Origin of the sequence: Burkholderia sp. Bp9090 (assembly GCF_003857985.1) — a bacterium.
Lineage (GTDB): Bacteria > Pseudomonadota > Gammaproteobacteria > Burkholderiales > Burkholderiaceae > Burkholderia.
In genome coordinates, this window is sequence record NZ_QTPV01000002.1 from 170,827 (window position 1) to 366,831 (window position 196,005).

Below are 196,005 nucleotides of genomic sequence, written 5' to 3' on the forward strand. Positions count from 1 at the left end.
CGGCGCTCAAGCGCCTGCAGTCCCGGATGGAACGGCGCCTGACCGTGACGATCCACGAGGGCACCAGCGATCAGCTGCTGTTGCAGCTCAAGGACCACAGCGTCGATCTCGTGATCGGGCGGGCATCGTCGGCGATCGATCTGGGGCAGGTCTCCTTCGAAGTCCTGTACCAGCAGCAGCCCCGCATGATCGCGAGCCGGCGGCTCGCCGCGAAACTGGCCCGCACGAAACTCGACTGGGAGAAGCTGCACGCGCTGGACTGGATTCTCGGCGCGCCCCACACGCCGATGCGGGAGCAGGTGACCGACCTGTTTCTGTCGGCGGGCATCGCGCCGCCCGTGCCGATCGTCGAAAGCTACTCGTCGAAGCTGATCGGCGAAATGATCGCGTCGAGCGACGACGCGGTGTCGATCGTGCCGGCCGATATCGCGGAAGAAATGGTGCGCATCGCCGGCGTCGCGATCGTGCCTTACTCGCTGGTCTGGACGCTGCCGCCCATCGCGCTGTTTACCCGCGCCGCCGAATCGCATGCGCCGACGCGGGATGTGCTCGTCCAGGCGCTGCGCGAGATCTGCAGGGAAACCTACGTCGAAGCGCCGCGATAAGCCTTCGCTTGCCGGCCGGTACGCGCGCGGCCGGCAACCGCGTCATCCCCGCTTTTCGTCGTTTGCCGATGCACATGGCGTGCTCCGGCGGGCGTGTTGCAATTGCACGCATTGTCATCATCGGTTGCGTTGTCATCCATCACTGGATCGTCACGGCGCAGGGCCGGTAACAGGGGCGGCAAGTCCGATGACGGCATGACTTGATTCCGTCATTAAGAAGCGAGCGGCATTGGTGAATTTCCAAATAGTGGATGTTCATCGCGTCGTGCTTGTCCTACCCTCATGGTCGGTCCACAACGAAGGAAGGCTCGCGGCGGCCGCGTACCGTGTCGATTCCATCGTCTTTGGCGCTTCTTCCGTCGCCGTTCGGCGGATTATCAACGTCAGACGCGTGCATGTCGATTCGTATGGTGTGCGTTGCACCATCGCTTCCGTGATGGCATGCGTTGTCGGCGCAACGATAATGCACCGGCGTATGCAGTGCGCTCGGCACGCAGCCGTTTGCAAGAAGGGTATCGGGATGACGGGCGACCTGCTCGCGCCTGGCGCGGCGAGGGCCCGGATGTTTTTTCGATCGATTGCGGATACAACGTGCGCGCTCGCGAGGCATGCACAGGATGGTCGAGACGCGGAGGGGCGGGCCTGATTTTTCGATTCGTATTCAAACATTTCGCATGGCTGATCGTGGCCGCCGCACCGGCGGCCGCGGCCGCGTTCGCGCAGACGTGCGTGACGCTGTACGGCCGGATCGACGGCGTCGTCGAATACCTGTGCCACATCAGCAACAACATCGATTATCACAGCCCGGTGACCGGCGGCTTCGACGTGCAGGCGCAGTATGCGTTCGGCAACCAGTCGCGCGGCTTCAACCACGGCACGGCCGACGACTTCGGCCGCTCGGACGGGATCATGATCTCGTATCACTCGCCGGTGCTCGACGCGCGCGGCATCTACGATGCGCTGCGCGACAACAGCATCATCAGTCACACTTCTCTCGGTAAGGTGATGTCATGAAAACATCCAACAAGCAGCATGCCGGACTTGCCTCGTGGCGCCGGCGTACGCCGGCCATGATCGGAACGCTTGCCCTGTTCGGCATGCTCGCAAGCGGCCCGGGTGCGGCGGCGGACTGGGTCTTTGCCGGGCAGGGTGTCGACAACACGCGTACCGCGCCGGACGAGCGCGTCATCGGCGTCGACAACGTCTCGCAGCTTGCGCCGCGCTGGACGCTGGATACCGACGGCAACGTGTCGGCCACGCCGACCGTCGCCAACGGCACCGTGTATGTGCCGGACTTCGGCGGCTCGCTGTGGGCGGTCGATGCCGCCAGCGGCAAGGTGAAGTGGAAGAAGAAGATCGCCGAATACAGCGGCATCGACAACGATGCGTCGCGCACCAGCCCGGCCTACTGGGAAGGCACGCTGATCTTCGGGCAGGGCACCCAGGTTGCGAACAACCCGACCGGCGCGTTCGTGCTGGCAGCGAAGGCAGAGGATGGCGCGCCGCTGTGGCGGACCAAGGTGGATTCGGATCCGACCGCGATCATTACCCAGTCGCCGATCGTCGATCGCGGCGTAGTGTACGTCGGCCTCTCGTCGCGTGCCGAGGCGCTCAAGGACAAGCCGACCTATCGCGGCGCGGTGGTCGCCCTCGATGCCAGGACCGGCAAGATGCTGTGGAAGACCTATATGGTGCCGAAGGGATATACCGGCGGCTCGGTGTGGGGCAACACGGCTGCGGTCGATCATGAAACCGGCCTGCTCTACGTGACCACGGGCAACAACTTCTCGGTTCCGCCGGGTCACTGCCGTTATCCGACCCAGAAGAACTGCAAACCCGATACGCCTGCCAACATGATCGACAGCTTTGTCGCGCTCGACCTCAAGACCGGCAGGATCGTCTGGCATACCCGTACGTTGGCGGCCGACATGTCGACCAACTACGACCACGACGACGGCCCGGACTACGATTTCGGCTCGGGGCCCAACCTGTTCAAGGCGACCATCAACGGGAAGGAGAGGACGTTGGTGGGCGCAGGCGCGAAGAGCGGCGTGTACTGGGCGCTCGATCCCAAGACCGGCAAGGTGGTCTGGCAGACGCAGGTCGGCCCGGGCAGCCTGCTGGGCGGCATGCTGTGGGGGACGGCCGCCGACGGCAAGCGCATCTACGTTTCGATCGGCAACCTGGACGGAAAATCGATCGACGTCGACAACGGTCCGAACGGCCAGAAGACGACCAAGGGCGGCATCTGGGCGGCGGTCGACGCCGCCACCGGCAAGGTGCTGTGGCGCACGGCCGACCCGCAGGGCAAGATGGACACGGTGGCGATGTCGGCCGCAAACGGGGTCGTCTATGCCGGCTCGTTGGCCGGGACGGGCGCGAGCATGTATGCGCTCGATGCGGCGACGGGCGAGATCAAGTGGAGCTACGAGAACAACGGCGCGGTGGTGTCGGGCGCTGCCATCGTCGACGGGTCGGTGTACTGGGGGGCGGGCTACCACACCAAGGTGCTCGGTCTGCCGTACGACGGCACGAGTCACAAGCTCTATGCGTTTGGTCTTGCCGCCAGGCAATAAGCGCAACGCAGGTACCGGCGTACGCGGATGACGAGTAGCTCGTGCGCCGGCGCAAGCCCGGGCGGGCGGATGAAGAGGACCAACGCTGGACACCGGGGCGCGCTGCGCTCCGGACCCTGTTCCAGCCTTGCGGGAGAGACGATATGGTTCTTCGACACAGTATCGGTCGTTGGCGGGAGGTGTCCTTCGAGGTCGCCGCATGGGATGGCGTAGGCGCGCAGGTCGACCTCTCCTGTGGCTGCATGTTTGCCCGCGAGGCGACGGGCGATGGCCCGACCGGCGGGTTACGCCATCTCGACCTGGCACTGTCGGGGGCACTCACCGGCTTGCGGCGCGAGGGCCGTTTTCTGGCCGCGCCGATGGAAACGCTGTGGATCAGCCATCCGCCCGCGGGCATCGCGGCGCGTGCCTTGTTGCTGGTCGGGCTCGGCGATCCGGCCAGCTGGACGATCGAAAGAACCGCGGATGCCGTCGCCACGGCCGCGCGGACGGCGATCCAGCAGGAAGTCGAAAGCGCGGCCTTTGCGCCGAGCATACTCGACGGCGGGCTGACGACCGTCGCCACCGAAGGCATGCCGCAGGCCATGGTGAAGGCCGTGCTGGCCGCGATCGACACCGGGTATCGGGTCGCGGAGCTGGGTCTTGCCGCGCCCCCCGCGCTGCGCCGCTGGGTGTTCGACGTCGGCGCGGCGCGCTTCGACGGCGCCGTCGAGCATTTCGGCAACGCGCTTGCAGCCGCACGGACCTGACCGACCCTGTCTGGTTGTAGCGTACGGCATCTCGTCACGCCGCATCCGGACAAACCCCTCCTCATCGAAATTCGCCCCAAACCCCCGCCATACAAGCCGCTCCCCGCACGTAGTGGTTTCCACCCATAGTCGCAAATAGTCAAGAACAGGTCGCCGGCGGTCGTCTTGCGGTGAATATGGCTCGTTACTTTTACTCCCACGATGCAGGCCGGGACGCACTCCGCGAATCCGCAGGACATCGGTCCAACCGAAGGGGAGAAACCATGAAGTCGACAAAGATCGCCGCGTTCGTCGCGGCCGTGCTGGCGACCGGCGCGTTCGCGACCGCGGCGCAGGCCGAAACGGATGCCGCGACTTGCCGCAACGTACGCTTCGCGGATATCGGCTGGACCGACATCACGTCCACCACGGCGCTCGCGTCGACGGTGTTCGAAGGGCTCGGCTACAAGCCGACGACGACGATCGCATCGGTGCCGATCTCGTTCGCCGGCCTGAAGAGCAAGCAGCTGGACATCTCGCTCGGCTACTGGTGGCCGGTGCAGCAGAAGCAGCTCCAGCCGTTCCTCGACAGCAAGTCGATCAACGTGGTCGAACCGCCGAACCTGTCGGGCGCGAAGGCGACGCTCGCGGTGCCGAGCTACGAATACCAGGCCGGCCTGAAGACCTTCGAGGACATCGCGAAGCACCGCGCGGAGCTCGACGGCAAGATCTACGGGATCGAGCCGGGCAGCAGCGCGAACGCGACGATCCAGAAGATGATCGACACGAACCAGTACGGCCTCGGCGGCTTCAAGCTGGTCGAATCGAGCGAGGCGGGGATGCTCGTCACGGTCGAGCGCGCGATCCGCGACAAGAAGTGGGTCGTGTTTCTCGGCTGGGAACCGCATCCGATGAACATCCAGATCAGCATGAACTACCTGTCCGGCGGCGATGCGGCGTTCGGCCCGAACTACGGCGAAGCGCGCGTGTACACGCTGACGGCGCCCGACTTCATCTCGCGCTGCCCGAACGCGGGCAAGCTCGTCGAGAACCTGCGCTTCACGACGCAGCTGGAGAACCAGCTGATGCAGTCGGTGATGAACAAGACGAAGCCGGCCGATGCCGCGAAGGCGTACCTGAAGAAGAATCCGCAGGTGCTCGATGCCTGGCTCGCCGGCGTCAAGACGTTCGACGGCAAGGACGGCCTGCCTGCCGTGAAGGCCTATCTCGGCCTGTAACGGCCCGCACGCGCCGCGAGCGGGCGGCGCGCAGCGAAAAATCATCTGCAGTACGACGGAAATCGAGCGACACGAACCGAAGCAAACGAGGGCACTCAGCATGAACCACGAAGTCATCATCACCTGCGCGGTCACCGGCGCGGGCGATACGGTCGGCAAACATCCGGCGATTCCGGTCACGCCGAAGGAAATCGCGGCCGCCGCGATCGAGGCCGCGAAGGCCGGCGCGACGGTGGCGCACTGCCACGTGCGCGATCCGCAGACGGGCCGCGGCAGCCGCGACCCGAACCTGTACCGCGAAGTGGTCGACCGGATTCGCTCGGCGGACGTCGACGTGATCATCAACCTGACGGCCGGCATGGGCGGCGATCTGGAGATCGGTCCGGGCGAAGACCCGATGCGCTTCGGCAAGGGCACCGATCTCGTCGGCGGCCTCACGCGTCTCGCGCACGTCGAGGAACTGCTGCCGGAAATCTGCACGCTCGACTGCGGCACGCTGAATTTCGGCGACGGCGACTACATCTACGTGTCGACGCCCGCGCAACTGCGCGCCGGCGCCAAGCGCATCCAGGAACTCGGCGTGAAGCCGGAGCTGGAAATCTTCGATACGGGCCATCTGTGGTTCGCGAAGCAATTGCTGAAGGAAGGGCTGCTCGACGATCCGCCGCTGTTCCAGCTGTGCCTCGGCATTCCGTGGGGTGCGCCGGCCGACACCGGCACGATGAAGGCGATGGTCGACAACCTGCCGCCGGGCGCGCACTGGACCGGCTTCGGGATCGGCCGCATGCAGATGCCGATGGTCGCGCAGGCGATGCTGCTCGGCGGCCACGTGCGCGTGGGCCTCGAAGACAACATCTGGCTCGATCGCGGCGTGCACGCGACCAACGGCACGCTCGTCGAGCGTGCGCGGGAAATCGTCGAACGGCTCGGCGGCCGCGTGCTGACGCCGGCCGAAGGGCGTCGCAAGCTCGGCCTGCCGGCGCGCGGCGAGCGCCTGCTCGAACGCCGCGCGGTGGCCGAGTTCGCGTGAGTTTCAACGCTGATTCCGATTCAATGCGGCGGCGCGCAGGCGTGCGCCGCCGTCCGATTCTCCTCGATTTGAAGGATGTGTTGACATGGCAGTGAAGACCGACATCAAGACGTTCGCCGCGATCGGCACCGGCGTGATCGGCAGCGGATGGATTTGCCGTGCGCTCGCGCATGGTCTGGACGTGGTCGTGTGGGACCCCGCGCCGGACGCGGAAGCGCGCTTGCGCGCGAGCGTCGCGAATGCATGGCCCGCGCTCGAGCGCGTCGGCCTCGCGCCGGGCGCCGATCCCGCGCGGCTGCGCTTCGAGTCGACGATCGAGGCCTGCGTCGCCGACGCGGACTTCATCCAGGAAAGCGCACCGGAGCGCGAGGCGCTGAAGCTCGAACTGCACGAACAGATCAGCCGCGCGGCGAAGCCGGACGCGATCATCGCATCGTCGACGTCGGGGCTGCTGCCAACCGACTTCTATGCGCGGGCGACGCATCCGGAGCGCTGCGTGGTCGGTCATCCGTTCAATCCGGTCTACCTGCTGCCGCTCGTCGAGGTGCTCGGCGGCGCGCGCACCTCGCCGGAGGCGGTCGAGGCGGCGATGGCGATCTATCGCAAGCTCGGCATGCGGCCGCTGCACGTGCGCAAGGAAGTGCCGGGCTTCATCGCGGACCGGCTGCTCGAAGCGCTGTGGCGCGAGGCGCTGCATCTCGTCAACGAGGGCGTCGCGACGACCGGCGAGATCGACGATGCGATCCGCTTCGGCGCGGGCATCCGCTGGTCGTTCATGGGCACGTTCCTGACCTACACGCTGGCCGGCGGCGACGCGGGCATGCGACACTTCATGCAGCAGTTCGGCCCCGCGCTCGAACTGCCATGGACGAAGCTGGTCGCGCCGAAGCTGACCGATGCACTGATCGACAGCGTCGTCGAAGGCACGAGCGAGCAGCAGGGCACGCGCAGCATCAAGGAACTCGAACGCTATCGCGACGAGTGCATCACCGAGGTGCTGAAGGCGATCGCCGCGGTGAAGGCGCGGCACGGAATGCGATTCGAGGACTGAACGAACATGACAGGCGATACCCCGCTGACGATCTACCGCGACGTCGTGCGGCCCGAATGGGTCGACTACAACGGCCACCTGCGCGACGCGTTCTATCTGCTGATCTTCAGCTTCGCGACCGATGCGTTGCTGGACCGCATCGGTCTCGACGACGCAGCGCGTCGCGAGCGGGGCCGCTCGGTCTACACGCTCGAAGCGCACGTGAACTATCTGCAGGAGATCAAGGAGGGCACGCGCGTGCGCGTCGATGCGCGGGTGCTCGCGCACGACGCGAAGCGGCTGCACCTGTATCTCGAACTGTTCGCCGACGGGCACGACGGCGCGGTGTCGGCGAGCGAGCAGATGCTGCTGCACGTCGACACGCGCGACGGCGCGAAATCGGCGCCGTTCGACGACGACGTCGCCGCGCGCGTGGCTGAACTGCATGCGGTGCAGCGCGATTGCGCGGCCCCTGCGTATGCGGGCCGCGTGATCGGACTGCCGCCGCGCCGCTAGCGTCGACGTTCAACCCTGGACCGCGGAGCGCACACGATGCTCGAACCGGAAATCGCGGCGTTCGTCGCGGCCGTCGACGCGTGGTATCCGGCCGACGCAGCGGCGCGCTCGCCCGACGAGCAACGCCGCGTCTACGATCGCTTCGCGGCCGCATGGACGCCCGCCGAACTGCCGGCCGGCATCGTCCGGCACGATGCGGTGTGGCATGCGCCGGACGGACGCGCGATCGCGCTGCGGCGCTATGCGCCCGCGCACGGTGAGCCGCGCGGCACCGTGCTGTTCTTTCATGGCGGCGGCTTCGTCGTCGGCTCGCTCGACAGTCATGCGTTGATCACCGCGCAACTGGCGGCCGACACGGGGCTTGCCGTGATCGCGGTCGACTACCGGCTCGCGCCCGAGCATCGCGCGCCGGCCGCGCTCGACGATTGCCTGGCCGTCACGCGCGCCGCGCGCGACGCAGCGCGCTGGCCGTTCGACGCGTGCGCGCGACCGCTGACGCTCGCCGGCGACAGTGCCGGCGGCAACCTCGCGGCCGCCGTCGCGACCGCGCTGCGCGATGCGGGCGAAGGCGGCATCGACGGGATCGCGCTCGTCTATCCGATGCTCGGCTTCGAACCGCAATCGCCGGCGCGCGAAACCGAGGCACACGCGCCGATGCTGACGCTCGACGACGTCCATCGCTATCGCGCGTTGTACTGGGGCAGTGAACGCGACGATGCGCCGGGCGATGACGATCCGCTGCTGCGCGCCTCGGTGCCGCTCGCGGCGGCGCGTTTCGACGGCCTGCCGCCCGTGCTCGCGATCGGCGCGGAACACGATCCGCTGCGCGACGATGCGCGCGTCTATGTCGAACACATACTCGCGGCCGGCGGCGCCGCGCGTTACTGGATGGGAGAGGGGCTGGTGCACGGCTGCTGGCGCGCGCTCGGAACGAGCCCGCAGGCCGCGCGGATGCACCGGATGATCGGCGGGTTTCTGCTCGCACCACACGCGTAGCGGGCGTTTTCCGGGAGGCAACGATGCAGGCAGCGCAACACCGTATCGAGGACTGGCGGACCTTTTCCGCCGACGCCGCCATTGCGGCGGCGACGATCGGCGAGGGTGCGGTGAACGTCGAGTGGAGCGACACGCGACGATCGCCGTTTCACTTCGACTGGTTGCGCGACAACTGCGCGTGCTCCGCGTGCGTGCATGCGCTCACGCGCGAACAGGTGTTCGAGATCGCCGATGCGCGCGAGGATCTGTCGGCGCTCGTCGTGCATGTCGAAACCGACGGCGCGCTGCACGTCGAGTGGAACGACGGGCATCGCAGCGCCTGGTCGCCGGGATGGTTGCGCGCGCATGCTTACGACGATGCGTCCCGCGCGGAACGCCAGGCCGCGCACGGGCGGCACGTGTGGACCGGCGACGATGCGACGGCGATCGGCGTGTTCGCGTGGCGTGACGTGATGGAGGACGACGGCGCGTTGCTCGCCTGGCTCGCCGCGTTGCAGCGCACGGGGCTGACGCTCGTCGAGGGCGTGCCGGCCGAACCCGGCCGGGTCGACCAGATCGCGCGGCGTGTCGGCCTGATCCGCGAAAGCAATTTCGGCGTGCTGTTCGATGTCGAATCGAAGCCGCGGCCGGACAGCAATGCCTATACGTCGCTGAACCTGCCGCCGCACACCGACCTGCCGACGCGTGAATTGCAGCCGGGCGTGCAGTTCCTGCACTGCCTGGCGAACGACGCAACGGGCGGAGACAGCGTGTTCCTCGACGGCTTCGCGCTCGCGGATGCGCTGCGGCGCGAATATCCGGACGATTTCACGCAACTTGCGTCGACACCGTTCGAGTTCTGGAACAAGAGTGCGAACAGCGACTACCGCTGCTCGGCGCCGGTGATCGGGCTCGATGCGCGCGGCAACGTGACCGAGGTGCGCGTCGCGAACTTCCTGCGCGGGCCGCTCGATGCGCCGGCCGGCGCCGTCGCGGCCGTCTACCGCGCGTACCGGCGGTTTCTCGCACTCGCGCGCGAGCCGCGTTTTCGCGTGCAGCGCCGGCTGCGGGCGGGCGACATGTGGGCGTTCGACAACCGGCGCGTGCTGCATGCGCGCACCGAGTTCGATCCGTCGACGGGCCGCCGGCATCTGCAGGGCTGCTACGTCGATCGCGACGAACTGCTGTCGCGCTGGCGTGTACTGTCGCGTGCGCTGCCCGCGGCTGCCGCCGGGCGCTGATCGGCGCATTCGACTTCCGCATTCGACTTCGTTACGCATACCTCGCCGGAGAAAAAGCGCCCGGACGCAAGGCGCCCGGGCGAAGCCACCCGCTGCCGGGCGGCGGAGGTATGCGTTTCGCAAAAAAAGACGAGCCCGCGTGAGGGGCTCGTCCGGATCCAGCTTCTTCATCGCGCGATGCGCGGTGCGCCCGCCGGGGGCGCGTCGGCTTACTGGCCGAAGAAGACCGAGTCGCGTGCGTTCGACGACGCTGCGGCAGCCGGGGCGCCCGAGTGGACGACCGGAGCCGGTTGCGCGCCGTAGCCGCTGGCGTCGGCACCATGAACGCGCGCTTCCGCCGACTGGATGTCGTTCGGGTAGTAGGGGCTCGACACGCCCGGCTTGTAGCCGGCTTGTTCGAGCTGAACCAGTTCGTTGCGGACTTGAGCGCGGGTCACGGTGCTTTGTGCGAAAGCGCCGAACGAAGCGGACAGGGCGACAGCGGCAACAACTGCGGAAACGAGCGATTTCATGATGACCTCCGGTGTTTTATTGGGTTCGCTTGCGACACCATGTCTGCAGCGATTGACTAAATCTTAGTCACCGGGTCGTTGAGGGTAAACGCTGATTTTGATGATAGATTGTTTCCAGGGCGGTAACAGTGGGACGCCGGATCAGGCTTTCATCCTGCTTTCGTTTCTGCAAGTGTAATAAGTATGAGGAATGTTGAGGCGACGCGCGCGGGATTCAGCGCGCCTCGGCGGCCGCATCGAACGGCTTGGCGGGCGGCCGGCCGGCGGGCGCGCCCGAACTCAGGAAACGCACGCCCGTCGCGGCTTCGGAAGCCTCCCACAGCAGAGCCGCGAGGGCCACGTCGCGTGCCGCGCGCGGCACGCTCGCCGGTGCCGGCAGGCCGCGCGACTCGAGCCAGCCGGACGGCCCGATGTACGAGCCGCCGGCGAGGTCGGGCGACGTCGCCGCATGAATCGCGGGCAACGCACCCTGCTCGGCCGGTTGCGCGAGATAACGGTTCGCCGCGCGCATCAGCGCGGCGCGCGTGGGCGAACTGTCCATCGCGGGGCCCGCGAACTGCAGGTTGGTTGCCGCGTAGCCGGGATGCGCGGCGACGCTGATTCCCGCGAACCCCGCGCGCTGGAAGCGGCGCTGCAACTCGAGTGCGAACACCAGGTTCGCGAGTTTGCTGTCGCAGTAGGCGAGATAACGGTTGTAACGGTGCTCGGCGCGCAGGTCGTCGACCCGGATCCGGCCGCCGCGGTTGAAGCCGCTCGACATCGTCACGACACGCGCGCGCCGGGCGGCGCGCAGCGCGGGCAGCAGATGGCCGGTCAGCGCGAAATGGCCGAGGTGGTTGGTGCCGAACTGCATCTCGAAGCCGTCGTGCGTGTGCCGCAGCGGCAGGAACATCACGCCGGCGTTGTTGCAGAGGATGTCGACGCGGCCGTGGCGGTCGGCGACGTCGGCGGCGAAGCGCCGGATCGACGCGAGATCGGCGAGGTCGAGCGGATCGACTTCGACCTGTGCGGCGGGATGGAGCCGGCGAATCGCAGCGGCGGCCTGCGCCGCGCGCGCGGCATCGCGGCAGCCCATCACGACCGTCGCGCCCTTGGCGGCCAGCGTTTCCGCGATATGCCAGCCGAGGCCGCTGTTGGCGCCGGTCACGATCGCGACCTTGCCGCCTTGCGCCGGGACGTGGCGCGCGCTCCATGCATGCATGTCTGCCTCCATCGGCGTGGCCGGTACGCCACGATGCGTAATCGTTACATTGGGTGGTGTAACGATAGTCCGCGCAGGCGGGGCAGACAAGCGGGGGAATTAGACCGGCGGTTCTAGGGCGCGCCAGCGCATCAGGCCGCGGGCCCCGGCACGGGTGGCCGGCGGGCGTTACCGGCTCCGGGCCAGCGCGAGCACTTCGGCGGCGGAGATCATCGCCGCCGCGTTCGCGGGTGCCGGGCGCTCGGCCGGGCGGAACACTTCGTCGCCGCGCTGGATGACCTGGCGCGACAGCGCGCAGGTGCCGGTGCGCTGCGCGAAGCGGCGGCGCCAGCGCTGTTCGCCGTAGTGACAGCGGCCGGGTTCGACCCAGCGGACGACGAGCAGCGTATCGGAGCGTTCCAGAATTTCGACGTGGACGTCGGCGGGATCGAGCACAGGCAGGGATTTGGAGGCCTTCATTTGCCGTTTCCTAAAGCTCGTGCGGTTTCGGCCGTGGCAGTGGATGTCACTACCCGAGGGCGAATCCGTAGCGGTTTCCATGAGTGGTGCGCTAAATGTAAGCGTCTGTGACCGGAAAAAACATCCTGTCTGGCTCAAATTACCTTTTGTCGAATTAGAAACAATCGACGCGCATTTTCGTGAAAAAGCCAACGACAAAAGCGCCCCGGACGCGCACGCCCGGGGCGGAAAATCGGCCCGCGCCCCCGTGTCTGCTCGCTCAGTCACGTGGACACCGCGGGGGACGGAGACGCCCGTCAGGGATCGGCGACGGGCGGGGGGCGGTGTCCGGGGAAGCGCGGTCCGGCAACACCATGATCGCGCGCGCCTGCCGTTGACACCCTGACGGGAACATGACTTTTTTGTCAGTTTCGCGGTGCCGACGGCGCGACTCCGATGCCCCGGGGTCGCGGAAACGCCCACCGATATTGGCTTTGCGCGATACGCGGCCGATCGGCGGAACCTGAAAAATACGGTAATCGAAGCCCGCCACAGCGCCTTCCGCCCGATTCTCCCGCTCGGGAAAATACTGAATCACACGAACGTGACAAATCCGGAATCCGTTCCTATGATTGGTTGGACCTTTAGTCCTTTGTGCCAATCAGCCGGCCCGGCCGGCTTCTTCGGGAGAGGTGCTCATGAGATTGCAGGGCAAGCGCGCACTGGTGACGGCGGCGGGGCAGGGTATCGGCCGCGCGACCGCGCTGCGGTTCGCAAGCGAGGGTGCCGACGTGCTGGCGACCGACATCAACGAAGCCGCGCTCGCGCAACTCGCGGCCGACGCCGAACGCGCGGGCGGCCGGCTGGCCACGCGGCGGCTCGACGTGACCGACGCGGGCGACATTGCCGCACTCGCCGCGCAGGAGCGCGCGTTCGACGTGCTGTTCAACTGTGCGGGCTTCGTGCACCACGGCTCGATCCTCGACTGCGACGACGCCGCGTGGGCGTTCTCGCTGAACCTGAACGTCACGTCGATGTACCGGCTGATCCGCGCGCTGCTGCCGGCGATGCTGGCTGCGGGCGGCGCGTCGATCGTCAACATGGCGTCGGCCGCGTCGAGCGTGAAGGGCGTGCCGAACCGCTTCGTCTACGGCACGACCAAGGCGGCCGTGATCGGCCTCACCAAGTCGGTCGCCGCCGATTTCGTCGAGCAGCGCATCCGCTGCAACGCGATCTGCCCGGGCACGATCGAGTCGCCGTCGCTGGAGCAGCGGATCGCCGAGCAGGCGCGCACGCGCCAGGTGTCGACCGATACCGTGCGCCAGGCGTTCGTCGCGCGTCAGCCGATGGGCCGTATCGGCACCGCGGACGAAGTGGCCGCGCTCGCGCTGTATCTCGCGTCCGACGAAGCGTCGTTCACGACCGGCGCGATTCACCTGATCGATGGCGGCTGGTCGAACTGACCGCGTCTAGCCGACCGCGTCGAACTGACCGCTCCCTTCCACTCACTTTCCATTTCCGCTCACACCACATGAAACTGCTGAGATTTGGCGACAAACACCATGAAAAGCCGGGCCTGCTCGATGCGCAGGGCAGGATCCGCGACCTGTCGGGCGTGATCGACGACGTCGCCGGCGACGCGCTCGCACCCGCGTCGCTCGCGCGGCTGCGCGACCTCGACCCGGCGTCGCTGCCGCTCGTCGAAGGCGCGCCGCGGCTCGGCGCGTGCGTCGGCCGCGTCGGCAAGTTCATCTGCATCGGGCTCAACTATTCCGACCACGCGGCCGAATCGGGGATGGACGTCCCGAAGGAGCCGGTCGTGTTCGGCAAGTGGACGAGTGCGATCTCGGGGCCGAACGACGACGTCGAGATCCCGCGCGGCTCGGAGAAGACCGACTGGGAAGTCGAGCTGGGCGTCGTGATCGGCCGGGGCGGCCGCTATATCGACGAAGCCGACGCGCTGTCGCACGTCGCCGGCTACTGCGTGGTGAACGACGTGTCGGAGCGCGAGTACCAGCTCGAACGCGGCGGCACGTGGGACAAGGGCAAGGGCAACGATACGTTCGGCCCGCTCGGCCCGTGGCTCGTGACGGCCGACGAAGTGCCCGATCCGCACGCGCTGCGGCTGTGGCTGGAAGTGGACGGCCACCGCTACCAGAACGGCACGACCGCGACGATGGTGTTCCGCGTGCCGCACCTGATCAGTTACCTGAGCCGCTTCATGAGCCTGCAGCCGGGCGACGTGATCTCGACCGGCACGCCGCCGGGCGTGGGCCTCGGGCAGAAGCCGCCCGTCTATCTGCGCGCCGAGCAGGTGATCACGCTCGGCATCGACGGGCTCGGCGAGCAGCGCCAGCGCACCGTGCAGGCCTGAAACCCTTTCCCGGACGGTTCGCCATGCCTATCATTCGATCGATGCGCGTCCTCGACGTGCGCTTCCCGACCTCGCGCCAGCTCGACGGTTCCGATGCGATGAATCCGGACCCCGATTATTCGGCCGCGTACGTCGTGCTCGAAACCGACCGCGACGGGCTCGAAGGCCACGGGCTCACGTTCACCATCGGGCGCGGCAACGAAATCTGCTGCGCGGCGATCGACGCGATGCGTCACCTCGTCGTCGGCCTCGACCTCGACTGGATTCGCGAGGACATGGGCCGCTTCTGGCGGCACGTGACCTCGGACAGCCAGTTGCGCTGGATCGGCCCCGACAAGGGCGCGATTCATCTGGCGACGGGCGCCGTCGTCAACGCGGTGTGGGACCTGTGGGCGAAGGCCGTCGGCAAACCGCTGTGGCGGCTCGTCGCCGACATGAGCCCCGAGGACATCGTGCGCGCGATCGATTTTCGCTACCTGACCGACTGCCTGACGCCGGACGAAGCGCTCGACCTGCTGCGCCGGCAGGCGCCGGGCAAGGCGGCGCGGATCGCGACGCTCGAGCGCGAAGGCTACCCGTGCTACACGACGTCGGCCGGCTGGCTCGGCTACAGCGACGACAAGCTGCGCCGGTTGTGTCACGAAGCGGTGGACGCCGGGTTCGATTACGTGAAGCTGAAGGTCGGCGCGAACCTGGAGGACGACATCCGCCGCGTGACGATCGCACGCGAGGTGATCGGCCCGGACCGCAAGCTGATGATCGACGCGAACCAGGTGTGGGAAGTCGACGAGGCGATCGACTGGGTGCGCGAGCTGGCGTTCGCGAAACCGTGGTTCATCGAGGAGCCGACGAGCCCCGACGACGTCGAAGGGCATCGCAAGATCCGCGAGGCGATCGCGCCCGTGCAGGTCGCGACCGGCGAGATGTGCCAGAACCGCGTGATGTTCAAGCAGTTCATCGCGCGCGGCGCGATCGACGTCGTGCAGATCGATGCGTGCCGGCTCGGCGGCGTGAACGAGATACTCGCGGTGATGCTGCTGGCCGCGAAGTACGGGCTGCCGGTGTGTCCGCATGCGGGCGGCGTCGGGCTGTGCGAATACGTGCAGCATCTGTCGATGATCGACTACGTGTGCATTGCCGGCACGAAGGAAGGGCGCGTGACCGAATACGTCGATCACCTGCACGAGCATTTCGTCGAGCCCTGTGTCGTGCGCGGCGCGGCGTACCTGCCGCCGACGGCACCCGGCTTCTCGATCGAGATGAAGCCGGCATCGCTCGAGCAGTACCGGTTCCGAGGCTGAAGCGCGCAGCGCGCAGCACGACGGCGCACGATGACCCGCGCATGACCTGCGCGCGGCGACAACATGAACGACGGAGACGCGAAGTGGATTTGAATCTGCAAGACAAGGTCGTGATCGTGACCGGCGGCGCGTCGGGCATCGGCGCCGCGATCTCGATGCGGCTTGCCGACGAAGGCGCGATTCCGGTGGTGTTCGCGCGCCACGCGCCGGACGACGGCTTCTGGCGCGCACTCGCGCAGAAGCAGCCGCGCGCCGCGTGCGTGTCCGTCGAGCTGCAGGACGACGCGCAATGCCGCGACGCAGTCGCGCAGACCGTCGCGCGCTTCGGCCGCATCGACGGCCTCGTCAACAACGCGGGCATCAACGACGGCGTCGGGCTCGATGCCGGGCGCGACGCGTTCGTCGCATCGCTCGAACGCAACCTGATCCACTACTACGTGATGGCGCATTACTGCGTGCCGCACCTGAAGGCGACGCGCGGCGCGATCGTCAACATCTCGTCGAAGACGGCCGTCACCGGCCAGGGCAACACGAGCGGCTATTGCGCATCGAAGGGCGCGCAGCTCGCGCTGACGCGCGAATGGGCGGTCGCACTGCGCGACGACGGCGTGCGCGTGAACGCGGTGATCCCGGCCGAGGTGATGACGCCGCTTTACCAGAACTGGATCGCGGGTTTCGACGACCCGGAAGCGAAGCTCGCGGAAATCGCCGGCAAGGTGCCGCTCGGCAAGCGCTTCACGACCGCCGACGAGATTGCCGACACGGCCGTGTTCCTGCTGTCGGCGCGCGCATCGCACACGACGGGCCAGTGGCTGTTCGTCGATGGCGGCTATACGCATCTCGATCGCGCGATCGGCTGAGGGCGGCGAGCCATGCAACCCGATCCGAACCCGACGACCCCCGCGCCCGCGGCGCTGATCGAGCTGACTGGCGTCAGCAAGCGCTTTCCGGGCGTGCTGGCGCTCGACGATTGCCGCTTCGACCTGCGCGCCGGCGAAGTGCATGCGCTGATGGGCGAGAACGGCGCGGGCAAGTCGACGCTGATGAAGATTCTCGCCGGCGTTTATCAGAAGGACGAAGGCGAGATCCGGATCGACGGCCGCGCGGTGGACATCGACGATCCGCGCGCCGCGCAGGCGCTCGGGATCGGCATCATCCATCAGGAACTGAACCTGATGAACCACCTGAGCGTCGCGCAGAACATCTTCATCGGCCGCGAGCCGCGCGGCCGCTTCGGCATGTTCGTCGACGAAGAGAAGCTCAACCGCGACGCGGCCGCGATCTTCGCGCGGATGCGGCTCGATCTCGACCCGCGCACGCCGGTCGGCCGGCTGACGGTCGCGAAGCAGCAGATGGTCGAGATCGCGAAGGCGCTGTCGTTCGACTCGCGCGTGCTGATCATGGATGAACCGACCGCCGCGCTGAACAACGCGGAAATCGCCGAGTTGTTCCGCATCATCGGTGACCTGCGCGTGCACGGCGTCGGCATCGTCTACATCTCGCACAAGATGGATGAGCTGCGCCAGATCGCCGATCGCGTGACGGTGATGCGCGACGGCAAGTACGTCGCGACCGTGCCGATGGCGGATACGTCGATGGAAGCGATCATCGCGATGATGGTCGGCCGCCAGCTCGATGCGACGTTCCGCACGCCGCCCGATACGTCGGCCAACGCGGTCGCGCTCGAGGTGCGCGGGCTGTCGCGCGGCCGCGCGATCCGCGATGTCGGCTTCACGCTGCGGCGCGGCGAGATCCTCGGCTTTGCCGGGTTGATGGGCGCGGGCCGCACCGAGGTCGCGCGCGCGGTGTTCGGCGCGGACCCGGTCGACGCGGGCGAGATCCGTGTGCACGGCAAGACCGTGACGATCCGCACGCCGGCCGACGCGGTCAGGCACGGGATCGGTTATCTCTCGGAGGACCGCAAGCACTTCGGGCTCGCGATCGGGATGGACGTGCAGAACAACATCGCGCTGTCGAGCATGCGGCGCTTCGTGCGCCGCGGCATGTTCCTCGATGCGCGCGGGATGCGCGACACCGCGCAGTCGTACGTGCGGCAGCTCGCGATCCGCACGCCGTCCGTCGCGCAGCCGGCGCGGCTCCTGTCGGGCGGCAACCAGCAGAAGATCGTGATCGCGAAGTGGCTGCTGCGCGACTGCGACATCCTGTTCTTCGACGAGCCGACCCGCGGCATCGACGTCGGCGCGAAAAGCGAGATCTACAAGCTGCTCGACGCGCTCGCCGCCGACGGTAAGGCGATCGTGATGATCTCGTCGGAGCTGCCCGAGGTGCTGCGCATGAGCCACCGGATCCTCGTGATGTGCGAAGGGCGCGTGACCGGCGAATTGTGCGCGGCCGACGCCACGCAGGAAAAGATCATGCAGCTCGCGACGCAGCGCGAGTCGACCGTATTGTCCTGATTCCGACGCTTACCCGATCATGTCCAACGATACGCATCCCGTTCCGCCTCTTGCCACCGGCGACACGCCGGCCGGCGCAGCGGGCCTCCGTGCCCGCTTCTTCAACCCGGCCGCGCGGCAGAAGCTGCTCGCGTTCGCGAGCCTCGTGCTGCTGATCGTGTTCTTCAGCTTCGCGTCGCCGAACTTCCTCGAAGTCGACAACCTCGTGACGATCCTGCAGGCCACCGCCGTGAACGGTGTGCTGGCCGTCGCGTGCACGTACGTGATCATCACGTCGGGCATCGACCTGTCGGTCGGCACGCTGATGACCTTCTGCGCGGTGATGGCCGGCGTCGTGCTGACGAAGTGGGGTATGCCGCTGCCGCTCGGGATCCTGGCCGCGTTGTTGTTCGGCGCGCTGTCGGGCAGCGTGTCGGGCTTCGTGATCGCGAAGATGAAGGTGCCGCCGTTCATCGCGACGCTCGGCATGATGATGCTGCTCAAGGGGCTGTCGCTCGTGATCTCGGGCACGCGGCCGATCTACTTCAACGACACGCCGGGCTTCACGTCGATCGCGCAGGATTCGCTGATCGGCAGCCTCGTTCCCGCGCTGCCGATCCCGAACGCGGTGCTGATCCTGTTCCTCGTCGCGGTCGGCGCGTCGATCGTGCTGAACCGGACGATCTTCGGCCGCTACACGTTCGCGCTCGGCAGCAACGAGGAAGCGCTGCGGCTGTCCGGCGTGAATGTCGATGCGTGGAAGATCGCCGTCTACACGTTCAGCGGCGCGGTGTGCGGGATCGCCGGGCTGCTGATCGCGTCGCGGCTGAATTCCGCGCAGCCCGCGCTCGGGCAGGGCTACGAGCTCGACGCGATCGCGGCCGTCGTGATCGGCGGCACGTCGCTGTCGGGCGGCGCGGGCAGCATCGTCGGCACCATCATCGGCGCGTTCATCATGAGCGTGCTGACCAACGGCCTGCGCATCATGTCGGTCGCGCAGGAATGGCAGACGGTCGTGACGGGCGTGATCATCATCCTCGCCGTCTACGTGGACATCCTGCGCCGGCGCCGCCGCTGACGCATGCACGCACGAACCCGAACATGCAGGCGCTTCACCGCCGGCCGGGCCGGCATTTCAGTCGATACCAACCAAGGAGACGCGAAGTGATCAGGAGCAAGGTGTTGAACGCGATCGTCGGGCTGACGTTCGCCGTCGGCGCGACGGCCGGCGCGCAGGCGCAGGAATCCTACATCCCGCTGATCTCGAAGGGCTTCCAGCATCAGTTCTGGCAGGCCGTGAAGGCGGGCGCGATGCAGGCCGCGAAGGACTACAAGGTGAAGGTGACATTCGAAGGCCCCGAAACCGAGGCGATGGTCGACAAGCAGATCGACATGCTGTCCGCCGCGATCGCGAAGAAGCCGGCCGCGCTCGGCTTCGCGGCGCTCGACAGCAAGGCCGCGCTGCCGCTCCTGAAGAAGGCGCAGGCCGAGAAGATTCCGGTGATCGCGTTCGACTCGGGCGTCGACAGCGACATCCCGGTGACGACCGCCGCGACCAACAACAAGGCCGCCGCCGCGCTCGCCGCCGACAAGCTCGCCGCGCTGATCGGCGACGAAGGCGAGGTGGCCGTGGTCGCGCACGACCAGACGAGCCGCACGGGCATCGACCGCCGCGACGGCTTTCTCGAACGGATGAAGTCCGCGCACCCGAAGGTGCAGGTCGTGACCGTGCAGTATGGCGAGGGCGATCAGCTGAAGTCCACCGAAGTGACGAAGTCGATCCTGCAGGCGTATCCGAAGCTCAAGGGCTTGTTCGGCACCAACGAAGGCTCGGCGATCGGCGTGGTGAACGGCGTGCGCGAGATGAAGCGCAAGGTCGTGATCATCGGCTACGATTCGGGCAAGCAGCAGAAGGACGCGATCCGCAGCGGGCTGATGGCCGGCGCGATCACGCAGAACCCGGTCGGGATCGGCTACAAGACGGTCGAGGCGGCCGTGAAGTCGGTCAAGGGCGAGAAGCTGCCGAAGGTCATCGATACCGGTTTCTACTGGTACGACAAGACCAATATCGACGACCCGAAAATCACGGCGGTGCTGTACGACTGAGCGCGACGTGACGCGGCGGGCAACGGTGAATCACGAGGACACCATGGGCGCAGTGCGTATCGATTCCCACCAGCACTTCTGGCGTTACCGCGCGGCCGACTATCCGTGGATCGGTCCCGGCATGGGCGTGCTCGCCCGCGACTACCTGCCCGACGCGCTGTGGCCGCAGATGCATGCACAGGCGCTCGGCGCGTCGATCGCGGTGCAGGCGCGCGCCGGGCGCGACGAGACGGCGTTCCTGCTCGATCTCGCCCGCGACGACGCGCACATCGCGGCGGTGGTCGGCTGGGAGGATCTCGGTGCGCCGGAACTCGCCGAGCGCATCGCCGAATGGCGCAGCCCGAAGCTGCGCGGCTTTCGTCACCAGGTGCAGGACGAAGCCGACGTCGGCGCGTTCGTCGCGGATCCCGCGTTCAATCGCGGTGTCGCGTGGCTGCAGGCGAACGGCTATGTGTACGACGTGCTCGTGTTCGAGCGCCAGTTGCCCGACGTGCGCGCGTTCTGCGCGCGGCACGATGCGCACTGGCTCGTGCTCGATCATGCCGGCAAGCCGCCCGTCGCCGAATTCCACCGCGATGGCGCTGCGCTTGCCCGCTGGCGTGCCGGGTTGCGCGAGCTGGGCGCGCTGCCGCACGTCGTGTGCAAGCTGTCCGGGTTCGTGACCGAGACGGACTGGCGGCGCGGCCTGCGCGGGCAGGACATCCGGCACATCGAGCAATGCCTCGACGCGGCGCTCGACGCGTTCGGCCCGCAGCGGCTGATGTTCGGGTCGGACTGGCCCGTGTGCCTGCTTGCGGCGTCGTATGACGAAGTGGCGTCGCTGGTCGAGCGCTGGGCCGAAGCGCGGTTGTCGGCGGCCGAGCGCAACGCGCTGTGGGGCGGCACGGCCGCGCGTTGCTATGCGCTGCCCGGCGATTCGAAGCCCCGCATATAAAATAGGCGCGAACGGCCCGACGCGCGCGCTCCATTCGTCAGACCGTCCGCAATGCAATCGCTTACCTGTATCAACGTATGTCCATCCAGCCGATTCAGAACCGCCGCCTCTACCAGCAGATCGCCGACAAGCTCAGCACGATGATCGAGTCCGGCGACTTCCCGCCGGGCAGCTATTTGCCGCCCGAGCGCGAACTGGCCGAGCAGTTCGGCGTGTCGCGCACGTCGGTGCGCGAGGCGCTGATCGCGCTCGAAGTCAGCGGGCTCGTCAGCGTGCGCGTCGGCGACGGCGTGAAGGTGCGCCAAACCGAGGCGGCGGCCGCGCCGGAGCCGCGGCCCGATACGAAGGTTGCGCCGTTCCCGGTCGTCGAGATCGATCCCGAGCTCGGCATCGCGCTCGACCTCGATACCGAAATCCCGCCGTTCGCGCTGCTGCAGGCGCGCCGGCTGATCGAGCCGGAAGCCGCGTCGCTCGCCGCGAAGCACGGCTCGGACGCGCAGATCGAAGGGATTCACGCGGCGTTCCTGCGCAACCAGGAAGACAACCGCAGCGGCTCGCTCACGCATCCGGGCGACCGGCTGTTCCATATCCGTATCGCGGAAGCGAGCGACAACCCCGCGTATGCGCTGATGATCAAGCAGCTGCTCGCGCACAAGTACGACCTGATGTTCCAGCGGCTGCAGTCGCTGTACATGCCCAACGACATGCCGCACCGCTCGGAGCTCGAACACCGCGCGATCCTCGACGCGATCCGTGCGCGCGACCCGGAGGCCGCGCGCCGTGCGATGGCCGAGCATCTCGACGAGGTGATCCGGATCTTCGGCCGCGCGCTCGACTGAGCGCGGGCGAGCGCAATCAGAAGCGGTCGGCGCGGTAGGGCGTTGGGTCGGTGAACGGCGCTTCGCCCGTCATCATCTCGGCCAGCAGGCGGCCGGAGACGGGGCCGAGCGTGAGCCCGTGATGGTTGTGTCCGAACGAGAACCACAGCCCGCGATGCGCGGGCGCGGGGCCGATCACCGGCCGCATGTCGGGCGTGCACGGCCGGAAGCCGAGCCACGGCTGCGGGTCGAGCCGTTCGCCGAAGCCGAACACCGGGCGCGCGACGCGTTCCGCGCGCTCGAGCTGTACGCCGGTCGGCGGCAGGCCGCGCCGGGCGATCTCGACGCCGGTGGTCAGCCGCAAGCCGCGCCGCATCGGCGCGATCACGTAGCCGTATTCGCGATCGACGATCGGCGCCGACGGCGCGCCGCGTTCGGACGGCGCGTAGTGCATGTGATAGCCGCGCTTCTCGCGCAGCGGGATCTTGTAGCCGAACTTGCCGAACACCGTGTCGGACCACGGGCCGAGCGCGACGACCACGGCCGGCGCGGCGATCTTGCCGTCGTCCGTCGTGACCTGCCAGCCGGGCGACAGCGCGTCGAGGCTCGCCGCGTCGCCGGTGAGCAGCGTGCCGCCGCCTTGCACGAAGAGTTGCGCGTAGGTTTTGACGAGCGCGGACGGATCGACGACGCTTTTCGGATCGAGCCAGTGCAGCGCGCCGCAGAAGCCGGGCGCGAGGCTCGGTTCCTGCGCGCGCAGTGTCGCGGCATCGAGCGGCGTGATGCCGAGCCCGTGGCGGCGCGCGGTGAGTCCCGCATCGGTGACGGCGCGTTCGAACGCGGCCGGCGTGCGGAACGCTTCCATCCAGCCGCTCGCGCGGATCAGCTCGGTGGCGCCGGCGCGTGCGATCAGCGCGTCGTGCTCGACGATGCAGCGCTCGATCAGCGGCAGCATGTCGCGCGAGGCCGCCGCGTGACGCAGCGGCGCCGATTCCCACCAGAACCTCGCGAGCCACGGCGCGAACGCGGGCAGCGACGTGCTGTGCCAGTAGAGATCGGTGGAGCGGTTCAGCGCGTAGCGCATCAGCGTGAACGGGCTGCGCGGGAACGGATACGGCTCGACCGACGAGCGCTCGATCAGCCCCGCGTTGCCGAAGCTCGTGCCTTCGCCGGGCGCGCCGCGGTCGACGAGGGCGACCTTGCGGCCGCGATCCTGCAGGTGCAGCGCGGCGGAGACGCCGACGATGCCCGCGCCCAGAACGATTACGTCGTAGTCCATCGGTGGTGTGACGGCGGTTGGTGTCGGTGATAGGCCGACGTTGTGGACGAGGCCGAATGACGGACAGCTCAGCGACATGCGGCGTTTGTTAGGATACTCGCTATGTCGTTCGATTCGCAAAATCAGGATGCGGCCCGGTGGATCGCACTTCACGATTGGCGACATTGTGTGCGTCACTCCTGCGCGAAGCGTCGGTCGAGAATCGGTGCCTTTGCTCGCGCGTTGCCGCCGATCGAACTTGTAACTCCATGATTTAAAATGGATTCGAAGCGCCTGCGCGGGCGGCAACCCGTGCCCTGGCCGGCGCGAGCGTTTCGTGCACGCTGAGCGTGTCGGTGGCGAGCGACGCATGTATCCATCATGCTGCTGATGTTGGCCTCTTGAATCGATAGAGAAGCAAGGATGAAACGAGAACCCGTCGAAGGCGTTCAGCCCGAGGTGTTGCGTTGGGCGAGAGAAACGGTCGGACTGTCGATCGACGAAGTGGCGACCATGCTTCGCCTTTCGTCGGCCGAGGTTGCCGGTTGGGAGGCGGGCGCGGGAGCGCCGACCTATGCTCAGCTCGAAAAGCTCGCGTATCAGGTCTTCAAGAGGCCGCTTGCGGTCTTCTTTCTTCCGGCTCCGCCCGAGGAGAAAGTGCCCCAACGTGAATTTCGGACGCTGCCGGACGCGGATATGCAGTCGCTTACCCGCGATACTTATCTGCAGATCCGGCAGGCGCAGGCGTTTCAGCTATCGCTCAGGGAGGTGTTCGGCGAGCGCAATCCCGCGGCCGACATGATCTGGAAATCCTTGTCGCTCTCGCTATCGGAGTCCGTATCGCAGCAGGCGGAGCGGATTCGTGGTGCGCTCGGTATCACGCTCGAGGAACAAGCGTCCTGGTGTAATGATGACCTCGCCCTCAAGCAATGGCGAAAAGCCATCGAGGACGCCGGCATTTTCGTCTTCAAGTCGGCATTCAAACAGCGTGAGATTTCAGGCTTTTGCTTGATGGATGATGCATTCCCGATCATTTATCTCAACAACAGCACGACGAAGACGCGTCAGATATTCAGTCTTCTGCACGAACTGGCGCACCTGCTCCTGAGCATGAACGGCCTGAGCAAGCTCGATTCCGGCTATATCGATGCGCTTCCTCAGGCCGAGAGAAAAATCGAGCGATTCTGCAACGCCATAGCTGCGGATGTGTTGATTCCGCACGCGGCATTCGATCGTCTCGCGGCCGAGCTTCCCGCCGACGTTGAATCCGCGTCCGAGGAGGCGTTTGCCGAACTGGCCGGCTATTTTGGGGTGAGTCGAGAAGCCGTGTTGCGGCGCATGCTCGACCAGGGGCGAGTCAGTCAAGCGTTCTACAAGCGCAAGGCGACGATCTGGTCGGCGCAACGCCGAGAGGCGACGGGCGGTAGCTACTACGCGAATCAAGGCGCGTATCTTAGCGACCGCTTTGCGCGAGAAGTCGTCGGTCGTCACTACCGGCATCAGATCACGCTCGAGCAAGCAGCAGACTTTCTTGGTATCAAACCCAAGAGCTTCGCGGGATTTGAAGAGCATGTTCTTCATGGGGCCGGTGCATGATCTATGTGTTCGACACCAGCTCCATTCGCTCGCTGCAACATTTCTATCCGCGTGTGTTCCGAAGTATCTGGGATGGTATCGAAAAGCTCGTAGGTCAGCGTCGACTCATTTCTACGAGAGAAGTATTGAACGAGATCGAGCGACAGGCCGTAAGCGCGGATGTATTGGCTTGGGTGCGGGGCAATCGATCCCTGTTCACCACGCCGAATGCGGATGAACTGCGGTTCGTCGCGGCGATTTTGCAGATCAAGCATTTCCAGGCATTGATCGGGCAGCAGCAGCGTCTCAAGGGCACACCGGTCGCCGATCCGTTCGTCATTGCCTGCGCCAGGGTTCGCCAAGGGACGGTCGTGACCGAAGAGGGATGGCAGCGCGCGGGCGACGGGCTGGTGCCCAAGCCGCATGCAGCGAAGATACCCAACGTATGTGCACATTTCGAGATTCCATGCATTGATCTCGAAGAATTCATGCACCAACAGGATTGGCAGTTCTGATCCGACGAGCATCAACGCATCCTGAACCGCCTCTCTTCCATCGCGCGAGCGGGCGCGTATCGACATCTGCGATCCGTAGCGTCTTCCACACAACTTGACGAGTATTGGTTGCCGCAGCAACTGCTCGCAGTATGTGCGCCCTGACGTGGACGGTCGAACCGCAAGCAGAATTGGCACCCTGGATCACCACAGGGGCATACCGCGCCACGCGGCCGCGAATTGCCGCGCGGCGTCGAAGCAAACCGCGTCGCGTTGCGGCGCGCCGATCAACTGCACGCCCACGGGCAATTCACCCCGCACGAAGCACGGCGCACTGACGACCGGCAGCCCCGCGAACGAAATCGGCTGCGTGAGCAGGCCGAGCGTCTTCGCCGGTTCGAGCGCGACGCCGTTGACCTCGACGGTCGCGTCGCTGAAGAGCGGCGCGGCATAGGGCGTCGCGGCCGCGAGCAGCACGTCGTAGCGCGCGAACAGCGCTTCGACGCGCGCGCGCCACGCGGCCCGGCAGGCAAGCGCTTCCCGATGGGCGGCGCCGGGCGTGGCGAGGCCGGTTGCGATGCGCGACCGCAGGCGTTCTGAGACGTGCGCCGCCGGCGCGTCGAGCAACCCGCGATGGTTGCGGGCCAGCTCCACGTTCGAGATCGTGACCGCGGCTTCCCGCACGCGTGCGACTTCGTCGCTGTCGACCGGCACCGCTTCCCCCGCATCCAGACACGCCGCCGCACGCCGCACCGCGCGTTGCGCATCCGCATCGGCATGTCGTTCGAAGTCACCCGTCAGCACGGCGACGCGAAGCGGCGCGGCCGGATCGCGAGCCGGTTGCGAGGGCGCTGCATGCGCATCGCGCAGCGTGTCATACAGCGCGGCCAGGTCGTCGATATCGTTCGCGAAGCCGCCGACGGTGTCGAGCGATTCGGCATAGGGGAGACACCCGACCGTCGACAATCGCCCGTCGCTCGGGCGAAACCCCCACACGCCGCATAGCGCCGCCGGTGCGCGGATCGAGCCGTTGGTGTCGCTGCCGAGCGCAAGCGGCACGTAGCCGGCCGCGACGGCGGCGGCCGAGCCGCTCGACGAACCGCCCGTCATGCGCGCCGGGTCAGCTGGCAGGCGCACGGCGCCATAGTGCGGATTCACGCCGGTGGCACCGCACGCGAGTTCGTCCATGTGCGTCGCGCCGATCGGCACCGCGCCGGCCGCGCAGAGTCGCGCGACCATCGCGGCATCGGCGACGGCGGGCGGCAACGCGGCGCGCGCCGGCGAGCCGGCGACCGTCGTGTAGCCCGCCACGTCGATATTCCACTTCACGAGAAACGGCACGCCTGCCAGCGGCCCGGGATCGCGTCCGTCACGCACGAGGCGATCGATCCGCAGCGCGTCGCGCAGCGCCCGCTCGTCGAAGGTGCGGGCGCAGGCATGGATCGCGTCGTCGCGCGCGGCGATATCGGCGAGCACGGTTTGCACGAGCGACACGGTACTCACGCGTCCCGCACGAATCCCGGCCGCCAGCGCGAGCGCGCTGCGCATCGAAGGCACCGGGTTCACGTGCGCACCATCAGCCGGCGCGGAATCGACAGGATCAGCGCGGCGGCGGCGAACAGCGTGAAGGCGAGCAGCGCGACGCCGAGTTCGGTGCTGCCCGTCAATCCGGTCGCGTAGCCCATCAGCGTCGGGCCGACGAACCCGGCGACGGCCGCGCCGATGTTGACGAGCCCCGCGCCGCCCGCGGCCGCTTCACCGGCGAGAATCCGCGACGGCAAGCTCCAGAACATCGCGAGCGTGCTCATGATGCCGGCCACGCCGATGGTCAGGCACATGACGGCGAGCACCGGATGTGCGCGCATGCCGAGGCTCGCGAGCAGCGCGACGCCGCCGATCGCGACGGGCAGCGCCGTATGCCAGCGGCGCTCGCCGGTTCGCACCGAGTGCTGTGCGTTCGCGACCATCGCGACCGATGCGACCAGATAAGGGATCGCGCTGACGAGGCCGACGCCGAGATTGCTCAGCGAACCGAGCGCCTTGATCATCGTCGGCATCCAGAACACCAGCCCGTAGTTGCCGACGTTGTAGAGGAACGACGTCGCGAACAGCAGCCACAGCGTCGGTTCGCGCAGCGCGGCGCCGAGCTTCGTGCGCTTGCCGGCCGCTTCCTGCGCCATCTCCGCGCGAATCATCCGTTTCTCGGCGTCGGTCAGCCAGGTCGCGTCGTCGATCCGCTCCGTCACGCGTGCGAGCAGGTACAGCCCGAGCACGATCGCCGGCAGCCCTTCGATCAGGAACATCCACTGCCAGCCGCGCAGCCCGAGGCCGCCATGCGTCGCGTCCATGATCCAGCCCGACAGCGGGCCGCCGACGATCACGCCCAGCGGCATCGCGAGAAACAGGAAGGCCATGACCTTCGCGAGCCGGTGCGACGGAAACCACACGCTGAAGTACGCGATCACGGCCGGAAAGAAGCTGGCCTCGGTCACGCCGAGCAGGAAGCGCAGCGCATAGAAGCTCGCGGTGTCGCGGGTCGCCAGCGTCGCGACCGACACGACGCCCCACGTCAGCATCGAGCCGGCGAGACAGCGCTTCACGCCGATCCGCCGCACGAGCCAGCCGGCCGGCACCTGCAGCAGCAGGTAGCCGACGAAGAACAACCCGGCGCCGACGCCGTAGGCGGCGTCCGTGAGGTGCAGGTCCGTCACCATCTGCAGCTTCGCGAACCCGACGTTGACGCGATCGAGATAGCCGAAGAAATAGCAGACCAGGATCAGCGGAATGATGCGCCGACTCAGGCGCGCGTACAGCGCGTCGAGGCCGGGCGCGGCGGGGTCCGCGTGCGGGGCCGCGCCGGTTTGCATGCCGCGCGGCGTGGGGATGCCGTTGGAATTGGTCATGGTGACTCCGTGCAGGTTGATTCCGGGGCGACGGCCGCGCGGGCGGCGGCCTTCGCGACGACGGACAGGCGTGCCATCGATCGGCCGATGCTAGCGTCCACGGCGCAGCGCCCGGCCGGGGCGCGCGCCGGTGTGCCGGCCGTGTTCGAGCACGGCACACCCGTTGACGAACACGTGCTCGATGCCTTCAGGCCGCAGCGTCGGGCTCGCGAACGTTGCGCGGTCGATCACGCGGGCGGGATCGAACACGACGAGATCCGCGTAATGACCGACCGCGAGCCGCCCGCGCGCCGTGATGCCGAATTGCTCGGCCGTGAGGCCCGTCATCTTGCGCACGGCGGTTTCGAGCGGGAACAGGCCGCGCTCGCGCGAGAATTCGCCGAGCACGCGCGGGAACGTGCCCCACAGCCGCGGGTGCGGGCGCATGTCGTTGGGCAGGCCGTCGGAGCCGATCATCGTCAGTTCGTGGCGCATGATGCGTTCCACGTCCGCCTCGTCCATCACGAAGTAGATCGCGCCGGCGGGGCGCAGCGCGTCGATCGCGGCGTCGATGGAATCGCCGAACAGCGGCAGCAGTTCGTGGAAGTCGCGGCCCGCGAGCTCGGGATGCGGCTTCGACCAAGCGAGGATCACGCGTGACGACTGGCGGATGCGATCCGCGCGCAGCATCGTCGACGTGGCGGGGTATGGATGGCAGTCGATGCACAGCGGTTGCCGTGCGCGCTGCGCGTCGATATGCGCGAGCGTTTCGACCGAGCGGCCGTGGTTGGCCTTGCCGGCCACCTTGTGATGCGACAGCACGACGCGCACGTCGAGCGCGCGTCCGATCGAGAACGCTTCATCGAGCGACGCGATGATCGCGTCGGTTTCGTCGCGCAGGTGCGTCGCGAACACGCCGCCCGTCTCGCGCAGCGGCGCGCACACGTCGATCAGCTCGTCGGTCGTCGCCGCCGCCGCGGGCGGGTAGAAGGTGCCCGACGAGACGCCGAACGCGCCGGCCGTCATCGCTTCGCGCACGTCGGCCGCCATCGCCGCGATCTCCGCCACGTTGGCCGCGCGATCGAGATCGGCCATGTGCCGCACGCGCAGCGTCGAATGGCCGACCAGGGCTGCCGTGTTCACGGCGGCGGGCGTTGCGTCGAGCGCGTCGAGATACGCGCGAAACGACGGGAAGCGAAACGACTGCCAGGCACCCAGCAGGTCGAGCGGCTGCGGCACGTCGCGTTCGGCGAGCAGCGGGGCGAGACTGATCCCGCAATTGCCGGCGATCACCGTCGTGACGCCTTGCGCGACCTTCGGTTCGACGTCGGGATCGGTCAGCACGAACGCGTCGTCGTGCGTGTGGCTGTCGATGAAGCCCGGCGCGACGACCAGGCCGTTCGCGTCGAGCGTGTGTGCCGCCGTCGCGCCGCCCAGGTCGCCGATCGCGGCGATGCGCTCGCCCGTCACGCCGAGATCGGCCTCGAAGCGCGCGGCCCCTGTGCCGTCGATCAGCTCGCCGCGGCGCAGGATCACGTCGAAATGCATGGTGGCTCCTCCGGAATCTGCCCGGACACGGGTGCTGCCCGCGTCCGTCGTTCATGTTCGCCACCATCGTCGCCAGCCATTTTTCAGGCGTCCAATGCCGTTCGGCTCGCGATTCATGCGAAACCGGCATCAATGCGAGCGCCGCCGCGCCCGCCGCGTTACGCGAACGCTGCCTTCACCAGCGCAAGGAGATCGTTCGCGAAGCTCGACATCGAGATGGTGCGATGCCGCACGATGCCGACCGTGCGGTCGATCGTCGGGCTCGCGATCGGCACCGCGCGCACCGCCGGCGAGCCGTACGCGCGCAGCGCGCTTTCGGGCAGGATCGCGCTGCCGACGCCGGCCGCCACCAGCGCGGCGACGCACGAGATGTGCTCGACCTCGTAGAACCAGCGGGTTCGCACCGCCTCCTGGCCCATCAGCATTTCGAGCAGCAGACGATTGCCGCTGTCGCGGCCGCCGATGATCAGCTTCGCGTGCCGCAGTTCGCCGAGCGTGACGGCGTCCGCGCGCGCCAGCGGATCGTCCTCGTGGGTCGCGAGCACGTAGCGGTCGGTGAAGAGCGGTTCGAACACAAGATCGTCGTCGTCGCCGGGATGCAGGCTCACGCCGAACTCGGCGATGCCCGCGCGCACCTGCGACAGCACGAAGTCGTGATTGCCGTCGAGGATCTGCACGGCGACCTGCGGATACCTGGCCGCATAGTGGCGCAGCACGTCGGGCAGCGCCTGTGCGACGACCGTCGGGATCGATGCGAGCCGCACCTTGCCGTAGCGCTTTTGCGCGATCTCCTGGATCGACGACAACATCATCCCGAGCTGCGCGATCTGCTCGCGCGCCATCGGCAGGAACTGGCGGCCGACGCCCGTGAGCGTTACGCTGCGCGTGGTGCGCTGGAACAACTCGACGCCGAGCGTCTGTTCGAGCTTCTGGATGCGGCGCGACAGCCCCGGCTGTGTCAGGTGCAGCTTTTCCGCCGCGCGATGGAACGTGCCGAGTTCCGCAACGGCGACGAAGGCTTCGAGTTCCGAGTTTTCGACTTTCATGGCGCTCCAATGTGCAGGCCGGCTCCCGCATGCCGGCGTGTGGCGGCAGGATTCACACACGGGTATTTTCGTCGATATCGATTCGTGGCCGGCGGTGCCGCTCGCGGGGCGATCGCGACGGGAGAAATGACGTGACCGCTTCTGGCGGAAGATGCGCGTCGGGCGGTGGATGAAGATCCGTCGAAGCCGGGACGAATGTATGAAGGTTGACGCGCCCGCACGCTCAATCCACTGATCAATTTTCGAAGGCGAGGCCCGATCGTCGTCGGCAAACACGTTCACTCGCATCGTCGCGCATCGCACCGATCCGCCCTATTTTCCGATTGCGATTTGGCGGGAGTATCCCACTGGTTCGGGTTGCGAATTTTTACCTAAGATGGAAGCAATCATGTGCGTGACACGGTACCTGCGCACGCACACGGCAGGCAGGAGGCAGGGCCGGGAACGACTGCAACCGATGTTTCCATCATGGATGCGAGTGTGTGCGCGACGGCCGCGAAGCATGCGGCCGCATCGACGCCAGCGGGCGCGGCGGCAATCGCCGCGCGGACGGCGTCCGGCCGGTCGGGCCGAGTCGCGTCGTTGCGTCACGCATTCATCGCAATCGTTTGCGTTCTGAGCGTTGTCCCTTCCGTCCTCGCCGGATCGCTTGCCGACAGGGACGACCCGGTCGACACGATACACGTCGCAGCCACCGCGACGCCCGCCGGCCCGACGGGCCCCGCCTTTTCGTCACACGACTCCAACGTACGCCAGGTCGTGCTCGGCATCGTCAGTTTCACGCGCTGGCCGACGACGCCCGTGCGCCTGCATCTGTGCGTGACGGGCAGGCCCGACTACGCGGGCGACCTCACCGACACGATGCAGGCCGGCTCGACCGTGCTCGACGTGCAGCGCGTCCGCTTCGACGATCCCTCGCTCGGCATCGCCTGCGACGTCGTGTATCTCGGCGCGCTCGGCAACGACGAGCGAATGCGGGTGAGAACCGCGCTCGTCGGCCATCCGGTGCTGACCATCGCCGAACACGATCCGTCGTGCACCGCGGGCAGCATGTTCTGTCTGACGGTCGAAGGCGAGCACGTGACGTTCGACATCAATCTCGACGCCGTCGCGCGCAGTGGCGTGCGTGTGCATCCGAACGTGCTCAACCTCGCGCGGCGGACGCTGACGCCATGACACGTTCAGCGCCCCCCATCGCGTCCTCACGCGTGCCGCGCCCGACGCTGCAAAGCGTGTTGCGCCGCGCGCACCTGCGCCTGGCGTTCGTCGCGGTGACGATGGCGGCCGTGTCGCTGATCGTCGTCGCCGTGATCGCGTTGCGTGCGTATGCCGGCAACAACCTCAACCTGCTGGCCCGCTCGCTCGGTTACACGGTCGAGGCGGCGCTCGTGTTCGGCGACCGTGCCGCGGCGAGCGAAGCGATCGCGACGATCGCCAGCGATGAGGACGTCGCGCAGGTGGTGGTCACGGACAACAAGGGGCAGTTGTTCGCGACCTGGAAGCTGCCTGCCGGCGGCCGGATCGCCGGGCTCGAGCGCGTCGTCGCCGCTCTCGCGTTGCCGGGCGCCGTGACCGTTCCGGTGATGCACGACGGCATCGTCGTCGGTCAGGTGATCGTGCGTGGCCGCGGGCATCAGTTCTTCGGATTCCTGCTCGGCGGCATCGGCGGCATTCTCGGCTGTCTCGTCGTCAGCGTGTTCGGCGCTTACATCAGCTCGAAGCGTCTGCTGCGCAATATCGTCGCGCCGCTGCGCGCGCTTGCCGCCGTCGCGCACGCCGTGCGGCGCGAGCGTGCGTTCGCGCGGCGCGTCGAGCCCGTGGCGATCGCCGAACTGAACCAGCTCGGCGACGACTTCAATGCGCTGCTCGATGAACTCGAGGAATGGCAGAACACGCTGCGTGACGAGAACGCGTCGCTCGAATACAAGGCGACGCACGATGCGCTCACGGGTTTGCCCAACCGCGTGCAGTTCGAGTCGCGTCTGTCGCTTGCACTCTGCGACGCCGTGTTGACGGGACAGCGGGTCGCCATCCTGTATCTCGACTGCGACCGCTTCAAGGAAATCAACGACTGCCTTGGCCACGATGCCGGCGATGCGGTGCTGGTCGGCGTCGCGGCACGGTTGCGCGCGCAGGTGCGCGAAACCGATCTCGTCGCTCGCCTGGGCGGCGATGAATTCGCGGTGATGCTGACGGGTGTGCGCGACACGGACAGCGTGTGCCTGATCGCCGACCAGATTTTGTCCGGCATGGTGTCGTCGATCGAGTTGCCCGACGGACGCATGGTGGCCACCATGATGAGTGCCGGCGTTGCGCTGTATCCCGACCATGCGTCCGACGCGAGCGGCTTGCTGCGCGCGGCGGATGCCGCGATGTACCGCGCCAAGCGTGCGCGGCCGGGGTCGTGGCAGTTGTCGGAAGGCGTAGCCGGGCCGGTTTGACGTCGATCGTTTCGCGCTGCGGGCGAGGCCGCGGCGGCGGGATAAGAAGCGCACGCGATGCGGGCGCATGCGAAGGAAGGGGACTGTGATGAAAAACGCGTTATCTGTGAGCATGGGGAGGATGTGCGTCGCGAGCGCGGTGCTGCTGTGCCTGCTGCTCGGCGGGTGCAAGACGCCGCCGCTTCATCGTGGGCTCACGCAGACGCAAGTCACGGCGCTGAAGTCGGCCGGGTTTCAGGAGACCGAGCAGGGGTTCGAGTTCGGGTCGACGGGGCCGATTTTGTTTGACTTTGATCGGTATAACCTCAAGCCGGTCGTCAGGCGGATCGTCGAGCGGATCGGGAGGACGTTGAGGTCGGCCGGGATCAACGGTGTGCGGGTTTATGGGTACTCGGACGAGGAAGGGGAGACGGCTTACGATCTCGAGTTGTCCCGGCGGCGGGCGGAGGTGGTGGCGATCGAGCTGGTGGATGTGGGGCTGGACGGCAAGCAGATCGCGGTGGTCGGGAAGGGGAAGAGCGATCCGGTGGGGGATAACCGGACACCCGCCGGGCGGGCGCAGAACCGGAGGGCGGCGATTGTGGTGTCGCCGCGGTGAGGGGAGCGCATGCGTTGGGCTGTAACAGTTTGCCACCATTGCCATGCAGAAGCCCGAACGTCCATTCGCGAGCGGCGAACCTTGATGATCACGGCAACCGGGCCGGATCGGCGGCACGAAACGGACACGCGTGACTGGAAGTTTCCCGGAAAATCTGAAACGAAGTTTTCAACTGCCTGAATAAAATCGTTCCGCCTTTTTTGAACGCTGCATGGCCAAGCGGCGAGTGCAGCGGCTACCGGAACGTGTATGGCCCTAGAACCCAACGACCTGCTTCGACATTTCGAACGTGAGCTTGCGCTGCTGCGCCGTTCGATGCAGACGTTCGCGCAGCGCTTTCCCAAGATCGCCGCGCGCCTTGCGATCACTGGCGAGCATTCGGACGACCCGCATGTCGAACGCTTGTTGCAGTCGTTCGCGTTGCTGGCGGCGTCTCACGACATCCGTCTCGAGGATGACGTGCCTGCGTTTTCACACAGCCTTCTCGAATCGCTGCACGGCACATTCCTGCGCCCGTTTCCTTCCTGCGCGATTGCGCAATTTCGTTGCGGCCAGACCGACAAGCAGACCGCACCTCGCGTCATCCCCCGCGGTGACCGATTGATCGCGCCGGCCGGCCGCGAAGTATTTCGGATGACAGATGACGTCACGATCGTGCCGTTGACCGTCGCGGCCGTGCGTTACACGACGTCGGCGATCGCACCGCGAGACGCGGCGTTGCCCGCCGAAACGTCCGGCTTCCTGAGCATCACGTTCGAGCTGACTGCATCGGAAGCCACATTTGCGATCGTGCCCGACAGGCTGCGCCTGCACTTCACCGGTGCGCGCGAGGTTGTCGCTGCACTCACGGACGCCGCGCTGCTGCTTGCCGTACGAAGTTTCGCCGAAGTGGGCGAGTCCGGTCGCTGGAAGCGCCTGCCGGGCGTGGCGATCACGGCCGTCGGCGTCGAGCCGGCCGATGCGCTGCTCGCCCCGCCGCCCGACGACACCCTCGGGCCGTTTCACCTGCTGATGACGTACTGCGCCGCGCCGGAGCGTTTCGACTTTGTCGACGTCGACATGAGGCCGCTCAAGCGTGCCGCCGGCGACGGTCGTCGCGTCGCGCTGCACCTCGCGATCGCCGGCGTGCATCGGGACTCGCATCGCGCCCAGCGTCTGGCCGCCGCGACGGCGGACCATGTGCGCTTGTTCTGTACGCCCGTGATCAACCTGTTCCAGGACGATGCTGCGCCGATCGAGACGCGTGCCGGTTGCGCGTATTACCCGGTGAAGGCGCTGGCTCAGGCCGGTGCGCCGCGCACGGACATCTGGTCGATCGACGCCGTGCGTGAGATTTCCGACGCGGGGACATCGGCTCTGGCGCCATTCCATTCCCTGCGGCACGGCATGGACGGCCGTCCCGGGTTGTTCTGGACGGTATTGCGCGATGAGGCGAGGCGGGCACCGAAGCGGAAGCCAGTCGACCCCGACGCCAAACAGGCGGACAAAGCGCCGACACCGACACCGGCCCCGGACGAGACGCCAGAGCCGCTCCACGGCGTCGAACTCCAGATCACCGACCGGGACGGCCAACCTGCCGATCCGGGCAAGCGCAATCTGGCGATCCGGCTTTCCTGTACCCAGGGCGACCTGTCCGGGATGCAGGCGTGCGAACTGGCGCCGGCGGAAGGCGACCCGGTGGGAACGATCATGTTGCTGAACCGGCCGACCCGGTGCCGGGCGCGGGCTTTCCGCCGCGGGGAGCTGTGGGATCTGCTGTCGCTTCTCGTGCCCCAGGCGATCCGGCTGGACAAAGGCGGCCTGGCTCAGCTCAGGCGGCTTTGCGCACGCTGGGCGGAGGATTCGGTCGATGCCGGCCGGCGCTTCGATGCGCTCGTCTCGTTGTCGACCGCGCGCGTGCGGTGCTGGCTGCCCGGCAAGCCGGCCTCGGCGTTCGTGCAAGGGCTGGAAGTGCGGCTGGTCGTGGACGAGCAGCGCTTCGCCGGGTTCAGCCTGGGCGGGTTCGCGCACGTGATGGACCGGTTTTTCGCGCCGTACGTTCCGGTCACCAGCTTCGTGCAGATCGTGCTGTTTTCAGCCCATACCGGTGCGGTGCTTCGGCGTGGGCAACCTTGTCCCGGCACCCAGCCTTTGATCTAGTTCCCGATTATTGGGGCGATAACGAAAACGTTTGCGAAGGCGTCTTTCGCGCCCCCGGGTTTTGACCTACATTATCGAGGCTTCGGCCCGGCGAACCGGCCGACAGAACCTGAGAACACAAGCAAGGAACAAGAATGAGTTTCGCTCCGAACGGGGGTATTCCCAACGGTTTGGGCGGCAGTGCGCTCGGCTCCCTGAGCGCGCTCGGCGGCCTCGCAGGTCCGATCGCATCGAGTGTTGCCGGAAGCGTCGGCCCGCTCGCCGGCCTGGCCGGGCACGTCGACACCGTCCAGCGTGCGATGCAGCTCGCGCAAACCGGTTTCTCGCTGATGGACAAGACGCCCGGCGCGATTGCCGAGGCGATCAACGGCGCCGCCAACCCCGCGCGCCTGACCCAGCTCAATCGCTACGTGACGCTCGATACGCCGCTCGGCCCGGACGTGCTGCTGGTCAGCGCGGCCGTCGTCGACGAGTACGTGAACCGGTTGCCGGAGATTCACCTCGACCTGCTGTCGCATCGCCACGACCTTCGCCCGGACGACCTGATCGGCCAGCAGGTCAAGATCCGCTTCGACCAGCAGGCGCGCCTGTCGACGCTCGAACGCTTCGTCGCAACCGGCACCGGCGATACCGACCGCTACTTCGACGGCTACGTCGCATCGTTCGACCGCGCCGGCAATCCCGGGAACGTCACGCAGTATCACCTGACGGCCGTGCCGTGGTTCTGGTTCCTGACGCGCTCCACCGACTGCCGGATCTTCCAGAACAAGACCGCGCAGGACATCCTCACCGAGATTTTCCAGGAGCACGGGTTTTCCGATTTCGTGTTCGATATCCGGACGAGCCAGAAGCCGCTCGAGTACGTCGTGATGTATCAGGAGACTTACTACAACTTTTGCGCGCGGCTGATGGAACAGGAAGGGCTGGTCTGGACGCATCGCTACGAGAAGGACAAGCATTTCCTCGTGATCGGCGACACGAACCTGCTGTTCCGTCCGATCGACGGGCTGGCCACCGTGCCGTTCGCCGCGACCGAGGCGAGTGAGGACAGCGGTATCGACCAGTTGCACGAGGGCCGGCGCTTCGGGGTCGGCAAGGTCACGTTTCGCGACTTCAATTACCAGAATCCGTCGTCGCCGCTGATGCTGGTCGAGGCCGAGCCGCAGAACCTCAAGCATGCGCGGCTCGACGCGACCGAGCGGTTCGAGCACCAGTCGCTGTACGACCATGGCGACGACGGCAACCGCTATGCGCGTTTCGCTATGGAGGCCGAAGAGGCGCAGGCGCATCGCTATACCGGCGGCGGCTATGCGTGGCGCATGACGACGGCCGGTGCCGTCACGGTGGCGAATCATCCCGTCCTCGAGAACAACCAGGAATACGTGATCCTGCACGTGCGGCACGAAGCGGTGAACGACTACACGCAGCACAGCGCGAAGCTGCCGTACCGCAATTCGTTCGCGCTGCTGCCGAAGAAGATTCCGTACCGTGCGCCGCGCGCGACGCCGAAGCCGGTGATTCACGGCACGCAGTCGGCGATCGTCGTCGGGCCGAAGGGCGAGGAAATCTATACGAACGGCAGCGCCGTGAAAGTGCACTTTCCGTGGGACCGGCGCGGCAAGAAGGACGGCTCCGATTCGATGTGGGTGCGCGTGTCGCAACCGTGGGCGGGCGACGGCTGGGGCGCGGCCGCGATTCCGCGGATCAAGCAGGAAGTGCTGGTCGCGTTCAACCAGGGCGATCCCGACAACCCGGTGATCGTCGGTCGCGTGTTCAACGGCGAGCAAGGTAATCCGTACCACGGCGCGGCTGGCCAGACGATGGGGATCAAGAGCCAGACGCACAAGGGGCAGGGGTCGAACGAAATCCGCATGACCGATACGAACGGCATGCAGGAGTTCTTCATGCACGCGCAGAAGGACATGAACACCGTCGTCGAGAACAACGAGACGCACAAGGTGCTGGGCCCGATGCGTACCGTGCTGGTGGCGACAGGTAGCGAAGAGAAGCAGATTCCGCAGGGCAACCTGACCGAGACGATCGCCGAGAAGCGCAGCACGACCGCGACCGTCGTCGAGGTGACGACGCCGGCCAAGGACGGCGGCGGCACGCAGATGTACGTGGCCGAGCGCGGCATCCTGCTGAAGGTGCAGGACAGCTCGATCTCGCTCGCGCCGGAAGGCATCCGCCTCGAACACAAGGGTTCCGTGATCCTGATGACCGACGACGGCGTGATGGTCAACGGCAAGCGCATCGATCTCAACAAATAACTCGAACGACACCAGCCATGCACTACGCAATCCACGAAGGCACCTTCGAACTGCCGGACGCGGCGCTCGACCGCACCGTCAACATCCTGATGATGAACGTCGGCCCCGGCGGCCTCAATCTCGTGATCGCCCGCGGGCGGTTTCGCGACGGCGAGAATCTCGACGCGTTCGTCGCGCGCGAATGGGAAGTGGCGTCGCGCGATGCGCGGATGCTCACCGAGAAGGCGCGCCGGCCGATCACCGTCGGCGGGCGCGCGGGCATTCAGATCGACTCCACGCACGAACGGGACGGCCGGCTCTGGCATCAGATGCAGACCATGTTCCCGTCGGACGACGCCGGCCGCGTGCTCGTGATGACGCTGACCAGCGCGGCGCCGCTGACCGACGAGCAGCAGGCGATCGCCGACCGCATGCTCGCCAGTTTCCAGCCGCGCGCGGCTCGGCCGACCCTGCTCGGGCCGGGTGACGCGTCGTGAGCGCGGAACACTTCGCCGCCGCCCGCTTCGAAGACCCGATCCAGCACACGTCGTTCTGGGGCGAGCTTGCCGGCACGGTCGGGTCGGTGATCGGCGGTGCCGTCGTCGGCGCGTTGGTGGCCGAGGCGATGGAGGGGCTGGTGTTCGTCGGCCTCGCCGCGCTCGAAATCGGCACGGCCGGGTTGGCGACGCCGCTCGTGATTGCGATCGGCGTGGGCGTCGCGGTGGGATCCGGCGCGCTGATGGAAGCGAGCGGCATGAACGAAGCCATCGACGATGGCGCGAAGGCGCTGGCCGATTCGATCGCGCCGCCCGAGATCAAGGGCAAGATCGCGAGCGGCTCCGGCAACGTGTACGTCAACGACAAGCCGGCGGCGCGGGCCGCGCAGCCGGGGGATCTCGACACCGTCGCGTGCACGGATCATCCCGGGCCGCAGATGATTGCCGATGGGTCGGGGAGCGTTTATATCAACGACCAGCCGGCGGCGCGCGTCGGCGACAAGACGACCTGCGACGGGACGATCGCCGAAGGTTCCGATAACGTTTTCATCGGCGGCGGCACGCAGCGCGTGCGGGACGTCAAGTCGGCGACGCGGCTCGGCTGGCTCGGCGCCGCGCTGGGGATTGCGCTGGCGGTTTGCGGCCGCGGCAAGATGAGCTGGGGGCAGTTCCTGAAGAGCAAGGTGCCGTGTATCGCGATGAATTTCGCGGCGAGCGCTTTCGGGACGTGGCTCGGCAGTCTGGCGAGACCTTCGGCCGGCCATCCGGTGAACGTCATCACCGGCGGCAAGGTTCTCGACGGCACGGACGACACCGACTTCGCATTGCCCGGGCCGCTGCCGATCGTGTGGCGGCGTTTTTACAGCAGCCATGACGATCGTGCGGACAGCCTGTTCGGCACCGGCTGGAGCGTGCCGATCAGCGTCGAGCTGCGGATTGCGCGCGAGCACGGCGAGGTCACGTCGATCACGTATTGGGACGAGCAGGGGCGCGATATCGAGTTTCCGGCCGTGCCGCCGGGTGAGAGTCATTTCAGCGTGCCTGAAGGCATCTATCTGATCTGTACCGCCGGCGGTCACTATGTGGTCGAAACGGTCGACGGTCTGTATCGCGATTTCGGTCGTGCGCGCAGCGAAGCCGACAGCGAGACGCTCAAGCTGTGGCGTCTCGAGGATCGCAACGGCAACTGGATCGAGGTCGAGCAGGAAGCGGCCGATGACGTCGTGCGGCCCGGGCTGCTGCGTGATAGCGCCGGTCGTTTGTTGACGCTTGTCTACGATTCGTCGCACCCCCGACGCATCGCCGCGATCGAGCTGACGCGTGGTGTGGACGGCGAACATCCCGATACGCTGGTGTGTTACACGTACAACGACGCCGGCGAACTGGTGGCCGTGACCGATCGCAGTGGTCACGTCGGGCGACGGTTCGCGTACGAGCGCGGACTGATGGTGCAGCACACGTTGCGCGGCGGCTTGACGTGCTTTTATGCGTGGCAGGGCGTCGGCCGCGACGCGCGTGTCGTGCGCCACTGGACCGACGACGGCGAAGCGTACACGTTCGATGCGGATCTCGTTCAGCGTTCGGTGACGATCACCGATCAGATCGGGCGCGTCACGCAATGGACGTGGAACGAGGATCGGCAGCCGACGAGCCATACCGACGCCGAAGGCCATGTGTGGCGGCTCGAGTGGAACGCGATGCGGCAATTGGTCAGTACGACCGATCCGGCCGGAAACACGACGCGCTTCGAATATGACGAGCGCGGGCGGCAGACGCAGCGTATCGATGCGCTCGGCCAGGTCGAGCGGACCGAGTGGAACGGGCACTACGATCTGCCCGTCGCTGAAACCGATCCGGCCAATGCGCGCTGGATCTATCGCTACGACGATCGCGGCAACCTGACGATGACGCGCGACCCGGCGGGTTTCGCGACCGAGTATTACCGGGACGATCGCGGGCTCGTTCATACGATTCGCGATGCGCGTGGCGGGTACAAGTTCCTCGAATGGAATGGTCGGGCGCAGTTGACGTCGTATACCGATTGTTCCGGAAAGGTCACGCGGTTCGCGTATGACGCACGTGGTGCGCTCGCGCGGGTGACGGATGCGGCCGGGCAGGCCACCGTGTATGAAACGGATGCGATGGGGCGCGTTACCGGGATCGGGACGGCGGACGGTGCGCGTCAGACGTTTCGATACGATGCGGCCGGGCGGCTCGTCGAGGTCGTTGATGCGAATCAGCGTAGTACGCGGTATGAACTCGATCCGCGTGGGTTGCTGTTGTCTCGCACGGATGCGGCGGATCGCGTGGTGCGGTTCGGTTACGACGATGCTTTCAGGCTTGCTAGCCTTACCAACGAAAATCGCGAGACATACCGTTTTCAGTATGACCGGCGCGATCTGGTTTCCGCGCAGATCGGGCTCGATGGCCACAAGCGTACCTACGAGTACGACGTGTGCGGCCAGGGCACGATTGTCCGCGATGGACAGATCGAGACGCGATACGAGCGCGATGCGATCGGGCAGCTGACGGCGAAGCAAGCTCCGCATGAGCGTTGTGAATACCTGTATGACAAGGCCGGGCGAATCACGTCGGCGGAGGTGTACGCGCTTGCCGCGCGTGGGCCGTCGCTGAAGAACCGGGTCAGCTTGAAATACGACGTGCGCGGTGAGGTCGTCGAGGAGTACACGCCGACTGGCTGGCTCGCACACACCTACGATGAGCTTGGCAATCGCGTAAGCACGACGATTTCCGGCGAGCGCACGATCGATTGGCTGCATTACGGGTCGGGGCATGTGCATCAGATCCGGTTCGATGGTGCCACGGTGGCCGATATCGAACGGGATGACCTGCATCGCGAGATTCTGCGAACGCAGGGCAAGCTGACGAGTCATTTCGGGTATGACGCGGTGGGGCGTCGGGCGCGGCACGCTGCGCAGCGAGGCAGGGCCGCCGATGCGTTGCTCGCGAAGCAGTGGCAATACGATGCAGCAGGCGACGTGATCCAGAAGCGCGATCAGCGCTACGGCACGACGAGCTATCGGTATGACCCGACGGGGCGTATCGAGCAGGCCGTGGGGCCGGGATTACCGTCGGAAGTGTTTCGCTGGGATGCGGCGGCTAACCTGGTGTCGAGCGATCACCCGGGCGGCTTTGTCGAGCACAACCGGCTCAAGATGTTCGAGGACAAGCGCTTCGAGTACGACTCGTATGGGCGGTTGGTTCGCAAGCTGAGCGGGCATGGGCCGGCCAAAGAGCTGGTTCTCGAATACGACGATTGGAACCAGTTGAAGTCGGTCGTGACGAAGGACCGGCTTGGCATCGCGACGACGCACTTCGAATACGACGCGTTCGGGCGGCGGATCCGGAAGCTCAACGGCAGTTACGCGAGTACGGATTTCCTGTGGGATGGCATGCGGTTGGTGCAGGAGACGTATCACGATCGTCGCGGTGAGGAAGCGCTGACTTATTTGTACGAGTCCAATAGCTATGTGCCGCTGGCTCGGATTGATCAAGGGAAGGCGGCGGCTAATGATGCGGATGCACGGGATGCCGTTTACTACTTCCACAACGACGTTTCGGGGCTGCCGGAGGAACTGACTGACGCGGATGGCGAGCTGGTCTGGCAGGCACGCTACAAGGTGTGGGGCAATGCGGTGCAGGAGGAGTGGATTGCGCGGGTGCCGGAGCGACCGATGCCGGAATGGGGCGAAATTCAGCTAGCCACACAGGGACCTGAAAACGTTCCACGACCGCAAAACTTGCGCGCTCAAGGTCAGTATCTGGATCGTGAAACTGGGTTGCACTACAACACGTTCCGGTTCTACGATCCGGATATTGGTCGATTTATTACACAAGACCCTATTGGTCTGAATGGTGGCGTAAATTTATATCAGTACGCACCTAATCCGCTGGCATGGATTGACCCTCTCGGGTTAATGGTTTTGTATCGGTCCATGAGTTTGGATGAGTATAGTGGGCTTGCGGAATCCGGTAAGTGGACTATTAATGGCAATATGGAAGGAAAATGGTTTGCTGAGTCTTATCAGGATGCCGTCAAGTGGGGTAATACAATGGGGCATGGGGAAGGTGCGTTCAGAGTGGTGCAAGTAGACGTGCCGGATGATATAGCAGGAAAAATGCATAAGGATCCGCATCTCGATGGTATTGGGCCTGCTCGATATGCTGAATTAGAAGATCTTAATAATCCGAGATCGAGGATCACTTGGAGTAAAGAGGTTAATTATTCGGGCTGTAGATGAGGATGGGAGGTGTCAAGTGCATTCCGTTAGAGTGGTTTGGATTTCGGCGGCGAAAGGAGGGAGGAAAAAGCCTCCCGCGGCAGGAAGATATTATTCTGTGTCCCGGTTTCCTGAGGATGTTAATTGGCAAAATAATGCATGGAGTGTTGTTTTTGATTTGCGTGATCCTTTTGAATCAAATGGGGAAATGGTGAGCTTGGGAGAGGTTGATTTTCTTGTAAGTAATGCTCCTAAGGAGAGGATGTTGAATCATAAAGTATTTGATATTTATGAGGGCCCGAAGAAAGTCGCAGAGGTAACTATACTTGATTAATGTGAATTAAGAAGGATGCATCGTGTGGGCACAGCGGCAGATGACCCTGGCTTGGGATCACATGTCGGCTGCCACGCCCATTCTTGGGAGTGTTGCGAGTAATCCGATTCGGAATGCCGTGAGGATAGCGACAAGTCCCGGTAAAAATCGAGCCGTTACGTCGTTACATCGTTTCCGAAGTGAGGATTTTTTGGAAATTAAATATTATGTTGTTTCGGTCAGCGATGCTGGGTTTGGTCACGGTGATGAAATTCATCTTATTAAGATTGGCGATGGCCGTGTGATAGGTTATTCATCAGAATTCGACACTTGTACTGCGGATATTGCTGATGCATGTGTTGCGGAAAGAACCGATCGCGCCAAATGGTTTGCCTGGAATGAGGGCTGGGAGTGGCGTGCTGCAAATCTAGAAGAAATAAGAAATCTGGGACTGGCTGGATATCTTGTTGGTTCAAAGAAGGATATGAAAGTCACCACGAAGATTGATCCGCTGTAAGTGCTGCAAGTGGGATTGGTAAGGATCATGCCCCGTCTATTTATAGACCAATAAGTATAAATGATTTCGATGTCGATGGATTTCCAAGAGCCATGAATTGGATGCTCTCGCAAGGCAAGGGGATGGGTAGGTGAAAATCGGAGGGTGTTTTAAATGATTTCTAAGCGCAGTCGTTGCTTGAGCGTTGTTCTTCTGGAGGATGTTGATTTCCTTGGTTTGGTTGGGAAAATCGAAAGTGCATTTGGTGTGCGCCTTTCGGTGAAGGATGAAAAAGGGCGCTATATCGCAGATTGGGATGGCAATGATTTTTCCATCGAGGTCGTTGATAGAGTCGATCGCCTTGGTGATTTTTTGTCTGATGAAAATCATGTTGTGGATGTTTTTATCGAGTCGGATGAGAATTTCAATGAAAAATTTGAGGGTAAAATAAAATCCATCTTTAGAAATGGTGGGGTTGCGTGGAGTCGTGCAGTGTGGTCGCAAGTTAGTCGAGACGAAAGTTTGCGAGAGATATATCCTGATTCGGATTGATTTTAAACGGTGAGTGGTGGCGGGGTTTTGTATTGGTTACTCGGAATTTGAGCATAGAGACGTTATTTGTTGATGCAGAGACTGCTTTTGGTGCGACAGTTGTGACCTGATTTCCGTGCAGATCGTGACGAAGGACCGATTTGATGGGACTGAGGAACTCTGCTGGCAATCTGCTCGGCTCGACTACCAGATTTACTTGCCGGGGGAAGCTTGGTGCGTTCGATATAACAACTCCCGGGCAAGGACGAAGATCGATAAGTACGTTGCCGATCTCTGTCCGGGCTAATATATTTTACTGATATGAGTGACGCAAAAACGAATCAACTGAGGTGGGATGAGAGTCTATCCAAATCGACAAACCAAGAGATAAGCCTCATGGTGAAACGGATGGGCACTCTTCCAGCGTCACCTTTCCATAAGACGGAAGATGGGCTTGCGGACTTTCGTGGTTTCCCCCTAAAGGTTCAGCTTTCGAGGATGGCGATAAATGACGTTGATTTTTCTTATTCTATATGTCTCCTGGCGGGATCATTGAATAATTGCAATGTCAGGCGGAGTAAATTTTTCGGCGCCAACTTCGATGGAAGATTTTTTGGAGTTTTGTTTGAGGATTGTGATTTTGAAAAGTCATCACTGAAAAGCGCTGCGCTTGGATCGGCGTCTTTTTTAAATTGCAGTTTTTCTGGCGCGAAATTGATTGATGCGATGGCTCGGGGGGCTACCTTCGAAAAGTGTTCATTTGACCGGACAAATATGAAAAAAGCTGCCCTCCTTGGCTGTACGTTCAATGAGTGTACGTTCGAGGGTGCAGAGTTTCACAATGGGTCTTTGGTGGGTTGCAAATTTATAGGGAATCGCCCGAGTGATACTCAATTGGGTAACACAATGATTTAGCATGGTAATCGTCGGATTTGAATGAAATGAGTGACAATCTCGGCCAAACAGTCGATCTATTGATTTCCCATAGTCAGATTCTAGTTAGGTCTAGACCGTATGACGAAGGTTTGAGCCAATGGGGAACGGGCAACCTTGATCAAGGTGCGGTACTTCACGACGACTACGTCATTTTTGATCCGCTTCCGGACGACGCCTTTGGCGCAAAGGTGAATTTGCGAGTAGCGGATAAATTTGAGATAGACGAGCGGGCGGCGCGATGCATTGTTGCCCCGTTTCGTATCACTGATCCCGGCGCGTTGGAAGTTGCCTCGGCAACTGAAAAATTCAAGATTGTGCTGCCGTTACCGCTTGCTTCTTACGATGTGTATTACGAGGTCTGTGAGGGAGAGGAAGTCTTCTATAAGTTTACATTTACTTCGGATGCCATGCATCGACAAGCAATGTATTTGCGCGATGACCCATGGGGTGGAAAGAAAGGAAAGCTGCTGTTGGGTGGACGATTTGATAGGTAAAATATTTGCCTCTCTAATACTCGGAAGGGATGTGCTTGAATAGTTGCTAACGAGGGCGGTGGGCTGGTTTCTCCGGTTCGCCGCCCATCCGAAGTGCTTGTGGGTGAAAGGGGTGTGATAGTTTGGTGTGCGCATGAAAATTTATAATTCTCTGTTGGAGCTAACTGAAAATATCCGGTCGTTGCCAGAAAAAGACTGGATTTACGCAAACGTTGATTCGTGGCGGCGTGATCCAGAGGGGACGAGGTTTTTCTACATCCCGTGGAATTACATTCAAGATCTGGATGATGATGAAATTTATCTGGACAACGAGGGCATGGAGGTGCCGAAATCAGTCGAGAAGTATAACTTGAGATGTTGGATGTTGGTGAATCAGCTGAGCTATATTTTAAAAGGCAAGGTTGGTGAAAATGATAATGTCAAATGGTTTATCGATGAGGTAAATTATTATCGTGAAAACGATGAATTTAGGACTTAATTTTTAATGTCAAGAAATTTGCGATATTGCTTGATTATTCGATTCGATCAGCTATATGGCATTCCCTCGCATTGATAAGTCGCGAGCAGAGATCGATTCAATTGCAGAGTTGATCAGCCGGTCTCGGTAAGTTGGTTTAAATGGCTTGTATTACTGGGGCGACGAGGCTTGTGCATACGATTCCCTGGCTCGTTGCATACGATCCAACTGGGTTGTGCAATGGTTGAATTTTATCGCTGCCGCCATGTTCGGGATGTCACGACAACATGAATGTACCTGCTGGTCGACGACTCTAACGGTGAAATAGTCGTCGGGGATATCTCTTTGGGGGGCAACGAAATGCATCGTGTCCGTCATGCCAGCATCACGTGGATCAAGCTGGTGGGGTTTTTGATTAGGAGACGGGTATGTTCGATATAGAGGCACATAAAAAATATCTCAAATCGATCCTCGCTTCAGGGAAGTTGGATACCCTTGCTCGTTTCGGTGTTTGGTGCTGCATTGGGCTTGCGCACGATGACTCAATATTCGAGTTCCTCGCTACCTATGCGGGGAGTACGAGCATTCAGATCAGGCAGCGAGTTGACGACTATCTGGAACATGTGTGGAACGGAAACATAAACCCCAATCCACTAAGCGATTTAGAGCAAGTCAACTGGGATCCTGATGCAGTCGAAATGGATGACGATGCAGCAGCCCAAGGTGCGACTGATTTGCTGGCAGGGCTTTCTTTTTTGGATAAATGGTGTGCCGAACACAAAGTAGAACTAGTGGTGGCGTGTGCTGAGGTTTTGGTAAATCGGATTGACTATTTGGAAGGTTTTGATTTAATCGGTGGGAATGTCGATAACCCGGTTGAAAATGAAATGAAATTTCAGAGAGAATTCGCACGAGATCTTGTCGGTGGGGGAGTGTCTGATCGGGATAAGAGGAAATATCATGAGTGGTTATTCAATCTCGGATCTCCTTAATCAAGAAAGGCTGGGGTCTTGAATGCGACGATTGGAATAAGTTAGCATCGATCGTACCCAAAGAAGTGGCTTGGCATTGGGACGACGCTTTGTCAAAGAAGTGGGGCGCGCAATTTAAGAATTGGACGGACGACTTGCCGGGAGACAAAGATCCGACGTTTCCCTGTCGGGAATACCGCGGCGCGCCATTGCCAGGCGTTACCGGTGCGGACACTAATCGCATTGTGGTGAACAACAAAACGGGAGATGTGTATTACATATGGACGCGTTATGGCGATACAGGAAATCCTGCTTTTGTTCAGATCGGTTGATTTATGATGCTGCGTAAGCCAGGACTTTATGTGGTCGATTCGAGCGAAGCGGAACGCATTGCCGAAGAGTGCAGGCGCAGCGGTTGGCTAGTCATGTGTTTGCCTGACGAAGTTGCATCCAAGGATCAGTTTTTTGATGCGATTCGTAGCGCATGCCCGCTAGATCCGCCGTTACACAGCAATCGGAGCTGGGATGCGTTGTCCGATTCTATGTGGTCAGGTTTGGATGAAGTTGAGGAGGGGGAAGTCGCTATCTTTTGGCCCAATTCCGACCGGATGAAAATAGCAGAGCCCGAATCTTTCGCTATCGCGACAGATATACTCGTCGATTTGTGTATTTCGTTGGCTGCCCCGAGCGTCACGGCGTCCAGAACGAAGACGTTATTGGTTTTTCAAACTCCACATTGAGTGTGGGTAAGGGCATTGGCTTATACAGAAGTGTCAGGGTCACCGCGGCCACGTAGTGCTCGTAGAGTCTTAGCAGCGACATGAACCTCTTTCAGTCCAAGCCAGATGGCCTTCGCGCCGGGTTCGCTGAACTTACGGTCCAAACATCAGCCGCTTCATCAATCCCGATCCCGCCAAGTCGCGTCTGCATGACCAACGACGTCAACTGCGCCGAGCGTCCGTCGCAGCACAGCAGCACCGCAAGCCTGCCATCGGTAAGATATATGGCGAAGCGCGAGTTTGTTAGAAATAGGAGAAATAAAATTGGATGCTGACATACTTCGTGACATGTTGTTCGGAGAGCGATTCTTTTATGCTGACTGTGTCGTCAATGGAAAATCTGATGTGGTTGGTTATAGAATAAAAGATGGGCAGCCGGAAATGGATCGGTCTATTCGTGTCGCAGAATATGATTTAACTGGCGTGTTTAAGAATTTCACTACGGATATCGCGGGATCACTCTACGTTGGTGGTGAGGCGTCTACACACGGATCATGTGGCTTTTTTTATAAAACAACTAATAACGTTCTCGATTGGGCTTTGATGTCTCTGGATTCTGAACCTTTTGTGTATGTGGAGAAAATTCACGGGGGAGTCGCGTTTGTGTCAAGCGCGGGCCGTAAGTGGGTGGTGTGCGGAGATAATATAGAGAATGTGAAAATCGCATAATTTGTGCGTGGAGATGGGGCGTGATGGAAGCAGCCGTCTTGGCGTCAGGGTGGTCTCTGAACGTGGAGAATTTGGCTAGAGAGCTAGTCGTATCCCGGGCTCCATTTGTATCTATCTGGAAGTCGCGGATCCCAGAACTGGACGCAGTATTTCTTTTCCGAGCGGCATATCAATCCCGATCCCGCCAAGTCACGTCTGCATGACCAGCGACGTCAACTGCGCCGCCCGCGTTACTTCCGTCTTCGCATAGATCGACTTGATCTGCGAGCGGATCGTGCCGATCGACACGCCGCGCAGCTCGGCGCATTCCTGTGGCGAGCGTCCGTCGCAGCCCAGCAGCACCGCGAGATCGGCTTCGGCCGACGACAGACCGTAGAACACGCGCAGCCGCTGCGCGCGTGCCGCCGGCGAACGCAGGTCGGCTGCCGTCATCAATGCCACGACGCCGGGCCGCTCGCGCACGAGGCGTGACTGTTCGGGCACCGGTATCAGCGCGAGCGGTAGCGGTTCACCCGTCACACGGCGCAGCAACAGCCCACCGCGCGCGAACGCGTGCCGCCATTGCGCATCGTCGACGCAGCCTTCCGGCGCGAAGCGCCCGTTCACGATTCGCAGTGCAGGTTCCGCCGCGATAAGTTGATCGGCTGCGCGATTCGTATAGCGGAGTTCGCGTTGCGCGCCGAGTAAGAACACCGGCACCGGAAGCGCATCGAGCGCCGATTCCGCGGCGGCTACGCGTGCTTCGAGTTCGCCGATGCGTGCCTCGATCCGCAACGCGCGGCTGATGTGTGCGCCCATGCTTTCGATCGCGACGCGCTGTGCGTCCGACAGGCCCTGCGATTCGGGGCCGCTCTGTACGCTGAGGAATGCGCCGGTGTGCTCGCCGCGATGGATATACAGGCCGGCGATGCTGCCGATTCCGTATGGCCTCAGGAATTCCTGGTAGAACACGCAGTGTTCGCGCTGCGGGCGGGACAGTTGCTTGACGTCCTCGAACCAGCGACCAGTCGGCCAGTTGCCGGCGATCGGTACGACCGGGTCATACAGATAGAACTCGGTGTTGTATGCGCGGCGGCAATCGGCAACCCACGGCTCGTCGTCGCCCGCAGCCCGGTCGATGACTGGCAGTCCCGCAGCATCGTCGAACGACAGCAGCGTGGCCATGCGCACGCCGACCGACGATCGCAAGCCGTCGAGCGCGACTTCCCATCTCTGATCGCCCAGTGCTGCAGCGTAGATGTCATCGAGCAATGCCGATGGAATCAACTCGTTCCGTTGCATTTGGCTACCCCGCGCGATGCGTTCTTTTTGACAGCCTTTCGCGCATCTTACTCATTCTTGTGCGGGGTTCAATATGCGTGGGGGCTTTCGGTCGGAAACGTGTTGTTTTGGGGGTGTTTCTTGTCAGCCGTAATGGCGGTTTTCAATATTCTTTCGGGACTTTTCTGCATACAGGACAAGGGTTGCAGTATCGTCAGATGATTCCAGCATTGAACTTTTCATTTCCAAGGTATCGTCGCGCAACGCCTGTCGGGAAGGTTTAGTGGTCGTCAACTGTCCGTACGCGTTCCGCGTCGTTCAGTAAGCGCACTAGTTTGCGTATTCAGATTCGGATACTGGATGTCTCGGTACGTCCAAGAGCCGTCTGTCGCAGACATCTCGGGTGAACGTGTAGCTGACGCCTGTCGCCGCGGTCGCCAGGAACAAAATCAACACGCCACCCTAGATCTGAAGCTAAAATGGCCGGCAAACGTCAGACTGGAGTTGCGCGTGCCGTCCCTTACTGATTTGGCCAAGAAATTTGACCTTCGTGCATTGCGTCCCGAAGGAGACTGGGTCTACACATGGTCTTGCATTAAAACACGAGATGAGCCTATCTCAGCAGAGCAGTATCTTAAATTCGCTGAGAATGACCTGTCGGATGGTGAGTCGGAGCGTCATCTGGTCAACGCGCTGACAAATGCGAAAAGGGCATTGCATTTGCGCATGGAGGATGTGTGCTTAGGTTTCGGCTTCGCTAGTTACGGCGGCGCACGCTCATTCCCGCGTATGGTTAAGTACATATCTGACATAGGAGTCACAGCGCCACGCATCCTGAATCGGCTGAATCAACTCAGAAATCAGGTGGAGCACGAATATCTGGCTCCCAGTCGATCGGATGTTGAGACATTTATCGACGTGACGAGCTTGTTTTCCTCCTCAACGCAACGATGGATAAATCGCCAGCCACGTGATATCGAAATCCATCAGGACGTAGTCGTAGATGGAGAAACGATCATCCTTAATGCGATGACGTTCTCTTGGGATAACGGGGTGGCCTACCTACATTTCAGCAATGCTAACGATAGCTTTAGATCGAAGCGCGAGACGGTTGAATTTCAATGCTCTACTGAAGAGTTTTTCCTCTGCGCCCGACTTGCGTTGGAAAATGAGTGGTAATTTAAAATCCGAGAATATTCGGTTGATGAGTTGTGTTTCTGAACGCGTAGTGTGTCGTGCGCGGTGCGCGCAGATTCGATTGCCGCACAAGTGTTCAAGTCGTGCTTCATGTAGATCACGCCGGGATCGTTCGAATACCGATATGTTGGGTGACTTTGAATTTAGAGATATTTATGCACAAAATTATTTGCTTATTTAACCACAAAGGTGGCGTCAGCAAGACTACGACGGCATTTAATCTCGGCTGGATGTTGGCAAAAAAAGGCAAGCGAGTGTTGCTTGTGGATTTTGACCCTCAGTGCAACCTGACTGGGATGGTTATGGGGTTTAAGGGAGTCGATGATCTCGAGGGTATTTATAGTGCGAATCCACCGAACAATGTGAAGGATGGCTTGGCGCCAGCATTTGAGGCGCAGCCACGCGCCATACAAGCCTGCGAATGTATGGAGGTGAAGGGAAATGCTAACCTGTTCTTGCTGCCTGGGCATATTGCAATTTCTGAATATGAAACGACGCTCGGCGTTGCCCAGGAATTGAGTGGCTCGTTGCTGCCGTTGCGAAATCTTCCGGGTGCTATTCGCTACTTAATTGATGCGACTGCCGAGAAGTTGAATGCCGATCTTGTTCTGGTAGATATGAGTCCAAGCCTGGGCCCATTGAATCAAAATATCCTGACGACATCGGACTTTTTCGTCGTCCCACTGCATCCGGATTATTTTTCATCAATGGCGCTCAGCTCTCTGGCAAAGGCGCTCCCGCGCTGGCAAGCGTGGGCCAAGATGGCTCGGTCAATCGACGTTTTAGTGAACGCTGATTATCCGTTCCCGGAACCACATGTGCAATTTGCAGGCGGTATTGTGCAAAAATATCGTCCTCGACTGGGAAAGGCCTCTAAGGCATTCCAAAATTGGATCGACAAATTGGAAGAAGGCGTTAAGAACGCACTCGTTCCGGCTCTGGAGGGAGCAGGCATGCTCGATGCCACCGCGTTCAAGGAAAAAAGCGGCTTTCAGCCTTGGCAATGGCTGCTCGAAGTTGCCGATTTTAATAGTCTCATTGCACGCTCCCAAGATCATCAGGTGCCGGTGTACGAATTGACACCGGCCCAGCTTGACGGGCAGAAGGGAGCCGTTTGGATTCAGACGAAGGCCGACATGGCAATCTTCGAGGAGAAATTCGATGCGGCGGCTGACAAGCTGATCTCGATTGTCGCATGAGTGTTTGAATGACTCCACTGAATCACTTTGAGGCCGTATGGGACCGATGTTCGCATTTATCGGCCATGCAAGCTTACCTTGCGGCAAATTCGGTTGGTGCATTGAAGCCAGACGAACTGCTGCGTGCTGAGTGGGTGGCTCGCGTAAGTGCCCTGGATCTTTACGTGCATGAGTTGGTCGCTCAGAGGATGCTGTCGGTTTTTGATGGATTGCTGCCGAAGACTGCGGCATATAACGCGTTCATGTTGACATCGGAAACAGTCGATCGCATTCGACAAGCGGCGACCCTAAATGAAGGCAGCGCTGCATTTGACTTGGAGATACGCCGACAACTCGGATTCTTAAGCTATCAGTATCCAGACAAGATAGCGGATGGCATTCGGATGTGTTCTCCGGTCGAACTCTGGAATGACGTCGCGTTGCATCAAGGTGCTACTCAGCAGAGCAAAGTGGTCCAAGCCAAGCAGATCAAGCGTCAGTTGACAACGATAGTCGACCGGAGAAATAAGATTGCGCACGAAGGAGACTTGCAACCCAAGGCGTTGCCGATTTCACCCTGGCCTATTTCCCAAGGGGATTTGATAGTCGTTTCAGGGTTCATCGAAAAACTTGTGAGGTCGATTGACGCATGTGTCCATGCGCAGACATGACGAGCGATCGTCCGCAAATCGCGGCATCGCTGTCACGCACGGCAATAATGCGAGAGACAGCCTAGGTGCGGTATCCGAGGTGCCGTGCAAGGGCAAGGCGAGTCGTGGTTTGCTCGTCGACACCTTTGCTAACGCCCGCCGCGGGCCGCTAGCGAACGCTCATTCAACAACTGAGCTCACCCTCTCAATGGTGGAGTTCGGGCCCTCGACGGCCGCTCCGCGCTCCAAATCGGACGTGCGCTACCGGACACCGAGCTTCTGCTGGGGCCTATATGCCGGAAATACCCGGCTCCTTTATGCCGGAAGGTGACACGCAGCAAGGCGGACGTTGCTCAACGAAACCGGAACGGCAGCAATGGGTCGAGCGCGGCTGGTTGCGCGTCACTGGGCGGTGACCCGGCCACCGGCCGAGTTCGGCGGCGGATTCAACCGGTCGATCCAACACACTAGACGCTGCGTAAGCAGTGGAGGTGTTTGCATCGACCGGTTGAATCCGTCATCGATTGCAGCCTGTGGAAGCTATAGAAAACGAACGTTCCAGCGAGCAACTTCTTCATGTCGAGATGTCGGAAGAGACGGAGCAGCAGTCACTTCTATATCGAACTGTGCTCGTGCCGTGAGTGAAGTCAATTCATTCGAACTGTTTCGAATGATCGCGTACCGAGGCCGATTGACGTCTGCGTCGATTTGCTTTTCCTTCCGCATCTGCGCATGCAATGGCGCGGCGCACGCGGGCAAAATTGCGTGCCTATGCCTAACGGCTAACGTTCGCGCGAGCCGCAAATATTGAGCGTTAGCGATGGTCTAATAGGCAATGTCCAGTGATGATCGCGCGTGCATCGCGCGCGCGAATGGACGCAACGTAACCGGTAGGCCCTATCGAAACATTGCTTTCATCGGGGCAAAAACAAAGGAGGAATCCAGACCAAAAAACGCCGCAGTAAACGAGCGCGGGCCGCAAGTGCTAGGAACACTCACGACCCGCTAACCACAGCCAACTAAGCAGGAGTTGCCCATGGCTAAGCCGAATCATAAAGCACGACCGCCGAAGACGGAACGTTTCGTCACGATCCAGGAAATGTGGGGTACCCCGAAAACGGACATCAAGCCGGAGAAGTTCTACCCGTACATGAAGATTGGTGGAATGTGGCTGATTGAAGATGCGTGTTTCGTACCCGGCCAGAAGGCGCGGATTGATATTGAGCCTGGCAGGCTGATCATCACGAAACTGTAAAAGGCAACGCCGCAAGACGCGGCCGCGCTGCGCGACGTCGCGCAGCGCGCCGGGCAGGGTAGCCGCCATCGGCCACCCCCAATGCATCACCAGGCGATATTGCACGACGACCGCGACGTTCCCGCGCCACCTGTAGCCGTGCAATGCGTACCGGCGCCGTTGTCGTAGAACGTCCGGGTCTCCGGTTGCGGCACCGATGGATCAAACGGATTCGGCGTACCGTGCGGCCCGCGCGAGGCATCGTAAGTCCGCGTTGGCGCATACGAACCGCCGCTGCCGACAGATCGCGAGCCATTTGCCCGCAGGTATTCGTTCCAGTTCTGCGCGCGCTGTTCATATCCGGGCAAAGCGCGCCCGAGGCTGTCGCTCCCGCCCGCGCCGAGTGCAACGCGATTCGCGGGCAATACGAAATCGGATTCGTGTATGGACGAAGTGTGCAATTCGAGCGTATTGCCTGACACACGCACCGGCCGCGTATCAGGCGTATCGAACGGGCTGCGTTCAGCCGGCGCAGCGTACTTTACGCGTCGGGTTGCGCGTGCCGAGCGCTCATCATCGCGAGCCACGGCCTGACGTTCCGAACGAAACACGTTGGCACCGCCCGAACGATCGACCAGCGAATCGCGGCCCGAGGCGTCGACGGTAGAAACAGAAAGCGCACAAGCAAGCGCGGCAGCGGAAGAAAGACGGAAGGGATGATTCATATGCGATCCGAAGCAGGTGATGTGCATTGAAAAAACGGCAGATCACTGGCTGGCGAGACTGAACGACGGACGGGCGTTGAAGCGGCCCTGAAGCGACGGCGAAGCGCGGCGGGCGCGGTTCGCAGGGAGGCTGGCTGGATTGCAGAGGCGAGTTCGCATTATTTCATAAAAATAACAACCAGCTTTCGTGATTTCCGTAAACGTCAGCATATGGAAGGATTAACCGATCCAACCCGCTGCCCCGCGTTGGTGCACGGCCACGTAATCCTCAGTCGATTGATTTAAAACACACCGACCCCCAAAAACAAAAAATCCCACAATCCACGACCACCAATCGCCGCAAATCCCCACCCATCAAGGCACAACGCTACGAACGCACCCAAAATAGCAACCCAATTGCACCCACCGCAAACGTTCTCCACCCGCCCGAGTTGCTCCCAAATCGCCACCTCTCCCCCGCCCAGTTTCTCCGTGTTTTCCCTCATAGAAGCGGCATTTTTGACAGACGATTTAAAAACCCCCATATAATTTCGACTGCCTTGCCAACGGCTGTCGGACCATCCCTCCGAACAAGCAGTTGGCAAGCGGGGCAGGCGAAACGCTTGCGCAATGCAAGACGCATCACGATGTCTTTCCGAACCAGACGTCCCCCTTGGGGGACTGCAAGAGCCGGGCCCCGCTACGCAACATTCATCCGCAGGTCCGTCTTCATGTGTCTCGGGCGTGTCCCATGTCCTCGCCCCGGGTGCTGTTCGATTGCGCAAGTCATGCCGCCTTTGCCCGTATGACTAAACAACATCGAGGAGCTCCCAGATGACGCTGTCCCGTCTTACGTCCATTTCCGTCGCCGCCGTGCTGTTCGCCGCCGGCGCCGCCGCCGCGCAAGCGGAAACCGTGAAGATCGCCATCGCTGGTCCGATGAGCGGCTCGGTCGCCCAATACGGCGACATGGTGAAGGCCGGCGCGCTGACCGCGATCGAACAGATCAACGCGGCAGGCGGCGCGGGCGGCAACAAGTTCGAAGTCGTGCAGATGGACGACGCATGCGAACCGAAGCAGGCCGTCGCCGTCGCCAACAAGATCGTCAGCCAGAAGATCAAGTACGTGATCGGCCACGTGTGCTCGGGTTCGACGATTCCCGCCTCCGACATCTACGAGAACGAAGGCATCGTGATGGTCACGCCGTCGGCCACCGCGCCGCAGCTGACGGAAGGCAAGAAGCGCCACTTCATCTTCCGCACGATCGGCCGTGACGACCAGCAAGGCCCGGCCGCCGCGCACTACATCATCAACAACGTGAAGCCGAAGAAGGTCGCGATCCTGCACGACAAGCAGTCGTACGGCCAGGGCATCGCGTCGTCGGTGAAGAAGGACCTCGAAGGCGCGAAGATCCCGGTCGTGCTGTTCGAAGGCATCAACGCCGGCGATTCGGACTACTCGGCGATCATCACGAAGCTGAAGTCGCAAGGCGTCGACTTCGTCTACTTCGGCGGCTATCACCCGGAAATGGGCTTGCTGATGCGCCAGGCGCGCGAGCAGGGCGTGAAGGCGACGTTCATGGGCCCTGAAGGCGTGGGCAACAAGGACGTGACGGCGATCGCCGGCCCGGCTTCGGAAGGCATGCTCGTCACGCTGCCGGCCGACTTCTCGGCCGATCCGGCCAACGCGGCGCTCGTGAAGGCGTTCGCGGACAAGAAGCGCGACCCGAACGGCCCGTTCCAGATGCCGTCGTACGCAGCGGTGAAGATCATCGCCGACGCGATCGCCGGCGCGAAGACGACCGACCCGACGAAGGTCGCCGCGTACATGCACAAGACGACGTTCGACACGCCGATCGGCAAGGTCGCGTATGACGCCCAGGGCGACCTGAAGGCGTTCAAGTTCGTCGTCTACACGTGGCACAAGGACGCGACGAAGACCGCCGCCAAGTAATCCGGCGTACCCGCCCGCGCGCCCGCCCTGTCCGAGCCCGGACGGGGCGGGCGTGCATTCGCGCCGCGCATGACCCCATTGCGCGGCCGACGGGCGGCCCGAGACGACACCGTGCGTTGCACGCGGCCGACCGCCGTGATCCGGCGACGGCACGCGACCCAGCGCCAACGGGAGCTTCCCGCACATGACTGACTTCTTTCCTCAATTCGCCCAGCAGCTGGTCAACGGCCTGACGCTGGGTGCGATCTATGCGTTGATCGCCATCGGCTACTCGATGGTCTACGGCATCATCGGCATGATCAACTTCGCCCACGGCGAGATCTACATGATCGGCGCATACGTGGGCCTCGTGACCCTCACCGCCATCGGCATCTCCGCCGGTTATCCGCTGCCGCTCGTGCTCGGCGCCGCGCTGATCGTGTCGGTGCTCGTCACCGGCCTGTACGGCTTCGCGGTCGAGCGCGTTGCCTATCGCCCGCTGCGCGGCGGCCCGCGCCTCGTGCCGCTGATCTCCGCGATCGGCATGTCGATCTTCCTGCAGAACTACGTGCAGATCGGCCAGGGCGCGCGCGACGTGTCCGTGCCGGTGCTGATCTCCGGCGCATTCGACATCCATCTCGGCGGCGATTACGACGTGACGATTCCGTATGCGCGTCTGCTGATCGTCTGCGTGACGGTCGTGCTGATGATCGCGCTCACGCTGTTCATCTCGCATTCGCGGATGGGCCGCGCGTGCCGCGCGTGCGCCGAAGACATGAAGATGGCGAACCTGCTCGGCATCGACACGAACCGCGTGATCTCGTTCACGTTCGTGCTCGGCGCGATGCTCGCGGCCGTCGGCGGCGTGCTGATCGGGCTGACGATCGGCAAGCTGAATCCGTACATCGGCTTCGTCGCGGGCATCAAGGCGTTCACCGCCGCGGTGCTGGGCGGCATCGGCAGCATCCCGGGCGCGATGCTCGGCGGCGTGCTGCTGGGCCTCGCCGAAACCTTCGCCGCAGGCTACATGCCGGCCGAGTACAAGGACGTGGTCGCGTTCGGCCTGCTCGTGCTGATCCTGCTCTTCCGCCCGACCGGCCTGCTAGGCAAGTCGGACATCGAAAAGGTCTGAGGGAGACGCAGATGAGTCAAGTCATTTCCGTTCGCCGCCCGGCCGCCGACGCGTCGGTCGGCCAGGCGCTGAAGAACGCCGCGGCCGCCGCGCTGCTGACGGCGATCCTCACGATTCCGGTGCTCGGCCTGCAGCTGAAGCTCGACGGCTATCAGGTGGTGCTCACGCCGCACTGGCGTCCGGTGTGGATCGCGGTCGCGGCCGTGTTCCTGTTCCAGCTGTTCAAGCCGTGGCTCGTGCGCGCGAAATCGGCGGTGAAGCTGCCGGCGATGCCCGCGATGGGCGCGCAGCAGCAGCGCGCGATCATCTGGGTGCTACTCGCGGTCGGCCTCGTGTGGCCGTTCTTCGGTTCGCGCGGCGCGGTAGACGTCGCGACGCTCGCGCTGATCTACGTGATCCTCGGCCTCGGGCTGAACATCGTGGTCGGTTTCGCGGGGCTGCTGGATCTCGGCTATGTCGGGTTCTACGCGGTCGGCGGCTATACGTACGCGATGCTGAACCAGTATTTCGGGCTGTCGTTCTGGGAGTGCCTGCCGATCGCGGCGATCGCCGCGGCGACGTTCGGCTTCCTGCTCGGCTTCCCGGTGCTGCGCCTGCGCGGCGACTATCTCGCGATCGTCACGCTCGGCTTCGGCGAAATCATCCGCCTGCTCGCGAACAACCTGACGAGCCTCACCGGCGGCCCGGACGGCATCTCGAGCATTCCGAAGCCGACGGTGTTCGGCTTCGAGATGGCGCGCTCGGCAAGCGTCGAAGGCGCGAAGACCTTCCATGAACTGATCGGGCTGGAATACAGCGGCGAACACATGGTGATCTTCCTGTACCTGATCGCGCTGGTGCTGGTCGGCTTCACGCTGTTCGTGACGAGCCGCCTGATCCGCATGCCGATGGGCCGCGCGTGGGAAGCGCTGCGCGACGACGAGATCGCCTGCCGCTCGCTGGGTCTCAACCCGACGCGCATCAAGCTGTCGGCGTTCACGCTCGGCGCGGCGTTCGCGGGCATCGGCGGCGCGTTCTTCGCGGCGCGTCAGGGCCTCGTGAATCCTGAATCGTTCACCTTTATCGAATCGGCGCTGATCCTCGCGATCGTCGTGCTCGGCGGGATGGGCTCGCAGCTCGGCGTGATTCTCGCGGCGATCCTGCTGACCGTGCTGCCGGAAGTCGCGCGCGGCTTCGCCGAGTACCGGATGCTGATCTTCGGTCTCGTGATGGTGTTGATGATGATGTGGCGTCCGCAGGGCCTGCTGCCCGCGAGCCGTCCCCACGTGGAGCTGCCGCAATGAGCGCGAATACGGAACTGTTGAAGGTCGCCGGGCTGCAGATGCGCTTCGGCGGGTTGCTCGCGGTGGACGGCATCGATTTCGACGTGCGCCGCAACGAGGTGTTCGCGATCATCGGGCCGAACGGCGCGGGCAAGACCACGGTGTTCAACTGCGTCGGCGGCTTCTACAAGCCGACCGGCGGCGACGTCGTGCTCGACGGCCACGCGATCGCCGGGCTGCCGAGCCACCAGATCGCGTTGAAGGGCCTCGTGCGCACGTTCCAGAACATCCGCCTGTTCAAGTCGCTGACGGTGGTCGAGAACCTGCTCGTCGCGCAGCACCGCAAGGTGAAGTCGGGGCTGTTGCCGGGCCTGTTCTCGACGCCCGCGTATCGTCGCGCCGAGAAGGAAGCGCTCGAACGCGCGGCCGTGTGGCTCGATCGGATGGGGCTGAAGTCGGTCGCCAACCGGCAGGCGGGCACGCTGTCGTACGGGCACCAGCGGCGTCTGGAGATCGCGCGCTGCATGATCACCGAGCCGCGCCTGTTGATGCTGGACGAACCGGCGGCCGGTCTCAACCCGCAGGAGAAGATCGAGCTGCAGCACCTGATCGACAAGCTGCGCCACGAGTTCGGCGTGTCGGTGCTGCTGATCGAACACGACATGAGCCTCGTGATGGGCGTGTCGGACCGCATCCTCGTGATGGAGCACGGCCGGCCGATCGTGATCGGCACGCCGGAAGCGGTCCGCAACGACCCGCGCGTGATCAAGGCGTATCTGGGGGAAGAGTGATGCTGAAGCTGGAACAGGTCCATACGCACTATGGCGCGGTCGAGGCGCTCGCGGGCGTGTCGATCGAGGTGAAGAAGGGCGAGATCGTCACGCTGATCGGCAGCAACGGCGCCGGCAAGACGACGCTGATGATGACCGTGTGCGGCACGCCGCGCGCGTCGTCGGGCCGCGTGCTGTTCGAGGGCAACGACATCACCGCGATGTCGACGCACCAGATCATGCGGCAGGGGATGGCAATCTCGCCGGAAGGACGGCGCGTGTTCCCGAGCCTGACGGTGCTCGAGAACCTGAAGATGGGCGGGTTCTTCGCGAGCCGTCATGAGATCGACGACGGCATCGAGCACGTGTTCAAGCTGTTTCCGCGCCTGAAGGAACGCGCGGCGCAGCGGGCCGGCACGATGTCGGGCGGCGAGCAGCAGATGCTGGCGATCGGCCGCGCGCTGATGAGCAAGCCGCGCCTGCTGCTGCTCGACGAGCCGACGCTCGGCCTCGCACCGCTCGTGATCGCGCAGATCTTCGACATCATCCGGACGATTCGCGACGAGGGTGTCACGGTGTTCCTGGTCGAGCAGAACGCGAACAAGGCGCTGGGTGTGGCCGATCGCGGCTACGTGCTCGAAACGGGGCGCGTGGTACTCGCCGACACGGGCGCGAACCTGCTCGCGAACGACCGCATCAAGCAGGCGTATCTCGGCGGTTGACGAGAGAAAGCCGCCGGCCTGCAATGGGCCGGCGGTTTACGGGAATTGTGTAGCCGATTCGGCTTCGATCGTAGCAAATTTGGCTACATGTGGACTCGGTGGTGAACGAGTGCTTTGTCAGTGCAACATCGTTGATGACCGACGTGAAGGCATGGCTAGTGGCGAACAAGCCCGAGCTACTGGAAATTCAATAGCAGTTGCCGTCAAATCGCATTCGTCTTCCTGGCGAATTCGATGAAGATCAAACGAACCGTCGCGAACGTCGACACGCTGATGTTCGACGACGCGAGACACCTCTATCAGCAGCGGTTCGGCCTCGACCTGCTGATGACTCTTCTACCCTAGCTGATCCTGAACGTGCTTTTCAGCACGTCGCGCAAATGCAGCGCGGCGCGATTGCTGTCGTCCGTGAGGATCGTGATCAGGTGCGGTGGCAGATCCGGCAGCGCGATCCCCGCGACGTTGCTCGTCAGGTTGCCGGACACGCGGTCGTGCTCGATGATGCCGACCGCCAGGCCATTCGCGATGCACGCCTCGACCGCCGGCGAGCTCGCGCTCTCGAGCAGCATCCGGTGCGCGATCTTCGCCTTCTTCAGCGCGTTCAGCGCGGTGTCACGGTACGGACATCCCTGCAGCTGCACGGCGATCGGCAGCGGCGCGTCGGGATTGAACTTGAACGTGCGCGCGGCGACCCACACCGGATGGGTCTTGCTGAGCAGTTCCGCGTGCGGCAGCGCTTTCGGCACGACGGCAATCGTGATGTCGAGCTGGCCGCGGGAAAACAGCTGCTGCAGTTCCTCGCTGGAGCGCGCTTCGACGGTCAGTTCGAGCAACGGCCGGTCGGCGGCGAAGCGCGGCAGGAATTCCGCCATGAAATGCGCGGCATACGAATCGGGGATGCCGAGCCGCAACTTGCCGGTCAGGATCTGCGGCGACAGCGATTCGACCAGGCGGTCGTGGCTCGACAGGAACTCGGTGGTGTCGCCGAGCAGCTTGTGGCCGAACTGCGTGAGCTCGACGGCCTGGTTGTTTCGCGTAAACAGCCGCTGCGCGACCATCTCCTCGAGCTTCTGGATCTGTGCCGTGACCGACGACGGGCTGCGATTCACATACGCGGCCGCATCCTTGAAGCGGCCGAGCTTCGCGACGGCGTGGAAGGTACGCAACAGGTCGACGTCCAGGGTGCGCGGCATGATTTTGATTTTCCGAATCAGTGATTCAGGTAATGTCGATTGACGGAATTATTGCGCCTCCCTATCCTCGGGTCAACAGGCGGACGACGGCAGGCATTCGATCGAGCGTGACACGTATCCCGGGGAACGATTCATGTCTATCAATGATTTTGTAGTGGATGCATTGGTGCGGGACAGGAAGCTGAAGGCGGAGTCGGTATGGACGGTCGAGAATCACGAGAAGTATTCGACGTTGCAGCGCACGGACGATGCCGCGCGGCAACGCGAGGCGGGGCGTGAAGTCTTCTCCTTGATGCGGAACCTGAACGAATTGGGGGTTCGGAGTCCTGCATTATGTGCGGATCGCAACGGAAAAGGATCGTTGCGGGAAGCGATCGGTGCGTTGAGCGAGCGTCTCGCCACGTTGTCGCGCGGCCGCCATGTTCACTACATCGAACTCGGGCCCGAGCCGGTCAAGACGACCGAACTGATGAAGGGCGTCAGCGGCGGCGGGCCGGACCATCTGCGCTACACGGCGGTCGACATCAACGAGTCGTCGGAACACGCGATGCGCGACGCGATCATGCCGTTCCTGAAGACGCCCGGCTGTTTCAACTACATCGCCGACGACTACCGGAACGTGCAATGGAACCACATCGATCTGGGCCAGGACATGACTTTCATCACGATGCTCGGGTTCCAGGAAGGCAACGAGTTGCCGGTGACGATCGGCCGGCTGATCCGCAATCTCGGCGGCAAGTCGACCTACGTGGTGTCGGAGATGCAACTGTTCGTGGAAGGCCGCGAAGCGCACATCTACGACTTCTACCGCAACGAGAACATGGTGCGGTTCTCCGAAGTCGTCAGCCGGCAGCAGGGCTTCGAGCCGCACGGCGAGCATGACGTGTCGATCGTCCGGCTGAACCTGCTGGGCGATCAGTTCCACGTCGCGGTTACGCTGCAGCCGGTGTCGAAGGCTGGCGTCCACGGGCATCTGATCACCAACGTCTGCCTGAAATACACGCCCGAGCAATTCCGCCACGTGCGCAGCAGTCACGGCAACTGTCGGGTGATCGACGAGCTGCGCAGCGGGGACGGCAGCGTCGTGTACCAGATTGCGCAGTTCAAGGGCTAGCGCCCCGGGGCCGCAACGACGAGAGCGAGGCACGCGATGAACAAGGGAAATGCACTGCCGGTGTTTGCGCGCGGGTTCGATCGGGTGAGGCTTGCGCTGCGGACCTCGCTGGCCGGCGACGCGAATGTCGTGGACGACACGGTTACCATTGCGGAACGGATGCGCTGGACGAGCGGCTTCCTGCGCGACGGCTATCAGGTGCGGTATCGCCGCAACCTCGACGATCTCGGCTATCGCGACGTGCCGATGCGCGGCACGCAGTCGAACGCGCTCAACGCGGTGTGCAGCCTGCGCGGGTTGTTCTCCGACGAAGCGGTTCACGCGTTGCGCGAGATCGGCCGCACGCTGGAACGCAGCGCGTCGCACAGCAACTGGATCATCTCGAAGCGGGTGCGTGCGGTGACGAACCGCTCGCGCTTCATCGACGCCATGATGCACGACCGCGCGTTCCTGCTGCGGCTGTCGCGTCTGGCCGGCGCGCCGTTGATCCCGTATCCGATGATCAATGCGCGCTCGCAGTTCAACTATTACTACCCGACGCGCGAGCGCGACGACAAGGAACAGGTCGGCATGTGGCACACCGACGGCACCAGTTTCGTGCTGAACATCGTGCTGTCGGATCGATCCGAATACGAGGGTGGAAACTTTCTGTTTTACGAATCGACTGCCGAGACGTTCGATCGGCACGATCGCGAACGCGCGCATGTGAAGACGGCGGATTTGAGCCAGGCGGGCGACGCGCTGCTGATCTACGGCAGCAAGCTGTTTCACGGCGTCGAACCGGTCGAGGCAGGGCGGCGCATGTCGCTGGTGCTGTCGTTTCATTGCCCGTATACACGCGAAGACGACAACGGCTTCTGGCATCTCGCTTCGGACGACGGCATCCCGCGCACGGTCGTCAACTGGCTGGCACTGCAACGCAGCCTTCGCGACGACGCGGCGATGCAGTACCTTCGCCTCGGTCTCGAACCGATCCGGTTCGAAGAGCTGGGCGACGCGCACACATCCACGGTCACGTTCTGAGGGGCGCAGTTCCGATGCAGCTTTTCCTGATCCAGCTCGTGTTCGTGTTGTCGTGGAGTTCCGGCTTCATCGGCGCCAAGCTCGGCGCGGAGACGGCCGGTGCGTTCAACCTGCTGTTCTGGCGTTTTCTGCTCGTCACGCTCTGTCTGGCGATCGTCCTCAACAGGCGGCTCGGGCGCCTGACGCTGGAGAAGATTCGCTATCACGCGGTGATCGGCTTTCTGTCGCAGTTTCTCTACCTGGCCTGCGTCTACGTCGCGATCCAGCATGGGCTGCCGCCGGGCATCGCGGCGATCGTCGCGGCGTTGCAGCCGCTCATCACGGCGGCGATGACGACGTTCGAAGGCAGCGAGCGCAGCGGCGCGCGCCAGTGGGCCGGGCTCGTGCTCGGATTCATCGGCGTCGGCATCGTGATCGGCGGGCAATACGCGCTGCCGACCGAATCGGTCGGCATCGTCATGTACCTGCTGCCGCTGGTGTCCGCGCTGGGGCTGTCGATCGCGACGATCTATCAGCGGCGGCGCGCGCTCACGACGGTGCGCAGCAACGAGGACGGGTTGTTTCTGCCGCTGTTCGTGCAGGGGTGCGTGAGCCTCGTGCTGTTCGCGGCATGCGGGCTCGTCACCGGCGATCTGCATGTGCCGACGCAGCCGAACGTCTGGTTGTCCGTCGTGTGGCTGACGGTGTTCTCGACGTTCATGGCTTACCTGACGTTATGGGCGCTGCTCAAGCGCATGCCCGCGACGCGCGTGGCGACGCTCGTCTATCTCGAACCGCCCGTGACGCTGACCTGGGCCGCGTGGATGTTCGGCGACCGGATTCCGGTGACGACCTATCTCGGCATCGTCGTCGTCGCGCTCGGCGTGTGGCTCGCCAGCAAGCACGGCGAACGGTTCGGCCGGACGCGGCGGGCAGGCATGGAAGCGGCCCGCGGCAGCGAGCCGGACGCCGGGTTCACGCGTGCAACGCCAGACCCTTCACGGCTTTATCCACGGCCTTCTTCGGCCCGTGCAATGCAAGGCCGACCAGATCGAGATTCGTCGCGTCCCCGGCGCGAAACACTTCGCGATTGGCCGCGTCGTGCCCGGTCGAGAACATCGCGCGCACGTACGGCACGATCCTGACTTCGCGCGACAGCGCGTGCCGATGCGCGGCCTGCAGGCCGTCGAGATCGGCCGCGAACACCAGCATCGGCTGGCCGAACATGCGGCCGTAGCGATTCCCGGCCGCATCCTCGTAAGGCTCGCCGAGCGCTTCGGGCGCGCCGGCCGCGACGCCCGTCGCGAGAAATGCGACCACGTTGAGTTTCTGCCACGCCGCGAGATCGTCGCGCACGATCAATGCCACTTTCGTATCGAACATGAGTGCTCCTCGTTGAAGCGCTCATGATCGGACGGCCGGCGCGATCAGTCTGGAACGTTTGTGCACATCCGCCGATAGGCGGCCGGCGTCATCCGGTACGCGCGGCGGAACCAGCGGCCGAGGTGACTCTGGTCGGCGAAGCCGACGTCCGCGGCGGCCTGCGCCGGCGTGCGGCCCGCCGCGAGCAGCCGGCGCGCCGCGCGCAGGCGCAGGCGAACCAGGTACGCGTGCGGCGACGTTCCGTACGCGCGCTGGAACAGCCGTGTGAGCCGGAAGCGATCGATGCCGGCCCGCTCGGCGAGTTCGTCGAGGCCGAGATTGCCGTCCAGATGCGCGTGCAGCAGGTCGCGCACGCGCACGATCGCCGGCGGCACGGTGCCCGTGCTCGCGTCGGCGCTTGCCGCGACCGAATCGCGCAACTGACCGCCGAGGCGCATGAGGAGACGGTCGAGCGTCTGGTCGCGCGCGAGCTTGCCTTCGTTGCCGTGGATCGCGAGAAACGCGTGGCGGATCGCGTCGACGAGGCTGCGATCGTCGACGAGCGTATGGCCGAACGCGGCTTCGACGCAGCTCAGGCCGGGAAGATCGATTCGGCGGGCCGCACGTTCGACCCACGCCTGTGGCAGGTACAGCATCGAGTAGGTGAAGCCGCCGGCTTCCGGCGCATGGCCGTCGTGCAGCGCGCCCGGTTCGATCAGGATCGCGCGGCCCGGCACGCTCGTGTGCAGCGACCGATGACACTGGAAACGCTGTACGCCTTGTTCCGTGAAGCCGATCAGCATGTCGTCGTGATCGTGCGGATCGTACGCATGCCCGCTGAAATGCGCGCGCAGGCTTTCGATCCCCGTTTCCGGATCGCGGCGCGCGACGAGCCAGTGTTCGTTCGTGCCGTTGTCGTTTGCCGCGCTTGCCATCGCTCGCCTCGCTGCCCGTCGTCGTTGCCTGCCGGATAGTGTACGCAGATCGTACGCGCTTCGCGCGGCAGCGACGGGCGGCGGGGTTACAGCACGCGTGCGATCGCCTGTTCCAGCAGCGACAGCCCGAGATCGATTTCCGCTTCGCTGACGGTCAGCGGCGGCGCGATCCGGAACACGCCGCCCATTCCGGGCAACTGCACGATGTTCATGCTGAGCCCGAGGTTCATGCATTCGCGCGTGATCTTCGCGCCAAGGCCGTCCGCCGGCTCCTTCGTCCGCCGGTCCTTGACGATCTCGACGCCGAGCAGCAGGCCGCGCCCGCGCACGTCGCCGATGCAGTCGAAGCGCTCCATCAGGTCGAGCAGCCCGCGCCGCAGCCGGTCGCCCATCACGTTCGCCCGCTGGACGAGGCCGTCGCGCTGCACCACGTCGAGCACGCGCAGGCCGACCGCTGCCGGCAGCGGGTCCGACACGTGGGTCGTGTAGAACAGGTAGCCGAGTTCGTGCGCGCGTTCCTCGATCCGTGCGGACGTGACGACCGCCGCGAGCGGCAGCCCCGCACCGAGCGTCTTCGACAGCGTGAGGAGGTCGGGCGTCACGCCGTCGCGCTGGCACGCGAACATCGTGCCGGTGCGCCCGACGCCGGTTTGCGCTTCGTCGAGGATCAGCAGCATCCCGCGCTCCTCGCACTTGCGCTTGAGCGCCGCCATGTAGCCTTCGGGCAATTCGATGATGCCGCCCGAACTGAGGATCGGCTCCGCGATGAACGCGGCGAGGTTGCCGCTCGACTGGCGATCGATCAGGTCGAATGCGTAGTCGAGTTCGGCGAGATAGTCATAAGTGCCGTTGCGCTCGAAGCGCGGACGGTACGTGAACGGCGCCGGAATCGCGAACGAGCCGACGGCGGCCGGGCCGACGCCCTTGCGGCCGGCGCTGTACGTGGCGGATGCCGCCGCGCCCGTCATCCCGTGCCACGACTGCGCGAAGCCGACGATCTCGTACTTGCCGGTGACGAGCTTCGCCATCCGGATCGCCGCTTCGTTCGATTCCGCGCCGGTGCTCAGCAGCAGCGCGCGATCGAGCCCGGGCGGCGTGAGGTCGGCGAGGCGCGTCGCGAGGTCGACGACGGGGCGCGACAGCATCCCGCTGAACAGGTGATCGAGCTTGCCCGCGTATTCGTTGATGACGGAGACGATCTCCGGATGGCTGTGCCCGAGCACCGCGCTCATCTGGCCCGACGTGAAATCGAGGATCGCGCGGCCGTCCGCGTCGTAGACGAAGCTGCCTTGTGCGCGCTCGATGATCATCGGCTCGAACGTGCCGCCGTAGCGGATCAGGTGCTGCCTGGCGTTGTGCCAGAAGGTTGCGTCGTCGTTCAGGGACATCGGGCTTCTCCGGACAAGAGCCAAGGATCGCTTGCAGTCTAGGCGCCGGTCTGGTTTTATGGAAACGAATAGTTCTTATGCAAGGTAGAAAAGGAGCTAATACCTTGGCACGTTCGCTCGAAATCGACCTGCTGCGCTCGTTCGTCGTCATCGCCGAAGTGCGCTCGCTCAGCCGCGCGGCGGCGCGGGTCGGCCGCACGCAGTCCGCGCTCAGCCAGCAGATGCGGCGGCTCGAGGAAAGCGTCGACCAGCCGCTGTTCCAGCGCACCGGGCGCGGCGTGCTGCTCACGCATCCCGGCGAGCGGCTGCTCGTACATGCGCAGCGCATCCTGCGGCAGCACGACGAGGCGATGGCCGATCTGTGCGGCACGGGGTTGTCGGGCACGATCCGGTTCGGCTGCCCGGACGATTACGCGGGCGTGTTCCTGCCTTCGCTGCTGCGGCAGTTCTCGAGCCAGCATCCGCAGGCGATCGTCGAAGTCGTATGCGGGCCGACGCCGCGCTTGCTCGAACAGCTCGACAAGCGGGCGGTCGATCTGGCGATGGTGTCCGTGCCGGACGATGGTTCGGACGGCGACTTCATCCGCCGCGAGCAACTGGTGTGGATCGGCTATCCGGGGCTCGATGCCGCGCGGTTCGATCCGTTGCCGCTCGCGCTGTCCGATCCCGATACGCTCGATCACATCGCGGCCTGTGAGGCACTGCATCGCGCGGGCCGCGATTATCGCGTCGCGTATGCGAGCAGCAGCCTCGCGGGGCTGACCGCGCTGGTGCGTTCGGGGCAGGCGTTCGCGGTGATGACGCAGACGGCGGTGCCGGCGGATCTGGCCATCCTCGCCGGCGATCGCGGATTGCCGCCGCTGCCGGCGGTCGGCATTACGCTGCGGTTCGACCGGAAGCGGCCGTCGCATCTGACGGCGGCGTTTGCGGAGCATATTCGGTTGACGCTGCCGTTGTTGTGAGGCATGGCGTGTGGTTGCCATGACCTCATGCTCCGATACTGATTGGCTAAACCGAATGTCGAGTCCGGCGCGCTTCGCGATTACATGCACGTGCCGCACGATGTCTCGCGCCGGCATGACGAATCGTAAGCCGGTCTGTATCACCGATACAACTTCGGCCCGCGACCCGTCCTACGATGTCCTCAGGGCTTCTGTCCGATTTACGCGCACCGACGGCGAAATAGACGTCCAAGCGAGCGAAATGATCGTCGGGGTCCCAACACGAAGCCGGCCGCCCCACCTTGCTCGCGCAAGATGACGCAGTGTCCGGCGCCGCGACCTCGAATGCGGCATTGCCAGTGCGTTCCGGATCCACGGGATGCCGTTCGGGCGATGTTGCCGGCGCCTTGACGGGAAGTCGTCGCTCAGGATGATGCTGCCGCCGCCGTCAATCGTCCGGCATCAACGATGTTCGACGCGAAGCCTGCGGCGGAAGTCGGCGCGCGTCACGTTGCTGGTCCGCGGGATGCGGCGCGACACGATACTTCGACACGCGTCGAAACGAGACGCGGCGGGACTCCGATATAGTCGGGCATCGAACACGATGCTGGCCGTCATGCGCAGGTCGACCCTGCCTGGAGATTCCGATGAATGATTCCGTCGATGCCGACATGAACCGTATTTTCACCGCGTGGCACGACACGGTGCGCAAGCGCGACCTTGCGGGAACGGCTGCGCTTTATGCCGAGCGCGCGGTACTCGAAACGCCGCTCGCGCTGGCTGTTTATCCGGAGCGGAACAGCGGGTTGGTGGTCGGGCGCGACGCGATCCTGACGTTCTTCGAGGACAGCATCCGCAAGTTTCCGGGCGACCTCGCACAGTGGTACCGCACGGGTGTCTATTTCGTCAACGGAAAGCAGCTCACGTGGGAATATCCGCGCGTCGCGCCGGCCGGTGATCAGGTCGATCTTATGGAGATGATGGACATCGATGACGGTCAGATCGTCAGCCACCGCGTGTACTGGGGCTGGTACGGCGTCAGATTGCTCGGCGGCGCGCTGGCCGCGGCGAACGCCGGTGTATCGCGATAGACGAGACTGATGTAACCCATGGAAAACGCACGAGTAGCGAGCGATGTGCGCGGGCGGCGCCGGCTGGTCATCGTCGGAGGGGGCGCGAGCGGCGTCGCCGCGTTCGCGGCAGCGGTCCGATTCGGCGTCGCGCAGTCGATCGACATCGTCGATCCGCTCGGAATCGGGCAGGGCGTTGCGTTCTCCGCGCTCGATCCGGCGCTGCTGTGCAATACGTCGGTCGAGACGATGTCGATGCTCGACGACGATCCGGACGATTTCCGCGCCTATTTGCTATCCATCGGCGTGTCCGTGTCGCGCGACGCGTTCGTCCCGCGTCGCTATGTGTCGGGCTATCTGGTTGCGTGCCATGCGCGCTTCAGCCAGCAGGCCCGCGACGCGGGTATCGATCACCGTCTGGTGAGAGCCGGCGCGCGGCATGTCGAAAGAATGGCGGCGGGCGGCTACCGTTGCTGGCTGGACGACGATACGGCGCTCGACGCGACTGACGTGCTCGTGTGTACGGGTAACGGCGAATCGGCCATACCGGAGCCCGTGAAGGCGCACGTCGGCGCGCCGCGAATTTTCGCGCGGTTTTATCCGGAAAGGGCGGTGCTCGCGCAGCTCGCGCCGCAATCGCGCGTGCTCGTGCTGGGCAGCCGGCTGACGGCGGTCGACGCGGCGTTGCTGCTGTGCCGGAGCGGTCATTCGGTCGTCATCGCGTCGCCGTCGGGCCGATTGCCGGCGGTGCGCACGGCGACGACGCGCGTGGCACCGATACCGGTCGACACCGCCGCGTACGCCCGTCTCGACCTGAACTCGAGCGCATTGTCGTGGCGTCTGATGCGCATCATCGCGCGGTCGGCGCGCGCGGTGCGCGGGCGCGCGCTGCGCGACCAGGTGGTGCGGCTGCGCGATCCGGTCGAACGACTGCGGCGCGAAGTGACGCTGGCACGCGACGGCGCGACGGACTGGCAACACATTCTGGTGGCGAACATGGACGCGGCGGAAGCGCGCCTGCGCAGCGAACCGCCGGCGCATCAGAAGCTGGCGATCGACGCGTGCTCGCGCGCGATGGGCCGATATCTGTTCGCATGCCCGCTCGGGAATGGCGAGAAACTGCTCGGCTTTGTGGAGCAAGGGCGGCTGCGCGTCCAGGCTGGCGTGCCGGCGGCGCTGCACGAGGTCGGCGGGCGCTGGCGGATCGACTGGCAGGATGGTGCGTCGGAAACATACGACGCGGTGGTGTGCGCGACCGGCTTCCAGAAGGCGCCTCTGCGCGCGAGCGAACACGCGCTGGCGTTGTCGGCCGATGCGGATGTCACGGGCGGCGTGCCGCGCGTGTCGCACGACCTCCGGGTCTGGCTCGCGGGCGCCGCGCGGCCGGAGCGAATCTGGACGCTCGGCGTCGCGTCTTATGCCGGCGCACCGCTGATCAACGCGGTTTATCAGGCTGCGCGACAGGCGGGCGAGCTGTGCCGGCGCTGGCGCGCCGACGACCAACGCCTTGATGAACGAAATGCCGTTGCAACGGAGGCAGGATGAAACTGTATGGCGACCGCGGGTCGAGCAACACGCGGCGGGTATTGACCGTCGTGATGCACGAGTCGCTCGACGTCGAATTCACGCCGATCAACTTGTTCGCCGGCGAGAATCGCACGGAGGCCTATCTCGCACTCAATCCGAACGGAACCATTCCGACTCTGACCGACGGTGATGTCGCGCTGTTCGAGGCGTCGGCGATTGCCATTTACCTGGCCGAACGGTCTGGCTCGTCATTATGGCCGGCAGGCACGGCACGCGTCGACGTGCTCAAATGGATGTTCTGGGCCGCCGAGCATTTCCGGCGCGGGCCCTCGGTGCTGATCGACGAGCGCTTCATCCACCGGCTGCAGGGACGAGAGGAAGACCCGGTGCTGGTGGCCGACGCACTGCGATCGATTCGCCGGTATGCGCAGGTGCTCGACGACCATCTCCGCGATCGCACGTTCGTGGTCGGCGACGTGCCGACGCTGGCCGACATCGATCTCGCCGCGCCATTCAGCCACGTGCCGCGTACTCGCGCGCCGTTCGGCGACTACCCGCATCTGTCCGCGTGGCATGCTCGGTTGCTGGACGCGATACCCGCGTGGCGCCGGACAGGTGAGGATCTGGAGCAGCGCATCGTGGAAATCGAGGCGGCTTTCGTGTCCGGCGCTTACCGCCGCCAGCCGGCGTTGCAGGCGGCCGACGCGTCTGCGTGATGCCGCCGGTGCGGCCTGCCGGTCAGGCCGTCTCGCGATATTCGGCGAACCGCGGCGCACCCCGCTGTGCCTGCGCGTCAAGTTCGGTGTTGCGCTCGATGCCGAAGTGTTCACGCAGCGCGTCCCAGCCGGCCGGCGTCACGGCGACGACGCGGGTCTCATGACCGCGGGTCATCCATCCCCACGTGCAGAATGCGTTCATCAAATGGGCGCCGAGCGCGCCGGCAATATGATATTGCCGCTCGGTCCAGTCGAGGCAACGGTGCGCGTGTCCTGCCTGATTGGCGAACGGGCCGCCGACGTCGAGGCCGAGTTGCTGCAGCCACGAATGCCCGCTCGGTGTGAGTTCGTACGCGTATTCGCCGTGCTCGACGAGGTAGCCGCGCTCGAGCATGCGCTGCGTGACGGCAACGCCGATCTGGCCGGCGAGATGATCGTAGCAGCACCGCGCAAAGCGCAATTCCCGTGCGGAACGATTCGGCGTCGTGCGCCATGCCCGTGAGACGGGGCCGACGGACGCGAGGCTCTCGAGCACGCGGGGAACGTGCGGGCCGGCCAGGCTGTAGTAGCGGTGCCGGCCCTTGCTTTCCACCTTCAGCAGGCCGCCGTCAAGCAGTTTTGCGAGGTGCGAGCTCGCCGTCTGTGCGGTGACGCCGGCGGCTTCCGCAAGCGCGCTCGCCGAGCGGGCACAACCGTCCGTCAGCGTGATGAGGATTACTGCACGAACGGGCTCCGCGATCAAATGGGCCACGGTTGAAATATTGTGCTGACTCACTGTTTCTCTCCGGTTCTATTTATTGTCTTCTTCGTATCGCGAACCGACGTTCGATCCGGCACACTTCGATACGCTCCGAAGCATTGTCGATGGCCCCACGCTTATAGTCAACACGCTATTCCGTAGGGGGCCTCATTCACGTGAATGAAACAATCGCATACAAGAAAAGCGTGCTGTTGGCAACGAGCCTCAGCTATGTCGTCGTCATACTCGACACGTCGATCGTCAACGTTGCGCTCGCGCGGATCGCGGCAACACTCGGCTCCGATGTATCGGGGCTGCAGTGGGTCGTCAATGCCTACACGCTGACGTTCGCGAGCCTGCTGCTGACGGGAGGCTTGCTCGGCGATCGTCTCGGCGCGAAGAACGTGTACCTGACCGGCTTGCTGGTGTTTGCAGCCGCGTCGGCGTTGTGCGGCGCCGCGCCCGATCTCGCGACGCTGGTCATTGCGCGCGTGCTGCAGGGTGTCGGCGCCGCGCTGCTCGTGCCGTGTTCGCTGACGCTGATCACCTCGGCGTATCCGGACGCGCAGGAGCGGGCCGGGGCGATCAGCGTCTGGGCCGGTTGCGGCGGCATCGCGATGGCGGCCGGCCCGCTCGCGGGCGGTCTGCTGATTCACTGGTTCGGATGGCGAAGCATCTTTTTCGTGAACGTTCCGCTCGCCGTTTGCGGTGCGTGGCTGACGACGCGCGTTCCTCGCGCATCGCATCGCCAGGGGGGGGCGCATATGGATTTTGCCGGCCAGGTGGCGGCGATCGTCGCGCTCGGGAGTTCGGTTGCGATCCTGATCGAGGGCGCGAAACTGGGATGGGGATCGACGCCGATTCTCGGCGGCATCGTGCTGGCCGTCGCGGCCTGGGCCGGCTTCGTCACGATCGAGCGCCGCCGCGCGCAGCCGATGCTTCCGCTCGGCCTGTTTCGTCTTCCGGTGTTTTCCGCGTCGGTGTTCGTCTCACTGGTGTCGGCGTTGATTTTCTACGGATTGCTGTTCCTGCTCAGCCTGTATTTCCAGGAGAACCGCGGCTGGCCGCCGTTGCAGACCGGTCTCGCATTTCTGCCGCTCACCGTGCTGGTGACGGCCGGCAGTTTCTCGGCAGGCCGGTTGTGCCGGTCGTTCGGCGCGCGCCGGGTCGTGGTCGCGGGATTCCTGCTCTACGCAGCGGGTTTCGCGGGGTTGCTGGCGTTGGCGAGCGATGCGCCGTACTGGCGCGTGGCGTTGTGTTTTCCCGCGGTCGGATTCGGCTCGGGCGTGATCACGCCGGCCGTCACGGCCGCGATGATGGGCGCCGTCGAGAAGAGTCGTGCGGGCATCGCGGCTGGCGTGCTCAATGCGAGCAGGCAAAGCGGCTCCGCATTCGGCGTGGCGATCTTCGGCGCACTGATGAGCACCGCACAGACCCCGGGCGCAGGCGTGCGTGTCGCGATCTTCGTGGCGATCGGGCTGTCGCTGGCGGCGGCTGGATGCTGGCGTGTCACGCTCGTGCGAGCAGTCCGCGAGCCGAAACCCGCAATCTGATTCCATTCACTCGAGCAATTCAACCGGATCGCCGTCGGACGCGGTCTGCGACGCCGTGTCGGCGCGCATTGCGTGTCCGGGCCGCCGTTTCGCTGTCGCTTTGATTATCTAAGGACTTTAACCATGCGCTACTCGCTTACGGAAGCACCGATGGATGTCGTGGGGATCGGGATCGGGCCGGCCAATCTCAGCCTCGCCGCGCTCCTCAAGCCGCACCCGACGATTCGCAGCCGCTTTTTCGACCGGCGTGCCGAATTTCAGTGGCACGCGGGGCTGATGCTGCCGAACGCCGCGCTGCAGGTCTCGTTCCTGAAGGATCTCGTCAGCCTGGTCGATCCGACCAGCGCGCTGTCGTTCCTGCAGTTTCTGGCGAGCCAGAAGCGGCTGCTCTGTTTCATCAACGCGAATTTCCCGCAGGTCATGCGGCGCGAATTCAACCAGTACTATCGCTGGGCCTGCGAACAACTGCCGAATCTCGAGTTCAACCGCGAAGTCGAGGCGGTCGAGACCGACGGCGACCTGATCGTCGTGCACGGGCCGGACTGGACGCAGGCCACGCGCCATCTCGTGCTCGGCACGGGGCAGCAGCCCAGCGTTCCCGACTGCGCGAAGCCGTATCTCGGCACGACGCTGCTGCATGCGTCGCAGTACCTGACCAACAACAATCCGGTAGAGGGCAAGCGCGTCGTCGTGATCGGCGGCGGGCAGACCGGGGCGGAGGTGTTCCAGCATCTGATTTCCGACGCGAGTGCGATGCCGGCGAGTGTCACGTGGGCGTCGCGTCGCTGGAATTTCGCGCCGCTCGACGAATCGTCGTTCACCAACGAACTCTATACGCCCGGCTATGCGGACTACTTCTACGATCTGCCGGCAACGCGTCGCGCGTCGCTGCTGGCTGAGCAGAAACTCGCGAGCGACGGGGTATCGTCCGCGCTGCTCGAGGCGATCTACCGGCGCGTATACGAATTGCGCCACGTGACGGGCCTGCCGTGCGATCTGCAGTTGCGCCCGGCGCGCGAGCTGGTTTCGGTCGCCCGCAACGGAAGCGGCTGGTCGCTGACGCTCAGGCACGCGCAGCGCGACGTGCACGAAGCGCTCGAGGCCGACATCGTCGTGCTGTGCACGGGCTACACATATGGCATGCCCGCATGCCTCGACCCGATCGCCGACCGGATCGAGTGGCGCGACGACGGCTTCGTCGTCGACCACGACTATGCAATCCGCTGGAACGGCCCGTCGGGTAGCCGCATCTATGTGCAGAACGCTGCCCGGCACCAGCGCGGCATCGCCGACCCGAATCTCGGCCTGATTCCTTGGCGTTGCGCGCGCATCATCAACAGCATCGCCGGGGCGCAGTGCTACGACCTGGATGAGCGCGCGCCGTTCGTCCACTGGGAAGCGCAGGACCGCGTCATCCAGCGCGGCTTGCAGGACCTGGAGGTGATCTCGTGACCCGGATCGCAGAAGGTACGCCCGGAGACGATCGGGCGGCGTGCCAGGCGCCGGGCGCCCCCGCGTCGCTCGAACCTCTCGTCGTCGAAGCCGAGGAGGCGGTCGGTCTCGCCGGCGTGAGGCTGTTCATGCACACGTTCCGCGAGCGGATGGCGCAGGCCCCGCTGCGCAGTTCCCGTTTCACGATCGAACCCGGATGCGGCACGCAGGAAGACCGTCATGCGGTGCATGAGATCTGGTTCGTGTCGAACGGGAAGCTCGATGTCTGCTACGACGGTGCGTGGCATCGCGTCGACGCGGGACAGGCCGTGTTCTTCGAACCGTGGCGGCCACATTTCGCGCGCAATGTCGGCGAAGTGGACGCGCAAATCTTTTCGATATGGTGGCAATGAGCATGGCGCTTGAATATGATCTCGCGATCGTCGGCGGCGGCATCGTTGGTGCGTGGACTCTCCATCTTGCACAGCGCCGCTTTCCTCAATGGCGCATCTGTCTCGTGGAGCGATTCCGCGTCGGTGACGGCGCGACCGCGCATTCCGCCGGCGTGCTGCTGGCGACGGGCAGCACGCCGAGGGAGCGGAAGCTGGCAGCGCTGAGCGCCGAACTCTACCGCGACATCCGGGGCCCGCTCGGGCTGCGTACGACTGCCGCCGACGTGTTCTGGGTGACGCAAGCTGCGCGCGCGAGCGAACTGCAGCAGGTTGCGGTGGATTTCACGATCGGGGATGCGTACGTGCCTCCCGACGTCCTGCGCGACAAGCTCGTCGGACCGCTCGTACTGGGCGATACCGAGGTGTTGCTGCGAGGCGGGACGGCGGTCAGCCACGATCCTGCGCAGATCGCGCGTGGCTTGATCGCCGCAAGCATGCGGTCGTCGAACGTGAGTTGTGTGGAAGGCGCGGGTGTGCGCGAATTGAATGCAGGGACATCGGGCGTCGAGCTCCGGCTCGACGACGGCACGACGATGCGTGCCGTGCGCGCGGTGGTGGCAGCCGGGCCGTGGCTTGCCGGCGATCCGTTCAAAGCATTCGCCACGGCCGCGTCGGTACGCGTGAAGAAGGTCGTCGCGCTGCATGTAGATCGCGTTCCCCCACAGGACGCCGCCGCCGTGTTCTTTCCGCAATCGGACGCCTATCTCATGCCGTTACCGGCACGCAACCAGTGGCTGTTCAGCTTCCGCGCCGACGAGTGGGACTGCCGGCCGCTCAAGCACGCGCTCGAAATCTCCGCGCAGGACCGGTCGCTCGCGATGCGCGTCGTCGAGCGCTACCTGCCGGGCTCGAGCGATGCGTTCGTGGGCGGGCGCGTGTTTTGCGACGCCTATACGCCGAGCGGCGAGCCGCTCGTCGAACGTGTGCCGGGGATTCCCGTGGTGATCGCCGGCGCGGGTAGCGGCGCCGGTTTCCGGCTGTCCCCCGGCCTCGCCGACGAGGCGTTGCGTTGTTTCGAGGCGTGATGTGGTCACGCCGGTCAGTGCCAGCTCATTCGAATTCGTGAAATCGACCATGAAAACCGAATCCCGGAAATTCTTCCTGATGCCGATTCCGCCGACGCCGAACGGGCGTCTGCATCTCGGCCACATCGCCGGCCCGTACCTGCGCATGGACATGCTGGGCCGCCATCTTCGCAGCCACGGTCATCACGTCGACATCGTGTCGGCGGTCGATGGCTTCGATTCCTACGTGCTGTGGAAGGCGCTACAGGAATCGCGCACACCACAAGCGGTTTGCCGCGACTATCACAGCCGGATCGCGCGCGATCTGGCGGCACTCGATGTCGAAGTCGACGCGTTCGTCGATCTCGTGCAGGGCCCGCATGCGGATCGTCATGCGGCGAATGCGCGCCGCGCCGTCGAGCAACTGATCGAGCGCGGCCTGACCGAAACCGTGATCGAAAAGGTGCTGTACAGCCGTGCGACGGACCGTTATCTGGCGGGCGCGTGGCTCGTCGGCCGGTGTCCACAGTGCGACGCGCCGAGCGGCGGCTACTTCTGCGAGGCATGCGGCGCGCATTTCCGCCCGGAGGCGATGCGCGATCCGGAGCCGCGTGTCGGCGATGCGGAACTCGAATGGCGCGAGGTCGAAAGCCTGTTCCTGCGGATTCCAGACGAGGCCGCGCTCGTGCGCCGTCTCGCGTCTTCGGGCGCACCGCCGCAATTCATCGACGTGATTCGGCGGTTCCTTGAGCAGGAGCGCGGCCTCGTGCGGCTGACGGCGCCCGGTGACTGGGGCGTCTCGTGGCCCGCGGATCGCCTGGGCAATCCGCGCGTGCTGTTCGAATCGGGTTGGGAGTACGCGCTGACCTGCGGCGACCTGTGCGCGGACGGCACGGAAGCAGTGCATCCGATGCAGCGCGACGGCGACGTGACGACGTTCGTCAGTTTCGGCATTGACAATGCGGTGCTGTTGCTCGCAGGCAGCGCGGCCGTGATGAGCGCGTTGCCGGGTCGCAAACCGTTCGATCACGTGCTGACGAACTACTTCTACAACCTGCAGGGCGCGAAATTCTCGACGAGCCGCCTGCACGTTGTGTGGGCTGCCGACATCGTCGAGGCGACGCCCGCGTCGAGCGACGCGGTCCGCTACTTCCTCGCGCGCGAGAGCCCCGAAACGGGCACGGCGAACTTCGACGTCGACGCCTTCATCGGGTTCGTCAACGACGAACTCGCAACGACACTGCAGGCGCGCATGCACATCGCTGCAGCGGCGCTGGAGGCGATCGTCGGCGAACCGGTCGACATCGCGGCGCCGTTGCGCGAGCAGCTGACCGCGTCGCTGCATCTGCTCGATGCGTCGTTCCGGTTCGACGCGGTGAGCGTGCGATCCGCATCCGCGGTGCTGCGATCGTGGATCGCGCTGCCGAACGTCGATCTGAACGACGCGGCGCAGGCGTATGGGTGGTTGAAGGGGCTCGCGTGCATCGCCGCGCCGCTGATGCCACGGTTGGCGAACGACCTGTGGCACGCGATCGGGCATGACGGCGCGCCGCGCCGCAGCGAATGGTCGACGGCATCCCGGCCGCGTGGCGGAATCGCCGCGCGCGTGTGGTTCTCGCCGCTGCCGCGCGACGCGCTCGATCCGTGTCTGCCGCCTGCGCTGGTCCGCGAAAGGAGCGCCGCGCATGCGTGAAACGGCGGACGTCGTCGTGGTGGGGGGCGGCACCACCGGGTGCGGCATCGCATGGCATCTCGCGCAGGCCGGTACGCGGGTGCGGTTGCTCGAACGAGCGGATATCGCGGCCGGTTCCTCCGGTGCTTCGCCGGGTATCGTGCGGCAGTACTACGCGGATCCGGCGCTTGTCGCGCTTGCGTCGGACGGATCGCATGCGTACCGCCACTGGCGCGAGACCGTCGGCGGCGATTGCCGGTTCAGGCGCACGGGTTTCGTGACCGCGGTGGCACCTGAGGACTGGGATGCGACGCAAGCATATGTCGAATCGCTGCGGTCGAAGGGTGTCGCGCTGTCGCTGCTGTCGACGGGCGACCTACGCGGCCTGTGCGCGGATATCGATGTCGGAGGCCTGGCCGGCGCCGTGTACGAAGCCGACGCGGGCTACTGCGATGCGCGCGCGACTGCGCTGGCGTTCGCGCAGGGCGCGCGCACGCACGGTGCGCTGATCGAAACGCGGTGTGCGGTCCGGGGAATTCGCGCGCGGAGCGGCCGCGTCGTGGGTGTCGATACGGACCGCGGCAGTATCGACTGCGCGATCGTCGTCAATGCGGCGGGGCCGTGGGCGGCGCGGCTCGCGGCGAGCGGCGGCGTTGAACTGCCGATCACGGCGTCGCGCCAGTGCGTCGCAATCGTCCGGGCCGACGACGGCGAGCGAGCGCCGTTGCCGGGATTTTCGGATCGCGGCGCCGGGTTTTACCTGCGTCCCGACTTGCCCCGGCAATACTTCATTGGATCATTGCAGGCGGGCGACAGCGGTGCGATCGATGTGGACGGGTTCGAGCGGCGCATGGGCGACGCGGAGCAGACGCGCTTCCGCATTCGCGCGGCGCGGCGCTTCGCGCGCCTCGACGGCGCGACGCCCGCCGGCAGCCGCGTATCGTTCTTCGACGACACGCCGGACGGCAATCCGCTGTTCGGCCCGGATCCAAGGTTGCCAGGGTTGTTCGTTGCAGCCGGATTGTCGGGGCATGGCTTCAAGTTCGCGCCGGTGTTCGGGCAGGCGGTTGCCGACTGGCTGAGGACTGGTCGACTTCGGCCGGAGTTGCGGGCATTCGACGTCGAGCGCTTCGAGCAACGTGCGTTGCGATAGAGGATCGCAGGTCAGCCGATGTCACCTGAGCCGCGATCACGTTCCGTCAGCGGCCCACGCGTTGCCCCGGCTTGCTGACGCAACAAAAAACCCGCGAAGCCATGCGCTGTCGCGGGTTCTGCAAATGCACGAAACACGGAAAAACCGTATCTGGTGCCGACGGCGAGACTCGAACTCGCACAGCTTTCGCCACTACCCCCTCAAGATAGCGTGTCTACCAATTTCACCACGTCGGCACTTCAGTACTGCAAGGGGCGCAATTCTAGCGCCACATTGCGCGTTTGTGAAGGGGGTGTGACGCGATCGCGGGGCGGGCGAGGGGGAACCCGGTAAAATTCGCCGGATCGATCCGACGATCCTCGCAACCGCAACCCGTTTTCTCCCCGTGACGACGACCCTCGAACAACTGCAGGCCGGCCAGCTATCGGGCGCCCGGCAACTGAAGCTCGCGTGCGGGCTGACCGAATTCCCGCGCGAGATCTTCGATCTGGCGGATACGCTCGAAGTGCTCGACCTGTCCGGCAATGCGCTGTCCGCGCTGCCGGACGACCTGTCGCGGCTGCATCGCCTGCGCATCCTGTTCGCGTCCGGCAATCGCTTCACCGAATTCCCTGAAGTGCTCGGCACGTGCGCGCAGCTCGACATGATCGGCTTCAAGGCGAACCGGATCCGCACGGTGCCGCGCGATTCGCTGCCGCGCGCACTGCGCTGGCTGATCCTGACCGACAACGAAATCGACGCGCTGCCCGCCGAGATCGGCGATTGCGCACGCCTGCAGAAGCTGATGCTCGCGGGCAACCGATTGCGTGCGTTGCCGCCCGAAATGGCCGCCTGCCGTGCGCTGGAGCTGGTGCGGCTGTCGGCGAACCGGCTCGACGCGCTGCCGGACTGGCTGTTGCGCCTGCCGCGCCTCGCGTGGCTCGCATCGGCGGGCAATCCGTTCGGCGCCGCGCCGGAAGCTGCAGCTTCGGCCGAGCCGGGCGTCGCGGACATCGACTGGACGTCGCTGACCTGCGACGAGAAGCTCGGCGAAGGCGCGTCGGGCGTAATCTACCGCGCGCAATGGCGTGTGGACGGCGCCGCGCCGCGAGCGGTCGCGGTCAAGCTGTTCAAGGGGGCGGTGACGAGCGACGGCCTGCCCGATTGCGAAATGGCCGCCTGCCTGCACGCCGGGCGCCACCCGAACATGATTCCGGTGATCGGCAAGGTGCGCGGTCATCCGGACGGCACGCACGGCCTCGTGATGGCGCTGGTCGATCCGGCGCTGACCAATCTCGCCGGGCCGCCGAGCTTCGCGTCCTGCACGCGCGACGTGTATGCGGCCGATGCGCGATTCGCGCCGGCCGACGCGTCGCGGATCGCGCTCGGCATCGCGTCGGTCGCCGCGCATCTGCACGCGCGCGGCATCATGCACGGCGACCTGTACGCGCACAACATCCTGCACGACGGCAAGGGCGGCGCGCTGCTCGGCGATTTCGGCGCGGCGTCGGTCTACGACGTGAACGACCGCGAGCGCGCGGCGCGGCTCGAACGGCTGGAGGTCAGGGCGTTCGGTCATCTGCTCGGCGAGTTGCTGGCGCGCTGCGAGCCGCGTGCGTGGGAAGGCTCGCACGCACTCGACGCGCTGGCGGCCGCGTGCCTGAACGAGGATATCGACGCGCGGCCGTCGTTCGGCGAGATTGCGGCAGCGCTGGCCGCATCGAAGGACTGACGATTCCGCCCGCGCCGCGGCGCGGGCCGTCGCCGTGCGGATGCTTACGCCTGCCGCGCGGTCAGCAGCTTGATCCCGAGCCCGACGAACAGCAGCCCGCTCGCGCGCTTGGCCGCGCGTACCCACGGGCTGATGCCGAGGCCACGATGGAGCCGGCGCACGCCGAACGAATAGACGCTGTGCACGATGACGACGGTGCACGCGATCGTCGCGTACATCGCGACGAACTGCATCGCGAGCGGGCGATCGTGCGCGATGAACTGCGGCATGAATGCCGACAGGAAGATCATCGTCTTCGGATTGCTGCCCGACACGAACAGCGCTTCGCGGAACAGTTTCCTGCGGTCGGGCTCGACGATCGCGGCCTCGCCGTCCGGCGAACGGCGGTTGCGCCCGCCGCGCAGTTGCCGTATGCCCAGATAGATCAGATACCCGGCGCCGACGACCTTCATCGCGATGAACAGCGGCGGCATCTCGGCCAGCACGGCGCCGACGCCGAACGCGACGAGCATGACCAGCGCGCCTTGCGCGACGAGGTTGCCCGCGATCGTCGCGGCGGTGCCGCGCGAGCCGTAGCGCACCGTGTTGCGGATGACGAGCAGCACGTTGGGGCCCGGCGACAGCGTGGTGGCGAGATAGGCTGCGGCAAACAGCAGCCAGGTCTGAATGGACATGCGGCGCTCCGAAAGGCGGGTTCTGCGGTCGGCGTGAATCCGTGCATGATGCCACGGCGGCGCGGTTCACCCCGACACACGGCGTCAACGCGCGCCGCGCACGCAGTAGGCGGCGATCGACGACGGCGAATCGATCGCGGACGGCCGCGTCATCCATGCGATCCATCCCGCCCATAACCCGCAGACGATCAGCACGGCGACATTCAACGGCGTCCGGTAGCGGACGATCAGGTTGGCCAGCGGCAGGCGTTCCTTGCTCATGTGCATCTCCTTCGGTCGTTGCGCAGGCGGCGTTACTGGCCGGTGTAGGACGGCGCCTTCGCGTCGCAGGTCACGGACGCCGTCGCGCCGTCGGCGAAATGCAGCCGCAACGGCACCTTCGCGCCGGGCGCGACGGGCTGGCGCGGCTCCTCGAGCATCACGTGATAGCCCTTCGGCCTGAACGTCACCGTGCCGTGCGCGGGCACGTCGACCGCTTCGACGTGAACCATCTTCGCGGTGCTGCCGGCCGTCTGCGTTTCGTGCATCATCGCCATCCCGAACGCGGGCGTATCGATGCCAGTGAGGGTGACGGGCTTGTCGCCGTCGTTCTTCAGCGTGAAATAGCCGGATGACGGCACCGTCGCCGGCATCGTGCGGATCCAGCATGCATCGGCCTGGACGGCCGACGCGGCGAACGTGGCGGGCGCCTGCAGCGCCAGCAGGGCGAACAGCAGGCTGGTCGGAATCGAGGGTTTCATTGTTGGTGTTCCTGATCGGGTAGGGAAGCGGTCAGCGTCTGCGTTACTTCAGCGTGAACGCGTAGCGGCCCTGCGTGCGATGGCCGTCGCTCGCCACCGCGACCCATGCGACCGTGTACGTGCCGGGCGTCAGGTTCGCCAGTGCGACATGCATCCGCTTCCGGTTGCCGGCGTCGACCGCGGATTTCCCGTCGGCGACCGACTGGCCGTGGCTGTCGGTGACGGCGATCGAACTGAATGCGGGTTCGAGCGTTTCGCTGAAGTCGATCGTGACCGCGTGCGGCGCGCTCGACAGCGTGGCGTCGGCGGCCGGTTCCAGGGTTTTCGGGTGCGCGTGCGCGTGTGCGGCCTGGGCGACGACGAAGCCGAGAGCGACGAGTGCGCCGCGGAGGAATGCAGTGGTTTTCATGACGGGATGATCCGGTTGGAAATGATAAGGAAAACGATGTATTCGAATTCGGCGTGCGGCCGCGCGTTCGCGCACGCGAAACCAGCGAGCGAGCGCACGCACGGCACGGCGCCGCGAGCAATACGGTCGAACATGATCGTCCTTCGAAACGTGACACGGCGTGCACGCGCGGGCGCGTGCGGACGGCGCGATGCGCTGCGGCATCACGCGCGGTGACGACGAATCAGGACGCGAGCGGCGGGGCGCGCGGCTGCGCGGCCGTGAGCGGCAGCGCGCGGCGCAGGCTTTCGAAGCGGGTTGCTTCGCGGTGCTGGAGCGGGTGGACGTTGGCCGCGAACGTCAGTTCGGGCGCGGGCAGGGCCGGCGTATGGGCGAGCAGGCTGCAATAGCCGCAGGCCTGCAGATGCGCCTGCAGGCTTTTCGACGACGCATCGCCGGCGTGGCCGCCGTCAGCCGGCGCGACCGTGCAGTGGCCGGCAAGCAGTGCGTCGACGCGGCCTTGCGTCGTCAGCGCCTGCGAAATCGTCGGCGCGAGCGCCGTCATCAGGATGGCGAGCATCCCGATCAGACTGACGATCTTCCGGAAACGACGACTCAGCATGCGATGCGCGGGGCGGCGTAGGGTAACGATGGAGCGGATTATGCCATGCACCCGCGGCTAGGGCATGCGGGCACGTGGATACCGGGAATGACGCGCGGCGCGCTCACGCGTGCTTCGCCAGATATTTCGTGATCAGCATCATCTGCGCGGCCCAGCCGTGATCGTTCATCTCGCGCGCCTTCGCACGGCGCGCTTCGATCAGCTGGTCGAAACCCGTCTCGGTGACCGTCAGCAGCGTGCCGCCGTCCTTTTCCGCGAGCGCGAACGTGACGAGCGTCATCGGCTCGGACGTGTAATCGAAGTCCGGGTCGATCGCGAACGGGTGCCAGCGAAAGGAGAACAGTTGTTTCGGCTCGACGCGATCGACGACGATTTCGAACACAGTGCCCGCATACGGCTCCTGTGCCTTGGCGATGTCGTCGTCGACGCGCGTCGGCGTGATGCGGCCGAACAGCGGCTGGTCGGGCACGAACGGCCCGTCGAACGACACGCCGAACCAGATGCCGAATTCGCCGGCATTGCTGACGGCTTCCCAGACGCGCGCCAGCGGCGCGGCGAGCAAGGCTTGTTTCTCGATGCGATCGGTGGACTGGGTCATCATCTTCTCCAGGCAGGCATCATCGTTGCGGGACGGCGCGCGGCCGCGCGCCGCGTTCAGTCGATCATGACCGCATCGGGCACGTCGAGCACGACATCCGAAGTCGCGACGGCCACGCACGGCAGCGTATAGCCGTCGGCCTTTTCCTCGCGGCTCAGGCCCGGCCATTCGATCGTATAGCGTACGCTGCCGCTGACGATCCTGCACAGGCAGCTTCGGCACGTGCCGTTGCGGCACGAGCGCGGCAGCCTGACGTGCGCGAACGCGGCGGCCTCGAGCAGCGTCAGCGAATCGGGCGCGTCGAACGTCGCGCCGAGCGGCTCGATGCGCACGAGAGGCGGGTGGTCGGGATCGGTCATGGGTGAAAGCGGGCGGCGAATCGGCAGCGAAGCGAGGAAAGGCAGCGCGATGCCGGAAGGCAACGCAAGCGCCAAGCATACCCGAAGCCGCCTGCGGCCGGCGCCCGTCGGGCGGGCAACCGGCCCGGAACGTGTCAGTGCCGGCGCAGGTAGCGGTACACGGTATTGCGCGCGAGCCCGAGCTCCCGCGCGGCGGCCGATACGTTGCCGCCGTGCCGTGCGAGCACGGCATCGATCACCGCGGCCTGGTGGCTCTGCAGCGTCGTCGCTTCGCGCACGTCGGCCGGTGCGGCTTGCGCAGCGGGTGCGTCGTCGCAGTCGAGCCAGAAATCGTCGGGCAGGTGCGCGAGCGTGATTTCGGCTTCGTCTTCGGCGAGCATGCCGGCCGTGCGCAGGACGTTGGTCATTTGCCGCAGGTTGCCGGGCCAGCGGTGCCGCATGAACGCGTCGAGCACGTCGGCCGCGAGGCGGCCCGGCATCGGCTCGCTGCGCGCCAGCCGCGCGAGGATCCGCTCGACCAGCGCGGGCAGGTCGGTGCGCGCGGCGAGCGGCGGCAGCGTGACCGCGAGCCCGTTGATCCGGTAGAACAGGTCTTCGCGGAAGGTGCCTGCGGCGATCATCGCGCGCAGGTCGCGGTGGGTCGCGCAGACCACGCGCACGTCGACCGGCACCGCGCGTGCGCCGCCGAGCGGCATCACCGCGCGCTCCTGCAGCACGCGCATCAGCCTGACCTGCTGCGCGAGCGGCATGTCGCCGATTTCGTCGAGAAACAGCGTGCCGCCGTCGGCCTGCACGATCTTGCCGGGGCTGCCGCGCTTGCGCGCGCCGGTGAACGCACCGTCCTCATAGCCGAACAGTTCGGCCTCGATCAGCGAATCCGGCAGCGCCGCGCAGTTGACCGCGACGAACGGGCCGTCCGCGCGCGGCGATGCCTGGTGCAGCGCACGCGCGAGCCATTCCTTGCCGGTGCCGGTCTGGCCGAGGATCAGCAACGGCAGGTCGCGTCCGCGGATCTTCGCGACGCGTTCGAGCACGGCGGCCATCCGCGCATCGCCGGTGTCGAGCGTCGCGAACGTGATCGCGTCGGGGTCCGGCGCCCGCGTGCGCACGGCGGGGGCGGGCGGCGTGACGGCGACGGTCGTCTTGTGCGCTTCCGCGAATTCGCAGCGGGCGAGCACGCGCACGCCGGTCGACAGCGTGAGGCGGAACGGTGCGCCGGCCGCGCGGGCCGCCTGCTGCGCGAGCTGGCCGAAGTGCATGCCGAACAGCGCGTCGCAGCCTTGATGCTGCAATGCATCGAACGTCGCGCCGAGCTGGAATTGCGCGCTCCGGTTCGCGGCGATCAGCCCGCCGTCGGGGCCGAACGCGACGAGCCCGGCGAACAGCGAGTCGACGCAATCCTCGTGGGCGTGGAAGCGCAGCCGCAGCGCCTCCGCGCACTGGTTCGCGAACAGGTGGTTCTCGATCAGCTGCGCGGACATCCGCACCAGCGCGAGCGTATGGGGGCTGAAGCCGCGCGGGTCGCCGCTCACGTCGAGCGTGCCGAGGGTGCGGCCGAACGGATCGATGATCGGCGCGCACGAGCAGGTGAGGATATGGTTCGCGCGCAGGAAGTGTTCCGACCCGTGCACGGCGACTGCTTGGCCCGATGCGAGCGCGGTGCCGATCGCGTTGGTGCCGCGCGCGCCTTCGGCCCATGACACGCCGGTGCACAGCGCGACGCGGTTCGCCTTCTCGATGAAGTCCGCGTCGCCGATGCTGTGCAGGATCACGCCGTCGGCATCGGTGAGCAGCACGAGGCTTTGCGTGTCGGCGATTTGCGCGTGGAGGTCTTCCATCACCGGGCGCGCGTGCGCGAACAATGCGTGGTTCGTGTCGAGCAGTTCGCGCAGCGCGAGCCGCGACAGCGGCGAGAAATCGGGGCGCTCGTTCGCGCGCAGGCCGACCGCGGTCGAACGGGCATGCGCCTGCGCGAGCAGGTCGGTGCGGCCCGCGGTGGCGGGCAGCACGAAAGATTGAGGCATGTCTTGTCTCCTGTCGGCCCAAGTTAGCGCTTCAGCGCTTACTTGGGCCCCATGCTTCGCGGTCGGCCCAAGTTGGCGCTTCAGCGCTTACTCTGGTCCCATGCTTCGCGGTCGGTCCGAGTTGGCGCTTCAGCGCTTACTTGGGCCCCATGCTTCGCAGTCGGCCAGAGTTGGCGCTTCAGCGCTTGCTCCGGTCTCGTGCTTCGCGATCTACCCGAGCCCGCACATCAGCGCGTTCCGAGGCCCCCGCTTCGCAGTCGAACCCTTTGACGCCCTGCACCGCACCATCCGCCACCCGGGCCGCCGCCGTCGATATCGCCTCATCATACAAGCGCCGCGCACGTTGTGCGACTGCGTACAAAAACCCCTTGCTTTTAAGCGCCCGCCTGCAATGATGGAAATGGAACATGCACGCGCCGTGTTCCGCATCGCAACATGCATGCGACGCGACATGCATCCGTTCGGGAGACGCATCATGGTTCGGACGGAACTGAGAGTCGTGCTGGCGGCCATCGCCACCTTCATCATGCTGGGCGGCATCGCCGTGGCGATCCACGGGCTGCTGTTCGACCTGAGCGACGCGGTGCAATACGGAGCGGCCGCGATCGCGGTGGGCGCCACGACCGCCGCGATCGCGCTGAACGTCTGGCCCACCGATCCTCACTGACGCCGTTCGGCAAAACGGTGCCGGATGTCGCGCTGGTCAGAGGAAATGCGCGTCGGAACGACGCACATCGCAAATTTTGCCTCCTGCGCGAAACCGTCTAAAGTGGAATGCAACCGGCATGCATTAGTCCGCGCCATACCCCCGTGGATCGTGCCTCTGCCGGCGAGCCCGCGTAAATTTTCGTCCGGCCGGTAGCGGACGACGGACGCGGTCATTTGCTTTCTACCGGTCGAGGCGGCTCCCATGCAGATCCATTTCACGAATGAGAAGCCCGAATATTCGGGGCGCGACCTGATGCTGGGTTTCACGGCGCTGGTCAATGGCGAGCGCGTCCAATGTCAGATCACCGCCGAGGCGCTGGAGGATCATTTCGGTGCGGCATCGCCGCGCTTCGAGGACATGGTCGGTGCGTACGATCAGCACCGCGAGCGGATCGAGGCAGCCGCACGGCGGTTGCTGTCCGAGACGCGCGCGCAATGCGTGACGCTGCGCAGCGGCTACGTGCGCTTCTACGAAGCGAACTGGCGCTGAGCCGGACGACCGGGCAGCGACGGAGCGGGCGCCGGATACCGGCGCCCGTGTCATATCGGCGCTGGCTCGTCCGGTAGATCGATCGCTTGTGCGGGACGATGCGCTGCACGGTCCGGGCATCGTGTGGCGCGATGGCGTGCCCGCGTTCCGTTTCGCTTGATCCCGTTTCGCTCAATCTGAGTCGATCAGCGCGTACGCGCCGCCCGTTGCGTCGTGCGTGCGCGCGATGCGTGCGAAGCCTGCGTCGGCGAGGTGCATGCCTGCAATCAGCAAGCGATCCGAAGCGACTTCGGCGAGCGTGGCCGCGCGGGTCGCCGATGCCTGCGACGGATCGTGATCGAACGCGATCGACACGTCGGGGCGAGCAACCTGGATCGGCGCGAAATGCACGAGATCGCCCCAGATCAGCAGGCGCTCGCCCTGCGATTCGACGCGATAGCCGGTGTGGCCGGGCGTGTGCCCCGGCAGCGGCACGGCGGCGATACCGGGCAGCACGTCGCCTGCCTCGATGGTGCGCAGTTGCGCCGCGCAGGCGTCGAACGCGCGCCGCGCGATTCGGACATTGATGCGCGCTCGCTCGCTGGCTCTCTCGTACATATCGTCGTCCAGCCAGAACATGCGTTCCCGTTCGTCGATGAGCACCTCCGCTTGCGGAAAGGCCGGGCGCCCGTCTGCGTCGAGCAGGCCGCCGATGTGGTCCGGATGCGCGTGCGTCAGCAGGACCGTGTCGATCTCGCGTGCATCGATGCCGGCTTGCGACAGCGACGGACGCAGCAGGCCGCCCCAGTTCCGGATGCCGCCGGCACCGGTGTCGACGAGCACGGTGCGGCCGTTGCCGCGTATCACGTAGCAGTTGATGTTGACCGCCGACGGCGTATGCATGCCGGCCCGGTGCATGATACGGGCCGCGTCGTCGACGTCGATGTTCGACAGCAGGTCGAGGCCGGCCGTCAGCGTGCCGTCGCTGATCGCGGTCACCGTGAAATCGCCGACTTGGCGGCGCGGGAAAGAAGGGCGTGGAATGAGTGCGCTCATGGGGTCAATGTCGGGCGTGAAGGTGGGTGGTGTCGTAGCCGAAGCAGCGGATGCGTGCGATGAATCCGGTGTGGCGGAGAATCTCGCGATCCAGTTCGGCCATGAACCGGTTCATCAATTCAGTGGTGCGAAATGACGCGATGCGAAAGCGGATCTCCGCGCTGACCGGATGTCCGCGGCCGAGCCGGATCGGCACGTACGCGACGTGGATCGTGCCGGGTGCGGCGCGCAACACCTCGGTGCAGAGCGTCTCGCAGGCTGACGACAGTGCATCGAGTGCCGCGCTGGACGGCATGCTCGTCCCGGGGATGAAAATCGTGACGCTGGGCATGGCCGGGCTCCCGTCAGCGTGCGGCCGACGTCGTCGTCGCGCTGACGAGCCGGTCGCCCATCGGCGCATAGCACCGGATCGCGGCGCCCGACGCATCGGACGCGAGCCGCGCCTGATCGTGATCGAGGACCGCCAGCCAGCGAGCGGCCGGCTGGCGGTCCAGCGCGACCGCATGCATGGCGGTGGCTGCGATACCTGCTCGCGCGAACGGGGCGGCGTCGTCGCACACGGCCAGCCATTGATGGCCGGAGACGGCCGGCGCAGGTGCCGCGCTGTCGTACACGTTACGGCGCCATTCGACGATGTGCGGCTGCCAGCGCGCGAAATTGCCGCCGCCCTTGTCGCGATACTCGGCCGACGTCAGCACGTCCGGGCCGTCGATCGTATGCAGCGCGAGGTAGACGGGGCCGTCGCCGCCGAGGGCGCGAAAGCGTTGAGACGTGCGGAAGCCGGATACCGAGATCAGCGCCGGCAGTTTGACGCGGCTGTAGAAGTCGTTCCACCCGGCTTCGACGGCGGGCTCGGCGATGCTGCATTCAACGGCATAGATCATGACATCTCCACGGGTGGCGAGCGGCCTTCTGAGCGATCGGCCGGCTCGACTGGTTGAGTTTTTGTCATGATAATGAGCGGAAGAATGGGCGGAAAACGATGATTCGTCACCATTCAATGACATTTGATCAAGCCATGACCGACGGCGGTCGGACCGGGAGCAATCGTGACGCGACGCAGGATTCCGAGCAATTCGGCATTGATGGCATTCGAGGCCGCGGCGCGGCATGGGAGCTTCGCGCGCGCCGCCGACGAGCTGGCGTTGACGGAAGGCGCGATCAGCCGGCAGATCGGCCGGCTGGAGACGTTCCTGGGCGTCGCGCTGTTCGAACGGGTCGGCAACCGCGTGCGGGTGGCGCCGAACGGCGCGCGCTACGCGGCGCAGGTTCGCGAAGTGCTGGACCGGCTCGAGCGCGACAGCCAGTACATGATGGGGCAGCCCGGTGACGGCGGCAGCGTCGACATCGCCGTGACGCCGACGTTTGCAACGCGCTGGCTGATTCCGCGGCTCAAGGGATTCCAGACGCAGCATCCGAACATCACGGTGCATTTCGCCGATCGCGCCGAGCCGTTCGTACTGGCCGGCAGCGGCTTCGACGCGGCGATTCACTTCGAGCATCCGGCCTGGGCCGGCATGCATACGTACCGGTTGTGCGAGGAGGTGCTGGTGCCGGTCTGCCATCCGTCGCTGCTCGCGGGCGGGCAGCCGGACACCTTGCTGGGCACGCTGCCGCGCCTGCACAAGCGCCAGACGCCCGATGCGTGGTCGGCTTACGTGCAGGAGACGGGGTTGCCCGTGAACAATCCGGCCGCCGGCGCCCGCTATGATCTTTACTCGATGCTGATCGCCGCGGCGCTGGCCGGGCTCGGCGTCGCGCTGGTGCCGCGCCTCTATGTCGACGCCGAAATCGCGCAGGGGCTGCTCGCGGCGCCTTGGCCGGACGGGCGGGGCGTGGTCAAGCGCTTCTGTCTCGTGTTGCCGGAGGCGCTGGAACTGGGCGAGGGGCCGTTGCAGGCCTTCGCGCGCTGGGTGCTCCGGCAGGCGGACGCGTGACCTGATGTCGCCCGCACCAGGCGGCTACCCGAACGAACACGCGGTCCTGCGGCGTCATGCCGTTCAGTTCTTCACGGAAAGGAAAGGCATCAGGCTTTCGGGCCGCTTTGGTCCGCCGCTTCACGAACCGCCTGTCTGCAAATCCGTCCATCGCGGTTTCGGCTTGTCCATGCCGCGAAGCGACAAGCCGAAACCGGTCATTCAGTCGAACCCGGACTGCCGCACCCGGTTATCGAGCCGGGTTGGTCGCCGTGATGAACGGGTCGAACGACATATGGACGTTACCCTCCAGCAGCAGGTTGATCGAGTATTGAACGTTGGTTCCCGCGCTGTTGACCCGCCCGCCCCACACGGCGCCGTCGAATTGCGGATATTGTTGCGGGTTGACCATGTTGGGAATCGCGCTCCCCCAGAAGCCGAGAATCGCGATGGATTCACCCGGGTCGAGGGAAACGGCGGACCAGACGATCGTGTCGCCGTTTTCGCATTTCGTCCGCAATTCATTGCTGCCTTCCGAACCGTCCCCGCTGTAGCCCGTCGAATCCACCATGAATACATATTTCGGCAGATTGTTTTCGGCAATGGCTTTCGCGACATTGACAATCACGTTTACGTAGATCGTTGCCATGACGACTCCTGATTATGAAACAGGCAATGTTTTTTCGGCCCCATGCCCATTCGCGTGGAGGATACCCCGTGCGTGCTTGATATATTGAATCACGCCGACCCGAATAAAACCGAAAGAATCACTCCTTTTGATGAGCGGGAAGAGCGCGCGACCGCAGAGATTTTCGGCCGTGCAAGCGGAATATAGCAGCCGGATTTTATAAATCAACCCGATAATTCCGGGGATAATTGCGGGCGTCATCAAAGTCATGCGTCGTATCGATTTGCGAAAATATCGATAGAAAATGGTGCTGTGCGACGATTAAGTGATGTCTTGTATTTTTAATATGTCGGTCGCCAATATTTCGATTGGATATTTGGGGTAAATTCAATGCTTTTTGATACGCCGAAACGCATTGTTTCGCGTAATACAACCATCAATCCCGCCCGGGGAAATGCCCCCCGGGCATGCAGCTACGCGGGTGCCCGCCGATACAGGGTGCCCATGTGAAACGACCCGGCCGTAAATGCGACCGGGTCGTCAGGGGCCGTCATTCTCGCCATGCCGTTCGGTTCCGCGACAGGAACCGGGCGGCACTACACCTGAAGGTGGCGTCTTTTGATCATGCCGCGCACCGGGGCGCGTGCGTCACTCGCTGCCGAGATAGAAGAAGCGGAACAGGAACACGGCCGCGATGATCCACACGATCGGCTTGACCGTGCGGGCCTGGCCCGTCAGCAGCTTCAGGCCGCCGTAAGCGATGAAACCGAACGCGACGCCGTTCGCGATCGAGTACGTGAACGGCATCAGCAGCGCGGTCAGCGCGGCCGGCACGGCTTCGGTCGCGTCGTCCCACGGCACGTCGACCATCTCGCGCAGCATCAGGCACGACACGTACAGCAGTGCCGGTGCCGTTGCGTAGCCCGGCACGACCCCGGCGAGCGGCGCGATGAACAGGCACGCGAGGAACAGCACGGCGACGGTGATCGCCGTCACGCCGGTGCGGCCGCCGGCCTGCACGCCCGATGCGCTCTCGATATACGCGGTGGTCGACGACGTGCCGAGCACCGAGCCCGCGACGATCGCGGTGCTGTCGGCGAGCAGCGCCTTGTTCAGGCGGTTCATCTTGCCTTCGACGAGCAGGCCCGCGCGGTTCGCGACGCCCATCAGCGTGCCGGTCGCATCGAACAGCTCGACGAGGAAGAACACGAGGATCACGTTGATGATGCCGGTCGACAGCGCGGCGCCGATGTCGAGCTTGAACAGCGTCGCGTCGATCGACGGCGGAGCGGAGAACACGCCGTGGAACTGGTTGCCGCCGAAGAAGAACGACAGGACGGTGACACCGATGATGCCGATCAGGATCGCGCCGCGCACGCGCAGGTGGTCGAGCGTGACGATCGTGAAGAAGCCGATGATCGCGAGGATCGTCGTGGGCTTGTGCAGGTCGCCGAGCGTGACGAGCGTGGCCGGGCTGCCGACGATCACGCCCGAGGTCTTCAGCGAGATGATGCCGAGGAACAGGCCGATGCCGGCGGTGATCGAGATGCGCAGCGATTTCGGAATGCCGTTGACGATCGCCTCGCGCACGCGGAACAGCGTGACGAGCAGGAACAGGCAGCCGGAGATGAACACCGCGCCGAGCGCGGCCTGCCACGTGAAGCCCATTCCCTTGACGACCGTATACGCGAAATACGCGTTCAGGCCCATGCCGGGCGCGCACGCGATCGGATAGTTTGCGTACAGCCCCATGATGATCGATGCCAGCGCCGCGACGAGGCAGGTCGCGACGAACACGGATTCCTTCGGCATGCCGGCATCGCCGAGGATCGCGGGGTTGACGAAGATGATGTAGGCCATCGTCAGGAACGTGGTGACGCCCGCGAGTATTTCGGTGCGGAAGTCGGTGCCGGCTTCAGCGAAGCCGAAATACCGCTTGATGGATTCCATGAAGGCGTTTTCTCCGGTCGGGTTGTCGTGTTGCTTGTTGTTCGTGCCGAATTGTTGTAAGGCAGCGCGAGGCCGGCCTACTGTAACCAGCCACTATTGCCGCGCTATCGGCGGATTGTAATAGCGCGGATAGCTCGGACGATATAGTTGCGGGGCACGATCGGCCGCGTTCGCGCGAACGGTCGGACAGGCCGGCCGCGCGAGGAAGGCGCGCATTTTACCGGTTCGGACGAGGCGGGCAGGTAGAAACGATGGAAACGATTCGATGAGGGGCGGCGGGCCGGGCCGGCCGATGCGGGCGCAACGACATGGCCGGCATGCGGCGCGCGGCCGCCGCGCGATGACATGTGATGACATGCGACTGCAATCGCGCACCCGCATGCTGGCCGAACGCAGGACGGTCGCAATGCATGCGCGAACGCGCGCGGCATGACCGGCGCGGGTGCGCAGCGGCGTGCAGCGGCCATTCATCAGTCCAGGCGGTTGCAGATATCGGGCTATCCTGCGCCGAACCCGTTCCGTCCGCAACTGTCATTTCGCGACGCGGGCGCGACTGTGGTTTCTGTGTAAAAGATTGCAAGACGTCATCGCGTTAACCGGCAAGTCTTTCTAGGATAGATACACCGCGCACACACGCCGGCCAGTCGTTGCCGACGCGGGGGAGTCGCAGTCCGTGCAGGGCAGGCGGTGAAGTGCGGTGACGGTCGTTGCGCATTCGGGCAGGCGCGACCGGTTGCGATTGCCCGATGCGGGTTCGTCCGTCATCCCGGAGGTGAGCATGTTGAACTGGATCAGCCGTTGGGCGATGCGGCACGCCCCCACGCCGGAAAAAACCGCTGCGTCGATGCTCGTGACGGCGCGCATGGAACTGTTCGCAGCCGAACAGCGCGTCATCGATGCGAAATTACAGGCGGATTACTGGCGTACGCGGGTGTCATTTCTCGAGGAGGTGCAAAAGCAAGGCATCGACCCGTGGGTGACCTCGCAGGCGGCGCAACGCCCCGACCTCGATGCCACTCCCCGCAGCACGGGCCCGCGTCTCGCCGCCAGCACCTGAGCACGCGATGCATGCAAGGGTTGCGCACGGCGCGCGATCGCTCGCGGCACGCACGCGCGTGCCGCGTCATTCGATGCGCACCCGCGACGCATGGCGCCGCGGGTGCGTCCGTTTCCGGATGCGTTGATTCCGCGCGTTCCGGTGTCCCGTCGCGCGACGGAATCGCGCATCGTCAATCCCGTCTTCGCCATCGTCCGGCGAGCAAACGTTGCATTCGCGCGAGCGTGCGTCTCAGCCGTTCGCCGCGCCGCACGTACGCCGTCGTGATCGACGCTTCGGCCGGCCGGTCGTCATCGGTGCCGAGCCAGATGCGATCGCCGCGCGCGATGCGCAGCACGTCGCCTGGTTGCACCCAGTAGTCGTCGACGCTCGGCGGCCGCGTGATCCACAGCGGTGCACCGTGCGCACGAATTTCCGCATCGCCCGGCGCGCGCCAGGTCAGCGTCGTGCGCGGCGCAACCGCGAAACGGATCACGACGGTCGGTAACGCGATCGCGCCGGCGCGGCGCGAATCGGGACGGTCGAACAACGGGCTTGCCTGGTCCATCGTCTTCTCCATTCGTTGAGCCGGACGGATGACGCGCACCAGAACAAAAAGGCCTCATCCGTTTCCGGTGAGGCCTCGTGTGACATGCGGTACTGCTCGGATGCTAACGCACAAGCGCCTCCCGTGATCCATTCTTTCGAATGTTCACCGGGCAATGATTCGCGATGGCGATGAGCTTGAACGTAGGCATGCGAACGAGTTTGTCGATGTCGTACGGCGTTGTCAACGACTATTTTCGAGAAACGTGGCGCGTCACGCGTCGCGCTGGGCGAGGCCGTTGACGAGCAGTTCGGACAGCAGGCCCGTCATGCCGTTCGGATGCGTGGCGGCGCGTGCCTTCAGCTGTTCGACGAGTTCGGCGTTGAGCTTGCACGCGAACGGCACGAGGCCCTGTTCCTGGTCGAGCTTGCGTTGCGCGCGGCGATCGAGCTTCGCCGCGTCCTCGGCGCCCTTGCCGAAACGGGCGGAGCTCGACTGCTTCATCGCGTGCGTCAGCTTGAGCGCCTTGTTCTTTTCTAGATCGGTTTTCTTCATGGCCATCGCGGCACCTCCGGGAAATGAAGCCGCGATTGTACGCATTTCGGCGGACGCCCCCGCCGAAACCGTCGCGAACCCGCCGGCGAACCCGGTCACGCGCCTTTCGTCGTGCCCCAGTTGCCGCCGTGCGCGGCCGCCTGCGCGGCCGGCGAGCGCGCCAGATACGCGAGCGCCTGCTCGGTCGAGCCTTCGTGGTGCGGCGTATAGCCCGGCCTGAAATAGCGCAGCGCCGCGCCGATCACTTTCCAGAACGACGGCAGGTGCCCGCGCCGCGAACCCTTCCACCACGCGAGCACGAAACCCGGATAGCGGCCCGCGGCCGGATCGCGCCGGTACATGAACTTCGCGCCGCTCGTGATGAAGTAGAGCAGCAGCACGATCACGAACGCCATGTGCAGGCAGCGCTCCGGGTAGTTGCCGCCCATGTGGTTGTAGATGTCGAACGCGACGGTCCGGTGCTCGACTTCCTCCGCGCCGTGCCAGCGCAGCAGGTCGACCATCGTCGGGTCGGCACGGCCTTCGTCGAGCCCGTGCGCGTTGAGCACCCAGTTGCCCAGATAACCGAAGAAATGCTCGAGCGACGCGATCACCGCGAGCTGCTGCCGCAGCCAGAAGCGCGTATGGCCGATCTTCAGCCCGAACGGCGCTTCGCCCAGCACGCGCGTGAACAACCAGTTCAGCTTCTGCGTGAACGGCTTCGTGTCGATCCCGTGCCGGTCGTAATAATGCCTGAGCACGCCGCCGTGCGAGCGCGAATGCACCGCTTCCTGGCGCAGGAAGCCTTCGGCTTCGTCGCGCAGGCGCGCGTCGGTGATGTGCGGCAGCGCCTTGTTGTACACGCGGCAGAACCACAGCTCGCCTTCCGGGAACAGCAGGTTCAGCGTGTTGATGATGTGCGTGCTGCCCGGGTCGTTCGGCACCCAGGTGATCGGCGTGTCGCTGAAGTCGAACTTCACGTGCCGGGCCTTGATCTTGTGATAGTCGGCGGTAGCGGTCATCTGTGTCTCCGTTCCTGTGCGGCGGTCTGCGCCGTCAATGCGATGCCATGCTGATGCGGGCGAGCATCCGGCCGAGCCACGGCATGAAGCGGCCGACGAAGCGCAGCGCATGCGCCTCGGTGCCCACCGCCACGACCGGCCGGTTGCGCAGCAGGCCGTCGACCATCGCCTGCGCGACGGTTTCCGGCTTCAGGCCGCGCATCTGGTACAGCTTCGTCGCGCGCTTGCGCAGCCGCGCTTCGTCCTGTGCGTTGGCGCCCGCGTATTGCGTCGACGCCATGATTCCGGTTTCCGCGAAGCCCGGGCACACGGCCGTCACGCCGATGCCTTTTTCCGCGAGTTCCGCGCGCATGCATTCGCTGAGCATCAGCACGGCGGCCTTCGTCGTCGCGTACGCGGGCAGGTCGCGCGACGGCCCGAACGCGGCGGCCGACGCGGTGTTGACGATGTGGCCGCCCGCGCCGCGCGCGGCCATCTGCTGCGCGAACAGCCGCGAGCCGTGGATCACGCCCCACAGGTTCACGTGCAGGATGCGCTCCCAGTGCCGCTCGCTCGTGTCGAGGATGCCGCCGGCCATGCCGATGCCCGCGTTATTGATCACGATGTCCGCGCCGCCGAGCTCGCTGCCGACCCATGCCGCGAGCGCTTCCATCTCGTCGGCGGCGCCGACGTCCACGCGTTTCGCGTATGCCTGCGCGCCGGTCAGCCCGAGCAGCAGCGCGGTGCGCTCGGCGCTCGCGAGATCGATGTCGCACGCGACGACGGTCGCGCCTTCGCGGGCGAACGCGAGCGCCGCGCAGCGGCCGATGCCGCTGCCCGCGCCGGTGACGACCGCGACCTTGCCGCTGAACCGGCCGCTGGTCGCGCGGCGGCGTGCGTTCGCGAGCGCGGGCGGTTCCTCGCCCGATTCGACCGCGTCGATCAGCTGCTCGGCGAGGCCCGCGAAGCGCGCGGGATCGGCGAGCGGCAGCCAGTGGCCGGCCGCGACTTCACGGCGGTAGTACTGCGGCACCCAGCGCGACAGGTTCTCGGACAGCGCCGGGCTCACGTATTTGTCGCCGAGCGGCACGATCGTCTGCACCGGTGCATGTGCGTAGCGCTCGCGCGGCGCGAACAGGCAGCGGATGAAGTTCGCGCGATAGAGGCGCACGCCGCGCGCGCCGTCGTCGGCCTGCGTCGGGCGCGGCGCGGCCGGCGTCTTCTCGATCCGGCGCAGCAGGGCCGGCCATGCGCGGCCCAGCCACAGTCGCCAGCCGAGTTCAGGGACGAACGGCAGGTGGAACAGGTACACGTACCACGAGCGCACGAGCTGGCCGCCGAGTTTGCCGAGCGATGCGGGCGTCGGGTGCAGCACGCGTTCGCGCAGCCAGAAGCCGACGTGGTCGAGGCACGGCCCCGAGCACGACGTGTACGACACGATGCGGCCCGCAAGCCGCGGATCGGTGACGAACTCCCAGCCCTGGATCGAACCCCAGTCGTGCGCGATCAGGTGCACCGCGCGGCCGGGGCAGAGCGCGTCGATCACCGCGACGAAGTCGTCGGTCAGCTTCGCGAGGTGATAGTCGGCCGTGCGCTTCGGCACGCCGGACAGGCCCGCGCCGCGCACGTCGTAGGCGATCACGTAGTGCCTGCGCGCGAGCAGCGGCGCGACCTGCTGCCAGACGCTGCTGTCGTCGGGGTAGCCGTGTACGAGCACGACCGGCGAGCGGGCCGGGTCGCCCCAGGTTCGCACCGCGAGCGTCAGGTCGCCGGAGGCGACGGCCGTTTCGCTGTGGACCGATTCGAACAGGGCCAGCGGCGCTTCGTCGGAAAGAGGCTGCATCGTGAGTCCGTCGTTCAGGGATTCGGGAGGAAGGCGCAATGCGTGCGTGTCAGGCGGCGGCCTGCACGGTCGCGACGGCCGGCGCGCGTTCGGCCTGGCGGCGCTGCCAGCGGCGCACGTGCGGCAGGTCGTCGTCGAGCCAGTACGCGTCGTCGTCGGTGATCACCAGCAGTTCCTCGAATTTCGCGCCGACGCCGGCGAAGCCGAGATGCGGCTCCACGGCCCACAGGCCCGGCACGGGCGCATGCTCGGAGCGGCGGTCGATCGACCACAGCGGCGACCAGCCCTGCTGCTTCGCCGCGCGGCCCTGGTCGAGCAGCAGGTTGCGCGTCGCGTTCAGCCCGAAGCGCGCGACGAAGCGCGGCTTCGACAGCTTGTGGATCTTCGCGACGCGATGCGCGAGCACCTTGAACGGATAGGCCTTGTGGCGCGGCTCGACGCCCTGGCGCCGGCACAGCGCGTCGACCGCCTGCGCGACCTCGGCCATCGGGCGGCGCGCCTTCACGAGCTGCACGATCAGGTCGCGATGGTCCATCAGGTCGTCCTGCAGCTGTTCGAGGATCGGGTTGTGGCCGAGGCAGTGCGCGTAGCCGACGTCCGCGACGATCCCGTCGAGCACGGGCGCGACGTCGAGGATCACCGGCATGTCGGTTTCGAGCTGGCGATTGCTCGGGAAGAACGCGAGGTTGAAGCCGCCCATGTGCTTCAGGCCCGAGAAGCCCTGGAACGCGGTGCGGTCGCCGAACCACGCGAACGGCTTGTGCAGCCAGTCGTGCACGCCGTTGTCCTGCAGCCATTCGGTCAGCAGGCGCGCGGCTTCCTTCTCGGTGATGCCGGGGTAGAGCATCGCGCCGACGGTCTCGACGCAGCGGTACGCAAGCTGCTGGACCGCGCGGAATTGCGGCAGCTCGTCGAGGTGGACTTCCGGCAGCGGATGGTGGGCGGTCATGATGCGTCTCCATGTGTCGGCCCGCGTTTGCGCGTCGGCGCGACGCGGGTCCGGTGCAAGGCTGGGGCGCTGAACCGGAATGCATCCGCCGGTGATCCGGCGGCGGGTTATTCAGTCAGCATTTAATGTGTCATTGATCGATGTAAAGATCATAGCGGGTTCGACGTGGCGCGGAGGTGAGGATTTCTCCTAATGAAGGCCGAAATGGAGGGGAAGCTCTAGGTTTGCGGCGGTCGGGGCGGATGGCCGTCGCTGCGCACGCATCCCGAGCGGGGCAGCCGGCCGGGGAGCGCCACGCGAGGCCGCGGCGCGGGCCTGGCATGTCGCGCTGGATCAACTCCCTGTCGTGTCGCGGCGCGACGCTGTCAAATTGCCGAAATAATTTCGTCACATCATTCGCCCCCGATTCGAAGCCTTCGCGGCTTCGCGGGGCCGGTGTGCCGCGCGTCGCGTGGGGGCAGCGACCGAAGCCGATTCGACCTTCCTGTGGAGACAGACCATGCAACGCCGCAAGTTCATGAACACCCTGGCCGCGGCGACCGCTGCGACGCCGCTGATGCTCAAGGCCGGCATGGCCGGCGCGAAGAGCGCGACCGCGCCGGACGCGCTGGACCCGGGCCGCTGGTCGCCGTTCAACGCCGCGCGCCTGCAGGCGGTGCTCGACCAGCACGGCGTCGCGAGCGCGCGCTACGACGGGAAGCGCCGCCCGTATGCGGTGTTCGACTGGGACAACACGTGCATCATGAACGACTGCGAAGAAGCGTTGCTGATGTACCAGATCAACCATCTGCAGTACAAGCTGACGCCGGACGAGTTCGTCGGCGTGATGTGGAAGGACGTGCCGAAGGGCGCGTTCATGAAGGACTACACGACCGTCGACGGCAAGCCGGTGACGATGGAGGATCTCGCCGCCGACGTCGAGTCCGACTACCGCTGGCTCTACGCGAACTACAAGGGTTTCGGCGGCGACAAGAGCCTCGACGAGATTCGCGAGACCGACCAGTTCAAGGATTTTCGCGCGAAGCTGTACTTCATGTACGACGCGATCTGCGATACGCATCCGCTCGAAGTCGGCTACAAGTGGATCATCTACTTCTACAAGAACATGACGACCGCCGAGCTGCAGGCGATGGCGGAAGCGTCGAACAACTACGGGATCGGCGACGCGCTGCGCAAGGTCCGCTACGAAAGCCCGAAGGCGCTGCCGGGCAAGGCCGGCGTGGTGGCCGACACGCATTTCCACGGCATCCGCATTCACGAGGAAATCCGCGCGGTGATGCATACGCTGCGGGCGAACGGCATCGACGTGTACGTGAGCACCGCGTCGCTCGACGATGTCGTGCGCGTATTCGCCGGCAATCCGAACTATGGCTACGGCGTGCCGCCCGAGAACGTGATCGGCCTGCGTCTCGACATGCAGGACGGCAAGTACACGAGCACCTATCCGGCCGGCTGGCATTTCAACTGGGGGCCCGGCAAGACGGTGGGCATCCGCAACGTCCTCGCGTCGAAGAAGGGTTACGGCCCGCTGCTGGTGTTCGGCGACAGCGACGGCGACGCATGGATGCTGCGCGACTTCAAGGACACCGCGGCCGGCGTGATCGTCAACCGGATGAAGAAGGGCGAGATCGGCGCGGACAGCAAGCTCGCGGCCGAGCAGATCGGCAAGCCGGACGCGCGCTTCCTGCTGCAGGGGCGCGACGAGCACACGGGGCTGATGATCCCGGACGAGAAGTCGATCAAGTACGGTAAGACCGACCGCAAGCTGCTGGCCTGACGCGGGCCGGGCGACGGGCACCCGGCATCCGGCTTCCGGCATCCGGCATCCGGCATCCGGCATCCGGCATCCGGCCGCGGCGGCCCCGCGCCCGAGCGTCGCCCGTCGGCATCGGCCGCGGCGTCGCTCGGGCCGGCGCCCGCCCGTCTCACTGCTCGCGCGGCGGCCTCAATCGCTCCAGCAACGCCCCCAGCAGATCCACCGGCAGCGGAAACACGATCGTCGAATTCTTGTCCGCCGCGATCGTCGTCAGTGTCTGCAGGTAGCGCAGCTGCATCGCCTGCGGCTGAAGTGCGAGCCGCTGCGCGGCCTGCAGCAGCTTCTCCGACGCCTGCAGTTCGCCTTCCGCATGGATCACCTTCGCGCGCCGCTCGCGTTCGGCCTCGGCCTGCCGCGCGATCGCGCGGATCATCGTCTCGTTCAGGTCGACGTGCTTGATCTCGACCGTCGACACCTTGATGCCCCACGCATCGGTCTGCGCGTCGAGCGTCTTCTGGATATCGGCATTCAGCTGCTCGCGTTCGGCGAGCAACGCGTCGAGCTCGTGCTTGCCGAGCACCGCGCGCAGCGTCGTCTGCGCGAGCTGGCTCGTCGCCTCGAAGAAGCGCGCGACCTGGATCACGGCCTTCTCCGGATCGACGACGCGGAAATACACGACCGCATTGACCTTCACCGACACGTTGTCGCGCGTGATCACGTCCTGCGCGGGCACGTCGAACACGACGGTGCGCAGGTCGATCCGCACGACCTGCTGGACGATCGGGATGATCAGCACGAGCCCCGGCCCCTTCACCTTCCAGAACCGGCCGAGCATGAAGACGACGCCGCGCTCGTACTCGCGGAAGATGCGGATCGACGATGCGACGAGCACCACGACGAAGACGATCAGGACGCTGCTGAAGCCAAACGTGTAGCCCATCATGACGGTGCTCCCTGGTGTTGTTGTTCGTGTGCCGGCACGTCGTAGAGCGGCGCGACGGTGAGCGTCAGCCCGTGGCGGCCGGTCACGCGCACGCGGCAACCGGCGGCCAGCGGCGTGCTGCTCGCGACGCGCCAGCGCTCGCCGTGCACGCGCGCCCAGCCCGCCGCCGACGGTGCGGCGCCGGCCGCGCCCTGCGGCTGGTCGGCGTGCAGGCCGTCGTCGAGCACTTCGCCGATGCTGCCGACCATCGCCTCGGCGCCCGTCACCACCGGCCGCCGCCGCGCGCGCAGCGCGACGCTCGATACGACGGCGACGAGCAGCCCGCCGCCGGCCGCGAGGCCCACGATCACCGGCCACGGAATGCCGTAGCCGGGCACGTCGGTGTCGATCAGCATCAGCGCGCCGATCGTGAAGGCGACGATCCCGCCGAATCCGAGCACGCCGAAGGTCGGCAGGAACGCCTCGGCGACGAGGCAGCCGAGCCCGAGCAGCACGAGCCCGAGGCCCGCATAGCTGACCGGCAGCAACTGCATCGCGAACAGCCCGATCAGCAGGCAGATGGTGCCGGCGACGCCCGGCAGCACGAAGCCGGGATTCGCGAACTCGAAGAACAGCCCGTAGATGCCGATCGTCAGCAGGATCAGCGCGACGTTCGGATCGGTGATGATCGACAGGAAGCGGCTGCGCCAGTCGGGCGCCAGCACGACGAGCGGCGCATGCGCGGTCGCGAGGTGCAGCGTGCCGGCGGTCGTCGTCACGGTGCGGCCGTCGAGCTGGCGCGCGAGGTCGGCCGGGTCCTGCGCGACCAGGTCGACGACATGTTGCGCGCGCGCCTCCGTTGCCGACAGGCTCAACGCCTCGCGCACCGCGCGCTCGGCCCACTCGGCATTGCGTCCGCGCAACTGCGCGAGGCCGCGGATGTACGCGGCGGCATCCTGGGTCGCCTTGCGGATCTCGGTCGACTGCGTGTCGTTCGGCAACTCGGCCGGTGTCGCGGATGCGCCGGACGCGCCCGATGCGCCGGCCGGCGACGGCTTCGTCGCACCTGGCGCCCCAGGCGCTCCCGGCGCGCCGCCGCCGATGCCGAACTGCACCGGCGATGCCGCGCCGAGATTGGTGCCGGGCGCCATCGCGGCAATGTGGCTCGCGTAGACGATATAGGTACCGGCGCTCGCGGCCCGTGCGCCACCCGGCGCGACGAACGCGGCGACCGGCACCGGCGAGCCGAGGATCGCCTTGATGATCAGCCGCATCGACGTGTCGAGCCCGCCGGGCGTATCGAGTTGCAGGATCGCGAGCGGCGCGTGCTCGCGCGCCGCGCGGTCGAGCGAGCGGACGATGAAGTCGGCGCTGGCCGGCCCGATCGCGCCGTTGACCGGAATCACGACGACCGGCGGCGCGGCGACGGGTGCGGTGGCGGGCTGGGTAGCGGGGGGCGGCGCGGCAACCGCCGCGCACACGACGAGCAGCGCCGCGAACAGCGCGGCGCGCGCGACCCGCGCGGACAGCGGGTGACGGGGGCGGGCGCCGGGCGATGCAGGTGCCGGCGGCGGCCCATGACGGTGAATGTGCATCGGGGCGTCCGGGCGGCGCGCGGCCGCACGCCGTCCGGCTCGCGGAAAGGGCGTTGGCCCGATATTTGAAGATTAGGCGGTTTCGGCGGAAAGCGCGAAGGCGGTGCCGCCGGCCGCGCACTCAGCCGGCGGCGCCGCCCCGCGCGAGCGCTTCTTCCCGGTACTCGGCCGGGCTGCGCCCGCTCCATTTGCGAAACGCGCGGTAGAACGCGCTCGGTTCCGCGAAACCGGCGGCGGCCGCGACGTCGGCGATGGTTCGCGCCGGATCGGCCAGCGCCTCGAACGCGAGGTCGCGCCGCAGCGTGTCCTTGATCGACTGGTACGCGTGGCCTTCCTGGTGCAGCTTGCGGCGCAGCGTCGCCTCGGCCACGTGCAGTCGCGCGGCCATCCCGCCGGCGCCGGGCCACGCGGCGGGCGGCATCCCGCGCAGCACCGTGCGCACGCGCTGCGCGAGCGCGTTCGGGTTGCGGTACTTCACGATGAAGCTGGCCGGCGCGTTGCGCAGGAAGGTCTTCAGCGTCTTCGCGTTCTGCACGACCGGCAGCGTCGCGAATTCGGGATCGAAATCGACATACGAATCGGGCTGGTTGAAGCGCATGTCGTCGCACAGCATCGACGGGTATTCGTGGTCGGCCGGCGGCGTGTCGCAGCGGAAGCTCGCGTGCAGCACCGGGATGCGTCGCCCGATCAGCCAGCAGGTGAGCCCGTACACGATGATGAAATAGGTCGCGTACGTAAACATCGCGGGCGCCGCGGCGCTGTTGCGGTGCACGAAGCGCAGCCGCACGCGCTGCGGGTTCGCGTCGAGCTCCGCGTGCAGGTCGTCGAGCACGCAGTGCATGAAATTCACCGCGCGCGCCATCGCGTGCAGCCCGTCCTGCGCGGATAGCGCGGCCTGGCTCATCGCAATGAAGCTGCCGCTGCGCATCGGGTGGCGATCCTGCCCGAAAAACTCGTCGTCGAGCGCGCGCGCAATCGCGTTCCACAGCGCGCCGTATTGCTGCGCCGACACCCGCGCGCGCGGCTGCGCGAGCAGCGCGGGCGCGATGCCGGCCTGCGCGAGCAGCGGCTCGGCCGCGACGCCGCGCCGGGTGGCGAGCGCGACGCTATAGGCGACGAGGCTGATCGCGACGGTTCCCTTCTCTTCCTGCTTCATCGAAGCCGCCGGTATGGCAAAAACGCTCAGTGTAAATGAGCGGCGCGAGCATCGAACAGTCGCGCGCGCTTGCCTACACTTGTTGCATCGAAACGAAAGGTCGGTCGCGGTACGCGGCCGCGGGAGACAGCAGCGCCATGGACGAGCTTTACACCGAAGACCAGCGGATGATCCGCGACGCCGCGCGCGCTTTTGCCACCGAGGTGCTGGCGCCGAACGCCGCGCAGTGGGACCACGACGCGCACCTGCCCGACGCCGTCGTCGCGCAGCTCGGCGAACTCGGCCTGCTCGGGATGATCGTGCCGCAGGAACTGGGCGGCGCGTATACGGATTACGTCGCCTATGCGCTGGCGATGGAAGAGATCGCGGCGGGCGACGCCGCTTGCGCGACGATGATGAGCGTGCACAACTCGGTCGGCTGCGGGCCGATCCTCGGCTTCGGCACGCCCGCGCAGAAGGATCGCTGGCTGGCCGAGATGGCGGCGGGCCGCATCATCGGCGCGTTCTGCCTGACCGAGCCGCAGGCCGGCTCGGAGGCGCACAACCTGCGCACGCGGGCGGAGCTGCGCGACGGCAAGTGGGTGCTGAACGGCGCGAAGCAGTTCGTGACCAACGGCCAGCGCGCCGGCGTAGCGATCGTTTTTGCCATGACCGATCCGGAAGCCGGCAAGCGCGGCATTTCCGCGTTCCTGGTGCCGACCGACACGCCGGGCTTCATCGTCGGCAAGCCGGAGAAGAAGATGGGCATCCGCGCATCCGATACGTGCCCGATCACGTTCGAGAACTGCGCGATTCCGGAAGAGAACCTGCTCGGCAATCGCGGCGAAGGGCTGAAGATCGCGCTGTCGAACCTGGAAGGCGGGCGCATCGGCATCGCCGCGCAGGCGCTCGGCATCGCGCGTGCGGCATTCGACAAGGCGCGCCGCTATGCGGGCGAGCGCGTGCAGTTCGGCAAGCCGCTCGCCGAGCATCAGGCGATCCAGCAGAAGCTCGCCGACATGGCCACCCAGATCAATGCGGCGCGCCTGCTCGTGCATCACGCGGCGAAGCTGCGCACGGCCGGTCTGCCGTGCCTGTCGGAAGCATCGCAGGCGAAGCTGTTCGCGTCCGAGATGGCCGAGCGCGTGTGCTCGGACGCGATCCAGATCCACGGCGGCTACGGCTACCTCGTCGATTACGAAGTCGAGCGCCACTATCGCGACGCGCGCATCACGCAGATTTACGAAGGCACCAGCGAAGTGCAGCGGATGGTGATCGCGCGACAGCTTTGAGTCGCGACGCGCGCTCCATCGACAACCACGCAAACAACCAGACATACAGGCAGGCAAACAGGCAGGCAAACAGGCAGGGCACGAGGGCAGCGCGGCAAACGCGGCACGCAACGACGTGACCGTGCGCCGCGCGATACGGAACCGGGCATGCGCTGCAGCGCGTGCGCCGGTCGACCGCTGGGCATGGAGACTGGAGACGACACGATGACGGTACAGGCATTCCTGGACGCACGCGACTTTCTGCTGCGCCATCGCACCGACTACGAAACCGCTTACCGCGATTTCGAATGGCCGGTGCTCGATGCGTTCAACTGGGCGCTCGACTACTTCGACCCGATGGCGCGCGGCAACGACAAGCCCGCGCTGTGGATCGTCGACGCGGCAACCGGCACGGGTGACCCGTATTCGTTCGCGCAGATGTCCGAGCGCTCGTCGCGGATCGCGAACTGGCTGCGCGGCATCGGCGTCGTGCGCGGCGACCGGATCCTGCTGATGCTGCCGAACCGTGTCGAGCTGTGGGACGCGATGCTCGCCGCGATGAAGCTCGGCGCGATCGTGCTGCCCGCGACCACGCAGCTGTCGGCCGACGACGTGCGCGATCGCGTGCAGATCGGCGGCGCGAAATACGCGATCGTCGACGAGAACGAAACCGCGAAGTTCGAACAGGCCGATCTCGGCCTCGAGCAGAAAATCGTCGCCGGCGCGCCGCGCGCGGGCTGGCTCGCGATGAACGACGGCTATGCGGCGAGCGCCGCGTTCGAGCCGGACGCCGTCACGCACGCGAGCGATCCGATGCTGCTGTACTTCACGTCGGGCACGACGTCGAAGCCGAAGCTCGTCGAGCATACGCATCGCACCTATCCGGTCGGGCACCTGTCGACGATGTACTGGGTCGGCCTGCAGCCGGGCGACATCCACTGGAACATCAGCTCGCCGGGCTGGGCGAAGCATGCATGGAGCTGCTTCTTCGCGCCGTGGAATGCGCAGGCGTGCGTGTTCGCGTTCAACTACGCGCGCTTCGAGCCGAAGGTCGTGCTCGATGCGCTCGTCAAATACCAGGTGACCACGCTGTGCGCGCCGCCGACCGTGTGGCGCATGCTCGTGCAGCAGCCGCTCGCGTCGTTCGACGTGAAGCTGCGCGAGATCGTCGGCGCGGGCGAGCCGCTCAATCCCGAGATCATCGAGCGCGTGAAGAAGGCGTGGGGCATCACGATTCGCGACGGCTACGGCCAGACCGAGACGACCTGCCTGATCGGCAACACGCCGGGCCAGCCGGTCGTCGCGGGCTCGATGGGGCGGCCGCTGCCCGGCTACCGGATCGCGCTGCTCGACCCGGACGGCGCGCCGGTGACCGAAGGCGAGGTCGCGCTGCCGATCGGCGCCGGCGTGACGCGCCCGGTCGGCCTGATGACCGGCTATGCGAACAATCCCGACGCGACTGCCCACGCGATGCGCGACGGCCATTACCGCACGTCGGACATCGCGATGCGCGGCGACGACGGCTACTACGTGTACATCGGCCGCGCGGACGACGTGTTCAAGTCGTCCGACTACCGGCTGAGCCCGTTCGAACTGGAAAGCGTGCTGATCGAGCATCCGGCGATCGCGGAAGCGGCCGTCGTGCCGAGCCCGGACCCGCTGCGGCTGTCGGTGCCGAAGACTTTCATCACGCTGCGCCAGGGCTACGAGGAAAGCCCCGCGCTCGCGCTGGAGATCTTCCGCTTCTCGCGCGAGAAGCTCGCGCCGTACAAGCGCATTCGCCGCCTGCAGTTCGCTGAGCTGCCGAAGACCATCTCGGGGAAGATCCGCCGCGTCGAGCTGCGCCGCCGCGAGATCGAGCGCGGCGACGATGCGAGCACGCGGATGCCCGGCGAATACTGGGAAGAAGATTTCGCCGCCGAACTGAAATGACCGGCCGCGGGCCGCGCGCGCCGCGTTTTGCCGTGCGTCGCCCGCCACCGGACTGAACCGAACCGGCCGCGCGTGGCATCACGCCATGCGGCCCACTGCAAGGAGAGTGCACTGATGAACGCGAATCCGACGCCCCGCACGGGGCAAGACGTGCCGACGGTCAAGCTGCTGATCGACGGCGCCTTCGTCGAGTCCACCACGAGCGAGTGGCGCGACATCGTCAACCCGGCGACGCAGCAGGTCCTCGCGCGCGTGCCGTTCGCGACCGTCGCCGAAGTCGACGCGGCCGTGCAGGCCGCGTACGCCGCGTTTGCGACGTGGAAGAACACGCCGATCGCCGCGCGCATGCGCATCATGCTGAAGTTCCAGGATCTGGTGCGCGCGAACCTGCAGCGCATCGCGAAGACGCTGACGGCCGAGCAGGGCAAGACGCTGCCCGATGCCGAAGGCGACATCTTCCGCGGCCTCGAAGTGGTCGAGCATGCGTGCTCGATCGGCACGCTGCAACTCGGCGAATTCGCGGAGAACGTCGCGGGCGGCGTCGACACCTACACGCTGCGCCAGCCGCTCGGCGTGTGCGCGGGCATCACGCCGTTCAACTTCCCCGCGATGATTCCGCTGTGGATGTTCCCGATGGCGATCGTGTGCGGCAACACGTTCGTGCTGAAGCCGTCCGAGCAGGATCCGATGTCGACGATGCAGCTCGTCGAACTCGCGATCGAGGCCGGCGTGCCGAAGGGCGTGCTGAACGTCGTGCACGGCGGCAAGGAAGTCGTCGACGCGATCTGCACGCATCCGCTCGTGAAGGCGATCTCGTTCGTCGGCTCGACGGCCGTCGGCACGCACGTGTACAACCTCGGCAGCCAGCACGGCAAGCGCGTGCAGTCGATGATGGGCGCGAAGAACCACGCGGTGGTGCTGCCCGATGCGAATCGCGAGCAGACCCTCAACGCGCTGGTCGGCGCGGGCTTCGGCGCGGCCGGGCAGCGCTGCATGGCGACGTCGGTCGCGGTGCTGGTCGGCGAGGCGCGCGACTGGCTGCCCGATCTCGTCGCGAAGGCGAAGCTGCTGAAGGTGAACGCGGGCGCGGAAGCCGGCACCGACGTCGGCCCGGTCGTGTCGCGCGGAGCGAAGGCGCGCATCCTGTCGCTGATCGAAGCGGGCGTGAAGGAAGGCGCGAAGCTCGAGCTCGACGGCCGCGACGTGAAGGTGGCCGGTTACGAGGAGGGCAATTTCGTCGGCCCGACGATCTTCTCCGGTGTAAAGACCGACATGTCGATCTACACGCACGAGATCTTCGGTCCGGTGCTGGTCGTGCTCGAAGCCAACACGCTCGACGAAGCGATCGCGCTCGTCAACGCGAACCCGATGGGCAACGGCGTGGGCATCTTCACGCAGAGCGGCGCGGCGGCACGCAAGTTCCAGAGCGAGATCGACGTCGGCCAGGTCGGCATCAACATCCCGATCCCGGTGCCGGTGCCGTTCTTCAGCTTCACCGGTTCGCGCGGTTCGAAGCTCGGCGATCTCGGTCCGTACGGCAAGCAGGTCGTGCAGTTCTACACGCAGACCAAGACGGTCACCGCGCGCTGGTTCGACGACGACACGACGGCCGGCCCGGTGAACACGACGATCCGGCTGCATTGAGCCGCGGAGGACACGAACATGAAGATCGGTTTTATCGGACTGGGCCACATGGGTGCGCCGATGGCGCTGAACCTGTTGAAGGCCGGCCATGAAGTGCATGCGTTCGACCTGAGCGCCGACGCATTGCGCGCGCTGCAGGACGCCGGCGCGCAGGTCGCCGCATCGCCGCGCGACGCGGCATCGGGCGCGGCCTTCGTGATCACGATGCTGCCGGCCGCGCCGCACGTGCGCTCGGTGCTCGCCGGCGAGAACGGCGTGCTGGCCGGCCTCGGCGCCGGCGCGACCGTGATCGATTCGAGCACGATCGACCCGGCGAGCGCGCAGGCGTTCGGCGCGCTCGTGCGCGAGCACGGCGGCGCGTTCGTCGACGCACCGGTGTCGGGCGGCACCGGCGGCGCGGCGGCCGGCACCTTGACCTTCATGGTCGGCGGCAGCGATGCGGATTTCGAGCGCGTGAAGCCGGTGCTCGCCGGGATGGGCAAGAACATCGTCCACTGCGGGCCGACGGGGATGGGGCAGGTCGCGAAGGTCTGCAACAACCTCGTGCTCGGCATCTCGATGGCGGCCGTGTCGGAAGCGATGTCGCTCGGCGTCGCGCTCGGCATCGACCCGAAGGTGCTGGCCGGCATCGTCAACACGTCGACGGGCCGCTGCTGGAGCTCGGACACCTACAACCCGTATCCGGGTGTGATCGACACCGCGCCGTCGTCGCGCGGCTACAGCGGCGGCTTCGGCACCGACCTGATGCTGAAGGATCTCGGCCTCGCGAACGACGCCGCGAAGCAGGCGCGCCAGCCCGTCTATCTCGGTGCGCTCGCGCAGCAGCTGTACCAGACGATGAGCAGCCGCGGCGATGGGCAGCTCGATTTCTCGGCGGTGATCCGCCTGTACCAACCGGCCACCAAGAAGGACGCCTCATGATCGAACTGGACTACGTCGACGACGGCGCGATCGCGTGCGCGACGCTCAAGCGTCCGCCCGCGAACGCCTTCACCGCCGACGGGCTGCAGCAGCTGCAGGCCACCGTCGCCGAATTGAATGCGAACCCGCGCGTGCGCGCGCTGGTGATCACCGGAGACGGCCCGAAGTTCTTCAGCGCGGGCGCCGACCTGAACACGTTCGCCGACGGCGATCGCGCGGTCGCGCGCGCGATGGCCGCGCGTTTCGGCGCGGCATTCGAGGCGCTGCACGACGCGCGCGTCGTGACGATCGCGGCGATCAACGGCTATGCGATGGGCGGCGGCCTCGAATGCGCGCTCGCGTGCGACCTGCGGATCGCCGAGACGCACGCGCAGATGGCGCTGCCCGAGCCGTCGGTCGGCCTGCTGCCGTGCGGGCTCGGCACACAGACGCTGCCCTGGCTCGTCGGTGAAGGCTGGGCGAAGAAGATCATCCTGGCCGGCACGCGCGTCGACGCGGCGACGGCCCTCAGGATCGGCCTCGTCGAGGACGTGGTCGAAAGCGGCGCGGCCCGCGATGCGGCGCTGGCGCTCGCGCGCAACGTCGCACGGCAGAGCCCGCATGCGGTCGCCTACAGCAAGGAGCTGATCGGCCTCGCGCGCCGCGGCGTGCCGCGCAGCGCGGCGCTCGCGGTCGAGCGCGAGCGCTTCGTCGACCTGTTCGACACGAACGATCCGCGCGAAGGCGTGGCCGCGTTTCTCGGCAAGCGCGCGCCGCAATGGCACACCGACGGGGAGCCGCAACGATGAGCACGCCGGTGACGACTCATGACAGCTTCGCGCAACCCGCGCCGGAGGTGCTGTTTCGCGTGGTGAACCGCGTGGCGCTCATTACGCTGAACCGGCCGGCCGCACTCAATGCGTTGTCCTATTCGATGATCGGCGAGCTGACGGCGCTGCTCGAACGTTGCCGCACCGACGACCAGATCGTCGCGGTCGTGTTGCGCGGAGCGGGCGAGAAGGGCTTCTGCGCGGGCGGCGACGTGCGAGCGCTGCACCGAATGGTCGCGCAGCGCGAGACCTGGCTGCCGTTCTTCGTCGACGAATACCGGCTCGACTACGCGATCCACACGTTCCCGAAGCCGGTGGTCGCGCTGATGGACGGCGTGACGATGGGCGGCGGAATGGGGCTCGCGCAAGGAGCGGCGCTGCGCGTCGCGACCGAGCGCAGCAAGATCGCGATGCCCGAGACGCGCATCGGCCTCGTGCCCGACGTCGGCGCGACGCATTTCCTGTCGCGCATGCCGGTCGAGCTCGAGCTGTACGTGGGGCTGACGGGCGCGATGCTGTCGGGTGCCGACGCGCTGAGCGCGAAGCTCGCGGATCTGTGCGTGCCGTCGGCGTGGCTCGATACGTTCGAGACGCGCATCGACAGCATCAAATGGGACGGCGACGTGCTGCCGGCGCTGCGCAAGGTGTTCGAGCCGCCGTGCAACGTCGTGCCGCATGCGGCGCTCGATACGCAGACGGCGTGGATCGTCCGGCACTTCGACAAGCGCTCGACCGTCGAGCGGATCGTCGCGACGCTCACGCAGGAGCTCGCGCGCGACGAGCTGTCGCGCGAGCATCGTCAATGGCTGCAGGCGACGCTCGATGCACTCGCCGGCCATTCGCCGACGATGCTGTGCGTGACGCGCGAAGCGCTGCTGCGCGGCCGCCAGATGACGCTCGCCGAATCGTTCCGGATGGAGCTCGGCATCGTCGCGCGCGCGATCGAGGAGGGCGACTTCTGCGAAGGCGTGCGCGCGCATCTCGTCGACAAGGATCGCAAGCCGCGCTGGGCGCCGGCGTCGCTCGTCGAGCTGCGCGCCGAGCGCGTGCGGCATTTCCTGACGTCGCCGTGGAAACTGTTCGCGCATCCGCTCGCCGATCTCGGCGCGGCGTGAGCGCCGCGTGACGGCCCGGCGCGCCCGTGCGGCGCGTCGGTTTCAACCGGTTTTCTTGAGGCTCGCGGGCTCCGGCCGCTCGATCATCGGCGGCACCGCCTGCACGAGCGCGTCGATCACGCAGCGCGTCTTGCGCGGCAGGTAGCGTGTTTTCGGCCAGATCGCGTGAATGTCGCCTTCGCATACGAAGCAGCGATCGAGCACGACGACCATCTCGCCGCGCTTCACGTAATGATCGAGCAGCCAGCTCGGCAGCCACGCGATCCCGAACCCCGATGCGCCGGCCGCCGCGATCGCCTGCACGTCGTCGAAGCTGAGCTGGTGCGGCATGTCGATGCGCACCGTCGAGCCGTCCGGCGCGCGCAGGTCCCACGGCTGCGCGACGCCCGAGCGTGAGTACGCGATCGTCCGGTGGTTCCTCAGATCGTCGAGCGATTGCGGCATCCCGTAGCGCGCGAGATACGACGGCGCGGCGCCGAGGCTTCCGTATTGCGTGCCGAGCCGCCGCACCGCGAGGCTCGTGCTGTCCGCGAGCGAACCGATCCGCACCGCGAGGTCGATGCCTTCCTCGACCAGGTCGACGAAGCGGTCGGTGATCGACACGTCGATCCGCAGGTGCGGATAGGTGCGCGCGAGATCGAGCACGATCGGCGTCACGCAGTGATGCCCGAACGCGAGCGGCACGCTCAGCCGCAGCTTGCCGCGCGCTTCGTTGCGGCCGCAATCGAGATCGGCTTCGGCCGCTTCCAGCTCCGCCAGCGCGCGCAGGCAGCGGTCGTAGTACGCCTGGCCGTCGTCGGTCAGGCTCTGGCTGCGCGTCGTGCGCTGCAGCAGCCGCGCGCCGAGCCGCTTCTCGAGCCGCGCGATCGCCTTGCCGACCGCCGAGCGCGTCATGTCGAGCCGTTCCGCGGCGAGCGCGAAGCTGCCGGATTCCACGACCTGGACGAAGGTCGTTACGCCGTCGAGTTTGTCGGTCATGGCGGGGTGTGCTGGGGTTGCCCTGATTGCGTCCTGTGATTCCCGAGTCCGGGGAAATGGACGCATCAATGGGGAGGGAAATTCTCACTATAGTACCGATTCCCGCGCAGCGTGCGTTGCCGGCCGCACGCGGCGCATCCTTCTCACCTGGAGGCGCACGGCCTGTCGAGGGCCGTCGCGCAATACGCATGACCCTATCCGACTCCCGCAGGAATGCGGTCGCGCTGGCGGCCGTCTGTCTCACGTCACTGATGTTCGGCCTCGAGATCTCGAGCGTGCCGGTGATCCTGCCGACGCTCGAACGCGTGCTGCACGGCGACTTCAACGGCATGCAGTGGATCATGAACGCGTACACGATCGCGTGCACGACGGTGCTGATGGCGGCCGGCACGCTCGCCGACCGGTTCGGCCGCAAGCGCGTGTACGTGATCGGCACCGTGCTGTTCGGCGCGACGTCGCTGCTGTGCGGGCTCGCGCCGAACGTGCCGGTGCTGGTCGCGGGCCGGCTGCTGCAGGGCGCGAGCGGCGGCGCGATGCTGATCTGCCAGATCGCGGTGCTGTCGCATCAGTTCCGCGAAGGGCGCGAGCGTGGCCGCGCGTTCGGGATCTGGGGCATCGTGTTCGGGATCGGCCTCGGCTTCGGGCCGATCGTCGGCGGCGCGATCGTCGCAGCGGCGAGCTGGCCGTGGGTGTTTCTCGTGCATGCGCCGCTCGCGGCCGTCGCGCTCGTGCTGATTTGCGGCGCGGTGCAGGAGTCGCGCGATCCGCATGCGGGCACGCTCGACGTCGCGGGCATCGTCACGCTGTCGCTCGCGGTGCTCGGTCTCGCGTTCTATATCACGCAGAGCGCGGAGCTGGGGCTCACGAGTGCGGCCGGCCTCGGCGTGCTCGGCGCGACCGTGCTCGCGCTGGCCGGCTTCTTCGTCGCGGAGCGCACGAGCGCGCGGCCGATGTTCGACTTCTCCGTGTTCCGGATTCGCGCGTTCACAGGCGCGATCTTCGGCTCGATGGGGATGAACTTCAGCTTCTGGCCGTTCATGATCTACCTGCCGATCTGGTTCCAGGTCGCGCTCGGCTACGACAGCGTGATGGCCGGCCTCGCGCTGCTCGCGTACACGCTGCCGACGCTGGTCGCGCCGCCGTTCGGCGAGCGGTTCGCGCTGCGCTACGGGCCCGGCGTCGTGATTCCGGGCGGCCTGTTTACGATCGCGGCCGGCTTCGCGCTGATGCGGATCGGCAGCGGCATCGAGCACGCGAGCTGGCTCACGATGCTGCCCGGCTGCGTGATCGCCGGCATCGGGCTCGGGCTCACCAACACGCCGGTCACGAACACGACGACGGGCGCGGTGCCGAGTTCGCGGGCCGGGATGGCGTCGGGCATCGACATGAGCGCGCGGATGATCTCGCTCGCGCTGAACATCGCGACGATGGGCTTCGTGCTGGTCGCGGGGATCGTCGCGAGCCTGAAGGCCGGCGTCGCGGGAGCGGTCGATCCGGAGGCGCTGCGCGCGCTGGCGCAGCAGATCGCGTCGGGCCGCACCGACGGGCTGCAGGCGATCGCGCCGGCGCTCGCCAAGGCCGACCCGAACGGTGCGGCGCTGCACGCGGCGCTCGTGCACGGCTTCGGCTGGGTGATGGTGTACGGCGCGGCCGGCGTGGCCGTGCTCGCGACGGCAAGCGCGGTGGCGTTCGCGCCGACGCGGCGGGGGGTGACGGTGTGTGAATGACGCGTGCGCCGCGCGTCGGGTGACGCGTCGTTGCCGTGACGCGGCAACGAGCGCCATCATCGGCCGGTCGCGTTCCTCGCCGCGCGCGGGCATCGCGCCGATTCCCGTCCGTTCAGGTGCGTGCGCATCTTGTGCGATTGCCGCACGCGGTGTGGTGCGCGGCTGGTTCCGCGCGCTTACGCGCCGTCGCCGCGTGTGTCGATCCTGCGTTGCGTGTCCGCGTCGACGATCGCACGGATCGCGTTGAACAGCGGTGCCGCGTCGGTGTAGCGCCGGCCGTAGCCGAGATTGAACGCGTAGTCGAAGTCCGGCGGATTGCTGCCCTGGTTGTGCTGCAGGATCGTCTCGAGCTTGTCGAGTGCCTTCGCGGCGCGCGCTTCCGGTGATGCCGCCGCCTCGTATTCGTCCCACAGTGCGACGATCTCGTCGCGCAGCGCGCGATCGAGCCCGGCCGTCAGCGTCAGCAGGTCGTCGCGTTCGTGCGTGCTCTTGTCCGGATGCGCGGCCTGCTCGATCGCGGGGATGTCGCCGTGCAGCGCTTCGCCGAGATCGTGGACGACGCACAGTTTCAGCAGCTTCGTCGTGTCGACGTCGGGCAGCGCGTCGGCGAACACGAGCGCCATCAGGCACAGCCGCCAGCTGTGCTCGGCCGTGCTTTCGGCGCGCCCGCTGGACGTGTGGCCGCTGCGCAGCACGTCTTTCAGGCGTTCGGCTTCGCGCAGGAAATCGAGCCGCGCGTGGATCGTGTCGAGGTTCATGGCTGGTGGGAATGCTTGGATCGTGCCGTCAAGCGTACGCCGTGCGGCCGCGCTGCGTCCACGCATGAAATATGCGCGCCGCGCTCGTACCCCGCGACCGCCGCGCGTGCTATAGCGTTTCGACGAGGCGCGCGGCGGAGCCGTCCGACAGCGTCATCCGCGTCCATCGGCAGGTGCTGCCGCGGATCGGCACGACGCGCGACGCATTGGCGCCGGTTGCGAATTCGACGCTCGGCGGCCCCGCATGATCGTGCCAGCCGAGCGGGTCGAGCGCGGCTTCCATGCGGACGATCTCCGGCGACGCATAGCGCCACAGCGACGTGCCGAGCAGCGTCGGCAGCGGCCGCGAGAACTCGGCCGCGCGCGACGGCGAGCACGCGAGCAGACGGTGCGTGAGGTCGCACACGAGATGCATGCGCGCCGCGCTGCTCGCGATCAGCCGCGCGAGCGCGTGGTCGCCCGCCGAATCGAGACGCGCGGCAAGCAGCCGCTCGGCCGTCGCGCGCTCGTCCGGCGACATCTGCTGGATGCCGGCTTCCCAGCGCGAGATCGTCGATTGTGCGACGCCGAACAACTCGGCAGCATGGCTCTGCTTCACGCGATGCAGCGTGCGCCAACGCTTGAGTTGCGGGCCGAGCGGCGGGGTGTGAAGCGGTGAGGCGGGCATGTTCGTATTCCGTTCGGGATGCGGGCCGCGCAGGCGCCGCGTTGCGCAATGGATGAATGGGGCCGTCATTTCCGGGATGCCTGGATTACGACGAACCCGATCGGAACGCGCGTCGTCCGCCAAGGGCGGGTGAGCCGTCGGCGGTGATCGGTGTGCGCTGCATCGTGTGATCCAGACCTGCGATCGCCATCGTGACATGCCGAGCTTAGATCGTGTACGGCCGGTCGAGCAACGGTGCGGCCATCCCGGACGGTACGTCGAAACCCTCGGCGGAATAGCAGTCGCAACCCCGCCAATCGCGCCGTCTCTATCGACACGCCGGGCGTCCGGCTCCGCCGGCAATGTTTTCGCCAGGCTTTCAACCGGCTCCGCCATATCTTATTATTCGGCGAAAGCGGAGCACGCCGGCCGTCATTGGACATGTCGATGCATGACGCGCCGGTCAGCATTGCCACCGTCCGACTTCCGCATCGCACGATGCACGATCGGCACGACCGGAGGCGCGTGATCTGCGCGTATCCCGAAAAAATCAATACGAGGGCGCCATGGTACGACTGGTGTTGCTGCTGCTGGGCATCGAATATCTGCGAACGCGCTGGCGTGGACTGACCGTGCTGGGCTGGCTGTGGGTCGTCGCGGGTGTCGGCATCTTCGTCGACGCACTCGACGGCGCGCTGCATTTTCCGATCGAACTGTTCGCGTGGCTGTTCCTGATAGAGGGGCTCGCGACGCTCGCGGTGGCCGGCAGCGGCGTCGGCGGGCAGCGCATCCTGCGCTACGTGAAGGGCATCGCGGTCGTGGTGGCCGCCGCGCTCGTGTTCGCGGGCCATCATCACGGACACTTCCTGCTGTCGATGATCTTCGGCACGCTGTTTCTCGTCGACGGGCTGCTGCAGTGCACGTCCGCGTGGATGGTGCGTTACCGGCGCTGGCACGTCGCATTCGCGTGGGGCGTCGTCGAGATCCTGCTCGCGATCTTCTTCTACCAGCCGTATCCGACTCACTATGTGGGCACCGTGCCGTACTGCCTCGGCTTGCTGCTGATGTTCGGCGGCATGCACATGCTGAGCCTCGCCGCGCGCGTGCGGCGGCTGACGCGCAACCCCGCGTTCGTCACGTCGCCGGCGCCGGCGATCGTGCCTGACATCGATACGGCTGCCGACCTCCCGCGCTTCACGCAATCCGAATGGGACGGCCCGCCGGCCGACCACGAGCACGCGCTGACCGTGCACGTGTGGACGCCGACCGGCACGTCGAAGGCCGAAGCGCAGCGCTATCCGGTGATCGACCGCTACATCGCGGCGGTGGACGTCAACGGCGTGATCTCCACCGGCCATGCGGCGCTGGAGTCGCCCGAGGGTATCTACATCAGCCTGTATCCGGCCGTCGAGATCGATCGTTCTCCCGATGAATTCACGCGGATCCTGCGCGCGACGCGCGAGAACGACGTGCCCGGGCTGTTCCAGCCCGACTATGCGACCGAGTCGAAGGCGTGGTGTCCGTCGACCGTGCGTGTGCGCATTCGCAACTACGATCCGGCGAAGCTGGCCGCGTTCTGGTCGTCGTATCGGCAGACGGTCACGTACAACCTCACGCACCGCAACTGTTCGAGCACCGTGTCGAACGCGCTCGAAGCGGCGCTCGACGGCGCGGTGTGGCGGCTCAAGGGCGCGCGGGCCGGGTGGGGCGCATTCGTGCGGCTGCTGCTCACGCCCGAGCTGTGGGTCGCCGCGCAGATCCGCAAGCGCGCGGTGACGATGGCCTGGACGCCCGGGCTCACGCTCGACTATGCGCGCGCGCTCAGCATGCTCGCCGATCCGCGTCCGTTCGCGTGGTGGAAGGTCGCGCGCTCGGCCGTGCAGGCGATCATCGCGTCGCGCCGCGCGTGGCGCGAGCAGGACAGCGCGGCGATGTCGTCCGGCGGATCGGAGGCCGCGTCGGTGAAATGATCGCGTGGCGCCGGACGAGGGCCGGCGCGTGAGCATCGGCGTGTGACAGATTCTCGCGCTCGAAGGCGCGGATTCGGCCGCGCGTGCGCGCATGCAGCTTGGCAGCAGCGAGCCGTGAGCAGGGGCATGCTGTCCGCGAGTTCGATGCTTTGCCCGTTCCGATCGCGACGCGATAGGGCCTGCCCGGCCGGCAGGCCGTCATCGTGGGGATGCTCCGTTGCAGGGCGAGCCGGCGTCTCCGGCGGAGAAGGGCGCGTATTGGTACCGGTGCCGGCGCTGACAAGGGTGGCGTTCGACTACGAATTCCTTCGTCCACCTTCATATTGATGCCACGTTGCGCGAGCAACAATCGCGGGCAGACATTCGACAACCTTGTGGCGCATCCCGCGACCGCAAGCCTTTTCCGAGGAAACGCCATGCTCAAGACGCTCGCCCGCGCCGCGGCCGCAATCGCCGTCGCATCCGCCTCGCTGCACGCCGTCGCGCAGACCAGCTACGACTACCTGCTGCTCGCTGCTTCGTGGGAACCCGGCTTCTGCGCGTCGCACGACACGCCGGAGTGTACGAACCTCGCCGGCACGTACGCGGCGACGAGCCTGTCGCTGCATGGTCTCTGGCCGAACCGGTACGACGGCAACCAGCCGTTCTACTGCGGCGTGCCGCAGAGCGACGTCGATCTCGACAACGCGCACCAGTGGTGCAGCATGGATGCGTATCCGGTCAGCACCGCGACCCGCAGCACGCTGTCGACCTACATGCCGGGCGTGGCGTCGTGCCTCGACAAGCACGAATGGTTCAAGCACGGCACCTGCTCGAACTCGGCGTCGCCGGATGCGTACTGGAACCAGGCGGCCGGCATGATCAGCCGGCTGGGCAACACGTCGTTCAACGCGTTCCTGCAGGCCAACGCGGGCAAGACGGTGACGCGCAACCAGCTGCTGTCCGCGTTCGAAGGCGCGTTCGGCAGCAATACGCGCAGCGCGGTGTCGCTGAAGTGCACGAAGACCAATGGTGTCAGCTATTTCACGGAAGCGTGGATCGCGGTCAAGACGAACGCGACCACGCAGTTTCCGAGCGCGGCGTCGCTCGTGACGGACGGGAATACGCAGGGGACGTGCCCGACGTCGGGCGTGTATATCGCGAAGTAACGCGCGAAGTCGCGCACGGCGTGATGCGCGAGGCGCCGTCCGGAAGCGTTCCGGCCGGCGTGGCGCGGATATCGTGCGCCTAAGCGAGCAGCCGCAGCGCGTCCGCGAGCGACAGCACCGTCGTGCGCGTCTCGAACGCCGTCGCGAACAGATGCTCGTGCACGACTTCATCCGGGTCGTAGCAGCAGTCCTTCACCGTATACAGCCGGAAATCCGCGTCGCTGGCGTGTGCGACCGACGACAGCACGACGCCGGTCGACGCAATCCCGACCAGGATCAGCGTATCGATACCCCGCGCGATGAGCCGCGCCTGCAGGTCGGTGCGGAAGAACACGCTCGCGCGATGCGCGATAGTCAGCGGCTCGCTGTCTAGCCGGCCGAGCTCCGGGCACGGGCCGTCGTCGACGAACAGGCCGAGTTGCTTGATCCCTTGCCCGTTCTTGTTGCGGGGGCTGACTTCCGGATAGCCGGGGCTGAAGCGGAGATTCGCGAAGCAGACGTGGACACCGCTCGCCCGGGCTGCATCGCACAGCTTGCGCGTATTGGCGAGCAGGGTGGGGGCGACTGACGGAAAGAGGCCGAGGATGTCGGTCTGGTAGTGCATCACGATCAGCGCGGTTTGTGCCGGAACGATCGAGGGTATCGGCGCGTGCGTGCCGCCTTCCGCACCTGCATGGCGAGTCGTTGCGAGATCTGAAGCGTGTTCCGGTTGCATGACTGATGCTCTCCCATGAGTCACTTCGGTGTTTTCAGAAAATCGACCGCACCGTATACGTCGTCAACCATTCCGGCGCGAGCGTGTTGGAACTCCGGCAATATAAACCGACATTTCATCCTGGTGCAGATCGAGCGGGCGAGTGCGGTGCCGCCCTGGACGACCGGGTTCGTTCAGCTCTGGACATCGGGTCGGCGATACTGAAATGCCGGCAATCTGGCAAACTTCGCGAAACACCGACATTTGGAGAACGGTGGTGTCCATCAATGTACGCGGCACCGAAGGCTACGCGGAGCATGCACATTCGCTCATCGAGCAATGGCAGGACATCTCGTTCGAGGAACATCATCAGCCCATCCTGCATCTCGTTCCCGCGCGCCCGTCTTGCATTCTCGATGTTGGAGCCGGTATCGGAACCGATGCGGCTGCATTCGCGGCGATGGGGCATTCGGTCGTAGCCGTCGAACCGGTGGATGCGTTGCGCGTTGCGGGAATCAGGCGGCATTCGTCTCCTCGGATCGAATGGCTGGACGATAGCCTGCCAGATCTCGCGATTTTGCGTACGAGGCGAAAGGAATTTGACTTCGTGATGCTGTCGGCGGTCTGGATGCACCTTGATGAAGACGAGCGTCGTCGGGCGATGCCGAACGTCAGCGCTCTCCTGTGCGACGGCGCGGTGCTGGTCGTGTCCTTGCGTTACGGACCGGTTCCGGAAGGACGACGGATGTTCGACGTCTCAGCGGAAGAAACCATGCAGCTCGCAAATGCTCATGGCTTGCGCAATGTGCTGAATGTCCAGACCGAATCCGTACAGCGTGGAAATCGGCGTGCGGGTGTGATGTGGAGCCGATTGGCATTCGTCAAAAGCGGCACGCGGGGTTAGCTTCGGTCGAAGCTCGAGCCAGGGTGGCTTCGGTAAGCGCGTATGGAGCGATCAGCGCCTGTTCTCGAAGAGAGCGGTGGCAGTAAGGGGTTGGTCTCTGCCGGATATGTGCGACTGCTGCAGAGACGCACGTGCTGTAAAGATCCAACCTCGACACTGAGGATTACCCGACGACGTTCTGTCAAAATAGCCGCCCAATCCTTCTGATCGAGCGCGGAATGGAACTCAGACAACTACGCTATTTTCTCAGTGTCGTCGAACACGGAAGCATGGGCAAGGCAGCGCTGGAACTCGGCGTGGTGACCTCGGCACTGAGTCAGCAGATCAGCCGCCTCGAAGGCGAACTGTCCACGCGTTTGCTGCAACGCACCTCGGCGGGCGTCGTTCCGACCGATGCAGGTTTGGCGTTCTGGCGTCAGGCGCAACTCGCGCTGCGTCATATCGACGATGCCGCGCTTGCCGCACGCTCGGCCCGTCTGTCGGGCCATGTCAGCGTCGGCATGGCGCCGAGCACGGCGAGCGTGCTGGGTGTCGCATTCATGCAGGCCATGCGCTCGCGCTATCCCGATGTACGGTTGCACATGGTCGAAAGTCTCTCCGGCTATCTTGCGTCCATGTTGAGCGCGCGTCAGATCGATCTCGCCGTGCTGTTCCGTGAGGAGTCCGCGCAACGCTGGAGCGTGCTGCCGCTGCTGGACGAGCGGCTGTTCCTGATCGGCGCGGGCGATCTCGATGGCATGCCGACGAGCGCATCCGTCCGGCTGAAAAATCTCGGCAGGCTTCCGCTGATTCTCCCCAGCGGCACGCACGGGCTGCGTTCGCTGCTGTTATCGGCGTTCAGGCGCGCCGAGTACGAGCCGAACATCGTCGCCGAAGTCGACGGCCTTGCGCTCCTGATGGACTTCGTCCGCACCGGCATCGGCGCGACGATACAACCGGGCGCGGCGCTCGCAAGGCCCGAGAACGTGATATTGACGAGCGTGCCCGTCGCTGAAAAATATGCCACGCGGCCCAACATGCTCGCCAGCATCTCCGATGACGAACTGTCTCCCGCCGGTCTTGCTGCGCGCGTGGTGCTTGCCGATGTCGCCCGTCGACTGGTGCAGGAAGGCCGCTGGCCCGGTGCGCGGCTGCGGGAGCCTCAGCCTTCACAGAAAGTGAAGACCCGTTGACGGCTGGCTGGTAGCGACGCGGGCACGAGACCTTTACGATTTGTCCAAAAGGAGGCAAGTCTGATGGTCGATGTGCTCGTAATCGGAGGAGGCAATGCCGCGCTGTGTGCCGCATTGATGGCGCGCGAAGCGGGCGCCTCGGTCCTGCTTCTCGAATCCGCGCCGCGCGAATGGCGCGGCGGCAACTCGCAACACACGCGCAATCTGCGCTGCATGCACGATGCGCCGCAAGACGTTCTCGTCGACGCCTATCCGGAAGAGGAATTCTGGCAGGACCTGTTGAAAGTCACCGGCGGTATCACGAACGAGCATCTCGCGCGGCTGACGATCCGCGCGTCGTCGTCGTGCCGGCCGTGGATGCAGAAGCATGGGGTGCGCTTCCAGCCGCCGCTGTCCGGTGCGCTGCACGTGGCACGCACCAACGCGTTCTTCATGGGCGGCGGCAAGGCGCTCGTCAACGCGTATTACCGCAGCGCCGAAGCGCTCGGCGTCGATATCCGCTATGAAACGCCCGTCGATTCGCTTGAACTCGACGGCAGTCTCTTCATCGCGGCGCGCAGCGGCAGCCAGCGCTTCGAGGCGCGCGCTTGCGTGCTGGCGGCAGGCGGTTTTGAATCGAATCGCGAATGGCTGCGCGAAGCGTGGGGGCAAAACGAGCGCGGCGAATGGCCCGCCGACAACTTCCTGATTCGCGGCACGCGCTTCAACAAGGGCGTGCTCATCAAGCATATGGCCGACGCTGGCGCGGACATGATTGGCGACCCGTCCCAGTCGCATTGCGTCGCCATCGATGCGCGCGCGCCGCTGTATGACGGCGGCATCTGCACACGCATCGACTGCGTGTCGCTGGGCGTCGTGGTGAATCGTGACGCCGAGCGCTTCTACGACGAAGGCGAGGATTTCTGGCCGAAGCGCTATGCAATCTGGGGACGGCTCGTTGCGCATCAGCCGGGGCAGATCGGCTATTCGATCATCGACTCGAAAGCAATCGGCCGCTTCATGCCGCCGGTGTTTCCGGGCGAACAGGCCGACACGCTGCCGGAACTTGCGCGCAAGCTCGGGCTGCCGGAAGCGCGCTTCATGGAAACGCTCACGCGCTACAACGATGCGTGCCGCGACGGCACCTTCGACCACACCGCACTCGACGACTGCCACACCGAAGGCATCGCGCCGCCCAAGACGCACTGGGCGCGCCGCATCGAGACGCCGCCGTTCTACGGTTATGCGTTGCGGCCAGGCATCACGTTCACGTATCTCGGACTCAAGACCAATGACCGCGCGCAGGTTCACTTCGGCGGCAACGCCAGTGAAAACCTGTTCGTCGCCGGCGAAATGATGGCCGGCAACGTGCTCGGCAAGGGCTATACGGCGGGCGTCGGCATGTCGATCGGCACGGCCTTCGGGCGCATTGCCGGGACGCAGGCCGCACGCGCCGCGCTCAAGACAACGGAGGCAACCAGTGCAGCAGTCTGACCCGCTCGCGCCCGAACGCACGCGCACGGCGTGCTCGGTCGATACGAAAAAAGCTCCACACGGCAGCACGGCGCGCGTGATCCCCATCGTACACATGAGCGCCGGCGAAACCGAAGTGGCACGGCAGATGCAGATCTGCAACGCCTGCCGCTATTGTGAAGGCTTCTGTGCCGTGTTCCCGGCCATGACGCGCCGCCTGGAATTCGGCAAGGCGGACGTCAACTATCTGGCGAATCTCTGCCACAACTGCGGCGCGTGCTATCACGCGTGCCAATACGCGCCGCCGCACGAATTCGGCGTGAACGTGCCGAAAGCGATGGCCGAAGTCCGGCTCGAAACCTACACCGAATACGCGTTTCCTGCGTCGTTCGGCGCGCTGTACAAGCGAAACGGCCTGACATTGTCGGTTGCACTGGCGGCCGGAATCGCGCTGTTTCTGCTGCTCGGTACGGCATTGCGGGGCGGCTTGTCGGGCGATGTCGCGCCAGCGAACTTCTACGCGATCTTCCCGCACGGCCTGCTCGCGGCGATGTTCGGCATCGTTTTCCTGTTCGCCATTCTTGCGCTCGGTCTCGGCGTCACGCGCTTCTGGCGCGACGTGTCGGCAGGAACGGCGAGCGCGAGCGCGCCAGCCGTCGCGGAAGCGGCCAGGAACGCGCTGACGCTCAAGTACCTGGACGGCGGCCACGGCGACGGCTGCAACGAAGAGGACGATGCCTTCACGCTGGCGCGGCGTCGTTTCCATCACCTGACGTTCTACGGCTTCATGCTGTGCTTTGCGGCAACCGCGGTCGCGACGCTCTATCACTATGCATTCGGTCTGGAAGCGCCGTATCCGTTTCTGAGCGTGCCGGTGCTGATGGGAACGGCGGGCGGCATCGGGCTGATTGCGGGGCCGGCGGGACTGCTGTGGCTGAACCTGAAACGCGTTCCGGAGCGGGGCGATCCCCGTCAGCGTCCGATGGACCGCGGCTTCATCGCGCTCCTGCTTCTGACGAGCGCATCCGGTCTCGCGCTGCTCGCGCTCCGCACGACCTCCGCGATGCCGTTGCTGCTCGCGATTCATCTCGGCATCGTGATGGCGCTGTTCGCCACGCTGCCTTACGGCAAGTTCGCGCACGGCATCTTCCGCTCGGCGGCATTGCTCAAATCGTCGATAGAGAAGCGGCAACGCAATACGCTGAGCCTCGGTTCGGATTAGCAAGTCACTAGGGTGCGCCTTGGGCGCCCATCATCATAGACAAGAAGCAGGAGACGCAATGAACCGCACAGAATCGATCGCTGCCACGCCCGGCATTTCGCCCATGACGAGGGCCGCCGCCGTGTTGCGCGTGACCAGCGGCAATTTCATCGAACAGTTCGATTTCTTTCTGTTCGGCTTCTACGCGACATCGATCGCGAAGATCTTTTTCCCGTCCACCAGCGAGTTCGCCTCGCTGATGCTCACCTTCGCCGTGTTCGGCGCGGGCTTTCTGATGCGTCCGCTCGGCGCGATCTTTCTCGGCGCGTATATCGACAAGGTCGGGCGACGCACCGGGCTGATCGTTACGCTGTCGATCATGGCGAGCGGCACCGTTCTGATTGCCTGCGTGCCGGGGTATGCGACCATCGGCCTGGTCGCGCCGGCACTCGTGCTGCTCGGGCGTCTGTTGCAGGGCTTCTCGGCGGGCGCGGAACTGGGCGGCGTGTCGGTCTATCTCGCGGAAATGGCGACGCCCGGCAACAAGGGTTTTTACACGAGTTGGCAGTCGGCGAGCCAGCAGGTCGCCATCGTCGTGGCGGCGGCCATCGGTTACGGATTGAACCAGTGGCTGTCCGCGCAGCAGATCGCTGCATGGGGGTGGCGCGTGCCGTTCTTCATCGGCTGTGCGATCGTGCCGTTCCTGTTCGTGCTGCGCCGCTCGCTGCAGGAGACCGCGGCGTTCGAAGCGCGGCGGCATCATCCGCAGGCGCGCGAGATTTTTGCGATGCTGCTCGGCAATTGGCGCACCGTCATCGGCGGCATGCTGCTGACGGCGATGACTACCACCACCTTCTATCTCATCACCGTGTATACGCCGACCTTCGGGAAGTCGGTGCTGAAGCTGTCCACCTCCGACAGCCTGATGGTGACGCTGCTCGTGGCTGCGTCGAATTTCGTCTGGTTGCCGATCGGCGGCGCGATCTCCGACCGCATTGGCCGCAAACCACTGTTGCTCGCCATTTCCGCGCTGACGATCTTCACGGCTTATCCGGCGCTGTCCTGGCTCGCCGATGCACCGAGCTTCGCGCGCATGCTGATCGTGCTGCTGTGGTTCTCGTTCTTCTTCGGCATGTATAACGGCGCGATGGTCGCCGCGCTCACCGAAGTGATGCCGGTCGAAGTGCGCGTCGCGGGCTTCTCGCTGGCGTTCAGTCTCGCGACGGCGCTGTTCGGCGGCTTTACGCCGGCCGTATCGACGTATCTGATTCAGGTCTTGCATGACAAGGCCGCACCCGGCTACTGGCTGAGCTTCGCCGCGCTCTGCGGCTTTTGCGCGACGCTCGGGCTGTACCGTCGCCGCGCGGGCGGCAACGCGTCGGCGGCATCGTCGGCCTGAGGGCGATTACGGCGGCGCGTTTCCGTCACCCCGGCTTCGCGCCGGGCTTGCGCTTTTTCAGCGGCGACAAGAGGGGCGATGCGGTCCGGCTTGCGCAGCAGCGCAGGCCACTCCGCTTTGCCGCAGGAGCGGCGGGTCTGTGGTTGACAGGCTCGTGTGTCCGGCGCGCAGATCATGGGCCGAAGGCTATTCGACTGACCGACGAGTGGGCTTTTCGGCAAGGGGAGCGGATTCAACCGGCAACGGACCGCCGGGGAGGTATCCAACGGCGTTCGATTCGGCCATTACGAGTCATGCACGACCGGCACCCGCATTGGCGCTTGAGTACCGGAGTGACGCCTGCGGCGATACGCTCGAAACTTGTTCCGCGATTTGCCGCGCCCGGTTGCTTTCTTCACTGTGCTCGCAATGCGGCAAAATGAGTGTCCTGTTGCCGGGCGGCCCCGATGAGTGGCGCACTGGAAGGCGTGCCCCCCGTTCACGGTGCCTTTGCTCCGGTCGACCGGTGGCGCGAGGCGGTGTGTTGCGCCGTCCGGATTCGAGGCACCTGCCCGGGTGCGGCCCGTGCGATGATGTGCCATGACCGACATGAGAGATGGAATGACGACTACCTTCGACGAGGCGACAACGGCGGCAATCGCCGCGTTTGCGCAATTGGATTTCTACACGGCTGTGCAAGCGATGCGCGCCGAGGCTGATTACGACCGCGAACTGGACCAATGGATCTCGCGCTATATCGACGAGCACGGCGGCGGCGCGGACGATGCCGCATACGACGCCCTGCACGCGCAGGCGCAGGCAACCCCGGAATATGCGCAGTTCGTCGATGCGGTTCGCCGGGAAATCCTGGAATACTTCGGCGTGACCGACGATCAACTGGACTGGATGGTCGTGCTGCGCAATGACGACAGCGATGAGCTTTGGGCGGAAGTCAACCGGCAGCGCAGCGCGCTGGGAACCGGTGAAGTGCGCGGAGATCTCTGATCATTGCTTGCCGTTGGGGGCGCAGGTCGGGCTGGGTGCTGGAGTCAGGTCAGTCACGTGGTGCGCCCGGCTTTCGGTCGCTGCAATCGATCCGCGGAGGGAGGACAAGCGATCGGATGTTCGGAGCGAGTGACCGTTGTGCTCAGCGGACGGCGGATATTCGATCGGGAGATCGAGGCTAACGCGCATTGGCCCGGGACGAACTGCGGAACACGAGTCGTCAAGCAAGCGCTTGACGGTGACGTTCGCACGCACCTCTAGGAACGGAAGCTCTCCAGCGCGTGCTGACCGTCGCACAAGAGGCGCACCTCTGGGCGGGCTGCATTGCTGCCATCGAACGGGTCGAATCAATCGAGAACACCGCTCGGCTGGAGTCGCGAGAAAAGGCGGTATATATCAGGAAATAATCGCACGGCGAGGATGATCGTTCGCTATGCTGCCTGCGACAACGCACCTACTCCAGCCGATATACATGAGCACGACTGCGCGGACCATTCTCAAAGCCATTCTGAGCATCCCCATTGCCTTTGGGCTCGCCTATCCCCTTATCCATCCCGCTGAAGGCGGAGGCGTTCTCGGCGAAATGGAGATGCTTGGGCCGATCGGTGGCATCGTCGTCATCGCGGTTTTCCTGGCGCTGGTCTATGCCTACGCGAGCGACCTCAGGACCACCCTGAAATCGGTCAACCGAGGATCGCGTGCGGCCGAACCCAACAGCGTCTGGCTCATGTTCCTCTTGCCATACAACTTCATCGAGGACTTCTTCATTATTTCCAACGTCGCGAAGTCCCTGGAAGCGGAGTCTCGTATCAATCCGGCTCTGTCGGGTTTGCGCTCGTTCGGCCGGATCAGCGGCATCGGGTGGTGTCTTGCCCAGGTTCTTTCGCTAATACCCAATACCATTGGCACCGTCGCCGGCGGAGTTGCGGTTCTCCTCTGGATTTGGCACTGGGTGTTTGTGCGCCGAGCCAACAGGATGCTCGCCGGCAGTCAGGTCTCCGTGGCTGCTCTACCTGGACGAACAGAATCGTAGCCCTCGTTGGAAGCCGGATCGCGTACCGCACCGCTTTCGGCGAATAGGATGGGCGGGAGTCGTGGTGCACGGCGGGGAGTTACGAAGCAAACCCGCTCCCGAGAACAAGAGTTATGCATCTTTCAAACTTGCGCGAAATCGCAAGATGTCCGACAGGCCACAGCTCGTATACGTCGTGGCGTGGCCCCTGGTTACTTACGTCGTGTTGACCACAGTCTGGCTGAGGCGCGCGCCTTCAAGGCCGGAGTCTGCCGGATCAAAACCTGTCAACGTCGATCACTGCCTGCGCAAACGCTCGCGGCGCCTCCTGCGAGTTGCTGTCCTAATGACCAAGTGTGGCCATCATTCCGGACGAATAGCGCTCGCCAGCTGCAGCGCCGAACGGAGCGGCCGCATCCAGGGCGTTCATCTCGTCCCGGGTCAGCGTGATATCGACGGCGGCGACGTTCTCTTCGAGATACCTGATGCGTCGCGTTCCCGGAATGGGCACCGTTCCGGTACTCGTCACCCATGCAAGGGCGAGCTGAGACGGCATGACGCCCTTTGCTTCAGCGATCTCGGTGATGCGGTCGACCAACAGTAGATTGGACTGGAGGTTCTCTCCCAGGAAGCGCGGATCGAACCGGCGGAAGTCGGTCGGATGCAGGTTATCCAGATGCTTCAGCGCACCGGTCAAGAAGCCTCGGCCGAGCGGCGAGTAGGAGACAAAACCGATTCCCAGCTCTCGGACGGTCGCCAGCACATCGTTGTGCTCGACGCCACGCTCGAACAGCGAATATTCCATTTGGACGGCCGTGAGCGGATGAACCGCGTGGGCTTTCCGGATCGTCTTTGCCGATGCCTCGGAAAGGCCGAGGTAGCGGATCTTGCCTTCGTGCACGAGGTCGGCTAGCGCGCCGATCGTCACTTCGATCGGCGTTGCCGGATCGATGCGATGCAGGTAGACGAGGTCGATGACGTCGGTCCTCAGGCGTCGCAGCGATCCTTCGACCGACTTTCGGATATGCGACGGATCGCCCGTGACCAAGGGCTTCTCACCTTCCATGGCGAGCTTGCCGTGCTCGGTGTAGCGAAATCCTGCCTTGGTCGACAGGATGACCTTGTCGCGCTTGCCTATGAAGGCCTTGCCGAGAAGCTCCTCGTTCATGAATGGGCCGTAGACCTCCGCCGTATCAAAGAACGTCACACCGAGGTCGAGGGCGCGCATGAGGGTTGCAAGGCTTTCGTGCTCGTCGCTGGGCCCGTAGGTAGTGCTCATACCCATGCACCCAAGGCCTTGCGCGCTGACCGCCATGCCTTGGCTTCCGAGTGATACCGTTCGCATGTTTTTTCTCCTGGCTACGTTGCCATAGTGGTTGGTGATAAGGCGCGATTGGTTGTCCCGAGTCGCATCGAATTTGCTCAATCCAGCGTCACGCCCGTCAGTTGTTCGCTGAGCTGCCACAAACGGCCGGCGGAGACGGGGTCGATGGCACGGGGCCTGACGCCGTGCATTTCAGGGCTCCCGTCGCTGGGAAGCGCGATGGCGATGTCGCAATCGGCGCAGTAGACGCCGCCCATGCCGGCTAGTTGAGGGCTCGTCGCGCACCACACGGAGGTGGCCGCCCCCTGTTCGGGCGTCTTCTTGTTGTTTTCCGGATCAATGACCGGCTTGCCCTCGGCATCGAAGATCCGGCTCGCTTCGATCTCGGAGGGCAGCATGTGGCGCGCTAGCGGGGTGGCAATGCCACCGGGATGGACGGCGAATGCGCGCACGTTCCAGTGCCGGCCGATTGAATCCAGCGCGACGGCGAACAAGGCGTTCGCGGTTTTGGCCTGGCCGTAGGCTATCCATCGGTCGTACTCACGACGCTCGAAATGAGGGTCGCGAAAATCGATGCCGGCGCGGCGATGTCCGTAGGAGCTGAGCGCTACGACGCGAGCCCCCTCCGCGCGCACGAGTGCGGGCCATAGCCGGCAGGTGAGTTGGAAATGGCCGAGGTGGTTGGCCGCGAACTGCATTTCGTAGCCGCGCGCATCGCGTGTCAGCGGTGCGGCCATGACTCCAGCGTTGTTGACAAGAATGTCCAGCGTGTCCGTCAGCGACAGTACGCGACTGGCGAATCTGTCTATCGCTGCAGGCTCCAGCAAGTCCATCGCTTCCACGATGACGTCAGGCATGGTCGCGAGGGCTGCTTTGGCCTGGGCTGTATCGCGGGCCGGCACGATGACCCTGGCGCCTGCGGAACGAAATGCACGGACGGTCTCGATTCCGATACCTGAAGCGCCGCCGGTTACCACGACGGTCTTGCCCGTAAGATTGATGCCACGGATCACCTCGTCGGCGGTCGAGGCGGGGCCGAAGCCTGAACCGATTGGTTTTTGAGGCGTGTGCGTCATACGGTTTCCTCGTTCAATTCTGCGTTTGGGACGCTCCATTGAATCGCAGCGACCGTTCGCGGCGGTAGCGCAATGCCGCCAATCTCTTGCACAATCCTGTCAATTGATGTTTCCGGAGCGGGTGCAATGCCCTGAGGTGTTTGGAGGCAGGCTTGGACCACTTGTACGAACTTCGCGCGCTGGTCGAGCGCCATGGCGGGGAAGGCCCGACTGAAACCGCCGTTGGCGGGCTGACGCTTTATGTCGAGACGGATCTTTCGGTGGTCACCTATGTGGTCCACCGGCCGGTTTTGGCCCTAATCCTCGGAGGGGCAAAGCGGACGGTGCTCGGAGGCCGGCTATTCGACATCGTGCCGGGCGACTACGTAGCCGTGTCCGTGGACCTGCCTGCGACAGGGCAGGTCACCCAGGCGCCATACTCCGCCGTCACGCTGGACCTGGACTTGGGCATGCTCGCGAGCTTGATCGCCGAGCCAATGGCGCCACAGGGCGGCGCCGCCGGCGTGGAGGTCAACCACGCCGGGCCCGATTTGCTTGATGCGATGTGGAGATTGGTCAGGTTGCTCGACCGGCCGGAGGACATTGCAGTCCTTGCGCCCATGATCCGGCGCGAGGTGTTCTGGCGGATTCTGCAAAGCCCGTGTGGCCCCATGGTCCGCCAGATTGCCATGGCGGACAGCCGCCTCTCGCAGGTGAGTCGTGCCATCACATGGCTGCGCACCAATTTTTCGGAGTCGGTGCGGGTCGAACGCCTGGCCGCGTTGGCAGGGATGAGCCCAGTATCTTTCCACCGCCATTTCAAGGCGGCAACCGCCATGAGCCCGCTTCAATATCAAAAGCAAATCCGCCTCCAGACCGCTCGCGCCCGGCTTTTAGCGCAACAAGGAGATGTCGCAGGCGTCGGCTTTAGCGTGGGCTATGAAAGCCCGAGTCAATTCAGCCGTGAATATGCACGCCAATTCGGAGTGTCTCCCGCGCGTGACATGGCCCGTTTCCACGGGGCAGGAGAGCGCGCCCATTGCGTTGCAGACTAGCGATGCCGTTTCTCTCGTTCGACTTTCCCCCACGGGGCGTGCGGCCCGCAACGGACACCCGTCAATAATCAAATTTGCAACGTATGGAATGACGGTCCGCGGATTCCAACAATGCGGCGCGACCTTCGCCGTCGGACCGGGTTCGGCCAGTCGTGGATGTCGGCGGGTTCTATCGCATCGACATTCGAATGTCGCCTGCGCCGAGGTGACGGGCTTTCGCGCGCATTCCATGTCCGGAGATGCTGAAATTTCCAGACAGTCGCCGACCGTGGTCAAAGGCTGGCCGGGGCCGTCATCCGGGTGCCAGCGCGCCAGAGCACGGAACGATCGCGCTCCCGCAGCCTGAATGCCCGAACATGGCGGACGCATGTTCGGGATGCGCCTTCAACGCATCGCCGGCGTGGCGCCTGCCCGATTTCCGTCATCCCGGTCCCACGGCGGCACGCCACCGAACGCATCGACCAGGAAATCGATCATGACGCGCACTCTGGCGCTCAAGTGTCGGCGGCTCGGGTAGACAGCAAGTATGTCGATCTCGGGTAGACGATACTCAGGCAACACGTGAACGAGTTTGCCTGCACGCAGATCGTCGTTGATCAGGAACGTGGGTTGCCAGATCAGCCCTTGCCCGGCGAGCGCTGCCGAGCGCGCCGTATCGCCGTTATTGGTATGCATATGGCAGTCGACCCTCACAGGATGGGTCTTGCCGTTACCATCGATCAGTTCCCATTCGTCGCCAGTGGCCGCATATGTGTACCCGATGCAGCGATGCTCGACCAGGTCCGTCAGCGCGGTCGGATGTCCGAAGCGGGCCAGATAGGCCGGCGACGCACACAAGATGTTTTGCGATGTCGCCAGCTTGCGTGCCGCGTGGTTGGTCGAGCCGGCGCGCGAGATGCGAATGGCGAGATCGTAGCCCTCGTCGACGATATCGACGACGCGGTCGATCAGCCCGATGTCGAGTTCGATTCGCGGATATTTCTGCATGAAGCCGGGCCATAGCGGCGCCAGATACAGAATGCCGAAGCTCACGGGCGCATTGATGCGCAGTCGTCCACGTGGTTCGACCGACGCGGATGACACAAGCCCCTCCGTCTCCGCAACCTCGTCGAGGATGGACTTGCAGCGGGCGTAGAGGGTCTCGCCGCCCTCGGTAAGGGACAGCGTGCGTGACGTGCGATTCAGGAGGCGCGTGCCGAGGTGCGCTTCCAGTTCATGCACGTACCGCGTGACGTTGGCCGGCGACGTGCCGAGCGCTTCCGCCGCGCGCGCGAAGCCGCCACGGCTCACCACCGTCACGAAAACCTCGAAGGCGCGAAGGCGATCCATACCAATCCTCGATCATTCACAAAAACTTAATGATAGGACCATTTTTTATGCCTTTCTGCAATCAAGACTGAAGCCTATATTGCTCTCACGGGCCAACGCATCGGGCGCTGGCCGACGCAGCGGATCAGGAGATTGGAAATGCAACGTTTGACAGGAAAAGTCGCCATCGTGACGGGTGCCAGCGCAGGTATTGGCCGCGCCACTGCAAAGCTGTTCGCGAAGGAAGGCGCCAAGGTAGTCATTGCGGCGCGGCGCGCGGCGGAACTCGAAGCGCTCGCGGCGGAGATCACCAGCGAAGGCGGCGAAGCCGCGTATCTGGCCGGCGACGTGCAGTCGGAGGACTTCGCGAAAGCGCTGGTCGCGCTTGCAGTGAGCCGCTTCGGCCGTCTGGACATCGCCTATAACAACGCAGGTACGCTCGGCGAGATGGGCCCGACCACCGGTATTTCCGAAGCAGGCTGGAACGCCGCGCTGGCGACCAATCTGACCAGTGCCTTCCTGGGCGCGAAGCACCAGATTCCCGAAATGCTGAAGCAGGGCGGCGGATCGATCATCTTCACGTCGACCTTCGTCGGTTACTCGTTCGCGTTTCCCGGCACGGCGGCCTACGCGGCGAGCAAGGCCGGGCTGATCGGCTTGACGCAGGCACTCGCCGCGGAGTACGGCGCGCAAGGCGTGCGGGTCAACGCGGTGTTGCCGGGCGCCGTGGACACGGAGATGTATCGCGGCATGAACGACACTCAAGAATCGCAGGCGTTCGTAACCGGGCTGCATGCGCTCAAGCGCGTGGCAAAGCCGGAAGAACTGGCGCGTTCAGTGCTTTATCTCGCATCCGACGATTCGTCCTTTGTCACCGGCACTGCCTCGCTGGTCGATGGCGGCGCATCGATTACGCGTACGTAAACCTGTTGGCGACATCCAGTCGTTCGAGACTCGATGTCGTCACGTCTACTTTGTCCACGGAAAAAGGAATCACTCATGAACCTGAATCTGACAGGCAAACTCGCACTGGTGAGCGGCAGCACAGCCGGCATTGGCCTCGCTATCGCCAGCACGCTGGCCCAGGAAGGCGCTCGTGTGATCGTGAACGGACGCTCCCAGTCATCTGTCGATGACGTCGTCGGGCAACTGAAAGCGGATACCGGCGGCGATGTGGCTGGATTTGCGGGCGACCTGAGTACGGCCGAAGCGGCCGACGAACTGGCGCAACGCTATCCGGGTGTGGAAATCCTGATCAATAACCTCGGCATCTTCGAGCCCAAGCCATTCGAAGAGATTCCTGACGCGGACTGGAAGCGTTTCTTCGAGGTCAACGTCCTGAGTGGCGTACGCCTCGCCCGGCTGTTTCTGCCGGCGATGAAGCAGGCCAACTGGGGGCGCATCATTTTCATTTCGAGCGAAAGCGGGGTGCAGATTCCGGCCGAAATGATCCACTACGGGGTGACGAAGACCGCGCAGATCGCGGTTGCGCGCGGGCTGGCCGAAGCCGTTGCCGGCACGGGTATCACGGTCAACAGCATCCTGCCGGGGCCGACGAAATCGCGCGGCGTGGGCGAATTCGTGGAGACGCTCGCGAAGGCCGACGGCAAATCGTTCGAAGCGTTCGAGAAGGAATTCTTCGAGAAGGTCCGTCCCACATCGCTCATCAAGCGATTCGGTTCGCCGCAGGAAGTGGCGTCCCTCGTCGCTTATATCGCCAGCCCGCTTTCGTCGGCGACGACCGGCGCTGCGTTGCGAGCCGACGGGGGCGTGATAAAGAGCGCCTTCTAGCTGCGTGGCCGGACTTGCGCCGGCCTGTCCGAAGCTTGCTCGCTCAATGTTCCGATGCGATCGGTTGTCGCGCTCGATTCATGACGAGTGCGACGTCCGGTTTCGGGCGTTGCGAGCGTGTCCTCCGGGTCGATTGCTGCCCGAGAACGAATTCCCGATTCAACGTGCAGGTGCGTGCCGAATCGATCGTCACATCGCGAAGAATGCGTTGCGCGGTGAATTCCGTGCGTCAGAAAATCGACCTTTCCGTATAAGTCGTCAACCACTCCAGCGCCAACGTCCCCGCCAGCGAGTTCCCGTTCGCATCGAGCCCCGGCGCCCACACGCACACGGCCATCTCCCCTGGCAGCACCGCGACGATCCCGCCGCCGACACCGCTCTTGGCAGGCAAGCCGACGCGATATACGAAGTCGCCCGCCGCGTCGTAGGTGCCGCAGGTCAGCATCAGCGCCGACAGCCGCTTCGCCGAACTCGCGTCGACGACCCGCTCGCCGGTAACGGGCGCGACGCCCCCGTTCGCAAGAAACAGCGCGGCCTGCGCCAGCTCGACGCAGTTCATCGTGATCGCGCACTGGCGGCAATACGCGTCGACCACCGTATCGGGCGGCATCTGCATGTTGCCGAAGCTCGCCATGAAATGCGCCATCGCGCGGTTGCGTTCCGCGTGCTGCAGTTCCGACAGCGCGACGCGCGAATCGTAGTCGAGGTCGGTCGCGCCGATCAGCCGCCGCACGAACTCGACGAGCGCCGTCTCGGCCCTGACGAAGCGGCGGCACAGCACGTCGGTGACGACCAGCGCGCCGGCGTTGATGAACGGGTTGCGCGGCTTGCCGCGCTCGCTTTCGAGTTGAACGAGCGAATTGAACGCGGTGCCGGACGGCTCGCGGCCGACCCGTTCCCACAGCGCGTCGCCCAGCAACTGGAACGCGAGCGTGCACGCGAACAGCTTCGAGATGCTCTGGATCGAGAAGCGCTCCCGCGCGTCGCCGACCGTGTAAACGTTTCCGTCCAGCGTCACGACGGCCATCCCGAACTTGTCGGCGGGCACCTTCGCGAGCTCGGGAATGTAGTCGGCGACGCGTCCCTGGCCGATCCAGGGGGCGAGTTCGGTATGGATGCGTTCGAGGATCGGCTGATAGTTCATCGCGTGCGAGGCAGGGCGGGCGGCCCGGTTTCCAAAGAGCCCGTATGGAACCGTTTCGGCGCCGGTTCGTCAAGCGCGGCAGCAATCGCGCCCTTATTTATCGGTCGGGCAAACAGGCGAGCGGTGGGCGCAGTATCATGCGGTACGTTTCGACCGATGGCCGGCAGCCGGTGCAAGCCTGCCGCCGCCGCGGTCTCCCCGTACGATCCGACCGTTGCCCATGCCTTTTCGCATCCTGCTCGTCGAAGACGACACCCGCCTGTCCACGCTGATCGCCGGCTACCTGCGCAAGAACGACTATGAAGTCGACACTGTGCTGCATGGTGACGCCGCCGTGCCGGCGATCCTGTCCACGCGCCCGGATCTCGTCATTCTCGACGTGAACCTGCCGGGCAAGGACGGGTTCGAGATCTGCCGCGAGGCACGCAAGCAGTACGACGGCGTGATCATCATGGTGACGGCGCGCGACGAGCCGTTCGACGAACTGCTCGGCCTCGAATTCGGCGCCGACGACTACGTGCACAAGCCGGTCGAGCCGCGCATCCTGCTCGCGCGGATCAAGGCGCAGCTGCGCCGCGTGCCCGCGCGCGCGGCCGAGGGCGCCGCGTCGCAGCCGGAGCGCTACACGTTCGGCCAGTTCTCGATCGACCGCACCGACCGCTCGGTCGTGCTGCCCGGCGGCGGCTCGCCCGACCTCACGTCGGCCGAGTTCGACCTGCTGTGGGTGCTGGTGTGCCGTGCGGGGGAGGTCGTCAGCCGCGACGACCTGATGCTGCAGCTGCGCGGGGTCGAATTCGACGGCCTCGACCGCACGATCGACGGGCGCATCTCGAAGCTGCGCCGCAAGCTGCACGACGATGCAGGCAACCCGCAGCGGATCAAGACGATCCGCAGCAAGGGTTACCAGTTCAGCAAGCATGCGTGGGAATGACGCCACCCTGGCGCGACGCCGTCGGCCGCCGCGTCCCCGCATCGCACGATAGCCGGAAGCCGCGATGATCCGACGCACCCGTTCGCACCCCGACGCAGCGCCGCTTTCCGCGCTGCGCTATGTCAAATGGCGCTGGCTGCATTTCCGCCGCGCGTGGACCGACACGCGCGCCGACCGCATTCCGAGCTGGTCGCGCCTGTACGTGCGCACCTACCTGCACCTGCTCGGCCTCGTGCTGCTGACCGCGCTGGTGCCGGCGCTCGCGCTGTGCGTGGTGTTGTCGCCGGAAGTCGTGTGGCATGCGTTCGACGCGCTGCCGGGCGATATCTGGATCGTGCTCGCGTTCGTGTTCACCGCGCCCGCGCTCGCCGCGTATCGGTGGATGCGGCCGGTCTGGTCGGATCTCGTGATGGTGCGCGAGCGCGCGATCGATTTCACCGGCGGGCGCTTCAACACGCGCGCACGCGAGTCGCACAGCGTGATCATCGGCCCGCTCGCGCGCACGCTGAATGCGCTCGCGATGCGCATGGAGCGGCTGATCGCCGCGCAGCGCGACCTGACGAACGGGATCTCGCACGAGCTGCGCACGCCGCTCGCGCGCGTGCGCTTCGCGCTCGAGATGCTGCGCGAGCCGGGCTCGGCCGCCGAATACCACGGTGCGCTGGAGAGCATCGCGCAGGACGTGACGGAACTCGAGGAACTGATCGACATGAGCCTCACGTACGCGCGGCTCGAATACAGCTCGCTGCAGTCGAACCTCGAGCTGACCGCGCCGGTCGCGTGGTTCGAGCACCAGGTCAGCGACGCGCAGCTGCTGTATCCGGAGCGCGCGATCGAGTCGCGCATCGCGATCGCGTCGGACCTGCGCGTGAAGATGGACCGGCGGCTGATGTCGTACGCGATGCGCAACCTGCTGCGCAATGCGAGCAAATATGCGGCGTCGCGGATCGTCGTCGGGATCGCGATCGAACACGGCAACATCGCGATCTATGTCGAGGACGACGGGCCGGGCGTGCCGGAGAGCGAACGCGAGCGGATCTTCGACGCGTTCGTGCGGCTCGACCGCCGCACCGGCGGCTACGGGCTCGGCCTAGCGATCACGCGGCAGGTGCTCCACGCGCACAACGGCCGGATCGCGGTCGTCGATCCGGCCGAACTCGGCGGCGCGCGCTTCGAGATCAGCTGGCCGATCTAGCCGGCGTCCGGCTGCGCAAGGCGCGGGCGGTGACGCGGCGGATGCCCGCCGTCGCCATCCGCGCGCGCCCATCAGTATGTGCGGCCGAGCTGCAGGTAGATGTTGCGCCGGCCGCCCGGCGCGAGCGCGATACCCATGTACAGCGGACCGAATGAGGTCGACAGGCTCGTGAAGAACGTATAGCTCTGCTTGAGCGTGCCGCCGCCGACCTTCACGCCGCTCGACCACACGTTGCCGAGTTCCGCGCTGGCGCCGACCGACAGCGCCTTGATCGGGGACGCGTTGAACGTCATCAGCTGGTTCATGTAGGTCACGTTGCCGTACGCGAGTTCGTTGCCCGTCAGCTGGTCGGCCGCATACGCGGCCAGATGCTGGAACCCGCCGAGCGTGAAGTTGAACGCGTTGATCAGGTTGGTGCCGCCGATGCTCTTGCCGCCCTCGATCGTTGCACTGACGCTGTGCCGGCCGAACTGCTGCGCGATCATCGCCTTGGCGTAGAGCTCGGTGTAAGGCGTGTTGGATGTATCGGCGAGGTCCTCCGCGGACTGGCTGTTGTGCGACCACAGCGACCGTTCGACACGGAATTCGCCGTAGTAGCCGCGGCGCGGGAACATCGGATCGTCGAGCTGATCGATGACGAGCCGCGCACGCGCGGTCAGCGCCTGCGACGTGAAGCTCGGCCAGATCAGCGTCGAGCTGCCGTCATCGAACGGGAACGGCAGGTTGTAGTTCGGCGAGCCGTGCCCGGTCGCATAGCCGATACCCATCCGGAAGTCGCCGAGCCGCGCGATCGGCAGGCCGAAGTCGAGCCCGGTGCGCGCCGTCTGCATCAAGTACTGGTTCAGCTTCACCTCGCCGCTGTTGTCGTACAGGTTCACGTAGCGACGCTGGTATTCCGCATAGGGCGAAATGTACAAGCCGTATGCGGCCGGCAACGGCTGGCGCAATTCGACGCGCGCCGACTGCAGGTCGCTGCCGATCGTCGTGTCCGCGCGGAACTCGAGGCCCGATTCGGTGAGCCACGGCCGCCGGTAGCCGACGTGCAGGCGGAAGCCGCCTTCGTCGGTCGAGCTGCTCGACATCCCGACGCCGAACAGCAGGAAATTCGGCCCCCAGTATTTCTCCCGCGCATCGATCTCGAGCACGTTCTCGTCGCCGTGGCTCACGATCTGCTGCGTCACGCTCTCGAAATTGCCGCCGGTCGTCAGTCCGAGCAGGTCCTGGCTGACGGTCGCCGGATCGTAGGTGTCGCCCGGTTTCACGTGCAGCGCGTCGGCGACGACACGCCTGGGCACGCCGCCGGTCGTCTTGATCTCGACCCGCGTGATGCGGATCGGCGGCGGCAGCGGCTGCGCATGCGCGGACCGGTAGGCCGCGTACTGTTCCGGCGTGAGCGCGAGGTGCCTGAGCCGCGGCAGCGCCGCGGTCGCGGCGGCCGCGCCGGCGGCGATCGCCTGCTTCGCGTTCTGGAAATCGGTGAACGCGAGCGCGCCGAGGTCGGGCGTGAGCAGCACGTCCTGCGCGGCAAGCTGCTTGCGCTGCGACGTCACGTTCTGGCGGATCAGGATGCCGACCATCTGCTGCATCACGTCCGCCGGCGACGCGAGCGCGTCGAGCGGACGCAACTGCGAGCCGATGTCGACGGCGATCACGACCTTCGCACCCATCTGCCGCGCGGTGTCGACCGGCAGGTTGCTGACGAGCCCGCCGTCGACGAGCGCGCGGCCGTTGATCTCGGCCGGCGCGAACAGGCCGGGCATCGCCATGCTCGCGCGGATCGCGAGCGGCAGCGAGCCGCGGTCCAGCACGACCATCTGGCCGGTCTGCAGGTCGGTCGCGACCGCGCGATACGGGATCGGCAACTGGTCGAACGGCTGGTTGGTCGGTACGGCGGCGGTCCAGTTCGCGAGCAGCGCCTGCAGCCGGTTGCCCTGCACGAGGCCGACCGGCGCCTTCACGCCTTTCTTGCCGAAGCCCAGCGTCAGGCTGTTGATGTACAGGCGCTCGTCCTCGCGGCTGGTTTGCGGCAGGTCGGCGCGGTCGGTCACGTCGAACGCGATGTCGGCCAGGTTCACCTCCGACAGCTGCTTCTGCATCTCGTCGGCGGCCATCCCGCTCGCATACAGGCCGCCGACCACGGCGCCCATGCTCGTGCCGGCGATGCAGTCGATCGGGATGCGGTTCTCCTCGAGCACCTTCAGCACGCCCAGGTGCGCGTAACCGCGCGCGCCGCCGCCGGACAGCACGAGGCCGACCGGTGGCCGGCCGGCCGGACCGCCGTCGGCGTTGCAGGTCGATGCGGGCGTGGCGGCGGGGGCGGCCGTCGTGGCAGGGGCGGCCGGTGCGGCGGCAGTGGCCGCCGGCGCGGTGCGCGCGGCGGTGTCGGCGGCCGGCAAGGGCTGCGCGGCAACGGTGCAGCACCACAGCGCAACGAGCGTGGCGCCGAGCCGGCGCACCCCGAGCCAGCGGAGAGAGGCGGTCGCTGTCATGGTGGAATACCTGGCGTGATCGGGCGTCGGGCGCCTGCCGGGAGCAGGCAAGACCGAGAGATTACCGTGTTTTACAAGCGCAACGCGAGCGGCCGATGCGTAGCCGCAGGCCTGCCGAAACGCGGTTTCGGCAATTTCGTCGCGAAAAAATCATTGGAATTGCTTAAAGTATCGGCACGATTTGCCGCTAAGACCTCAATGGGGCGGCAAAGACGCGCCGCGGGGATGCGGCCTGGCCGCTTCGGCCGGTTTGTTCAAGAAAAGGGTAACCATGTCGACACCGCTGTTCGGAAAGTTGTTTGCGCAACCCGTTGCGATCGACCCTGGAACGGCGAGTACGCGGATTTATACGCACGAGCGCGGCGTGGTGCTGGATCAGCCGTCGGTCGTGTGCTTTCGCAAGGGCGGCGCGTCCGACGCGCGACCGACGCTCGAGGCGGTCGGCGAACTCGCGAAGGCGCTGCTCGGCCGCGAGCCGGGGCATCTCGAGGCCGTGCGGCCCATGCGGCACGGCGTGATCGCCGATGCGCACGCCGCCGAGCAGATGTTTCGGCGCTTCATCGACATGTCGCGCACGCGCTCGCGCTTCAGCCGCCGCGTCGAGGTCACGCTGTGCGTGCCGTCGGATGCGACGGCGGTCGAGCGTCGCGCGATGCGCGAGGCGGCGTTCGCGGCCGGTGTATCGGACGTCGAACTGATCGAGGAAGCGCTCGCCGCCGCACTCGGCGCGGGCCTGCCGGTGACCGAGCCGGTCGGCTCGATGGTCGTCGACATCGGCGCCGGGACGACCGAAGTCGCGGTGATCGCGCTCGGCGGTGTCGTCTATCGCGAGGCGATCCGGGTCGGCGGCAACCAGTTCGACGCGGCGATCGTCAATCACGTGCGCAACCTGTACGGCGTGCTGCTCGGCGAGCAGACCGCCGAGCGCGTGAAGGAGACGATCGGCTCGGCCACCAGCGCCGTGCCGCGCGCGTCGACGCGCGCGATCGGGCGCAGCGTCAAGGACGGCCTGCCGCGTTCGATCGAGCTGTCCAACCACGATGTGGCGGACGCGCTGGCCGCGCCGCTCAAGCAGGTGATCGGCGCGGTGAAGTCGGTGCTGGAAAACGCGCCGGCCGAACTCGTGACCGACATCGCGCATCGCGGCGTGGTGCTGACGGGCGGCGGCGCGCTGCTCGCGGATCTCGAACGCCTGCTGCGCGACGAGACCGGGCTGAGCGCGCGGATCGCCGACGAGCCGGCCACCTGCGCGGTGCGCGGCGCCGGGGAGGCGATGGGGCGGCTCGCGATGTGTCCGGTGGATTGACGCCGGCCGGGCAGGCGCGTTGGCGTTCGTTGCCGTTCTTCGAACCGTGATCCTCCAGTGTGGCGAACGTCGTCCGGTTTCTCCGGACCCGCTTGACACGTGGTGTCGACCACGATGCCCGGACATGCGCGAGCGGGCCGTGGCCGCGCGCCGTGCAAGCTGGCGGCCTGCTTCTCCAGGCGTCCGACACCTTTGAGCCGGCATTTCGGGCGGGGCGGGAGGCGCGTCTTTTTCGGCGCTGCGCGCGTCCCCCGTTCTGGCCTATCCTGTGCGAAACACGCGACGCGCGCCGCGCGTTGCGCCTCGACACAGGAGCATCGATGCCGAATCACGCCGAAGCCACCACGACGCAGGCGCCGCAAGTCGCGCCCGTCCCCCCGACCCAGGCGACAGGCCCCGCATTCATCGCGCCCGAAGCCGATCCGCAGGCGCTCGCACGCAACAACCAGTACGTCCTGAAATCTGGCGACGCGTTCGTCGTCAGCGACGCGCTCGGTGACGTCGGCGGCCATGACGACGGCCTGTTCGTCGACGACATGCGCGTGCTGTCGACCTGGCGCCTGACGTTCGGCGGCCGCGCGCCGTCGCTGCTGTCGGGCGCGACGAGCGCGGACAACGCGTCGTTCACCGCGCACCTGACGAACCGCCCGCTGCCGCCGCTCGGCGGTCGCGAGACGCCCGAGGGCGTGATCCACATCGAACGGATGCGCGTGCTCGCGGGCGACGTGCTGTACGAAGCGCTGACGCTGACCAACTATGGCGCGAGCGAGGCCGAGGTGCCGCTGTCGCTGTCGTTCGCGGCGGATTTCAAGGACATGTTCGAAGTGCGCGGCACGCAGCGCCCGAAGCGCGGCACGGTGGTTGCGCCGCGCGTCGACGGCGGTGCGGTGCGGCTTCGGTACGACGGCCTCGACAAGGTCGAGCGCAACGTGACCGTGCATTTCTCGCCGGCGCCCGACGCGTTGTCGGTCGATCGTGCCGATTACACGCTGACGATCGCCGCGCAGGCGTGCGTGTCGATCTACCTGACCGTCGACGCGACGCTCGGCCGCGCGCACGACGGTGAAGGCCCGGGATGCGGGCGCGTCGCGCTGCGCACCGCGCTCGTCGGCGTGCATCGCGAGATGCGCTCGCGCCGCGAGTCGATGGCGCGCGTGAACACCGGCAATCCGCTGTTCGATGCGTGGCTCGACCGCTCGCTCGCGGATCTCGGGCTGCTCACGACGCAGCTCGATACCGGGCCGTATCCGTATGCGGGCATTCCGTGGTTCTCGACGCCGTTCGGCCGCGACGCGGTGATCACGTCGCTGCAGATGCTGTGGCTGCAGCCGTCGCTCGCGCGCGGCGTGCTGCGCTTTCTCGCGGAGCACCAGGCGCGCGAGACGTCCGCGTTTCGCGATGCGGAGCCCGGCAAGATCATGCACGAATTCCGCCGCAGCGAAATGGCCGCGACGGGGGAGGTGCCGTTCGCGCTCTATTACGGCGGCGTCGACACGACCCCGCTGTTCATCGTGCTCGCGGGCGCGTACGTCGAACACACCGGCGACGATGCGCTGATCGACGAACTGTGGCCCGCGCTCGAGCGCGCCGCGCAGTGGGTGATCGACAAGTGCGACCGCAATCCGTACGGGCTGCTCGACTACCAGCGCACGTCGGAGCGCGGTCTCGCGAACCAGGGCTGGAAGGACAGCCACGATTCGGTGTTTCATGCGGACGGCCGTTTTCCCGACGGCCCGATCGCGCTCGTCGAAGTGCAGGCGTATGCGTGCGCGGCGCTCGATGCGATGTCGATGTGCTCGCACCGGCGCGGCCACGCGGCCGACGCGACACGCTATGCGCTGCGCGCGAAGGCGCTGCGCGACCAGGTCGAGACGCTGTTCTGGATGCCGGAAGGCCAGTTCTACGGGATCGCGCTCGACGGTCACGGCGACCTGTGCCGCGTGCTGGCGTCGAACGCGGGCCATCTGCTCGCGTTCGGCCTGCCCGACGCCGAGCGCGGCGCGGCGGTCGCCGGCGTGCTCGGCTCGACGCTGTTCCAGACGGGCTGGGGCGTGCGCACGCTCGCGGCCGGCCAGCCGCGCTTCAACCCGATGGCCTATCACAACGGCTCGGTGTGGCCGCACGACAATGCGCTGATCGCGCGCGGGCTCGCGCGCTACGGCGACAAGACGGCCGCGGTGAACCTGCTGCGCGCGCTGTTCGAAGCCGCGGTCAGCTTCGAGATGCGGCTGCCGGAGCTGTTCTGCGGGTTCCCGCGCCGGCGCGGCGAGCCGCCGACCGCCTATCCGGTCGCGTGCCTGCCGCAGGCGTGGGCGGCCGGTGCGCCGTTCATGATGCTGCAGGCGTGTCTCGGCGTGAGCGTCGACGCGGCGCGCCACGAGGTGCGGGTCGAGCGCCCGGCGCTGCCCGAAGGTGTCGACTGGCTGCGCATCGACGAACTGCGCGTGGGCGACGAAACGGTATCGCTGACGTTCCGGCGCGTCGACGGCCAGGTGATCGCGTCGGCGGAGCAGCCGGGGCGGGTGAAGGTGGTCGCGGTGCTGTAGCGCATGCGGCTGCACGGACGTTGCGCGATGTCGTGCCACGTCCGCACGCAGCGGCATAGAATCGTGACATGACCCTTGAACGATGGCGGAGGCACCTACGATGACGACCGACAACCGGCCCGACGACGGCGAGCAGAAGAAGCTCGAGAACCTGGAAGCGGCGGTCGACCACCTGCACAAGTCGATCGAGTCGCAGAGCATCGCGGCTGGCGCGGCGAAGGGCATCCTGTTCAGCCTGATCGAAACGCTCGGCGCGCTGATCGGCGATCCCGACCTGCCCGAACATGCGCGCTCCGGGTACGAGGCGCTGCGCGACAAGGCGAGCGAATTGCGCCGCGGGCTCGACCGGCATTGACGAAGCGGCAGCCGGCGTCGGCCGCCTGGCCCGGCGCCGGCGCTGCCCAATCCTGCACGGCGCGCACAAAACCCCGTGCGCTCAATGAGTTAGCCGGCCGGTGCGCAGGATATCCACAAGCTTGCCAACACAATCTGTGGAGAACCGGCCGGCCCCCGACCGGCCGCGCAAGCGGCGCCGCGAGGCCGCACACGATGACGCGTCATTGACCTGTCTGGCCCGATCTACTGAATCCCCTTTTGTATCAGGATGTTACGCGTCACATTGGCGGAATATCCACAGGCTTGCCAACAAAATCTGTGGATAAGTCTGACGTGATTGCTTCCTGATGGTTGACGATCCGGCGCGCGGCGGCCGCGGCGTCGAAGCCTTTGCGCACGGGCTGCCCGCTGCGTGCGTCGGCGCGATAATTCGTGCGCGATCAACGGGTTAGACCTCGGGTACCCAGGATATCCACATCCTTGCCAACACAATCTGTGGACAAGCCGGGCCGCATCATTCGAGCGGCGCGGTATCGGCCGCTTCCGCGACGATCCAGTCGCGAAACAGCGTCATCGCCGGCGAGAGCGGCTTCGACTTCAGCGACGTGAGCCAGTAGCCGCCCGCGCGCACGTCGATGTCGAACGGCCGCGCGAGCAGGCCGAGCTGCAGTTCGCGCGCGAACATGCAGGCTGGCGCGAGAGCGATGCCGGCGCCCTGCATCGCGGCCTCGACCATCAGTCGAGACGAATCGAACACGGGCCCGTTCACCGCCCACGGTTCGAGCGGCGCGGCATCGAACCAGCCGAGCCATTCGTCGGTGCGGTACGAGCGCAGCAGCGTTTCGTTCGCGAGATCGGCCGGCCGCGCGAGGCGCCGCGCGATCTCCGGCGCGCACAGCGCGGTGAGCGGGGCGTCGAGCAGCCGCTCGTTGCGCGTCGCCGGCCAGTTGCCTTCCCCGAAGCGGATCGCGAAATCGAGACCCTCGGCCGCGAGGTCGACGACGTTGTTGTGGGTCCGCAGCCGCAGCTCGACGAACGGGTGCGTGTCGCCGAAGCGCTTCAGCCGTGGCATTAGCCAGCCTATGGCAAAGGTGCCGACCGCGCCGAGCGTCAGCACTTCGTGGAAGCGCCCGCCGTCGAACTGCTTGAGCACGGTTTCGATCCGGCTGAATGCGTCGCTGAGCACCGGCAATAGCGCGCGCCCTTCGTCGGTGAGCCCGAGGCCGCGCGGCAACCGGGTGAACAGCGCACAGCCGAGCCGCTCCTCGAGCGAGCGCACCTGCTGGCTCACGGCCGCCTGGGTCACGCTCAGCTCGAGGCCGGCGCGCGTGAAGTTCAGGTGGCGCGCCGACGATTCGAACGCGCGCAACGCATTGAGCGGAAGGTGAGGGCGGAGCTTCGTCATAAGAATTTCTTTTGTCAGCGCTCAATTATCGTTGCTTGTCAGGCAACCGTAAAGTCACGATAGTGCTGTCTCGCCGGCCGGCCGTTCTGCATCCATTCCACCACGAGAGACACCCCATGACCTACTCATCGCAACGTCGAACCCTGCTGCTGGCCGCCGCGACGGCGCCGCTCGTCCTGACCGTCAGCGCGTGCGCGTCGCCGCCGGCTGCCGGGCAGGACGTTTCGTCCGCGACGTCGTTTGCCGCGCTCGAGCGCGCGGCGGGCGGCCGTCTCGGCGTGTGCGCGATCGACACCGCGGGCGGCCGGCGCGTGCAGCATCGCGCGGACGAGCGCTTCCCGTTCTGCAGCACGTTCAAGGCGATGCTGAGTGCGGCGGTGCTCGCGCAGAGCGTCGAGCGCCCGGGGCTGCTGCAGCAGCGCGTGGCCGTTGCGCAGTCCGATCTCGTGAACTACTCGCCGGTGTCGGGCAAGCATGTCGGCACCGGGATGACCGTCGCCGAGTTGTGCGAGGCGGCGATCCAGTACAGCGACAACTCGGCCGCGAACCTGGCGATGAAGCTGATCGGCGGGCCGGCGGCGGTGACCGCGTTTGCACGTTCGATCGGCGACGACACGTTCCGGCTCGATCGCTGGGAGACCGAACTGAACACCGCGTTGCCGGGCGACCCGCGCGACACCACGACGCCGGCCGCGATGGCTGCGAGCCTGCGCGTGCTCACGCTCGGCGACGCGCTGCCGCCCGCGCAGCGTGCGCAGCTCGTCGCCTGGCTGCGCGGCAACAAGGTCGGCGACAAGCGGATTCGCGCGGGCGTGCCGGCCGGGTGGCAGGTGGCCGACAAGACCGGCACCGGCGACTACGGGACGACGAACGACGCGGGCGTGATCTGGCCGCCGTCGCGCGCACCGATCGTGCTCGCCGTGTATTACACGCAGACGCGTGCCGATGCGAAGGCGAAGGACGACGTGATCGCGGCCGCCGCGCGTATCGCGGTCGCGACGTTCGCGTGAGCGGGCGGCGCGGCGTGCGTTCATCGATGAATGCACGGAACGATGAAGCGATGTGTCGATGAATGCACGCGGTGCCGCAGTCGTGACCGGCATGTCGAAACGTTGTGCGATCAACGACTTAGATGACGCATGCTCAGGATATCCACATCCTTGCCAACAAAAATTGTGGACAAGCCCGCGCGCGGCCGCGTTCATCGCGCAGCGGGCGCGGCGCCGGCGTGCGTGAGGCTTGCCTGCCCGGTTCGAAGCGGCACGGACAAAACCTTTCGGATCAAGCGCTTGTGCGTGGTATGCGCAGGCTATCCACACGCTTGCGAACAAAATCTGTGGACAAGCGGCGTGGCGCGCGCGACATGCGGTCCGTCGCGTCGCGTGACGATGCGTGAACGGCACATCGCGTGGCCGCGTGCCCGATTCGAAGCGGCGCGGACAAAGTCTTACGGATCAAGCGCTTGATCGCGGTATGCGCAGGCTATCCACATGCTTGCCAACACAATCTGTGGACAAGCCCGCCCGATGTTCAGCCGTGCCGATCGTCGACCGAGGGCCAGCGCGCGAACGCGAACACCCACAACATGATGAAGTTCAGGACCGGGACGAACATCGTCAGGATCCACCAGCCTGAATGCCCGGTGCGCCGAACGATGCGGACATACGGATAGACGACGATCGCGACGAGCACGAGCGAGACGATCAACTGCCCTGCGGTGAAGTGTTCCATGGTCTTCCTCGGAATGATGTGTCGTTGTCCGATGCGGGCGCAACGGCCGGCACCGTGGTGCCGCTGCGTGAAGTCTCGCGATGCGTGGCGCGTGCGGCTCGTGTGATCGTGACGCGTGGCAGGTGCGGGCGTCAAGCGGCGGGCAGGGTGCCGCTGTTGCGCCGGATCGTCCGTCTGCGCGCGGGCGAACCGCGTGCTGCCGCAACGGTGACGCGGCATGAATCATTGGCCGATCAACGGGTTAGCCGATGCGTGCGCAGGATATCCACAAGCTTGCCAACAAAATCTGTGGGTAAGTGCTGCGACGATCGCATCGCACGTCATTGGGGCATCGACGTGGCATCGTGATGCGAAGTGCGGCGAACCGGCGCGTGTGACGGCCCGGCGCGCGCCGCGTCTGCATCACGCGTGCCAAAGTCCGTCGGATCAACGGCTTAGCGTTGCGGTGCGCAGGATATCCACAAGCTTGCCAACATTTTCTGTGGAGAAGTCCGCGTGGCGATCGCGCGGCGCGGCACATCGTGCAAACCGCCTCGTCTGCCGGATCCACCGTGAAGATGTTGAGGAGCACGACGGGTTGCGCGTCGACGTCGCGCCATTGCGGGATCGGGAAGTTCGGATCCATCGATTTGAAATGTGGCATTGGGCGCCCCTGCAAGTAGTGCGGCGACGACTCGGAGGGAAGGGATCGGTACGCGATGTCGCGTCGAGGCGAGCGCCTGCTCGACGCGGGTTGGCGCATTCGCTGCGCACGAGCGCCAAACCCTTTCGGATCAATGGTTTGCTGCCGTTAGCGGCCGGTTGTCCACAAGCTTGCCAACACAATCTGTGGAAAAGCCGCCCGTCGGGCGTGTGTCAGGCCGGCACCGGAAAGCGCACCGTCACGGTCAGCCCGCGCCCGCCTTGCGTCGTGCCCAGCGCGACGGTTGCGCGATGCTGTTCGGCGATCCGCTTGACGATCGACAGCCCGAGCCCGCTGCCCGACGACGTGACCGCCTGCGCGCCTTCGCCGCGATAGAAGCGCTCCCACACGTCCGTGCGCTCGGCTTCCGGAATGCCGGGGCCGTCGTCGGCGACTTCGAGCACGGGCGTCGCGCCGTCGAGACGCGCGGACACGTCGACGCGCGCGCCGACGCCCGCGTAGCGGATCGCGTTGTCGACGAGGTTGTTCAGCAGCACGCGCAACGTGTCGATGTTGCCGGCGGCCATCACCGGCGACGACACGATCGCGCCGAGGTCGATGCGGTGCGCATCCGCGACGCGCGTGCGATCGGCGACCACCGAGCGGCACAGCGCGGCGAGATCGACGGGCGCGGAGGTCGCGGCGGACGCCTGCGCGTCGGGTTCGAGGCGTGCGAGCGTCAGCAATTGTTCGGCGAGGTGGCCGAGGCGTGTCGTGCCCGCATGGATCTGCGCGAGGATCTGCTCGCGTTCGTCGGCCGTCGACGCGCGCCGCAGCAATTGCGACTGGATCGACAGCCCCATGATCGGCGTGCGCAATTCGTGCGCGGCATCGGCGATGAAGTGCCGCTGCAGCGTGAACGAACGGTCGAGCCGCGCGAGCAGGTCGTTGATCGCTTCGGCGAGCGGGCGGACTTCGTTCGGCATCGACGCGACGTCGACCGGCTCGAGATTGTTCGCATTCCTGCGCTTCAGGCCGGCCGCGATCGTGCGCAGCGGCCGCAGCCCCGCGCCGATGCCGAACCACAGCCCGATCGCGAGCACCGGCAGCATCGAGAACACCGGCCACAGCAGGTGCACCGCGATGCCCGCGATCGCTTCCCAGCGCGCGTGGCGCGCCTGCGCGAGCCGGATCGTCGTGCCGCCGCGTTCGGTCACGTAGGTGCGCCACGGCTGGCCGCCGACGTCGACGCTGCCGATGCCCGTCTGCGCGGGCGGCGGCAGCGCGGACTTGCGATCGGTCGAATACACCAGCGTGCCGTTGCGCCAGACCTGCAGCAGCACGGCGTCGGGGTCGCCTGCCTCGAATTCGTGCTTGCCGTCGCGATGGTTGCGGAACGACAGTTCGCCGTTCGGGCCGACGACGATCTGCTTCGACATGCTGCGCATCTGGTCGTCGAGGAGATCGTCGAGTTCGCGCAGCGCGCCCCAGTAGGTGCCCGCGCTTGCGACCAGCCCGATCACGCACGCGGCCGGCAGCAGCCACGTCAACAGGCGCCGCCGCAGCGATGCGCTGCGCCAGCGCGCGATCGCGTGTTGCAGACGCATCATGCGGCGTCACCGATCCGGTAGCCGACGCCGCGCACCGTGCGGATCATGTCGTGGCCGAGTTTCTTGCGCAGGTTGTGGATGTGTACCTGCACCGCGTTGCTCTCGATTTCCTCGCCCCAGCTGTACAGCCGTTCCTCGAACTGTTCGCGCGAGATCACGGCGCCGGGGTCGCGCATCAGTTCGTGCAGCAGCACGAATTCCTTCGGCGACAGCGTGACTTCTTCGTCGTTGAGCCAGACCAGGTGCTTGACCGGATCGAGCCGCAGCGGGCCGATCGCGAGCGTCGTCTGCGCGCGCCCTGCGTGGCGGCGGTTGACCGCACGAATGCGGGCGAGTAGTTCCTCGAGCACGAACGGCTTGACGAGGTAGTCGTCGGCACCGCTGTCGAGGCCGGCGATGCGGTCCGGCACGCCGTCGCGCGCGGTGATGATGATCGCCGGCAGGGTTTCGTCGCGGCGGCGCAGCGACGCGAGCACCGACAGGCCGTCGCGGTTCGGCAGCCCGAGGTCGAGCAGTAGGAGGCCGTAGCCGGTCGAGCGCAGCGCGAGCGTCGCGGCGTCGCCGTCCTTGACCCAGTCGACCGCGAAGCCTTCCTGTTTGAGGCCCTGTTCGAGCCCGCTGCCGATCAGCGGATCGTCCTCGACGAGCAGTACGCGCATGGATTCGTGTCTGTTGGCGGGCGTGGGCGCCCGGGGTTCCCATGATAAGCGCAGGTGTCTTAGGCCGAGCTTAAACACGGGCGCCTGCGTGCGTTCGCGCACCGGAATGTTGCGACGGCATGCCGCGGCGCACGGTCTTCAGCTTTGCTTAATCTTACGGTCCGTAATCTGGGGCCGTCGCGTTCAACGGAGCGCGACGCACTCGAAAAAATGGAGGAACGAGATCATGAAACACCTGACGAGAATCCTGGCGGTCGCGCTTGCGGTGCTGCCCGCCGCCGTCTACGCGCAATACACGGGGCCGTCCGCGCTGACCACGACGACCGTGAAGGAACTGCTCGCGAACGGCAAGGACGACCAGCACGTGCAGTTGCAGGGGCGCATCGTCAAGCATGCCGGCGGCGAGGACTACGAGTTCGCCGATGCGACGGGCACGATCCGCGTCGAGATCGACCACAAGCTGTGGGCGGCCGGCCAGCCCGTCAGCGACAAGAACGAAGTGAAGCTGACCGGCGAGTTCGAGCGCAAGTGGTCGGGCAAGGTGAAGGTCGACGCCGATCACGTGGAAGTGCTGCGCTGAGCGGTGCACCGGTGTGCACGGGGCCGGTGATACCATGGACGACCGGTTCCCGTTCTCACCAAGATGGCTGCCAATTTCGATGAACTCGCGTCCCGGATCCGGGCGCAATTTTCCGAACTGAGCCCGCAATTCCAGGCGGGCGCTGCATTTCTGCTCGATCATCCCGACGAGGTCGCCACCTCGTCGATGCGCAAGGTCGCGCAGCGCGCGCAGGTTCAACCCGCATCGCTCGTGCGGCTCGCGCAGCAATTCGGTTTCCCCGGCTGGAACGAGCTGCGCGACCTGTGCGTCGCGCGCGTGCGCACGCGTCCCGAGCCGCTCACGCAGCGTGCGCGTTCGCTCGTGCGGCCCGACGCGAAGGCGTCGCTCGCGCACGACCTGCTCGCCGCACAGCAGCACAATCTTGCCGCCACCGCCGCACAGAACGGGCACGCGCTCGCGGACGCCGCGAAGCTGATCCGCAAGGCGTCGCACGTGCATGTCGCGGGGTTCCGGTCGTGCTATCCGGTGGCGTTCGGTTTCGTGTACGGCTACCGGCTGTTCCGGCCGACCGTGTCGTTGCTCAACGGTGTCGCCGGCTCGCTCGAGATGGAGTTGCGCACGATCGCGAAGCAGAGCGTGACCGTGATCATCAGTTTCGCGCCGTATTCGGCGGAAGCGACGCGCGTCGCGCAGGCGGCGAAAGCGCAGGGCAGCAGGATCGTCGCGATCACCGACAGCGCGGTGTCGCCGATCGCGCTGCATGCGGACGCGCAGCTGATCTTCACGCACGACAGCCCGTCGTTCTTTCCGTCGCTGGTCGCCGCGCATGCGATGGCCGAGGCGCTGGTCGCGCAGTTGCTGGCGCTCGAAGGCAGCGATGCGATCACGGCGCTCGAGCGCACGGAAGCGGAACTGCATGCGAAGGGCGCGTATGTCGTGTAGCCGCGCGCGCGGCTTCGACTGTCTTCCCTCCCGTTTTTCTCCTTGATCCGACGTAACCGATGACGTTCACCTACGACGTGACCGACGTCGGCGATGCGGACGTCCGCAAGCAGATCGCGGCGCCGCTCGTCCGGTTCAACGAAAGCCGGGCCGGCCCGGCCGACTTCCGGCCGCACACCGCGCCGCGCCGGGCCCTGACATCCGCATCGATATTTCATCGCGACCTGAACCGTCGCGGTACCGCGCGCGCGTATGCTGACGTCTCCATTCCGAGGAGACGTCAATGTCCGATTCCAACGTGCAGTTCCGTCAGGCCGAAGCGTTCCGCGCGCTGCACGCGCGCGCCGGCGCCTTCATCATCCCGAACCCGTGGGATGCCGGGTCCGCCCGGCTGCTCGCGATGGCCGGCTTCGAATCGCTCGCCACCACGAGCGCCGGTTTCGCGTTTTCGAGAGGGCGGCCCGACAACGCGATCGGCCGTGACGAAATGCTCGCCCACATCTCGGAGATCGTCGCGGCGGGCGGCCTGCCGGTCAGCGCCGATCTCGAGAACGGCTTCGGCGACGCGCCCGACACGGTCGCCGAGACGATCCGCCTGGCGGCCGGCGCCGGCGCGGTGGGCGGCTCGATCGAGGACGCGACCGGCCGCGCCGATGCACCGATCTATCCGTACGACGCGGCGGTCGAGCGCATCGCGGCGGCGGTCGACGCGGCGCGCGCGCTGCCGTTTCCGTTCACGCTGACCGCGCGTTGCGAAAACTACCTGCACGGCCGCCACGACCTGGCCGACACGATCGCGCGGCTGGTCGCGTACCGTGACGCGGGCGCTGACGTGCTGTACGCACCGGGCGTGACCGATCCCGACGAGATCGCGGCGCTCACGCGCGCGGTCGGCGCGCCGGTCAACGTCGTGATGGGGCTGCAGGGCGGGTTGCTGAGCCTCGAGGCGCTCGCGGCGCTCGGCGTGAAGCGCGTCAGCGTCGGCGGCGCGCTGGCGCGGGCCGCATTCGGTGCGTTCCTGCGCGCCGCGACGGAAATGGCGCGCGACGGCACGTTCACGTTCACGCAGGCGGCGGTGCCGGGCCGCGACCTCAATCGCTGGTTTTCGGCGCCGGACAATTCGCCCGTTCAGTTTGAACAATAAGGGCCGGTGAAACGTGGGAACGTTTCCAACCGAAAGCTGATTGACGGTAATCAATCGAAACTGCTGCCGATTTGAAGTTCGATGACGGCGCGAAAACCATCGATTATTCTCCGTATTCCGGCGGTGCGACCGGAACCGGCACGCAAGCCGCGCCGGTTCTGGCGTCAGCCGCCCGCCACGCGAACCGGTGCCGCATATTGTTGCGATTTTCCGGTCGCTGTTTTTTTCGTATTCGGGAGTTGCCGGTTATTTATCGGATTGGTAATCTCCCGCATATCCGAATGACCTGCCAGCGGGCCGCCGGAAAATGAATATATAAAAAATCGAGAGAGCGATGACAATCCGAGAAAATCACCGCAGTGGCGTTCGCGTCGGCGATGTCGTGACGCTGAAAACCGGCGGGCCGCGCATGACCGTCACCTACGCGGGGCCGGTCGTGTTCGACGATGCCGACTGGCTGATCTGCCAGTGGTTCGACGACAGCGGCCACTTCCGGCAGGAAATGTTTCATCACGAAACGGTAGTGCCCGAACCGCGCGCGATTTCCGCCGGGCGCGTCCGCGTGCGCATGCAGGGGCACCGCTACCGGTCGGCAGCCTGACGACGCGCCCGTCGCGGCACCGCGCCGCTTGCCGGCCGCAGGTTGCCGCATCGCCGTGGCCCGCCGTGCCGGCATGCCGACGACATCCACGACATTTCACGTCAACCCGAAACATGCGGCGGCCCGGCGCGCCGATACTGCACGCATGAACCCGACCCATCCGATTGCCGCGGTCACGCACCGCGATCCCTACCCGTATTACGCGACGCTCGTCGACGGGCCGCCGCTTGCGTTCGACGCCTCGCTCGGCCTGTGGGTCGCGAGCCGGGCGGCGAGCGTGACGGCCGTGCTCGGCCACCCGGCGTGCCGCGTCAGGCCGCTCGATGCGCCGGTACCGCCCGCGTTGCGCGGGTCGATGGCGGGTGCGCTGTTCGGCGAACTGGTGCGCATGAACGACGGCGCATTGCGGCACGACGTGCCGAAGCAGGCGCTGCGCGCGGCGTTCGCGCCGATCGATGCGAACGCGTTGCGCGAACGGGCCGCCCAACTCGCCGGCAGCCGGCTGCGCGCGCCGTATGACGCCGATGCATTGAACGCGTGGTGCCTGACGGTGCCCGTTTGCGCGGTCGCCGATCTGCTCGGCTTCGACAGCGCGCAACTCGACGATATCGCCGCGCTGGTCGTCGACTTCGTCGCCGCGCTGTCGCCGCTGTCGGACGACGCCGCGCTGGCCCGCGCGAGCGAAGCCGCGCGGCAACTGCTCGACCGCATGACGGAACGCGTCGCGCGCACGCATGCGCAGGACGGTTCACTCGTCGCCGCGGTTCAGCAGGCGGCCGGCGCCGCGGGCTGGCACGCGAGCGGCGCGCTGGTCGCGAATCTGGTCGGGTTGCTGTCGCAGACGTGCGAGGCGACGGCCGCGTGGCTCGGCAACGTGCTGGTCGCATGGGATGGCACGGACGGCGAACGCGCGATGCCGGATACGGCCGCCCTCGACGCATTCGTCGCCGAGGTCGGCCGATTCGATGCGCCGGTGCAGAACACGCGCCGCTTCGTCGCGTCGCGCACGACGATCGACGGCGTGACCGTCGATGCCGGTGCGGCCATCCTGGTCGTGCTTGCGGCGGCGAACCGCGATCCGGCCGTGCATCGCGAGCCGCACCGACTGCTGCCGGGCCGCGCGCCGGGGCCGAACTTCGGGTTCGGCACGGGGCCGCACGGCTGTCCGGGCGAGCGGATCGCGCGGGCGGTCACGGCGGGGGCGTTCGGGGCGTGGTTGCGCGCGGGCGGTGACGCGCCGCGCGACAGGCTGGTGTGGGACTACCGGGCCTCGACCAATGTCAGGATGCCGAAGTTCGGCACGGCGAGGTAAGCGGAAAGGCGGGACTGCCTAGCGGCAACCTTGCTTCTCGGCCCATTGTTGCTGGGCGGCGACGCGGCGTTGCACGCGTTCGACGAGACCGGTCGAGAAGGTCCGCATGCTGATGCCGCGGCGCTTCGCGAGGATGGTTTGTGCGACGTCGGTCTGCGGGTTCGGCTGGCATGCCCAGTACAGCGTCAGCAGCCAGCCGATGCCCGTCCACGCGAACAGCGCGTTGAACATCGCGATCATCAGCTTGTCGTGCCGGCTGCGCCGATCGGCGACGATGGCCGGAAGAAAATAGAGCGCGATCGCTGCGACCGAACCGGCCACCTGAATCAGGACTGTGTGTTCCATGTTGCTGCTCCGTCCGAACTGCAATGAGGCTGATTGTCGCGCTTTTTCCATTCGTGTGCCGGCAATTGATTGTTGCGTTTTCAATAACGATCAGCGCATGGCGACGCCCTCAGGCTGCACTTCGTTGCTCAACGCGAAACCTTCGTCGAGCCAGCCCGTGACGCCGCCAATCATCAGCTTCACCGGTCGGCCGAGGCGCGCGAGCCGGATCGCCGCGCGCGCGGCGCCGTTGCAGTGCGGGCCCGCGCAGTAGACGACGAACAGCGTGCCGGCCGGATGGTCGGCGAGCTTGCCGGCGACGATCTTGCGGTGCGGCAGGTTGCGCGCGCCGGGCACGTGGCCGGCGGCAAACTGCTCCGGCCCCCGGACGTCGAGCAGCACGAAATCCGGCGCGCCGGACGCAAGCGCATCGTGTACGTCCCAGCAATCGGTCTCGAAGCGCAGCGATGCTTCGAAGTGCGCAAGGGCGGCGGCGCTGTCGGCGGCGGGGACGTCGGTGACGTATGACATGAAAGGCGCTCCTGAAGGACGGCGCGGAATGCGCCGGAATGAAGGGCAGTATCGCGGTTCGGCGGCCGTCGCGGCAGTGGCGCGATCGACAAGTTCCGGTAACATCGCGCCATGCACAATCATCTCGTCGTCGCGCTCGCCTACGATCGCCTCTGCACCTTCGAGTTCGGCTGCGTGGTCGAACTGTTCGCGCTCGAACGCCCGGAACTCGGCGTCGACTGGTATCGCTTCGCGGTCTGCGCGAGCGAGCCCGGGCCCGTGCGCGCGGCGGGCGGCATCACGGTCGCCGCGCCGTACCGGCTCGCGATGCTCGATCGCGCGGACACCATCGTGATTCCCGGCTGGCGCGATCCGGACGAGCTGCCGCCGGAGCCGCTGCTGAAGAAGCTGCGTGCCGCGCATCGCCGCGGCGCGCGGCTCTGTTCGATCTGCTCGGGCGTGTTCGTGCTCGCGGCGGCCGGCGTGCTCGACGGGCTTACCGTGACCACGCACTGGCGCTACGCCGAGCGCCTGCAGGCGCGCTATCCGGCGCTGCGCGTGAATCCCGACGCGCTGTATGTCGACGAAGGGCAGATCGTCACGTCGGCCGGCTCGGCGGCGGGGCTCGACATGCTGCTGCATCTCGTGCGCCGCGATCACGGCGGCGCGATCGCGAACCGCGTCGCGCAGCGCCTCGTGCTGCCGCCGCATCGCGACGGCGGCCAGGCGCAGTTCGTGCCGCGCCCGGTCGCGCCGGGCGGCAGCGACCGGCTCGCTAAGCTGATCGACTGGATGCGCGCGCACGCGGCCGAGCCGCACACGCTCGCGTCGCTGGCCGCGCAGGCCGCGATGAGCACGCGCACGCTGCAGCGGCAGTTCGCGGATGCAACCGGGATGTCGCCGCTCGCGTGGCTGACCCGCGAGCGCGTGAACGTCGCGAAGGACATGCTCGAAGCGCATCCCGGGCTGTCGCTCGCACAGATTGCCGCGCGCGCGGGGTTCGGTTCCGAGGAGTCGTTGCGCCGGCATTTCCGGCGCGTCGCGGCGACGAGCCCGGCTGCGTACCGGCGCGGGATGGATCGCGGCGTGAGGTCCACGGACGCGTGAGTGGTGCGTCTTTCCGCGCCGCGGCGGAATCAGTCCGTCGTTTGCTTCTTGTCGACTTCGAGCACGCGTAAGATGGCGATCGCCGTGCGGCGACCGTAGATGCGGCGCCGCCATTCCCGCTCGCAACGACAACGACAAGGACAATCATCATGGGCCTGCTGGGCAAGCTGTTCGGAAAGAAAACGCGTGACGAAGCGGCAGCGCCCGCGCGTTCCGCGCACGACGCAGGCGGAGCGTCGGAAGCAACGGAAGGATCCGACGATACGAACGAACAAGGCGGCCCCGACATCGCGCCGGAACTCGCGCCCGCGCTGAGGGCATTCCAGGCCGGCCGGCACGAGGCCGCGATCGCGGCCGCCGCGCCGCACGCGGAGCGGCTGGCCGATGCGGCGCGCCTCTGCGCGCTTTCATACTCGGCGATGAAGCGTTACCCGGAAGCGTTTCCGTACTGGCTCGCGCTGTTCGACCATGAGCCGAGCGCGCACAACGCGGTGCAACTCGCGACGACGTCGGTGATGTGCGACGAAGTGGAGCGCGGCGAAGCGTGGATGCAGAAGGCCGCCGAGGTCAATCACGACACGCACGAGCAGTCCGACGTCGCGGCGCGCGTGAACTTCATTTCGGCGCTGATGCAAGGCGGCCACCTGCGCGAGGCGCTGCCGCATCTCGCGTGGGTGCGCGACGTGTACGGCCACGTGCGGATCACCGATTCGACCTTCCTCTACATGCGCGGCATTCCGTTCTTTTCGTCGTTCCTCGAGAACAGTCTCGAGATCCTGAAGGCCACGCAGCCGGCCGACGCGATCGCGCCGTGGTACGGGGAACTGAAGGGCAAGCTCGACGAAGAAGGCGAAGCGCAGCTTGCCGCGTGGGTTAATCAGTTGCCGGCATGACCGGCCGGTTCATCGCGCGTCGCGACGCCTGCCGCATCCTGCCGGCGCGGCGTCGCGGCGCGCATGCTCAGCGCGTGTTGGTATTGCGGGTATCGCGCGCGGTTTGCTTGATGCACGCGATCCGGTACACGCCGTCCTCGACTTCGACGCCATGCGTGTCGTGCGTGAAGCCGGGGAAGCGCAGGTCGTACTGCTCGAGCGCCTTCAGGTAACCGAGCAGCGGGCCGTCGGCCGGCCCCGCGTTCTCGCCGGGCATCAGCAGCGGAATGCCGGGCGGATAGGGCACCACGCCCGTCGCGACGGTGCGGCCCGCCATCTCGGCGAGTTCCAGCATCTCGATGTCGTTGTGCACGAGATGCTCGTACGCCTCGGCCGGGCTGAAGTCGGGCTGCGGCAGCGTCGAGAAGCCGCGCGACATCATCTCGGTCGTCTTCAGGTCGCTCATCGCGCTGAACATCAGGTCGCACAGATCGCGCAGGCCGAGCGTGCCGTAGCGGTCCGGATAGCGCGCGACGAGTTCCGGGAGCGCCTGCTCGAGCGGCGCGTTCGCATCGTAGTCGCGCTTGAAGTCGAGCAGCGTGTTGACGAGCGTGCCCCACTTGCCCTTCGTCACGCCGAGCGAGAACAGGAACAGGATCGTGAAGTCGGTCGTCTTCTCGACGACGATCCCGTGCCGGTCCAGGTACGCGGTGACGACCGACGCCGGAATGCCGACCGGCATCAGCCCGCCGTGCGGCGCGACGCCAGGCGTGACGATCGACACCTTGATCGGATCGAGCATGCAGTAATCGTCCTCGATCTCGCCGAAGCCGTGCCATGTGTCGCCCGGATGCAGTACCCAGCATGACGGATCGGTGGCGAGCAGCGTTTCGTCCGCTTCATGGAAGCGCACGCGCCGGCCCGTCTTGCGATCGACCACGGTGTCCGGCTGCCAGCCGTTGAAGAACCAGTCGTCGTTCTCCTCGCATTCCGCATGCAGCCGCGCGAGCATCCGGCGGAACGACACGGCCTCGCGGATCGCGTCGGTGGTCAGCGCCTCGCCGCCGGGGCCGTCCATCATCGCGGCGCTCACGTCGTTCGACGCGATGATCGCGTAGTTCGGCGACGTCGATGCATGCATCATGTACGCCTCGTTGAAGCGCGCGTGCTCGATCGGGTTGCGGCCGTTGCGGACATGGATGAACGACGCCTGCGACAGCGCGGCGAGCAGCTTGTGCGTCGACTGTGTCGCGAACACGGTCGGCTTGCTCGCGTCGTGTTGCGACGGATCGCCGTGCATCGCGTGGCGATCGCGGTAGATCGGGTTGAAGCGCGCGTAGCCGTACCATGCCTCGTCGAAATGCAACCGGTCGACGCTCTGGCCGAGCAGTTCCTCGATGCGCGTGACGTTGTAGCAGAGGCCGTCGTACGTCGAGTTCGTGATCAGCGCATGCACGGGCGTCGGGTCGATGCCGTCGCGGCCGCGCACGAGCGGGTTCGCGTCGATCGCGAGACGCACGGCGGCGGCCGTGAGCCGTTCCGGCATGATCGGCCCGATGATCCCGTAATGGTTGCGCGACGGAATCAGGTAGGTCGGAATCGCGCCCGACATCGTCATCGCATGCTCGGCCGACTTGTGGCAGTTGCGATCGCACAGCGCGACCTGGTTGCGCGTGACGCTCGCCATCAGGATCACGCGGTTCGACATCGACGAGCCGTTCGTCACGTGATACGTGCGGTGCGCACCGAACACGCGCGCCGCGTAGCGTTCGCTTTCGCCGATCGGGCCCGAGTGGTCGAGCAGCGAGCCGAGTTCGCCGACCGAGATCGACAGGTCCGAGCGGAACAGCGCTTCGCCGAAGAATTCGAAGTACGCGCGGCCGACCGGCGATTTCAGGAACGCGGTGCCGCCCGTGTGGCCCGGCGTGTGCCACGAGTATTCGTACACGCGCGAGAACTGCGCGAGCGCGCGGAACATCGGCGGCAGCACGGTTTCGCGGTAGCGTTCGATCGCGGCGACGATCCGCCCGCCGATGAATGCGGTCGTGTCCTCCAGCATCCAGATGAAGTCGTCGGCCTTGCGCATCGCGTCGACGGGAATCGCCGCCGCGCTCGCGCGGCTCGCGAGCAGGAACACCGGCACCGTCGCATTGCGCGCACGCATCGCGTCGAGCACGGCCTGCGCGGGCGCATGGCCGGGATCGTTGCCGAGCTCCCAGTTGAGCAGCAGGCACTGGATCGCGGGATCGGCGTCGACCACCGCGCGTGCGTCTTCGGCTGAGGTTGCGATCACGACGTCGACGAGCCGCGTGCGCAATTCTTCGACGAGCGCGGTGGCCGCGCGTCCGGTGGCCGTGCGTTCGTCGATGTCGTGCTGCACGAGCAGCGCCTTCATGCCGAGGCGGCGGAACGCCGGTTGGGTCAAGGAAGCGGTCATGGGTCATTCCCCCGTTTGTTGAGTTGCCGGGATGCCTGCTGTGGCGGCCGGTGAGCGTGCGTGAAGGCGGGCGGCCTCGTGTTGGCCGACGGAGATCCAGAAGGCCGCGACGAGCGCGACGATGGTCACGCCGAGCGCGAGGTAGCGCACCCAGCGCGGCGAGCGGCCGCCCGGATGGACATGGGTTTCCTCGATTTCGCGCTGGCGGTTGATCGACAGCTCGTAGAACACGATCGTCGCGATCACGAAGATCAGCGACCAGCGCGTCTGCTGGCCGTCGGAGCCGACCATCGCCCACAGCGCGTAGACGGCGCCGATCAGGCCGACGATCGTGTAGAAGGTGAACTGGTGCGATGGCATCTTGCCGTAGCCGAGCACCTTGATCGCGATGCACGAGTAGATGTACGGCAGCAGCGTCATGATCACGGCGATCGACGCGATCTTGCCGAACTGCTCGCTCGCGCTCGGCGACATCGTCGCGAGCACCTGCACCGACATGATGACCGCGACGATCGCGAGGCCGGCCGACGGCACGTTCTTCGAGTTGACGCGGGCGAACACGCCGGCGAACAGGCCGTCGTCGGCCGCGGCCTTCGCGGTCTGGCCGACCAGCAGCGTCCAGCCCGCGAGCGAGCCGAGGCAGCCGAGCGCCGCGCAGATCGCGACCGCGTTCGCGGCGGTGTCGCCGAGCGCGAGGCGCGCGGCATCCGCGAACGGCGCGCTCGACGCGAGCAGCGCCTTGTTCGGGATCATCCCCATGATCACGGTCGAGCTGAGCACGTAGCAGACGGCCGCGAGCACGACGCCGCCGACGGTCGCGATCGGCACGTTGCGCGACGGGTTCTCGACGACGCCGGCCGACACCGACGCGCTCTCGACGCCGATGAACGCCCACAGCGTGAAGTTCAGCGTCGCGCCGATCGCGCTGAAGCTGCTCGCGCCCGACACGTTCCAGCCGGCGAAGTACACGTCCTTGCTGAACCAGAACCAGCCGAACACGGCCATCCCGAGGATCGGCACGAGCGCGAAGATCGTCGTGACCGACTGCACGCGGCCGACCACGTTCGGCCCCAGGATGTTCGCGTAGGTGAACAGCCAGATCACGAAGATCTGCGCGAGCGCGAACACGAGCGGGTCGTGCAGGACCGGGAAGAAGTGCGTGAGATAGCCGAGGCCGGCGACCGCGAGGCCGACGTTGCCGAGCACGTTCGCGAGCCAGTAGATCAGGTTGGTCTGGTAGCCGATGTACGGGCCGAAGGCCTTGCGCGCATACGCATACGGGCCGCCGGCGGCCGGGTCGATCGCCGCGAGCTTCGCGAACACCAGCGCGAGCGACACGGCGCCGACCACGGTGATCAGCCAGCCGAAGATCGCGATGCCGCCGGTGGCGGCGAGGTTCGCGGGCAGCATGAAGACGCCGGAGCCCATCATGTTGCCCGCGACCATCAGCGTGGCGGGGATGACGCCGATTTTCGGCGCGGCGGTCGCGGCTGGCGCGGCGGCGGAACGGGAGGAGGACGAGCTGGCATCGGACATGCGAGGCTCCTTGAATGGTCGTGATGCGGTTGAGGTGGCGCGGCCCGGCGCCGGTCGACGATTCCGGAATGGATCGTCGTTTTATTGAACGACAGCATCTTATATCTTAATTAGGTTTGAATAAGGGTAAGCGATAAAATTTAATATCTTGAATATTGATGTCGATCATTGAAAAGAGTGAAACGCTTTGGTGCGGATGACGGTGGCTGCACCGGGGCGAATGGCCTGTCTTGGCCGTCCGGACGGTGGTTCAGGGGTGAAGGTGAGATGCGGGTCAGGTTGAACGGATAATCGATTTTTGCCGAACCGGTTAATTCAATTTGCGGGCTGAATGAGTCGGAAAACCCTGATTGAATTAGTCGGTTATTATCGAGCGCTCGAAATGCGCTCGCCCACGCCATTGATTATTTCTACCGAACGGTGATTCCGATGACGATGCTGCCTTCCCGCCTGCCGCTGATCCAGGCTCCGATGGTCGGTTCCCTGAGCCCGCTGACGATTGCGGTCTGCGAGGCGGGCGGGCTCGGCTCGCTCGCATGCGCGGCGCTCGGCCCGCAGCAGTTGCGCGACGAGATCGCGGCGATCCACGCGCACACGCCGGCGCCGTTCAACGTCAACTTCTTCTGTCATGCGCCGCCCGCGCCCGATGCCGAGGTCGACGCGCGCTGGCGCGCGGCGCTGGCCGGCTACTACGCGGAAGCCGGGCTCGATCCGGCCGCCGTGAAGGGCGGCCCCGGTCGGGCGCCGTTCGACGACGCGATGTGCGCGGTCGTCGAGGAACTGCGCCCGGCCGTCGTGAGCTTCCATTTCGGTTTGCCGGATGAAGCGCTGCTCGAACGGGTGCGGCGCACGGGCGCGTTGGTCGTCTCGTCCGCGACGACCGTCGAGGAAGCGCGCTGGCTCGATGCGCGCGGCGTCGATGCGATCGTCGCGCAGGGCGCCGAGGCGGGCGGGCATCGCGGGATGTTCCTGACCGACGACATCCACGCGCAGCCGGGCCTGTTCGCGCTGCTGCCGCAGCTCGTCGACGCGGTGCGCGCGCCGGTGATCGCCGCCGGCGCGATCGCCGATGGCCGCGGCATCGCGGCCGCGTTCGCGCTCGGCGCACGCGCGGTGCAGATCGGCACCGGCTACCTGCTGACGCCGCAAGCCGGCCGCTCGACGCAGCACCGCGCGGCGCTGCGGGCCGCACGCGACGACGGCACGCGCGTGACCAACCTCTACACGGGCCGCCCCGGACGCGGCCTGCTGACGCGCTTCATGCGCGAGCAGGGGCCGATGAGCGCGCTTGCGCCCGCGTTCCCGCTCGCGACGGCGGCAGTCGATCCGCTGCGCGTCGCGTTCGAGCGGCAGGGGCGCGACGATTTCTCGCTGCTGTGGTCGGGCGAGGCCGCGGCACTCGCGCGGGAAGAGGATGCCGGGGTGCTGACCCGGCGGCTGTGGGACGACGCGATCGCGTGCGCGGCGGGGTTGTGCGACGCATTCCCGCAGGCCGTTTGAGCGGGTGCGCGACGCGCTGCGGGAAACGGGCCCGAACGGGCCCCGAATACGGCACGGAAAGCGCCCCGGGGCGGGGGCATCGGCGTATCATCCGGTTTTTCGTCAGCCCTATCCAGGCACCCCACCATGACCTCCGTCGACACTACCCCCGTCCTCGACCATGACAAGCTCGTTACCTTCGTCGAGCGCAAGTGGAACGATGAAATCCTCCACGCACTGACCGACTACATCGCGATTCCCGCGAAGAGCCCCGCCTTCGACCCCGACTGGGCGAAGCGCGGCTATCTCGAACGGGTCGTCACCGATGCCGCGCAGTGGGCCGAACGCCAGCCGGTGAAAGGCCTGAAGCTCGAGATCGTGCGCTTGCCCGGCCGCACGCCGGTGATCTTCTTCGAAACCCCCGCAACCCGCTCGGGCAGCACCGACACGATCCTGCTGTACGGCCACCTCGACAAGCAGCCCGAATTCGACGGCTGGCGCGCGGACCTCGGCCCGTGGACGCCGAAGTTCGAGAACGGCAAGCTGTACGGCCGCGGCGGCGCGGACGACGGCTACGCGATCTACGCGAGCCTCGCCGCGCTCGGCGCGCTCGACGAGCAGGGCGTCGAACGCCCGCGCTGCGTCGGCCTGATCGAGACCTGCGAGGAGTCGGGCAGCTACGACCTGCTGCCGTACGTCGATGCGCTGCGCGACCGGCTCGGCCAGGTGTCGCTCGTCGTGTGCCTCGATTCGGGCGCCGGCAACTACGACCAGATGTGGCTCACGACGTCGCTGCGCGGGCTGGTGTCCGGCGACCTGCAGGTCGAGGTGCTCGAGGAGGGTGTTCACTCGGGCGTGTTCGGCGGCATCGCGCCGTCGAGCTTCCGCGTGATGCGCCAGCTGTTCGAGCGCCTGGAAGACGCGAAGAACGGCAACCTGCTGCCGGGCGTGTTCCATTGCGAGATTCCCGACAGCCGCGTGCGCGAGGCCGACGCGGCCGCCGCGATCCTCGGCGACGCCGTGTGGAAGGGGCTGCCGTGGGCATGCGGCGCGGACGGCAAGCCGGTGCTGCCGACCACCACCGATCCGCGCGAGGCGCTGTTGAACTCGACGTGGCGTCCGTCGCTGTCGGTGACGGGCGCGGCCGGCCTGCCGGCGCTCGCCGACGCGGGCAACGTGCTGCGTCCGCGCACCGCGTTCAAGCTGTCGCTGCGCCTGCCGCCGCTGGTCGATGCCGCTCAGGCCGTGCAGCAACTGAAGGAACTGCTCGAACTCGATCCGCCGTACAACGCGAAGGTCACGTTCAAGCCGGATGCGGGCGCCGCGACCGGCTGGAGCGCGCCGGATCTCGCGCCGTGGCTCGCGTCGTCGCTCGACGCCGCGTCGCGCCGCCACTTCGGCGCGGACTGCGCGTACATGGGCCTCGGCGGCACGATCCCGCTGATGAACGTGCTGCAGGCCGGCTTCCCGTCCGCGCAGTTCATGGTGTGCGGCGTGCTCGGGCCGAAGTCGAATGCGCACGGCCCGAACGAGTTCCTGCACGTGCCGTACGCGAAGAAGCTGACCGCGGCGGTGGCGGACGTGATCGCGTCCGCGCGCTGAGCGTTCGCGCCGTCTGTCCCGACCCGACCGGATCCAACCCGACCTGACGGAGCCTTGCCGATGACCGCGCTGCCGACCCCCGATACCGACCCGCTGCGCATGCGCGCCGAACCGCTGCACGCGTTCGTCGCGGCACTCTGGGAGCGGGTCGGCAGCAGCGAGCGCGAGGCGCGGCTCGTCGCCGATCACCTGGTCGGCGCGAATCTGGCCGGGCACGATTCGCACGGGATCGGGATGATCCCGAACTACGTCGCGTCGTGGCGGGAAGGGCAGTTGCAGTTGAACGGGCACGCGTCGATCGTCCGCGACGGCGGCGCGGTGCTCACCATCGACGGCGGACGCGGCTTCGGCCAGGTGATCGCATTCGAGGCGATGGTCGAAGGCATCGAGCGCGCGCGACGCATGGGCATCTGCGCGATCGGGCTGCGCGACGTCCATCACCTCGGCCGCATCGGGCACTGGGCCGAGCAGTGCGCGCGCTCGGGGCTCGTGTCGTTCCATTTCGTCAACGTGCCGGGCGACTTGCTCGTCGCGCCGCTGCACGGCACCGATGCGCGCTTCGGCACGAATCCGTTCTGCGCCGCGTATCCGCGCGCGGGGCGGCCGCCGCTGCTGCTCGATTTCGCGACGAGCGCGATCGCTTACGGCAAGACGCGGGTCGCGTACAACCAGGGCAAGCGCGTGCCGGCCGGGTCGCTGATCGATCATCGCGGCCAGCCGACCGACGATCCGGCCGTCATGCACGAGCAGCCGTTCGGCGCGCTGCTGCCGTTCGGGCTGCACAAGGGGTATGCGCTGGCCGCGATGTGCGAGATCTTCGGCGGCGCGCTGGTCGGCGGGCATACGACCTACGGCGACACGCTGCAGAAGACGAGCGCGATCGTCAACGGGATGCTGTCGGTGCTGATCGATCCTGACGCGTTCGATGCGGCCGATGCGCAGCGCGAAGCCGATGCGTTCGTCGAATGGGCGAAGGCGTCGCCGCAGGCGGGCGATGCGCCGGTGCGGATGCCCGGCGAGCCGGAGGAGGCGAGCCGCGCCGCACGCGGCGTGGACGGCATTCCGGTCGATCGCGCGACGTGGCGGCAGATCCGCGAGAGCGCGGCGGCCGTCGGCTTCGACGACGCGGAACTCGACGTGTGGACACGGCGCTGCACGGAGCCCGCATGAGCTGGCAATCGGAGAAGGCGCACGGCGAGGAGATCGCGTACCGGCTCGCGCCGCTCGGCAAGGTAGAGGTCGCGCGGTTCTTCAGCGGCGCCGCGATGCGGCTCGACGGCGTGATGTTCGGCTTCATGTCGCGCGGGTCGCTGTTCCTGCGCGTCGACGACGTGAACCGTCCCGCGTTCGTGGCGGCAGGGATGGGGCCGTTCTCGTATGAGCGCCCTACGCGCACCGTTGCGCTCGAGGGTTATTACGAAACGCCGGCCGACGTGCTGGAGGATGCGGGCGCGCTGTTCGACTGGTGCCGCGGCGCGTATCGGGCGGCGTTGCTGGCGGGGGCGCCGAAGCGCAAGGCGAAGGGGAAGGCGGCGCCGAAGCCGCCTGCGGAGCCGAAGACGGCAGCGGCGTCAACGCCGGCTGAGAAACGGAGTGTGAAGCCGGCTGCGAAAGCGTCCGCGAAACCTTCCGCGAAAGCGGCGCCGAAACCTGTTTCGAAACGGGCCACGAAATCCGTGGCGAAGCGCAAGTAACCGTAGCGCCGGCCGCCCATCGTCGCTGCGCGACGATTTACGTTGTCCTGAGTTTGCGACTCGCGAAGCGTGGGGAGATGCGCCAGATTCCTGCCAACCGCACGGGATGTACGAAAGCATCAACCTTGCCGAACCGTGCGTGCGTCATGCTTCACAACGGCGGCTACGGCGTTTATGATCGGCGCGGATCGCGTCCGCGTCTGGCGCGACCCGCGCCGGCCGTGTCGCCGGCCTCGCGAACGGCGCATCGAAAGCCGCGCGAATGATTCCCCACTCATCGTTCCAGACGGAGACAACCGATGCTCGTCCTGATTCTCGGTTTAGCGATCTTCCTCGGTGTGCATTCGATTCGGATCGTCGCGGACGGCTGGCGATCCGCGACCATCGAGCGGATCGGCGAGAAACGCTGGAAGGGCCCCTATGCGATCGCGTCGATCGTCGGCTTCGTGCTGATCATCTGGGGTTACGGGATCGCGCGCCAGGGCGGGACGCTGCTGTGGGTGTCGCCCGTCGGCGTTCGCCATCTCACCGGCATGCTGACCGCGATCGCGTTCGTGCTGATTGCCGCGTCCTACGTGCCGCGCAACCGCATCAAGACGCTCGTCGGCCATCCGATGGTGGCCGGCGTGATGGTATGGGCGATCGCGCACCTGCTCGCGAACGGCACGCTGCACGCGGTCGTGCTGTTCGGCGCATTCTTCGTGTGGTCGCTGGTCGATTTCGTCGTGTGGCGCGCGCGCGATCGCCGCAACGGCGTCCGCTATCCGGCCGGCAGCCTGTCGGGCGATGCCGTGACGATCGTCGCCGGGCTCGTCGTATGGGCCGTCTTCGCTTGGTTCCTGCACGGCCCGCTGATCGGCGTGCGGCCGTTCGGTTGAACGCGCGCGCCTGCAAGCATTGACGAGCGGGGCGCGCAGGCCGCCCGCCGCGCCCGCGAATCCGCCGCGACATCGAGGCGGGCGCATTGCCCGCCATCGCTCGGCGCACGGGGCGCCTGCCGAGCGATGGCGAGTTCGTCGCGACCGACGGGATGCGTGCCGTCGGCGCGATCGGGGCGCGCGCGTCAGATCGGCTTGACGAACAGCCCCACGGTCAGCGCGGCGCCGATGCAGACGATCGCAATCCGCAGCACGCGCTCGTTCACGCGGTGCAGCGCCCACGCGCCGAGCAGGCCGCCGACGATCGCGCCGCCGCCGAGCGCGATCGCCGCCTGCCAGTGGAGGTGCGGTGAGGTCAGGAACAGCACGACCGCCGACGCGTTCATCACGCCCGCGAGTGCGTTCTTGGTCGACATCGCGTGACGTGGCGACAGGCCGGCCATCGTCAGCGCGGCCATCATCAGGAAGCCGATGCCGCCGCCGAAGTAGCCGCCGTAGATCGCGATCAGGAACTGCGAGATCGCGGCCGTGACGGGGCCGACATGCTGCGTGCCGGCGCCGGTCTTGCGGAAGAAGCTGCCCCATGCGAACACGACCGTCGCGAACAGCACGAGCCACGGCACGAGGTGCGAGAAGATCGACGACGGGGTTTTCAGCAGCAGCAGGCCGCCGAGTGCGCCGCCGACCACGCTGATCGCGAACAGCGCGCGAAACGACAGCTTGCCCGCGCCGCGCACCATGTTCCGGCTGGCCCAGCCCGTCGTGACCTGGCCGGGAAACAGCGCGACCGTCGACGTGATGTTCGCCGCGAGCGGCGACATTCCCGACACGATCAGCGCGGGCAGCGTGACGAACGAGCCGCCGCCCGCGAGGGCGTTTTGCAGGCCGGCCCACAGGCCGGCGACGATGATGAGGGCGAGCATGGATGCGGAAGCGGAGAAGTGGCGGGGCGCGCGGGTACGCGCGGCGGACGCCCGATGGTAATGCAGGATCGCGGCGGCGCAAAGCGGGGCCGGCGCGCGGCGTTGCAGGGGGCGCGGCTGATCGACGTGGGCGTTGCGTCGGGCGTGATGCTTTCGCGCCGTTTCGCGTTTCGCCGCTACGCCGCTACGCCGTCACACCGTCACACCGTCACACCGTCACGCACCCGACCGGTGTCGCGTCACGCGTTCGGCTGCGTGTCGGCTGTTTCCGCTGGCGCATCGCCTTCGACGTCCGGATAGACGATCGTGCCGTCGTCCCGGATCACCGCGCCGGCAGTAAGACGCGCGGGCTCCACGCGGTTCTTGCCCATGATGTGCAGCACCGTTTCGCCGCGCGCGATCAGGTAGTCGGACACGATGCGTCGATGACAGCGCCACCACACGGCTTCCGAGCACATGATCGCGCAGCGCTGCCGGTGCCCTTGCGCGATCAGCTGTCGAGGCCCGCTCAGCCCGAGAAACTAGAGTCGCTCTTTCTCTAGTTATGGAGGATGCCCGTGGAGACCGGGTTTGCGGGCAGTACGGTGACCCCAGAGCATGCATTTACTTCTAAATTTCTGGAAGTAAAGTTGGATCAATAATGCCTAACGAACTAGAGTTGCTCGACTTCTGTAACGTTGGCGATTTCGCATCTCGTGCAGCGGCTTCGGGCGTCGGTGAGGAACGGATCGATTCAACGTGAACAACCGTTCGATTCGTGTCGGTCAACTTGAATGGTGCTCGTGAGTCTAGGCGCGCGTGACCAGCTTTGACCAAGCAAAGTGGCGCGATTGCTGCCAATTGTTAAATCCAGTGGAAATCACTTGAAAAGAGCGCAACTTTAGTTCACCGGACTAATCCCATCCTCCCGCTTGCCTCCGTGAAATTGACGTGCTAATTTTTCATGAAATTAGTCGACTGAAATTTCACGGGAGCCCGCATGTTCGTGCAGTCCGACCGTCACGTCGCAAGCTACTACGCCGGCACCTGCCCGGCGCCGATCCCGCGGCGTCCCGAACTGGACGAACGCATCGACGCCGACGTGCTGGTCGTCGGCGCGGGCTTCAGCGGGCTGCACACGGCGTTGCGCCTGGCGCTCGCGGGCAAGCGCGTGGTGGTGCTCGAAGCGAGCCGCGTCGCGTGGGCCGCATCGGGCCGCAACGGCGGACAGGCGCTGCTCGGCTGGTCGTGCGACATGCAGCCGCTCGAGGATTCGCTCGGCCGCGACGGCGCGCGCATGCTGTGGGACAGCATGCGCTGGGCCGCGGCCGAAGTGCGCGAACTGCCCGCGCGGCACGGCTTCGACATCGACTATCGGCCCGGCAGCCTGTGGGCCGCGGTGCGGCCGCGTCGCGTTGCGTTGCTCGCACAGGCCCGCGACGAAGCCGCGCAGCGCTGGGGCTACGACCGGCTGCGCGTGATCGGGCAGGACGAGATGCCCGAATGGATCGGCAGCGCGCGCTATCTCGCCGCGCTCTACGATCCCGAGGCCGGCCATCTGAATCCGCTGAAGCTCGCGCTCGGTCTTGCGCAGACGATCGAACGGGCCGGCGGCCGCATCTTCGAGCAAAGCCGCGTGCTCGACTGTCGCGAGACGGCCGGCGGTCACGTCGCACGCACCGCGCACGGCGAAGTGCGCGCGGACGTGCTGGTGCTCGCGTGCAACGCGTACGTCGACCGGCTCGATCCCGAGCTGTCGCGCCGGTTGCTGCCGGTCGGCACCTACCAGGTCGCGACCGCGCCGCTTTCGGCGGACGTCGCCCGCTCGCTGCTGCCGCAGAACAGCTGTGTGATCGACAACCAGTTCGTGCCCGACTACTTCCGCCTGAGCCCCGACAACCGTCTGCTGTTCGGCGGCGGCTGCACGTATCTCGGCGGGATTCCGGCCGACATCGCGGCCGCGACGCGCCCGCATCTCGAACGCGTGTTCCCGCAACTGGCCGGCGTGCCGCTCGACTACGTGTGGGGCGGTCACATCGACATCAGCATGCGCCGCACGCCCGACATCGGCCGCCGCGGCCAGCGCTTCTGGCTGCAGGGCTTCTCGGGGCACGGCGTGCTGCCGACGCTCGCCGGCGCGCGCGCGGTCGCCGATGCCGTGCTCGGCGACGATCACCTGCTCGCGCAGTACCAGCGCATCCGCAACCCGCGCTTTCCCGGCGGCGACCGCCTCGCCGCGCCGCTGGAAGCGATCGGCAAGGCCTGGTACCGTTTGCGCGATACCGTCTGACGTACCGGAACTCATCATGAACGAACAGGAAGAGATAGAAAGTCTGGCGATCCTGATCCGCGACCTGCGCAAGCATCGCAAGGTCACGCTCAACGATCTCGCGGAACGGATCGGCCGCTCGGTCGGCTTTCTGTCGCAGGTCGAGCGCGGGCTGTCGCGCCCGACGGTCGCGGATCTCACCGCGATCGGCGAGGCGCTCGGCGTGCCGACCACGTATTTCTACAGCCTGAGCAAGCCGCGCAGCGTGCCGTGGGTCACGCGGCCCGACGAGCGGCGCACCGTGTATTACGCGGCCGGCATCACGGACATCCTCGTGTCGCCGAACATGCGCTCGCGCTTCTCGATCCTCGAGAGCCATCTCGCGCCCGGCGCGAGCAGCGGCGAGCGCTCCGTCGACGACAGCGACGAGCAGGGCGGCTTCGTGCTCGAAGGCGAGCTGACGATCTGGATCGACGGCGACGACACGCCCGTCACGCTCGGCCCGAACGACGCATTCCAGCTTCCCGCGCACAAGCGGTTTCGTTACGCGAACCTGGGCGACGCGCCGGCGCGCGTGATCTGGGTGTTCACCTGAGTTCGCCGGCGGGCGGTCCGGCGGATCGTCGCGCCGTGCTGCTGGTTTGCAGTACTGATCGACATCGGGTATGGGGCGTGCCGCATGCCGATGAGTCCGGTTCGCCGCGCTGCGGCACCGTCATACAAGACATGGAAAGGATGAGACATGGCAGACGTCGTTCCCGTGCTGGTCGATGAAGTCCGCGCATTCCGGCAGGCGCATCCCGAGATCCGTTATGTCGACCTGATCTGTCTCGACCTGCCGGGCCATTTCTACGGCAAGCGTTATCCGATCGATGCGCTCGAGAAGGTCGCGTCGGGCTCGCTGCTGAAGCTGCCGCAGAACTGCGTGCTGCTCGGCACGCAGGGCGGCCTCTACAAGATCGGCGATTACTGCTTCAACGACGGCGACCCCGACGCGCCGCGCCGCCTGATTCCCGGCACGCTGAAGCCGGTGCGCTGGGAGCGGCAGCCGCTCGCGCAGATGCTGATCAGCTCCGACGGCACGGACGCGCCGATCGAGTTCGAGCCGCGCGAGGTGCTGGCGCGCGTGCTGCGGCGGTTCGCGGCGCGCGGCATCCGGCCGGTCGTCGCGTTCGAGCTCGAGTTCTACCTGTTCGCCGCGCAACTCGCGGACGGGCTGCCGCAGTATCCGCGCGACCGCTTGAGCGACGACCGCGACGACCAGCCGAACATGCACATCGAACGCCTGTCGCGGTTTTCCGATGTGCTGCACGAGATGGTCGAGGCCGCGCGCGAGCAGGGCGTCGACGCGACGGTGATCACGGCCGAGCTCGGGCCCGGCCAGTTCGAGATCAACTTCGGCCATACCGACGACGCGCTGCGCGCGGCCGACTGGTCGGCGCTGTTCTGCCGCAGCACGCGCGGCGTCGCGCTGCAGCACGGCTATCGTGCGAGCTTCATGGGCAAGCCGTACCTGCATGCGCCGGGCAGCGGGATGCACGTGCACGTGAGCCTGTATGACGACGCGGGCCGCAACCTGCTCGCAGCGGACGCGCAGCGGCCGCTGCGGCATGCGGTGGCCGGCTGCCTCGCGCTGCTGCCGCACTGCATGCCGGTATTCGCGCCGAACCACAATGCGTTCCGCCGCTACGGCTCGATGGTGAATGCGGCGAGCCGTGCAAGCTGGGGCTTCGAGGATCGCGACGCGTGCATCCGGATTCCGGAATCGGATGCGCGCAATCTGCGCATCGAGCATCGGCTCGCGAGCGCGGACGCGAATCCGTACCTGGTGCTCGCGGCGATCCTGTCCGGGATGGAGCACGGGCTCGACGCACGGATCGAGCCGATCGCGCCGCTCAACGACGATCGCGGCAGCGGGATCGATTTCCCGAAGGAGATGCTGTCGGCCGTCGCGGCGATGCAGGATCACGTGGCCGTGCGCGACGGGCTCGGCAGTGAATTCGTGATGGTGTATTGCGAGAACAAGCGGCAGGAGGAACTGGATTTTCGCAACGAGATCGGGGCGCGCGAGTATCGGTGGTTTCTTTGACGTGCTGCGCCGACCGGCGCGGACTATGGAAGTGCGCGCCAGTAGCGCACTTCGTCGATCGACGTCCCGTCGATGTCGAACGTCTTGATGTCGCTTTCGGCGACGAAGCCTTCACGTTCGTAGAACGCTCGCGCGCGGCGGTTCTCGACGATTGCCCAGAGCGACACCCATGCATGCCCCCCGTCGTGCAGCGACCGGCAAGCATGCCGGACCAGCGCCGTGCCGATTCCTTTGCCGCAATGCAGCGGATGCAGATAGATCGCGTGGATTTCACCCCACGCGCGATCCTTGTCGGCGTCGCGCGTCGTGCCGTACGCGACCCAGCCCGTCACGCCGTCTGCGTCGAATGCGACCGTGACGCGCGCTTCGCCTGCCGCGAGCGCGTGGTGCCAGAAGTCGGTACGTTGTTCGACCGACAAACCTGCAAGGAACGACGCCGGCATGATGCCGTCGTAGGTGGCCCGCCACGATGCGACGTGGATCGCGGCGATGGCTGCGGCATCGGCCGGCGTGGCTGCGCGGATGGCGATCGTGGTCGTGTTCGATGGCATGCGTGCGTGGTTTGACCGGTTGCGGGATACAACGATGAAGCAGCCCCGTTCAACACCGTGAATCGGGCGTGCATGCAGGTGCGGTGTCGCGCCGCACCTGCACCGTCCTTACTCGCCGAGCTTCGCCGTCACGCACCCCGTGCTCGAGCATTCGCGCTCGCGTTCGCGCAGGAACGACAGGCGCGATTGCGTGAAGTCGATCGCGCATTGCAGGTTCACGAGATAGCCGTCGTCGCGCGTTTCGCTGCAGCGGTCGTCGCGCTGCTTCATCCACGCGAGCTGGCCGGTCTTCAGCTTCGCCTGCTGGTCGCCGCTCAGTTGCTTGCGCACGCGGCCGTACTCGTCGTTCAGTTCGCGGTCGACCTGCGAGAACTCGTTGCTGCTGCAGTACACCTGGTCGAACGCGCTGCGCGGTTTGCCGCAGCCGGCCGCCTGCGCGGAGAACGGCACGGCAAGCGCGAGCAGCGTGCAGGATACGAGCAGATTCTTCTTCATCATTGTGGTGCTCCTCACTGGGTGAAAACTGTTGAAACCGACCGGCGCCGCCTTTACCTGGCCGCCGTACATGCGTCGATCCCGCCCGCGATCGCGGTGGCGAGGCGCTGGATCGTCTCGCGCTGCGCGAGCCGTTTTTCCTCGTCGGGATTGACGATCACGCCCGCCTCGACCAGAACGGCCGGGATCGGCGCGGTACGCAGCACGACGAGATCGTCGAAGCGGTGGATGCCGAGTTGCGGATCGATCAGCGGGCGGTTCTCGCCCTTGATCGGCTGCGCGTGATACAGCGACGGCCGTTCGCCGGCCGCGACCAGGCGTTCGGCGATCGCTTTCGCGCAACGCAGGCTTTCCGCGTAGTGCGGATTGCGCTCGGACACGAACACGGCGAAACCGCGGAATTCGCGCTGCCGGCCCGCGTCGATGAACTGCTGCTGCATCGAATCGTGATGGATCGACACGAACAGATTTGCGTCCGACGCCTGCGTCGAGCGCTGGTCGAGCGCGATCTCGCGGCCGTCGGCCGACGTGCGCAGCACGCGATCGCCGTGCGCGGCGAGTGTCTCCGCGACGGCGGTGGACAGGTCGAGGTTGTACCGGTATTCGACGCGGCCGCTTGCGCCGGTGGCACCCGGGTGGGCCGGCGTATGGCCGGTGTCGACGACGACGTAGCGGCCGGAGGCCGGCTGTGCGTCCGGACCTGCCGCATCGGCCGCATGCAGCGCGAGCGGCGCGCCGAGCAGCGGGCCGCATGCGAGCAGGCGCGCGGCGGCGCGCACGAACGGACGAAGGCGTCGAAGGGTTCGGTTTGTCATTGTTGTTGTCGAGGAGGGCATGCGGCGCGTCGCCTGGCGCGCACCGTCGGCCTGCTCAATGCAGTCGGAATGTCGCGCGATTATAGCGGTTGCCGGCGGCGCCGCAATGACGGAATGCGCGGCGTCGCGCGCGCCGGAAACCGGCGCTCAGGCGAGCACGCGCCGGGCCGCGAGCATGCCCCAGTACGATGCTTCCTCGAACAGCGACAGCCCGGACAGGTCCGCATGCGCGAACACGACGGGGCCGTCGGCCTCGCGCAGCGCGAGCAGCCCCGGCCGGCTCAGGAAGCCGACATCGGGCGTCGCCATCGCGTGGCCGCGCACGGTGATCTCGAGCGCGGTCGCATGCTTCCACAGTTCGCGTCCGTAGACGGCCTGCAGGTCGATCGCCGCCTGTTCGCGCAAGGCATCGGGCTTTGCCTGGGCAAGCCAGCGGCGCGTGTCGTCCGGCGTTTGCGTACTCAACGCCTGATAGGCGGAGAACACGGAGCGGGTCGGCGGCGACATCCGGATCAGCTGGTGCGTCGACACGACATAGCCGAGCCCCGCGCCGTCGTAGACGACGTTGTCCCACGCGAGCGGCACGCCGGCCGCCTCGGCCGGCATCCCGTCGAGCAGGAAATTGGACACGAGCCACGGCGCGCGCGGCGGCAGGTCGCGCGTGGGATCGAAACCGTACGCGCGCAACTGCGGAAACACGCGAGCCGCGACGAACAGCGGCATGGCGCTGACGACGCGCCGCGCCTTCAGCATGAACGTCGACAGCGTGCCGTCGTCACCGACACGCGCACACAGCACGTCGACGCCGCCCGCGCGCTCGGTCGCGCGAACGGCGAAGCCGCGCCGCGACCACGCGTTCGAGCCGGTGCGCGCGGCGATCGAGTCGCTCAGCTTCGTCACCATCGTATGCAGCCCGTCGGGCCAGGTCAGCACGGCGCCGTCGCCCGCATCGCTCGCGTGGCCGCCGCGCGACGAGAAATAGTGCAGGCCGGCCCACGCGGACACGTGCTCGTAACCCGCACCGTAGTCGTCGCGGCAGCAGTAGTTCAGGTACCAGTGCAGCGCGGTCGCGGTGTAGCCCTCGTCGAGCAGCCACTGCCTGAACGAGCGCCGGTCGAGCGCGCGCCAGCGCGGGTCGCGCGACGATTCCGCGAGCGGGATGCAGAACACCTTGCGGCCGTCCGCGCCGCGCGCGGAGCGCAGGCTGTCGGTGTAGGCGAAGAAGCGCGTTTGCTGCGCGAGCGCATCGGCGTCGAGGCCGGCCGTCGGCACGATGCCGTCCTGCCACTGGCCTCCGATGAACAGCCGTTCGTCGGGGGCGTGCACGAGCGCGCGTTCGTCGTACGCGGGTTGCGCGGAGAACGGCGCCGCTTCGATCACGCCGAGATCGGCGAGCATGTCGCGCAGATGTGCGGATTCGAGCGACGGCAGCGGCAGGTAGTGCGCGCCCTTCGGATAGCCGAGTTCGCCGAAGCGGCCGCCGGCCGCATTGCCGCCGAATTCGGGCCCGGCGAGCACGACGAAGCGTGTGTGTCCCGCGCGCGCGAGCTGCCACGCGCACGACAACCCGGCCGCGCCCGAGCCGAGGACCGCGACGTCGGTCTCGATCGTGCCGGACGGCGGCGGCAGCGCCGCGTGGTCGCGCAGCGCATGGCCTTCGCGCATGCCGGGGTAGCCGACGCGCGGCGTCGTCTCGATCCAGCCGGTGCGGCCGCACGCGGCGAGCGACGCCGCCGCGGACGCGACGAGGAACGTGCGGCGATCCATCAGCGCAGCACGTGCTTCCAGTCGTCGTCGAAGCGGCGCACGAGCGGCTGGTCGTTGAGTTCATTCGGCGACATCGGCAGCGCCGGCATGTCGGCCGGGAAGTGGAACATCTCGGCGGCCGTCTGCGCGTCGAGCCAGCGCGTCGGCACCGAATAGCGTGTCGGCACGGTGAAGTCGCGACGCTTGCCGGCGATCACGAACCCCCAGTCGCCGAACGACGGCACGTAGCAGTGGTACGGCCAGGTGTTGAGCCCGGCTTCGCGCAGCGTCGCGATGATCGTCCAGTACGCGTGCGGCGCGAAGTACGGCGACGTCGACTGGATCACCGCATAGCCGTTCTCGGACAGGTGGCGCGCGAGCAGCCGGAACACCGGCACCGAATACAGCCGGCCGAGCCCGAAGTTGGTCGGATCGGGGAAGTCGACGACGATCGCGTCATACACGTCGGCGTTCGATTCGAGCCAGCGCACCGCATCGTCGTTGATCATCTGCACGCGCGGGTCCTTCAGCGAACCCTGGTTCAGCTTCACGAGCGGCGCCGAAGTCGAGAACAGCTTCGTCATCGCGGGGTCGAGATCGACGAGCGTGATCCGTTCGAGATTGCGGTGCTTGAGCAGTTCGCGCACCGCGAGGCCGTCGCCGCCGCCGAGCACGAGCACGCGCTTCGCCCACGGCAGCGCCTCGATCGTCGGATGGATCAGCGCCTCGTGATAGCGATGCTCGTCGCGCGACGAGAACTGCAGGTTGCCGTTCAGGTACAGCCGCATGTCGTCGTGCCACTGCGTGAGCACGATGCGCTGGTACGGCGTCGTTTCCGAATAGATGGTCTCGTCGCCGTACACGCCGTGCTCGGCCCAGTGCGTGATGCGGTCCGACAGCGCGAAGCCGGCGACGAGCAGCCCGATCACGAGCGACGCGCGCATCAGCTTGCCGCGCACGTTGCGGATCTCGGCGCGGAACAGGTGCGTGGTCCACAGCGCGACGAACGCGTTCAGCAGCCCGAACAGGAAGCTCGTGCGCAACAGGCCGAGACGCGGCGCGAGCACGAGCGGGAAGATCAGCGACACGGCGAGCGAGCCGAGATAGTCGAAGGTCAGCACTTCGCTGACGGTATGGCGGAACGCCTGGCGGCGCTGCTGGAACGCGCGCATCACGAGCGGGATCTCCATCCCGATCAGCAGGCCGAGCGCGAGCACGAGCGCATAGAGCGCCGCGCGGAACGGCGCGGCGAGCCACGCGAACACCGCGAACAGCAGCGCAGCCGACACGCCGCCGAGCAGGCCGACGAGCAGCTCGATGTCGACGAAGCGGTCGAGCACGTCGTCGTCCTCGACGAACTTCGCGAGCCACGAGCCGATCCCCATCGCGAACAGGTAGCAGCCGATCACCGACGAGAACTGCAGGATCGAATCGCCGAGCAGGTAGCTCGACAGCGCGCTGCTGATCAGTTCGTAGCCGAGCCCGCACGACGCGAGCACGAGGATCGACAGGACGAGCGCGCGCTTATGCAGCATGGCGCATCCGTTGTGCAGTGCTCGTCAATGTGGATATACTGGCGCGGATTTTCGTGGGGTGGCCCGCCATGGGCCGGCCTGCGACGGGGCGGCGAACCGAGCACAAAATCCGAGGAAAAGAATGAATAGTGCCTATCTTTATGCGGTTCATTTGCTGTCGGCGTTCGTGCTGCTTTTCGTGTTCGCGGCAGTGTACCTGAAGGTCACCCCGTTCGACGAACTGGCCTTGATCCGCGACGGCAACGCGGCCGCGACGCTGTCGTTCGGCGGCGCGCTGGTCGGCTTCTGCCTGACGCTCGCGTCCAGCATCGCGCACAACTCGACGCTCGGCGAAGTCGTGCTGTGGGCCGTCGGCGCAATGGCCGTGCAGCTCGTCACCTACGCGGTGCTGACCCGCCTGATTCCCGGCATGAACCATGCGATCGAGGATCGCAACGTCGCGATGGGTGGCCTGATGGGCACCGCGTCGCTCGTCGTCGGCATCATCAATGCCGCCTGCCTGACCTGACACGCCACGCGTCCTGGGAGACCGACATGAGTCTGGGTTCGTTTATCCGCAAGCAGTTCATCGACGTCCTGCAATGGACGGAAGACACCGACGGCGTGCTGGCCTGGCGCTATCCGATGGAAGACCAGGAGATCCAGTACGGCGGCCAGCTGACCGTGCGCGAAACGCAGGTCGCGATCTTCGTCAACGAAGGCAAGGTCGCCGACGTGTTCCAGCCCGGGCTGTACAAGCTGGAAACGCGCACGCTGCCGGTGCTCACGTACCTGAAGAACTGGGACAAGTTCTTTCAGTCGCCTTTCAAGTCGGATGTCTACTTCTTCAGCACGCGGCTGCAGCTCGGCCGGCGCTGGGGCACCGCGCAGCCGGTGACGATCCGCGATCGCGAATTCGGCTTCGTGCAGCTGCGCGCGTTCGGCATCTACTCGTACCGGATCGTCGATGCGGCCGCGTTCCACCGCGAGGTGAGCGGCACGCGCGCGCAGTACACGGTCGACGATCTCGAGCAGCAGCTGCGCAACCTGGTCGTCACCGCGATGAGCACGACGTTCGGTTCCGCCGACGTGCCGTTCGTCGACATGGCCGCGAACCAGACGCTGCTGTCGCAACGCGTCGCCGAGGCGCTGGTGCCGGTGTTCACGCGCTACGGCCTCGCGCTCGATGCATTCGCGGTCGAAAGCGTGTCGCTGCCGGCCGAGCTGCAGAAGGCGCTCGACCTGCGGATCGGCGCGGGGATGGCCGGCGATCTCGCCCGCGCGACGCAATACCAGACGGCGCAGGCGATTCCGCTGGCCGCGCAGAACCCGGGCGGCATCGCGGGTGTCGGCGCGGGGCTCGCGGCCGGCGCGGCGATCGGGCAGGCGATGGCCGGCCAGATCGCGGGCGCCGCGCAACCGGCGCCGGCCGCACCGCCCGCGCCCGTCGCGGCACCGGTTGCCGCCGCGCAGCCGGCCGCACCGGCCGAAGGGACCGATTACGTGCAACGCCTCGAACAGCTGAAGGCGCTGCTCGACAAGGGCCTCGTCACCGAAGAGGACTATGCGCGCGCGAAGGCGGACATCCTCGCGAAGCTCACCCGGTAAGCGTCGCGCATGTTCAGTACTTCGTGCCCCCAGTGCGGCGCGCCGGTCGAGTTTCGCTCGGCGGCGGCGGTGATGGCCGTCTGCGCGTTCTGTCGCAGCACGCTGCTCAAGCGCGGCGCCGACGTCGAGCGCATCGGCGAGCTGGCCACGGTGCTCGACGACGCGTCGCCGATCCAGATCGGTACGGCTGGGCGCTACGGCAAGCGCACGTTCACGGTGCTCGGTCGCATCCAGATGACCTACGACGCCGGCATGTGGAGCGAGTGGTACGTCGTGTTCGACGACGGCGCGTTCGGCTGGCTGTCGGATGCGTCGGGCCAGTATGCGGTCACGGTGCGCGAGCCCGACGATGCGTCGGGCGGCGCGTGGCCCGCGTTCGGCACGCTCGAACCGGGCATGCGGATCGACCACGGCGGCCGCGCGTATCTCGTGTCCGACGTGCGTACCGCGCGCTGCACGGGCGGCGACGGCGAGTTGCCGTTCCGCATCGATGCGGGCTGGGAAGCGCGCGTCGTCGACCTGCGCACCGGCAATGCATTCGCGACTTACGACTATTCCGACGCCGACGCGAACGGCGGGAGCCCGGCCGTCTACAGCGGCGAAGCGATGGAATTCGACGCGCTCGCATTCACGGGGCTGCGCGATACCGACAACGACACGCGGGAGAAACGGGGCGCGCAGATGGTGCCGTTCGCGTGCCCGAGCTGCGGCGCGCCGCTGTCGTATGCACCGAACCTCGCCGACTACGTCGTGTGCGGCAGCTGCCACGCGGGCGTGCAGTGCACGGCCGAGCAGCAGACCGTGTTCGCCGCGCAGCGCAAGCTCGATGCGGTGAAGGGCGCGCTTGAGCTCGGTGCGACCGGCACGTTCGACGGCGTGAAGTACACGGTGATCGGCATGATGCGTTGCCGCGTGCCGGGCGACGACGAGACGTGGGACGAATACCTGCTGCTGAACCCGAAGCGCGGCTTCCTGTGGCTCGTGCAGAGCGAAGGGCGCTGGGAACGCGTGCAGGTGCTCGATCACTGGCCGACGATCGGCGGCGAGTCCGACGTCACCGACGAAGGCAAGACCTATCGACTGCGCGAGACGTACGACTCGGAAGTCGTGTACGTGGTCGGCGCGTTCAACTGGCGCGTGCAGGTCGGCGACCGCACGTCGATCGCCGACTACGGCTGGCAGAAGGACAAGCTCACGCGCGAGCGCAGCGCCGCGGAAATCGTCTGGTCGCGTGCGCGGCCGTTGTCGGCCGGCGCACTGGCCGAACGCTTCGCGACGCCGGCGCTCGCGACGGCAGCGGTTGCGTCCGCAACGGGTTCCGCCGGGACGTCGACGGGCCTGTTCGGCGCGAAGCAGCCGCACAGCTTCGCACCGCTGCCGATCGTGTTCAGCGCGATGCTCGTGATCTTCAACCTGGGGTCGCTGTTCTCGTTCAGCGGCCGCACCGTCTACGTGCTGATCGGCCTGCTCGTGCTGTGGCTGCCTGAATGGCTGTGGAAGGCCTTCGCGTCCGACGGGGGCAACTCGTAATGCGCTACATCCTCTACGGACTTTACGGGCTGATCGTCGTCACGCTGTTCAGCTGCGCGTCGCTCGGCGGCAGCGGTTCGGGCGGCAGCGGCTGGGGCAGTTCGTCGGCGCGCAGCGGCTATTCATCGTACGGGTCGCACAAATGACGGCGCGAGACGGTATCGCCGCACCGCGAGCGACGCTCGGCTCGCACGTGCTGGCCGATCTCGCCGGCATCGACGCGGCACTGCTGCGCGACGCCGCGCGGCTCGAGACGATACTCGCCGACGCCGCGCAGCAGGCCGGCGCACGCGTGATCGGCGCGCATTTCCATCACTTCGGCGGCGAGCATGGGGTGACGGGTGTCGTGCTGCTCGCGGAGTCGCACATCACGATTCATACGTGGCCGGAGCACGGCTTCGCGGCCGTCGATGCGTTCATGTGCGGCGCCGCGCGCGCCGCCGAGGCGGTCGATGCGATCGCCGCCGCGCTCGGCACGCACGCGCAGGTCCGGCAGCAGGTGGCGCGCGGCGTCGCATGAGCGGCCGGGCGACAGCGGTGGTCGCGCATGCGACGACGCGCTGCACCGATTTCGCGAACCGCTTATGATCGTGCGGTACGACGTCCCCACGCAGAGGTCCCCATGCACATCGCCATCCTGACCTTCGACGGTTTCAACGAACTCGATTCGCTGATCGCGCTCGGGATTCTCAACCGGGTCAGGCAGCCGGGTTGGCGGGTGTCGATCGCGAGCCCGACCGGCCGCGTGCGCTCGATGAACGGCGTGACGATCGACGCGCAAGCGTCGCTGCAGGACGCCCGCGACGCGGACGCCGTGCTGGTGGGCAGCGGCGTGCGGACCCGCGACGTCGTCGCCGATGCCGCGTTGATGGCGCAATTGCAGTTCGACCCCGCGCGGCAGTTGCTCGGCGCGCAGTGCTCGGGCACGCTCGTGCTGGCGAAGCTGGGCTGGCTCGGCGATGTCCCCGCGTGTACCGACCTGACCACGAAGCCGTGGGTGCAGGAAGCCGGCGTGGCCGTGCTCGACCAGCCGTTCGTGGCCAGCGGGAACGTCGCGACCGCCGGCGGGTGCCTGTCGTCGCAGTATCTGGCCGCGTGGTTCATCGCGCGTCTGGCCGGCATCGAGGCCGCGCGCAGTGCGATTCACTATGTCGCGCCGGTGGGCGAGAAGGACGATTACGTGTCGCGCGCGATCGCGAACATTTCGCCGTTCCTCTGATGCGTGCGGCGTCGCGCGTCAGCGCGGCAGCGCTTCGGCTTCGGCCCAACGCTTGAACGAGTCGAGACGCCGGCGCGTGTGCACGAGATAGAACGCGCCGATCAGCGGTTCGAGCAGCCAGCGCAGCCAGTACGGCTGCGCACGGAAGTGATACGTGAACTTCACTTCGGTCGTGCCCGGTGTGTGCTCGGTGAAATTCCAGCTGCCGCTGAAGCGTTCGAGCACCTTCGGCCCGTCGACCATTTCGACGGCCGCGACCTGCGGCGGACGGTACGAGATGTAGCGCGACACCATCGTCGCGCCCGACTGGCTGCGGCAGAACGCATCGACGCCGACGTCGGCCGTCATCCCGTCGGGCAGATACGCGTCGGCAAGGAAGCTGTCCCACACGAGCCGCCGCGCGTAGTCCTGCGACCACGTGAAGAGGCGTCTGCGATCGACGCCGACGATCCGGCTGACTGAGATCCTCATGATGGGGAGCAAGCGCAACGCTGTAATCGGGATGAAATCGAGTGTAACCCGCCAAAGCCGCGCAATTCTTCAGACTTCGTCAAGTCGAGCGCGCGCTCGATTGACCTTCTCCGGGAATTCCCCTACGATCGATTCCATGCCTTCGGGAAAGACCCGAAGCGTTTCAATCTCTTGAGGGAGCCTCATGAGTACGCAACAGAACCGGCGCTTCGACGCGCTCGTTTTCATTGGTCGTTTCCAGCCTCCGCATCGTGGTCACCTGAACGTGCTGAAGTCCGCACTGAGCCGGGCCGAGCGCGTATGCGTGCTGATCGGATCGACGGACAAGCCCCGCACCATCAAGGATCCGTTCTCGTTCGACGAGCGCCGCCAGATGCTGGCTTCGCTGCTCGAGCCGTCCGAGCGCGAGCGCGTGACGGTCGCGCCCGTGCAGGATTCGACGTACAACGACGGCGACTGGGTGCGCTGGGTGCAGGATGCCGTGGCCGCCTCGCTCGGCGACGTCGCGCAGCGCAGGGTCGGGCTGATCGGCCACGAGAAGGACGCCACGTCGTATTACCTGCGGATGTTCCCGCAATGGGAGCTCGTCGACGTCGATGCGACCGAAGACATCTCCGCCACCGAAATCCGCGATCAGTACTTCGCCGAACGCACCAACAGCTTCGTGCAATGGGCCGTGCCGGAACCGGTGTTCGGCTGGCTCGAACGCTTTCGCACGCAGCCGGCATTCGCGCAGCTGAAGGCCGAGGCCGAATTCATCGCCGGCTATCGCAAGGCGTGGTCGGCCGCACCGTATCCGGTCACGTTCGTGACGGTCGACGCGGTGGTCGTGCACTCGGGCCATCTCCTGCTCGTGCGCCGGCGCAGCGAACCGGGCCGCGGCCTGTGGGCGCTGCCGGGCGGGTTCGTGAACCAGGACGAACGGCTCGACGCGGCCTGCATCCGCGAACTGCGCGAGGAGACCGGCCTGAAGCTGCCGGAGCCCGTGCTGCGCGGCTCGATCAAGGATCGCCAGGTATTCGATCATCCGACCCGCTCGCTGCGCGGCCGCACGATCACGCACGCGTGCCTGTTCAACTTCCCGACCGGCGAGTTGCCGCGCGTGAAGGGCAGCGACGACGCCGACAAGGCGCGCTGGGTGCCGCTCAACGAATTTGCGCAGATGCGCAACGTGATGTTCGAGGATCACTTCGAGATCGCGTATCACTTCCTGGGGAAGCTGTGACACGCTGATTCCCCGGATTCCGGTCCGCCGCGACAGACGCGGCGGCACTTCAACGGCCTAGAGGAGCTCTAGCCATGCAAAACGATCCCGGCGGCTTTGCCGCGGTTCTCGCCAATCCGATCCTCAACACGGATTCGTACAAGGCTTCCCACTTCCTGCAATACCCGCCCGACGCGCAGGCGATGTTCTCGTACGTCGAGTCGCGCGGCGGCCGCTATGACCGCACGCTGTTCTTCGGCCTGCAGATGTTGCTGAAGGACTATCTGTGCCGGCCGGTCACGCACGCGATGATCGACGACGCGCGCGATTTCTTCGCGGTGCACGGCGAGCCGTTCAACGAGGACGGCTGGCGCCATGTCGTCGAGCACTACGACGGCTACCTGCCCGTGAGGATCCGCGCGGTGCCCGAAGGTTCGATCGTGCCCGTGCACAACGTGCTGATGACCGTCGAATGCGACGACCCGAAGGTGTTCTGGCTCGCGTCGTATCTGGAGACGATGCTGCTGCGCGTGTGGTACCCGGTGACGGTCGCGACGCGCAGCTGGCACCTGCGGCAGACGATCCGCCGCTTTCTCGAGAAGACCGACGACGATCTCGCGCAGCTGCCGTTCAAGCTGCACGACTTCGGCGCGCGCGGCGTATCGAGCGCGGAGTCGGCCGCGATCGGCGGCGCGGCACACCTCGTGAGCTTCATGGGTTCGGACACGGTGCTCGGCGTGCTGGCCGCGAACCGCTTCTATCGCGAGCCGATGGCCGCGTATTCGGTGCCCGCGGCCGAGCACAGCACGATCACGTCGTGGGGGCGTGAGCACGAAGCCGATGCGTACCGGAACATGATCGCTCGCTTCGGTTTGCCGGGCGCGATCGTGTCGGTCGTGTCGGACTCCTATGATCTGTTCGCCGCGCTTGAACTGTGGGGTGGCCCGCTGCGCCAAGCGGTGATCGATTCGGGCGCGACGCTCGTCGTGCGTCCCGATTCGGGCGACCCGGTGAAGATCGTGCTGCAGACCGTGCGCGCGCTCGACGCTTCGTTCGGCTCGACCGTGAACGGCAAGGGGCGGCGCGTGCTGAACCGCGTGCGCGTGATCCAGGGCGACGGCGTCGACGAGCTGTCGATCGACGCGATCCTTTCCGCACTCGACGACGCGGGTTATGCGGCCGGCAACGTCGTGTTCGGGATGGGGGCGCGCTGCTGCAGCAGGTGAATCGCGACACGCAGCGCTTCGCGATGAAGTGCTCGGCGATCCGGCGCGGCGACGTGTGGCACGACGTGAGCAAGGATCCGGTTACCGATCCGGGCAAGCGCTCGAAGCAGGGCCGGCTCACGTTGCTGCGCAATCGGCGCACGGGAGAATACCGGACGGTGACGCTGCCTGTTGCGTGGGACGATCGTGCGCTGGAAGGCGAGTGGGACGACGCGCTCGAAACGGTGTTCGACACCGGAAGAATGCCGGTCGAGACGACGTTCGCCGAGGTGCGGGCGAGGGCGCACGCGGGGGAGGCGTGATCGGGCGACCGGTGCGGCGGCGTGGCAACGCCAGCCGCCGCACCGGTCGCGCTCAGGCGACGCGGGCGACGAGGGCGTGCAGCACGGCGTCCGCGTCGATTTCTCCTCGAACGACATCCGCGCGCGCCGACTCGAAGTCGATCCAGCCCTCGTTGAAGCCGTCGAGCATGCGCATGCGCGGCTCGGGGTGGCGCATCCGCTGCGCATCGAACAGCGCCGCCCACGTGCTGCGCGGCACGGCTTCGGCGCGCACCGGGCGCCCGAACACGCGGGTGAACGCGTTCGCGAGGTCGTTCGGGCTGACCCGCCGGGGCCCTTCGAGTTCGACGATGCGTGCGCCGGTCCATTCGTCCTGTAGCAGCGCGGCCGCCGTCCGGCCGACATCTTCGGTTGCGACCATCGGCACCGGCTTGTCGAGCGGCTGGAGAAAGCTGTAGATGACGCCGGCGTCGCGTGCGGTTGCTACGTCCCACGCGGCATTTTCGAGGAACCACGCGGGGCGCAGGAACGTGACGGGTATCGGCAAGTCGTCGAACGCCTGTTCGATCATCGTCAGTTGCGTCAGCAGATTCACCTGCGTCGCCTGCGCGCCGATCGTCGACAGACAGACGACCTTGCGTGGCCGAGCGGCGCGCAATGCCGTACCGACGGCATCGATGACGGCGCGCGTTTCGGGGAATCCCGGCGACGGATCGAAGCATGGCGGCAGCAGGACGAAGACGCCTTCCGTGTTCGAGAAGGCCGTCGTCAGCGCGGCGGTGTCGGTCATCTCGGCAAGTGCAACATCGCAGCCGCGCGCGACCCACGGCGCAGCGCGATCCGCGGTGCGCGCGACGGCGCGCACGGGCCGGCCGGCCGCGAGCAGCGTTCGGGCGAGCGCGCCGCCGACCTGTCCGGTGATACCGGTAATGGCATACATGGTTTGAAATCCTCATCGAGAAGGGAGCGGGCGCGCCGAAAGATGCGGGCGCCGGAACTGCATGCCGCGTTCGGGCTTGCCGTCGCGATGCATCGGGTTGCATGATAGGAGGCGACGATTCCTGATGGAATCGAATCCATGTCATTTGATTGGTGATTGTTTGTCATGAATGAAATCCTGGGGATCGACGGGCGGATTCTGGCGAACGTGGGCGTGCTGGCCGCGATCGTCGAAAGCGGCAGCTTCGCGCGCGCGGCTGACGCACTCGGCTTGTCGCCGTCCGGCGTCAGCCGGGCCGTGGGCCGGCTCGAGGCGCGCGTCGGCGTGCGGCTGCTCGATCGCACGACGCGCTCGGTCACGCTGACGGACGAAGGGCGCCGCCTGTACGAAGAGATCGGTCCGCTGCTCGCGGGCATCGGCGATGCGGTGACGCTGGCCGCCGGCTCGGCCGCCGCCGTGCGCGGCAGATTGCGCGTGAACGTCGACGCGTATTTCTCGCGGCGGGTGTTGGCGCCGCACCTTCCGGCGTTGCTTGCACGCCATCCCGATCTGTCACTGGAACTGGCCGCGCGCGAGCAGCTCGGCGATCTGGTAGCCGACGGATTCGACGTTGCGGTGCGGTTCGGCGAGCCGCCGTCGTCGTCGCTGGTGGCGCGCAAATTGCTGGAGACGCGCGCGGTGACGGTCGCCGCGCCCGCCTACGTGAAACGGCACGGGCGTCCTGCGGCGCCGGCCGATCTCGCGGGCCATGCGTGCATCCAGATGCGCAACACGCTGACCGGCCAGCCGCTCGAATGGATCTATCAGCTCGGCCGCAAGCGCGTGCCGGTCAGGACGACGGGCAGGCTGCTCGTCAACGACGCCGGCACGATGCTCGGTGCATGTCTGGCCGGTGTGGGCATCGCACGCTTCAAGGCGAGCGGGGTAGCGGGCTTGATCGAGCAGGGGCGGCTCGTCGAGCTGCTCGCGGATTGGCGCGGCGAGGCATTTCCGCTGTTTGCCTACTATCCGTCGCGTCACCTGCCGCCCGCGAAGGTGCGGGCGTTCGTCGATTTCGTCGCGGAAATCGTGGCGACCGGCAAGTAGCGCGCTCGCCCGCCGTCAACGTTCGCCGGCGAGCGCGCGCCCGTTCGTGTCCGGTTGCGCGATCGCGTGCTCCGACATCCGCGCCGCCTCCATCGCCCGCCCGAGCGCATCGAACACCGCCGGCCCCTTGCAGCGCGACACGTTGAAGCGCATGAACGACGTCGCGCCGTGCGACGCGCTGAACACGTTGCCCGGCGCGAGCACCACATCGTGGTCGAGCGCATGGCGCGCGACGCGCGCGGCATCGAGCCCGTCGGGCAGCTCGGCCCACACGAACAACCCGCCGCGCGGTTCCGTCCAGATCCCGAGCCCGGCGCGCGCGAGCCGCCGGATCGTTTCGCCCATCGCATCGGCCAACTGCATACGCAGGCCGTCGAGATGGCGCCGGTAGGTGCCGTCGACCAGCAGCCGGTGCACGACGTTCGCGCCGATCTGCGCATTGCCGAACGACGTCGCGAGCTTCAGGTCGACGAGCGCGTCGATCCATTCGGGGCGCGCGGCGATATAGCCGCAGCGGATCGCGGCCGACAGCGTCTTCGAGAAGCTGCCGATCGACACGACGCGCGAGAGCCCGTCGAATGCCGCGAGGCGCGGCGCGGGCGTGCTTTCGAAATCCGCGAAGATGTCGTCCTCGACGATCAGCAGGCCGTGCTCGGCCGCGAGCGTGAGCAACCGGTGCGCGACCGGCGGCGCGAGCGTCGCGCCGGTCGGGTTGTGCAGCGCCGCGTTCGTGATGTACAGGCGCGGCCGGTGTTCGGCGAGCACCTGTTCGAAACGAGCGAGATCGGGGCCGTTCGGCGTGTACGGCACGCTGACGATCCGTGCGCGATGCGCGCGCAGCAGCGCCTGGAAGTTGAAGTAGCAAGGATCGTCGAGCACGACGGTGTCGCCCGGCTCCAGCAGCAGCCGGCACACGAGATCGAGCGCGTGCGTGCCTCCGTCGGTCAGCATGATCTGCGCGGGCTCCGCATGGACGCCGTGCTGCGCGAGCCGCCATGCGAGCTGCTGGCGCAACGCGGGCAGCCCGAGCGGTGTCGCGTAGTCGGTCAGCGCGTCGGGTTCGTCGCGCGACACCGCACGCAGCGCACGTCGCAGGCTCTCGTCCGGCAGCCACGACGACGGCAGCCAGCCGCAACCGGGCTTCACCGAGCCGGGCGCCGCCTCGAGCGCCTGGCGCGACAGCCACAGCGGATCGAGTTCGCGATCGAGGCGCGGGCCGAGTTCGGCGAGCGCAAGCGGCGGCGCATGGCCCGACACGTAGAAGCCGGAGCCGCGCCGTGCGACGAGCACGCCTTCGCTCGCGAGCCGCTCGTAAGCATCGACGACGGTCGATTTCGACACGTGCAGCGCGTCGGCCATCATCCGGATCGACGGCACGCGCGCGCCGGGCATCAGCGCGCGGCTCGCGATCCGCGCGCGCAGCGTGTCCATCACGGTTTCCACGCGCGTGCGCGGCGGCGCGGGCGGAGCAGGGGCTTGCACGGAACGGCTCATGGCGGGAGGGAACTGTACGGCCGGTTGTCCAGTACAGTTTGTCCGAATTGTATTGGGCTGTAGCTTACGCGCTTTTCGCGGGCGGCGGATCATCGGTCATCCACCTTGTTCCGACCAGGATTTCCCGTGCAAAAGACGACCGACGGATGGCTCAGCGGCCTGCTGGGCGTGATCATCTTCAGTGGCTCGCTGCCCGCGACGCGCATCGCGGTGCAGGGGCTCGACCCGCTGTTCCTCACGTTCGCGCGCGCGACGATCGCCGGCGTGCTCGGCCTGATCCTGCTTGTCGCGCTGAAGCAGAAGCGGCCGACGCGTGTCGAGACCGCGTCGCTCATCGTCGTCGCGCTCGGGGTCGTGGTCGGTTTTCCGCTGCTGACCGCGCTCGCGCTCAAGCACGTGACGTCCGCGCATGCGATCGTGTTCGTCGGGCTGCTGCCGCTCGCGACCGCGCTGTTCGGCGTCTGGCGCGGCGGCGAACGGCCGCGGCTGCCGTTCTGGGTCTTCTCGCTGGTCGGCAGCGGCGCGGTGGCCGCGTTCGCGCTGCGCAACGGCGGCCAGGCGTCGGTGGCGGGCGATGCGTTGATGCTGGCCGCGATCGTCGCGTGCGGGCTCGGCTATGCGGAAGGCGCGCGACTGTCGCGCCAGCTCGGCGGCTGGCAGGTGATCTCGTGGGCGCTCGTGCTGTCGCTGCCGGTGATGCTTCCGCTCACGTGGTTCACGTGGCCCGCGACGTTCGACGGCGTCGACGCCGCCGCGCTGTGGGGGCTCGCATACGTGTCGCTGTTCAGCATGCTGATCGGCTTCGTGTTCTGGTATCGCGGCCTCGCGCTCGGCGGGATCGCGGGCGTCGGCCAGTTGCAGCTGCTGCAGCCGTTCTTCGGTTTCCTGCTCGCGGCCGGGCTGCTGCACGAGACGGTGCCGCCGTCGATGCTCGTCGTGACGATCGTGGTCGTCGGCTGCGTGGCCGGTGCGAAGTATTTCTCGAAGATGGCGCCGGTGCGGCGCGCGGGCTGATTCACGCAAGGAGCGCTCGCGCGACGACGTGACGGGGGCCGCCCGTGCGCCGTCGCGCGTGCGCCGTTTACCCCATCACCACGTTCGCGAGCCGGAACTGGTACGCGGTCGCGGTCGTGCCGCCACCGCCGCCCGTCATCACGATGTCGGCGCTCTTGATGCCGAGCAGCGACAGTTCGGTGTTGATGTCGGACAGCACGGCCGAATTCATCACCGCGCCCTGTTCGATCTGCGACGCGGTGCCGATCCACAGTGTCGGCTTGAACTCGAACACGGCCTTCTGGCCCGGCACGATCCCCGTCTTGTGCGCGAGCAGCCGGTTGTCCTTGAAGACCGACGCGGTGATCGCTCCCTGGCTCAGGTCGTTGCGCAGCTGGATCTCGCGCGACGTCGGGGCGGGGCCGGCGAGCGCGAGCACGTTGCCCGACGTCGAGCGCGACACGTTGAAGACCTGTCCGTTGTCCGCGCGCTTTTGCGGCATGTAGTTGCCGTCGGCATCGCTCGCGGAGACGGTCGTCAACAACGGGAACACGAACGGATGGTTGTCGCCGCGCCCGCAGTTGGTGATGACCTTCCACGCGATCGCGAGCTCGTCGAAGTCCGTCGACACGTTCTTCTGGAAGATCACGATCTGGCTGTTGTTGACGTCGTTCGACAGGTTGACGAAGTTGAGATTGATGTCCATGAGTCACCTTGATTCGATTCGGATAACTGATTGAACGGGCGCCGGCCGTGCATCGCCGGCGCACGGACCGTTACGCCATCACCACGTTTTCCAGCCGGAACGTGAACGGCGTCGAGCGCGGGCCGGGGCCGCCGCCGGTCATCACGATGTCGGCGCTCGCGATGCCGAGCAGCGACAGTTCCGTGTTGATGTCGGAGATCACCGCAGAATTCATCAGCGCGCCCTGTTCGATCTGCGACGCGACACCGATCCAGATCGTCGGCTTGAACTGGAACACCGCCTTCTGGCCCGGCGCGACGGAGGTCTTGCGCGCGAGCGCGTTGCCGTCCTTGTAGATCGTCGCGTTGATCGCGCCGGCCGGCAGGTCGTTGCGCACCTGCACCTCGGAGCTCGCGCCCGGGTCGCCGCCGAGCTGCAGCACGTCGCCCGAGCTGGAGCGCACGACCTGGAACACCTGGCCGTTCGCCGCGACCTGCTGCGGCATGTAGTTGCCCCAGCTGTCGCTCGCGCTCACGCTCATCGTCATCGGGAACTTGAACGGATGGTTGTCGCCCTGGCCGCAATTGCGGATCACCTTCCACGCGATCGCGAGTTCGTCGAAGTCGGTCGCCACGTTCTTCTGGAAAATCACGACGCTCGAGTTGTTGGCGTCGTTCGAGCGGTTGATCAGGTTCAGTTGGATATCCACGTCGTTGCTCCTTGAGTTTGAAAAAACGGCAGTCGGTCTGCCGCACACCTTTCCCGCCGGCCCGGCCGCGAAGCCGTGCCGTCAAGCCGGTTCAAGCCGTGTCGGGCGGCACTACGCACGCACGATGTGTTCGAGCGCGAACGCGAACGGCTGCGCGTCGGTGCCGGTGCCGCCGCCCGTCATCACGATGTCGGCCGCGGCGACGCCCGCCAGCGGCAGCATCGTGTTCGCGCTCGACATCACCGCCGCGTGCAGTGCGCGGCTTTCCTGTACCTGCGACGCCACGCTGATCCACAGCGTCGGCGTGAAGCGGAACACCGCCTTCTGCCCGGGCGCGACCGCTTCCTTCACCGCGATCAGCCGGCCCGCGCTGAACGCGTTGACGTTCACGGCGCCGCGCCGCAGCCGATTGACGACTTCGATGTCGCCGCCCCGCGCGTCGGCCGGGTCGGGCACGAGCCGGCCGCGTCCGGTCGGCTGCGCGTCGATCACGAAGCGCACGCCGGCGGGCGCCGTGACGCGCGGCGAGAAGTTGCCGTGCTCGTCGCCGAGCGCGACGTCGATGTCGGTCGAGTAGTCGAACGGATGGAAGCAGTCGCGTCCGCAATAGCGGATCACCTTCCACGCGATCGCGAACGTATCCAGATCGGGGATCACGTCGCGCTGGAACAGCACGACCTCGCTGTTGCCGCAGTCGTTTGAGCGGTTCACGAAGCGGAGCTTGATGTTCATGATGCTTGCTCCTCATCCGGCGTGCCGCGTTCGTCGCGCAGCGTGCGGTCGGCCCACTGCACGAGCGCGGGCGCGACGCCGTTCGCGAGCGACGCGACGTGCAGCGCATGCGCACGCGCCTGCGCCTGCAGGTCGCCGGCGAAGCGCCCGAGCGCCATCGCGGCATCGGCCGGGCCGCGCGTGCGGCCGAGATCGTCGAGGTATTGCGCGGCCGCGTCGGCCATCGCGCCCGCGTGCTGGAGGTGGCTCTGCGTGAAGCGCGTCGCGAGATCCGCGTTCAGGGCCGCCAGCTCCTTGACCGCGGCGGCCGAACTGCCGAGCCCGAACCGTTCGAGCTGGCCGCGCCACAATGCGTCGGTCGCGGCCTGGCATGCATCCGTGTAGCGATGGCCGGCGAGCAGCGCGGTGTGCGCGAACGCGCGCCACGCGGGGCTGGCGGACGTGCCGCCGGTGCCGGTCGTCTGCGCGGCGAGCTTGCCGAACAGCTGGAGCGCGTCGGCGTGCGCGCGTTCCCATTGGGCGATGAACGTGGAGAACATGGCGATTCCTCGTGAAGAAGGGGCGATGACGGCGCGACGGCAGCCGCTACGCGGATTACCGACGCGCGGCGCCGAGGCGCTGCACCATCTGCATCACGGCGGCCATCTGCGGCGCGTCGCGGCGGTAGAAGCCGGGTTGGAGCGGATCGGTGCTCGTATAGCCCCAGAAATCCCAGCAGCCGAGCGGATTGACGGCCGATTTCTCGACCTGCGGATACAGCACGATCAGCCGGTTCGTGTCGGCGATCTCGTTGTAGCCGACGCCGCGAATCATCCGCTCGCCGACGGTCGCGACGTTCTGCACGCAGCCGTGGAACACCACGTGCACCGCGCAGGTCGCGCGTTCGCAATCGGCCGGCACGTACGCGTAGCCCGTATCGCCGAGCGACGCGCGGCGCTGCGGATCGAACGCGCGCTGGTCGAACGCCAGCAGCTTGCCGCCAGCCTGCGCGGCGGGCGCGTTGAGCGGCTTGTCGGGCGTGCCGTAGATCCAGCGCACGATGTCGTGCGCCTGTTGAAAGCCGCAGTTGTCGATATACGGGCTCGCGTTCGCACTGCATTTGTTGTCCTCGGGGCGGTTCGTGATGAACGCATGCCCGGCGTCCGGCGATTGGCGATACTGAAGGTTCGCGGCCGGAACCTGCGCGAGTGTGTAGAAGCGCGCGGTCTGGTCGACGACGCGCGTGAACACCACCGTATCCTTCGCCCCACTGAACACGTAGATGCGTTGGCCGCGCAGGTTGGCCGGATCGTCGATCTCGTCGCGCTGCGCGAACGTGCGCGCGGCGCGCCATGCGTCGGCCGCGGAGGGCGCGGGGCCGATCGGCTGCATGCACAGCGTGGTCGCGGCCACCGCCGGCGGGATCAGCGCGTTCGCGCCCGCGCAATAGAACGGCCCGCCCGCGACGATGCCCGCGCCGATCAGCCGGCTCGAGAACGCGACGTCGAACTGCGCGGCCATGAAGCCGCCGGACGACAGCCCCGACACCGACGTGCGCTGCAGGTCGGCGCCGTATGCGGGCAACGGATCGGCGGGGGCGGCGAGCGCGGCGTGCGGCGCGAGCGCAGCCAGGGCGGCGACGACAACGGTAACGGTGGCGGTGACGGCGGCGCACGCGGCGCGCATCGCGCGGCGCACTACGTGCGAGGCGGTGGTGCGGGGCAGCGTCGTGCGGCCGGGCGAGCGGGTGACGTTCATGCGGGGCTCCTGTCGTGACGAGTGTGAATGACAAGGGTTGTAACGGTACGGATGCAGCAAGACTTCAGCGACGGTTTCAGCTTACGGGCAGCCGACGCGCTGCGAAATGGCGCGAACGACACGCACGACGACCCGTGACGTTCGGCCGGTGCGGCGTCACGGCGCTCACGACAGAAACAGCGCGCGCTCGGCCCGGCGGCGCTTCGTGAGGCCCGCGAGCGGCTTGCCACCGGCCTTGTTCCAGACGAGGAACTGGTCGGCCGCCCGCGCGCTCGCGCCGGCGTTCAGGTAGCGCAGCAAGGTCGACGAGCGCAGCCGTCCGGCGCCGAGGTTGAAGACGAACGACATCAGCGCATCGAACTGCTGCTGCGTGACCGGCACGCGCAACAGCTTGCGCAGGTTCAGCTCGGCGCCGCGCAGGTCATGCCGCAGCAGCGCCTCCGCTTCGGCCGGCGTCAGCGGGCGCGTGAAGCGCTCGTTCGGCAGGATCAGGTGCCCGTAGCCGATCGTCGGCTTGCCGACCGCGTCGAGATAGCGTGCGAGCCGCAGCCCCTCGAACTGCTTGATCAGCGCGATGCCTTGCTCGCCGGTGCGTTCAGGCTGGTTCGCCATCGTCGTTCTCCTTGCTGCCCGGCCGTGCGCGCGGCACCAGGCGATGCGTGTATTCGTCGATCACGCGCATGATCGCTTCGGGCGGCGGCAGCGCCGCGAACTGCATTTCGATGTCGATGTGCTCGGTGTCGCGCTGCCGCGCACTGCCCGGCGCGGCGTCCTTCTTCTCCGAGCGCGGCGCGAACGTCACGTAGAAGCGGCCGCGCTGGTCGTCGTTGCCCGAGATGCCGCCGGCCGGCAGCGCCTCGGTGAAGTCGCCGCGCACGGTCAGGTGCACGACCATCCGGTCGAGCGCGAGCCCGCGCGGCGTGGCGAGCGCGACGAGCGGAACCGGCATCGTGTGCTCCGCGTCGAGTGCGACGGTGACCTCGCGCGGCGCGAGCAGGCCGTCGTCGCGCAGATCGAAGAACTGGTCGAGCACGGCGGTGTACTGGTGCGCGAGCAACTGGTTCGCGGCGGCGGCCGCGTGCTGCATCCCGCGTGCGATCTCGTCGAGCGCGATGCCGCGCGGCGGCGGGCGTTCGTCGTCGGGCGGGGCGCCGGGCGGCGGCGTGGGCGGCGCGGGTGGCGTAGGCGGCGTCGGCGTAGCGGGTGGTGTCGGCGGAGCGGGCGAGACAGGCGCAGCGGGCGGCAAGCCGCCGGTCGATGCGCCGGCCGCGGCGGCCGGGGCGTCATTTACGCCCGACGCGGCGCCGGCTGGCCAGCCGGCGGCATCGGGCGTCGCGTGGCGCGCCGGATCGACACCTGCCGCCGCCGGCGCTGCGCC

183 protein-coding genes, 1 tRNA gene and 5 pseudogenes (1 of these 189 only partly in view) are annotated in these 196,005 nt (G+C 66.2%); 117 read left to right on the forward strand and 72 right to left on the reverse strand.

Annotated features, from left to right (window positions below; genetic code table 11):
• The 10 genes and pseudogenes from DIE16_RS02450 to DIE16_RS02495 all read left to right on the forward strand — a co-directional run.
• Positions 1–605, forward strand: partial view of a LysR substrate-binding domain-containing protein gene (locus DIE16_RS02450; RefSeq protein WP_124485204.1) — the 3' portion only. 367 nt of this gene lie to the left of the window's left edge; only the last 605 of its 972 coding nucleotides appear in the window; its start codon lies beyond the left edge, outside the window; its stop codon occupies positions 603–605.
• Positions 606–1,247: 642 nt separating this feature from the next.
• Positions 1,248–1,580: pseudogene (locus tag DIE16_RS02455) on the forward strand (hypothetical protein); the annotation flags it as partial.
• Between the two features lie 35 nt (positions 1,581–1,615).
• Positions 1,616–3,181 carry a PQQ-binding-like beta-propeller repeat protein gene (locus DIE16_RS02460; RefSeq protein ID WP_124485205.1) on the forward strand — a complete coding sequence of 522 codons (1,566 nt, stop codon included), beginning with the start codon at positions 1,616–1,618 and terminating at the stop codon, positions 3,179–3,181.
• A gap of 143 nt (positions 3,182–3,324) precedes the next feature.
• A complete protein-coding gene (locus DIE16_RS02465) occupies positions 3,325–3,930 on the forward strand; it encodes a M17 family peptidase N-terminal domain-containing protein (protein ID WP_124891699.1) in 606 nt (201 codons plus the stop codon).
• Between the two features lie 263 nt (positions 3,931–4,193).
• Entirely contained in the window at positions 4,194–5,147 is a 954-nt protein-coding gene (locus DIE16_RS02470; protein WP_044847783.1) for a choline ABC transporter substrate-binding protein, read from the forward strand.
• Between the two features lie 100 nt (positions 5,148–5,247).
• Positions 5,248–6,177 carry a 3-keto-5-aminohexanoate cleavage protein gene (locus DIE16_RS02475; RefSeq protein ID WP_124891700.1) on the forward strand — a complete coding sequence of 310 codons (930 nt, stop codon included), beginning with the start codon at positions 5,248–5,250 and terminating at the stop codon, positions 6,175–6,177.
• Positions 6,178–6,262: 85 nt separating this feature from the next.
• Complete coding sequence (locus tag DIE16_RS02480; protein ID WP_124668045.1) at positions 6,263–7,228, forward strand: L-carnitine dehydrogenase; 966 nt, start codon at positions 6,263–6,265, stop codon at positions 7,226–7,228.
• Positions 7,229–7,234: 6 nt separating this feature from the next.
• Positions 7,235–7,723, forward strand: a complete 489-nt coding sequence (locus DIE16_RS02485; RefSeq protein WP_044847785.1) for a thioesterase family protein — start codon at positions 7,235–7,237, stop codon at positions 7,721–7,723.
• A gap of 36 nt (positions 7,724–7,759) precedes the next feature.
• Entirely contained in the window at positions 7,760–8,719 is a 960-nt protein-coding gene (locus tag DIE16_RS02490; protein WP_124891701.1) for an alpha/beta hydrolase, read from the forward strand.
• 23 nt (positions 8,720–8,742) lie between these two features.
• Positions 8,743–9,939, forward strand: a complete 1,197-nt coding sequence (locus tag DIE16_RS02495) for a TauD/TfdA family dioxygenase (protein ID WP_124485208.1) — start codon at positions 8,743–8,745, stop codon at positions 9,937–9,939.
• 209 nt (positions 9,940–10,148) lie between these two features.
• Here DIE16_RS02495 and DIE16_RS02500 read toward each other — a convergent pair whose 3' ends face one another.
• From DIE16_RS02500 to DIE16_RS02510, 3 genes are all read right to left on the reverse strand, one after another.
• Positions 10,149–10,451, reverse strand: a complete 303-nt coding sequence (locus DIE16_RS02500) for a DUF4148 domain-containing protein (protein ID WP_124485209.1) — start codon at positions 10,449–10,451, stop codon at positions 10,149–10,151.
• Positions 10,452–10,665: 214 nt separating this feature from the next.
• Entirely contained in the window at positions 10,666–11,652 is a 987-nt protein-coding gene (locus tag DIE16_RS02505; RefSeq protein WP_124891702.1) for an oxidoreductase, read from the reverse strand.
• Between the two features lie 168 nt (positions 11,653–11,820).
• Positions 11,821–12,111 (reverse strand): DUF3331 domain-containing protein, encoded by a 291-nt coding sequence (locus DIE16_RS02510; RefSeq protein WP_124891703.1) that lies wholly within the window; start codon positions 12,109–12,111, stop codon positions 11,821–11,823.
• Between the two features lie 677 nt (positions 12,112–12,788).
• Between DIE16_RS02510 and DIE16_RS02515 the strand changes: the two genes are divergently transcribed.
• From DIE16_RS02515 to DIE16_RS02555, 9 genes are all read left to right on the forward strand, one after another.
• Positions 12,789–13,553 carry an SDR family oxidoreductase gene (locus DIE16_RS02515; protein ID WP_124668041.1) on the forward strand — a complete coding sequence of 255 codons (765 nt, stop codon included), beginning with the start codon at positions 12,789–12,791 and terminating at the stop codon, positions 13,551–13,553.
• Between the two features lie 68 nt (positions 13,554–13,621).
• Positions 13,622–14,464, forward strand: a complete 843-nt coding sequence (locus DIE16_RS02520; RefSeq protein WP_124891704.1) for an ureidoglycolate lyase — start codon at positions 13,622–13,624, stop codon at positions 14,462–14,464.
• Positions 14,465–14,487: 23 nt separating this feature from the next.
• Positions 14,488–15,765 (forward strand): L-fuconate dehydratase, encoded by a 1,278-nt coding sequence (locus tag DIE16_RS02525; RefSeq protein WP_124891705.1) that lies wholly within the window; start codon positions 14,488–14,490, stop codon positions 15,763–15,765.
• Positions 15,766–15,848: 83 nt separating this feature from the next.
• Entirely contained in the window at positions 15,849–16,625 is a 777-nt protein-coding gene (locus tag DIE16_RS02530; protein WP_124891706.1) for an SDR family oxidoreductase, read from the forward strand.
• 12 nt (positions 16,626–16,637) lie between these two features.
• A complete protein-coding gene (locus DIE16_RS02535) occupies positions 16,638–18,182 on the forward strand; it encodes a sugar ABC transporter ATP-binding protein (RefSeq protein ID WP_124891707.1) in 1,545 nt (514 codons plus the stop codon).
• Positions 18,183–18,201: 19 nt separating this feature from the next.
• A complete protein-coding gene (locus DIE16_RS02540) occupies positions 18,202–19,239 on the forward strand; it encodes an ABC transporter permease (RefSeq protein ID WP_044847795.1) in 1,038 nt (345 codons plus the stop codon).
• A gap of 86 nt (positions 19,240–19,325) precedes the next feature.
• A complete protein-coding gene (locus DIE16_RS02545) occupies positions 19,326–20,267 on the forward strand; it encodes an ABC transporter substrate-binding protein (RefSeq protein WP_124485216.1) in 942 nt (313 codons plus the stop codon).
• Between the two features lie 43 nt (positions 20,268–20,310).
• Positions 20,311–21,201 carry an amidohydrolase gene (locus DIE16_RS02550; protein ID WP_124891708.1) on the forward strand — a complete coding sequence of 297 codons (891 nt, stop codon included), beginning with the start codon at positions 20,311–20,313 and terminating at the stop codon, positions 21,199–21,201.
• A 77-nt stretch (positions 21,202–21,278) separates the two neighbouring features.
• Complete coding sequence (locus DIE16_RS02555; RefSeq protein ID WP_124485218.1) at positions 21,279–22,040, forward strand: FadR/GntR family transcriptional regulator; 762 nt, start codon at positions 21,279–21,281, stop codon at positions 22,038–22,040.
• Between the two features lie 16 nt (positions 22,041–22,056).
• Here DIE16_RS02555 and DIE16_RS02560 read toward each other — a convergent pair whose 3' ends face one another.
• On the reverse strand, positions 22,057–23,298 hold the full coding sequence (locus DIE16_RS02560) for an FAD-binding oxidoreductase (protein ID WP_124891709.1): 1,242 nt from the start codon (positions 23,296–23,298) through the stop codon (positions 22,057–22,059).
• Between the two features lie 402 nt (positions 23,299–23,700).
• Between DIE16_RS02560 and DIE16_RS02565 the strand changes: the two genes are divergently transcribed.
• Both DIE16_RS02565 and DIE16_RS02570 read left to right on the forward strand, forming a co-directional pair.
• On the forward strand, positions 23,701–24,873 hold the full coding sequence (locus DIE16_RS02565; RefSeq protein WP_124891710.1) for an XRE family transcriptional regulator: 1,173 nt from the start codon (positions 23,701–23,703) through the stop codon (positions 24,871–24,873).
• The gene (locus DIE16_RS02570; protein WP_124891711.1) at positions 24,870–25,367 is read left to right on the forward strand and encodes a PIN domain-containing protein; all 498 of its coding nucleotides are present in this window, start codon (positions 24,870–24,872) and stop codon (positions 25,365–25,367) included. The genes DIE16_RS02565 and DIE16_RS02570 overlap by 4 nt, the downstream gene beginning before the upstream one ends.
• Before the next feature lie 183 nt (positions 25,368–25,550).
• Here DIE16_RS02570 and DIE16_RS02575 read toward each other — a convergent pair whose 3' ends face one another.
• From DIE16_RS02575 to DIE16_RS02590, 4 genes are all read right to left on the reverse strand, one after another.
• Positions 25,551–26,894 carry an amidase family protein gene (locus DIE16_RS02575; RefSeq protein ID WP_124891793.1) on the reverse strand — a complete coding sequence of 448 codons (1,344 nt, stop codon included), beginning with the start codon at positions 26,892–26,894 and terminating at the stop codon, positions 25,551–25,553.
• A 14-nt stretch (positions 26,895–26,908) separates the two neighbouring features.
• Positions 26,909–28,249 (reverse strand): MFS transporter, encoded by a 1,341-nt coding sequence (locus tag DIE16_RS02580; protein ID WP_124891712.1) that lies wholly within the window; start codon positions 28,247–28,249, stop codon positions 26,909–26,911.
• A gap of 90 nt (positions 28,250–28,339) precedes the next feature.
• On the reverse strand, positions 28,340–29,776 hold the full coding sequence (locus DIE16_RS02585) for an amidohydrolase family protein (RefSeq protein ID WP_124891713.1): 1,437 nt from the start codon (positions 29,774–29,776) through the stop codon (positions 28,340–28,342).
• 158 nt (positions 29,777–29,934) lie between these two features.
• Positions 29,935–30,822 (reverse strand): LysR family transcriptional regulator, encoded by an 888-nt coding sequence (locus DIE16_RS02590; RefSeq protein ID WP_124891714.1) that lies wholly within the window; start codon positions 30,820–30,822, stop codon positions 29,935–29,937.
• A 468-nt stretch (positions 30,823–31,290) separates the two neighbouring features.
• On the opposite strand from DIE16_RS02590, the gene DIE16_RS02595 reads away from it, so the two are divergent.
• The 16 genes from DIE16_RS02595 (at position 31,291) to DIE16_RS02675 (ending at position 48,633) form a co-directional block, all read left to right on the forward strand.
• Entirely contained in the window at positions 31,291–31,998 is a 708-nt protein-coding gene (locus tag DIE16_RS02595) for a YfiR family protein (RefSeq protein ID WP_124891715.1), read from the forward strand.
• Entirely contained in the window at positions 31,995–33,263 is a 1,269-nt protein-coding gene (locus tag DIE16_RS02600; RefSeq protein ID WP_124523180.1) for a diguanylate cyclase domain-containing protein, read from the forward strand. Before DIE16_RS02595 ends, DIE16_RS02600 begins: the two co-directional genes overlap by 4 nt.
• A gap of 88 nt (positions 33,264–33,351) precedes the next feature.
• Positions 33,352–33,861, forward strand: a complete 510-nt coding sequence (locus DIE16_RS02605) for an OmpA family protein (protein ID WP_044847820.1) — start codon at positions 33,352–33,354, stop codon at positions 33,859–33,861.
• 249 nt (positions 33,862–34,110) lie between these two features.
• Entirely contained in the window at positions 34,111–36,000 is a 1,890-nt protein-coding gene (tssF, locus tag DIE16_RS02610) for a type VI secretion system baseplate subunit TssF (protein WP_124891716.1), read from the forward strand.
• A gap of 134 nt (positions 36,001–36,134) precedes the next feature.
• The gene (locus tag DIE16_RS02615; protein WP_124891717.1) at positions 36,135–38,270 is read left to right on the forward strand and encodes a type VI secretion system Vgr family protein; all 2,136 of its coding nucleotides are present in this window, start codon (positions 36,135–36,137) and stop codon (positions 38,268–38,270) included.
• A gap of 17 nt (positions 38,271–38,287) precedes the next feature.
• Positions 38,288–38,746 (forward strand): DcrB-related protein, encoded by a 459-nt coding sequence (locus tag DIE16_RS02620; protein ID WP_124891718.1) that lies wholly within the window; start codon positions 38,288–38,290, stop codon positions 38,744–38,746.
• Positions 38,743–43,008, forward strand: coding sequence for an RHS repeat-associated core domain-containing protein (locus DIE16_RS02625; protein ID WP_260434319.1), 4,266 nt, complete (start codon positions 38,743–38,745; stop codon positions 43,006–43,008). The genes DIE16_RS02620 and DIE16_RS02625 overlap by 4 nt, the downstream gene beginning before the upstream one ends.
• A gap of 353 nt (positions 43,009–43,361) precedes the next feature.
• On the forward strand, positions 43,362–43,817 hold the full coding sequence (locus DIE16_RS02635; RefSeq protein WP_124891720.1) for a hypothetical protein: 456 nt from the start codon (positions 43,362–43,364) through the stop codon (positions 43,815–43,817).
• A 153-nt stretch (positions 43,818–43,970) separates the two neighbouring features.
• Complete coding sequence (locus DIE16_RS02640; RefSeq protein WP_124891721.1) at positions 43,971–44,348, forward strand: hypothetical protein; 378 nt, start codon at positions 43,971–43,973, stop codon at positions 44,346–44,348.
• Positions 44,349–44,723: 375 nt separating this feature from the next.
• Positions 44,724–45,242 carry a pentapeptide repeat-containing protein gene (locus DIE16_RS02645; protein WP_185735441.1) on the forward strand — a complete coding sequence of 173 codons (519 nt, stop codon included), beginning with the start codon at positions 44,724–44,726 and terminating at the stop codon, positions 45,240–45,242.
• 26 nt (positions 45,243–45,268) lie between these two features.
• Positions 45,269–45,757 (forward strand): competence protein ComJ, encoded by a 489-nt coding sequence (gene comJ / locus DIE16_RS02650; RefSeq protein ID WP_124891723.1) that lies wholly within the window; start codon positions 45,269–45,271, stop codon positions 45,755–45,757.
• Between the two features lie 133 nt (positions 45,758–45,890).
• On the forward strand, positions 45,891–46,235 hold the full coding sequence (locus DIE16_RS02655) for a hypothetical protein (RefSeq protein ID WP_124891724.1): 345 nt from the start codon (positions 45,891–45,893) through the stop codon (positions 46,233–46,235).
• A 407-nt stretch (positions 46,236–46,642) separates the two neighbouring features.
• A complete protein-coding gene (locus DIE16_RS02660; RefSeq protein ID WP_124891725.1) occupies positions 46,643–47,206 on the forward strand; it encodes a hypothetical protein in 564 nt (187 codons plus the stop codon).
• Positions 47,179–47,517, forward strand: a complete 339-nt coding sequence (locus DIE16_RS02665; RefSeq protein WP_124891726.1) for a hypothetical protein — start codon at positions 47,179–47,181, stop codon at positions 47,515–47,517. The genes DIE16_RS02660 and DIE16_RS02665 overlap by 28 nt, the downstream gene beginning before the upstream one ends.
• A gap of 3 nt (positions 47,518–47,520) precedes the next feature.
• Entirely contained in the window at positions 47,521–47,925 is a 405-nt protein-coding gene (locus tag DIE16_RS02670) for a barstar family protein (RefSeq protein ID WP_124891727.1), read from the forward strand.
• A 303-nt stretch (positions 47,926–48,228) separates the two neighbouring features.
• Positions 48,229–48,633, forward strand: coding sequence for a hypothetical protein (locus tag DIE16_RS02675; protein ID WP_124891728.1), 405 nt, complete (start codon positions 48,229–48,231; stop codon positions 48,631–48,633).
• A 189-nt stretch (positions 48,634–48,822) separates the two neighbouring features.
• On the opposite strand, the gene DIE16_RS02680 is transcribed toward DIE16_RS02675, so the two are convergent.
• Positions 48,823–49,914, reverse strand: a complete 1,092-nt coding sequence (locus DIE16_RS02680) for a helix-turn-helix transcriptional regulator (RefSeq protein ID WP_124891729.1) — start codon at positions 49,912–49,914, stop codon at positions 48,823–48,825.
• Between the two features lie 339 nt (positions 49,915–50,253).
• Between DIE16_RS02680 and DIE16_RS02685 the strand changes: the two genes are divergently transcribed.
• The 4 genes from DIE16_RS02685 (at position 50,254) to DIE16_RS02700 (ending at position 54,173) form a co-directional block, all read left to right on the forward strand.
• Entirely contained in the window at positions 50,254–51,072 is an 819-nt protein-coding gene (locus DIE16_RS02685; protein WP_260434320.1) for a hypothetical protein, read from the forward strand.
• A 149-nt stretch (positions 51,073–51,221) separates the two neighbouring features.
• Positions 51,222–52,289, forward strand: a complete 1,068-nt coding sequence (locus DIE16_RS02690) for a ParA family protein (protein WP_221625264.1) — start codon at positions 51,222–51,224, stop codon at positions 52,287–52,289.
• Positions 52,290–52,297: 8 nt separating this feature from the next.
• Positions 52,298–52,939, forward strand: a complete 642-nt coding sequence (locus DIE16_RS02695; RefSeq protein ID WP_124891730.1) for a HEPN domain-containing protein — start codon at positions 52,298–52,300, stop codon at positions 52,937–52,939.
• 1,015 nt (positions 52,940–53,954) lie between these two features.
• Positions 53,955–54,173, forward strand: a complete 219-nt coding sequence (locus tag DIE16_RS02700; protein ID WP_044846844.1) for a hypothetical protein — start codon at positions 53,955–53,957, stop codon at positions 54,171–54,173.
• An 86-nt stretch (positions 54,174–54,259) separates the two neighbouring features.
• Here the strand turns inward: DIE16_RS02700 and DIE16_RS02705 are convergent, their stop codons facing one another.
• Complete coding sequence (locus tag DIE16_RS02705; RefSeq protein ID WP_260434321.1) at positions 54,260–54,877, reverse strand: hypothetical protein; 618 nt, start codon at positions 54,875–54,877, stop codon at positions 54,260–54,262.
• Between the two features lie 813 nt (positions 54,878–55,690).
• Here DIE16_RS02705 and DIE16_RS02710 point away from each other — a divergent pair.
• The 5 genes from DIE16_RS02710 (at position 55,691) to DIE16_RS02730 (ending at position 60,674) form a co-directional block, all read left to right on the forward strand.
• Positions 55,691–56,809, forward strand: a complete 1,119-nt coding sequence (locus DIE16_RS02710) for a branched-chain amino acid ABC transporter substrate-binding protein (protein ID WP_044846845.1) — start codon at positions 55,691–55,693, stop codon at positions 56,807–56,809.
• A gap of 184 nt (positions 56,810–56,993) precedes the next feature.
• Positions 56,994–57,920, forward strand: coding sequence for a high-affinity branched-chain amino acid ABC transporter permease LivH (gene livH, locus DIE16_RS02715; RefSeq protein ID WP_044846846.1), 927 nt, complete (start codon positions 56,994–56,996; stop codon positions 57,918–57,920).
• Between the two features lie 11 nt (positions 57,921–57,931).
• A complete protein-coding gene (locus DIE16_RS02720; RefSeq protein WP_044846847.1) occupies positions 57,932–59,203 on the forward strand; it encodes a high-affinity branched-chain amino acid ABC transporter permease LivM in 1,272 nt (423 codons plus the stop codon).
• Positions 59,200–59,973 carry a high-affinity branched-chain amino acid ABC transporter ATP-binding protein LivG gene (gene livG / locus DIE16_RS02725; RefSeq protein ID WP_044846848.1) on the forward strand — a complete coding sequence of 258 codons (774 nt, stop codon included), beginning with the start codon at positions 59,200–59,202 and terminating at the stop codon, positions 59,971–59,973. The genes DIE16_RS02720 and livG overlap by 4 nt, the downstream gene beginning before the upstream one ends.
• The gene (locus tag DIE16_RS02730) at positions 59,973–60,674 is read left to right on the forward strand and encodes an ABC transporter ATP-binding protein (RefSeq protein WP_044846849.1); all 702 of its coding nucleotides are present in this window, start codon (positions 59,973–59,975) and stop codon (positions 60,672–60,674) included. The genes livG and DIE16_RS02730 overlap by 1 nt, the downstream gene beginning before the upstream one ends.
• A gap of 341 nt (positions 60,675–61,015) precedes the next feature.
• Here DIE16_RS02730 and DIE16_RS02740 read toward each other — a convergent pair whose 3' ends face one another.
• A complete protein-coding gene (locus DIE16_RS02740; protein WP_124485249.1) occupies positions 61,016–61,867 on the reverse strand; it encodes a LysR substrate-binding domain-containing protein in 852 nt (283 codons plus the stop codon).
• Positions 61,868–62,000: 133 nt separating this feature from the next.
• On the opposite strand from DIE16_RS02740, the gene DIE16_RS02745 reads away from it, so the two are divergent.
• The 3 genes and pseudogenes from DIE16_RS02745 to DIE16_RS02755 all read left to right on the forward strand — a co-directional run.
• Positions 62,001–62,981, forward strand: coding sequence for a hypothetical protein (locus tag DIE16_RS02745; RefSeq protein ID WP_044846851.1), 981 nt, complete (start codon positions 62,001–62,003; stop codon positions 62,979–62,981).
• A 36-nt stretch (positions 62,982–63,017) separates the two neighbouring features.
• A complete protein-coding gene (locus tag DIE16_RS02750; protein ID WP_124523214.1) occupies positions 63,018–64,004 on the forward strand; it encodes a 2OG-Fe(II) oxygenase in 987 nt (328 codons plus the stop codon).
• Positions 64,005–64,018: 14 nt separating this feature from the next.
• Positions 64,019–64,822, forward strand: a pseudogene (locus DIE16_RS02755) (DMT family transporter); the annotation flags it as partial.
• Positions 64,823–64,958: 136 nt separating this feature from the next.
• Here DIE16_RS02755 and DIE16_RS02760 read toward each other — a convergent pair.
• From DIE16_RS02760 to DIE16_RS02770, 3 genes are all read right to left on the reverse strand, one after another.
• Positions 64,959–65,366: a DUF2000 family protein gene (locus DIE16_RS02760; RefSeq protein WP_124485251.1), complete on the reverse strand. Its 408-nt coding sequence runs from the start codon at positions 65,364–65,366 to the stop codon at positions 64,959–64,961.
• Positions 65,367–65,410: 44 nt separating this feature from the next.
• Complete coding sequence (locus DIE16_RS02765) at positions 65,411–66,280, reverse strand: AraC family transcriptional regulator (RefSeq protein ID WP_124891732.1); 870 nt, start codon at positions 66,278–66,280, stop codon at positions 65,411–65,413.
• Positions 66,281–66,366: 86 nt separating this feature from the next.
• Positions 66,367–67,668 (reverse strand): aspartate aminotransferase family protein, encoded by a 1,302-nt coding sequence (locus DIE16_RS02770; RefSeq protein WP_124891733.1) that lies wholly within the window; start codon positions 67,666–67,668, stop codon positions 66,367–66,369.
• A 77-nt stretch (positions 67,669–67,745) separates the two neighbouring features.
• On the opposite strand from DIE16_RS02770, the gene DIE16_RS02775 reads away from it, so the two are divergent.
• From DIE16_RS02775 to DIE16_RS02790, 4 genes are all read left to right on the forward strand, one after another.
• Positions 67,746–68,630: a LysR family transcriptional regulator gene (locus tag DIE16_RS02775; RefSeq protein WP_185735442.1), complete on the forward strand. Its 885-nt coding sequence runs from the start codon at positions 67,746–67,748 to the stop codon at positions 68,628–68,630.
• 626 nt (positions 68,631–69,256) lie between these two features.
• Positions 69,257–69,700, forward strand: a complete 444-nt coding sequence (locus DIE16_RS02780; RefSeq protein ID WP_124891735.1) for a nuclear transport factor 2 family protein — start codon at positions 69,257–69,259, stop codon at positions 69,698–69,700.
• Positions 69,701–69,718: 18 nt separating this feature from the next.
• On the forward strand, positions 69,719–71,224 hold the full coding sequence (locus DIE16_RS02785; RefSeq protein ID WP_124891736.1) for an FAD/NAD(P)-binding protein: 1,506 nt from the start codon (positions 69,719–69,721) through the stop codon (positions 71,222–71,224).
• Complete coding sequence (locus DIE16_RS02790; protein ID WP_124891737.1) at positions 71,221–71,922, forward strand: glutathione S-transferase family protein; 702 nt, start codon at positions 71,221–71,223, stop codon at positions 71,920–71,922. Before DIE16_RS02785 ends, DIE16_RS02790 begins: the two co-directional genes overlap by 4 nt.
• A gap of 22 nt (positions 71,923–71,944) precedes the next feature.
• On the opposite strand, the gene DIE16_RS02795 is transcribed toward DIE16_RS02790, so the two are convergent.
• Complete coding sequence (locus tag DIE16_RS02795) at positions 71,945–72,673, reverse strand: helix-turn-helix transcriptional regulator (protein ID WP_260434322.1); 729 nt, start codon at positions 72,671–72,673, stop codon at positions 71,945–71,947.
• A 194-nt stretch (positions 72,674–72,867) separates the two neighbouring features.
• On the opposite strand from DIE16_RS02795, the gene DIE16_RS02800 reads away from it, so the two are divergent.
• The 6 genes from DIE16_RS02800 (at position 72,868) to DIE16_RS02825 (ending at position 79,926) form a co-directional block, all read left to right on the forward strand.
• Positions 72,868–74,214 (forward strand): MFS transporter, encoded by a 1,347-nt coding sequence (locus tag DIE16_RS02800; protein ID WP_260434323.1) that lies wholly within the window; start codon positions 72,868–72,870, stop codon positions 74,212–74,214.
• Positions 74,215–74,337: 123 nt separating this feature from the next.
• Positions 74,338–75,666, forward strand: a complete 1,329-nt coding sequence (locus DIE16_RS02805) for a lysine N(6)-hydroxylase/L-ornithine N(5)-oxygenase family protein (RefSeq protein WP_124891739.1) — start codon at positions 74,338–74,340, stop codon at positions 75,664–75,666.
• Positions 75,663–76,058: a cupin domain-containing protein gene (locus DIE16_RS02810; RefSeq protein WP_260434324.1), complete on the forward strand. Its 396-nt coding sequence runs from the start codon at positions 75,663–75,665 to the stop codon at positions 76,056–76,058. The genes DIE16_RS02805 and DIE16_RS02810 overlap by 4 nt, the downstream gene beginning before the upstream one ends.
• Entirely contained in the window at positions 76,055–77,122 is a 1,068-nt protein-coding gene (locus DIE16_RS02815; protein WP_260434325.1) for an FAD-binding oxidoreductase, read from the forward strand. Before DIE16_RS02810 ends, DIE16_RS02815 begins: the two co-directional genes overlap by 4 nt.
• 49 nt (positions 77,123–77,171) lie before the next feature.
• On the forward strand, positions 77,172–78,794 hold the full coding sequence (locus tag DIE16_RS02820; RefSeq protein ID WP_124891740.1) for a methionine--tRNA ligase: 1,623 nt from the start codon (positions 77,172–77,174) through the stop codon (positions 78,792–78,794).
• Positions 78,787–79,926, forward strand: coding sequence for an FAD-binding oxidoreductase (locus DIE16_RS02825; protein ID WP_124891741.1), 1,140 nt, complete (start codon positions 78,787–78,789; stop codon positions 79,924–79,926). The genes DIE16_RS02820 and DIE16_RS02825 overlap by 8 nt, the downstream gene beginning before the upstream one ends.
• 151 nt (positions 79,927–80,077) lie before the next feature.
• Here the strand turns inward: DIE16_RS02825 and DIE16_RS02830 are convergent.
• A tRNA-Leu gene (locus tag DIE16_RS02830) sits at positions 80,078–80,162 on the reverse strand.
• A 149-nt stretch (positions 80,163–80,311) separates the two neighbouring features.
• Here DIE16_RS02830 and DIE16_RS02835 point away from each other — a divergent pair.
• Positions 80,312–81,637, forward strand: a complete 1,326-nt coding sequence (locus DIE16_RS02835) for a leucine-rich repeat-containing protein kinase family protein (RefSeq protein WP_124891742.1) — start codon at positions 80,312–80,314, stop codon at positions 81,635–81,637.
• Between the two features lie 44 nt (positions 81,638–81,681).
• Here DIE16_RS02835 and DIE16_RS02840 read toward each other — a convergent pair whose 3' ends face one another.
• The 8 genes from DIE16_RS02840 to DIE16_RS02870 form a co-directional block, all read right to left on the reverse strand.
• On the reverse strand, positions 81,682–82,311 hold the full coding sequence (locus DIE16_RS02840) for a LysE family translocator (RefSeq protein WP_124891743.1): 630 nt from the start codon (positions 82,309–82,311) through the stop codon (positions 81,682–81,684).
• A gap of 84 nt (positions 82,312–82,395) precedes the next feature.
• Positions 82,396–82,572 (reverse strand): hypothetical protein, encoded by a 177-nt coding sequence (locus DIE16_RS36485; RefSeq protein WP_185500404.1) that lies wholly within the window; start codon positions 82,570–82,572, stop codon positions 82,396–82,398.
• 32 nt (positions 82,573–82,604) lie between these two features.
• Positions 82,605–83,051: a copper chaperone PCu(A)C gene (locus DIE16_RS02845; RefSeq protein WP_124891744.1), complete on the reverse strand. Its 447-nt coding sequence runs from the start codon at positions 83,049–83,051 to the stop codon at positions 82,605–82,607.
• A gap of 43 nt (positions 83,052–83,094) precedes the next feature.
• Positions 83,095–83,460, reverse strand: coding sequence for a copper homeostasis periplasmic binding protein CopC (copC, locus tag DIE16_RS02850; RefSeq protein WP_044846865.1), 366 nt, complete (start codon positions 83,458–83,460; stop codon positions 83,095–83,097).
• A gap of 223 nt (positions 83,461–83,683) precedes the next feature.
• Entirely contained in the window at positions 83,684–84,061 is a 378-nt protein-coding gene (locus DIE16_RS02855; protein WP_124891745.1) for a DUF2946 domain-containing protein, read from the reverse strand.
• Positions 84,062–84,164: 103 nt separating this feature from the next.
• Positions 84,165–84,659 (reverse strand): SRPBCC family protein, encoded by a 495-nt coding sequence (locus DIE16_RS02860; RefSeq protein WP_124891746.1) that lies wholly within the window; start codon positions 84,657–84,659, stop codon positions 84,165–84,167.
• 56 nt (positions 84,660–84,715) lie between these two features.
• Entirely contained in the window at positions 84,716–85,018 is a 303-nt protein-coding gene (locus DIE16_RS02865; protein WP_059527056.1) for a 2Fe-2S iron-sulfur cluster-binding protein, read from the reverse strand.
• A 134-nt stretch (positions 85,019–85,152) separates the two neighbouring features.
• Entirely contained in the window at positions 85,153–87,042 is a 1,890-nt protein-coding gene (locus DIE16_RS02870) for a sigma-54-dependent Fis family transcriptional regulator (RefSeq protein WP_124891747.1), read from the reverse strand.
• 475 nt (positions 87,043–87,517) lie between these two features.
• On the opposite strand from DIE16_RS02870, the gene DIE16_RS02880 reads away from it, so the two are divergent.
• Complete coding sequence (locus DIE16_RS02880; RefSeq protein WP_124485269.1) at positions 87,518–87,709, forward strand: DUF2964 family protein; 192 nt, start codon at positions 87,518–87,520, stop codon at positions 87,707–87,709.
• A gap of 243 nt (positions 87,710–87,952) precedes the next feature.
• Positions 87,953–88,240: a DUF1488 domain-containing protein gene (locus DIE16_RS02885; RefSeq protein WP_014898618.1), complete on the forward strand. Its 288-nt coding sequence runs from the start codon at positions 87,953–87,955 to the stop codon at positions 88,238–88,240.
• A 171-nt stretch (positions 88,241–88,411) separates the two neighbouring features.
• Here DIE16_RS02885 and DIE16_RS02890 read toward each other — a convergent pair whose 3' ends face one another.
• From DIE16_RS02890 to DIE16_RS02900, 3 genes are read right to left on the reverse strand one after another with little or no spacing between them, the layout of a single operon-like run.
• Entirely contained in the window at positions 88,412–89,275 is an 864-nt protein-coding gene (locus DIE16_RS02890) for an MBL fold metallo-hydrolase (protein ID WP_124891748.1), read from the reverse strand.
• A 4-nt stretch (positions 89,276–89,279) separates the two neighbouring features.
• Positions 89,280–89,606: a hypothetical protein gene (locus DIE16_RS02895; protein WP_124891749.1), complete on the reverse strand. Its 327-nt coding sequence runs from the start codon at positions 89,604–89,606 to the stop codon at positions 89,280–89,282.
• A gap of 13 nt (positions 89,607–89,619) precedes the next feature.
• Positions 89,620–90,159 (reverse strand): sugar ABC transporter, encoded by a 540-nt coding sequence (locus DIE16_RS02900; protein ID WP_124523287.1) that lies wholly within the window; start codon positions 90,157–90,159, stop codon positions 89,620–89,622.
• A 201-nt stretch (positions 90,160–90,360) separates the two neighbouring features.
• On the opposite strand from DIE16_RS02900, the gene DIE16_RS02905 reads away from it, so the two are divergent.
• On the forward strand, positions 90,361–91,212 hold the full coding sequence (locus DIE16_RS02905; RefSeq protein ID WP_124485402.1) for a LysR substrate-binding domain-containing protein: 852 nt from the start codon (positions 90,361–90,363) through the stop codon (positions 91,210–91,212).
• 229 nt (positions 91,213–91,441) lie between these two features.
• Here DIE16_RS02905 and DIE16_RS02910 read toward each other — a convergent pair whose 3' ends face one another.
• The 3 genes from DIE16_RS02910 to DIE16_RS02920 form a co-directional block, all read right to left on the reverse strand.
• Positions 91,442–91,840, reverse strand: a complete 399-nt coding sequence (locus DIE16_RS02910; protein ID WP_124485273.1) for a hypothetical protein — start codon at positions 91,838–91,840, stop codon at positions 91,442–91,444.
• A 12-nt stretch (positions 91,841–91,852) separates the two neighbouring features.
• Positions 91,853–92,089 (reverse strand): hypothetical protein, encoded by a 237-nt coding sequence (locus DIE16_RS02915; RefSeq protein WP_124891750.1) that lies wholly within the window; start codon positions 92,087–92,089, stop codon positions 91,853–91,855.
• 378 nt (positions 92,090–92,467) lie between these two features.
• Positions 92,468–93,769, reverse strand: a complete 1,302-nt coding sequence (locus DIE16_RS02920) for an NCS2 family permease (RefSeq protein WP_044846874.1) — start codon at positions 93,767–93,769, stop codon at positions 92,468–92,470.
• Positions 93,770–94,547: 778 nt separating this feature from the next.
• On the opposite strand from DIE16_RS02920, the gene DIE16_RS02925 reads away from it, so the two are divergent.
• The gene (locus DIE16_RS02925) at positions 94,548–94,826 is read left to right on the forward strand and encodes a hypothetical protein (protein ID WP_027807295.1); all 279 of its coding nucleotides are present in this window, start codon (positions 94,548–94,550) and stop codon (positions 94,824–94,826) included.
• A 172-nt stretch (positions 94,827–94,998) separates the two neighbouring features.
• On the opposite strand, the gene DIE16_RS02930 is transcribed toward DIE16_RS02925, so the two are convergent.
• The 5 genes from DIE16_RS02930 to DIE16_RS02950 all read right to left on the reverse strand — a co-directional run bounded on the left by DIE16_RS02930 (position 94,999) and on the right by DIE16_RS02950 (position 99,679).
• The gene (locus tag DIE16_RS02930; RefSeq protein ID WP_124485274.1) at positions 94,999–95,373 is read right to left on the reverse strand and encodes a DUF2917 domain-containing protein; all 375 of its coding nucleotides are present in this window, start codon (positions 95,371–95,373) and stop codon (positions 94,999–95,001) included.
• A gap of 252 nt (positions 95,374–95,625) precedes the next feature.
• Positions 95,626–95,913, reverse strand: a complete 288-nt coding sequence (locus tag DIE16_RS02935) for a hypothetical protein (protein WP_044846876.1) — start codon at positions 95,911–95,913, stop codon at positions 95,626–95,628.
• An 89-nt stretch (positions 95,914–96,002) separates the two neighbouring features.
• The gene (locus DIE16_RS02940; protein WP_124891751.1) at positions 96,003–96,908 is read right to left on the reverse strand and encodes a metal-dependent hydrolase; all 906 of its coding nucleotides are present in this window, start codon (positions 96,906–96,908) and stop codon (positions 96,003–96,005) included.
• A gap of 34 nt (positions 96,909–96,942) precedes the next feature.
• Positions 96,943–98,730 carry an SDR family oxidoreductase gene (locus tag DIE16_RS02945; protein ID WP_124891752.1) on the reverse strand — a complete coding sequence of 596 codons (1,788 nt, stop codon included), beginning with the start codon at positions 98,728–98,730 and terminating at the stop codon, positions 96,943–96,945.
• A gap of 49 nt (positions 98,731–98,779) precedes the next feature.
• Complete coding sequence (locus DIE16_RS02950) at positions 98,780–99,679, reverse strand: M24 family metallopeptidase (RefSeq protein WP_044846879.1); 900 nt, start codon at positions 99,677–99,679, stop codon at positions 98,780–98,782.
• A 499-nt stretch (positions 99,680–100,178) separates the two neighbouring features.
• Here DIE16_RS02950 and DIE16_RS02955 point away from each other — a divergent pair, with 499 nt between their 5' ends.
• The gene (locus DIE16_RS02955) at positions 100,179–101,456 is read left to right on the forward strand and encodes a haloacid dehalogenase-like hydrolase (protein ID WP_044846880.1); all 1,278 of its coding nucleotides are present in this window, start codon (positions 100,179–100,181) and stop codon (positions 101,454–101,456) included.
• A 148-nt stretch (positions 101,457–101,604) separates the two neighbouring features.
• On the opposite strand, the gene DIE16_RS02960 is transcribed toward DIE16_RS02955, so the two are convergent.
• The 3 genes from DIE16_RS02960 to DIE16_RS02970 form a co-directional block, all read right to left on the reverse strand.
• Positions 101,605–102,378, reverse strand: a complete 774-nt coding sequence (locus DIE16_RS02960) for a slipin family protein (protein WP_044846881.1) — start codon at positions 102,376–102,378, stop codon at positions 101,605–101,607.
• Entirely contained in the window at positions 102,375–103,952 is a 1,578-nt protein-coding gene (locus tag DIE16_RS02965) for a nodulation protein NfeD (protein WP_124891753.1), read from the reverse strand. The genes DIE16_RS02960 and DIE16_RS02965 overlap by 4 nt, the downstream gene beginning before the upstream one ends.
• A 121-nt stretch (positions 103,953–104,073) precedes the next feature.
• Positions 104,074–105,108, reverse strand: a complete 1,035-nt coding sequence (locus tag DIE16_RS02970; RefSeq protein ID WP_124667453.1) for an AraC family transcriptional regulator — start codon at positions 105,106–105,108, stop codon at positions 104,074–104,076.
• Positions 105,109–105,245: 137 nt separating this feature from the next.
• On the opposite strand from DIE16_RS02970, the gene DIE16_RS02975 reads away from it, so the two are divergent.
• The 6 genes from DIE16_RS02975 (at position 105,246) to DIE16_RS03005 (ending at position 112,779) form a co-directional block, all read left to right on the forward strand.
• A complete protein-coding gene (locus DIE16_RS02975) occupies positions 105,246–106,379 on the forward strand; it encodes an acyl-CoA dehydrogenase family protein (RefSeq protein ID WP_044846910.1) in 1,134 nt (377 codons plus the stop codon).
• Positions 106,380–106,583: 204 nt separating this feature from the next.
• Complete coding sequence (locus DIE16_RS02985; protein ID WP_124891754.1) at positions 106,584–108,290, forward strand: AMP-binding protein; 1,707 nt, start codon at positions 106,584–106,586, stop codon at positions 108,288–108,290.
• Between the two features lie 114 nt (positions 108,291–108,404).
• Positions 108,405–109,934 (forward strand): CoA-acylating methylmalonate-semialdehyde dehydrogenase, encoded by a 1,530-nt coding sequence (locus DIE16_RS02990; protein ID WP_124891755.1) that lies wholly within the window; start codon positions 108,405–108,407, stop codon positions 109,932–109,934.
• An 18-nt stretch (positions 109,935–109,952) separates the two neighbouring features.
• Positions 109,953–110,855: a 3-hydroxyisobutyrate dehydrogenase gene (gene mmsB, locus DIE16_RS02995; protein WP_044846886.1), complete on the forward strand. Its 903-nt coding sequence runs from the start codon at positions 109,953–109,955 to the stop codon at positions 110,853–110,855.
• Entirely contained in the window at positions 110,852–111,643 is a 792-nt protein-coding gene (locus DIE16_RS03000) for an enoyl-CoA hydratase (RefSeq protein WP_124891756.1), read from the forward strand. The genes mmsB and DIE16_RS03000 overlap by 4 nt, the downstream gene beginning before the upstream one ends.
• On the forward strand, positions 111,640–112,779 hold the full coding sequence (locus tag DIE16_RS03005; protein ID WP_124485286.1) for an enoyl-CoA hydratase/isomerase family protein: 1,140 nt from the start codon (positions 111,640–111,642) through the stop codon (positions 112,777–112,779). Before DIE16_RS03000 ends, DIE16_RS03005 begins: the two co-directional genes overlap by 4 nt.
• Positions 112,780–112,821: 42 nt before the next feature.
• Here DIE16_RS03005 and DIE16_RS03010 read toward each other — a convergent pair whose 3' ends face one another.
• A complete protein-coding gene (locus tag DIE16_RS03010; RefSeq protein ID WP_124891757.1) occupies positions 112,822–113,757 on the reverse strand; it encodes a LysR family transcriptional regulator in 936 nt (311 codons plus the stop codon).
• A 188-nt stretch (positions 113,758–113,945) separates the two neighbouring features.
• Here DIE16_RS03010 and DIE16_RS03015 point away from each other — a divergent pair, with 188 nt between their 5' ends.
• Positions 113,946–115,484, forward strand: coding sequence for an MFS transporter (locus tag DIE16_RS03015; RefSeq protein WP_124891758.1), 1,539 nt, complete (start codon positions 113,946–113,948; stop codon positions 115,482–115,484).
• Positions 115,485–115,660: 176 nt separating this feature from the next.
• Here the strand turns inward: DIE16_RS03015 and DIE16_RS03020 are convergent, their stop codons facing one another.
• Both DIE16_RS03020 and DIE16_RS03025 read right to left on the reverse strand, forming a co-directional pair.
• Positions 115,661–116,242 (reverse strand): HD domain-containing protein, encoded by a 582-nt coding sequence (locus DIE16_RS03020; protein WP_124485288.1) that lies wholly within the window; start codon positions 116,240–116,242, stop codon positions 115,661–115,663.
• A gap of 109 nt (positions 116,243–116,351) precedes the next feature.
• The gene (locus tag DIE16_RS03025; protein WP_044846911.1) at positions 116,352–116,909 is read right to left on the reverse strand and encodes a helix-turn-helix transcriptional regulator; all 558 of its coding nucleotides are present in this window, start codon (positions 116,907–116,909) and stop codon (positions 116,352–116,354) included.
• A gap of 545 nt (positions 116,910–117,454) precedes the next feature.
• Here DIE16_RS03025 and DIE16_RS03030 point away from each other — a divergent pair.
• Complete coding sequence (locus DIE16_RS03030; protein WP_124891759.1) at positions 117,455–118,858, forward strand: HdeD family acid-resistance protein; 1,404 nt, start codon at positions 117,455–117,457, stop codon at positions 118,856–118,858.
• A gap of 416 nt (positions 118,859–119,274) precedes the next feature.
• A complete protein-coding gene (locus DIE16_RS03035) occupies positions 119,275–120,006 on the forward strand; it encodes a ribonuclease T2 (RefSeq protein ID WP_124485291.1) in 732 nt (243 codons plus the stop codon).
• A gap of 79 nt (positions 120,007–120,085) precedes the next feature.
• Here the strand turns inward: DIE16_RS03035 and DIE16_RS03040 are convergent, their stop codons facing one another.
• Positions 120,086–120,721 (reverse strand): isochorismatase family cysteine hydrolase, encoded by a 636-nt coding sequence (locus DIE16_RS03040; RefSeq protein WP_044846894.1) that lies wholly within the window; start codon positions 120,719–120,721, stop codon positions 120,086–120,088.
• A gap of 256 nt (positions 120,722–120,977) precedes the next feature.
• Between DIE16_RS03040 and DIE16_RS03045 the strand changes: the two genes are divergently transcribed.
• The 7 genes from DIE16_RS03045 (at position 120,978) to DIE16_RS03075 (ending at position 128,845) form a co-directional block, all read left to right on the forward strand.
• A complete protein-coding gene (locus DIE16_RS03045; protein WP_185733798.1) occupies positions 120,978–121,604 on the forward strand; it encodes a bifunctional 2-polyprenyl-6-hydroxyphenol methylase/3-demethylubiquinol 3-O-methyltransferase UbiG in 627 nt (208 codons plus the stop codon).
• Between the two features lie 218 nt (positions 121,605–121,822).
• Positions 121,823–122,776 carry a LysR family transcriptional regulator gene (locus tag DIE16_RS03050; RefSeq protein WP_124485294.1) on the forward strand — a complete coding sequence of 318 codons (954 nt, stop codon included), beginning with the start codon at positions 121,823–121,825 and terminating at the stop codon, positions 122,774–122,776.
• 63 nt (positions 122,777–122,839) lie between these two features.
• On the forward strand, positions 122,840–124,249 hold the full coding sequence (gene tcuA / locus DIE16_RS03055) for an FAD-dependent tricarballylate dehydrogenase TcuA (RefSeq protein WP_124891760.1): 1,410 nt from the start codon (positions 122,840–122,842) through the stop codon (positions 124,247–124,249).
• Positions 124,236–125,450, forward strand: coding sequence for a tricarballylate utilization 4Fe-4S protein TcuB (gene tcuB / locus DIE16_RS03060; protein WP_124891761.1), 1,215 nt, complete (start codon positions 124,236–124,238; stop codon positions 125,448–125,450). Before tcuA ends, tcuB begins: the two co-directional genes overlap by 14 nt.
• A 58-nt stretch (positions 125,451–125,508) precedes the next feature.
• Positions 125,509–126,828, forward strand: a complete 1,320-nt coding sequence (locus tag DIE16_RS03065) for an MFS transporter (protein ID WP_124891762.1) — start codon at positions 125,509–125,511, stop codon at positions 126,826–126,828.
• Positions 126,829–127,428: 600 nt separating this feature from the next.
• Positions 127,429–127,812, forward strand: a complete 384-nt coding sequence (locus DIE16_RS03070) for an ATP-dependent protease (RefSeq protein WP_124523247.1) — start codon at positions 127,429–127,431, stop codon at positions 127,810–127,812.
• A gap of 472 nt (positions 127,813–128,284) precedes the next feature.
• Positions 128,285–128,845, forward strand: a complete 561-nt coding sequence (locus DIE16_RS03075) for a hypothetical protein (protein ID WP_124891763.1) — start codon at positions 128,285–128,287, stop codon at positions 128,843–128,845.
• A 322-nt stretch (positions 128,846–129,167) separates the two neighbouring features.
• On the opposite strand, the gene DIE16_RS03080 is transcribed toward DIE16_RS03075, so the two are convergent.
• Positions 129,168–130,169 carry an aldo/keto reductase gene (locus tag DIE16_RS03080; RefSeq protein ID WP_124891764.1) on the reverse strand — a complete coding sequence of 334 codons (1,002 nt, stop codon included), beginning with the start codon at positions 130,167–130,169 and terminating at the stop codon, positions 129,168–129,170.
• Between the two features lie 77 nt (positions 130,170–130,246).
• A complete protein-coding gene (locus tag DIE16_RS03085; protein ID WP_124485301.1) occupies positions 130,247–131,224 on the reverse strand; it encodes an oxidoreductase in 978 nt (325 codons plus the stop codon).
• A gap of 152 nt (positions 131,225–131,376) precedes the next feature.
• Here DIE16_RS03085 and DIE16_RS03090 point away from each other — a divergent pair, with 152 nt between their 5' ends.
• Positions 131,377–132,258 (forward strand): AraC family transcriptional regulator, encoded by an 882-nt coding sequence (locus DIE16_RS03090; RefSeq protein WP_124523243.1) that lies wholly within the window; start codon positions 131,377–131,379, stop codon positions 132,256–132,258.
• Between the two features lie 384 nt (positions 132,259–132,642).
• Here DIE16_RS03090 and DIE16_RS03095 read toward each other — a convergent pair whose 3' ends face one another.
• Complete coding sequence (locus DIE16_RS03095; protein WP_124523242.1) at positions 132,643–133,587, reverse strand: LysR family transcriptional regulator; 945 nt, start codon at positions 133,585–133,587, stop codon at positions 132,643–132,645.
• A 138-nt stretch (positions 133,588–133,725) separates the two neighbouring features.
• Here DIE16_RS03095 and DIE16_RS03100 point away from each other — a divergent pair, with 138 nt between their 5' ends.
• Complete coding sequence (locus DIE16_RS03100) at positions 133,726–134,490, forward strand: SDR family oxidoreductase (protein ID WP_124891765.1); 765 nt, start codon at positions 133,726–133,728, stop codon at positions 134,488–134,490.
• A 75-nt stretch (positions 134,491–134,565) separates the two neighbouring features.
• Positions 134,566–135,357: an SDR family NAD(P)-dependent oxidoreductase gene (locus tag DIE16_RS03105; RefSeq protein ID WP_124891766.1), complete on the forward strand. Its 792-nt coding sequence runs from the start codon at positions 134,566–134,568 to the stop codon at positions 135,355–135,357.
• Positions 135,358–135,586: 229 nt separating this feature from the next.
• Here the strand turns inward: DIE16_RS03105 and DIE16_RS03110 are convergent, their stop codons facing one another.
• Positions 135,587–136,501 carry a glutaminase gene (locus DIE16_RS03110; protein ID WP_124523240.1) on the reverse strand — a complete coding sequence of 305 codons (915 nt, stop codon included), beginning with the start codon at positions 136,499–136,501 and terminating at the stop codon, positions 135,587–135,589.
• Positions 136,502–136,721: 220 nt separating this feature from the next.
• Here DIE16_RS03110 and DIE16_RS03115 point away from each other — a divergent pair, with 220 nt between their 5' ends.
• Together DIE16_RS03115 and DIE16_RS03120 are read left to right on the forward strand one after the other, a co-directional pair.
• Positions 136,722–137,432: a response regulator gene (locus tag DIE16_RS03115; protein ID WP_124485306.1), complete on the forward strand. Its 711-nt coding sequence runs from the start codon at positions 136,722–136,724 to the stop codon at positions 137,430–137,432.
• 64 nt (positions 137,433–137,496) lie between these two features.
• Complete coding sequence (locus DIE16_RS03120; RefSeq protein WP_044846904.1) at positions 137,497–138,627, forward strand: ATP-binding protein; 1,131 nt, start codon at positions 137,497–137,499, stop codon at positions 138,625–138,627.
• A 71-nt stretch (positions 138,628–138,698) separates the two neighbouring features.
• Here DIE16_RS03120 and DIE16_RS03125 read toward each other — a convergent pair whose 3' ends face one another.
• Positions 138,699–141,116, reverse strand: a complete 2,418-nt coding sequence (locus tag DIE16_RS03125; RefSeq protein ID WP_124891767.1) for a patatin-like phospholipase family protein — start codon at positions 141,114–141,116, stop codon at positions 138,699–138,701.
• Between the two features lie 271 nt (positions 141,117–141,387).
• Here DIE16_RS03125 and DIE16_RS03130 point away from each other — a divergent pair, with 271 nt between their 5' ends.
• The 3 genes from DIE16_RS03130 (at position 141,388) to DIE16_RS03140 (ending at position 145,323) form a co-directional block, all read left to right on the forward strand.
• A complete protein-coding gene (locus DIE16_RS03130; protein WP_044847899.1) occupies positions 141,388–142,422 on the forward strand; it encodes a rod shape-determining protein in 1,035 nt (344 codons plus the stop codon).
• A 320-nt stretch (positions 142,423–142,742) separates the two neighbouring features.
• Positions 142,743–144,968 (forward strand): amylo-alpha-1,6-glucosidase, encoded by a 2,226-nt coding sequence (locus DIE16_RS03135; RefSeq protein WP_124485310.1) that lies wholly within the window; start codon positions 142,743–142,745, stop codon positions 144,966–144,968.
• Between the two features lie 100 nt (positions 144,969–145,068).
• Positions 145,069–145,323: a hypothetical protein gene (locus DIE16_RS03140; RefSeq protein ID WP_044847902.1), complete on the forward strand. Its 255-nt coding sequence runs from the start codon at positions 145,069–145,071 to the stop codon at positions 145,321–145,323.
• A 495-nt stretch (positions 145,324–145,818) separates the two neighbouring features.
• Here DIE16_RS03140 and penR read toward each other — a convergent pair whose 3' ends face one another.
• Positions 145,819–146,709 (reverse strand): beta-lactamase transcriptional regulator PenR, encoded by an 891-nt coding sequence (gene penR, locus DIE16_RS03145; RefSeq protein ID WP_124485311.1) that lies wholly within the window; start codon positions 146,707–146,709, stop codon positions 145,819–145,821.
• Positions 146,710–146,825: 116 nt separating this feature from the next.
• Here penR and blaPEN-bcc point away from each other — a divergent pair, with 116 nt between their 5' ends.
• Positions 146,826–147,719: a PEN family class A beta-lactamase, Bcc-type gene (blaPEN-bcc, locus tag DIE16_RS03150; protein WP_124522455.1), complete on the forward strand. Its 894-nt coding sequence runs from the start codon at positions 146,826–146,828 to the stop codon at positions 147,717–147,719.
• A gap of 520 nt (positions 147,720–148,239) precedes the next feature.
• Here blaPEN-bcc and DIE16_RS03155 read toward each other — a convergent pair.
• From DIE16_RS03155 to DIE16_RS03170, 3 genes are all read right to left on the reverse strand, one after another.
• Complete coding sequence (locus DIE16_RS03155; protein ID WP_044847905.1) at positions 148,240–148,440, reverse strand: membrane protein; 201 nt, start codon at positions 148,438–148,440, stop codon at positions 148,240–148,242.
• 855 nt (positions 148,441–149,295) lie between these two features.
• A complete protein-coding gene (locus DIE16_RS03165) occupies positions 149,296–150,672 on the reverse strand; it encodes an ATP-binding protein (RefSeq protein WP_124522453.1) in 1,377 nt (458 codons plus the stop codon).
• Positions 150,669–151,331, reverse strand: coding sequence for a response regulator (locus DIE16_RS03170; protein WP_044847907.1), 663 nt, complete (start codon positions 151,329–151,331; stop codon positions 150,669–150,671). The genes DIE16_RS03165 and DIE16_RS03170 overlap by 4 nt, the downstream gene beginning before the upstream one ends.
• Positions 151,332–151,557: 226 nt before the next feature.
• Here DIE16_RS03170 and DIE16_RS03175 point away from each other — a divergent pair, with 226 nt between their 5' ends.
• From DIE16_RS03175 to DIE16_RS03200, 7 genes and pseudogenes are all read left to right on the forward strand, one after another.
• Positions 151,558–151,911, forward strand: a complete 354-nt coding sequence (locus DIE16_RS03175; RefSeq protein WP_044847908.1) for a YgiW/YdeI family stress tolerance OB fold protein — start codon at positions 151,558–151,560, stop codon at positions 151,909–151,911.
• A gap of 63 nt (positions 151,912–151,974) precedes the next feature.
• A complete protein-coding gene (locus DIE16_RS03180) occupies positions 151,975–152,835 on the forward strand; it encodes a MurR/RpiR family transcriptional regulator (protein ID WP_044847909.1) in 861 nt (286 codons plus the stop codon).
• 59 nt (positions 152,836–152,894) lie between these two features.
• A pseudogene (locus tag DIE16_RS36970) lies at positions 152,895–153,008 on the forward strand (GNAT family N-acetyltransferase); the annotation flags it as partial.
• Between the two features lie 110 nt (positions 153,009–153,118).
• Positions 153,119–153,979: an oxaloacetate decarboxylase gene (locus tag DIE16_RS03190; protein WP_124891768.1), complete on the forward strand. Its 861-nt coding sequence runs from the start codon at positions 153,119–153,121 to the stop codon at positions 153,977–153,979.
• A 71-nt stretch (positions 153,980–154,050) separates the two neighbouring features.
• The gene (locus tag DIE16_RS36450; protein WP_124920886.1) at positions 154,051–154,290 is read left to right on the forward strand and encodes a hypothetical protein; all 240 of its coding nucleotides are present in this window, start codon (positions 154,051–154,053) and stop codon (positions 154,288–154,290) included.
• Positions 154,291–154,313: 23 nt separating this feature from the next.
• Positions 154,314–154,580, forward strand: coding sequence for a YodC family protein (locus tag DIE16_RS03195; RefSeq protein ID WP_044847912.1), 267 nt, complete (start codon positions 154,314–154,316; stop codon positions 154,578–154,580).
• A gap of 145 nt (positions 154,581–154,725) precedes the next feature.
• Positions 154,726–155,892 (forward strand): cytochrome P450, encoded by a 1,167-nt coding sequence (locus tag DIE16_RS03200; protein ID WP_124891769.1) that lies wholly within the window; start codon positions 154,726–154,728, stop codon positions 155,890–155,892.
• Between the two features lie 18 nt (positions 155,893–155,910).
• Here DIE16_RS03200 and DIE16_RS03205 read toward each other — a convergent pair whose 3' ends face one another.
• Positions 155,911–156,237: a superinfection immunity protein gene (locus DIE16_RS03205; protein ID WP_124891770.1), complete on the reverse strand. Its 327-nt coding sequence runs from the start codon at positions 156,235–156,237 to the stop codon at positions 155,911–155,913.
• A 90-nt stretch (positions 156,238–156,327) separates the two neighbouring features.
• Entirely contained in the window at positions 156,328–156,747 is a 420-nt protein-coding gene (locus DIE16_RS03210; protein ID WP_124891771.1) for a rhodanese-like domain-containing protein, read from the reverse strand.
• A 111-nt stretch (positions 156,748–156,858) separates the two neighbouring features.
• Between DIE16_RS03210 and ftrA the strand changes: the two genes are divergently transcribed.
• Positions 156,859–157,833, forward strand: coding sequence for a transcriptional regulator FtrA (gene ftrA, locus DIE16_RS03215; protein WP_124891772.1), 975 nt, complete (start codon positions 156,859–156,861; stop codon positions 157,831–157,833).
• Positions 157,834–157,982: 149 nt separating this feature from the next.
• Positions 157,983–158,726 (forward strand): hypothetical protein, encoded by a 744-nt coding sequence (locus DIE16_RS03220; protein WP_044847917.1) that lies wholly within the window; start codon positions 157,983–157,985, stop codon positions 158,724–158,726.
• Positions 158,727–158,793: 67 nt separating this feature from the next.
• On the opposite strand, the gene DIE16_RS03225 is transcribed toward DIE16_RS03220, so the two are convergent.
• On the reverse strand, positions 158,794–161,142 hold the full coding sequence (locus tag DIE16_RS03225) for an Orn/Lys/Arg decarboxylase N-terminal domain-containing protein (RefSeq protein ID WP_124485318.1): 2,349 nt from the start codon (positions 161,140–161,142) through the stop codon (positions 158,794–158,796).
• 3 nt (positions 161,143–161,145) lie between these two features.
• Complete coding sequence (adiC, locus tag DIE16_RS03230; RefSeq protein WP_124891773.1) at positions 161,146–162,678, reverse strand: arginine/agmatine antiporter; 1,533 nt, start codon at positions 162,676–162,678, stop codon at positions 161,146–161,148.
• 429 nt (positions 162,679–163,107) lie between these two features.
• Between adiC and DIE16_RS03235 the strand changes: the two genes are divergently transcribed.
• The 5 genes from DIE16_RS03235 to DIE16_RS03255 all read left to right on the forward strand — a co-directional run bounded on the left by DIE16_RS03235 (position 163,108) and on the right by DIE16_RS03255 (position 168,331).
• A complete protein-coding gene (locus tag DIE16_RS03235; RefSeq protein WP_124891774.1) occupies positions 163,108–164,178 on the forward strand; it encodes a nitronate monooxygenase family protein in 1,071 nt (356 codons plus the stop codon).
• A 126-nt stretch (positions 164,179–164,304) separates the two neighbouring features.
• Positions 164,305–165,759: a M20 family metallopeptidase gene (locus tag DIE16_RS03240; RefSeq protein WP_059506616.1), complete on the forward strand. Its 1,455-nt coding sequence runs from the start codon at positions 164,305–164,307 to the stop codon at positions 165,757–165,759.
• 60 nt (positions 165,760–165,819) lie between these two features.
• Entirely contained in the window at positions 165,820–166,929 is a 1,110-nt protein-coding gene (locus tag DIE16_RS03245; protein WP_124522431.1) for a malate/lactate/ureidoglycolate dehydrogenase, read from the forward strand.
• Entirely contained in the window at positions 166,926–167,453 is a 528-nt protein-coding gene (locus DIE16_RS37415; protein WP_124522429.1) for a TfoX/Sxy family protein, read from the forward strand. The genes DIE16_RS03245 and DIE16_RS37415 overlap by 4 nt, the downstream gene beginning before the upstream one ends.
• A 299-nt stretch (positions 167,454–167,752) precedes the next feature.
• A complete protein-coding gene (locus DIE16_RS03255; protein WP_044847924.1) occupies positions 167,753–168,331 on the forward strand; it encodes an NnrU family protein in 579 nt (192 codons plus the stop codon).
• A gap of 185 nt (positions 168,332–168,516) precedes the next feature.
• Here the strand turns inward: DIE16_RS03255 and DIE16_RS03260 are convergent, their stop codons facing one another.
• The gene (locus DIE16_RS03260; protein WP_124485404.1) at positions 168,517–169,254 is read right to left on the reverse strand and encodes a sulfite exporter TauE/SafE family protein; all 738 of its coding nucleotides are present in this window, start codon (positions 169,252–169,254) and stop codon (positions 168,517–168,519) included.
• A 239-nt stretch (positions 169,255–169,493) separates the two neighbouring features.
• Positions 169,494–169,763 (reverse strand): annotated as a pseudogene (locus DIE16_RS03265) (DUF488 family protein); the annotation flags it as partial.
• Between the two features lie 470 nt (positions 169,764–170,233).
• Here DIE16_RS03265 and DIE16_RS03270 point away from each other — a divergent pair.
• From DIE16_RS03270 to DIE16_RS03280, 3 genes are all read left to right on the forward strand, one after another.
• Positions 170,234–171,523, forward strand: a complete 1,290-nt coding sequence (locus DIE16_RS03270) for an FAD-binding oxidoreductase (RefSeq protein ID WP_124891775.1) — start codon at positions 170,234–170,236, stop codon at positions 171,521–171,523.
• Positions 171,524–171,539: 16 nt separating this feature from the next.
• Positions 171,540–172,097: a helix-turn-helix domain-containing protein gene (locus DIE16_RS03275; protein ID WP_044847929.1), complete on the forward strand. Its 558-nt coding sequence runs from the start codon at positions 171,540–171,542 to the stop codon at positions 172,095–172,097.
• A gap of 147 nt (positions 172,098–172,244) precedes the next feature.
• On the forward strand, positions 172,245–173,591 hold the full coding sequence (locus tag DIE16_RS03280) for a glutamine synthetase family protein (RefSeq protein ID WP_124522423.1): 1,347 nt from the start codon (positions 172,245–172,247) through the stop codon (positions 173,589–173,591).
• Between the two features lie 23 nt (positions 173,592–173,614).
• Here DIE16_RS03280 and DIE16_RS03285 read toward each other — a convergent pair whose 3' ends face one another.
• From DIE16_RS03285 to DIE16_RS03305, 5 genes are all read right to left on the reverse strand, one after another.
• Positions 173,615–174,142, reverse strand: a complete 528-nt coding sequence (locus tag DIE16_RS03285; protein ID WP_124667361.1) for a GNAT family N-acetyltransferase — start codon at positions 174,140–174,142, stop codon at positions 173,615–173,617.
• A 108-nt stretch (positions 174,143–174,250) separates the two neighbouring features.
• A complete protein-coding gene (locus DIE16_RS03290; RefSeq protein ID WP_124891776.1) occupies positions 174,251–174,640 on the reverse strand; it encodes a lysozyme inhibitor LprI family protein in 390 nt (129 codons plus the stop codon).
• Positions 174,641–174,690: 50 nt separating this feature from the next.
• Positions 174,691–175,452, reverse strand: coding sequence for an N-acetylmuramoyl-L-alanine amidase (locus tag DIE16_RS03295; protein ID WP_124891777.1), 762 nt, complete (start codon positions 175,450–175,452; stop codon positions 174,691–174,693).
• 147 nt (positions 175,453–175,599) lie between these two features.
• Positions 175,600–177,219: an FAD-dependent oxidoreductase gene (locus DIE16_RS03300; RefSeq protein ID WP_124891778.1), complete on the reverse strand. Its 1,620-nt coding sequence runs from the start codon at positions 177,217–177,219 to the stop codon at positions 175,600–175,602.
• On the reverse strand, positions 177,219–178,733 hold the full coding sequence (locus DIE16_RS03305; RefSeq protein WP_124485328.1) for a polyamine aminopropyltransferase: 1,515 nt from the start codon (positions 178,731–178,733) through the stop codon (positions 177,219–177,221). Before DIE16_RS03305 ends, DIE16_RS03300 begins: the two co-directional genes overlap by 1 nt.
• 121 nt (positions 178,734–178,854) lie before the next feature.
• Between DIE16_RS03305 and DIE16_RS03310 the strand changes: the two genes are divergently transcribed.
• From DIE16_RS03310 to DIE16_RS03330, 6 genes are all read left to right on the forward strand, one after another.
• On the forward strand, positions 178,855–179,241 hold the full coding sequence (locus tag DIE16_RS03310) for a DUF350 domain-containing protein (RefSeq protein ID WP_014898735.1): 387 nt from the start codon (positions 178,855–178,857) through the stop codon (positions 179,239–179,241).
• 26 nt (positions 179,242–179,267) lie between these two features.
• Positions 179,268–180,320, forward strand: coding sequence for an SPFH domain-containing protein (locus DIE16_RS03315; protein ID WP_124522411.1), 1,053 nt, complete (start codon positions 179,268–179,270; stop codon positions 180,318–180,320).
• A 9-nt stretch (positions 180,321–180,329) separates the two neighbouring features.
• Positions 180,330–181,850, forward strand: a complete 1,521-nt coding sequence (locus DIE16_RS03320; RefSeq protein ID WP_124891779.1) for a DUF4178 domain-containing protein — start codon at positions 180,330–180,332, stop codon at positions 181,848–181,850.
• Positions 181,850–181,996 (forward strand): hypothetical protein, encoded by a 147-nt coding sequence (locus tag DIE16_RS36490; protein WP_170296473.1) that lies wholly within the window; start codon positions 181,850–181,852, stop codon positions 181,994–181,996. The genes DIE16_RS03320 and DIE16_RS36490 overlap by 1 nt, the downstream gene beginning before the upstream one ends.
• The gene (speD, locus tag DIE16_RS03325; RefSeq protein WP_124891780.1) at positions 181,993–182,370 is read left to right on the forward strand and encodes an adenosylmethionine decarboxylase; all 378 of its coding nucleotides are present in this window, start codon (positions 181,993–181,995) and stop codon (positions 182,368–182,370) included. Before DIE16_RS36490 ends, speD begins: the two co-directional genes overlap by 4 nt.
• A 102-nt stretch (positions 182,371–182,472) precedes the next feature.
• Positions 182,473–183,069, forward strand: a complete 597-nt coding sequence (locus DIE16_RS03330) for a DJ-1/PfpI family protein (RefSeq protein ID WP_124891781.1) — start codon at positions 182,473–182,475, stop codon at positions 183,067–183,069.
• A gap of 18 nt (positions 183,070–183,087) precedes the next feature.
• Here the strand turns inward: DIE16_RS03330 and DIE16_RS03335 are convergent, their stop codons facing one another.
• Complete coding sequence (locus DIE16_RS03335) at positions 183,088–183,540, reverse strand: type II toxin-antitoxin system RatA family toxin (protein WP_124891782.1); 453 nt, start codon at positions 183,538–183,540, stop codon at positions 183,088–183,090.
• Between the two features lie 184 nt (positions 183,541–183,724).
• Between DIE16_RS03335 and DIE16_RS03340 the strand changes: the two genes are divergently transcribed.
• Together DIE16_RS03340 and DIE16_RS03345 are read left to right on the forward strand one after the other, a co-directional pair.
• Positions 183,725–184,765, forward strand: a complete 1,041-nt coding sequence (locus tag DIE16_RS03340; protein ID WP_124522403.1) for a bifunctional nicotinamide-nucleotide adenylyltransferase/Nudix hydroxylase — start codon at positions 183,725–183,727, stop codon at positions 184,763–184,765.
• 74 nt (positions 184,766–184,839) lie between these two features.
• Positions 184,840–186,272: pseudogene (locus DIE16_RS03345) on the forward strand (nicotinate phosphoribosyltransferase).
• 52 nt (positions 186,273–186,324) lie between these two features.
• On the opposite strand, the gene DIE16_RS03350 reads toward DIE16_RS03345, so the two are convergent.
• Positions 186,325–187,191 (reverse strand): NmrA family NAD(P)-binding protein, encoded by an 867-nt coding sequence (locus tag DIE16_RS03350; RefSeq protein WP_124891783.1) that lies wholly within the window; start codon positions 187,189–187,191, stop codon positions 186,325–186,327.
• A 177-nt stretch (positions 187,192–187,368) separates the two neighbouring features.
• Between DIE16_RS03350 and DIE16_RS03355 the strand changes: the two genes are divergently transcribed.
• Positions 187,369–188,277 (forward strand): LysR family transcriptional regulator, encoded by a 909-nt coding sequence (locus tag DIE16_RS03355; protein WP_124522463.1) that lies wholly within the window; start codon positions 187,369–187,371, stop codon positions 188,275–188,277.
• A gap of 15 nt (positions 188,278–188,292) precedes the next feature.
• Here the strand turns inward: DIE16_RS03355 and DIE16_RS03360 are convergent, their stop codons facing one another.
• Entirely contained in the window at positions 188,293–189,771 is a 1,479-nt protein-coding gene (locus DIE16_RS03360) for a PLP-dependent aminotransferase family protein (protein ID WP_124891784.1), read from the reverse strand.
• Positions 189,772–189,897: 126 nt separating this feature from the next.
• Between DIE16_RS03360 and DIE16_RS03365 the strand changes: the two genes are divergently transcribed.
• On the forward strand, positions 189,898–190,785 hold the full coding sequence (locus DIE16_RS03365; RefSeq protein ID WP_124891785.1) for a DMT family transporter: 888 nt from the start codon (positions 189,898–189,900) through the stop codon (positions 190,783–190,785).
• A 67-nt stretch (positions 190,786–190,852) separates the two neighbouring features.
• On the opposite strand, the gene DIE16_RS03370 is transcribed toward DIE16_RS03365, so the two are convergent.
• The 7 genes from DIE16_RS03370 to DIE16_RS03400 form a co-directional block, all read right to left on the reverse strand.
• On the reverse strand, positions 190,853–191,470 hold the full coding sequence (locus DIE16_RS03370; RefSeq protein WP_044848965.1) for a hypothetical protein: 618 nt from the start codon (positions 191,468–191,470) through the stop codon (positions 190,853–190,855).
• A 70-nt stretch (positions 191,471–191,540) separates the two neighbouring features.
• Entirely contained in the window at positions 191,541–192,158 is a 618-nt protein-coding gene (locus DIE16_RS03375) for a hypothetical protein (protein WP_044848966.1), read from the reverse strand.
• 111 nt (positions 192,159–192,269) lie between these two features.
• Complete coding sequence (locus DIE16_RS03380) at positions 192,270–192,890, reverse strand: hypothetical protein (protein ID WP_124891786.1); 621 nt, start codon at positions 192,888–192,890, stop codon at positions 192,270–192,272.
• Positions 192,887–193,429, reverse strand: coding sequence for a hypothetical protein (locus DIE16_RS03385; protein ID WP_124891787.1), 543 nt, complete (start codon positions 193,427–193,429; stop codon positions 192,887–192,889). The genes DIE16_RS03380 and DIE16_RS03385 overlap by 4 nt, the downstream gene beginning before the upstream one ends.
• A gap of 55 nt (positions 193,430–193,484) precedes the next feature.
• Positions 193,485–194,627: a poly(3-hydroxybutyrate) depolymerase gene (locus tag DIE16_RS03390; RefSeq protein ID WP_124891788.1), complete on the reverse strand. Its 1,143-nt coding sequence runs from the start codon at positions 194,625–194,627 to the stop codon at positions 193,485–193,487.
• Positions 194,628–194,792: 165 nt separating this feature from the next.
• Complete coding sequence (locus tag DIE16_RS03395; RefSeq protein ID WP_044848970.1) at positions 194,793–195,239, reverse strand: lysozyme; 447 nt, start codon at positions 195,237–195,239, stop codon at positions 194,793–194,795.
• A partial coding sequence (locus DIE16_RS03400; RefSeq protein ID WP_260434327.1) for a DUF2589 domain-containing protein occupies positions 195,223–196,005 on the reverse strand: 783 nt, incomplete at its 5' end. The genes DIE16_RS03400 and DIE16_RS03395, both read right to left, overlap by 17 nt.

What these genes read in the sequence shown, in the direction of transcription:
- DIE16_RS02460 (WP_124485205.1), top strand. Translation starts at nt 1,616, where the DNA reads ATGAAAACATCCAACAAGCAGCATGCCGGACTTGCCTCGTGGCGCCGG.
- DIE16_RS02465 (WP_124891699.1), top strand. Translation starts at nt 3,325, where the DNA reads ATGGTTCTTCGACACAGTATCGGTCGTTGGCGGGAGGTGTCCTTCGAG.
- DIE16_RS02470 (WP_044847783.1), top strand. Translation starts at nt 4,194, where the DNA reads ATGAAGTCGACAAAGATCGCCGCGTTCGTCGCGGCCGTGCTGGCGACC.
- DIE16_RS02475 (WP_124891700.1), top strand. Translation starts at nt 5,248, where the DNA reads ATGAACCACGAAGTCATCATCACCTGCGCGGTCACCGGCGCGGGCGAT.
- DIE16_RS02480 (WP_124668045.1), top strand. Translation starts at nt 6,263, where the DNA reads ATGGCAGTGAAGACCGACATCAAGACGTTCGCCGCGATCGGCACCGGC.
- DIE16_RS02485 (WP_044847785.1), top strand. Translation starts at nt 7,235, where the DNA reads ATGACAGGCGATACCCCGCTGACGATCTACCGCGACGTCGTGCGGCCC.
- DIE16_RS02490 (WP_124891701.1), top strand. Translation starts at nt 7,760, where the DNA reads ATGCTCGAACCGGAAATCGCGGCGTTCGTCGCGGCCGTCGACGCGTGG.
- DIE16_RS02495 (WP_124485208.1), top strand. Translation starts at nt 8,743, where the DNA reads ATGCAGGCAGCGCAACACCGTATCGAGGACTGGCGGACCTTTTCCGCC.
- DIE16_RS02500 (WP_124485209.1), bottom strand. Translation starts at nt 10,451, where the DNA reads ATGAAATCGCTCGTTTCCGCAGTTGTTGCCGCTGTCGCCCTGTCCGCT.
- DIE16_RS02505 (WP_124891702.1), bottom strand. Translation starts at nt 11,652, where the DNA reads ATGCATGCATGGAGCGCGCGCCACGTCCCGGCGCAAGGCGGCAAGGTC.
- DIE16_RS02510 (WP_124891703.1), bottom strand. Translation starts at nt 12,111, where the DNA reads ATGAAGGCCTCCAAATCCCTGCCTGTGCTCGATCCCGCCGACGTCCAC.
- DIE16_RS02515 (WP_124668041.1), top strand. Translation starts at nt 12,789, where the DNA reads ATGAGATTGCAGGGCAAGCGCGCACTGGTGACGGCGGCGGGGCAGGGT.
- DIE16_RS02520 (WP_124891704.1), top strand. Translation starts at nt 13,622, where the DNA reads ATGAAACTGCTGAGATTTGGCGACAAACACCATGAAAAGCCGGGCCTG.
- DIE16_RS02525 (WP_124891705.1), top strand. Translation starts at nt 14,488, where the DNA reads ATGCCTATCATTCGATCGATGCGCGTCCTCGACGTGCGCTTCCCGACC.
- DIE16_RS02535 (WP_124891707.1), top strand. Translation starts at nt 16,638, where the DNA reads ATGCAACCCGATCCGAACCCGACGACCCCCGCGCCCGCGGCGCTGATC.
- DIE16_RS02540 (WP_044847795.1), top strand. Translation starts at nt 18,202, where the DNA reads ATGTCCAACGATACGCATCCCGTTCCGCCTCTTGCCACCGGCGACACG.
- DIE16_RS02550 (WP_124891708.1), top strand. Translation starts at nt 20,311, where the DNA reads ATGGGCGCAGTGCGTATCGATTCCCACCAGCACTTCTGGCGTTACCGC.
- DIE16_RS02555 (WP_124485218.1), top strand. Translation starts at nt 21,279, where the DNA reads ATGTCCATCCAGCCGATTCAGAACCGCCGCCTCTACCAGCAGATCGCC.
- DIE16_RS02560 (WP_124891709.1), bottom strand. Translation starts at nt 23,298, where the DNA reads ATGGACTACGACGTAATCGTTCTGGGCGCGGGCATCGTCGGCGTCTCC.
- DIE16_RS02565 (WP_124891710.1), top strand. Translation starts at nt 23,701, where the DNA reads ATGAAACGAGAACCCGTCGAAGGCGTTCAGCCCGAGGTGTTGCGTTGG.
- DIE16_RS02570 (WP_124891711.1), top strand. Translation starts at nt 24,870, where the DNA reads ATGATCTATGTGTTCGACACCAGCTCCATTCGCTCGCTGCAACATTTC.
- DIE16_RS02575 (WP_124891793.1), bottom strand. Translation starts at nt 26,894, where the DNA reads ATGCGCAGCGCGCTCGCGCTGGCGGCCGGGATTCGTGCGGGACGCGTG.
- DIE16_RS02580 (WP_124891712.1), bottom strand. Translation starts at nt 28,249, where the DNA reads ATGACCAATTCCAACGGCATCCCCACGCCGCGCGGCATGCAAACCGGC.
- DIE16_RS02585 (WP_124891713.1), bottom strand. Translation starts at nt 29,776, where the DNA reads ATGCATTTCGACGTGATCCTGCGCCGCGGCGAGCTGATCGACGGCACA.
- DIE16_RS02590 (WP_124891714.1), bottom strand. Translation starts at nt 30,822, where the DNA reads ATGAAAGTCGAAAACTCGGAACTCGAAGCCTTCGTCGCCGTTGCGGAA.
- DIE16_RS02595 (WP_124891715.1), top strand. Translation starts at nt 31,291, where the DNA reads ATGGATGCGAGTGTGTGCGCGACGGCCGCGAAGCATGCGGCCGCATCG.
- DIE16_RS02600 (WP_124523180.1), top strand. Translation starts at nt 31,995, where the DNA reads ATGACACGTTCAGCGCCCCCCATCGCGTCCTCACGCGTGCCGCGCCCG.
- DIE16_RS02605 (WP_044847820.1), top strand. Translation starts at nt 33,352, where the DNA reads ATGAAAAACGCGTTATCTGTGAGCATGGGGAGGATGTGCGTCGCGAGC.
- tssF (WP_124891716.1), top strand. Translation starts at nt 34,111, where the DNA reads ATGGCCCTAGAACCCAACGACCTGCTTCGACATTTCGAACGTGAGCTT.
- DIE16_RS02615 (WP_124891717.1), top strand. Translation starts at nt 36,135, where the DNA reads ATGAGTTTCGCTCCGAACGGGGGTATTCCCAACGGTTTGGGCGGCAGT.
- DIE16_RS02620 (WP_124891718.1), top strand. Translation starts at nt 38,288, where the DNA reads ATGCACTACGCAATCCACGAAGGCACCTTCGAACTGCCGGACGCGGCG.
- DIE16_RS02635 (WP_124891720.1), top strand. Translation starts at nt 43,362, where the DNA reads ATGACCCTGGCTTGGGATCACATGTCGGCTGCCACGCCCATTCTTGGG.
- DIE16_RS02640 (WP_124891721.1), top strand. Translation starts at nt 43,971, where the DNA reads ATGATTTCTAAGCGCAGTCGTTGCTTGAGCGTTGTTCTTCTGGAGGAT.
- DIE16_RS02645 (WP_185735441.1), top strand. Translation starts at nt 44,724, where the DNA reads ATGGTGAAACGGATGGGCACTCTTCCAGCGTCACCTTTCCATAAGACG.
- comJ (WP_124891723.1), top strand. Translation starts at nt 45,269, where the DNA reads ATGAGTGACAATCTCGGCCAAACAGTCGATCTATTGATTTCCCATAGT.
- DIE16_RS02655 (WP_124891724.1), top strand. Translation starts at nt 45,891, where the DNA reads ATGAAAATTTATAATTCTCTGTTGGAGCTAACTGAAAATATCCGGTCG.
- DIE16_RS02660 (WP_124891725.1), top strand. Translation starts at nt 46,643, where the DNA reads ATGTTCGATATAGAGGCACATAAAAAATATCTCAAATCGATCCTCGCT.
- DIE16_RS02670 (WP_124891727.1), top strand. Translation starts at nt 47,521, where the DNA reads ATGATGCTGCGTAAGCCAGGACTTTATGTGGTCGATTCGAGCGAAGCG.
- DIE16_RS02680 (WP_124891729.1), bottom strand. Translation starts at nt 49,914, where the DNA reads ATGCAACGGAACGAGTTGATTCCATCGGCATTGCTCGATGACATCTAC.
- DIE16_RS02685 (WP_260434320.1), top strand. Translation starts at nt 50,254, where the DNA reads ATGTCTCGGTACGTCCAAGAGCCGTCTGTCGCAGACATCTCGGGTGAA.
- DIE16_RS02695 (WP_124891730.1), top strand. Translation starts at nt 52,298, where the DNA reads ATGACTCCACTGAATCACTTTGAGGCCGTATGGGACCGATGTTCGCAT.
- DIE16_RS02700 (WP_044846844.1), top strand. Translation starts at nt 53,955, where the DNA reads ATGGCTAAGCCGAATCATAAAGCACGACCGCCGAAGACGGAACGTTTC.
- DIE16_RS02705 (WP_260434321.1), bottom strand. Translation starts at nt 54,877, where the DNA reads ATGAATCATCCCTTCCGTCTTTCTTCCGCTGCCGCGCTTGCTTGTGCG.
- DIE16_RS02710 (WP_044846845.1), top strand. Translation starts at nt 55,691, where the DNA reads ATGACGCTGTCCCGTCTTACGTCCATTTCCGTCGCCGCCGTGCTGTTC.
- livH (WP_044846846.1), top strand. Translation starts at nt 56,994, where the DNA reads ATGACTGACTTCTTTCCTCAATTCGCCCAGCAGCTGGTCAACGGCCTG.
- DIE16_RS02720 (WP_044846847.1), top strand. Translation starts at nt 57,932, where the DNA reads ATGAGTCAAGTCATTTCCGTTCGCCGCCCGGCCGCCGACGCGTCGGTC.
- livG (WP_044846848.1), top strand. Translation starts at nt 59,200, where the DNA reads ATGAGCGCGAATACGGAACTGTTGAAGGTCGCCGGGCTGCAGATGCGC.
- DIE16_RS02730 (WP_044846849.1), top strand. Translation starts at nt 59,973, where the DNA reads ATGCTGAAGCTGGAACAGGTCCATACGCACTATGGCGCGGTCGAGGCG.
- DIE16_RS02740 (WP_124485249.1), bottom strand. Translation starts at nt 61,867, where the DNA reads ATGCCGCGCACCCTGGACGTCGACCTGTTGCGTACCTTCCACGCCGTC.
- DIE16_RS02745 (WP_044846851.1), top strand. Translation starts at nt 62,001, where the DNA reads ATGTCTATCAATGATTTTGTAGTGGATGCATTGGTGCGGGACAGGAAG.
- DIE16_RS02750 (WP_124523214.1), top strand. Translation starts at nt 63,018, where the DNA reads ATGAACAAGGGAAATGCACTGCCGGTGTTTGCGCGCGGGTTCGATCGG.
- DIE16_RS02760 (WP_124485251.1), bottom strand. Translation starts at nt 65,366, where the DNA reads ATGTTCGATACGAAAGTGGCATTGATCGTGCGCGACGATCTCGCGGCG.
- DIE16_RS02765 (WP_124891732.1), bottom strand. Translation starts at nt 66,280, where the DNA reads ATGGCAAGCGCGGCAAACGACAACGGCACGAACGAACACTGGCTCGTC.
- DIE16_RS02770 (WP_124891733.1), bottom strand. Translation starts at nt 67,668, where the DNA reads ATGTCCCTGAACGACGACGCAACCTTCTGGCACAACGCCAGGCAGCAC.
- DIE16_RS02775 (WP_185735442.1), top strand. Translation starts at nt 67,746, where the DNA reads ATGCAAGGTAGAAAAGGAGCTAATACCTTGGCACGTTCGCTCGAAATC.
- DIE16_RS02780 (WP_124891735.1), top strand. Translation starts at nt 69,257, where the DNA reads ATGAATGATTCCGTCGATGCCGACATGAACCGTATTTTCACCGCGTGG.
- DIE16_RS02785 (WP_124891736.1), top strand. Translation starts at nt 69,719, where the DNA reads ATGGAAAACGCACGAGTAGCGAGCGATGTGCGCGGGCGGCGCCGGCTG.
- DIE16_RS02790 (WP_124891737.1), top strand. Translation starts at nt 71,221, where the DNA reads ATGAAACTGTATGGCGACCGCGGGTCGAGCAACACGCGGCGGGTATTG.
- DIE16_RS02805 (WP_124891739.1), top strand. Translation starts at nt 74,338, where the DNA reads ATGCGCTACTCGCTTACGGAAGCACCGATGGATGTCGTGGGGATCGGG.
- DIE16_RS02815 (WP_260434325.1), top strand. Translation starts at nt 76,055, where the DNA reads ATGAGCATGGCGCTTGAATATGATCTCGCGATCGTCGGCGGCGGCATC.
- DIE16_RS02820 (WP_124891740.1), top strand. Translation starts at nt 77,172, where the DNA reads ATGAAAACCGAATCCCGGAAATTCTTCCTGATGCCGATTCCGCCGACG.
- DIE16_RS02825 (WP_124891741.1), top strand. Translation starts at nt 78,787, where the DNA reads ATGCGTGAAACGGCGGACGTCGTCGTGGTGGGGGGCGGCACCACCGGG.
- DIE16_RS02840 (WP_124891743.1), bottom strand. Translation starts at nt 82,311, where the DNA reads ATGTCCATTCAGACCTGGCTGCTGTTTGCCGCAGCCTATCTCGCCACC.
- DIE16_RS36485 (WP_185500404.1), bottom strand. Translation starts at nt 82,572, where the DNA reads ATGAGCAAGGAACGCCTGCCGCTGGCCAACCTGATCGTCCGCTACCGG.
- DIE16_RS02845 (WP_124891744.1), bottom strand. Translation starts at nt 83,051, where the DNA reads ATGAAACCCTCGATTCCGACCAGCCTGCTGTTCGCCCTGCTGGCGCTG.
- copC (WP_044846865.1), bottom strand. Translation starts at nt 83,460, where the DNA reads ATGAAAACCACTGCATTCCTCCGCGGCGCACTCGTCGCTCTCGGCTTC.
- DIE16_RS02855 (WP_124891745.1), bottom strand. Translation starts at nt 84,061, where the DNA reads ATGCTGAGTCGTCGTTTCCGGAAGATCGTCAGTCTGATCGGGATGCTC.
- DIE16_RS02860 (WP_124891746.1), bottom strand. Translation starts at nt 84,659, where the DNA reads ATGACCCAGTCCACCGATCGCATCGAGAAACAAGCCTTGCTCGCCGCG.
- DIE16_RS02865 (WP_059527056.1), bottom strand. Translation starts at nt 85,018, where the DNA reads ATGACCGATCCCGACCACCCGCCTCTCGTGCGCATCGAGCCGCTCGGC.
- DIE16_RS02870 (WP_124891747.1), bottom strand. Translation starts at nt 87,042, where the DNA reads ATGCCTCAATCTTTCGTGCTGCCCGCCACCGCGGGCCGCACCGACCTG.
- DIE16_RS02880 (WP_124485269.1), top strand. Translation starts at nt 87,518, where the DNA reads ATGGTTCGGACGGAACTGAGAGTCGTGCTGGCGGCCATCGCCACCTTC.
- DIE16_RS02885 (WP_014898618.1), top strand. Translation starts at nt 87,953, where the DNA reads ATGCAGATCCATTTCACGAATGAGAAGCCCGAATATTCGGGGCGCGAC.
- DIE16_RS02890 (WP_124891748.1), bottom strand. Translation starts at nt 89,275, where the DNA reads ATGAGCGCACTCATTCCACGCCCTTCTTTCCCGCGCCGCCAAGTCGGC.
- DIE16_RS02895 (WP_124891749.1), bottom strand. Translation starts at nt 89,606, where the DNA reads ATGCCCAGCGTCACGATTTTCATCCCCGGGACGAGCATGCCGTCCAGC.
- DIE16_RS02900 (WP_124523287.1), bottom strand. Translation starts at nt 90,159, where the DNA reads ATGATCTATGCCGTTGAATGCAGCATCGCCGAGCCCGCCGTCGAAGCC.
- DIE16_RS02905 (WP_124485402.1), top strand. Translation starts at nt 90,361, where the DNA reads ATGGCATTCGAGGCCGCGGCGCGGCATGGGAGCTTCGCGCGCGCCGCC.
- DIE16_RS02910 (WP_124485273.1), bottom strand. Translation starts at nt 91,840, where the DNA reads ATGGCAACGATCTACGTAAACGTGATTGTCAATGTCGCGAAAGCCATT.
- DIE16_RS02915 (WP_124891750.1), bottom strand. Translation starts at nt 92,089, where the DNA reads ATGACTTTGATGACGCCCGCAATTATCCCCGGAATTATCGGGTTGATT.
- DIE16_RS02920 (WP_044846874.1), bottom strand. Translation starts at nt 93,769, where the DNA reads ATGGAATCCATCAAGCGGTATTTCGGCTTCGCTGAAGCCGGCACCGAC.
- DIE16_RS02925 (WP_027807295.1), top strand. Translation starts at nt 94,548, where the DNA reads ATGTTGAACTGGATCAGCCGTTGGGCGATGCGGCACGCCCCCACGCCG.
- DIE16_RS02930 (WP_124485274.1), bottom strand. Translation starts at nt 95,373, where the DNA reads ATGGACCAGGCAAGCCCGTTGTTCGACCGTCCCGATTCGCGCCGCGCC.
- DIE16_RS02935 (WP_044846876.1), bottom strand. Translation starts at nt 95,913, where the DNA reads ATGGCCATGAAGAAAACCGATCTAGAAAAGAACAAGGCGCTCAAGCTG.
- DIE16_RS02940 (WP_124891751.1), bottom strand. Translation starts at nt 96,908, where the DNA reads ATGACCGCTACCGCCGACTATCACAAGATCAAGGCCCGGCACGTGAAG.
- DIE16_RS02945 (WP_124891752.1), bottom strand. Translation starts at nt 98,730, where the DNA reads ATGCAGCCTCTTTCCGACGAAGCGCCGCTGGCCCTGTTCGAATCGGTC.
- DIE16_RS02950 (WP_044846879.1), bottom strand. Translation starts at nt 99,679, where the DNA reads ATGACCGCCCACCATCCGCTGCCGGAAGTCCACCTCGACGAGCTGCCG.
- DIE16_RS02955 (WP_044846880.1), top strand. Translation starts at nt 100,179, where the DNA reads ATGCAACGCCGCAAGTTCATGAACACCCTGGCCGCGGCGACCGCTGCG.
- DIE16_RS02960 (WP_044846881.1), bottom strand. Translation starts at nt 102,378, where the DNA reads ATGATGGGCTACACGTTTGGCTTCAGCAGCGTCCTGATCGTCTTCGTC.
- DIE16_RS02965 (WP_124891753.1), bottom strand. Translation starts at nt 103,952, where the DNA reads ATGCACATTCACCGTCATGGGCCGCCGCCGGCACCTGCATCGCCCGGC.
- DIE16_RS02970 (WP_124667453.1), bottom strand. Translation starts at nt 105,108, where the DNA reads ATGAAGCAGGAAGAGAAGGGAACCGTCGCGATCAGCCTCGTCGCCTAT.
- DIE16_RS02975 (WP_044846910.1), top strand. Translation starts at nt 105,246, where the DNA reads ATGGACGAGCTTTACACCGAAGACCAGCGGATGATCCGCGACGCCGCG.
- DIE16_RS02985 (WP_124891754.1), top strand. Translation starts at nt 106,584, where the DNA reads ATGACGGTACAGGCATTCCTGGACGCACGCGACTTTCTGCTGCGCCAT.
- DIE16_RS02990 (WP_124891755.1), top strand. Translation starts at nt 108,405, where the DNA reads ATGAACGCGAATCCGACGCCCCGCACGGGGCAAGACGTGCCGACGGTC.
- mmsB (WP_044846886.1), top strand. Translation starts at nt 109,953, where the DNA reads ATGAAGATCGGTTTTATCGGACTGGGCCACATGGGTGCGCCGATGGCG.
- DIE16_RS03000 (WP_124891756.1), top strand. Translation starts at nt 110,852, where the DNA reads ATGATCGAACTGGACTACGTCGACGACGGCGCGATCGCGTGCGCGACG.
- DIE16_RS03005 (WP_124485286.1), top strand. Translation starts at nt 111,640, where the DNA reads ATGAGCACGCCGGTGACGACTCATGACAGCTTCGCGCAACCCGCGCCG.
- DIE16_RS03010 (WP_124891757.1), bottom strand. Translation starts at nt 113,757, where the DNA reads ATGACCGACAAACTCGACGGCGTAACGACCTTCGTCCAGGTCGTGGAA.
- DIE16_RS03015 (WP_124891758.1), top strand. Translation starts at nt 113,946, where the DNA reads ATGACCCTATCCGACTCCCGCAGGAATGCGGTCGCGCTGGCGGCCGTC.
- DIE16_RS03020 (WP_124485288.1), bottom strand. Translation starts at nt 116,242, where the DNA reads ATGAACCTCGACACGATCCACGCGCGGCTCGATTTCCTGCGCGAAGCC.
- DIE16_RS03025 (WP_044846911.1), bottom strand. Translation starts at nt 116,909, where the DNA reads ATGCCCGCCTCACCGCTTCACACCCCGCCGCTCGGCCCGCAACTCAAG.
- DIE16_RS03030 (WP_124891759.1), top strand. Translation starts at nt 117,455, where the DNA reads ATGGTACGACTGGTGTTGCTGCTGCTGGGCATCGAATATCTGCGAACG.
- DIE16_RS03035 (WP_124485291.1), top strand. Translation starts at nt 119,275, where the DNA reads ATGCTCAAGACGCTCGCCCGCGCCGCGGCCGCAATCGCCGTCGCATCC.
- DIE16_RS03040 (WP_044846894.1), bottom strand. Translation starts at nt 120,721, where the DNA reads ATGCAACCGGAACACGCTTCAGATCTCGCAACGACTCGCCATGCAGGT.
- DIE16_RS03050 (WP_124485294.1), top strand. Translation starts at nt 121,823, where the DNA reads ATGGAACTCAGACAACTACGCTATTTTCTCAGTGTCGTCGAACACGGA.
- tcuA (WP_124891760.1), top strand. Translation starts at nt 122,840, where the DNA reads ATGGTCGATGTGCTCGTAATCGGAGGAGGCAATGCCGCGCTGTGTGCC.
- DIE16_RS03065 (WP_124891762.1), top strand. Translation starts at nt 125,509, where the DNA reads ATGAACCGCACAGAATCGATCGCTGCCACGCCCGGCATTTCGCCCATG.
- DIE16_RS03070 (WP_124523247.1), top strand. Translation starts at nt 127,429, where the DNA reads ATGACGACTACCTTCGACGAGGCGACAACGGCGGCAATCGCCGCGTTT.
- DIE16_RS03075 (WP_124891763.1), top strand. Translation starts at nt 128,285, where the DNA reads ATGAGCACGACTGCGCGGACCATTCTCAAAGCCATTCTGAGCATCCCC.
- DIE16_RS03080 (WP_124891764.1), bottom strand. Translation starts at nt 130,169, where the DNA reads ATGCGAACGGTATCACTCGGAAGCCAAGGCATGGCGGTCAGCGCGCAA.
- DIE16_RS03085 (WP_124485301.1), bottom strand. Translation starts at nt 131,224, where the DNA reads ATGACGCACACGCCTCAAAAACCAATCGGTTCAGGCTTCGGCCCCGCC.
- DIE16_RS03095 (WP_124523242.1), bottom strand. Translation starts at nt 133,587, where the DNA reads ATGGATCGCCTTCGCGCCTTCGAGGTTTTCGTGACGGTGGTGAGCCGT.
- DIE16_RS03100 (WP_124891765.1), top strand. Translation starts at nt 133,726, where the DNA reads ATGCAACGTTTGACAGGAAAAGTCGCCATCGTGACGGGTGCCAGCGCA.
- DIE16_RS03105 (WP_124891766.1), top strand. Translation starts at nt 134,566, where the DNA reads ATGAACCTGAATCTGACAGGCAAACTCGCACTGGTGAGCGGCAGCACA.
- DIE16_RS03110 (WP_124523240.1), bottom strand. Translation starts at nt 136,501, where the DNA reads ATGAACTATCAGCCGATCCTCGAACGCATCCATACCGAACTCGCCCCC.
- DIE16_RS03115 (WP_124485306.1), top strand. Translation starts at nt 136,722, where the DNA reads ATGCCTTTTCGCATCCTGCTCGTCGAAGACGACACCCGCCTGTCCACG.
- DIE16_RS03120 (WP_044846904.1), top strand. Translation starts at nt 137,497, where the DNA reads ATGATCCGACGCACCCGTTCGCACCCCGACGCAGCGCCGCTTTCCGCG.
- DIE16_RS03125 (WP_124891767.1), bottom strand. Translation starts at nt 141,116, where the DNA reads ATGACAGCGACCGCCTCTCTCCGCTGGCTCGGGGTGCGCCGGCTCGGC.
- DIE16_RS03130 (WP_044847899.1), top strand. Translation starts at nt 141,388, where the DNA reads ATGTCGACACCGCTGTTCGGAAAGTTGTTTGCGCAACCCGTTGCGATC.
- DIE16_RS03135 (WP_124485310.1), top strand. Translation starts at nt 142,743, where the DNA reads ATGCCGAATCACGCCGAAGCCACCACGACGCAGGCGCCGCAAGTCGCG.
- DIE16_RS03140 (WP_044847902.1), top strand. Translation starts at nt 145,069, where the DNA reads ATGACGACCGACAACCGGCCCGACGACGGCGAGCAGAAGAAGCTCGAG.
- penR (WP_124485311.1), bottom strand. Translation starts at nt 146,709, where the DNA reads ATGACGAAGCTCCGCCCTCACCTTCCGCTCAATGCGTTGCGCGCGTTC.
- blaPEN-bcc (WP_124522455.1), top strand. Translation starts at nt 146,826, where the DNA reads ATGACCTACTCATCGCAACGTCGAACCCTGCTGCTGGCCGCCGCGACG.
- DIE16_RS03155 (WP_044847905.1), bottom strand. Translation starts at nt 148,440, where the DNA reads ATGGAACACTTCACCGCAGGGCAGTTGATCGTCTCGCTCGTGCTCGTC.
- DIE16_RS03165 (WP_124522453.1), bottom strand. Translation starts at nt 150,672, where the DNA reads ATGATGCGTCTGCAACACGCGATCGCGCGCTGGCGCAGCGCATCGCTG.
- DIE16_RS03170 (WP_044847907.1), bottom strand. Translation starts at nt 151,331, where the DNA reads ATGCGCGTACTGCTCGTCGAGGACGATCCGCTGATCGGCAGCGGGCTC.
- DIE16_RS03175 (WP_044847908.1), top strand. Translation starts at nt 151,558, where the DNA reads ATGAAACACCTGACGAGAATCCTGGCGGTCGCGCTTGCGGTGCTGCCC.
- DIE16_RS03180 (WP_044847909.1), top strand. Translation starts at nt 151,975, where the DNA reads ATGGCTGCCAATTTCGATGAACTCGCGTCCCGGATCCGGGCGCAATTT.
- DIE16_RS03190 (WP_124891768.1), top strand. Translation starts at nt 153,119, where the DNA reads ATGTCCGATTCCAACGTGCAGTTCCGTCAGGCCGAAGCGTTCCGCGCG.
- DIE16_RS03195 (WP_044847912.1), top strand. Translation starts at nt 154,314, where the DNA reads ATGACAATCCGAGAAAATCACCGCAGTGGCGTTCGCGTCGGCGATGTC.
- DIE16_RS03200 (WP_124891769.1), top strand. Translation starts at nt 154,726, where the DNA reads ATGAACCCGACCCATCCGATTGCCGCGGTCACGCACCGCGATCCCTAC.
- DIE16_RS03205 (WP_124891770.1), bottom strand. Translation starts at nt 156,237, where the DNA reads ATGGAACACACAGTCCTGATTCAGGTGGCCGGTTCGGTCGCAGCGATC.
- DIE16_RS03210 (WP_124891771.1), bottom strand. Translation starts at nt 156,747, where the DNA reads ATGTCATACGTCACCGACGTCCCCGCCGCCGACAGCGCCGCCGCCCTT.
- ftrA (WP_124891772.1), top strand. Translation starts at nt 156,859, where the DNA reads ATGCACAATCATCTCGTCGTCGCGCTCGCCTACGATCGCCTCTGCACC.
- DIE16_RS03220 (WP_044847917.1), top strand. Translation starts at nt 157,983, where the DNA reads ATGGGCCTGCTGGGCAAGCTGTTCGGAAAGAAAACGCGTGACGAAGCG.
- DIE16_RS03225 (WP_124485318.1), bottom strand. Translation starts at nt 161,142, where the DNA reads ATGACCGCTTCCTTGACCCAACCGGCGTTCCGCCGCCTCGGCATGAAG.
- adiC (WP_124891773.1), bottom strand. Translation starts at nt 162,678, where the DNA reads ATGTCCGATGCCAGCTCGTCCTCCTCCCGTTCCGCCGCCGCGCCAGCC.
- DIE16_RS03235 (WP_124891774.1), top strand. Translation starts at nt 163,108, where the DNA reads ATGACGATGCTGCCTTCCCGCCTGCCGCTGATCCAGGCTCCGATGGTC.
- DIE16_RS03240 (WP_059506616.1), top strand. Translation starts at nt 164,305, where the DNA reads ATGACCTCCGTCGACACTACCCCCGTCCTCGACCATGACAAGCTCGTT.
- DIE16_RS03245 (WP_124522431.1), top strand. Translation starts at nt 165,820, where the DNA reads ATGACCGCGCTGCCGACCCCCGATACCGACCCGCTGCGCATGCGCGCC.
- DIE16_RS37415 (WP_124522429.1), top strand. Translation starts at nt 166,926, where the DNA reads ATGAGCTGGCAATCGGAGAAGGCGCACGGCGAGGAGATCGCGTACCGG.
- DIE16_RS03255 (WP_044847924.1), top strand. Translation starts at nt 167,753, where the DNA reads ATGCTCGTCCTGATTCTCGGTTTAGCGATCTTCCTCGGTGTGCATTCG.
- DIE16_RS03260 (WP_124485404.1), bottom strand. Translation starts at nt 169,254, where the DNA reads ATGCTCGCCCTCATCATCGTCGCCGGCCTGTGGGCCGGCCTGCAAAAC.
- DIE16_RS03270 (WP_124891775.1), top strand. Translation starts at nt 170,234, where the DNA reads ATGTTCGTGCAGTCCGACCGTCACGTCGCAAGCTACTACGCCGGCACC.
- DIE16_RS03275 (WP_044847929.1), top strand. Translation starts at nt 171,540, where the DNA reads ATGAACGAACAGGAAGAGATAGAAAGTCTGGCGATCCTGATCCGCGAC.
- DIE16_RS03280 (WP_124522423.1), top strand. Translation starts at nt 172,245, where the DNA reads ATGGCAGACGTCGTTCCCGTGCTGGTCGATGAAGTCCGCGCATTCCGG.
- DIE16_RS03285 (WP_124667361.1), bottom strand. Translation starts at nt 174,142, where the DNA reads ATGCCATCGAACACGACCACGATCGCCATCCGCGCAGCCACGCCGGCC.
- DIE16_RS03290 (WP_124891776.1), bottom strand. Translation starts at nt 174,640, where the DNA reads ATGATGAAGAAGAATCTGCTCGTATCCTGCACGCTGCTCGCGCTTGCC.
- DIE16_RS03295 (WP_124891777.1), bottom strand. Translation starts at nt 175,452, where the DNA reads ATGACAAACCGAACCCTTCGACGCCTTCGTCCGTTCGTGCGCGCCGCC.
- DIE16_RS03300 (WP_124891778.1), bottom strand. Translation starts at nt 177,219, where the DNA reads ATGGATCGCCGCACGTTCCTCGTCGCGTCCGCGGCGGCGTCGCTCGCC.
- DIE16_RS03305 (WP_124485328.1), bottom strand. Translation starts at nt 178,733, where the DNA reads ATGCTGCATAAGCGCGCGCTCGTCCTGTCGATCCTCGTGCTCGCGTCG.
- DIE16_RS03310 (WP_014898735.1), top strand. Translation starts at nt 178,855, where the DNA reads ATGAATAGTGCCTATCTTTATGCGGTTCATTTGCTGTCGGCGTTCGTG.
- DIE16_RS03315 (WP_124522411.1), top strand. Translation starts at nt 179,268, where the DNA reads ATGAGTCTGGGTTCGTTTATCCGCAAGCAGTTCATCGACGTCCTGCAA.
- DIE16_RS03320 (WP_124891779.1), top strand. Translation starts at nt 180,330, where the DNA reads ATGTTCAGTACTTCGTGCCCCCAGTGCGGCGCGCCGGTCGAGTTTCGC.
- DIE16_RS36490 (WP_170296473.1), top strand. Translation starts at nt 181,850, where the DNA reads ATGCGCTACATCCTCTACGGACTTTACGGGCTGATCGTCGTCACGCTG.
- speD (WP_124891780.1), top strand. Translation starts at nt 181,993, where the DNA reads ATGACGGCGCGAGACGGTATCGCCGCACCGCGAGCGACGCTCGGCTCG.
- DIE16_RS03330 (WP_124891781.1), top strand. Translation starts at nt 182,473, where the DNA reads ATGCACATCGCCATCCTGACCTTCGACGGTTTCAACGAACTCGATTCG.
- DIE16_RS03335 (WP_124891782.1), bottom strand. Translation starts at nt 183,540, where the DNA reads ATGAGGATCTCAGTCAGCCGGATCGTCGGCGTCGATCGCAGACGCCTC.
- DIE16_RS03340 (WP_124522403.1), top strand. Translation starts at nt 183,725, where the DNA reads ATGAGTACGCAACAGAACCGGCGCTTCGACGCGCTCGTTTTCATTGGT.
- DIE16_RS03350 (WP_124891783.1), bottom strand. Translation starts at nt 187,191, where the DNA reads ATGTATGCCATTACCGGTATCACCGGACAGGTCGGCGGCGCGCTCGCC.
- DIE16_RS03360 (WP_124891784.1), bottom strand. Translation starts at nt 189,771, where the DNA reads ATGAGCCGTTCCGTGCAAGCCCCTGCTCCGCCCGCGCCGCCGCGCACG.
- DIE16_RS03370 (WP_044848965.1), bottom strand. Translation starts at nt 191,470, where the DNA reads ATGGACATCAATCTCAACTTCGTCAACCTGTCGAACGACGTCAACAAC.
- DIE16_RS03380 (WP_124891786.1), bottom strand. Translation starts at nt 192,890, where the DNA reads ATGAACATCAAGCTCCGCTTCGTGAACCGCTCAAACGACTGCGGCAAC.
- DIE16_RS03385 (WP_124891787.1), bottom strand. Translation starts at nt 193,429, where the DNA reads ATGTTCTCCACGTTCATCGCCCAATGGGAACGCGCGCACGCCGACGCG.
- DIE16_RS03390 (WP_124891788.1), bottom strand. Translation starts at nt 194,627, where the DNA reads ATGAACGTCACCCGCTCGCCCGGCCGCACGACGCTGCCCCGCACCACC.
- DIE16_RS03395 (WP_044848970.1), bottom strand. Translation starts at nt 195,239, where the DNA reads ATGGCGAACCAGCCTGAACGCACCGGCGAGCAAGGCATCGCGCTGATC.